The organism is Aquisphaera insulae (assembly GCF_011064615.1).
GTDB lineage: Bacteria > Planctomycetota > Planctomycetia > Isosphaerales > Isosphaeraceae > Aquisphaera > Aquisphaera insulae.
In genome coordinates this window covers 1-194,869 of the sequence record NZ_JAALJH010000006.1, presented here as the reverse complement: position 1 = coordinate 194,869, position 194,869 = coordinate 1, and the positions used below count along the sequence as shown (strand labels likewise).

Annotated in this window: 149 protein-coding genes, 22 tRNA genes and 1 pseudogene; 62 read left to right on the top strand and 110 right to left on the bottom strand. The window is 67.9% G+C overall.

Features of this window, described 5'->3' with window-relative positions; genetic code table 11:
- Positions 1–241: 241 nt before the first annotated feature.
- From G6O54_RS06145 to G6O54_RS06135, 3 genes are all read right to left on the bottom strand, one after another.
- Positions 242–1,339, bottom strand: coding sequence for a serine hydrolase domain-containing protein (locus G6O54_RS06145; protein ID WP_165221597.1), 1,098 nt, complete (start codon positions 1,337–1,339; stop codon positions 242–244).
- Between the two features lie 286 nt (positions 1,340–1,625).
- Positions 1,626–1,811: a hypothetical protein gene (locus G6O54_RS06140; protein ID WP_165221594.1), complete on the bottom strand. Its 186-nt coding sequence runs from the start codon at positions 1,809–1,811 to the stop codon at positions 1,626–1,628.
- A gap of 243 nt (positions 1,812–2,054) precedes the next feature.
- Positions 2,055–2,261 carry a hypothetical protein gene (locus tag G6O54_RS06135; protein ID WP_165221592.1) on the bottom strand — a complete coding sequence of 69 codons (207 nt, stop codon included), beginning with the start codon at positions 2,259–2,261 and terminating at the stop codon, positions 2,055–2,057.
- A gap of 492 nt (positions 2,262–2,753) precedes the next feature.
- Between G6O54_RS06135 and G6O54_RS06130 the strand changes: the two genes are divergently transcribed.
- Positions 2,754–4,004: an acyltransferase family protein gene (locus tag G6O54_RS06130; RefSeq protein ID WP_165221589.1), complete on the top strand. Its 1,251-nt coding sequence runs from the start codon at positions 2,754–2,756 to the stop codon at positions 4,002–4,004.
- A gap of 50 nt (positions 4,005–4,054) precedes the next feature.
- Here G6O54_RS06130 and G6O54_RS06125 read toward each other — a convergent pair.
- Positions 4,055–5,227, bottom strand: a pseudogene (locus tag G6O54_RS06125) (cation:proton antiporter domain-containing protein); the annotation flags it as partial.
- A 211-nt stretch (positions 5,228–5,438) separates the two neighbouring features.
- On the opposite strand from G6O54_RS06125, the gene G6O54_RS06120 reads away from it, so the two are divergent.
- The 7 genes from G6O54_RS06120 (at position 5,439) to G6O54_RS06090 (ending at position 18,847) form a co-directional block, all read left to right on the top strand.
- Positions 5,439–5,858, top strand: coding sequence for a VOC family protein (locus G6O54_RS06120; protein WP_165221583.1), 420 nt, complete (start codon positions 5,439–5,441; stop codon positions 5,856–5,858).
- 56 nt (positions 5,859–5,914) lie between these two features.
- Positions 5,915–8,965 carry a PVC-type heme-binding CxxCH protein gene (locus tag G6O54_RS06115; protein ID WP_165221580.1) on the top strand — a complete coding sequence of 1,017 codons (3,051 nt, stop codon included), beginning with the start codon at positions 5,915–5,917 and terminating at the stop codon, positions 8,963–8,965.
- A gap of 22 nt (positions 8,966–8,987) precedes the next feature.
- A complete protein-coding gene (locus tag G6O54_RS06110; protein WP_165221577.1) occupies positions 8,988–11,261 on the top strand; it encodes an alpha/beta hydrolase family protein in 2,274 nt (757 codons plus the stop codon).
- Positions 11,262–11,309: 48 nt separating this feature from the next.
- The gene (locus tag G6O54_RS06105) at positions 11,310–12,938 is read left to right on the top strand and encodes a ThuA domain-containing protein (protein WP_165221573.1); all 1,629 of its coding nucleotides are present in this window, start codon (positions 11,310–11,312) and stop codon (positions 12,936–12,938) included.
- Positions 12,935–14,383 (top strand): MFS transporter, encoded by a 1,449-nt coding sequence (locus G6O54_RS06100; protein WP_250846738.1) that lies wholly within the window; start codon positions 12,935–12,937, stop codon positions 14,381–14,383. Before G6O54_RS06105 ends, G6O54_RS06100 begins: the two co-directional genes overlap by 4 nt.
- Before the next feature lie 61 nt (positions 14,384–14,444).
- The gene (locus G6O54_RS06095; protein WP_165221570.1) at positions 14,445–15,857 is read left to right on the top strand and encodes a mandelate racemase/muconate lactonizing enzyme family protein; all 1,413 of its coding nucleotides are present in this window, start codon (positions 14,445–14,447) and stop codon (positions 15,855–15,857) included.
- A 17-nt stretch (positions 15,858–15,874) separates the two neighbouring features.
- Entirely contained in the window at positions 15,875–18,847 is a 2,973-nt protein-coding gene (locus G6O54_RS06090; RefSeq protein WP_165221567.1) for a PVC-type heme-binding CxxCH protein, read from the top strand.
- Positions 18,848–19,037: 190 nt separating this feature from the next.
- Here G6O54_RS06090 and G6O54_RS06085 read toward each other — a convergent pair whose 3' ends face one another.
- From G6O54_RS06085 to G6O54_RS06070, 4 genes are all read right to left on the bottom strand, one after another.
- The gene (locus tag G6O54_RS06085) at positions 19,038–23,237 is read right to left on the bottom strand and encodes a M56 family metallopeptidase (RefSeq protein ID WP_165221564.1); all 4,200 of its coding nucleotides are present in this window, start codon (positions 23,235–23,237) and stop codon (positions 19,038–19,040) included.
- Positions 23,234–23,662, bottom strand: coding sequence for a BlaI/MecI/CopY family transcriptional regulator (locus G6O54_RS06080; protein ID WP_165221561.1), 429 nt, complete (start codon positions 23,660–23,662; stop codon positions 23,234–23,236). Before G6O54_RS06080 ends, G6O54_RS06085 begins: the two co-directional genes overlap by 4 nt.
- Positions 23,663–23,986: 324 nt before the next feature.
- A complete protein-coding gene (locus tag G6O54_RS06075; protein WP_250846737.1) occupies positions 23,987–25,273 on the bottom strand; it encodes a nickel-dependent lactate racemase family protein in 1,287 nt (428 codons plus the stop codon).
- Between the two features lie 249 nt (positions 25,274–25,522).
- On the bottom strand, positions 25,523–26,350 hold the full coding sequence (locus G6O54_RS06070; RefSeq protein ID WP_165221557.1) for a 3-keto-disaccharide hydrolase: 828 nt from the start codon (positions 26,348–26,350) through the stop codon (positions 25,523–25,525).
- Positions 26,351–26,556: 206 nt separating this feature from the next.
- Between G6O54_RS06070 and G6O54_RS06065 the strand changes: the two genes are divergently transcribed.
- Entirely contained in the window at positions 26,557–27,576 is a 1,020-nt protein-coding gene (locus G6O54_RS06065; protein WP_165221553.1) for an aldo/keto reductase, read from the top strand.
- Between the two features lie 207 nt (positions 27,577–27,783).
- On the opposite strand, the gene G6O54_RS06060 is transcribed toward G6O54_RS06065, so the two are convergent.
- From G6O54_RS06060 to G6O54_RS05975, 18 genes are all read right to left on the bottom strand, one after another.
- On the bottom strand, positions 27,784–28,461 hold the full coding sequence (locus G6O54_RS06060; protein ID WP_165221550.1) for a hypothetical protein: 678 nt from the start codon (positions 28,459–28,461) through the stop codon (positions 27,784–27,786).
- Between the two features lie 280 nt (positions 28,462–28,741).
- Positions 28,742–29,707: a hypothetical protein gene (locus tag G6O54_RS06055; protein ID WP_165221547.1), complete on the bottom strand. Its 966-nt coding sequence runs from the start codon at positions 29,705–29,707 to the stop codon at positions 28,742–28,744.
- A gap of 4 nt (positions 29,708–29,711) precedes the next feature.
- Positions 29,712–30,353, bottom strand: coding sequence for an RNA polymerase sigma factor (locus G6O54_RS06050; RefSeq protein ID WP_165221544.1), 642 nt, complete (start codon positions 30,351–30,353; stop codon positions 29,712–29,714).
- Between the two features lie 151 nt (positions 30,354–30,504).
- A complete protein-coding gene (locus G6O54_RS06045; RefSeq protein ID WP_165221540.1) occupies positions 30,505–31,071 on the bottom strand; it encodes a hypothetical protein in 567 nt (188 codons plus the stop codon).
- A gap of 11 nt (positions 31,072–31,082) precedes the next feature.
- Positions 31,083–31,589, bottom strand: a complete 507-nt coding sequence (locus G6O54_RS06040) for a hypothetical protein (protein WP_165221537.1) — start codon at positions 31,587–31,589, stop codon at positions 31,083–31,085.
- Positions 31,590–31,680: 91 nt separating this feature from the next.
- A complete protein-coding gene (locus G6O54_RS06035; RefSeq protein ID WP_165221534.1) occupies positions 31,681–33,465 on the bottom strand; it encodes a S26 family signal peptidase in 1,785 nt (594 codons plus the stop codon).
- A 269-nt stretch (positions 33,466–33,734) separates the two neighbouring features.
- Positions 33,735–33,821 (bottom strand) — tRNA-Ser (locus G6O54_RS06030).
- A gap of 24 nt (positions 33,822–33,845) precedes the next feature.
- Positions 33,846–33,916, bottom strand: a tRNA-Ala gene (locus tag G6O54_RS06025).
- A gap of 24 nt (positions 33,917–33,940) precedes the next feature.
- Positions 33,941–34,012, bottom strand: a tRNA-Val gene (locus G6O54_RS06020).
- Between the two features lie 25 nt (positions 34,013–34,037).
- Positions 34,038–34,111: transfer RNA gene (locus G6O54_RS06015), tRNA-Leu, on the bottom strand.
- Between the two features lie 117 nt (positions 34,112–34,228).
- Positions 34,229–34,300: transfer RNA gene (locus G6O54_RS06010), tRNA-Glu, on the bottom strand.
- A gap of 38 nt (positions 34,301–34,338) precedes the next feature.
- Positions 34,339–34,418 (bottom strand) — tRNA-Tyr (locus tag G6O54_RS06005).
- Positions 34,419–34,450: 32 nt separating this feature from the next.
- Positions 34,451–34,523: transfer RNA gene (locus tag G6O54_RS06000), tRNA-Asp, on the bottom strand.
- 43 nt (positions 34,524–34,566) lie between these two features.
- A tRNA-Ser gene (locus G6O54_RS05995) sits at positions 34,567–34,652 on the bottom strand.
- A 25-nt stretch (positions 34,653–34,677) separates the two neighbouring features.
- Positions 34,678–34,752: transfer RNA gene (locus tag G6O54_RS05990), tRNA-Gln, on the bottom strand.
- A 40-nt stretch (positions 34,753–34,792) separates the two neighbouring features.
- Positions 34,793–34,863, bottom strand: a tRNA-Gln gene (locus tag G6O54_RS05985).
- Between the two features lie 19 nt (positions 34,864–34,882).
- Positions 34,883–34,966 (bottom strand) — tRNA-Ser (locus G6O54_RS05980).
- 17 nt (positions 34,967–34,983) lie between these two features.
- Positions 34,984–35,066 (bottom strand) — tRNA-Asn (locus tag G6O54_RS05975).
- Between the two features lie 111 nt (positions 35,067–35,177).
- Between G6O54_RS05975 and G6O54_RS05970 the strand changes: the two genes are divergently transcribed.
- On the top strand, positions 35,178–35,825 hold the full coding sequence (locus G6O54_RS05970; RefSeq protein ID WP_165221531.1) for a hypothetical protein: 648 nt from the start codon (positions 35,178–35,180) through the stop codon (positions 35,823–35,825).
- A gap of 88 nt (positions 35,826–35,913) precedes the next feature.
- Here G6O54_RS05970 and G6O54_RS05965 read toward each other — a convergent pair.
- The 8 genes from G6O54_RS05965 to G6O54_RS05930 all read right to left on the bottom strand — a co-directional run bounded on the left by G6O54_RS05965 (position 35,914) and on the right by G6O54_RS05930 (position 36,667).
- Positions 35,914–35,987: transfer RNA gene (locus G6O54_RS05965), tRNA-Pro, on the bottom strand.
- Positions 35,988–35,992: 5 nt separating this feature from the next.
- Positions 35,993–36,063, bottom strand: a tRNA-Gly gene (locus G6O54_RS05960).
- Positions 36,064–36,095: 32 nt separating this feature from the next.
- Positions 36,096–36,168, bottom strand: a tRNA-Lys gene (locus tag G6O54_RS05955).
- 34 nt (positions 36,169–36,202) lie between these two features.
- Positions 36,203–36,273: transfer RNA gene (locus G6O54_RS05950), tRNA-Ile, on the bottom strand.
- A gap of 34 nt (positions 36,274–36,307) precedes the next feature.
- Positions 36,308–36,379, bottom strand: a tRNA-Lys gene (locus tag G6O54_RS05945).
- Positions 36,380–36,387: 8 nt separating this feature from the next.
- Positions 36,388–36,460, bottom strand: a tRNA-Trp gene (locus G6O54_RS05940).
- A gap of 29 nt (positions 36,461–36,489) precedes the next feature.
- Positions 36,490–36,561: transfer RNA gene (locus G6O54_RS05935), tRNA-Glu, on the bottom strand.
- Positions 36,562–36,595: 34 nt separating this feature from the next.
- Positions 36,596–36,667: transfer RNA gene (locus G6O54_RS05930), tRNA-Phe, on the bottom strand.
- A gap of 438 nt (positions 36,668–37,105) precedes the next feature.
- On the opposite strand from G6O54_RS05930, the gene G6O54_RS05925 reads away from it, so the two are divergent.
- Positions 37,106–37,543, top strand: coding sequence for a VanZ family protein (locus G6O54_RS05925; protein WP_165221527.1), 438 nt, complete (start codon positions 37,106–37,108; stop codon positions 37,541–37,543).
- 16 nt (positions 37,544–37,559) lie between these two features.
- Positions 37,560–38,735: a hypothetical protein gene (locus G6O54_RS05920; protein ID WP_165221523.1), complete on the top strand. Its 1,176-nt coding sequence runs from the start codon at positions 37,560–37,562 to the stop codon at positions 38,733–38,735.
- Positions 38,736–38,768: 33 nt separating this feature from the next.
- Here G6O54_RS05920 and G6O54_RS05915 read toward each other — a convergent pair whose 3' ends face one another.
- The 16 genes from G6O54_RS05915 to G6O54_RS05840 all read right to left on the bottom strand — a co-directional run bounded on the left by G6O54_RS05915 (position 38,769) and on the right by G6O54_RS05840 (position 60,130).
- The gene (locus G6O54_RS05915; protein WP_165221520.1) at positions 38,769–43,217 is read right to left on the bottom strand and encodes a serine/threonine-protein kinase; all 4,449 of its coding nucleotides are present in this window, start codon (positions 43,215–43,217) and stop codon (positions 38,769–38,771) included.
- Between the two features lie 123 nt (positions 43,218–43,340).
- On the bottom strand, positions 43,341–44,945 hold the full coding sequence (locus G6O54_RS05910) for an NADH-quinone oxidoreductase subunit N (RefSeq protein WP_165221517.1): 1,605 nt from the start codon (positions 44,943–44,945) through the stop codon (positions 43,341–43,343).
- Positions 44,945–46,621: a complex I subunit 4 family protein gene (locus tag G6O54_RS05905; protein ID WP_165221513.1), complete on the bottom strand. Its 1,677-nt coding sequence runs from the start codon at positions 46,619–46,621 to the stop codon at positions 44,945–44,947. Before G6O54_RS05905 ends, G6O54_RS05910 begins: the two co-directional genes overlap by 1 nt.
- Positions 46,622–46,668: 47 nt before the next feature.
- Complete coding sequence (gene nuoL, locus G6O54_RS05900; protein ID WP_165221510.1) at positions 46,669–48,726, bottom strand: NADH-quinone oxidoreductase subunit L; 2,058 nt, start codon at positions 48,724–48,726, stop codon at positions 46,669–46,671.
- A gap of 76 nt (positions 48,727–48,802) precedes the next feature.
- Positions 48,803–49,276, bottom strand: coding sequence for an NADH-quinone oxidoreductase subunit NuoK (gene nuoK / locus G6O54_RS05895; protein ID WP_165221507.1), 474 nt, complete (start codon positions 49,274–49,276; stop codon positions 48,803–48,805).
- 73 nt (positions 49,277–49,349) lie between these two features.
- The gene (locus tag G6O54_RS05890) at positions 49,350–50,222 is read right to left on the bottom strand and encodes an NADH-quinone oxidoreductase subunit J family protein (protein WP_250846736.1); all 873 of its coding nucleotides are present in this window, start codon (positions 50,220–50,222) and stop codon (positions 49,350–49,352) included.
- Positions 50,223–50,309: 87 nt separating this feature from the next.
- Entirely contained in the window at positions 50,310–50,891 is a 582-nt protein-coding gene (locus G6O54_RS05885) for a NuoI/complex I 23 kDa subunit family protein (protein ID WP_165221504.1), read from the bottom strand.
- A 12-nt stretch (positions 50,892–50,903) separates the two neighbouring features.
- Complete coding sequence (gene nuoH, locus G6O54_RS05880) at positions 50,904–51,947, bottom strand: NADH-quinone oxidoreductase subunit NuoH (protein ID WP_165221501.1); 1,044 nt, start codon at positions 51,945–51,947, stop codon at positions 50,904–50,906.
- A 57-nt stretch (positions 51,948–52,004) separates the two neighbouring features.
- Positions 52,005–53,747, bottom strand: a complete 1,743-nt coding sequence (locus G6O54_RS05875) for an NADH-quinone oxidoreductase subunit G (RefSeq protein ID WP_165221498.1) — start codon at positions 53,745–53,747, stop codon at positions 52,005–52,007.
- A gap of 50 nt (positions 53,748–53,797) precedes the next feature.
- Positions 53,798–55,201, bottom strand: coding sequence for an NADH-quinone oxidoreductase subunit NuoF (nuoF, locus tag G6O54_RS05870; protein ID WP_165221495.1), 1,404 nt, complete (start codon positions 55,199–55,201; stop codon positions 53,798–53,800).
- A gap of 153 nt (positions 55,202–55,354) precedes the next feature.
- Entirely contained in the window at positions 55,355–55,882 is a 528-nt protein-coding gene (locus G6O54_RS05865) for an NADH-quinone oxidoreductase subunit NuoE family protein (RefSeq protein WP_165221492.1), read from the bottom strand.
- 46 nt (positions 55,883–55,928) lie between these two features.
- The gene (gene nuoD, locus G6O54_RS05860; protein ID WP_165221489.1) at positions 55,929–57,149 is read right to left on the bottom strand and encodes an NADH dehydrogenase (quinone) subunit D; all 1,221 of its coding nucleotides are present in this window, start codon (positions 57,147–57,149) and stop codon (positions 55,929–55,931) included.
- A 64-nt stretch (positions 57,150–57,213) separates the two neighbouring features.
- Positions 57,214–57,747, bottom strand: coding sequence for an NADH-quinone oxidoreductase subunit C (locus tag G6O54_RS05855; RefSeq protein ID WP_165221486.1), 534 nt, complete (start codon positions 57,745–57,747; stop codon positions 57,214–57,216).
- Positions 57,748–57,814: 67 nt separating this feature from the next.
- Positions 57,815–58,519, bottom strand: a complete 705-nt coding sequence (locus tag G6O54_RS05850) for an NADH-quinone oxidoreductase subunit B (RefSeq protein WP_165221483.1) — start codon at positions 58,517–58,519, stop codon at positions 57,815–57,817.
- Entirely contained in the window at positions 58,510–58,926 is a 417-nt protein-coding gene (locus tag G6O54_RS05845) for an NADH-quinone oxidoreductase subunit A (protein WP_165221480.1), read from the bottom strand. The genes G6O54_RS05850 and G6O54_RS05845 overlap by 10 nt, the downstream gene beginning before the upstream one ends.
- A gap of 289 nt (positions 58,927–59,215) precedes the next feature.
- A complete protein-coding gene (locus G6O54_RS05840) occupies positions 59,216–60,130 on the bottom strand; it encodes a hypothetical protein (protein ID WP_165221477.1) in 915 nt (304 codons plus the stop codon).
- Between the two features lie 310 nt (positions 60,131–60,440).
- On the opposite strand from G6O54_RS05840, the gene G6O54_RS05835 reads away from it, so the two are divergent.
- On the top strand, positions 60,441–61,814 hold the full coding sequence (locus G6O54_RS05835) for a HEAT repeat domain-containing protein (RefSeq protein ID WP_165221474.1): 1,374 nt from the start codon (positions 60,441–60,443) through the stop codon (positions 61,812–61,814).
- A gap of 64 nt (positions 61,815–61,878) precedes the next feature.
- Here G6O54_RS05835 and proB read toward each other — a convergent pair whose 3' ends face one another.
- Positions 61,879–63,108: a glutamate 5-kinase gene (gene proB, locus G6O54_RS05830; protein WP_165221471.1), complete on the bottom strand. Its 1,230-nt coding sequence runs from the start codon at positions 63,106–63,108 to the stop codon at positions 61,879–61,881.
- A 269-nt stretch (positions 63,109–63,377) separates the two neighbouring features.
- Here proB and G6O54_RS05825 point away from each other — a divergent pair, with 269 nt between their 5' ends.
- The 3 genes from G6O54_RS05825 (at position 63,378) to G6O54_RS05815 (ending at position 68,298) form a co-directional block, all read left to right on the top strand.
- Positions 63,378–64,976: an amidophosphoribosyltransferase gene (locus tag G6O54_RS05825; protein ID WP_165221468.1), complete on the top strand. Its 1,599-nt coding sequence runs from the start codon at positions 63,378–63,380 to the stop codon at positions 64,974–64,976.
- Positions 64,977–65,401: 425 nt separating this feature from the next.
- A complete protein-coding gene (locus G6O54_RS05820) occupies positions 65,402–66,532 on the top strand; it encodes a PKD domain-containing protein (protein ID WP_165221465.1) in 1,131 nt (376 codons plus the stop codon).
- Between the two features lie 74 nt (positions 66,533–66,606).
- A complete protein-coding gene (locus tag G6O54_RS05815) occupies positions 66,607–68,298 on the top strand; it encodes a hypothetical protein (RefSeq protein ID WP_165221462.1) in 1,692 nt (563 codons plus the stop codon).
- 49 nt (positions 68,299–68,347) lie between these two features.
- Here the strand turns inward: G6O54_RS05815 and G6O54_RS05810 are convergent, their stop codons facing one another.
- Complete coding sequence (locus tag G6O54_RS05810; RefSeq protein ID WP_165221458.1) at positions 68,348–73,411, bottom strand: sbcc family protein; 5,064 nt, start codon at positions 73,409–73,411, stop codon at positions 68,348–68,350.
- A gap of 367 nt (positions 73,412–73,778) precedes the next feature.
- Here G6O54_RS05810 and G6O54_RS05805 point away from each other — a divergent pair, with 367 nt between their 5' ends.
- The gene (locus G6O54_RS05805) at positions 73,779–74,699 is read left to right on the top strand and encodes a hypothetical protein (protein WP_165221455.1); all 921 of its coding nucleotides are present in this window, start codon (positions 73,779–73,781) and stop codon (positions 74,697–74,699) included.
- Between the two features lie 230 nt (positions 74,700–74,929).
- Positions 74,930–75,424, top strand: coding sequence for a hypothetical protein (locus tag G6O54_RS05800; RefSeq protein ID WP_165221452.1), 495 nt, complete (start codon positions 74,930–74,932; stop codon positions 75,422–75,424).
- A gap of 348 nt (positions 75,425–75,772) precedes the next feature.
- Here the strand turns inward: G6O54_RS05800 and G6O54_RS05795 are convergent, their stop codons facing one another.
- Positions 75,773–78,772, bottom strand: coding sequence for a hypothetical protein (locus G6O54_RS05795; RefSeq protein WP_165221449.1), 3,000 nt, complete (start codon positions 78,770–78,772; stop codon positions 75,773–75,775).
- A gap of 698 nt (positions 78,773–79,470) precedes the next feature.
- On the opposite strand from G6O54_RS05795, the gene G6O54_RS05790 reads away from it, so the two are divergent.
- Positions 79,471–79,902, top strand: coding sequence for a hypothetical protein (locus G6O54_RS05790; protein WP_165221446.1), 432 nt, complete (start codon positions 79,471–79,473; stop codon positions 79,900–79,902).
- Positions 79,903–79,946: 44 nt separating this feature from the next.
- Here G6O54_RS05790 and trmB read toward each other — a convergent pair whose 3' ends face one another.
- The 4 genes from trmB to G6O54_RS05770 all read right to left on the bottom strand — a co-directional run bounded on the left by trmB (position 79,947) and on the right by G6O54_RS05770 (position 81,906).
- Complete coding sequence (gene trmB, locus G6O54_RS05785) at positions 79,947–80,588, bottom strand: tRNA (guanosine(46)-N7)-methyltransferase TrmB (protein WP_165221443.1); 642 nt, start codon at positions 80,586–80,588, stop codon at positions 79,947–79,949.
- An 86-nt stretch (positions 80,589–80,674) separates the two neighbouring features.
- Positions 80,675–81,010, bottom strand: coding sequence for a DUF5615 family PIN-like protein (locus tag G6O54_RS05780; protein ID WP_165221440.1), 336 nt, complete (start codon positions 81,008–81,010; stop codon positions 80,675–80,677).
- Complete coding sequence (locus G6O54_RS38710) at positions 80,979–81,374, bottom strand: DUF433 domain-containing protein (protein WP_165221438.1); 396 nt, start codon at positions 81,372–81,374, stop codon at positions 80,979–80,981. The genes G6O54_RS05780 and G6O54_RS38710 overlap by 32 nt, the downstream gene beginning before the upstream one ends.
- Before the next feature lie 31 nt (positions 81,375–81,405).
- Positions 81,406–81,906, bottom strand: a complete 501-nt coding sequence (locus tag G6O54_RS05770) for a 3-hydroxyacyl-ACP dehydratase FabZ family protein (protein WP_165221436.1) — start codon at positions 81,904–81,906, stop codon at positions 81,406–81,408.
- Positions 81,907–82,171: 265 nt separating this feature from the next.
- Between G6O54_RS05770 and G6O54_RS05765 the strand changes: the two genes are divergently transcribed.
- From G6O54_RS05765 to G6O54_RS05745, 5 genes are all read left to right on the top strand, one after another.
- Positions 82,172–82,996, top strand: coding sequence for a sugar phosphate isomerase/epimerase family protein (locus tag G6O54_RS05765; RefSeq protein WP_165221434.1), 825 nt, complete (start codon positions 82,172–82,174; stop codon positions 82,994–82,996).
- Positions 82,997–83,177: 181 nt separating this feature from the next.
- Positions 83,178–85,058 carry a thiamine pyrophosphate-binding protein gene (locus tag G6O54_RS05760; protein WP_165221432.1) on the top strand — a complete coding sequence of 627 codons (1,881 nt, stop codon included), beginning with the start codon at positions 83,178–83,180 and terminating at the stop codon, positions 85,056–85,058.
- A 345-nt stretch (positions 85,059–85,403) separates the two neighbouring features.
- Positions 85,404–86,276: an ABC transporter permease gene (locus G6O54_RS05755; RefSeq protein ID WP_165221430.1), complete on the top strand. Its 873-nt coding sequence runs from the start codon at positions 85,404–85,406 to the stop codon at positions 86,274–86,276.
- On the top strand, positions 86,230–87,072 hold the full coding sequence (locus G6O54_RS05750; protein WP_165221428.1) for an ABC transporter ATP-binding protein: 843 nt from the start codon (positions 86,230–86,232) through the stop codon (positions 87,070–87,072). The genes G6O54_RS05755 and G6O54_RS05750 overlap by 47 nt, the downstream gene beginning before the upstream one ends.
- A 281-nt stretch (positions 87,073–87,353) precedes the next feature.
- Positions 87,354–89,393, top strand: a complete 2,040-nt coding sequence (locus G6O54_RS05745) for an esterase/lipase family protein (protein ID WP_205678681.1) — start codon at positions 87,354–87,356, stop codon at positions 89,391–89,393.
- Here the strand turns inward: G6O54_RS05745 and G6O54_RS05740 are convergent.
- Together G6O54_RS05740 and G6O54_RS05735 are read right to left on the bottom strand one after the other, a co-directional pair.
- Complete coding sequence (locus G6O54_RS05740; protein ID WP_165221426.1) at positions 89,370–90,977, bottom strand: hypothetical protein; 1,608 nt, start codon at positions 90,975–90,977, stop codon at positions 89,370–89,372. The genes G6O54_RS05745 and G6O54_RS05740 overlap by 24 nt on opposite strands.
- The gene (locus tag G6O54_RS05735; protein WP_165221424.1) at positions 90,947–91,234 is read right to left on the bottom strand and encodes a hypothetical protein; all 288 of its coding nucleotides are present in this window, start codon (positions 91,232–91,234) and stop codon (positions 90,947–90,949) included. Before G6O54_RS05735 ends, G6O54_RS05740 begins: the two co-directional genes overlap by 31 nt.
- 214 nt (positions 91,235–91,448) lie before the next feature.
- On the opposite strand from G6O54_RS05735, the gene G6O54_RS05730 reads away from it, so the two are divergent.
- Together G6O54_RS05730 and G6O54_RS05725 are read left to right on the top strand one after the other, a co-directional pair.
- Positions 91,449–92,093, top strand: a complete 645-nt coding sequence (locus G6O54_RS05730) for a hypothetical protein (protein WP_165221421.1) — start codon at positions 91,449–91,451, stop codon at positions 92,091–92,093.
- A 148-nt stretch (positions 92,094–92,241) separates the two neighbouring features.
- Complete coding sequence (locus G6O54_RS05725; protein WP_165221418.1) at positions 92,242–92,604, top strand: DUF7670 domain-containing protein; 363 nt, start codon at positions 92,242–92,244, stop codon at positions 92,602–92,604.
- 22 nt (positions 92,605–92,626) lie between these two features.
- Here the strand turns inward: G6O54_RS05725 and G6O54_RS05720 are convergent, their stop codons facing one another.
- Positions 92,627–93,370, bottom strand: coding sequence for an alpha/beta hydrolase (locus G6O54_RS05720; protein ID WP_165221415.1), 744 nt, complete (start codon positions 93,368–93,370; stop codon positions 92,627–92,629).
- A gap of 809 nt (positions 93,371–94,179) precedes the next feature.
- On the opposite strand from G6O54_RS05720, the gene rny reads away from it, so the two are divergent.
- Genes rny through G6O54_RS05700 form a run of 4 tightly spaced genes read left to right on the top strand, consistent with a single transcriptional unit; the run spans position 94,180 to position 97,879 of the window.
- Complete coding sequence (rny, locus tag G6O54_RS05715; protein ID WP_250846735.1) at positions 94,180–95,736, top strand: ribonuclease Y; 1,557 nt, start codon at positions 94,180–94,182, stop codon at positions 95,734–95,736.
- A gap of 50 nt (positions 95,737–95,786) precedes the next feature.
- Complete coding sequence (locus G6O54_RS05710; protein ID WP_165221412.1) at positions 95,787–96,647, top strand: TIGR00282 family metallophosphoesterase; 861 nt, start codon at positions 95,787–95,789, stop codon at positions 96,645–96,647.
- Between the two features lie 22 nt (positions 96,648–96,669).
- Positions 96,670–97,383 carry a DUF3800 domain-containing protein gene (locus G6O54_RS05705; RefSeq protein ID WP_165221408.1) on the top strand — a complete coding sequence of 238 codons (714 nt, stop codon included), beginning with the start codon at positions 96,670–96,672 and terminating at the stop codon, positions 97,381–97,383.
- A complete protein-coding gene (locus G6O54_RS05700) occupies positions 97,370–97,879 on the top strand; it encodes a hypothetical protein (RefSeq protein ID WP_165221405.1) in 510 nt (169 codons plus the stop codon). The genes G6O54_RS05705 and G6O54_RS05700 overlap by 14 nt, the downstream gene beginning before the upstream one ends.
- Positions 97,880–98,008: 129 nt before the next feature.
- On the opposite strand, the gene G6O54_RS05695 is transcribed toward G6O54_RS05700, so the two are convergent.
- The 8 genes from G6O54_RS05695 to G6O54_RS05660 all read right to left on the bottom strand — a co-directional run bounded on the left by G6O54_RS05695 (position 98,009) and on the right by G6O54_RS05660 (position 105,403).
- On the bottom strand, positions 98,009–99,244 hold the full coding sequence (locus G6O54_RS05695) for a deiodinase family protein (protein WP_165221402.1): 1,236 nt from the start codon (positions 99,242–99,244) through the stop codon (positions 98,009–98,011).
- A 97-nt stretch (positions 99,245–99,341) separates the two neighbouring features.
- Positions 99,342–99,755, bottom strand: coding sequence for a hypothetical protein (locus G6O54_RS05690; protein WP_165221399.1), 414 nt, complete (start codon positions 99,753–99,755; stop codon positions 99,342–99,344).
- Between the two features lie 13 nt (positions 99,756–99,768).
- On the bottom strand, positions 99,769–100,728 hold the full coding sequence (locus G6O54_RS05685; RefSeq protein ID WP_165221396.1) for a DUF1559 domain-containing protein: 960 nt from the start codon (positions 100,726–100,728) through the stop codon (positions 99,769–99,771).
- 192 nt (positions 100,729–100,920) lie between these two features.
- Positions 100,921–101,370 (bottom strand): hypothetical protein, encoded by a 450-nt coding sequence (locus G6O54_RS05680; protein WP_165221393.1) that lies wholly within the window; start codon positions 101,368–101,370, stop codon positions 100,921–100,923.
- Positions 101,371–101,478: 108 nt separating this feature from the next.
- Entirely contained in the window at positions 101,479–102,519 is a 1,041-nt protein-coding gene (locus G6O54_RS05675; RefSeq protein WP_165221390.1) for a phosphotransferase enzyme family protein, read from the bottom strand.
- Between the two features lie 15 nt (positions 102,520–102,534).
- Positions 102,535–103,308: a lysophospholipid acyltransferase family protein gene (locus tag G6O54_RS05670; RefSeq protein ID WP_165221387.1), complete on the bottom strand. Its 774-nt coding sequence runs from the start codon at positions 103,306–103,308 to the stop codon at positions 102,535–102,537.
- Positions 103,309–103,481: 173 nt separating this feature from the next.
- Positions 103,482–104,594 carry a PEP-CTERM sorting domain-containing protein gene (locus tag G6O54_RS05665; RefSeq protein ID WP_165221384.1) on the bottom strand — a complete coding sequence of 371 codons (1,113 nt, stop codon included), beginning with the start codon at positions 104,592–104,594 and terminating at the stop codon, positions 103,482–103,484.
- Between the two features lie 530 nt (positions 104,595–105,124).
- Entirely contained in the window at positions 105,125–105,403 is a 279-nt protein-coding gene (locus G6O54_RS05660) for a phosphopantetheine-binding protein (protein WP_165221381.1), read from the bottom strand.
- Positions 105,404–105,833: 430 nt separating this feature from the next.
- Between G6O54_RS05660 and G6O54_RS05655 the strand changes: the two genes are divergently transcribed.
- Complete coding sequence (locus tag G6O54_RS05655) at positions 105,834–106,073, top strand: hypothetical protein (RefSeq protein ID WP_165221187.1); 240 nt, start codon at positions 105,834–105,836, stop codon at positions 106,071–106,073.
- A gap of 112 nt (positions 106,074–106,185) precedes the next feature.
- Here G6O54_RS05655 and G6O54_RS05650 read toward each other — a convergent pair whose 3' ends face one another.
- Positions 106,186–107,049: a fumarylacetoacetate hydrolase family protein gene (locus G6O54_RS05650; protein ID WP_165221378.1), complete on the bottom strand. Its 864-nt coding sequence runs from the start codon at positions 107,047–107,049 to the stop codon at positions 106,186–106,188.
- Positions 107,050–107,258: 209 nt separating this feature from the next.
- Here G6O54_RS05650 and G6O54_RS05645 point away from each other — a divergent pair, with 209 nt between their 5' ends.
- From G6O54_RS05645 to G6O54_RS05625, 5 genes are all read left to right on the top strand, one after another.
- Entirely contained in the window at positions 107,259–108,539 is a 1,281-nt protein-coding gene (locus G6O54_RS05645) for a beta-ketoacyl-[acyl-carrier-protein] synthase family protein (protein WP_165221375.1), read from the top strand.
- A gap of 344 nt (positions 108,540–108,883) precedes the next feature.
- Positions 108,884–109,810 (top strand): lysophospholipid acyltransferase family protein, encoded by a 927-nt coding sequence (locus G6O54_RS05640; RefSeq protein ID WP_165221372.1) that lies wholly within the window; start codon positions 108,884–108,886, stop codon positions 109,808–109,810.
- 245 nt (positions 109,811–110,055) lie between these two features.
- The gene (locus G6O54_RS05635) at positions 110,056–111,432 is read left to right on the top strand and encodes an aminotransferase-like domain-containing protein (protein ID WP_165221369.1); all 1,377 of its coding nucleotides are present in this window, start codon (positions 110,056–110,058) and stop codon (positions 111,430–111,432) included.
- 140 nt (positions 111,433–111,572) lie between these two features.
- Positions 111,573–112,787, top strand: a complete 1,215-nt coding sequence (locus G6O54_RS05630) for an LptF/LptG family permease (RefSeq protein WP_165221366.1) — start codon at positions 111,573–111,575, stop codon at positions 112,785–112,787.
- A 58-nt stretch (positions 112,788–112,845) separates the two neighbouring features.
- Entirely contained in the window at positions 112,846–114,015 is a 1,170-nt protein-coding gene (locus G6O54_RS05625) for an LptF/LptG family permease (protein WP_165221363.1), read from the top strand.
- Positions 114,016–114,058: 43 nt separating this feature from the next.
- Here G6O54_RS05625 and G6O54_RS05620 read toward each other — a convergent pair whose 3' ends face one another.
- The gene (locus G6O54_RS05620; protein ID WP_165221360.1) at positions 114,059–115,702 is read right to left on the bottom strand and encodes an ABC1 kinase family protein; all 1,644 of its coding nucleotides are present in this window, start codon (positions 115,700–115,702) and stop codon (positions 114,059–114,061) included.
- A 130-nt stretch (positions 115,703–115,832) separates the two neighbouring features.
- On the opposite strand from G6O54_RS05620, the gene G6O54_RS05615 reads away from it, so the two are divergent.
- Entirely contained in the window at positions 115,833–116,156 is a 324-nt protein-coding gene (locus G6O54_RS05615) for a hypothetical protein (protein WP_165221357.1), read from the top strand.
- Between the two features lie 104 nt (positions 116,157–116,260).
- Here G6O54_RS05615 and G6O54_RS05610 read toward each other — a convergent pair whose 3' ends face one another.
- The 4 genes from G6O54_RS05610 to G6O54_RS05595 all read right to left on the bottom strand — a co-directional run bounded on the left by G6O54_RS05610 (position 116,261) and on the right by G6O54_RS05595 (position 120,175).
- Positions 116,261–116,785 carry a TPR end-of-group domain-containing protein gene (locus G6O54_RS05610; RefSeq protein ID WP_165221354.1) on the bottom strand — a complete coding sequence of 175 codons (525 nt, stop codon included), beginning with the start codon at positions 116,783–116,785 and terminating at the stop codon, positions 116,261–116,263.
- A 292-nt stretch (positions 116,786–117,077) separates the two neighbouring features.
- The gene (locus tag G6O54_RS05605; RefSeq protein ID WP_165221351.1) at positions 117,078–118,262 is read right to left on the bottom strand and encodes an ADP-ribosylglycohydrolase family protein; all 1,185 of its coding nucleotides are present in this window, start codon (positions 118,260–118,262) and stop codon (positions 117,078–117,080) included.
- Between the two features lie 819 nt (positions 118,263–119,081).
- Positions 119,082–119,357: a hypothetical protein gene (locus G6O54_RS05600; RefSeq protein ID WP_165221348.1), complete on the bottom strand. Its 276-nt coding sequence runs from the start codon at positions 119,355–119,357 to the stop codon at positions 119,082–119,084.
- Between the two features lie 251 nt (positions 119,358–119,608).
- Positions 119,609–120,175 carry a DUF2617 family protein gene (locus tag G6O54_RS05595; protein WP_165221345.1) on the bottom strand — a complete coding sequence of 189 codons (567 nt, stop codon included), beginning with the start codon at positions 120,173–120,175 and terminating at the stop codon, positions 119,609–119,611.
- Positions 120,176–120,546: 371 nt separating this feature from the next.
- On the opposite strand from G6O54_RS05595, the gene G6O54_RS05590 reads away from it, so the two are divergent.
- The 7 genes from G6O54_RS05590 (at position 120,547) to G6O54_RS05560 (ending at position 129,484) form a co-directional block, all read left to right on the top strand.
- Entirely contained in the window at positions 120,547–121,296 is a 750-nt protein-coding gene (locus G6O54_RS05590) for a class I SAM-dependent methyltransferase (protein WP_165221342.1), read from the top strand.
- Positions 121,297–121,363: 67 nt separating this feature from the next.
- The gene (locus tag G6O54_RS05585) at positions 121,364–123,262 is read left to right on the top strand and encodes a glycosyltransferase family 39 protein (RefSeq protein WP_165221338.1); all 1,899 of its coding nucleotides are present in this window, start codon (positions 121,364–121,366) and stop codon (positions 123,260–123,262) included.
- The gene (locus tag G6O54_RS05580; RefSeq protein WP_165221334.1) at positions 123,259–124,086 is read left to right on the top strand and encodes a CDP-alcohol phosphatidyltransferase family protein; all 828 of its coding nucleotides are present in this window, start codon (positions 123,259–123,261) and stop codon (positions 124,084–124,086) included. Before G6O54_RS05585 ends, G6O54_RS05580 begins: the two co-directional genes overlap by 4 nt.
- Positions 124,086–125,201 (top strand): Gfo/Idh/MocA family protein, encoded by a 1,116-nt coding sequence (locus G6O54_RS05575; protein ID WP_165221331.1) that lies wholly within the window; start codon positions 124,086–124,088, stop codon positions 125,199–125,201. The genes G6O54_RS05580 and G6O54_RS05575 overlap by 1 nt, the downstream gene beginning before the upstream one ends.
- An 85-nt stretch (positions 125,202–125,286) precedes the next feature.
- Positions 125,287–126,924: a sensor histidine kinase gene (locus tag G6O54_RS05570; RefSeq protein ID WP_165221328.1), complete on the top strand. Its 1,638-nt coding sequence runs from the start codon at positions 125,287–125,289 to the stop codon at positions 126,922–126,924.
- Positions 126,921–127,745, top strand: coding sequence for a sugar phosphate isomerase/epimerase family protein (locus G6O54_RS05565; protein WP_165221325.1), 825 nt, complete (start codon positions 126,921–126,923; stop codon positions 127,743–127,745). Before G6O54_RS05570 ends, G6O54_RS05565 begins: the two co-directional genes overlap by 4 nt.
- A complete protein-coding gene (locus G6O54_RS05560; RefSeq protein WP_165221322.1) occupies positions 127,742–129,484 on the top strand; it encodes an ABC transporter permease in 1,743 nt (580 codons plus the stop codon). Before G6O54_RS05565 ends, G6O54_RS05560 begins: the two co-directional genes overlap by 4 nt.
- Here G6O54_RS05560 and hemG read toward each other — a convergent pair.
- On the bottom strand, positions 129,468–130,946 hold the full coding sequence (gene hemG, locus G6O54_RS05555) for a protoporphyrinogen oxidase (RefSeq protein WP_165221318.1): 1,479 nt from the start codon (positions 130,944–130,946) through the stop codon (positions 129,468–129,470). The two genes, G6O54_RS05560 and hemG, sit on opposite strands and share 17 nt — an antisense overlap.
- A gap of 185 nt (positions 130,947–131,131) precedes the next feature.
- A complete protein-coding gene (gene hemE / locus G6O54_RS05550; RefSeq protein WP_165221315.1) occupies positions 131,132–132,211 on the bottom strand; it encodes a uroporphyrinogen decarboxylase in 1,080 nt (359 codons plus the stop codon).
- Between the two features lie 281 nt (positions 132,212–132,492).
- Here hemE and G6O54_RS05545 point away from each other — a divergent pair, with 281 nt between their 5' ends.
- Together G6O54_RS05545 and G6O54_RS05540 are read left to right on the top strand one after the other, a co-directional pair.
- Positions 132,493–133,407: an LOG family protein gene (locus tag G6O54_RS05545; RefSeq protein ID WP_165221312.1), complete on the top strand. Its 915-nt coding sequence runs from the start codon at positions 132,493–132,495 to the stop codon at positions 133,405–133,407.
- A 13-nt stretch (positions 133,408–133,420) separates the two neighbouring features.
- Positions 133,421–134,587: a hypothetical protein gene (locus G6O54_RS05540; protein WP_165221309.1), complete on the top strand. Its 1,167-nt coding sequence runs from the start codon at positions 133,421–133,423 to the stop codon at positions 134,585–134,587.
- A 484-nt stretch (positions 134,588–135,071) separates the two neighbouring features.
- Here the strand turns inward: G6O54_RS05540 and G6O54_RS05535 are convergent, their stop codons facing one another.
- The 5 genes from G6O54_RS05535 to G6O54_RS05515 form a co-directional block, all read right to left on the bottom strand.
- Complete coding sequence (locus tag G6O54_RS05535; protein ID WP_165221306.1) at positions 135,072–135,275, bottom strand: hypothetical protein; 204 nt, start codon at positions 135,273–135,275, stop codon at positions 135,072–135,074.
- Positions 135,263–135,994, bottom strand: coding sequence for a site-2 protease family protein (locus G6O54_RS05530; protein ID WP_256368969.1), 732 nt, complete (start codon positions 135,992–135,994; stop codon positions 135,263–135,265). Before G6O54_RS05530 ends, G6O54_RS05535 begins: the two co-directional genes overlap by 13 nt.
- A 232-nt stretch (positions 135,995–136,226) precedes the next feature.
- Positions 136,227–137,507: a M24 family metallopeptidase gene (locus G6O54_RS05525; protein ID WP_250846733.1), complete on the bottom strand. Its 1,281-nt coding sequence runs from the start codon at positions 137,505–137,507 to the stop codon at positions 136,227–136,229.
- A gap of 72 nt (positions 137,508–137,579) precedes the next feature.
- The gene (locus G6O54_RS05520; RefSeq protein ID WP_165221300.1) at positions 137,580–138,449 is read right to left on the bottom strand and encodes an alpha/beta hydrolase; all 870 of its coding nucleotides are present in this window, start codon (positions 138,447–138,449) and stop codon (positions 137,580–137,582) included.
- Between the two features lie 322 nt (positions 138,450–138,771).
- Positions 138,772–139,710 carry an alpha/beta hydrolase gene (locus tag G6O54_RS05515; protein WP_165221297.1) on the bottom strand — a complete coding sequence of 313 codons (939 nt, stop codon included), beginning with the start codon at positions 139,708–139,710 and terminating at the stop codon, positions 138,772–138,774.
- Positions 139,711–139,854: 144 nt separating this feature from the next.
- Between G6O54_RS05515 and G6O54_RS05510 the strand changes: the two genes are divergently transcribed.
- Positions 139,855–140,364, top strand: a complete 510-nt coding sequence (locus G6O54_RS05510) for an L-2-amino-thiazoline-4-carboxylic acid hydrolase (RefSeq protein WP_165221295.1) — start codon at positions 139,855–139,857, stop codon at positions 140,362–140,364.
- A gap of 4 nt (positions 140,365–140,368) precedes the next feature.
- On the opposite strand, the gene G6O54_RS05505 is transcribed toward G6O54_RS05510, so the two are convergent.
- The 5 genes from G6O54_RS05505 to G6O54_RS05485 all read right to left on the bottom strand — a co-directional run bounded on the left by G6O54_RS05505 (position 140,369) and on the right by G6O54_RS05485 (position 147,600).
- The gene (locus G6O54_RS05505) at positions 140,369–141,013 is read right to left on the bottom strand and encodes a hypothetical protein (RefSeq protein WP_165221293.1); all 645 of its coding nucleotides are present in this window, start codon (positions 141,011–141,013) and stop codon (positions 140,369–140,371) included.
- A 220-nt stretch (positions 141,014–141,233) separates the two neighbouring features.
- The gene (locus G6O54_RS05500) at positions 141,234–142,589 is read right to left on the bottom strand and encodes a hypothetical protein (protein ID WP_165221184.1); all 1,356 of its coding nucleotides are present in this window, start codon (positions 142,587–142,589) and stop codon (positions 141,234–141,236) included.
- 190 nt (positions 142,590–142,779) lie between these two features.
- Positions 142,780–143,544 carry an Ig domain-containing protein gene (locus G6O54_RS05495; RefSeq protein WP_165221291.1) on the bottom strand — a complete coding sequence of 255 codons (765 nt, stop codon included), beginning with the start codon at positions 143,542–143,544 and terminating at the stop codon, positions 142,780–142,782.
- A gap of 97 nt (positions 143,545–143,641) precedes the next feature.
- Positions 143,642–144,985, bottom strand: a complete 1,344-nt coding sequence (locus tag G6O54_RS05490) for a MotA/TolQ/ExbB proton channel family protein (protein WP_250846732.1) — start codon at positions 144,983–144,985, stop codon at positions 143,642–143,644.
- A 206-nt stretch (positions 144,986–145,191) separates the two neighbouring features.
- Complete coding sequence (locus G6O54_RS05485) at positions 145,192–147,600, bottom strand: FG-GAP repeat domain-containing protein (protein ID WP_250846731.1); 2,409 nt, start codon at positions 147,598–147,600, stop codon at positions 145,192–145,194.
- Between the two features lie 421 nt (positions 147,601–148,021).
- On the opposite strand from G6O54_RS05485, the gene G6O54_RS05480 reads away from it, so the two are divergent.
- The 4 genes from G6O54_RS05480 to G6O54_RS05465 all read left to right on the top strand — a co-directional run bounded on the left by G6O54_RS05480 (position 148,022) and on the right by G6O54_RS05465 (position 154,182).
- Positions 148,022–149,023: a DUF1573 domain-containing protein gene (locus G6O54_RS05480; RefSeq protein WP_165221287.1), complete on the top strand. Its 1,002-nt coding sequence runs from the start codon at positions 148,022–148,024 to the stop codon at positions 149,021–149,023.
- Between the two features lie 10 nt (positions 149,024–149,033).
- Positions 149,034–150,281 (top strand): glycosyltransferase, encoded by a 1,248-nt coding sequence (locus G6O54_RS05475; protein ID WP_165221284.1) that lies wholly within the window; start codon positions 149,034–149,036, stop codon positions 150,279–150,281.
- An 81-nt stretch (positions 150,282–150,362) separates the two neighbouring features.
- On the top strand, positions 150,363–151,757 hold the full coding sequence (locus G6O54_RS05470) for an MFS transporter (RefSeq protein WP_165221281.1): 1,395 nt from the start codon (positions 150,363–150,365) through the stop codon (positions 151,755–151,757).
- Between the two features lie 46 nt (positions 151,758–151,803).
- Positions 151,804–154,182: an ATP-binding protein gene (locus G6O54_RS05465; RefSeq protein WP_165221278.1), complete on the top strand. Its 2,379-nt coding sequence runs from the start codon at positions 151,804–151,806 to the stop codon at positions 154,180–154,182.
- An 18-nt stretch (positions 154,183–154,200) separates the two neighbouring features.
- Here G6O54_RS05465 and lipP1 read toward each other — a convergent pair whose 3' ends face one another.
- The 7 genes from lipP1 to ettA all read right to left on the bottom strand — a co-directional run bounded on the left by lipP1 (position 154,201) and on the right by ettA (position 164,192).
- Entirely contained in the window at positions 154,201–155,139 is a 939-nt protein-coding gene (gene lipP1, locus G6O54_RS05460; protein WP_165221275.1) for a LipP1 family hormone-sensitive lipase, read from the bottom strand.
- A 45-nt stretch (positions 155,140–155,184) separates the two neighbouring features.
- Positions 155,185–157,302: an alpha/beta hydrolase family protein gene (locus G6O54_RS05455; RefSeq protein ID WP_165221272.1), complete on the bottom strand. Its 2,118-nt coding sequence runs from the start codon at positions 157,300–157,302 to the stop codon at positions 155,185–155,187.
- 48 nt (positions 157,303–157,350) lie between these two features.
- Complete coding sequence (locus tag G6O54_RS05450; RefSeq protein WP_165221269.1) at positions 157,351–159,003, bottom strand: FAD-dependent oxidoreductase; 1,653 nt, start codon at positions 159,001–159,003, stop codon at positions 157,351–157,353.
- Positions 159,004–159,173: 170 nt separating this feature from the next.
- Positions 159,174–159,683, bottom strand: a complete 510-nt coding sequence (locus G6O54_RS05445; protein ID WP_165221266.1) for a CBS domain-containing protein — start codon at positions 159,681–159,683, stop codon at positions 159,174–159,176.
- Between the two features lie 124 nt (positions 159,684–159,807).
- Positions 159,808–160,674 carry an EF-hand domain-containing protein gene (locus tag G6O54_RS05440; protein ID WP_165221263.1) on the bottom strand — a complete coding sequence of 289 codons (867 nt, stop codon included), beginning with the start codon at positions 160,672–160,674 and terminating at the stop codon, positions 159,808–159,810.
- Between the two features lie 353 nt (positions 160,675–161,027).
- Positions 161,028–162,491, bottom strand: coding sequence for a glycosyltransferase 87 family protein (locus tag G6O54_RS05435; protein WP_165221260.1), 1,464 nt, complete (start codon positions 162,489–162,491; stop codon positions 161,028–161,030).
- Positions 162,492–162,518: 27 nt separating this feature from the next.
- On the bottom strand, positions 162,519–164,192 hold the full coding sequence (gene ettA / locus G6O54_RS05430; RefSeq protein WP_165221257.1) for an energy-dependent translational throttle protein EttA: 1,674 nt from the start codon (positions 164,190–164,192) through the stop codon (positions 162,519–162,521).
- A gap of 313 nt (positions 164,193–164,505) precedes the next feature.
- Here ettA and G6O54_RS05425 point away from each other — a divergent pair.
- The 4 genes from G6O54_RS05425 to G6O54_RS05410 all read left to right on the top strand — a co-directional run bounded on the left by G6O54_RS05425 (position 164,506) and on the right by G6O54_RS05410 (position 168,196).
- Positions 164,506–164,579: transfer RNA gene (locus G6O54_RS05425), tRNA-Met, on the top strand.
- Positions 164,580–164,745: 166 nt separating this feature from the next.
- A complete protein-coding gene (locus tag G6O54_RS05420; RefSeq protein WP_165221254.1) occupies positions 164,746–165,819 on the top strand; it encodes a hypothetical protein in 1,074 nt (357 codons plus the stop codon).
- A 125-nt stretch (positions 165,820–165,944) separates the two neighbouring features.
- Entirely contained in the window at positions 165,945–167,129 is a 1,185-nt protein-coding gene (locus G6O54_RS05415; RefSeq protein ID WP_165221251.1) for a M24 family metallopeptidase, read from the top strand.
- Between the two features lie 362 nt (positions 167,130–167,491).
- The gene (locus tag G6O54_RS05410) at positions 167,492–168,196 is read left to right on the top strand and encodes a PEP-CTERM sorting domain-containing protein (RefSeq protein WP_165221248.1); all 705 of its coding nucleotides are present in this window, start codon (positions 167,492–167,494) and stop codon (positions 168,194–168,196) included.
- 88 nt (positions 168,197–168,284) lie between these two features.
- Here the strand turns inward: G6O54_RS05410 and G6O54_RS05405 are convergent.
- The 6 genes from G6O54_RS05405 to G6O54_RS05380 form a co-directional block, all read right to left on the bottom strand.
- Positions 168,285–168,355, bottom strand: a tRNA-Gln gene (locus tag G6O54_RS05405).
- A gap of 14 nt (positions 168,356–168,369) precedes the next feature.
- Complete coding sequence (locus G6O54_RS05400) at positions 168,370–169,071, bottom strand: redox-sensing transcriptional repressor Rex (protein ID WP_250846730.1); 702 nt, start codon at positions 169,069–169,071, stop codon at positions 168,370–168,372.
- Between the two features lie 84 nt (positions 169,072–169,155).
- Positions 169,156–170,304, bottom strand: a complete 1,149-nt coding sequence (gene ribD / locus G6O54_RS05395; protein ID WP_250846729.1) for a bifunctional diaminohydroxyphosphoribosylaminopyrimidine deaminase/5-amino-6-(5-phosphoribosylamino)uracil reductase RibD — start codon at positions 170,302–170,304, stop codon at positions 169,156–169,158.
- A gap of 40 nt (positions 170,305–170,344) precedes the next feature.
- Positions 170,345–171,412: a hypothetical protein gene (locus G6O54_RS05390; RefSeq protein ID WP_165221245.1), complete on the bottom strand. Its 1,068-nt coding sequence runs from the start codon at positions 171,410–171,412 to the stop codon at positions 170,345–170,347.
- 18 nt (positions 171,413–171,430) lie between these two features.
- A complete protein-coding gene (locus tag G6O54_RS05385) occupies positions 171,431–171,931 on the bottom strand; it encodes an anti-sigma factor family protein (protein ID WP_165221242.1) in 501 nt (166 codons plus the stop codon).
- A gap of 89 nt (positions 171,932–172,020) precedes the next feature.
- On the bottom strand, positions 172,021–172,575 hold the full coding sequence (locus G6O54_RS05380) for a hypothetical protein (protein ID WP_165221181.1): 555 nt from the start codon (positions 172,573–172,575) through the stop codon (positions 172,021–172,023).
- 254 nt (positions 172,576–172,829) lie between these two features.
- On the opposite strand from G6O54_RS05380, the gene G6O54_RS05375 reads away from it, so the two are divergent.
- A complete protein-coding gene (locus G6O54_RS05375; RefSeq protein WP_165221239.1) occupies positions 172,830–173,111 on the top strand; it encodes a hypothetical protein in 282 nt (93 codons plus the stop codon).
- A gap of 57 nt (positions 173,112–173,168) precedes the next feature.
- On the opposite strand, the gene lpxA is transcribed toward G6O54_RS05375, so the two are convergent.
- Positions 173,169–173,993, bottom strand: a complete 825-nt coding sequence (lpxA, locus tag G6O54_RS05370; RefSeq protein WP_165221236.1) for an acyl-ACP--UDP-N-acetylglucosamine O-acyltransferase — start codon at positions 173,991–173,993, stop codon at positions 173,169–173,171.
- Between the two features lie 241 nt (positions 173,994–174,234).
- On the opposite strand from lpxA, the gene G6O54_RS05365 reads away from it, so the two are divergent.
- Positions 174,235–175,137, top strand: a complete 903-nt coding sequence (locus tag G6O54_RS05365) for an alpha/beta hydrolase (RefSeq protein ID WP_165221233.1) — start codon at positions 174,235–174,237, stop codon at positions 175,135–175,137.
- A gap of 144 nt (positions 175,138–175,281) precedes the next feature.
- Here the strand turns inward: G6O54_RS05365 and G6O54_RS05360 are convergent, their stop codons facing one another.
- The 4 genes from G6O54_RS05360 to G6O54_RS05345 form a co-directional block, all read right to left on the bottom strand.
- Complete coding sequence (locus tag G6O54_RS05360; protein ID WP_165221230.1) at positions 175,282–175,515, bottom strand: hypothetical protein; 234 nt, start codon at positions 175,513–175,515, stop codon at positions 175,282–175,284.
- 256 nt (positions 175,516–175,771) lie between these two features.
- Positions 175,772–176,155, bottom strand: coding sequence for an HU family DNA-binding protein (locus tag G6O54_RS05355; protein WP_165221226.1), 384 nt, complete (start codon positions 176,153–176,155; stop codon positions 175,772–175,774).
- Positions 176,156–176,317: 162 nt separating this feature from the next.
- Positions 176,318–176,800, bottom strand: a complete 483-nt coding sequence (locus G6O54_RS05350; RefSeq protein ID WP_165221223.1) for a hypothetical protein — start codon at positions 176,798–176,800, stop codon at positions 176,318–176,320.
- On the bottom strand, positions 176,797–177,222 hold the full coding sequence (locus G6O54_RS05345; protein WP_165221220.1) for a YkgJ family cysteine cluster protein: 426 nt from the start codon (positions 177,220–177,222) through the stop codon (positions 176,797–176,799). The genes G6O54_RS05350 and G6O54_RS05345 overlap by 4 nt, the downstream gene beginning before the upstream one ends.
- A gap of 242 nt (positions 177,223–177,464) precedes the next feature.
- Between G6O54_RS05345 and menC the strand changes: the two genes are divergently transcribed.
- Complete coding sequence (gene menC, locus G6O54_RS05340) at positions 177,465–178,613, top strand: o-succinylbenzoate synthase (protein ID WP_250846728.1); 1,149 nt, start codon at positions 177,465–177,467, stop codon at positions 178,611–178,613.
- An 18-nt stretch (positions 178,614–178,631) separates the two neighbouring features.
- On the top strand, positions 178,632–179,585 hold the full coding sequence (locus tag G6O54_RS05335) for an amidohydrolase family protein (protein WP_165221217.1): 954 nt from the start codon (positions 178,632–178,634) through the stop codon (positions 179,583–179,585).
- Positions 179,586–179,622: 37 nt separating this feature from the next.
- Here G6O54_RS05335 and moaA read toward each other — a convergent pair whose 3' ends face one another.
- From moaA to G6O54_RS05310, 5 genes are all read right to left on the bottom strand, one after another.
- Positions 179,623–180,621 (bottom strand): GTP 3',8-cyclase MoaA, encoded by a 999-nt coding sequence (moaA, locus tag G6O54_RS05330; RefSeq protein ID WP_165221214.1) that lies wholly within the window; start codon positions 180,619–180,621, stop codon positions 179,623–179,625.
- A gap of 67 nt (positions 180,622–180,688) precedes the next feature.
- Entirely contained in the window at positions 180,689–181,111 is a 423-nt protein-coding gene (locus G6O54_RS05325; RefSeq protein WP_165221211.1) for a molybdenum cofactor biosynthesis protein MoaE, read from the bottom strand.
- Positions 181,108–181,986 (bottom strand): NTP transferase domain-containing protein, encoded by an 879-nt coding sequence (locus tag G6O54_RS05320; protein WP_165221208.1) that lies wholly within the window; start codon positions 181,984–181,986, stop codon positions 181,108–181,110. Before G6O54_RS05320 ends, G6O54_RS05325 begins: the two co-directional genes overlap by 4 nt.
- The gene (locus tag G6O54_RS05315; protein WP_165221205.1) at positions 181,983–183,059 is read right to left on the bottom strand and encodes an XdhC family protein; all 1,077 of its coding nucleotides are present in this window, start codon (positions 183,057–183,059) and stop codon (positions 181,983–181,985) included. Before G6O54_RS05315 ends, G6O54_RS05320 begins: the two co-directional genes overlap by 4 nt.
- A gap of 108 nt (positions 183,060–183,167) precedes the next feature.
- Positions 183,168–183,905, bottom strand: a complete 738-nt coding sequence (locus G6O54_RS05310) for a hypothetical protein (protein ID WP_165221202.1) — start codon at positions 183,903–183,905, stop codon at positions 183,168–183,170.
- A 389-nt stretch (positions 183,906–184,294) separates the two neighbouring features.
- Here G6O54_RS05310 and G6O54_RS05305 point away from each other — a divergent pair, with 389 nt between their 5' ends.
- Complete coding sequence (locus G6O54_RS05305; RefSeq protein ID WP_165221199.1) at positions 184,295–185,656, top strand: outer membrane protein assembly factor BamB family protein; 1,362 nt, start codon at positions 184,295–184,297, stop codon at positions 185,654–185,656.
- 186 nt (positions 185,657–185,842) lie between these two features.
- Positions 185,843–187,465, top strand: coding sequence for a bifunctional phosphoribosylaminoimidazolecarboxamide formyltransferase/IMP cyclohydrolase (gene purH / locus G6O54_RS05300; protein ID WP_165221196.1), 1,623 nt, complete (start codon positions 185,843–185,845; stop codon positions 187,463–187,465).
- Between the two features lie 226 nt (positions 187,466–187,691).
- Here purH and tuf read toward each other — a convergent pair whose 3' ends face one another.
- Positions 187,692–188,873 (bottom strand): elongation factor Tu, encoded by a 1,182-nt coding sequence (gene tuf, locus G6O54_RS05295; RefSeq protein ID WP_165221193.1) that lies wholly within the window; start codon positions 188,871–188,873, stop codon positions 187,692–187,694.
- A 1,417-nt stretch (positions 188,874–190,290) separates the two neighbouring features.
- Between tuf and G6O54_RS05290 the strand changes: the two genes are divergently transcribed.
- Positions 190,291–193,731 (top strand): beta-1,3-glucanase family protein, encoded by a 3,441-nt coding sequence (locus G6O54_RS05290; RefSeq protein WP_165221190.1) that lies wholly within the window; start codon positions 190,291–190,293, stop codon positions 193,729–193,731.
- Positions 193,732–194,869: the final 1,138 nt, after the last annotated feature.

The window sequence follows — 194,869 nt, the reverse complement described above, 5'->3', positions numbered from 1 at the left end:
GGGTGTGTCAAGCGAAGCGCAGACGCACCGGATCGGCGCGGCCTTGGAAATCACGATGGCTCCCCTCTTGGGCAAGCCATGCGAGCATGGACTCGCCCGCTCGTACCCCATGAATCGGCAATCCGGTGCGTCTGCGCTTCGCTTGACGCACCCTACAAAAGATGCGCATGCCCACGCCCGTGGATGGCGGATTTCCGAGCCCGGCGCGCGCTTCGGCCGGATGAGCCATATTTCACGAGGTCTATCGGATCTCGTCCATGAGGATCATGGCCAGCTTCATGACGTCGGCCCACTCCGAATTGGTCATCAACGCGATACCCTTCTTGTTCTTGGGATCAAGCAGAAGGGCCGTCTTGGCCTTCGCCTGTGCCCCGTCGTGGCCGACCAGCTTTACCCTTCCGGGACGGTCGATCACGAAGAACCCGAAGCCGTAAGGCTTGGCCCCCTCCGGGTCGGCGGGCTTGTTCACGGTCCACATCAGCCGCTCGGTCTCCTCTGACACCAGCTTCCGCCGGAGGAGCCCGACGCCGAAGTCCGCAAGATCGGTCGCCGGCGAGGTGAAGCCGCCCCCGCCGAGCTTCCAGCTCACATCCTCGACCTGATCGTCGGGACGTCGGCGAATCACCCCGTCCTGGCGGCTATAGCCGACCGCGCGATTCGGGATGTCCTCCCACTGGTAGTCGGGCCGGAAGTCGGCCATGCCGAGCGGCTCGGCAATCCGCTCCCTCACCTGGTCGGCGAACCGTTGCTTCCCGGCCCGCTCGACGACGGCGCTGAGCAGGATGTAGCCGTGGGTCGAGTAGGCGTACCTCGTGCCCGGCTGGTGGACGAGCGGGGAATCCTTGAATTGATCGAGCGCCACGACCACATCGGCGAAGGGATGGGGAGTCGAGTACTGCTTCTCGGTGCGCACCACGGGCCCGTTCTGGTAGTGGACGATCCCGCCCTGGTGGCGCAGGAGGTCGCGGGCTGAGATCTTAGCCCCTTTGTCGGGGAACTCGGGCACGTAGGTCCGCACGTCGGCGTCGAGGTCGAGCAGGCCCTTCTCGGCGAGCTGCAGTGCTGCGATGGCCGTGACGGGCTTGGAGATGGATGCCCAACGGAACTGGGTGACGGCGGGGTCGACGGGAACCGCCTTTTCCCGGTCGGCGAAGCCGTATCCCTTCGTCCACACGATCTCTCCGTCGTCGATAACGACGACGGCCAGGCCGACCATCTGCTGCCGCGTGATCTCCGCACGAACCACGGCATCGACCCGGTCGACGCGTGCGTGGGGAGAGTCCTGGGCGATGACGGGTGTTGTCGCCAGAAGCAACAGGAGGGCGAGGGGACACTTCATGACGACTCCACAATCGTGAGTTCGGAGCGGCTCGACGAAACGTATTCGCACCCACGGCGGACTTATTCGGGCGTCACCATCACTCGGACCCACCCCGATCCGGGTGCATGTGCCGCCGAAGACCAGCATCCCTCTTCGAAGCGGCATCCTCCTGATCCGCCGACGGAAAACGACCCGAGGACACCCCGCAAGTGAATCCGGTCGCGCCACCAAGAACGGGGCCGAGGTTCGTCTTCACTCGTGGTTGTTTACATCATTCGATATGATAGTCGTACATCGCTACGAATCAGATCGCCACCAGCTCAACTCGCTGCCCGGCACCGATCTGCCGCCCCGGGCACGCGATCGCCTGGAGATGGTCCTGCTGTCCTCGGTCGCCGGTATGCGGGCCCGCATCGCCGTTGCCGCGGTCGTCGCTCCGCTTCACCGCCGAGCCGCGGATGTCGCGCCCCTCGAGCTCGGGGGCCTTCATGCCGAGGGCGAGACGGCGAAGCTCCAGGATCTGCCCCCAGGCGAATTCGCCCGCGTTCCGGGGATAGCTACGGTCGATTCGATCGCGACGTCGGCGTTCAGCGCGAGCACCTCTTCAGGAATCAGTGGCCACGCACCCAGGATCGAGATTGTGGGGCGGATGGCTAATTTCCGGCCTGTCAGCGTGTCGATCTTGCGATGCCTCTGGTTGTCGATCCCACCCAGACTACTCAACTTGAGTGCCTCAACTTGAGTGCCTGGCCACCGATCGCCTGGGTTGCTCCAGCACCCTCGGCGTGATCCGCTCCAGCCTGGAGATCATTCCGACGGAGATCTTCAGGCCCAGCAGGTTGGCGCCGAGTTGAACGACCCGCCGCTTGCTCAGCCTGGACGCCCCGGTCAACTCGCCGAGGGCCGCGTGCAACCGGGGGCCGAGCGACGTGCGGGGCACGCCGTCGTGCCGTGACCCGCAGGCGGCCGTCTTGCATGGCGAGCAGTCGAGCCGAGCGGAAATCGAGGAGCCCGGACCGAAAGGCGCGTGGGTTCCGGGGTACGCGTCCCTTCGATCAGCCGATCCACCTCGGCCGATCTCGCCTCGCCTCGCCTCCTCGTGATCGTTCGCCAATCCCCTCGCCGACGGCTCGCATCGACGTGCCGCATCATGGCGGCGGGGCGAGCCGGCCGCGTGCGTCTCACGGCGCGGGACCGGATACCGGTCGACGGCCCTATCCGCCCCTCGGAATCCCCGTGCGCCCCCGAGTGGGTCGAGGCAAAGGCTTGTCGATATGTGGTTTGCGATGTAGGCTTTTGGCGGACCACGGTCCCGTCAGACTCCTCGCCTCGGTCGGGAACGTGTCCGGTCCGCGATGGGTACAGTTACATTCCACGCACTCTCGGCGAGCCGGTCCGTTGGGCCTGGGAGTCGGGCGACGGAGGGCTCCAGATGAGTCAAGGGCAGAGGGAGAAATCGGCCTCGAACACCCACGATCGAATCTCGCAGCTCGATGCCATGCGCGGTGTGGCGGCGTTGGTTGTCTGCTTCGGACATGCTTTTTCCTTCTTCCCCTGGGACGCCGCATCGTTCGGTTCGAGGTTGACCCGTCGCGCCGTCTACACCCTGCTGGACGGGGCCGCGATGGTCGACTTCTTCTTCGTCCTGTCCGGGTTCGTGCTGGCGCTCCCGTACGTGGCGCCGAAGGGCCGCCGGTTCGACATCGTCGACTTCCTCACCCGCCGGGCCGTGCGAATCTATCCGACCTACTGGGTCTCGTTGATCTTCGCCCTGGTCGTGCGGTGGCTGGCTAGCGACTCGTTCCACGCCTGGGCTCCCACCGAGTCGGGACGTTCGCATTGGACCGCCCCGATCACGGCCCGCGACCTTGCCCTCCATTTCAGCCTGGTCTTCGGCGTACCGAACCTGGACATGCTGTACGGGGCCCTCTGGTCGATCTGCGTCGAGATCCAGGTGGCGATCCTCCTCCCGCTCTTCTTCTTCCTCATCGGCTCCGCCCGGTCGTGGTCGGCCGTGGCGTTCGTGAGCACCTTGTCGGTGGTGGTCGCCTGCATGTTTGGGCTTTCCACCTCGCTGCTCTTCCTGCCGCTCTTCGTGATGGGGGTGATCGCCGCCCGTTACCGCGGGGAGATCCAGGCTCGGCTCAGACAGGCCTCGCGGTCCGCGGCCATTCTCCTCTTCCTGCTGGGCATGTCGCTGATCTTCAACCGGCCGGTGACGTCGCGGATCGGATGGACCTATCCGGACGTCCGTACCGAGATGCTCTCGGGACTTGGTGCGGTCTTGCTGATCGCCCTCGCCGATTCCAGGGAGCGGTTCGCGGCCCTCCTCAGGCGCAAGCCATTGCTGGCGCTGGGCAAGGTGAGCTACTCGCTCTATCTCATCCATGTGCCATTGTTGATGGGCGTGTTTCCCGTCTTCGACCGGCTGACCGGCTCCCCTGCGGCCTGCATCGCCGGGGGCATCGCGACGGCATTCGCGCTGTCGTGGGTCGTGTATCTCATGGTCGAGGAGCCGAGCATCAGCGTGGGGCGATGGCTTGCCCGAACGCTGGTGGCCCAGATCCGATCCGAGCCGCGAGTCGTCGTGAATGCCGATCAGGGGGAGCCGGCCGCCGTGACGTCGAGGCGGATGGCGCGGGACGAATCGGCCTCGGATCGATCCTCGCTCGCGCCTCAATGACTCGGGGCCGGGCGATCCGGTTCGTCGGCGTGAGCCTCCAGGGTCGTCCAGGGCTCGATGAGCTTGAAGCCGAGCGGATTGAGGATGATCGAGAGGATGGCCCCGGCGACGATCAGGCTCTGGCCCTCCGGGGGGAGCAGCTTCAGCGAGAGCCCCAGGCTGGCCAGGATGAACGAGAACTCGCCGATCTGGGCGAGAGAGGCCGAGACGGTCAATGCCGTGCTCCGGGGCTTGCCCAGGGCCACCACGATCGCGAAGGCGGCCACCGACTTGCCCACCAGGATGACCGCCACGACCGCCAGCAGGGGGAGCGGGTGCTGCGTGAGCACGGACGGGTCGAAGAGCATGCCCACGGAGACGAAGAAGAGCGCGGCGAATGCGTCCTGAAGCGGCTGAAGGTCCCTGGCCGCCCGCCGGCTTAGCTCCGACTCGTTGACGACGACCCCGGCGAAGAAGGCCCCGAGGGCGTACGAGACGCCGAAGATCCGGGCGGCCAGGAAGGCCACGCCCAGCGACAGGGCGATCACGGCCAGCGTGAACAGCTCTCGCGAGCCGAGCCCTTCCACCCGAGCGAGGATCCACGGGAAGATCCGGACGCCCACCACGAGCATCACGGCGACGAAGGCGGCGACCTTGGCCAGCGTCAGGGCCAGGGCCTGGAAGAGCTCCCAGGCGGACAGCCCGCCCCCCTCGCCGTTGCCGCCGGCGAGCGCGGGGAGGAGCACCAGGGCCAGGACCATCGCCAGGTCCTCCACCACGAGCCAGCCGACGGCAATTTGCCCGTCGCCGGTGTGGAGCAGATGGCGATCCTCGAGGGCCCGGAGCAGGACGACGGTGCTCGCGACCGACAGGGCCAGCCCGAAGATCAGGCCGGCCATCAACGACCAGCCCCAGAGGAGCGCCAGGCCGACGCCCATGGCCGTGGCGACCGTGATCTGCGCCACGGCCCCGGGGACCGCGATCTTGCGGACGGCCAGCAGGTCCTTGATGGAGAAGTGCATCCCCACGCCGAACATGAGGAGGATGACCCCGATCTCGGCGAGCTGCGGGGCGAGCGCCGTATCGGCCACGAAGCCCGGCGTGAACGGCCCGACCGCGATGCCGGCCACCAGGTAGCCGACCAGGGGCGGCAGGCCGAGCCTCGCGGCCAGGAGCCCGCCGCCGAAGGCGTAGGACAGTCCGACCGCCACCGTCGAGATGAGCGTTTCTTCTCCGTGTGCCACGACGACTCCCGGGGATGGTTTCAGATGGCCGTGTCCGACATCGAGCCGGTCGTCGGCGTTCGGGCCATGATAGCAGGAAGCCGTCGACGGCGACCCCCGAGGATGGGCGTTCCCGGCAGCGCTCTCGCGTTTGCCTTCCCGCCGTGGCAGAATCGCTCGGCATGACTACCGACCTCGTGATTCGGTCCGCCCGGCCGTGAACCACCCCGAGATGACCCCATCGCCGACGACGGACATCCCCGGCCCCGACCTGTTCATGACCGTCATCAAGGTCAGGAGCTGGGAGGAGAGCCTGCGGTGGTACTCGGCGGCGCTCGGTTTGTTCCCGGTCCTGACCGACGCCGTTCGCGGTTTCGTCCTGCTCGCGGCGGGCAACGGGCGGCTCGCCCTCCAGCAGAGGCGCGAGGATGATCCCGGGGAGGAGCCGCGCCGCGACGCCCGCCTCGTCTTCCTGGTCCCCGACGTCGAGGCCGAGTATCGGCGGCTGGCGGAGCGTGGGATCGAAGTCACGCCGCCCGCCCTCAATGCCCGCGAGAATTTCACCGAGATCCGCCTTCACGACCCCGATGGCGTTCCCCTGACCCTCTTCTCCTGGACCCGCCCCGATCCGGTCGCCGGGCCCGACGCCTGACGGCCCCCCCTCGAGGTCTCGATCGCCACCCGTTCGTCCTGCCACGGAGCCGAATCATGCGAAGCTGGCCCGCGACGTCGCGAACCGCCCTCTGCCTCGTCGTCCTGTCGGGGGGCGCCGCCGCGGCGCTTGCCCAGTCGCCCGCCCCCGTCGAGAACGTCTCCTCGCTGCCCCATCGCAGCCCGGCCGAGGAGCGGAAGGCCCTGCACGTCCCGCCGGGCTTCGAGATCCAGCTCGTGGCCGCGGAGCCCGACATCCAGAAGCCGCTCAACATCGCCTTCGACGATCGCGGCCGGCTCTGGGTCACGGACACGGTCGAGTATCCCTACCCCGTCAAGCCCGGGACGAAGGGCCGGGACACGGTGAAGATCCTCTCCGACTTCGGCCCCGACGGCCGGGCCCGGTCGATCGCCACCTTCGCGGACGGGCTGAACATCCCGATCGGACTCCTCCCGCTCCCCTCGTCCGACGCCGCGCTGGTGCACAACATCCCCGACATCTTCCTGATGCGCGACACCGATGGCGACGGCCGGGCCGACTCGCGAGAGACGCTCTACGGCGTCTTCGGCCACCTCGATACCCACGGCATGACCAACGCCTTCACCTGGGGGTTCGACGGCTGGATCTACGCCTGCCACGGGTACGCCAACAACTCGACCGTGCAGGGGAAGGATAAGAAGCCAATCGAGATGCACTCCGGGAACACGTACCGGATGCGTCCGGACGGCTCGCACGCCGAGTACATCACCCACGGCCAGGTGAACCCCTTCGGGCTCGCGTTCGATCCGCTGGGCAACCTGTACTCGGCGGACTGCCACAGCCGGCCGGTCTACCAGCTCCTCCGCGGGGCCTGGTATCCCAGCTTCGGCAAGCCGCACGACGGGCTCGGCTTCGGCCCGGACATGGTCACGCACGACCACGGCTCCACCGGGATTGCCGGGATCTCCTACTACGCGGCGGAGCAGTTCCCGCCGGCCTATCGCGGCACGACATTCATCGGCAACGTGGTCACGAACCGCGTCAACCACGACCGGATCGAATGGCACGGCTCCACCCCCGTCGGCATCGAGCAGCCCGACTTCGTCTGGAGCGAGGACAACTGGTTCCGGCCCGTGGACATCGAGCTCGGACCCGACGGGGCGCTCTACGTCGCCGACTTCTACAATCGGATCATCGGCCACTACGAGGTCCCCCTGACCCACCCCGGCCGCGACCGCACCAGCGGCCGGATCTGGCGGATCGTCTACCGCGGCAGCGGCCCCGCGGCGGCGCCCCCGTCGACGGACTGGACGAAGGCCGCGGTGCCGGATCTGGTCAAGGCGCTCGGCGACCCGAACCTGGCCGTCCGGATGACGGCCGCCAATCAGCTCGCGGAGCGGGGCGGCAACCGGGCGACGGAGCTCCTGACGGTCGCACTCGGGTCCGAGGCGCCGGCCGCCGCCCAGCCGTCGGCCCTCTGGATCCTGCAACGAACGGGCAGGCTCGACGACGCCCAGGTCATCCGGGCCTCGCAGGCGAGCACGAACCGCGACCTCCGGGTCCACGCCATGAAGGTCGTCGTGGAGCGGCCGGCCCCCGGCACCGAGCTTCGGGCCGCGGTCCTGGAACGGCTCAAGGACCAGGACGCGTTCGTCCGCCGGGCCGCGGCCGAGGCCCTGGGAGCGCATCCCGACCCCGCGAACGTCCGCCCGCTGCTGGATCTGCGCGAGTCCACCAGGGCCGACGACACCCACCTGCTGCACGTCGCCCGGATGGCCCTCCGCGACCAGTTGAAACGGCTCGAGGTCTGGAAGTCGCTCGCAACCGCCGACCTGTCGGCTCGCGACCGCGAGTGCCTCGCCGACGTCGCGGTCGGCGTCCACGATGAACACGCCGCGAAGTTCCTCCTCGCCCACGTCATGAAGGCCACGGTGGGCGAACTCGATCTTCGTCGCTACGTCCATCACGTCTCCCGATATGGTGACCGGGACGCGGTCGCCTCGATCGCCACGTTCGTGAAGGATCGCCGGTGCTCGACCCGAGACCGGGTGGAGCTGCTCAAGGAGGTCCAGCAGGGCGCGGAGGAACGCCACCAGCCGATCGATCCGGCGCTGCGGGGCATGGCCGCGGAGCTCTGCCGGCAATGGATCACCTCCGGGCAGGCGGATCAGATCACCCTGGCCATCCAGGCGGCTCGGGACTTCCCGCTGCCGGAGCTGATCCCGGACCTGGGAAGGCTCGCCACCGGCAATACTTCCGAATCGCTCCGATCCGAGGCCCTCAACGCGATCGCGGCCGTGGATCCCGAGAAGGCGTTCCCCGTCCTCCGCGACCTGACGGCCAACAGCCACGCGCCGATCCCGGTGCGCGAGGCCGCCGCGATCGCGCTGGCGAACCTGGATCGGCCGGAAGCCCGGAAAGCCGTCCTCGACGCCCTGCCGATCGCGCCCGAGCAACTCCAGTCGACGATCGCCGCCGCGCTCGCGAGGCGGCCCGAAGGTGCGAATTCGCTCCTCCAGACCATCGAGGCCGGCAAGGCCTCGGCGCGGATCCTCCAGGAGCGGAGGGTCGTCATCGGCCTCGAGAGCGCCGAGATCCCGAACCTGAAGGACCGGATGGGGGTGCTCCTGAAGGGCCTCCCGCCGGCCGACCAGAAGATGAGGGAGCTGCTCGAGGGCCGGCGGAAGTCGTTCCTGACCAGCTCGCACGACACGGCGAAGGGGGCGAAGGTCTTCGAGAAGACCTGCGGCATCTGCCACCAGATCGAGGGCAAGGGCGCGCGGGTCGGCCCCCAGCTCGACGGCATCGGCAGCCGCGGCCTCGAGAGGCTGCTCGAGGACGTGCTCGACCCCAATCGGAACGTCGACCAGAGCTTCCGGGTCACCAACCTGGCGCTCGCGAACGGCCAGGTCCTCTCCGGCTTGCTGCTCCGCGAGGAGGGCGAGCTCCTGATCCTGGCCGATGCCCAGGGTAAGGAGGTCCGCGTGCCGAAGTCGTCCGTCGAGGAACGGTCGACGGCCCAGCTCTCGCCGATGCCCGCCAACATGGCCGAGCAGGTCCCGGAGGCGGACTTCCGCGACCTGCTCGAGTTCCTCCTGGCCCACCGCGAGGAACGGAAGCCGAAGTGAGCGAATCCCCGAGGAGTTTCCCATGGTCACGACCTTCCTGGCGCTCGCGGTCCTGTCGCTTGCAGAGGCCCCGGAACGACTCCCCGGCACCCAGCCGCTGACCCAGGCCGGCGACCTCGCCTCGGCCATGGTCGACGGCATCGACCGCTTCCTCCTCCGCAAGATCGACGAGTCCGCGTCGAAGCGCCCGGGCTTCTGGAACCGACGCCTGACGAGTGCCCTGGACTGGGACCGCTCGATCGAGGGCAACCGGCAGAGGCTGTGTCAGATCCTCGGCCTCCGCGACCGCCCCGCGAAGCCGCCGGCGGCGATGGAGATCCTCTCCGACACCCGGCACGGGCCGACGATCGCCGAGGATGACACGGTCCGCATGGTGGCCGTGCGGTGGGACGCCTTCCGGGACGTCCACGGCGAAGGCCTGATGCTGATCCCGAAGGGGAAGAACATCCACCTGGCGGACGTGGTCGCGATCCCGGATTCCACCCAGTCCCCCGAGGCCCTCTGTGGGCTGGTGCCGGGAGTCGCCGAGGAATCGCGGTTTCCGCTCCGACTGGCACGGAGCGGCTGCCGCGTCCTGGTCCCCGCGCTCGTCGATCGCGGGCTCACGCCCGACGGCATCCCCGATCGCGAGCACATCTACCGATCGGCCTTCGAGCTGGGTCGGCACGTCATCGGCCACGAGATGAACAAGGTCCTCGCCGCGCTGCGGTGGTTCGAGTCGGACCGGGAATCCCCCCAGGAATCTCGGCCGATCGGGCTGATCGGCTACGGCGACGGCGGGATGCTCGCCCTCTACGCTTCGGCCGTGCAGCCGACCGCGACGGCGACCTGCGTCAGCGGTTATTTCGGCGATCGGTCGCGGATCTGGACCGAGCCGGTCGACCGGAACGTCTTCGGCCTGCTCGAACGCTTCGGCGACGCCGAAGTCGCGGCGATGATCGCCCCCCGGCCCCTCATCCTTGAGGCCTCCCAGGTCCCGAACGTCGCGGTCCCGCCGGGGGGCAAGGCGGCGCCCGGTTCGCTCGCTCCGCAGGACGGCGAGACCGTTCGCGCCGAGGCGAGGCGCGCCGACGCGCTCGTTCAGGGTCTCCCCGGGGCCGTCCCCATCGAGGTCGTCGGCGATGGCCACCGATCCTTCGGCTCGAGCGAGTCGCTCGCCCTCTTCCTGAACGCACTCCGGGCCCGTCTCGTGCTCGAAAAGGCTGCATCGCTCCCGCCAGCCATCGGCCCCGTCCCCGACCCGGCGGCACGCGCGGCCCGGGGAATTCGCGAGCTCGAACGACTCGACGAGGATCTCCTCGGCGAATCCGCGGGCGTCCGGGAGGCTTTCTTCAAGGGGCTCGACACCTCGTCACCGGACGCGTATCGGAAGACGATCGGACCCTATCGCAAGACCTTCGAGGAGGCCGTGATCGGCAAGTTCGACGATCCCCTCGTCGCGCCGAATCCGAAATCGAGGAAGGTCTTCGCCGAGCCGAAGTTCACCGGCTACGAGGTGACGCTCGACGTCTTCCCCGACGTCTTCGCGTTCGGAATCCTCCTGGTCCCGAAGGGGATCAAACCCGGCGAGCGGCGTCCGGTGGTCGTCTGCCAGCACGGTCTGGAGGGGCGACCGAGCGACGTGGCCGATCCGCGGGTGAACAACCCGGCCTACAACCAGTTCGCGGTCCGCCTGGCCGAACGAGGATTCATCACCTTTTCACCCCAGAACCCATACATCTTTCATGACCGGTTCCGGACGCTCCAGCGGAAGGCCAATCCGCTGGGGAAGTCGCTGTTCTCGATCATCATCCCGCAGCACCGGCAGATCGTCGCCTGGTTGAAGACGCTGGAGATGGTCGACCCCGCCAGGATCGGGTTCTACGGGCTGAGCTACGGCGGCAAGTCCGCCATGCGGATCCCGGCCGCCATCACCGATTACTGCCTCTCGATCTGCTCCGCGGACTTCAACGAGTGGGTCTGGAAGAACGCCACGACGAGATCCCGGTACAGCTACGTCTGGACGGCCGAGTACGAGATCTTCGAGTTCGACCTGGGGAGCACGTTCAACTACGCGGAGATGGCCGCGCTGATCGCCCCGCGGCCGTTCATGGTCGAGCGCGGGCACTTCGACGGCGTGGCCCCGGACGAGGCCGTCGCCTACGAGTACGCCAAGGTCCGCCGACTCTACGCCGCGAAGCTCGGGATCCCGGAGAAGACCGAGATCGAGTTCTTCGTCGGCCCGCACACGATCCACGGCGTGGGGACGTTCCGATTCCTGCATCGACACTTGAACTGGCCCGAACCGACGCCGTAGCATGAGCACGCCTTCCCGGACCATCACACCCGCGGAGCCCGGCCCACCATGCGAAACCTCGCCTCCTTCCTCCGGCTTGCCGGCCGGTTCTTGCCGGCGATCCTCGTCCTGACGGCTCCGGCCACGGCTCAGGCGGAGGATGCGTCCCCCTATCGCCTGCGACTTCGGTCCCGCGTCGAGGCCCCCGATCATCCCGGTCGCTTCGCCCTGGTGGAGAAGGCGGAAGCCTGGTCGCCGAATCAGACGGCGCTCATCGTCTGCGACATGTGGGACGCCCACCACTGCCTCAACGCCGTCCGCCGGGGCGCCGAGATGGCCCCGACGATGGAACGCGTGCTGAAGGCCGCCCGGGGGCGCGGGGCGACGATCATCCACGCCCCGAGCGACTGCATGGAATTCTACAAGGGCCATGCCGCCCGCCGCCGCGCGATCGAGGTGCCCCGGGCGTCGAACATCCCGGCCGGGATCGGGAGCTGGTGCGACCGGATCCCGGCCGAGGAACGGGGTAAGTACCCGATCGACCAGACCGACGGCGGCGAGGACGACGACCCGGCCGAACACGCCGCCTGGGCGGAGAAGCTGGCCGGCATGGGCCGGAATCCGAAGCTCCCCTGGAAGTCCCAGACCGACCTGCTGACCATCGACGAATCCCGCGACTTCATCACGGCCGGCGGCGAGGAGGTCTGGAGCATCCTCGAGTCTCGCGGCATCAAGAACGTCATCCTGATGGGCGTGCATCTGAATATGTGCGTCCTGGGGCGCCCGTTCGGCCTGCGGCAGCTCGCGAAGAACGGCAGGAACGTGGTCCTGATGCGCGACCTCACGGACACGATGTACAACCCGGCGAGGGCGCCGTTCGTCGGCCATCACGCGGGCACGGATCTGATGGTCGAGCACGTCGAGAAGTTCGTCTGCCCGAGCATCAGCAGCGACCAGATCCTGGGGGGGACGCCATTTCGGTTCAAGGGGGACGCTCGCCCGCGGATCGCGTTCCTGATCGACGAGGATGAGTACCGGACCGAGGTCTCGCTGCCCGCGTTCGCCTCCTCACACCTGACGAAGGACTACCGGGTCACGTACCTCCTGGGCAGCTCCCGGGATCCCGACGACCTGCCCGCTATCGGCGAGCTCGAGGGCGCGGATGGTCTGCTCGTGAGCGCTCGCCGCCGGCTATTCCCGCCGGCTCAGGTCGAGGCTCTCCGCCGGTTCGTGGCGGCCGGTAAGCCGGTCATCGGCATCCGCACGGCCAGTCACGCGTTCGCCCCGCGGAAGGGCAAGGTGCCGCCCGAGGGCCACGCGGCCTGGGAGGCGTTCGACGCCGAGGTGCTGGGGGGCAACTACCAGAATCATCACGCCGAGAGCCCGCCGGTCGTCGTCACGCTCGCGCCCGGGTCGAAGGACCATCCGATCCTCGCGGGCGTGGATCCGGCCAGGGTTCGTGGCCACGGGAGCCTCTACAAGGTCCGGCCGCTGGCCTCGACGACGACGCCCCTCTTGATTGGATCGATCCCGGGCCAGGAGCCGGAGCCGGTCGCCTGGACGAACCAACCGGCCTCGAGGAACCGGGTCTTCTACACGTCGCTCGGCCAGATCGACGACTTCGGGAGCGAGGATTTCAACCGGCTGCTCGCGAATGCAATCCGCTGGTCGCTTGGCCGGGGCGAGACGCGTCCATGAGTGTCGAAGTGTCCCAGGTCGTGTCGGCAACCGAGGCCCCTCGGGCGCCTCGCTGGGCGTGGGGCCTCTGCTGGCTGATGTTCGCCTCGACGGTCCTCTGCTACATGGACCGGCAGGCGATGGCGCTGGTCGGGCCGCTGATCCGGGCCGAGTACGGGCTGAGCAACGAATCCTACGGCTGGGTCCTGGCCGCCTTCTCGCTGACCTACGCGCTGTTCCAGGTCCCGGCGGGGCAGGTCGCGGATCGTCGCGACGTCCGGACGGTCTATGCCTCGGCGGTCGGCTGGTGGTCGGCGGCGGGGCTCGCCGCGGCGTTCGCCCCGGGGCTCGGCATCCTGCTGGGGTGTCGGGCCCTGCTGGGCGTCGGGGAGTCGTTCAACTGGCCGTGCGCCCTTCGGGTGACGTCGCGGATCCTGCCGCCCGCCGACCGGGGGCTCGGGAGCGGGATCTTCAACTCCGGGGCCGCGGTCGGGGCGGTGCTGACCCCGCTGATCGTCACGCCGCTGGCGGACCGCTACGGCTGGCGGACCGCGTTCCTGGCAGTCGGGTCGATCGGGTTCCTCTGGATCGGGCCGTGGTTGTGGTATTCGAGGAAGCTGGCCCTGGTGTCGGCCTCCGAAGGAGCAGACCATGCGGACCAGATCTCACCCGGTCGCGGAACGGACCCGGCTCCCGCGTCGAGGGTGGGACGAGCCTATGTGTTGCTCGTGATCCTGGCGGCGATGGTCGCGGCGTCGGCGCCCTGGATCGGGCTGCGGGCGATCTGGTGGGGCGCGGCGACTCTGATGGTCGGCGGGCTCCTCGTCGCCCGCGTGCTCCCAACCGGCGCGGCCGGGCCGGACTGGGCGAACAGCCTCTCTCAGGTCGTTCGCCACCGGCGGTTCTGGGTCCTGGTCGTGGTGGGTATCTCGATCAACCTCTGCTGGCATTTCCTCGTCAACTGGCTGCCGACGTACCTCCAGGACGACCGCAAGATGAACTTCCTCAAGGGCGGACTGATCAGTGCCCTGCCCTACCTTGCGGCCGATGCGGGCAACCTTTTCGGCGGCGGCGCGCTGCGGCGGCTCGTGCATCGAGGCGCGGGGACGCGGCGGGCCCGGCTCGCGGTCATGGCCGGGGCGGCGGTGCTCACGAGCTGCGGGGCCTGGGTCGGACTGATCCGGAATGACGCCATCGCGGTCGGGATGCTGATGGTGATGGCCTTCGGGACGGCCGCGTTCATGGCCAACTACTTCTCGGCCTGCCAGGACGTCTCCGCGACGCACACGGGCCTGGTCGTCGGCATCCTCGGCGGCCTGGGCAACCTGTTCGTCGCGGGCTTCCTGCCGGAGGCCGGACGAATCAAGGACGCCACCGGGGGCTTCGGCCCGGCCTTCATGTTCGCGGCCCTTCTGCCCTTCGTCGGATTGGCGGCCATGGCGCTCGGCTGGGGAGGGGAAGACTGACCACACACGCATACAGCGCTCAGAGAAGAACGGAAGAGAAGCCAGCGGGAAAGGGACAGTGATGGCGAAGGACACCGACATTCGACCCGTCGCGGCGAGCCTCTATCTCGTGCGGATCGAGAACCGGGTGCCGCTCAAGTTCGGTCCGGAGATCACCACCGAGGTGACGTGTGCCCGGGTCTGCGTCACGATCGAGGACAGGAAGGGCCGCCGGGCCGAGGGCTGGGGGGAGACCCCGCTGAGCGTGGCCTGGGTCTGGCCGGGGAGCTTGAGCTATTCGGAGCGGCACGAGGCCCTACGGGCATTCACCGGAGAGGTGGTTGGGGAGTGGATCAGGGCCGGGATCGAACCCGGCCACCCGCTGGAGGTCGGGCACGAATTCCTCGAGCGGGTGCTCCCGCGGTTGCTTCGCGATTTCAATCGTCGCGAGCGATCGGGATCCGAGCCGGTCCCCTGGCTCGCGGCGCTCGTCTGCGCGTCCGCCCTCGACCTGGCGATCCACGACGCTTACGGGATCCTCCACGACGTCCCCACCTATGAGACCTACACCGATCGGTTCCTGAATCGGGACCTGTCTCATTTCCTCGAACCGGTCGCCGGAAGTGGCGTCGACTTCCGGGGCCGATACCCGGACGAGTTCCTGGTCCATCCCCGGCCGGATCGGATCCCCGCCTGGCACCTCGTGGGGGGCAAGGACCCGGTCACCGACGCCGAGCTGACGGGCGACGAGCCGGACGACGGCTACCCCGTCCTGCTCCGCGACTGGATCCGCCGCGACGGCCTGAAATGCCTCAAGGTCAAGCTGCGCGGCGACGACGCGGCCTGGGACTTCGATCGCCTGGTCGCCGTCGGCGAGATGGCGATCGAGGAGGGCGTGGCGTGGCTCTCGGCGGATTTCAACTGCACGGTCCGCGATCCCGAATACGTCGTCGCGATCCTCGACCGCCTGCTCCGCGAGCGGCCGAGGATCTACGCGATGACGCTCTACGTCGAGCAGCCGTTCCCGTACGACCTGGAGGCGGCTCGCATCGACGTCCGCCCGGTCGCGGCGCGGAAGCCGCTCTTCCTGGACGAGAGCGCCCACGACTGGCGGATGATCCGGCTGGGACGCGAGCTCGGCTGGTCGGGCGTGGCGCTCAAGACCTGCAAGACGCAGACCGGCGCGATCCTCTCGCTCTGCTGGGCCCGGGCGCACGGCATGACCCTGATGGTCCAGGACCTGACCAACCCGATGCTCGCCCAGGTGTCTCATGCCCAGCTCGCCGCCCACGCGGGGACGATCATGGGCGTGGAGACCAACGGCATGCAGTTCTACCCCGAGGCCTCGCGGCCCGAGGCCGCCGTCCATCCGGGCCTCTATCGACGACGTGGCGGCGAGATCGATCTGTCGACCGTTCACGGGCCCGGATTCGGCTACCGCGTGGGAGAGATCGAGAGGATGCTGCCGGAACCGGTCCTCCGGGTGGCGCGATGAGGTTGGGGAGCATGGCCATGAGTAACCGCTTCGAACGACGATTCCTCGTGCTCTGCCTGGGCCTCGTGCTCGTGCCGCCGTCGCCGGCCGAGGAACCCCGGCCGAAGCCGCTGCCCCCGGCCGAGGCGGCTCGGCGACTCGTGGCGGCCGACGGCCTGAGGATCGAGCCGGTCCTGGCCGAGCCCACGATCGCCCAGCCGGTCTTCCTCAACTTCGACGAGCGCGGGCGGCTCTGGCTGGTCGAGTATCGCCAGTACCCCAACCCGGCGGGGCTCGTCGAGTTGAGCCGCGACAAGTTCTGGCGGGCCGTCTACGACAAGGTCCCCGCGCCGCCGCCGCTGGGCGACCGGGGCCTGGACCGGATCACCATCCACGAGGACGCCGACGGCGACGGGACCTATGAACGCCACAAGACGTTCGTCGACGGCCTGAACATCGCAACGTCCTGCGTCCGGGGCCGCGGCGGCGTCTGGGTGCTGAACCCGCCGTATCTCCTCTTCTATCCCGACCATGACGGGGACGACGTCCCGGACGGCGACCCCGTGGTGCACCTTCGGGGCTTCGGCCTCGAGGACACGCATTCGGTCGTCAATAGCCTGCGATGGGGACCGGACGGCTGGCTCTACGCCGCCCAGGGGAGCACGGTGAGCGGCGACGTCATCCGCCCCGGGCTGGACAAGACACCGGTCCACTCGCTCGGCCAGCTCATCTGGAGATATCATCCCGAGTCGAAGCGATACGAGATCTTCGCCGAGGGGGGCGGCAACGCGTTCGGCGTCGAGATCGATGCCAAGGGGCGGATCTTCTCGGGCCACAACGGCGGCGATACCCGGGGATTCCACTACGTCCAGGGGGGCTATTCCCTCAAGGGCTTCCAGAAGCACGGGCCGCTCTCGAACCCCTACGCTTTCGGCTACTTCCCGGCCATGAAGCATGAGAAGGTGGAGCGGTTTACGCATAATTTCCTGATCAACGAGGGCGACGCCCTCCGCCCCGAGGATCGCGGCAAGCTGTTCGGCGTCGAACCGCTCCAGGGGCGAGTCGTGGAGGCGGAGATCCTGCCCGACGGGTCGACGTTCCGGACCCACGACATCGGCTACGCGGTCCGATCCGACGATCCCTGGTTCCGGCCGGTCGACATCAAGGCCGGGCCGGACGGCTCGATCTACGTCTGCGACTTCTACGAGGGGCAGATCGCCCACCTCCGTCATCACGAAGGGACGATCGACCCCAGCAACGGCCGCGTCTACCGGCTTTCCGCGGCGGGGTTCGCGCGTCGGGCCGTCCCCGATCTCGGCAAGAAGTCCAGCGACGAGCTGGTCTCCGTGCTGCTGACCGGGAATCGCTGGGCGCGCGCCACGGCCCTGCGGCTGCTCGCGGATCGGCGTGACCGCACGGCCATCCCGCGGCTGAGCGAGGCGTTCCATTCCGGATCCGGTCAGGCGGCCCTCGAGGCCCTCTGGGGCCTGAACGCCTGCGGCGGGCTGGACGAGGCCGAGTCGAGACGTGGCCTCGAACACGCCGATCCATACGTCCGGATCTGGTCGATCCGCCTGCTCGGCGATTCCGGCCGGGTGTCGCCGACCGTCGCGTCGAGCCTCGCCGCCCTGGCCGTCCGCGAGCCCAACGTCGAGGTCCGCAGCCAGCTCGCCTGCACGTCCCGCCGGCTGCCGGCGGACCAGGGACTGCCGATCGTCGCGCGGCTGCTGGCTCGCGACGAGGACGCGGCCGACGTGCACGTCCCGCTGCTTCTCTGGTGGGCCATCGAGGCCCGCTGCGGGACCGATCGCGATGCCGTGCTCACGCTCCTGAGGGACCGCGATCTTTGGGGCCGGCCGATCGTTCAGCAGCAGATCCTGGCCCGGCTGATGCAGCGGTTCGCGGCTGCGGGATCTCAGAAGGACCTGCGCACGTGTGCTCAGTTGCTCGACGCGGCGCCCGACCTGCGGAGCCGAAGCCTCCTCATGCAGGGCTTCGAGATCGCCACGAAGGGGCGCTCGCTGGCCACGATGCCGGAGGAGCTGGCCGCGGCACTGGCGCGATCGGGGGGCGGCTCCCTGCTGCTGGACCTCCGGCGCGGGCGGCCGGGCGCGGTCGACGAGGCCCTCAAGATCGCCGCCGATCCGTCGGCCGACCCGCGGCGGCGGATCGCCGTCGTCGAGGCCCTGGGCGAGACCCGCCAGGCTCGCGTCGTGCCGGCGCTTCGCGAGCTGGCCGTGAAGGACGGCGGCGAGCTGCGGCTCACGGCCCTCAACGCGCTGCTCCCCTTCGATGACCCCTCGATCGCCCCGGCCATCCTCGGTTGCTATCCCTCCATGCCCGATGACGCCCGCGCCGCGGCGGAGACGCTGCTGGCCGCGCGAAAGGGATCCGCGCTGGCGTTGCTTCAGGCGATCGACGCCGGCCGGATCGAGCGCGCGGGGATCATGCCCGAGACGGTTCGCACCCTCTCCGTCCACCACGATCCGCGGATCGTCGCCCTCCTCGCCCGCCTCTGGCCCGACGCCCGCGGCGCCGCGACGGAGCAGCTTCGCCGCGAGGTCGAGCGGCTGGATTCCCTGGTCCGCACCGGCGCCGCGGACCGAGCCAGGGGGAAGGTGGTCTTCATGGGGCTCTGCGGCAAGTGCCACGTCCTCTTCGGCGAGGGGGCCCAGGTCGGTCCGGACCTGACGAGCTACATGCGGAACGATCTGCCCAACCTGCTCCGGAACATCGTCGATCCCGACGCCGAGATCCGCGAGGGATTCCAGTCCGTCCAGGTGGCCACGAAGGACGGACGGGTGCTGGCTGGCATCCTGACCGAGCAGGATCCGCAGTCCCTGGTCCTCCGTGGCGCGGACGGCCGGGATATTGCTCTCCGCCGCGACGACGTCGAGGAGATCCAGGGGTCGAAGCACTCGCTGATGCCCGAGGGGATCCTGAAGCCGCTGGATGACGCCCAGGTGCGCGATCTGCTCTCGTATCTGCGAAGCTCACAGCCTCTGAATTAAAACGTATTCATGCGAATGTAAATCGGATAAGTTGGAATTTGCCCCGGTCTGAGGGGAGCCTTCGAGATCTGTTCCGAGCCGGAAGCGTGAGCGACGGTCTTCCTGCGCATTTCGGAGGGAACCGTCGCTCACGCTTCCGGCTCGGATTGGCGATCGTTCGATCGTGCCGTGACGGAACCGCCAATGCTTTTCACCGCGCCGCCTGGAAATCCACGCCCTCCCTGGTCTCGCCGGCCGACAGGTCCAGAGTCTGGCTACCCGTATCTGGGGTCCAATTCGCATCGTAGAAGATAGGGGAGACGTGGACGAACTGCATACCTGGTCGGACGAACTTCAGCTCATAGACTCCATCCTGGTTGGTCGTCGCGGCGGGGTTGAAGTTGCGGTCCTCGAGGCGGTCGGCCGCGATTGCGAAGACCTCGCGGTCGGCGATCGGCTGGCCGGCGACGTCGGTCACGCGGCCGCGGACGATGGCCGGCCGCGTAAGGTGGATCTCCGCGTCCCGGATCTCCTGGCCGGGCTTCGTCCGGAAGGGGGGGATCGCTCCGTTGGCCCAGGTTCTCCAGATACGGTAGTCGCCATCGTGGGCCATGAGGTTGTAATCGCAGTCTCCGCTGGCCGGGAGCGATACCTCAAAGCGGCCCTCGTCGCCCGAGCGGACGGTGAACCGCGACGCGTCGGTGAACTGATTCCCGGCACTCGTGATCACCAGCGCCACGGTCGCCCCGACGACGGGCTGGTTCTCCGGGTCGAGCACCTTCCCCGTGATCTTCACCCCCCGCTCGACCACGATGGTGACCGGCTTCATCCCGGCCGCGATGTTGAAGTCCAGGTTGTCGAAATTCCTCTGCCAGCCGTCCGGACCATCGGTCGAGCGACGGTTCCAGTCGCTCTCCGCCTGGTCGGACCACCAGCGAGTGAACCCCGGCGCCTCGACCTGGAATTCGAACCGACCGGGGAGCATGTCCGGGATCTCGATGCGTCCATCCTCGCCCGAGCGCGCCTCGATCCCGGCGTGCTGCCAGTGGTGAAGGCGGAGGCCGGCGACGGGTTTGGCGGAGACGCTGTCCACGACCCTGGCCCGGAAGGTGACATCCCGGCTGAGCCGGATGTCGAGCGGCTTTGCCTCGTCCGGTCCGATGGTGATGCCCTGAAGCCTGGCCGATCCCAGGCCGGGCACGCGGACCTGGATGTCGTAGGCGTCGGACTGGGCATACAGCCGATATCGGCCATCGCCATCCGTCCGCGTCTCGGTCCAGATCTCGGTGATCAACACGCCGGGACCTTGCTTGGGCCCGTTGTTGGCGCGGATCAGCGCGTTCGCCGCGGGCTTGCCTTCGGCGTCGGTGACGCGTCCCTCGAAGTAGGTCCGGTTCCCCAGCACGACGACCATCCCCGGAGAGCCGACCGGTTGGATCATGAACATCCGTGGGGAATAGCCTTGCTTGCGGAAGACGACCTGAACGCTGTGGCTCTGCTTGCCGAGGTTGCGGATCCGGAAGATCCCCTTGGCGTCGGTCTTCGCCTCGTTGCCGCGATACCACGACCAGACGTCGGCCTCCACGCCCTCGAGGGGCTTGCCGTTGGTGTCCACCACGACGCCGGCCAGCTCGTTGGCCGCGACGTCGGGAGGCGGCTCGACGGAGGTCTTGCTGGAGCCGCGGATGGGCAGGTTGACGATCACGGTGCCGTCCTCCGAGGGGAGCGCCGCCGCCTGGTGCTCGGCCCCGTCGCGGAGGCGGATGAGCAGTTGTGCGGGCTTTCCCACGGCGATCGTGTTGTTGAGCGACGGCGGGAGCCGGAACTCGCCGCGGAAGTCGGTTATACGCTCGGTGCCCGGGAAGGGCTGACAGGTCCCGCCCTGGCAGGTGCCCACGACCGTCGCGCCGGCGATCGGCGCACCGCCGGCATCCAGGACCTTGCCCTGGACGGTGACGGCGGGGGCCAGCTCGAGCGAGGGGACCTTGTACTCGGTCACGCCTTCGGGGATCGTCACGGTCACGCCCGTGGTGTTGCCGGTCGGGTTGGTGTAGCCCGGCGGCATGCCCATCACATACAGATAGGTCTCGCCCGCGGGGAGCCGGTAATGGTAGCGGCCCTGGGCGTCCGATTTTGCACCGTGAGTCATCGCACTCGTCCGGGGTCGGAAGGGCCCGTAGACCCCGAGGCTAGCCCCCTCGATCGGCAGTCCGGTCCCCTGCTCCGCCACCTTGCCTTCCACCTCGACGCCGCGGATCAGCTCGATGGTCACCTCCGTGGTGGCCCCGGGGGTCAGCTTGACGTCCTTGCCGGCGCGATAGGTCCACGTCCGGCCCTCGCCCTGGTCCTGGCCCCGGACGACGACATTGACCGTTCCTTCGTCGAGGTTCTCAAAGGTGAATCGGCCCTCTGTATCGATCGAGGACTCGCCCCAGGCGTTGACGTCTCTCCGGACGTCCTGCCTGGGCCTGCTGCCCTGGTAGGCGGCCTTCAGCGCGGTCAGCCTGACATCCGGTACGCTCGAGATCACTCGCCCCGTGATCCGGGAAGCCGGAACGGCCACCAGCCGGGTCCAGCTTCCCGGTGGCGAGGTGACGAATCCCTGATCGTCCATCATCTGACGCTTCGGACCTTCGGGTGCGGACTTCGCCCGGATCCGGAGCGGGCGTCCATCGTGCGATGTGGCCTCGAGCATCAGTCCCGCCTCGGGCGGGATCGCGTTCAGGGAGAACGAGCCGAGTGCGTTGGTCCTGATCCGGAACAGGCCCTCCATCGGGCTCCTGTCGACGACCGAGGACGGAACCTCGGAATAGCCTATACCGAAGGAATTCCCCTGATCCCAGGGTCTCGCCATTCGTCGAACCCGCACGGTCGCCTCGTGGACCGGTTTGCCGTCTGGGTCCTGGACGACGGCGGCGAAGATGGCCGGCTTCTTGAGCCTCAGTTCCAGGTCATCTGGGTGAGCGAAGCCATTCGCCTGTGCGGAGAGAACGGACGCGGCGAGGCCCGGCTTGTGGGCCGCGATCATCACGAATCTCACCCCCTCGGGCACCGGCCAGGTGAACCGCCCTTCGTCATCCGTCGTGAGGACCTGATGCCCCGTATGGCCTGGGTCGTAGCATCCCGCCACGATCGTCGCGCCGGAGACCGGCTTATCGTCGGGATCGAGCACCGTCCCCTTCAGCTCGCGTGGGGTCTCTCGAGTGCCGGGCGGCTTGATGACCGGCCTGGCGGGCTCAACGGCCGGAGCCTTCTTTCCCTTCGCCGGCTCCTGCGCCGGCGCGCGATTGACGCGGAGTCCGCCGACGCCGAGGGCCGTGACGAGGGCCAGGCCGACGATCAGGGCGCGGCGCGCGGGCGACGTTGGGGAAAGGGTGCGCGGCATGTCTTCCTCCAGCAGTCGTTCGATCCGGGACCTGACGGTCCGGCGGTCGAGGAACGGGAGCCAACCGTGGCTGGAAAGAGGCGCGACGGGGGAAAGGCGGAAGGGGCGACTCGCCAGGTCGAACAGGAGCCGGGCGTAATCGACCGGGTCGCATCCATGGGCGACGGCCACCTCGTCGCAGAGGAGCTCCCGTTCGCGGTCAAGGCGGGTCAGGAGCCAGAGCACGAAGGGATGGAAGAAGAAGACGGCGCGGACGAGCTCCTGCGCGAGCTTCACCGCGTCGTCGTAGCGCGACAGGTGGGACAGCTCGTGGAGCAGGCAGGCTCGCTTCCGCGTTTCGGTCCAGTCGTCCTCCCAGTCCGGCGGGATGAGGACAACCGGACGCAGGCCGCCCACGACGACGGGCGAATGGACGGCCGGATGCACCCCGACGCGGACGGGGCGAGACAATCGCAGCGCCGCGCGAGACTCGTCCAGGAGGGGCGTCGCGGCGTCATCCTCCCGCGCGTCACGCTTCAGACGGTTCAGCCGGATCCATCCGCACGTCAGACGAAGCAGCAGGCCGGCGGCGAACACGGCCCATGCGGTCGCGACGATCAGTCCCGCAAGGCTCAGTCGATCGAGGGTCGGAACCGGGGCTTGTGCGGGCGAAGCCGTCGCCGCGGGAGGCTCCTCGGGGACGGTCAGCCCGGACGGGCTCCTCATCTCTCCCCGAGGGGTAGGGCTCGAGTTTTTCGGGGCTTCCTGAATCGGAACGGCGGGCGGCGGCATCGAGGTGGCCGGCGCAGCGACGGCCGCCGGGGGGGCCGGCCAGCGGACGACCGTCTTTCCCCAGCGAGGGACGAACGGCATCAGCAAGCCAGCCCCGAGCGCGGCCAGGCAGAGCCGGTATCGAATCCCCGCCCCGCGTGGTGGACGAGCCGCGAGCCACGCCGCCAGGGCCGCCATGACGAGCCCCCAGCGGATCGACCAGCCCAGGAGCATGACCAGCCAGGGGACCGCCCAGTTCTCCGCCAGGTGCGTCATGGTGCCTTCCTCCCTTTCCGCGACGCCGGCCTCGCCGGCCCCCGCGCTTCTTCCGCGGCCCGTATCCTCGCCTCGATCTCCCGCAGGTCCCCCGCCGCGAGCTGCTCCGCATCGACGAGGCCCATCACGAGCTGCTCCGCCGACCCGCGGAAGAACCGCGACAGGAAGTCGGACAGCAGGCTCCCGGTGGCCTCCTGCTTCGACACGGCCGGCCGGTAGAGGTGGGTCAGCCCCTGCTTGTCGTGATCCACGAGCCCGGCCTTCTCCATCCCCTGCACCAGCCCCAGCACGGTCGTGTACGGCTGCCGGTCCCCCCTGGGGAGATGCTCCATCAGGCCCCGGACCGTCTGCGGCCCGTGCTCCCAGAGGATCCGGAGCACCTCGAACTGCCGCTCCGTGATCGCCAGCGCCTTGCGTCCCGCCATCGTCGTTCGCCCTCTCCGAGCCGATCTACAGACTTGAGCGTACGGATTATTGCGTAGGAGAGGAGCCACGTCAAGAATCAGCCGGACGGGATGACGATCGGGGTCCCGACGCCTCCGCGTCCGATGACAATCGCCGTGAGGCGGTCGGAGCCCACGGGCGCGCGGGGGTGGACGATGCGCTATCGCGACGGCTCGGGAACGCGGAGGCTGACGGGAGTCACGATGTCCTCTCCCGCTCGGCTTCGGTTCGTCTCATCGAGGGCAAGCCGGCAACCGCGGCCTGGGATCGGGAGCCGCCGATCGCCTGATCCCGACGACCGCGCGTCATGCCTCCGCCAGCACCGGCAGGACATAGGGCCCCTTGGGGATGACGGCGACCTGGGCGTTGGGGCCGTACTCGGCCAGCGAGTCGGCCAGCGCGGACTCCACGCTCGGGGCGGTTTCGACGTAGCAGCGGGAGAGGACCTCCGGGGACAGTCCGTCGGTGACGACCTTCACGCGGGCCTTGCGGAGGACCTTGGCGAGCTCCTCCACCTGCCACTGGTCCATGACGAAGTAGTCCTTGCCGAGGATTCGCTGCATGAACGCGTCCGGCGTGGGATTCTCGGCGAAGATCGATTGCAGCTCGGGCGAGCCGACCCCCTCCGTCATGCTGGCGGCGATGATGATCGTCCCCCCCTGCTTGACGATCGGCAGGCAGCCGGTGAGGCCCTTCACCGACTGGTAGAACGTGGTGTCCAGCGGATAGCCGGCCGAGCTCGTGACCACGATGTCCACCGGCCTCGCAACCGGGGCGCGGACGATCTCGCGGACGAACTCCACGCCCTTCAGGAAGGCCGCCTCCATGTCGCCGGCCACGACCGAGGTGATCCGCCGATGGGCGTCGAGCGTGACGTTGACGATGAAGTCGCAGCCGGCCATCCGGCCGATCCGGGTGTTCTCCTCGTGGACCGGATTGCCGTCGAGGATCCCGCAGTCGGCGTTCGGGTGCTCGAGGAGCGCCGGGCCGTGCCAGTGCCGGACGGTCTCGATCGACGCCACGCCCGGACAGATCAGCTTGCGACCCCCCGAGTACCCGGCCATGAGGTGGGGCTCGATCAGGCCGACCGTGATCTTGAGGTCGGCGCGAACGTACCGCGTGTCGATCCACGCCGGGATCCCGCGGGGGGTCGTCCCGAGGAACGTGTGCTCCTCGCGATGCGTGCCGTGATGGTCCTCGACGCGGTACGTCGAAGCGATCTCGGGGCCGAGCATCTCGAGCTTCTCGGCGGCGGTGCTGGGCCGGTGAAGGCCGGTGGCGACCAGGATGAGGACGTCCTCGCGGTCGATCCCCGAGTCGTGGAGCGTCTTCAGGACCGGCGGCAGGATCACGCGATTGGGGACCGGCCGGGTGATGTCGCAGATCAGGATGCACGCGGACTTCTTGCCGCGGGCGAGCTCGGCCAGCGGCGGCGAGCCCGTGGGCCGGGCGAGCACCTCGGCGATGGCGGCGTCGGGGTCGAGGACCGGCGGGTGCTCGCGGATCGTGAGCGGTCCGACCATGCGTTCCGCCGGGATTTCCACGTCCAGGCCCGTGCGGCCGTAATCGAGCGTCACCCTGATCGTCTTCATGGTCGAGCCTCGTTCGTTCGATTCGAATTCCATCGCGCGAGCCCCGCGGCAACGCCTCGAAACTCCCTCCAACTCTCACTTCGTAAGGAGGAGAGCCGGGATTTCACTTCCCCCCTTACCAAGGGGGGATTCAGGGGGGTGTTCTCGATCGCCGAGGCCCGCCCGATTCACCCCCTCCTACTCCCCCTTCGTAAGGGGCAGAGCCGGAACTTTGCCTTACCCATTAAAACGGGCTCATGGGACAGACACTCACTTCGCCAGCTTGCGGATGAAGAGGTTGCGGTAGGCCACCGGTCCGTGATCCCCCTGGAGCAGGATCGGCCCCGGTCGGTCCGGGCCGTCGAGGCCGGAACGCGTGGCCCCTTCGCCGAAGTAGCCCACGAACTTGCCGTTCTCCTCGCGGAGCTTGACCTTGAGGGGCTCGGGCAGGGCCTTGCTCTCCTCATTCAGCCGATCGAATGCGGCCCGGTCGGTCTCGCCGTATCGAACGTCCATGTCCTTGTAGACGACCTTGCCGTTCCAGATCAGGCTGAGCTTCTTACCTCTGAGCGTGATGTCGTACGACTGCCACGCGCCCGGCGGGCGGGACAGGTTCTCGGGGGGGATGGCCCGCTCGTAGAGGGCCCCGCAATCGTGGCAGGCGAGCTTCGCCGCGCCGAAGCTGTCGAATACCTGGATCTCGAAGAGGCCGCGATTGTAGACGCCCGAGTTGCTCCCCTTCGGGACGGTGAACTCAAGGTGCAGCTCGTAGTCGTCGAAATCCTCGACGGTCCGGATGTCCGAGCCGCGGCCGTCATCGCCGCAAAGGAGCACGGCAGCGGGCCCCCCGCCGGAGCCGACCGGCAGGAGTCGGCCGGGGTTGGATGGGTCGAGGCGAACGTCGTCGCAGGCGACCCAGACCTTCCTGGCATCGGGATTGCGGAACTTCCAGCCGTCGAGATTCCTGCCGTTGAAGAGCGGCTTCCAACCCTCGGACGGCGGATACGTCTTCCCCGACTGGCCGCGGGCCGGGATGACGAGGAGGGTCATGAAGGGCAGGAGTGCCACAGCACGGACGAAGGAGCGGGGGGGCATCATGGTACGAACCTCGCGCGGGGTAACACGCTCGGCGGGCATCGCCGACGAACTCCGTCGAGGATAGCACCCGGACGCCCTCCTGTCCCGAGGCTGCTCCGGCCGTCCGATCCCAACCCTTCCTCGGCAAGGATTCTCGGCTTACCATCGGGGACAATCGGGACCGTTCGTGCGATCCCCGCCGACCCAGGCCTTAAGAGGTGCAAGCCATGACCCATCCAGGTACGAATCCCAGCAGGCGGGAATTCCTGCAAACCAGCGCCGCCGCGGGGCTGGCCCTTGGTGCCCTGCCGGCGACGGGCGAGGCCGCGGACGAGAAGGGACCGACGGGCATCCCGGTCCGCCCTTTTGGCCGGACCGGCCGGAAGGTGACGTTGCTTGGGCTGGGGGGCTTCCACGCCGCGGTCCCGGACGAGCCGGACGCGGTCCGACTGATCCAGCGCGCGGTCGACGAGGGGATCACGTTCCTCGACAACGCCTGGGACTACATGGACGGCGTCGCCGAGGATCGGATGGGCAAGGCGATCTCGGAGGGGGGCCGGCGCGACAAGGTCTTCCTCATGACCAAGTGCTGTGGCCGCACGGCGAAGGACGCGCAGTCCAATCTCGATGACAGTCTCCGCCGGCTCCGGACCGATCACCTGGACCTTTGGCAATTCCACGAGATCAACTACGACAACGACCCCGAGTGGATCTTCTCCGCCGGCGGTGCCCTCGAGTTTGCCCTCAAGGCGAAGGAGCAGGGAAAGGTCCGGCACATCGGGTTCACCGGCCACAAGCACCCGGAAATCCACCTCAAGATGCTGGGGATGCCGTTCGATTGGGAAAGCGTGCAGATGCCGCTCAACGTGCTCGACGGCCATTACCGGAGCTTCCAGCACCATGTGCTCCCGGTGCTCAACCAGCGCGGGATTGCGGCCATCGGGATGAAGAGCCTGGGGGGGGCCGGCGGCATCGTGAAGGACGCGAAGGTCCCGGTCGAGGACGCGTTGCGGTACGTCTTCTCGCTGCCGATCGCGACGCTCGTCTCGGGGATCGATTCCGAGAAGATCCTCGAGCAGAACCTCAAGATCGTCCGCGAATTTCAGCCGATGACGCGCGACGAGATGGCCGCCGTCGAGGCGAAGTATCACGACGTCGCGGGGGACGGCCGGTTCGAGCTGTTCAAGTCAGCCCAGAGCTATGACGGACCCGTGCATCGGAAGCAGCACGGGTTCGCGACGGCCTGACGTGTGGGCTGAACGCGGGGATGAACGACCTCCGCGGAGCCGGTCGGAGGACCGGCGTCCCGCGGAAGGAGCTGCCATTGGGGTAAACCGCACGATCCGACTCATCCAGGCCGAGCTGGTGTTCGTTCCGCATCACCTGGGCGACAGTTAGGGGGCTGTCCTGGGCATCCACCCCACACCGGGGGTAAACGGACGTCGCTCGCGTGGCTATTGACCACCGCCCATGCCTGACAGTTTTCCGGGCTCCACGCCGAGAAACTGGAGACTGCCGCCAGCAATCCGGAAATTCTCATCATAGGTGACATACATGCCATTCGTCCCTTCGCCGGCCGCTTGCAACAGCGGGGCAACCCGGACGCGAACGAGGCTGTCATGATCCCGCACTTCCAGTTTCACGACGGTAAGATGCCACCCCACGACGGTTACCTCAGTTCGCAGGAGGGTCGAGAAGGTTTGGACCCGCACTTCGGGAATAAAGTCCGCCTTGGAGAGCATCTCGCAGACCGCTCTCGCTTGCGGATCCTTGACGTCCAGGCTCTTAGCCAAAGCTGCGGTCGTGCCCTTGTACCGGAAGGCTTCGGCGATCTCAGCCTCCGCATGCGCGACTTCCTCTTTGGTCGGCGGCGTGGCAGGCATTAAGCGACCGTTTACGACGAGGGCGGCCAGCGGGAGAATGCCCGAGGCGTTCTGCGGGGCAACCGCCACCCGCTTGGGCTTCCCGGCACGAACGGGGCCTGAGCGCTTGATCCGCGCGGAAATGACGTCGGAGGAATCCTTGACTGGTGCAGGCTGAACGGGCGTCGGAGGTACAGGATCCTGGCCGGCTGCCAAGGCCGAGAAACCGACCATCATGATCATGACGACGCTGGAAGAAAACGGCTTCATGACAGTGCTCCGATAAGAGACTGTCACGACTCTACCAGAATCCACGCCGTCCCTGCGTCTTTGCGGGATTGCGGCCATCGGGATGAAGAGCCTGGGGGGCCGGCGGCATCGTGTAGGACGCGAAGGTCCCGGTCGAGGACGCGCTGCGGTACGTCTTCTCGCTGCCGATCGCGACCTCGGGCTGTTCAAGTCAGCCCAGAGCGATGTATGGACCCGTGCATCGGAAGCAGCACGGGTTCGTGACGGCCTGAGTCGAGACCGCGGGCCTCCGCGGGGCCGGTCAGCGGACCGGCGTCCCGCGGAAGGAGCTGTAGTTGGGGAGGATCGCGCTGTCCTGCTCGTCCAGGCCCGGCTGGAGCTCGTTCCGGTTGTTGAGGAAGAGATCCTGATCGTGCGGGCTGACCCGGCGGGTCGGCAGGTGCCGGACGCTGCCGTCGCTGTAGAGGACATTCTGGCCTCGGCCGCCATGGTTGGGGCTGTTGCCGGGGAGGATGCGGGCGAAGTCCTCATGGGCCGGGGCGTCGGCGACCACGGGGATCGCCATGGCGGGGCGGGATTCGACGGGCCCGGGCCGGCCGGATCCCTGGCGGTAGCCGACGTTGTAGGCGTAGTCCCAGGGGAACAACCTGGCGTAGCGATCGGGGTCGGTCCGCTGGATCTCCTCGGTCTGCTCGAAGCTGGGGAGTTCCCGCGGCGCCTTCTGCCGGCCGTTGTGCGGGCAGTCCAGGACCGAGAGATCGGTCAGGACGCCGGCGTCATGCAGGAAGGTGGCGAAGGTCCCGGCGGGCGCGTCGGTCTTCTGGCCCGGCGGATACGGGTACGACTGCTTGATCGAGGCGTACTGGGCGAAGCTCTTGCCGAGCTGCTCGAGGTTGAACACGCAGCCGGCCATGTTCATCCGCTCACGCGAGTGCTGGATCGCCGGGATCAGCGTCACCGTGCCGGCCAGGAAGATGCTGGCGGCGACGGCGAGGTCGGCCCAGCGGAACCGCGACCGCGCCGGGATCAGGTCGGGCAAGGCCCGGGGCCGGGCTCGCTCGCGGGCGACCAGGGTCATGGTCCGGAGATGCAGCCCCGGGGGGGGCTCCGGCCCCTCGCCGTCGTCGAGCAGGAGCTGAAGCCGACGCGACAGGAGCTCGGCCCGCGACGCCAGCTCGGAATCGTCTCGGATGGCCCGCTCCATCCGCTCGCGATCGGCCGATTCCGTCCGGCCCAGCACGTGATCGATCAGGTCGTCGGCGTTCATGGCGTCAATCATTCCCATCCCGAGTGGCGGTACGTGCCATTTCCTGGAGCTTGGAGATCGCGGCATGGAGCCTGGATTTCACCGTACCGACGGGGATCTTGAGGATGTCCGCAATCTCGCGGTATTTCAAGTCCTGGTGGTAGGCGAGGATCAAGGTCTGGCGGAGTGCGTCGGGCAGGCGCCGGATGCTGTCTCGGACCCATTGCTGGCGCTCCTGCTCTTCCAGCTCGGACAGGGGGCCGACCCCCTCGTTCACCAGCAGGTCGAGCAGGGAGCCGGATTCGGAACCCTGTGGGCTGGAGTGGACCTGCTGGTCCAGGCTCAGGGTCGGGTGCCTGCCGACCTTCCGCATCGCATCGACGGCCTGGTGCGTGGCGATCGAGTAGAGCCAGGGCCGGAACGGCCGGCCGTCCTCGAAGAGCCCGCGCTTCAGGTGAATCTGGAGGAACGTGTTCTGGAAGACATCGTCCGCCAGGTTCGCGTCGCCGATGTAACGGACAAGGTAGCGATAGAGCTCCCGCTCGTAGCGGCGGACCAGCTCGTTGAACAGGGATTCCTTGCCCTCGTCCCGATACCGGCTCATCAGGACCTCGTCCGCCATGCTCGCGAGGTCGTGTGCCGATTCGGACTCGATGGCCTTAACCATGTTACGCACCGTCGACGCCGATGGTTCGGGGCGTCGCCAGGAAAGGGGCAAGACTCTCGAACCGGGACGCCGAGGCGACCGGTCCAAATTTCGTAAGAGAAAGTCTAGTCGGATCTTGGGACGAGTCAAGACGAGCGGGACCGAGCCGTCGTCAGGGCACCAAGTCGTTGAGCTCTGAAGAGGTTTCGGAATCGGTGGAGAAGTCTTCGCGGAGGATGCTCCAGATCGGTCGGCTAGCAGGGTATTTCTCGACGAGTCTCTCGATGCACTCTTCGGCTTCCTTGACGGTCGCAAATCGAATCCTCAGCGTCCCGCTGTCGAGCGTCGAGGCTCCTTGTTCGATGAGCATGGCCCGAACTTCCGCTTCGGTTACCGGATCGGTCGCACGGCGTGAAGCGATGACCTGATAAGGTAACATGCCGGCCGTGGTGGCTTCGGGCATCGTGAGCCCGCTTGCAAGGGCGATCCTGTCCCGGGAGCTCGTCCCTTCTGCGCTCTCATAAGCTGCCAGAATAATCGCGGACCGCTCCTCCAGCGAGCGATCAGCCCATTCGTCCCAGATGACGAGGACGCGGGTCTTCCCGGTCGAGTAGGTCTGCTCGTAGATTCGCGGCTGTCCGAAACTACGCTCGATCCGCAGCTCATCGGAAAGCCTGGCCACCAAGCCCCGATTGGCGGCACTGATCCTTGGCGTTGCCTCGAGTCGAATTCGGGGCATGTGGTCGTCCTTCAGAGATTCACGAGGTTGATCAACAGCCATTCCGCCGCCAGGCGGACTCTTGTGACTTCGTGACTGTAGGCCAGGTTTCCATGATAGCGAAGTGACTCGCTCCAGAGTTGCCCGATTCGTTGTCCGCAGACTTGAACCTGGCGAGCTGTCCTCGGTTCGTAGGCGCGTCCGGATATCGAGGCCCTCTCGGCGACGAGGAGCTCTGCCCAGGCCCGTACATTATGCCCCTGACCGGCCACCGGCCACGCGATCTGCCGTACGAGCTTCGCATGCTGGATCGCCGGCAAGATGTGAGACTTCCAGTCGAGGGTCGCCGTCTCCGAATGGAAGAGCGTGAAATATGCGGCCTTGAGGGCCATCTCCGCACTGTATCCCCACAGGTAAATCGCGCCCGTTCGCCTCCCCTGAATGGCCAGGGCCAGGCCGTCCTGGTAGCGCTCGTTCGCGGCCGCACGAAACTCGCGAATGCACTCCGGCCGCCAGCGATCCTTGAGGAGCTTGGGCACTCGTCGGGCTTCCTATGCAATCAGCAAACCTCGCGGGAGGGATCCTGCCTAACCGAGGAGGAATTCGCGACCAGGTGGGGCCTGCCCGACCTCATCGAATCCAGCGGATCTCCTCGAAGTTGGGGCGGACCGGGAAGCGATATTCGCCGAATCGCCAGGCGGGCCAGACGGGCTGAAGGTGGGGCCAGTAGACCCAGAAGGCCTTGCCGATGATGAGGGATTCGGGGACCTCCCAGCTCTCGCGGCCCGAATCGTCCCAGCCCCGTCCGGGGAAGTCGGGGTCCATCTGGTCCTTGCGGCCCCATTCCCGGGAGTCGGAGCTCCAGGGACTATTGTCGCCGAGCATCATGTAGCGGCCGGCCCCGATCCGGTAGTCATGCCAGCCGGGCTGGCCCAGCCGAGCGTAGGCATTGGGATCGGCCAGCAGGTCGAACAGGCCTTCCGGGTTCTGGACCGACCCGGGCTCGAGGCCGGGGAGGTCCGGGCGGCGGGGCGAGAGCAGGTAGTAGGTGTCGCGGCGGAGGACCAGCCCGGTCACCTCGAGGCTGGCGCCCCGCGACCCGATCCGGGCCGGCTCGAGGTCCTCCGGCGACGGCCTGGCCAGCCCCGACGAGTCGGACGAGTCGTAGGTCAGGCCGTCGCCGAAGGGAAGCTTGCCATCGACCTCGAGGGTCAGCCGGTCGTCGACGTTGGCCAGGGCGAACGTGTGCTCGCCGGGCGCGGAGAAGGGCGTGGGGGCCGGGTCGCCCAGGACCTCATCGTCGCGCAGCAGGGTCGCCCGGCCGGTCGCCAGGTCGATATCGGCGTGATGCGCGCGGCCCCCCTTGATGAGCGACAGCCGGAGCGTCCCGGACTGGCGGGCGACCCGGACGCGTCCCGAGAGCGTCAGGTCCCCCACCCAGTGGGGCTGGCACCAGGCGCGGGTCACCTGCTCACTCCCCGGGTGGGGGTTCAGGGGCATGGCCGTATTGTAGGAATTGAAATCCGTGATCAGGCTCGCCCGGGGGGCGTCGGGGGTGCGGCCCTGGACGATCGCCTCCCAGTGGCGCGGTTCGGGCACGAGATTTCGGTAGCGGAGTTCGGTCCAGGTATCGCCCGGAGCGTCGACGGCGAAGCGACCCGCCGAGGGCTCGGACCAGCCGTCGGAGGTCCCGGCCCAGCGGTCCCAGCGAGGGTCGTCGCGGAGCGATCGGGCCCGGTGCCCGTCGTCGTAGACGAGCACCTGCATGGCCTGCTGGTGCGGGAACGGGCGCCTCAGCCGCTGGAACGGCTCGGACTCATCGATGGGCTGCCTGAGGAGGTCGCCGCGATGGATCCGGAGCACCTCGTTCGGCAGGCCCGCCATCCGCTTGATGTAGCGGACCTCCGGCTCCTCGGGCACCTTGAAGACGGTGACCTCCCATCGTCGCGGGCCCACCTCGCCGAGCGCCGGGACGAGGGGGAGGTGGAGGCCCTTCTTCATCGTGTAGATGCGGTCGCCTCCCAGGCTGGGCAGGGCGTCCACGCGGGTCGTGAACCGGCAGTTGTCGCAGGTGCCCCAGGCGACCTGAAGGCCGGTGCTCCCCCCCGAGCCGCTCGAATCCACCTCGCTGTCGGCGTTCACCGTGTAGGCGTGGCCGCACTCCGGGCAGGTCACGTCCTTGTGCCGACCCATGAGGGTCTGGGCCATCGAGCCGGTCGGGATCACGAAGCCTTCCGCCTCGAAGCTCCAGAGCAGGAAGGCGACGACGACCACCACCACGGACTCGACCGACTCGCGGCGTTCCCGGCGCTTCCTCGCGGCGGCCGCGGGATCGGGCGACGGCGCGGTCGTCCCCTGGCGATCGAGCGCGGGTGCTGGTCCGTTCCTGATCGTCTTCTGCCGTGGTCTGCTCATGGCGTCCCCGCCGGATCGATGCGGCCTCGGATCGAAACTGATGCCGATCCGAGGATAGCAGACGAACGGGGCGGCGTGCGACGGCGGATCGCCGGGACGGTCGGGGCGACGGTGCATCGGAGGAGACGGCCGGCGGCCGGCACGCGCCGGGACCCGAGCTCCCGGGGCGTTCCATGCCATGCCCCCGCCAGGAGTCGAACCTGGTCTGCGACCTTCGGAGGGTCGCGTGCGGATCCGTCACACTCCGGGGGCGGTTCGTAAGGGACGAGCGGAAGGCGAGGGATTCGAACCCTCATGCCCGCGAGGGGCAACCTCATTAGCAATGAGGCCCGGCAAGCCGTATCCGGCTACCTTCCGTTGCTGTGCGGGATCGTTGCGAGTGGACAGCCGGGGACTCGAACCCCGATTCCCTGGGTGCAGGCCAGGAGTCTTCCCATTGGACCAGCCGCCCTTCGACGCGACGCGGGCGCCGCGATCGTCCCGGAGGGAGTCGAACCCCCATTTCCTCTTTGTAAGAGAGGCGTCGTGGCCGCTGGACCACGGGACGCACCGAATACCACGCCAACGATCGATCGCACGGGTGGGAGTCGAACCCACAGGCACCAGGCTCTCGACCTGGCCGCTCTGCCAGTTTGCGTACCGTGCGGAGGAGAAAATCCCAGGCCCCGGTCTCGATCCGGGAGGCCGGCCTTATGAGAGCCGGCCGGGCACCCGCCACGCCTGGGCTGAATCCTGGATCTCGATGAAGACGGGAACCGCCGAGCAGCCCGAGCGGGAGTCGAACCCGCCTCTCCACCTTGAGAGGGTGGTGTCCTGGCCGATAGACGACCGGGCCGTGGATCTCGATCGCGGGGTTGTCTCCCGCGGATCGAGTGCGTCGAGCAGGAGTTGAACCTGCACAGCCGAAGCGGGTGGGTTACAGCCACCTGGGCTCGCCAGTGCCCAGCCGACGCGACGTCAGGGACCTGCCCTGTTCCAAGATCAGCGCCCCCGACGGGATTCGAACCCGTGGCCTCCACCTTGACAGGGTGGCGAGCTCGCCGCTGCTCCACGAGGGCATGTCACGTCATGCGGTCCCGACCGGGTCGCGGACCGCCAAGGCGGAAGCCGTGGGACTCGAACCCACAAGCGGCCCGGGGCCGCCGCCTGCCTTCCAGACAGGTTCCTCATCCGGCCGGATGGCTTCCTCAACGATCACAAGGGGCTCACAAGTTCCGGGGGCTGGAATCGAACCAGCGACCTCCACGTTCAGAGCGTGGCGTCACGACCAACCGCAACTGCCCCGGATTCGTCGGGCGGGGTCCCCGCGACCGGGACTTGCCCGCCAATCGGGAAGGAGGATTCGAACCTCCACCGCCTGGTTCAAGGCCAGGAGGCCTGCCGTTAGCCGATTCCCGAATTTCGGAATGCCTGTCAGCGGAAGAGGAGGGAGTCGAACCCCCAAGGCTCATCGCTCGTCCGGGTTCGGGCCGGGTGCCGTCGCCAATCGGCTTGCTCTTCCGTATCTTTATGGGAAAGCTCCAGGGGAGGGACTCGAACCCCCATGCCAACCAAGGCGCCTCATTAACAGTGAGGTGCGGCTACCATTTCGCCACCCTGGAATCCAGCGGAACTCATCGTGTCGCGATCCTGTGAGATCTTCATCGACCGGCACAGCGTAGGGGGCAGATCGCGATGGCCCGTCTGAACTGAGGCCCCGCTGGAGCTCCTCCATGCGCCGCACTGCTGCTGACGTTGCGACTCAATCGATCATTTATGGGGCACTCGGATTTCGGGCATCGCTGGAGGTGACAGAGCATCATCGAACCCGGGAACTCTGCTCCCAGCTTCTCCCTTGGCTGGGCCGACTTGGGCTTGAGGACAGGATCATGCCCTACCACCGCGATATCCTCGAAGAGCCGCATGGCGCCCTGAAACAAGAGTCCCGAACTGAGGCATTCTGGCGAGGGGAAGAGGCCGCGTTCTTGGGCTGGACTATCCAGTTGATCGAAATGCCAGACTTGCAGGGCTTCATCGATCCGGGACTCCTCGTGGACAGGCTGAAGCTGCTGAAGCCCGAGGCGGCGGACATCCTATCCAGGGCCGAGTTGCGATCGTCTGCCGAGGTAGAAGAGTTCTCCACATTTTGCTTGCTCGTCAGACATCTGTTCCAGCTCGTGACTTTCCCAGAGGATGATCGAGACCTCCTGACGAGTCGCTTCCAGAGACGATTGACGAACTTCGGGCTCGGCGATGCCCTGGAGCAGTACGCGGGAATTGAATCCGAGGCGTCATCATTAGTTTCTCGATCGCCGAGCCTTCGGGGACTGTACCTCGTTCGAGCCTTCGCTTGCGAGTGGCTCTTCGGGGTGGATGAGTAGCCTGGCATTGGCTCGAGCCAGCATCTCGGTTCGCGGCTGGAGGAACGATCATCGACCCGCGATGGCGGAAGTCGACGAAACGAGTCAGTCGAGGTGGCTGGATTCGAACCAGCGGTCTCCTGCTCCCGAAGCAGGCGGATTCGGCCACTTTCCTACACCTCGGTGAGAGTGCCCAGCGGGACTTGAACCCGCACATCCGCCATGGCAAGGCGGGAGGCTGCCGTTACATCATGGGCACCGTGCACCGTCGCCGAATTGTCAAAGAGAGAGTGGGACCAGAGGGGCTCGAACCCTCACCCGCCTGGTTAAGAGCCAGGTGTGCTGCCGCTAACACCTTGGTCCCGGATCCGCCGCGTGGCTCGTCGGTATCGGTCCAGTCGGCCCGGGAGGAATCGAACCTCCCTCTCCCGGTTATCAGCCGAGCGCTCTACCGCTGAGCTACAGGCCGTGGACGGACAATCATGAGATCAATTACCTCCCGATGGGGCTGGAGGGATTCGAACCCCCGCTCCCCGGCTTAAAAGGCCGATGTGCTGCCGCTACACCACAACCCCGATCCCAGCACGGCCGGCAGGATTCGAACCCGCGAGACGGCGGTTTTGGAGACCGCCCGCGCCCCCAGTCGCCCCGGCCGTATGTCTCGATCACGCAGGCCTTCACCGAGTCACCCGTGAGGGAGTCGAACCCTCGTTGTCGCCTTGAAAGGGCGGCGTCCTGACCGTTAGACGAACGGGCGTACCTTCCTCGGTCCCCCCGGCGGGGGGATGGAGTGGGCCGTGTGGCGCTCGAATCCACGTCTCCACTGTTTCAGAGTGGCGCTAAACCATCTCAGCTACCGGCCCGTGCATGGGACGAAAAAGGCCCGGAGTTCGTGCCCCCGGGCCTGGCGGTTTCCATGAGGAATGCCGAGACCTGGGGCGTCAGCCGGAGGGACTTTCGGGATAGGAGGACGCCGGCCACGAGGGCGAAAACGAGGCGGATGGCCGTTTGCCGTCGGCTTCCCGATTCGATCGCGGATCGAGAGATTGTGCCCGCATGGCCCGTTCCTCATCGGTTCGGCGTGAGCCTGGCGACCGGCCGGCCCTCCGTTCTGGCCTTCACCGGATCACCCTGGCGACATACCAACAGACGGCGGACCCGTCCGGGATGTTCGCGCGAAATCCGACTTTCGTATCGGGCTGGCCGTCGCCCTGCGAGGTCGTCGAGTCGGCGCTGAAGCGCGTCGCCGGGTTCGGGTAGAATGCGCCCCAGACTCACTCAATCCTGGAGGGCCTCGCCCGATGGCTGAGCGGTTGCGTCTTGGGGCCGCCTTGCTGTGGACCGCCGTGATCCTGATCCTCTGCTGGACACCGGGGACCTATCTGCCCGCGGCGGAGGGCCATGGGACGTTCGTGGAGATCGCGCACCTTGACAAGGTGGTCCACGCGGGGATGTTCGTCGTCTTCTCGGTCCTCTGGCTCCGGACGACGAGCGGTCGGCTTCGTGACTATCTCCTCGTGCTGGCGGCGGGGAGCTTCCTCGCGGTCCTGACGGAGCTGGTGCAGACCTGGGAGATCATCAACCGCGACGGCGAGCTGGTCGACGGGATTACCGACGTCCTCGGCGTCCTGGCCGGGTTTCCGATCTATCGCTCGCTTCAACCACGCTATGAACGCTGGCGGTTGTCCCGGGGCCGCGTGAAATCCGGCGCGGATGACGCGGTCCGGGAACTCGCATGAACCAGGGGGGCCAATCATGCTGACGATCGGGGGCCGTCGCGGGATCTCCGGCGGGAGTGCTTGGATCGCGGTCGTCGCGGCGTGGATCGGCCTGATCGGGGCCGGCCCCGCGCGTGCGTTCGAGTCCGGCCCCGAGGGCGACGATGGCCCGGAGCGTCGGCCGGCCGGCACCCGCAAGCTGATCGAGTTCGGCTGGGACGAGCCCGACGCCGCGACCATCGCCCGCGACCGGGCCAGGATGGCCGCATCGCCGTTCGACGGCTGCGTCTATCACGTCAACACGTCGACTCCGGGTAAGCCTGCCGAGAGCCTCACCTGGAAGGGATGGGGCAAGAGGACGTTCCGGCTCGACGAGTTCGGCCCCGCGCTGGCGCCATCGGGACGCCAGGATGGCAGGGGCTTCGACGAGAACTTCCTCCGGTTCAACGTAACGCCCGGCGACCTCGACTGGTTCGACGACCACTCCGCCGTCATCGCCAACGCCCGAGTCGCCGCGGTCCTCGCCCGCGGCGGGGCGGGCATCCTGCTGGATACCGAGCAGTACGAAGGGCAGGTCTTCGATTATCGCAAGCTGGCGGCTCGGACCGGCAAGTCCTGGGAAGACTATCGGGCGCAGGCCAGGCGACGGGGCCGAGAGGTCATGGAAGCGTTCCGGGCGGGCTTCCCCGGGATCAAGGTGATGCTGACCTTCGGGCACAGTTACGCCTGGAAGCAGACGGACGGCGGCCGGAAGCCGCTAAGGGAGTGCCCGTACGGCCTCCTCGTCCCGTTCGTGGACGGGCTGATCGAGGCTACCTCGGGTGACGCCGTGATCATCGATGGATACGAGCCCTCCTACGGCTTCCTGGACGGGGAGCGATTCGAGGAGGCTCGCCGGGTGATCCGGTCGCGCGCGGCCGAACTCTCGGAGGATCCGGCGGCCTATCGTCGCGTGATGAAGGCCGGCTTCGGACTCTGGCTCGATCACGACTGGCGGAACAAGGGCTGGAGCGTCGATCGACCGGAGTCCAACCACTTCTCGCCCGATCGATTCCGGACCGCGCTTCGCCAGGCGCTGGCCCGCACCGATGAGTATGTCTGGATCTACACCGAGACGCCCCGGTGGTGGACCGAGGACGGGAAATACCGGGCCTTGCCCGATGCCTACGTCGATGCCATCCGGCGGGCGCGGGTCGAGGCGGGCCGCGACTGAAGGGGCGATCCGCCGCGGCGAGTCGGCGGCCGGTCAGAGGCTGGTCTCCACGCGGCTGGCGGCGATCCGGGCGAATCCGGGGGCGATCATCCGCGCCCACCTCTCGGGGGCCGCGATCGATTGCTCCCGCAGGACCGACTCCGACCGGGCGATGAGGGCCTTCCCCTCCGAGCTGCCGACGATCTCCCCGATCCGGTAGCGCATCACGGCGGCGCTCAAGGGCATGTCAACGGTGTCATACAGCGCGGCGGCCTGCTCGAGCCGGTAGCTCGCGGTGGTGGCGTCCTCCCGCACCGCGGCGATGCCCGCCCGGATGAACCGGGAATGGGCGATCGCCCAACCCTGCCCTTCCCTCTCGAGCTTCCTCGCGTCCTCCTCGGCCGCCAGCAGATGAGGCTGGTTGTCCTCGAGGCCCTCGGCCATCGCCAGCGCGGCGCGCGCGTGCAGCTCCAGCAACTGGATGCGATTGACCTGAATCCGCGGCAGGAGTGACCGCGTGTAGGCGGGCCAGGCGGCGTTGATCCGCTCCCAGGCGGCCGCGACGCTCCCCTGGTAGAGGTCCAGGTGGAGCAGGGAGACGAGCTCCGTGGAGTGCTGCACGAAGAACCCCTGGCGACGCCAGCGGCTCATGGCGCGCTCGAGCTCGGCGCGGATCTCGGCCGGCCGGTCCTGCGCCAGGCGGATCATGGCCAGGAAGAAGCTGGTGAGGGTCGTCGTCGCGTAGAGGTCGCCGCGCTCCTCGGCCTCGCGGGTGAAGACGCTCCAGCGCTTCTCGAGCTCGGCGAGCCGTCCGGCGTGGAGCATGGACCAGAGCTCCAGGCAGCGGACGGTGTTCCGTTCCCAGGTCACGCCGGTGCAATGGTCGCGGAAGAGCGTCTCGGCGATCTCGAAGGCGTCGATGGAGGGTCGCCAGTCCCCGCGCATCAGGAAGGTCACGCCGCGGACCATCGCGATGACGCCCCGCGCCTCCGGTCGATCGAGCGTGCCGGCCAGTCGCTCGGCCCGTGCCAGCAGGGAGTCGGCGTAGCGGGCCGTGCTCAGGCCCGCGGTGGACCGGTGCGCGGCCTCCATGGCGAGGGCCCGCGCGATCCGGAAGGGCTCACCGGCCTTGAGTGCCAGGAGCAGGCCCCTGGTCTGGAAGTCGGCGCCCAGGATGGGATCGATGACGCTCAGGCCGGCGACGGCCGACCAGCAGAGGTCGATCCGCGTGAGCGCCACGGCCGAGACCTGGGTCTCGTCGCGGGGCCGGAACCGGAGCCCACGAAGGCGGAGGAGGGTCCGGTGCCAGGTCAGCGAGAGGAGGGCGCGGCGGGGCGTCGGCGGCATGTTCAGGCAGAGCGGCCGGAGGATCGTCCGGAGCAGCGCCAGGCCCTCGTCCACATGGCCGCTGATCAGGAGCTGGGTGGAGGCGAGCCTGGTCAGCTCCACCCCCTCGGCGGCAGTCGTCCCCTCGGACGCGAGCAGGTAGGCGGCGGCCGCCTCGGCGCCGCGGCCGTTGCTCGCCAGCGCGGCGCCGAGCCGGCGATGGAGCCGGCGGACCTCCGCGGGGGGCGATGCCTCCAGCTCGAGCGCCCGGCGATAGAGTCGAACGGCGTGATCGAAGGCCAGGGCCTCCATCGCCTTCTCCGCGGCCTGGACGTACAGGGCCGCCGCCCTTTCCGCGAGGCCCGCACCCTGCAGGTGGCCGGCGAGCACCTCCGGGTCGTCGAGCCCCGCCCCCTCGAGGACCTCGGCCAGACGCTCGTGGATCCCTCGGAGGGCCTCCGGCGAGAGGTGGGCCAGGACGGTCTCGCGGATCCGGTCGTGGTAGGTCTCGACCTGGTCCTTCCGCGACGGCCCGATGCCCCGGACCAGCCGCGAGGATCGGAGCGCGCCGAGCGCGACCCGCCCCCCCGCATCCAGGCCCGCGGCGCGGAAGGCCAGCGTCTCGCGGATCGGCCGGCCGGAGACCGCGATCGCCTCGAGCAGCCGCTGCGCGTCCACGGGCTGGGTCCGGATCCGCGACCAGAGCGCGGATTCCAGGTCCACCGTCGAGGACGGATCCCACTCGTGGCCCGGGCCCGCGGACTGGAGGTGCTTGATCAGCTCCTCGATGAACAGCGGGTTCCCCCCCGACTCGCGCGCGGCCAGGTGGGCCTGAAGGAGGGCGACCTGGTCGTCCACCCCCAGCAGGGCGAGCGCCAGCGAACGCGACTCGACCTGGGTGAGCGGCTGGACGTACAGGTCCCGATGCCAGACCGCGGGCCGGTCCTCGGCCCGGACCTGGCGGAGGGTCTGGAGCAGCCGACTCTGGGCCATCTCCTCCTGACGGAAGCAGCCGAGGAAGAGCATGCGGGGCGGGTTCGGCCCGTCCAGCAGGTCGGAGATCAGCACGGCGCCGTCGGCGTCTCCCCATTGCAGGTCGTCCACCGCCAGCACCAGCCGGGAGATCCGGCCGAGCCGCTGGAAGAGCTTGCGGAAGGCGGAGAAGACCCGGAGCCGCATCTCCTGGGGGTCGGGCAGCTCCGTCGTGGGCCGGCGCCCCTGGAGGATCCGCTCCACGCCGCGGAGGACCGGGAAGATGCGGGCCAACAGCCAGGCATCGGCGGGGAGGACCTCGTCCAGGACCTCCTTCGGCAGCGTCTTGAGGTGCCGCGCCAGGGCGTCCACCAGGCTATCCACGGCCTTGAACGGCACCCATTCCTGCTCGTAGCAGCGGCCCGCCAGGATCACCACGTCCTCGTTGGCCGCCAGCTCGTCCAGGAACGATCGGACGAGCGCCGTCTTGCCGGTACCGGAGCCGCCATAGATGAAGACGGATGGAGCCTGGCCTTCCCTCAGGGCCGCGTAGGCGGACCTCAGGACCTGGCGGTGCCAGTCCCGCCCGATCAGCGACAGGACGCGGCGTCGCTCCGGGTCGGCGCCGCCGATCCCCGCCTCCCCCGTCAGGCGTTCGAGCACCTGAGACCCCGTCGGCCGGCGATCGGGCTCGCGTTCCAGCAGGTCCATGCAGAGCGAGACCAGATCCGGAGGCAACCCGCGGACGATCTCGTCGGGCGGCGTGGGGCGGCTCCTCTGCTTCTTGATGATGACCTCGTCGAAGGTGCCGCAGTAGGGGAGCCGGCCGGTCAGGGCCTGATAGACGATGACCCCCACGCTGTACCAGTCGCTGGCCGGCGTGATGCTCATGCCCAGCGATTGCTCCGGCGACATGTGCGCCAGCGTCCCGACCACCTGGCGGTCCCGCTCCGGCGACCCCTTGAGGAAGCCCGGCTCGAGGTCGGCGGCGAGACCGAAATCGAGGATCACCACGCGGCCTTCGTCGGTCACCAGGACGTTGGTGGGCTTGATGTCTCGGTGCAGCTTCCGGGCCGTGTGCAGGGCCTGGAGGCCCTCGGAGAGCTGGATCAGGGCCGACCGGAACCGCGCCAGGTCGAGGGGCGGCGGCGACGGGTGAGTCGGCGGCTCCTCCGTCGCCGGCTCGATCATCCCGATGCCGACCCCCAAGGCCGTCCCCGAGAGGGGCGCCATCGGTCTCGATACGAACGAGGCGGGCGGCGTCGGCGTGATCCGGGTGGGCTCTCGCGGGGCGGAGAGCCGAGTCGCGTCCTCGAACGCGGGCGCGGAATCGCCGCGGACGTAGGCGAGGAAGTCGCAGCCGTCGACCAGCTCCATCGTGAGGAACCAGCAGTCGTCCACGGCGAAGAGCTGGTGGAACTGGACCAGGTTGGGGTGGGTGAGGTCGCTCAGGGAGCGGAACTCGCCCTTGAACCGGAAGAGGCCGGCGGGGTCGACGCGCCGCATCGTCTTGATCGCGACCACCTCCCCTCGCTCCTCGTCGTAGGCCTCGAAGACGAAGCCCATCCCGCCGGCACCCAGCCGCCGGATCGGGGTGAATCGCGTGCTGGCGAGGACCGGGCCCAGCCGCGGTCGATCGCGGAGCCCATCCGCGATGGAATCCAACTGGAAGTCCAGGCGATCGTCGCCCCCCGATCCGGTCGTGCCCGTCGTCCCGCCGCCGCCCCCAATCTCCGAGGGCCGCACGGGGGGCGTCGTCGCCGCGGGATGGCCCGCGGAGGTGGCCTCTCCGGATCTCGGCGGCTCCTCGGCCATGGTCTCCAGCAGCGAGCCGGGCATCTCCACGACCTGGGTCGCGGACTCGGTCGATCCGCCGGCCTCCGACTGCCCGGGCGAGGTCGAGCCCGACGCGAGGGACTCGCGACGGCACGACTGGTCGCCGGCAATCAGCTTGCGGATCAGGTCGAGCCGCTCCGCCAGGCTCGGAAGCCGGCGGAGATACGTCTGAAGCGAGAGCGGCTTGCCCGTCTTCCAGCGATACTTCTGGTCGACCCGCAGGACGTCGACCTTCTCGTCCATGGCCGCCGAGGGATGGCGGGAAAGGAAGTGGAAGACATCCGGCGAGGACGTCGACCCTTCCCAGAGCTGCTGGAACTCGGGGGCGAGATTCCCCGGCGGGGAGGATGAGCCGTCACCGTGTTGCATGGCCTCAGACCTCGTCTATCCGGACGGGGACCGATCATGCCGCATCGTGCGGACTCATCCGGGCGCAGCCTCACCCACGTTGGGAGAAGGGCACGACGAGGATAAGCGATTGGCGAGGATCTATCAATTGCCTGCCTCTGCCTGGGCCACCTCCGCCGCCCTCGCCGGGGCGCTCGCGGCCGCGGCGGGCCGGGACGGCAGGTCGCGGGTGACCGCGGCGACGGCCGATTCCCGGGCCGCCCGCGACACCGGGACCGGATAAAGTCCCAGCAAGAGCGTGAGTGTCGCACAGAACCCCACCGCTACCGCCACCGGCCAGCCCCCCGTGACGGTCACCTTCTGCCGCGACGGCTTGAGGTACATCCCCACGACGATCCGGAGGTAGTAATAGGCCCCCACCGCCGCGTTCAGGACGCCGATCACGGCCAGGCCCACCAGCAGGCCGAAGTCCTGGTCGGAGTTGGCCCCGAAGGCCGCCATGAAGATCGTCAGCTTGCCCATGAATCCCAGGAGCGGGGGGATGCCGCTGAGGCTCAGCAGGCAGATCGCCAGCGCCAGGGCGGCCAGGGGGCGCGTCGCGCCCAGGCCGTCCAGGTCCTCCACCGTCTCCACGGGCCTGGTCGGCAATCTCAGGGCGATGATCACCCCGAAGGCGCCCAGGGTCATGAAGGCGTAGGCGAAGAGGTAGAAGAAGATCCCCTCGCAGCCGAAGTAGACCCCGCCGCTGCCCGGCCCGTTGGAGAAGGCCACGGTGGCCCCGATCATCAGGTAGCCCGCGTGGGCGATCGACGAGTAGGCCAGCAGCCGCTTCAAGTCGCTCTGGAGCAGGGCCATCGTGTTCCCGACGATCATCGTCGCCGCCGCCAGCAGCCAGCAGAGCAGGACCGCCTTGGCGACGAGCGGATCCTGCGCGCCCTTGACGGCGAAGACCGCGGTCAGGGCCCGCACCATCGCCACGAATCCGACCCCCTTGGGGACCCAGGAGAGCATCGCCGCGATCACCGTGGGCGAGCCCTGGTAGACGTCCGGCGCGTAGAAGTGGAACGGCACCGCGGCCACCCGGAAGCAGAGCCCGGCCATCACGAACACGACGGCGATGAACCCGAGCTGAGGGTTCGGGATCGAGAACGTCCACGAGAGCGCCGAGATCGCTTTCAGGTTGCTGATCCCGCTCATGCCGTAGAGGAAGGCGAGGCCGAAGAGGAGCAAACCCGACGAGAAGATGCTCAGGTAGAAGTACTTGGTCGCGGTCTCCTGCGTCGTCGTCGTCCGACGGCTCAGGTAGAGCAGCAGGTAGGTCGGGATGCTCACGAGCTCCAGCCCCACGAAGAGCAGGACCAGCTCATTGGCCGTCGTCACGACCATGGCGCCGGCGTTGATCATCAGGAGGGCGCCGAAGAACTCCGCGGCGCGGTCGTCGGGGGGCTCCTCGTGCGCGAGGGCCAGGAGCACCAGGCCGGTGACGATGACCAGGAGCCGCCCGTAGACGCTCAGCGAGTCGTTGATGGCGATCGCCGCATACGGCTCGGGCCGGATGCCGATGACCAGCGAGAGGGCGAGCAGCGAGGCGACGAGGCCGCCGGCCGCCAGGGCGCACCACGTCCGCCGCGGCAGCGTGAGGAACGGCGAGGCCGTCATCATCGCGATCGACGTGGCCAGGAGGATCAGCTCCGGCGACAGGATCTTGAGTGTCTGGGTGACCGACTCGTAGGCGAACTCGGGATTCATCAACGGCCTCCACCGCTACTGCCCCGCGAGCCGGCCCCGCGGCCGACGTGGATCGACCCCACGCCGGGCTCCTGGGTCGGACTCTCGATCGTGCGGACCAGGCGCTGGGCCTGGAGGTTCTTGTCGATCTCGCCCACCGTGGGGCGGATCCGGTCGAGGAATGGACCGGGCACCACGCCGATGACCACGATCAGGGCCATCAGCGGCGCCAGGGCCGCGATCTCATGCCAGCCGATCGGCCGGACGGCCGCGTGGGCCTCCGCCCCCTTCGCGTCGCCGTGGGCGTGCGGCTCGCGGAGCGGCCCGAACACGACCTTGCGAAGCATCTGGAACAGGTAATAGGCGCCCACGACCATGCCCGTGGCGGCCAGGACGCCGGCCCTCGGGCTCTCCGCGAACATCCCGGTCAGGATCGGGAACTCGCCGACGAACCCGTTCAGCCCCGGCAGGGCCGCGGATCCGTAGGCCGACAGGAACAGGAAGAAGGCGAGCAGCGGCAGCCGGTTCCAGAGACCGCCGATCTCGTCCATCTCGCGGGTGTGATACCGCTCGTAGAGGATCCCCACGCAGGCGAAGAGGGCGCCCGTGGTCAGCCCGTGATTGATCATCTGGATCGCCGAGCCGTCCATCCCCGTCGCGTTGAGGGCGAACATCCCCAGCGCGATGAACCCCATGTGGCTGACCGAGCTGTAGGCGACCATCCGCTTGATGTCGGTCTGGGAGAGCGCCACGAGAGCCCCGTAGATGATGCCGATCACCGACAGCGTCGCCAGCAGCGGGAAGAGGGCCACGGCGCCCAGCGGCGTCATCCCCATGTTGAACCGGAGCAGGCCGTAGGATCCCACCTTCAGCAGCACCCCGGCCAGGATGATCGACCCGGCCGTCGGCGCCTCCACGTGCGCCAGCGGGAGCCAGGTGTGGAACGGGAACATCGGGACCTTGATCGCGAACCCGGCGAACAGGAGCAGGAAGATCAGGACCTGGGGGCTCGTCCATCGTCCCACGTCGTGCCAGTGGGCCCACGGCAGGCTCGCCAGCCCCTGGGTCAGCTTCGGGATCGAGAACGTGAGGACGTGGTCGGGCGAGTGCTGATAGTGGACCACGACCAGCGCGATGACCCCGAGCAGCGTCAGCAGGCTGCCGGCCAGCGTGTAGAGGAAGAACGTCACCGACGCCCGCTGGCGGTCCGGGCCGCCCCAGAGGCCGATGATGAAGAAGAGCGGGATCAGGGTGAACTCGAAGAAGATGTAGAAGAGGATCACGTCCAGGCTGGCGAAGAGCCCCAGCAGGCCCGTCTGCAAGGCCAGCAGGAACGCATAGTAGAGCGGGGCCCGCTGCTCGATCGCCTCCCACGACGAGAGCACGGCCGTGATCATCAGCAGGGACGTCAGCATGAAGAGCCAGAGGCTCAGCCCGTCCAGCCCCAGCGCCAGGCGGATGTCCGGCTGGGCGATCCAGCTCAGTCCGTACGGACCTCCGGGCTCGCCGAAGGCGAACTGGGGCGTGAGCACGCCCGTCTTGAAAGCCAGCAGGAGGATCAGGCTGAAAGCCATCGTCGCCAGCGTGAAGCCCAGCGCGATCAGCCGCGCCTGGTTCTTGCCCAGCTTCGGCGTCAGCACGAGGATGATGCTCCCCATCAGGGGGAGCAGCACCGTGATCGCCAGGAGTGTCGCCATCAATCGTCCCTCGTGAGCGTCTTCAGGGGGCCGGGCCCGGCCAAGGCTCAGGCGAAAAGCAGGAGGAAGAGGAGGACGGCCACGCCGACCGCCGAGGCCGCCGCGTAATACTGGAGGAGCCCGTTCTGGTACTTCGCCAGGATCTCGCCCGAGATCAACTTCGGCACCCTGGCGATCCCGAGCACGAGCCGATGGACCAGGTAGACGTCCAGGAACTCCGCGACCAGGGCGAACGCCTTGGTGGTCTTGACCACCACCCAGTCGTACACCTCGTCCACGTAGAACTTGTTGAGCGAGGCCGCGTAGAGCCTCGGGAACCGAGCGGCGAGCCGGGCCGGGACCGGACTCCGCTTGCCGTAGAGCACATAGGCCCCCGCGATCCCCGCCACGGCCGCGACCGTGCTGACGATCGCCGTCATCCAGTCGAAGTGATGCTCGCCGTGGCCCAGCTCCTCGAACGCGAGCGTCTTCTCCAGGTGCCCGGCGAAGAGCTCGGTCGGGCCGAAGAACATGCCGACCAGGATCGCACAGGCCGCCAGGATCATGAGCGGGATGGTCATGACGTACGGCGACTCGTGGCCGACCTCGCCGTGGCCGTGGGCCGCGTCGCCGCGGGCGTTCAGGTCCTCCTCGCCGTGGCCGTGGGCGTCATCGTGCCCGTGGCCGTGGGCGTGGCCATGTCCTGCCGTGGCCGGGGGTGCCTCCGGATCGTCCGGGGAGGGGAGCTTCTCCGGCCCCCAGAAGGTCAGGAAGTAGGCCCGCCCCGTGTAGAAGGCCGTCATCCCGGCCGTGAGGATCGCCACCCAGTAGACCAGCAAATAGACCCCGCCCCAGCCGTGCTCTCCGGCCGCGTGCGAGGCGGACTTGAGCGCCAGCAGGATCTCGTCCTTGCTGAAGAAGCCCGCCATCGGGAAGAGGCCGGCCAGCGCCAGCCCTCCGACCAGGAAGGCGAGGTGCGTGTAGGGGAGGCGGTGCCGCAGGCCGCCGAACCGCCGCATGTCGATCACGTCGCCCATCGCGTGCATCACGCTGCCGGACGACAGGAAGAGGAGGGCCTTGAAGAAGGCGTGGGTGAACAGGTGGAACATCGCCGCCACGACCGCGAGCTGGGCGACCTCGCCGACGCCGGCCCCCAGGCCCATGAACATGTAGCCGAGCTGGCTGACCGTGGAATAGGCCATCACCCGCTTGAGGTCGTTCTGCGTGAGCGCGATCAGCGCGGCCAGGAGGGCCGTGACGCAGCCGGTCGCGGCGATGAGCGCCTGGACGCCCGGCGAGAGGGCGACGAGCGGGGTGGACCGGGCGATCAGGTAGACGCCGGCCGTGACCATGGTCGCGGCGTGGATCAGGGCCGAGACCGGCGTCGGGCCTTCCATCGCGTCCGGCAGCCAGACGTAGAGCGGGACCTGGGCACTCTTGGCCGTGGCCGCCCAGAAGAGGAGGAGCGGGATCCCGACCTTCGCCGCCTCCGGCAGGCCCGCCAGCGTCTCCGGGCTGAGCACGTTCGCGTAGCTAAGGTTGTGCTCCGGGACCAGCGTCCACATCCAGAAGATCGCGATCGCGAAGCCGAGGTCGCCGACCCGGTTCACCAGGAAGGCCTTCATGGCCGCCGCCGCCGCCGACTTGCGGCTGTGCCAGTAGCCGATCAGCATGTAGCTGCAGACGCCCACGCCTTCCCAGAACGCATAGGTCAGCAGGTAGTTGTTCGACAGGACCAGGCCGGTCATCGAGAAGACGAAGAGGCCGATCAGGGCGAAGAACCGCGGATAGCTCGGGTCCCCCGCCATGTAGCCGACGGCGAAGATCGCGACCAGCGTCGACACGAACGTGACCATGGACAGCATCATGGTCGTCAGGCCGTCGACCCGGAACTCGAACGGGACCTCGAGCCCGCTGATCGACAGCCAGCGGCCGACGAGCGGCGCGTTCTGCGGAGCCGCGTGGGCCAGCGCGCCCAGCGAGACCAGGAAGGCCAGGGCGATCCCCGCGATCACCGGGACGTGCGCGTTCCCCTTCAGCCAGCGGGCGCCGATCGCCGCGATGCCCGCGCCGATCAGCGGCAGGCACGGGATGATCCACACGTTATCGACGAAGAAACCTGACACGTCCCGACTCCTCTTGCCGCTTGGGTTCGTCCCGCCCGCGCTCGTTTCGTCCCGAGGCCGACCGGCCCGGGTTTGACTATTTCCGCCGCTCCAGCCAGGGCTCGACCGGGTGCGTCGGCTCGATGCCGGACGGCACCAGGGCCGGATACGATTCGGGGCCGGGGATGACCTCCACGGGCTCGGCCTCGGCCGTCTCGATCGCGGGGGACTCGGGCCGGATGCCCGGCTCGCGGATGTCCTGCCAGAGGGTGACGTCCAGCGAGGACCGCCGGTTGTAGAGGACGACGATCAGGGCCAGCGCGATCGACGCCTCGCAGGCGGCCACGGTGAGGATCACGATCGTGAAGACCTGCCCGGTCCAGTTGCCGTGATACCGGCCGAAGGCGACGAGCGAGAGCGCCGTGCCCTGGAGCATCATCTCGGCGGACAGGAACATCACGATCAGGTTCCGCCGCGAGAGGAATCCGAGCATCCCCAGGGCGAAGAGTGCCGCCCCGACGAGCAGGTAGTTCCTCAGGAGGTCGAGCGTGAACGGGTCTGGGGCTGTCATGTTTGAGCTCTTTGGGCTTCGCTCGCGGTTAGGGCGGTCTCGGGTCGCGACGGCCGCGTCGTCCGGCGGCCGATCAGGCGGATGCCTCGCCGGGCCGGACCGGTCGCCTGGGATTGGTGATCGCGACCGCCGCGATCAGGGCCACGAACAGCAGGGCGCCGGCCAGCTCGATGGTGATCAGGTGGTCCGTGTAGAGGGCCTCGCCGAGGCCGGCGACGTTCGGCTTGGCGGCCCCGGCGGGGTCGCGGAGCGAGGACGTCGGCCTCACGGCCTGCTCGAGGATCGTCCGCTCGGCCGTCCCGCTGACCAGGATGTGGTGGTCCACCAGGTCGCCGCTCCGGATCAGGGCCCGCTCGGCGACGCTCTGGACATTCGAGTCGGTGACGTTCATCGAACGCTCGGCCTGGAGCGGGCCGATCAGGTAGATCAGGGACCAGAGGATGCCGAAGCAGGTCAGCGTGGCCGCGCCGGGCGCCCGCGCGGCCCGGTCGTACTCCGCCTTCCCTTCCATCTGCGCCAGCATGATGACGAAGAGGAAGGTGACGATGATCGCCCCGGCGTAGACGATGATCGTCCCGGCCGCCAGGAACTCGGCACCGGCCAGGAGGAAGAGCCCCGCCGTGGAGAGGATCACCGACGCGAACCAGAGGGCGCTGTAGACCGGGTTGCGGCTCGTCACCGTGAGCACCGCGCCGACGAGCGCGCCGATGCTGAAGAGGTAGAAGAAGCCGCCGGATAGCCCGCCGCCGGGGGCGCTCCACATGGTGGCGTAGCCGATTAGGCCGGCGGCGGCGAAGCAGGCGCCGGCGAGGTGCAGCACGCGCGGCCGCGCCTTCCCGTGCCGGTGCGGCAGCAGCAGGTAGGTCCCCGCCGCGCCGAGGCCGACGAAGAGGGTGGCGAGGATGATCTCGAGGTTGTAGCGGATGAACTCGAGGATGAAGGTCACGGTTAAGCGTTCCTGGACGGTTGGTCGGCTCGTGATCGGGTTCTAGATGGCCATTCCCCGCGGTCATCGCGGGGTCCTGACCGTGGATCAAACAATCGGCGAGGGAAGCATCTCGGTCGCGGCCGAGGGGGCCGGCGGCGCCGTGTATCGCATCGGCTCGGCGTCGCGGGTGGCGTCGAAGACCGACAGGAGCTTGGTCTTGTCGAAGATCATCTGCTCGCGGGTCAGGCCGGTCAAGTCATAGAGGCCGGTCAGCTCGATGGCGTCCACCGGGCAGGCCTCCTCGCACATCCCGCAGTAGATGCACCGCAGCTCGTCGATGACGAAGCTGGCCGGGTACTTCTCGCGGTCGGGCCAGCTCTCGGGGGCCGTCGTGCCGACGATGTCGATGCAGTGCGCCGGGCAGGCAGTGGCGCAGAGCATGCAGGCGACGCACTTGGGCCGCCCCTGGTCGTCCTTGTTGAGCCGGTGCACGCCCCGGTAATTCGGGCTCGGGACGTGCTGCTCCTCGGGATACTGGACGGTGATCGCCTGGTTCTTGAAGAGGACGCCCCCAATATGCTGCGCGGTCACGAACAGGCCCGCCGCGATCTGGGGGAGGTAGATGCGGTCGCCGAACGTCAGCCGCGGCGGCTCCATCTTCTTCAGGCTCGGGTCGTCGGGTCGCAACGCGTTCTCTCCCTAGGAGGCCGAATACGAGTAGACGAGCTGGACGATCCCGGACGTCGCCACCAGGTTGACGATCGACAGCGGGATCATCGACTTCCAGGCCAGGTCCATGAGCTGGTCGTAGCGGAACCGCGGCAGCGTCCAGCGGACCCACATGATGATCAGGATGATCACCGCCACCTTGATCAGCAGCACGGTCATCTTGATCAGCGAGCTGATCACGCTGGTCTGCTCCTGATTGAGGCCCGGCAGGTCCCATCCTCCCAGGAAGAGGACGGCGATCAGGAAGCTGACCGTGATCACGTGCAGGTACTCGCCCAGGAAGAACATGCCGAACTTCATCGCCGAGTACTCGGTGTGGAATCCGCCGACGAGCTCCTGCTCGGACTCGGGCAGGTCGAACGGCAGCCGGTTGGTCTCGGCGAAGCCGCTCACCAGGAACAGCAGGAACCCCAGCGGCTGGACGACGATCCCCCAGACGTGGTTGTCCTGCCAGTTGACGATCGTGTTCAGGTCGAGCGAGCCGGCGATCAGCACCATGCCCAGGATCGACATCCCCAGCGGGATCTCGTAGCTGATGAGCTGGGCGCTCGAGCGGAGCCCGCCCAGGAACGCGTACTTGTTGTTCGACGCCCAGCCGGCCAGGACCACGCCGTAGACGGCCAGGCTGCCCACGGCGAAGACGTAGAGGATCCCGATGTTGACGTTGGGCGCGATCTGGAAGTTCATCCATTGATCGGGGCCGACCGGGCCGAAGGGCACGACCGCGAAGCCGATCATCGCGGCCACGATGGCGATCAGCGGGGCCAGGATGTAGACCGGCTTGCTCACGTAGCCCGGGATCACGTCCTCCTTGAGGAGCATCTTGGCCCCGTCGGCGAGCGGCTGGAGCAGCCCGAAGGGGACCATGAACTCGCTCCCGCACCGATTCGGGCCGATCCGGTCCTGGGCGTAAGCGGCGACCTTCCGCTCCACCCAGATCAGGTAGGCGACGACCCCCATCGCGACGTTCACCACGATGAGGATCTTCAGGAGGATTCCGAGGAACACGAGCATCGCTTCAGGACTCCCAGCCGTGACCGTTATTTCGTCGCTCTCTAGCCTCGATCGAGATCAGCGGTAGCGTGCCGCCCCCTGCGGCGCGAACCAGGAATCGACGAACGCCGGCGGATCCGACTTCGGCTTCGCCCCCGAGCCGGCGGACAGGTCCTGGCCCGTCGCCGGCAAGACCCCTCCCTTCGCGGCGGCGAAGGCGGGGACCGCCTCGGCCAGCTCCGCGAGCACCTCGCCCGACCGGGCCGGGCCGGGCCGATTGAGGAGGATGGACAGCAGGTCGAGGTCCGGCAGCGAGCCCTCGCGCGGCGGCAGCGCGGCCCCGGCGTACTGGAGCCGGCCGTCGGCGTTCACGTAGGATCCGGCCTTCTCCGCGAAGGTCGCCCCGGCGAGGACCACGTCGGACAGGTGGGCCAGCGGCGTCACGTTCGTGTCCTGGAGGACCAGGAACGGCACGCCCGAGCGGAGCGCCTTGGCCGTCGCCTCGTCGTTCCAGGCGTCGATCGAACCGGAGATCACGTAGAGCGCGGCGAATTCGCCCTTCGAGGCCCGCGCGGCGAGTTCGTCGAACGGGACGACCGAGCCTTGCAGGTGCTCGAGCACGGCCTCCACCCCCTTGCGGTTGGGGCACTTCTCGGCGTGGATCGTGAACGGCCGGGGCTCGATGAAGCTGGTGTCGCCGGTCCGCCCGGTGGACTTGTCGGGCTTGAACGTGCGGTCCACGCCGTTGACCGGGACCGGCCCCAGGGCCAGCACGTTCTTCTCGCCGAGCCCCTTGATGTAGCGGGCGGCGAGATACGCCTCCTCGACGGTCAGGAACGGCGAGAGCACGGCCGCGACCACGCCCTTCTCGCTCGCCTCGCGGAGGCCCCGGTCCACGGCCTTGAGCGCCTCGTCCACGGGGGTGGGCTTGAGGTCGTCGTCCTTGCGGACGTACATGGCGTCCAGCAGATGGGGATCGTTCGCGGACTTGTAGCTGTAGCGGCCCTCGTCGCAGATCCAGTAGTCGTTGACGTGGGGGTTGGACCGCGGCTTGAACCGCCAGATCTTCCCCTTGCTCTCCTCGACGCTGATGTTGCAGCCGGTGGAGCACCGGGTGCAGAGGCCGTCGTGCTTGGCCAGGAACCAGACCCGCTGGTTGTGGAGGAAATCCTTGTCGAGCAGCGCGCCGACCGGGCAGACGTCGACGACGTTGCCGGCCAGCGGGTTGTCGTCCAGGGTATGGCCCGGGAAGACGTCGATCTCCGAGTGGCTCCCCCGCCGCATCACCTGGAGCTCGGACGTCTGGCTGATCTCGCGGGTGAACCGGACGCACCGGGTGCACATGATGCAGCGGTCGGAGTTGAGCTGGACCAGGTCGGAGACGCTCTTCCGCGGGTTGACCAGCCGTTCCTCGACGAAGCGATGGCTCGCCTGGCCGTACTCGTAGCTGTAGTCCTGGAGGCCGCACTCTCCGGCCTGGTCGCAGACCGGGCAGTCGAGCGGGTGGTTCAGGAGCAGGAGCTCCATGACCATCCGCTGGTGCTCCTTGATCTTCGGGCTGTCGGTGATCAGGACCGTGCCGTCCTTCGCCGGGGTCTGGCAGCCGGGGACGAGCTTGGGCATCATCCGGATCTCGCCCGTCTTGGGATCCTTCGAGCCGACCTCGATCTCGCACATCCGGCAGTTGGCGACGACCGAAAGCGCGGGGTGCCAGCAGTAGTACGGGATCTCGATGCCGACCCGCTTCGCCATCTGGATGGCGTTGAGCTTCTCGCCCTCGGGGATCGGGTACTCGGTGCCGTTGATGATGATGGTCGCCATCGTGGTTCCTGTTCCGGGCATCGACCGGGTCGATACGAGCGGGTCGCGATTCAGTGGGCCAGTCCGCCGGGCGAGTGCAAGGCCCGGGCGGGGGCCGGTGCCGGCGCCGCCAGGGTGACGAGCGCGGCGGGGTCGGGCCGGACGCCGTGGGCGATCGCCTCCTGGAGGGGCGTGACCTGGTAGGCCGGCGACTGGTGAGTGCGGATGTACTCCTCGAGCTCGCCCCGGAACTTGCCGATGGCGTTCTTGATCGGCCAGGCCGCGCCGTCGGCGAGCCCGCAGATCGTGGTCCCGGGCATGATGCCCATGTTGTTGGCCTGCTTGAGCATGATGTCCAGGTCCTCGATCCGGCCGCCGCCGGCGCGGATCCGGCGGATCGTGCGGTTGAGCCAGTTGCAGCCCTCGCGGCACGGGGTGCACTGGCCGCAGCTCTCGTGGGCGAAGAAGCGGGCCGTGTTGTAGAGGTAGTCGATGATCGGCGTCTGGTCGTCGATCACCGTCACGGCCGCCGTCCCCAGCCCCAGGCAGCCCGGCTTGCGGAGGCTCTCGAAGTCGAGCGGCGTGTCGAGCTCCTCGGCCGAGAGCAGCCCCATGCTGATCCCGCCGGGGACCGCTGCCTTGGCCTTCCGCCCCTTCCAGACGCCGCCGCCGTGCTCCTCGATGAGGGCCCGGCAGGTGATCCCCAGCGGCAGCTCGACGCAGACCTGCTTGTTCACATGTCCGGAGATCGTGTAGAGCTTCGGCCCGTAGCTCTTGGGCGTGCCGATCGACTTGAACCAGCCGGCCCCGCGCTCGACGATGTGGGGGACGCAGCAGAGCGTCTCCACGTTGTTGACGACCGTCGGCTTGCGGAAGGCCCCCTCGATCGCCGGGAACGGCGGCTTGATCCGGGGCCAGCCGCGCTTGCCTTCGAGGCTCTCGATCAGCCCGGTCTCCTCGCCGCAGATATACGCCCCGGCGCCGCGGTGGACCCAGACGTCCAGGTTGAAGCCGGTGCCGTAGATGTCCTTGCCCAGGTGCCCGGCCTCGCGGGCCTCGGCGATCGCCCGCTCCATGATCCGGGCGCCGTTGATGTACTCGTAGCGGAGGTAGACGTACGCCGTGCTCGCCCGGGTGGCGAAGCACGAGATCAGGATCCCCTCGAGGAACTGGTGGGGGTCCTTCTCGATCAGGTAGCGGTTGTTGAACGTCGCCGGCTCGCTCTCGTCGCCGTTGACGCACATCAGGGTTTCCTTCCGATCCTTCGGGAGGAACGTCCACTTGAGGCCGCACGGGAAGCCCGCGCCGCCGCGGCCACGGAGCTCGGAGTCCTTGACGAGGTTGACGACCGCGTCCGGCTCCATGGCGAGCGCCTTCCGCGCCGACTGGTAGCCCCCGCGCGATTCGTAGGCCTTCAGCGTATGGCTGTCGGTCACGTTCCAGTTCTTGCTCAGGACGGGCTCAAACGTGGACACGAATGGTCATCTCCTCTACCCGACTCTCTGCGATCTTGATCCGTGCGTTCTGCCGTTGGTCTGGTGCGTGCTTCGGGAGGGCGAGGCTCCTGCCGAGCCGCATTGGACTGGGCTCGGCAGGAGCCTCGCCCTCCCCTTGGATCGCCCCGGGTCTCAGGCCGGGTCTTTTCGCCCCTTCTTCAACTCGTCCAGCATGGCGTCGACCCCGGCCTCGTCGAGCGGGCCGAAGATCCGGCCGTCGTCGGCGAGGGCGGCCGGGGCGTGGTCGCAGATTCCCAGGCACTCGGCGTAATCGATGGTCAGCTTGCCGTCGGCGGTGGTCTCGCCGTGCTCGATCCCGGACCGCTTGCAGGCGTGCTCCAGCAGCTCGTCGCCGCCGCGGAGCATGCACGAGATCGACCGGCAGATCCAGACCCGGACGTCGCCGAGCGGGGCCTGCGGGAAGAACCCGTAGAAGCTCATCGTGTCGTGGACCTCCGCCGGCGCGATCTCGAGCAGCTCGGCGATCTCCTCCATAGCCTGGAGGGGGACGCAGCGGAAGTGCTCGAGCACCAGGTGGAGGGCGGGCAGGGTGACGGCCCGCTTGCTCGGGTAGCGCGGGAAGAGGTCGCGGATCCGCTGGCGCAGGGCCTCGCTCAGCATGGGGGCCTTCGCGGGCTTGGTCGGGGCTTCGGCGGGCATCGTGCGATCGTCCTCGATTCGACTCGTCCGGAACAACTCGGCGGGCTCAGCGGTCGAGCTCGGCCGCGATGATGCTCAGGCTCCCCAGCACGGCCACCACGTCGGCGATGAGGTGGTCCTTGATGATGTGCGGGAAGACGGCGAAGTGGATGAACGACGGCGGCCGCGTGCGGACGCGCCAGGCGAATTCGCCTCCGTCCGCCACGAGGTAATATCCGAGCTCCCCGTTGGGGCTCTCGACCGCCGCGTAGACCTCCTCGCGGGGGGTGGTGAAGCCGCGGTTGGGCATGATCAGCTCGAAATGCTGGATCAGGCCCTCCATGCTGTTGTAGGTCGTCAGCTTGTCGGGGGCGGAGAGCTTGTCCGCGATCGGCAGGTTGACGGGCCCCCCCGGCAGCTTGGCGAGGGCCTGACTGATGATCGAGTGGCTCTGCTTCATCTCCTCCATGCGGACGATGAAGCGGGCCCAGCAGTCCCCCTCGGTGCAGTAGGGGACCTCGAATTGGAAGTCCGGGTAGGCGAGGTACGGCTTGTCCTTGCGGAGGTCGTACGTCACCCCGCTGGCCCGGGCGATCGGGCCGGTGCAGGAGAGGGCGATCGCGTCCTCCTTGGAGAGCGTCCCCACGCCCCGCACCCGGTCCAGGAAGATCCGGTTGCGGAAGAGGAGCTTCGCCATGTCGGCGTAGACCTTGTTGAAGCTCTCGAGGACGCGGCGGATCTTGTCGAGTACCCGGTCGTTGAAGTCGTAGAGGACGCCGCCGACCCGGGTGTAGCCCGGGTGGAAGCGATAGCCGGACATCTCCTCGTAGACGTCGTAGATCTGCTCGCGGAGGTTGAAAGCGTAGAGGAAGGCCGTGAACGCCCCCAGGTCGAGCGCCGCGGCCCCGGTGCAGAGGAGGTGGTCGCTGATCCGGGAGAGCTCGCCGATGATCACCCGGATGTACTGGCAGCGCGGGGTGAGCTCCACTCCCAGGAGCGTCTCCACGGCGTTGTGCCAGGCCACCTCGTTCATCGGCGGGCTGATGTAGTTCTTGCGGTCGGCGACCGTGACGTACTGGTTGTAGTTAAGATGCTCGCCGAGCTTCTCGAAGCCCGAGTGGAGGTAGCCGATGTCGGGCGTGGCCTTGATGATCCGCTCGCCGTCCAGCTCCAGGATCAGCCGCAGGGTCGTGTGCGTGGCGGGGTGCTGGGGCCCGAAGTTCAGGGTCCAGGTCGCCTGCTTCGCGTCGCGTTCCAGTCCGGGTTCGTCGAGCAGATTGGCCGTCACGTCGTCCTCGCCGTTACGTCGATCGTGGTCCGTGCATCGTCGATGGGCCGCCGCGGATCCGGGATCAGGATTCGCCGCGGGTCAGCCTGGGGAAGTTGTGCCGCTCGCCGCGCCCTCGCAGGGGGTAGTCCTTGCGGAGGGGGAAGGCGGAGAATTCCTCGGGCATGAGGATCCGCCGCAGGTCGGGATGGCCGGAGAACCGGATGCCGTACATGTCGTAGACCTCGCGCTCCATCCAGTCGGCGCCGGGCCAGAGCGGGCAGGCGGAGGGAAGCGTCGGGTCGGGGTCGTTCGCCCCCGCCTTGACGACGATCATCTCGCCGGAGTCCAGGTTGCGGAGGACATAATGGACCTCGAATCGGTCGCGGGTCCGCCCGGGATAGCCGAGGTAATCGGCCCCCCCCAGCTCCGAAAGCAGGTTGAAGCCGCACCGTTCCTTGAGGAACTTCAGCAGGTCGAAGAGCCTCGATGCGGGCACATGGAGCCGCAGGTTGTCCCGGAAGCTCGAGATCGAGAAGACGCCGTCGCCGAGCTCGCGGGCGAGGGCCCCCAGGGTGGCGGCGTGCGGATCGGCTTTGGTTTCGGTCGTGCTGCTCATCGAGGCGATTCGCTCTCCAAGGTACGGGACGGTCGGCGGCCGGCGGCCGGGGATGCGGGCTCCGGGATCAATGCGATTCGTCGCCGCCCAGTTGGGCGGGGCCGCCGGGGAGGCGGTAGCCGAATCGGTCCTCGACTCCGCGCTCGGCCGCGATCGACTGGCCGGCCGGCACCGACCGGCGCTCGGCCATCAGCTTCTCGCGCTCGAGCAGCTCGGGGAGCCCGTTGGGGGCGAAGGTCCGCCCCCCCTTCTGGATCTTCTCCTGGAGGTCGATCAGGGCGCGGAGGATCTGCTCGGGCCGGGGCGGGCAGCCCGGGATGTACACATCCACCGGGATGAACCGGTCGATCCCCTGCACCACCGCGTAGGTGTCGAAGATCCCCCCGGTGGAGGCACAGGCCCCCATGCTGATCGACCACTTGGGCTCGGGCATCTGGAGCCAGATCCGCTGGAGGACCGGCATCATCTTCATCGACACCCGCCCGGCGACGATCATCAGGTCGCACTGGCGGGGGCTGAACCGCATGACCTCGGCGCCGAACCGGGCTATGTCGAACCGGCTGGCGCCGACCGCCATCAGCTCGATCCCGCAGCAGGCCGTGGCGAAGGGCATCGGCCAGAGGCTGTACTTGCGGCACCAGTTGACCACGGACTCCATCGTCGAGAAGAAGACGTTGTCCGGGAGCTTCGGCTCTCGGGCGGGCTCGAGCACCAGTTGCGAGCCCGGCCGCTGACTGATAGGCCCCTGCCCCTGCGTCGGATTCAACGCCATTCGAAGACCCCCTTCTTCCAGGCGTAGGCAAAAGCCGCCACCAGGATCACCACGAAGAGCTGGATCTCCCAGAAGACCAGCGAACGGAAGACCGGGGGGATGCCCGCCACCCCCGCCGCGACCTCGCCGGCCGCCGGGGGCATCGAGGCGCTCCACTGGGAGACCACCCACGGGTAGAGGTACAGGAGCTCCACGTCGAAGAGCAAGAAGACGATCGCCACCAGGTAGTAGCGGACGTCGAACCGCTGGCGGGCGTCGCCGAACGGATTCATGCCCGACTCATAGGGCATCTGCTTGACCCTCGTCACCTTCCGGGGCCCGAAGACCGCGCTCATGATCAGCATGCTGAGCGCGATCGTGATCGCCACCAGGAGGATGAGGAAGATCGGGGTGAATTCCGTGCTCATCGCTCGTCCCAACTCCCGCCGCTCGACGCGAGGCCAAAGATTGTGAAGGGTTTCACAAAGTTGGCCTCAAAAAAACCCAGCCGGCTGCTGGGAAATCATCTGTGGGATCATCGACGCCAGGTTTCACGGCCAGGGAGGGTGGCAGGTGGCCGACCGGCGCGGACGATGATACGCCGCCATTCACGAGAATGTCGATATTGTAGGGATCCGCGCCGTCCCGTCAACGAGCTAGCGACCCGGTGGCTCACTTTTGGCCCGGTCTCGATGCGCGAGGTGGCCCGCGGCCCCGTCAATCGAGCGGGGGCGGCCCATCCGTCGACCGGCGCGGGGCGACGCCCGCGGGGGTCGCGGTCGAGGCGGGCTCGGATCGCCGGGCCCTGTCGAGGACTTCCGAAGGGGTTTCCTCATGGGCGGGCCTCGCCGCCGGGGCAGTCGTTGCCGGCGTCGCCGCGGGCCGCGACCCGGGGGCGATCGTTGCCGGCGGCGTCGGGCTCGTCGCGGGATCGGACCCGGCCTTGGCCGCGGCGCCCGAACCGGCCGCGGGAGAACGACGGCGCGGGGCCGACCGCGAACCGCTCAGGGGCGGCGGACCGTCGGAGTTGTAGCGTGCCGTCCGGGAGCGCTCGCGGCCGAGTCCGGCCCCTTCGCGAGTCGCCGGGACTTTCGGGGCCCTGGCCACGCCCCCGCGCGAGTCCAGCTCGAGGTCCTCGCGGGTCCGGGCTCGATTGTACTGGCGGAGCAGCTCCGCTCGCTTCTTCTGGTTCTTCTCCCGGAAGTACTTGAAGTAGATGTCGTTGGCTGCTTCCTGGCGGGCCTGGAACTCCGCGTCGGATTCCTTGTTGGGCTCGTAGATCCGTCTCAGTTCGCGGTCGTAGGCCCGGTTCGCCTGATTGTAATGCACCCCGACGCCGCTCCGTCCGCCGCCCCCCGACGGACCCGACAGGGAATCCAGGTAGTTCTGATACGGGGTGGTGCCGCCGACGCGCGGGGGAGCGTTGTTGTACCCGTAGCTCATCGACGGTGCGACCGGGTAGACGTAGGCGTCATACTGCGAGTTGTACGGGCGGAACGGATCCGCGCCGAAGCCCTGCCCCCGGGCCGAGGGAACACCCCCGAGGGCCAGCAGGGCGGCCAGCGTCAGGCATCCGACGCCCGACCGGGCGATGAGGCTCCGGGATGACTCGAAGGACCTGATACCGCACATGTTCCGGGCTCCTCGCCGCGGGCGAGCCGTTGGCATCGAGTGGGAGAACGACGGATCTTCGCTGAACGTCATTGTACCGTGTTCATCGGAGGGGGCCACCCGTTGGTCTGAGTTGTCAAGGTGCATTTCTCGGGCCGGGGGCTCGGTTCCAGCGATTGTGCCGGGGGCATGGGCCGGCACGCGAGTCGGCGGGAAAGAGGACAACCGCCGGGGCCCCGGTCGTGGCATTCGGCCGCAAACCCGATAGGATGGTGGGATCGTGCCGCGTCCCAGTCGCGGCGACCGTGGCCGCGAGTCGAGGGGAGGATTCATGGGGGGCGCTGCACTCTTGTTGGCACTCGGCCTGGCCTGTCAAGGTGCCGAGACCCCGGATCCCCGGACGCTCGTCGACCGGCTCGGCTCGCCGAGATACGCGGAACGTGAGGAGGCCGAACAGGCGCTGATCCGGCTGGGAAGTCGGGCGTATCCCGCGCTCCAGGCCGCCGTCCGGTCGAGCGACATGGAGGTCCGCGCCCGGGCCGCCGCGATCCTCCGTAAGGCCGAAGGTGCGGTCCTCTCTCAGCCGACCATGGTGAGCCTCGATTTCAAGGATCGGACCGTCGCCGAGGTGATCCAGTCCCTGGCAGAGCGGACCGGGATGAAGCTCTCCCTCGCGACTGGCAACCAGACGCGCCGGAGCGTCGAGCGGATCACCCTGGTGGAGCCGCGGCCGATCCCGTACTGGCGGGCCCTGGACCGCCTTTGCGAGGAGGCCCGGCTGATCGTCGACCCGAGCCCCCGATCGATGGATGGCCGCGAGCAGGCGTCGTTGACGCTGATCGACCGTCGAGGCCGCCCGATCACTCCCGTTTCGGATCAGGGCCCGTTCCGGGTCAGCCTCCTGGGCCTCGAATACCGCCGGCACGTCGGCTTCGCTCCCGAGCCCCTCGACGGGCAGGCGGACGCGGGACTCCCCCCCGCGCGGCCCAAGGGCCCGTCGGCGCCGCAAGCCTTGCGGACGGTGGTGACCTCGAATTTCTCCGTCCAGTTGCAGCTCGCGGCCGAGCCTCGCCTGATCGTCTCCATGGCGGGGCTCCCCGCGGTGACGGAGGCCGTGGATGAGAAGGGCCAATCGCTGACGATGCCCGGTCGCAACGCCGTCGATGCCCGGCCGATCCCCTCGATCTCCCGCGGGCTGGCCCCCTCCACGATCGTCACCGCCGCGATCCAGCTCGTCCGCCCCGAGGAGGCCGGCAAGACGATCAAGCTCCTCCGCGGGACCATCCCGCTGGTGATCATGGCGCGACATCCCGATCCCCTGGTGGTGCCGCTGGCGGGGGCCGCCGGCAAGTCCTTCGACAAGGGGGACCTCCACGTCGAGATCCATGAGATTCGCCAGGGCCCGAACGCGCGCGGCCGACAGATCGAGCTGACGGCGAAGACGGCCCCGCCCCCCGGGCTGATGACTCCGGCGGGTCCCGGCGAGGAATCGGCCGGAGAGCTCCAGGCGCCGCAGCTCGAGCTCGTGAATGACCGAGGCTCGCCGATCCCCTGGTATCGGACCGGGCTGGACGCGGAGGAGCATCGCGTGACGATCACGCTGGCGGGGGTCCTCGGCGGCGACGCCAAGGAGCTTCGCTACTACAGGGTCACGGAGACCCGCACCGTCGTCCCCTTCGAGTTCAAGGACCTGCCGATGCCCTGAGGATGCGACGGCCGGAGCCAGGGGTGGGACAGGGACAGGCTTTCCTGCCCGTCCCACGCTCGCCTCAGGAGATCAGGACCAGGTTGTCCCGATGGACGACCTCGTCGTAGAGCGCCGAGCCGAGCGCGGCGCGGGCCTCTTGGGTGTGCAGACCGCGGATGATCCGGGCGTCGGCGGCCGGGTAATTGGTGAGTCCCCGGGCGAATTCCCGCCCGTCGCGGTCGCGGATGCCGACCACGTCCCCCTTGTCGAAGTCGCCGCTGACCTCGACGATTCCGATGGCCAGCAGGCTCTTGGAGCCGGTTTCCATCGCCTTGCGGGCGCCGTCGTCGACGATGTAGTGGCCGCGAGGGCGGGCCGTCAGCCCGATCCAGCGCTTGCGGGCGCGGTGGGTCTGGCCGTGGGCCAGGAAGAGGGTGCCGACGCGCCGGCCGGCGAGGATTCGCGTCAAGGGCTCCGGCCTAGTCCCGGAGGCGATGATGACCGAGCCGCCGGCCTGGGTCACCTGGCCGGCGGCGGCCAGCTTGCTCTTCATCCCGCCGGTCCCCAGCGCGCTGCGACTGGTCCCCGCCAGGGCCAGCACGTCGTCGTCGATCCGGGGGATCAGGGGGATGACCTCGTCGGTCCGGGCGTTCGTCACGGGGTCGGTCCGGAGGAGGCCGTCGACGACGCTGAGGATGACGAGCAAGGGAGCCTGCAGCAGGTTCGTGACCATCGCCGCCAGCCGATCGTTGTCGCCGAACTTGATCTCGTCGATGCTGATCGTGTCGTTCTCGTTGATGATCGGGACGGCGTTGTACTCGAAGAGCGCGTGGAGCGTGTTCCGCATGTTGAGGTAGCGGGCCCGGCTGTCGAAGTCCTCGTGCGTCAGCAGGAGCTGCGCGGCGTGACGTCCGTGCCTCCTCAGGCCCTCGTCGTAGGCGCGGATCAGGTAGGACTGGCCGACGGCCGCGACGGCCTGGAGCTCCGAGAGGTTCTCCGGCCGCCGGGGCAGGCCGAGCTGGCCGATGCCGGCCCCCACGGCCCCGGAGCTGACGAGCGCCACCTTCCGGCCGCTATCCATGACCGCGCAGATTTGCTCGCTGAGGTGGTGGATCCGGTCGGGGTCCAGCCTCCCCTGGGGGTCGGCCAGGACGCTCGTCCCGACCTTGACGACCCAGATCGCGGAGTCGAGCACGATCTCGTCGCGGACGAGGTCGCGATCGTCCGGCTTGCCGGGCTGAGGCGGGGTCGCCGTCCTGGCGGCTTCGGCACCGGCCGGCTCGACGGCGGCTGCCCTGCGATTCCTGTTCAAGGCTCGGCCTCGGCACGCTGGGGAGGGTACGATGGCGGGGACGTTCGACCCAAGCCGACGGCATCACACGATTTAATGATCGCGCGACGATCGCCGGCCCGGAATTCGAGGGCCGCCCCGAATCGTGAAGGTTGTCTGTAGATCAGGTCGACATTATAATCCACCCGGCGGGGGGGCCTAGAGGAACTCGACTCTTGGTCAACCAGGGTGCGTCCTCTCCTACTCCTCCCCCGCGTGTCGGGGGCTCATTTACGGGAAGACCCCTGATCATGGGTGAACTCCACCACGAGTGTGGCGTCGCGGCCGTTTTCCATGCCCCGGATGCGCCAGTTTCCAAGCTGGCACCACTCGCGGGTGACGTCAACAGCGTGGCCCGTCTCGTGCCGCGGATGCTCCTGGACATGCAGAATCGCGGCCAGCTCGCCGCCGGCATGGCCAGCTTCCGCCCCGATCGCCAGACCCTGATCCGGACGCACAAGGAGCTCGGCACCGTCGCCGAGGCCTTCCGGCTGAATCATCGGACCGAGTTCGAAACGATCATGCAGGGGGTGGACGGCCCCGTCGCGATCGGCCACGTCCGGTACGCGACCTGCGGCGGCGACGACCGCTACAACGCCCAGCCCTTCGAGCGCGACCACGGCCGCAAGACCAAGTGGTTCGCCTTCGCCTTCAACGGCCAGCTCGCCAATTACCACGAATTGAAGGATGAGCTCCTGTCCAAGGGGGACTACCACCTCAAGCGGGACACGGACACGGAGATCATCATGCACTCGCTCGCCTACGAGCTGCAGAACGAGGACCATCAGCCCGACTGGGCCGGCGTCTTCGGTCGGCTCGCCGACAAGTTCGACGGGGCGTACAACATCGTCCTGCTGACGGCCCACGGCGAGCTGGTGGTCGCCCGCGACCCCCTGGGCTTCCGGCCCCTCTGCATCGCCGAGCATGGCCCCCTCTTCGGCGCCGCCAGCGAGAGCGTGCCGCTGGCGAACCTGGGCTTCAAGAACATCCGCTCGCTGGATCCCGGCTGCCTCGTCGTCGCCAACAAGGACGGCGTGCGGGTCGAGCGGTACGCGCCGTCGCCCCGGCAGGCCCACTGCTTCTTCGAGTGGATCTACTTCGCCAACGTGGCCAGCACCCTTGACGACCGGTCCGTCTACCTGAGCCGTTCCGAGCTCGGCAAGGAGCTGGCCCGGCTCGAGGACGTGCCGCTCGACGCCGACACCATCGTCGTCCCCGTCCCGGACACGGCCAAGGCCGCCGCCGACGCCATGTCGTTCGCGCTCAAGATCCCTTCCGTCGAGGGCCTGATGCGCAATCGCTACGTGGGCCGGACGTTCATCGAGGGGACCGCCGACCGCGCCGCCAAGGCCCGCCTCAAGTACACCCCCCTGCCCGAGGTCCTCAAGGGCAAGCGCGTCCTCCTGGTCGAGGACAGCATCGTCCGCTCGACCACCATGCGGGCCCTCGTCCACGAGATCCGCGACCGTGGCGGCGCCCGCGAGATCCACCTCCGCGTCGCCTGCCCGCCGATCATCGCCCCGTGCTACTACGGCATCGACATGTCGAGCCGCGGCGAGCTCTTCGCCACCCGGTTCATCGACCTGCCCGACGGCGGCGTCTCCGACGAGGCCCAGCAGCGGATGGCCAGGGAGCTCGGCGCCGACAGCCTCCGGTATCTCCCCGTCAACGCCATCGCCCGGTCGGTGACCATGTCTCCCGATCGGATCTGCCGCGCCTGCATCACCGGCCATTACCCCACCCAGACGGGCGAGGACCTCTACCAGATCGAGACCGGCTCATGCCCAGCCACGGACACGAACGCCGGACGGGCCTATGAACGTGTGCGTGAGCCCGTGGCCCTGGCCTGACACCACTTTTCCGCCAGATCCTCCTACCTCTCTTGCCGGGGCGAAGGTATAACCTGCGCCCCGGCTTCGGGCCTTCGTGCCCGATTTTCGGTCCGGGTGCGGTTGGACCCTGTCCAAAGGCGATCCGAACGACCCGAACATCGACGCGGCGGCAGCAATTCTGTGAAGTATGCCGCGGACACCCACGATATATAGGACGAGGGACCGTCACGAGGATCGGTTCGATTCCATGTCCAGGGAAGGGCCTCGGCATGACAGGATACCGCAAGTTCCTGTTCCGCAACCGAGTACGCCTTGCGTTCGGCGCAGGGATGCTCTTCCTCGCGACATGCATCGTCGCCGGCATGTGGTGGACCGCGCCGGGACGGTCGTCGTGGGAGGCGGCTCCGGGCTCGTCCCCGCGGGGTCGTTCCGAAACCCGCGCTGTGAATGCTCCCACTGATGCACATCTGATCCAGGCTGGGCTCGAGTCGAGCGCCGTCGCGGCGGACGTCCAGGTTCCCAGGGCCGTGGCCCGGGTCGAGGGCAAGGCTGAGCCGGGTTCTTCGGTCATCCTGTCCGGCCGGACCTCGAGCGGCGGCAAGCTCGCGTACCGGTGGCGTCAGCTCGCCGGGCCGGGCGTCCTGTCATCGGCCACGGACCGGGCGGATCTGCCGATTGTCGTCCCCTCCGGGTCGGCCCGGCTCGAGTTCGAGCTGGTCGTCGCGAACGAGCGTGGAATCGACGTGGCGCGGGTGGAGATCCCCGCGACCGATGCGGCCGACCGCAAGACGCCGAAGGCAACCCCCCCCGTGGCGGACGCGGGCGACGACCTGGTGGCCGTGGTGGGCCGCCAGGTGACGCTCAGCGGGGTCCGGAGCCAGCCGGCGGGAGCGGTCGGGCATCGCTGGATCCAGGTCGGCGGTCCGAAGGCCAGGCTCCAGCTCGCGGAAGGTCCCTATTACACGTTCGTCCCGATCAGCCCGGGGGTCTATCGGTTCGCCCTCGTAGTGGCCGCCGGGGACCGGATCTCGGATCCGGACGAGGTCTCCGTCACGGTCGGCGCCCTGGCCTCGGCCGGCGACGCATCCGGGGCCGCGGGGTCGAGAGGGGCCGAGCCCGATACGCTCGACCAGATGGCCCGCCGCTCGCTCGGACAGGTGCACGCCAAGGCCGAGACGATCGACGAGCTGGTGGCCATCTTCGAAGAGGTCTCCCGCCGGATCGATCACTACGAGTCGTACGCCGGCATGTTCCAGGAGCTCTCCCAGCGGCTCGAGTCCGTCGTGTCGGGAACGCCCGGCCGGCGCTCGCTCTGGATGCAGCGGGTCTTCAATCCGCTCGCGATGGGGCTGGTTCGCGTGATGGGCGAGGAGGGGCTGGACCTGAGCCGGCCCGAGGGCCAGGCCGCCCCCCTGAACCAGGCCCAGCGGGCGCGACTTTCCGAGCAGTTCCTCCTGATGGCCGAGGGATTTCGGGCGGCCAACAAGCGGCCGACGAAGTCGATCACCCTCCCCCCGATGGTGCCCGCGGGCGAATCCGCCGGGCTGCCACCGATCGTGCCCGACGGCAACTGACCCATCTCCCGACCACGGAAGGATTTTGCATGGACAGCCACTGCCACGTTGCTGCGGCCCGGCGGGAGAGGTCGATGGTCCTGTTCCTTCTCGCCCTGGTGATCGGGCTGGCTCCCGGCGCGTCGTTCGCCCAGAACTCGTCGCGGCCCGAGACGGTCTGGCTGCCGCTCGACGACTCGATCCGGGCCTGCAAGGAGTCCGGCAAGCTGCTCGTCGTGATCACGAGCTCGGGGAAGCAGCCGGCCTCCCGGTTCTTCGCCTCGAACTTCAAGCGCGTGGTCGACGAGGCCTCGAGCGAGCTGGACGTGATGTTCAGCGAGATGCCCGCCGAGTCCTTCGGCGAGTCGCTCCAGCGGATGAGGGTCAACGACCATCCCACCGTGATCATCTACCAGCCGACGCCGAAGGGGACGAAGCTCATCTCGAGCCGGTCCGGATTCCAGTCCGTGGGCGAGGCGGTCGTCTGGCTCGATGCGCAGGGCGCACTCCGCTCGAAGGTCGCGGCGACGGGCGGCAAGGCATCCCGCTCAACCGCGTCGTCGTCGAGGGCACCCCAGCAGGTCGCCCGGCGGGATCGGTCCGTCCGTCCCGCGGAGAATACCGAACCGATCGCCGTCCCGCACGACGACTCGCTCGAACGAACCGGCGGCGACGGGGCCGTCGCCTCGGATCAGCGGCCCTACCCGACCGAGCAGGGCGAGCGCCGCTATCCGCCGCCGACGCCGCCCAAGACGGCGCCCCCCTATATTCCGCCTCCGCAAGCGCCGCCGGTCCAAATGGCCCCGCCGCCTCAGCAGTATTATCAGCCGCCGGTCTACACGGGCCAGCAGGCGACGCCGCTGGTGGTCTCGCCGCCGAGCGTCCCGATGGTGATCCAGCCGCAGGCTCCGACCGTGGTGGTCGGCCCGACGCCGCAGCCAAACATCATCTTCGCCGCCGCTCCGCCTTCGGCCCCCACGATCTCCTACGCACCGATGGCCAGCGCCCCTGCCCCCGCCCCGGCCCCGGCGCCGACGGCGAATGCCCCCCAGTTGTTCATGGCCAGCGCCCCGGCCCCGCAGCCTCAGCCGGCGTATGCCCCGGCCCCGCAGCCACAGCCCATGGCGTACGCCCCGGCCCCGCAGCCACAGCCCATGGCGTATGCCCCGGCCCCGCAGCCGCAGCCCGTGGCGTATGCACCGGCTCCCCAGCCGATGGCGAGTGCTCCCCAGCAGGGTCAGATTGCCCAGTCGCCGGCGCTGCTGGCCGCGGTCCTGACGAATCCGTCCCTCGTGAATCGGATGCTCGGTGCGCTGGGCGAACACCTGGCACAGCGGCGGAACCCGCGAATCCAGATGGGCCAGGCGCCGCAGATGATGCAGGCTCCGGTCGCCGCCGCCCCCGCCCCGGCGCCGATGGCGTCGGCTCCCATGGCCTATGCCCCGGCCGGCTACGGGCCGCAACCGGGGATGATGTACATGGCCGTACCCAACGGCCCGCCGCCGGGCTACGGCTACGGCCCGCCGCCGGGCTACGGCTACGGCCCGCCGCCGGGTAATGGCTACGGCCCTCCCCAGGGCGGGCCGGACTACGGCGGAGGCTATCCGCCGCAGGGACCTCGGCAACCGTACTATCCGCCGCAGGGCCCGCCGCCGGTCGCCCCGACACCCCAGGGTGAGGGCTCATCCTGGAGCGGCCATTTCTTCGGCTCGGGAGGACAGGCCGCGGCACCGTCCTCCGCGGCCCCTGAGAAGAAGGGCTGGCTGCACGGGATGTTGTCGAAGTAGGAGCCGGCTCCGCCCGGCGACCGACGGAGCCCTGCGCGTCCAGCTTGCTTTAGCTCTCCTGGGCCGCGTGGAAGTTGACGGACGTCGCCCGCTGGAAGGGAGGCACCGGCGGCGGTGTCTTCTTCTCGGGCTTGTTGTCGGCCCCGGCATCGATGATCGGGTCGGCGAGGGGATAGAACCTCACCTTGTCATTCGACTTCGCCTCGACGAAGACGCGGTACTCGGCCGGCTTTCGCTGGGCGGCCGGCAGGAGCGTGATCCGGGTGGTGTAGATCCCGTCATCCTTGAGCAGGTCCGGATAGATGCCGTCGTCGCGCATCTCGAAGACGGGATTCTGGATCGCCACGTTCGTGGTGTCGACGCGCTGGAGGGTGCTCTTCACGTTCGCCTCCAGGACGGGGGCACCGGCGAAGACCTCCGCCTCGACCACGGCGTCGAACTGGTCGGCGGCGATCACGCCCCGGAAGGCATTCTCCGGATCCTTGGCCGGGTCCTTGTCCGCGATCTTGGGCTGGGGTTGCCGCAGCGAGGCGATGATCTGGACGTTGGGGCGCCGCGTCCCGATCGAGAACGTGTATCCGATCCGGCCGTCGCCGCCGACCAGCGGCAGGTATTCGTCCTTGATGACCAGCTTCGGCGTGTAAAGGCCCTGGCCCAGCAACCCGGCCCGGAGGTCGGGCTTGGGGGCGCGGAAGACCAGCATGGTGTCGCTCGAGAAATCGGGCTCGAGCCGCAGGTAGGGCCGCTCCACCAGGTTCCCGTTCGCGAAGAGTCGGATCTCGGGATGCTCCTCCGGGTTGCCTCGCAGCTTCTCGAAGTTCGTCAGCGGCCGCGACAGCCCGAGTACGAACTCGTAGCTGGCCCCTTCCTCCGCCTGGAAGGCGCGGAACTCCACCTCGATCCGGGTCGGGTCGTTCGCGAGACGCTTCACGGGTGCGGACTTGCGGGCTTCCTTGATCCGTTCAAAGACGGCCCGCGGTTGCGATCCGCGACCAGCGAGCCGAGTGAGCCGTTCCTCGAGGGTGCGGAGTGCCTCGTGGATGCTGTGGAGCTTGAGGAAATAGGTCTCATTGACGACCTGAGAGGTCCAGTCGCGAACCAGGTCGAACTGGTTCCTGTCTTCCAGTTCCTTGAACAACTGTCCCTTTCGAGGGCTGTTCATTGCGGTCGGGGAGAGTCCCTCCCAGATCGGCGACTGATAGCCATCCGCAATGTCGACATAGAACGCGCGCGGCCGTGCACCCGGGGCCGAGACGACCCACGATTCGAAGGACTTCGTATCCGCGATCTGCTTGTAGAGCTGCGCCAGCTCGGGCGCCTGGGCGACGGATTTGAACTCGGGCGTGACACCGACCGCCATGGCCGACCTGTAAGCCCTACGCGCATCCGCGAACATGCGCGCGTTGGAGGCGATTTCCAGGACATCATAGGCCGAAGTGTCTTTTGGGGAATCCAAGACGTTGACGTCGGGAGTCAGCAGATCGACGAGGAAATTCAACGGGCTGTTCAACAGGGCGGTCGACTTCGCCGCAGGCTTCGTGGCCCAGTGCTCCGCGTTGCCGGAATCGCGTGAGAGCCCGTTGGATCGGACCCTCAGGTCGTCGAGGCGTTTGCTGATGTGAAGTTCATTGAGATGAAAGACGTCCGTTGCTTTCTCTTCCTCGAGCTTCGTCTTCGTCGGGTCTTCCGGATCCGCCGCTCTGACATTGGGCGTGAGGCTCGTGATCCGGTCGACGACGGTGATGAGCTCCCCGAGCACCCGAGCAAAGCGTCGAGGTTCGGGTTTGTGGTCCGCGGCCCGTTCCAGGAGCGACACCGCCTGCCGCAGCTCCTCTTCATAGTACCAGTGGGGCGTGAAGGTCTCCTCCTTCGATTGGGCATGCTGATCGAGGATGAGCTTGATGAATCGGGTTTCGTTCTCCGCGGCCGCGACGAGGTCCTCGGGACTGACCTTCGTGTCCGGCGTCCGTTCCGCAAGGTAGTTGTCCGTATCGGATCGAAGCTTGTCGATTTCCTTGCGGAGGGCCTGGATCTCCTCCTCCAGGGATGGAATCCGATCGAAGATCGGTTTGCCTCTGAGGGACTGGTCGATCGACACGATCGCTGAACCCAGCGCGGCCAGCTTCTTCCGGGAGTTCTCATCGACGGCCGTCCCGCCGGCGCTCTTCGCTTTCAGGTCGTTCAGGGAGGTCTTCAACCTGTTGAAAGTCTCTTGCCAGCGAGTCAGCTTCTTCAGGGTGTTCGCCGCGTCCCGGGCGGTGTCCAGCTTCGCCGAAAGCTGCCGCTCCAAGAGCCGTACGTCGCTGTCGTACTCCGCGAGCGCGAGGTGGAGCGACGCGGCTCGGAGGTGCAGGCGTCTCGCATTGGTTCGCCACCGCTCCGAGAATTCTCTGATCAGGGCGTCCTTGTCTTTTTCACCGCTGGTGTTCACCACTCCTTGCCTCAAGGTCTCCAGGCGTTCCACGCAATCCTCATTCTCCTTCGCCTGCGACTCGAGCGCGATCGCCTGCCTTCGCATGGCGTCCCTCAACTGCCCGTCCAGGGCGTCATCCGTCCTGGCCAGGAAGCCCTCGTCCCGGCCGAGATTCCTCCAGACCAGGGCATGAATCGTATCCTTCGCCTGCCGAACCGCGCCGATAGCCCGATCGGCCGGTCCGTCGACGTTTCCCAGTTGCAGCTCGCGGATGGCGTTGCGTGCCGATCTCAGATTGTTGGTGAGCTTGTAGAGGCTCGACTGGACGACGCTCAGGCTTTCGTACTCCGGCGGCTTCATCGTGTTCTTCAGGAATGCGGAGTTGATGAAGTCGAGGTTTCGACGCAGGTTGTTGTCGAGATCCTCCTCGATCTCGCTGAGCAACCCGCCCTTCGGTTTCCGGCGGTCGCCGACGTAGTTGGTCACGATCTCCTGCCAGAAGTTGGAGTCGGTCTCCCTGGCGGTCGACTTCGGGGCAAGCCTGCTCGTCGTCCCCAGGTCGAGATTGATCGTCCCCTGGTCGGGGAAGCTCACCCAGGCGCCGGCGGAGATGTCGTTCTTGATCCGCTGGGCGATGGTCCCCAGCTCGTCGATGTCCGCGACGAGCTGGACCGTACCCCCCGACTGGTGGGCCTGGTCGCGAAGGCGGAGGGGTATGCTGCCGTCGAACATCTCGATCACGTCGAGGCGGACGTCGCCATTCTTCTGGAGCCGGGCGCGGAGGCCCTCCAGCTCGTCGCTCAACTCGACCGGCAGGCCGCCCGGCGGGGTGATCAGGATGATGTTCTCGGCCCGATTTCGACGCACCGATTCGGTGAGCGAGTTCACCATCTTGTTGAAGGCGCGAAGCCGATCGCCGTTGTTCATCGCGCCAAGATCCCCCGTCAGGGGCACCTCGACCTCCTCGATCCGCTCGCGATCGATGAGCTTGGTGATTTGATTGATCGCCAGCCGGCGGATCTGCTCGTAGGGCATCTTGTCGCCGGCATCGATCCGGACCAGGTCCTTCTCGGGATAGAGCGACGGAGGGGCGACGATGTACGTCCGCCGCCGGCCGAAGCCGGTGAACGTCTTGCCCGGCAGGGCGAACTTGCTCAGGAGGTCTCGATAGACCCTCAGATCCTGGGTGCGGCTCTCGACGCCCGGGACGTCCAGGTCGCTTGAGACGTCGATCAGGTTCTGCGCCGTCTCCAGCGAGAGCCGAATGTGCAGCTTCGCCGCCTCCGTCAGGGTCGCGGAGCTGCTGCTGTCCGACGTGCCCAGCACGGCTTCACGCGCGATCTTCTCGACGAGCCTCTGCTCTTCCGGGCCGAGGGTGTTGGGGCCCGGTGCGGAGGCGATCTTGAAGCCGCCCCCCCCCGCGCCGGTCAGGTAGGCCAGGAGAGCCTTCTTGATCAGGTCGATCGTCGGCTGGAACCGCTTCAGCCGCTCGGGCGCGGACGAGTCGGCCGAAAGCAGGCTCTGGGCCAAGCCGCCGCCGCCCTGTCGCGTGATCTTTGCGGTCTCGGCCGAGGCCAGCTCACGGGCCTTCACCCTCAGGTTGTCGATGATCTCAGGGCCCAGCGTCGAGGTCGCCTCGATCAGGGTCCCGGCCGGATCGGAGAAGGCATTGCGCGCGATCAACTCCAGCGCCTTCGTCTTCTGACTCGACGTCGGCTTGATGAAGTCGGGATCGGAGCCCAGGACCTTGAGCTGGGTGTCGAGGAAGACGCGTGCCAGCCGCTTGATCTGCGTGAGATCGTTACTCTTCGGGGCGATCGAGGTCCGGTTCTTGCCGATGTTCTTGTCGGCGATCTGGCCCCGGGCGAAGGTCGTCGTGGCATTGACGATGGAACGGAACCGTCCCGTGAAGGGCTGGTCGGCGCTCACGGCCGCGGTGTCGAGCTTCACCTCGTCGCTCGACTCCAGCGACGACGGGGGCCGCAACTGGAAGAACTTGTCCACCCAGAACTTGCAAGACTGCTGCTGCGTGTGCTCGTGGGCGAGCGTGATCGGATTGGGGGCCTGGGCGTTGTGATCGCCGTTGCAGAAGCGGCCGTAGTCCCCCTGCCGGAGGAAGTAATTGTCCATCAGGCAGCCGGGGCCCATCGCATTGGCCTGGGGGCAGAGCCCCCTGGTGGCCCCGTCCTGGTACTCGTCCGGCAGGGCGAAGATGTAATGGCTGATCTCGTGGGCCACCGTCAGCGCCGCCTGCTCCTGGGAGTAGCGTTGCAGGTTCTTGAAGTAGAGCCCGATCTGACCGGGCCGACCCTCGATCCCCCCCGGCGTCGCCCAGCCGCCTCGTCCCGGATCCCCGGTCAGCGAGATGACGATATCCGCGCCCTTGACGTTCTCCACGTAGTCGAACGGGTCGATCCGGAGCCGCTTCTCCGAGAGCTCGTAGAGGACCGTGCTGGCGTCCTTCACCAGGGCCCGGATGTAGGCCTCCTGCTCCTTCGACGGGCTCTGGGGCCGACCAAGGGTCTGGAGCTGGTCCGGCGTCATCCCGAAGGAGGGGATCTCGGCGAAGGTGTACGTGACCCTAGCCGAGCGAGTCTCCCCCGTGTACTTGGCGGGGCCGGCCAGTGCGGAGCCGACGAGCCCCAGGTACAGCGCGATCCCTGCGCATCGCCACGCGACCCGTCTGACTTTGCTCGACATGGCAGCCTCGAAGGGGATTGGCTCGAGTTGATCGACTGCTTAAATTGCCTGATTGACCCATTATAACATTGGGGCGGCAGAATCGTGAAAAGGAAAACGCAGAACCGCGGAAAAGAACCGACGAGCGCCGGCGAAGACGGGAGAGCTCCAGATTCTGGGGAATCGAGGCCGGTTGTCACGAAATCGGGTATACTGGATTAGCAAGGTGGCGAACTCGCGGCGTGCAAGGGAGTGCGACAGGCGCCTCACCCGAGGGACGGAGCCGGGGAGGTGATGGGAATCCGCATGCGGAGTTCCCGTCGCGACGTGGATCTTGACTTGAGCGGTCGAGACGATTCGAACTGGTACTCTGCGAGGGATACGGTCCATGTCCAGCATCAATCGATCGGGGATGGTCCGGCCATTCCTCTATCTGGCGGGGCTCGGCCTGATGGCCCCGGGCTCCGCCCATGCGTTCCCGGATCATCACAGGAAGGCGACCGCTTACGCCTATGCCCCGGTGCCGATGGGCTTTCCGGTTTACGGCGCGGCCCCGATGATGCCGATGGCGTCCGCCCCCGTCTTCGTCGGTGCGATTTCGACCGCGTCCGCTCCGACCTATGCGGCCCCCGCGGCCTCGGCGCCGACCTACGTGACCCCGGTGGCGTCCGCCCCGACCTACGCGGCGCCGGTGGCGTCCGCCCCGACCCCGCTGGTTTTTAACCCCGTCGCCGCCGCCCCCGCCGCGAGTGCCCCGGCGTCGAACGCGACCACGGCGAGCGCCCCGACCAGCACGTCGAACGGCCAGTGGCTGGTCTGGTCGCCCGGGACGACCGCGGCGGCGCCCGGCGTGGCCGCCGCACCCACGAATACCACCCTGCCCAAGGCCGATGTCGATGCCATCCGGGAGGAGCTGACCGAGCTCAAGGAGTCGCTGAAGGAAGACGGCGTGACCGGTTCCGAGCGGCGAAACCAGTTGCTCGACAAGGCGAAGGAACTGATCGCCGAGGCCAGGGACACGTCGGTGGACGACTTGAAGGCCGCGGACAAATCCCTGGCGCGGCGGCTCGTCAAGGAAACCCTGGACGGGTCGACCGGCGACGACAACGGGGGCAACCCGGGGACCGGAGACGGCGGCGTCACTGCGCCGAAGGCCCTGGCACCGGGGCAGACGAGTTACGTCATCTATCAGCAAGCGGCGGCCCCCGCCTATCCCCAGTACACCCTTTACCCCATGGCGCCGGTCTCCTTCGTCCCGGTCAAGCCGTGCGGCCACAAGTTCTTCTGCCTCTGCAAGAGCTATCCCTGACACCACCCGCCCGATCCTGAGCTCGATCGAAACCGGCCGGCGAGTCCTTCGCGAAGGACTCGCCGGCCTTATTTTTTGTGAGACGCTTTCCGGGTGACGCGAACGAATCGTTTCACTAAAATGCTCTCTATCGCCCCAGTGCTTTGAGAGCCGCCGGTGACCCGAAACCAGGCTGCTCCCGTTCAAGTCCAGACCCGCACCATCGACGGCCACCGTCCAGGAGCCAACTCATGAGGCGCTCTGGGCCGCTGCGAAGATCATGGCTCATCGTGATCGTGCTGGGCATGCTCGCGGGCTGCCCTCGTACGACGCAGGTCCACGAGGACCTGACCGTCACTCATGAGGTGAAGCCAGGAATCCGCGCCGACTTCCTGGTCGCCCTCCTGCCGGTCGTCACCTCGGCCCCGTTCCGTCTCGTCTCGCGGATCAATGATTGGCTGGCCCCGCGGCCGAGGTGGGAGTTCTCGTTTGACAACGTGTTCATGAAGGTCGATGCGTCGAGACTTCATCGTGTCGAGATCGTGAAGGTCCTTCGGGACTGGAATTCCCTGCTCGATTCCGAGTCGTCGCCAGACGAGCGACAGGCGATGCTCGATCGCGAAGCCCGGGCCCTGGTGGCCGACTTCGACCACGTCCCGGTCATGCGGCTGCGACCGTCCCAGCTCGAGCTCGCCAGCGAGATCGTGCGCGAGGTCCTCGGCCCGCTGACTCCTCCCCCCGCGTGATGGGACCGCGGCTTCGCCGCCGATGATTCTGGACCGAAGCCTCCACTGGCGTGATGAAGAGCTGGTCTGGACGACCCGGGCGTCTTGTCCAGGTCTTGTTGCGTGGGAACGAGGCCTGTCGGCATGCCTCAGCGTGCGCCTGGCTCGGCAAGAGCCTCGCCCTCCCGGTCTGGGAGCGGCTCTTCTCCGAATGGGAGGGCGAGGCTCCTGCCGAGCCAGGCGCCGCCTGGCGATCGCGCCGGGGCCAGGTTCCCAACGGCATCGCGGGCCGCGTCAGGCGCAACAAAATCCTTCCCGTCCAGATCCCGGCTGTGGGGCCGTCGATACCAGGTTTTCATCGAGCCGGCCTCACCCCTTGCCCCGGACCTCCAGCCCGAAGCATTGAGCCCGCTGGAAGATCGGCATCGGCGGCGTGATTGATGGCGCCTCGGACTCGGTCGTGTCGGGATGCATCACCGGATCGACCAGGGGGATGAACCGGGATTCGGTCGTCGTCCGGCCCTCGACGACGATCCGGTAGTCGGCCGTGCTTCGGCCGGCGGAAGGAGGCAACCCGATCCGCCCGGTCGCGATGCCGTCGCCGCGCCGCAGGTCCGGGAAGATGCCGTCATCGAGCAGCTCCGCGGTGAAGATCCTCGAGCCGCCCCCCGCGGAATCTTGGCGCGTCACCATCCCGCGGATCTCGGCGCCGACGATGGGGGCCCCGGCGATCATCGCGGCCTCCAGGATGACCTGGTTCGCCCCCAGCCCGACCACCGAGGTGGCCATCGTGCCTTCCGGCTCGCGGATCCCGGCGACGAGATGAAACGCATTTCGGGACGTGGCGATGCTGAAGGTGAACCCCAGCAGGTTCACGTCCGGCTTCTCCGGTGTGGCCTCGACAACCTCGGGCAACGAGTCGCGGCGGAAACGGATCCGCGGACGATACCGCCCCTCGGCGATCCGGAATGCCGAATCATCGACGTCCTGGGAGGCGAAATCCTGCTCGGGCGGGGCCAACCGGTAGACCAGAAGGCGCTCGCTCGACGCATCATGATCGAGCGAGAGCCCCGGCTGGTCGGTCGGAAAATCGTCCCGATAGAGCTCGAGCACGGGAGCCTCGGCCGGGAGCTTCGCGAGCGGGCGATCGAGCGCCAGGATGAACTCGTAGGTCCCGCCGTGCTCCGCCGTGAAGGCGTCGAGCTCGACCTGGATCGAGGAGGGATCATTGGGAGGCTCGAGGATCTTCACCGTCGATCGTGAATCTTCCGGGACCGAGCCCTTCCCCTGGGTCGGTCCCTTTCCCCGCTTTTCCAGCTCCTTGACGGCCCGGAGATCGATCACGCCGTCCTGGGGGATCGAGACCAGCGTACCGCAGGAGAGTCGGGAGCGGACCTGCTGGATGGCGAAGGCCAGGCCCTTGACCGAGTCGATGTGCTGGACGCTACCGCCCGAGGCGTGCCCGAGGTTCCCGAGCGGAAGATCCAGGTGACCCGCACCGACTTGGATCACGTGGATGGCCCGAGCCTCACCCGGGCCGATCCCGGCGGCCCGGGTCCAGTCTCTCAAGGCCTCGCAAAGGTCCTTCAGGTCCGACTTCGCCGGCATCGGGATCCCGCCGTTGGGGGCGAGCACCACGATGCCGCGTACGCGCGGGGACTTCTCCTTCGACTCGAGTCGGACTTTCAGGTCCCTGACCTGTTGCTTGAACCGCGCGAGGCGGGCCGGTATCGAGCCGGCGGGCGCCTTGCCACCTTTCACGAGCTTGCCCAGGACATTCGCCAGGATGACGGCCTCGCCGGTGGGCGGCGACTCGACCTCGGAGAGATTCTCGACCTTGAAGCAGGAGCCGTCCGGCCCCCCCTTGAGGATATCCAGGGCGAGCCTTGGAGCCTTCTCGTAGGGGAGACCGTCACTCGCGATCAGGTCGTACTGAGGATCGAGCGGATCGGGGGCAAGAAACAGGACCAGGTCCCTGACACCCTGCTCCGGCGCCGGGGGGGCGGTCGGGGCCTTGCTCCCTTCCAGGAGCAGGGGCTTCCGCTGGGCGATGCGATCCGAGGCCGCATGCTGGACGGCCTCCCTGGCCAGCAGCTCCAGGAATCGATCATCCGACGGCAGGATCGAACGCGGCCCCGGCGTATCCGAGATCGCGAACGGACCCAGCGGATTGCTGAAGAGCGACGTCAGCAATGCGCCCTTCACCTGCGTGACCAGGGGGGCGAGCAGCGGCTCCTCCATGGTCGGGTTGAGCTGGCCCGCGAAGGGAGCGAGGATGGCGTCGGGGCGACCCGCCGCGGCGTTCCGGGCGACGCCTTCCAGCTCAGTCCTCAGCTTGCCGCCGAACTTCTCGGGCCAGTCGACGGGTTCGAGGAGGACGAACCGGAGGACATCCCCGACCGCGGCCTCGATCTCGTCGTCCCGCACGGCCTCGGGATACTCCGGATCCCGCCGGAGCCGGGCCACCTGGTTCTCGAGGAACTGGCGGACGATCCGGCGGGCCTCGGCCTCCTGGCTGGGCGTGAGCGAAAGAGTCCGGCGATTCTTGCCGATCCCCTGGGCCTCGATGCCGGACCGAAGGTGCGACCGAGCCGCGATCTGGATGGCATCGAACCGGCTCCAGCGGGTGTCCTGCGTGGCGAGACTCGCCGAGACCTTCCGGCGCTCGAGGAATCGATTGATCAGAAACTGGCACGAATCCCTCGCCTCGTGGTCGTGCGACAGCGTGGCGCCGGACGGGGCGGCGCGGTTGTGATCGCTCTCGCAGAACTTGCCGTAATATCCGAGCCTTGGGCCGGTCGAGAGGAAGTTCGCCATCAGGCAACCCGGCGCGTCCAGGTCCTGCCCCGGGCACGAGGCCGGCCTCCCCGGGTCGCCAATCTCATCCGGCAGGTCGAATAGGTAGTGCGCCAGGAGATGAGCCACCAGCAGGGTGGCGTCGGTCTCCTTGAGTCGGGTCAAGCTCTCGTAATAGAGGCCGACGTGTCCCGGCCTGCCGACGCCGGCCGGGGTCGCCCAGCCGGAATCCGGACCACCGCCTTCCAGGGCGACGATGAGGTTTGCGTTCAGGATGTCGGGAACGTAGGTAAGGCTTCCGATCTTCACCTTGCCCCGGGTCGCACTCGTCAGGACGGCCCCCGCCCCGGCGACCAGCTCGCGGAGCCTTTCATCCTTCCCCGCGTGCTCGAGCCTCCATGGCTTGATGCTGGCTCCGAGTTTCCCCCGGTCCGAGGCCGTCATCTGATCGTGCGGGAGATAGGCGTACGTGTAGGTGAGTGCCTGCGCCAGGGGCTCACCACCACCAGGAACCTTGTCCTCGGCCTGCCCAGGGGTGAGCCAGTACGCCTGGCCGATGCACGCGGCAACCAACCAGCCACGAACTCCGAGAGCTGGGATGTGTGGCAAGGGTGATCTCCCGGTTCTGCGTCCCATGATGTCATACACTTGTCACGCACCCTCAACCTCGATCGTTCAACGAGGCCGCGATGCAGTACGGATGGATGGGGTCCTAGATTACCTGCATTGCCAGGATTCTACGAAGAGAAAGACCGCCGTCGTGCAAAATTGATCCATCAAACCGAGGAATGCACAGGGATTTTCGCAGCCCCCATTCCTGAAGTGGCGCATCCTTCCTATTTTCCTTGATCCCACTCATCGCTGTGCCTAAGATCGCTCTCGTTCGCTCGCGTTGGGAACTGAGATCGATGACACCCTTTCGATCGGGGATCGCGATGACGACGAACCAGGCCATGCGCGGCCGGTGGGAGCTGCTCGCGGCGACGATTGTCGCGAGTCTTGGATTGGGCTCCGGTCTCGAGGCGTCCGAACCGCCGGGACGGGCGGATGACAGGAGCCGGCGGGAAGAGGTTTCTCGGGTGGCGGTTGCCGTGCGGGGGGATGTTCCTGGCGGGGGGGCGATCCGGTCATCAACGCGTCTAGCCGCCCATCTGCCGCGAGTCATCTCGATTCAATCCGCGCTCCCCGGTGTCGCGGGGGTGCTCGGGCCGCTCTTCCTCGCAATCCAGGGACCGCTCGATTTGATCGATCTCGGTCAGACACTGGCCTCGATGTCGGAAGAGCTGATCTCGATCCGGGATGACGGGGGGATCCTCCTTTCGGGCAAGCGCGGAATGATGATCTACAGGGCAAGGCGTAGCATGGCCAATGCCCTGAGAGTCGAGCTTGAACAATTGCCGGCCTTCTATCCGCAGTACACCGACATCGCCGACGCCCTCGCCGTGACGATCCTGAATTTCAGCTATAGCAGCCCTTACTTCGAGTCCAGGGCCCGCCTCGTCCTGGCCGAGAACGCGGACAGTCCAGGTCGTTTTCTGCCTGCTCCCGACAATCTCACCTTCTGGGCGCCACCCAGCGACTTCGGGTACGCACCGGCCAGGGCGTTGCCCGCCCCGCAGATGCCTTACCCGGCCGCCCCCTCGAAATCGCTCCCGATCGCCGTGGCGTCACCTCAGGCCGTCCCGGTGGCCGGGTTACCCTGAACGAGGGTTCGATCTCCGTCTCTCGTTCGCGAGTCCGCGGCTCGTCAGGAAGAAACCGACTTCCGGTAGCTTGCCCGGTGGATCGGCCGGCCCTCGATCCGGAACTTGCGCTCGAAGTTCGTCAGGTAATCGAGGTCGTGCTCGGGCTCTCTTAGGCTCATCGCCGGCTGCTCCGGGAGGCGAGGCTCGGCGGCGACGAGGGCCCGGATGACCTCGTAGTATTCCTCGACGTCGGTGGCCACCTCGAGCCGGCCTCCCGGCTTCAGGATCCGGAGGACCGAGGCCACCAGCGACTCCGTGAAGACGCGTCGCTTCTTGTGCCGCTTCTTCCACCAGGGGTCGGGGAAGTAGACGTGGACGGCGGCGACGCTGGCGTCCGGGACGAGCTTGCCGACGACCGGGCCCGCGTCCCCCGGCCAGACCCGGACGTTCGTCAGCCCGGCCTTCACGGCCCGCTCGGCCGCCAGCCGCGCGTATTTCTTCGAGATCTCGATCCCGAAATAGCCCCGGTCGGGATGCTCCCGCGCGGAGTTCGCCAGGAAGAGCCCCTTGCCGGAGCCCACCTCGAGCTCGATCTCGCGGCCGTCGCCGAAGAGGTCATGCCAGCTCAGGGGGTTCACCAGCGGGAATCGCTCGGGTTCGAGAAGGCAGGAAGAGACGTCGAGGGTGGGGCGGGCGCGTGTCATGGTGGAAGGTCAGCGAGGAGGGTTGGCGAGGAATCGCGAGGCAGCCAGTCCATTCCTGGGGGCACGATGGGAGACAGTCCGAACGGTCAGAGGAACTGGACGCGGGCGACCATATCCTTGGCCTCGATCCGTTCCCATAACTGGATCAATCTCAAAATGATTTCACCGATGGACTTCCTGTCCTTGTCACAATAGGCGATGCCCGCATGCGGGACCCCGGCGGCGTGGAGACGGAGAAAGTCCCGATCATGGGTGACGATGACTCGTCCCTGCCCCAACGCGAAAGCCGCCTGTAGTTCATCCTGGGCGCTGCGAAGGCCCGATTCCTGAGTTGTTGTCACGTCGATGCCTCGACGTCGAAGGCCCTCCGCGACGGCGAGGGTGCAGTTTTCATCGAGGTGGAACCGGATCGTTCTTGGCATGCGAGGCCCTATGCGGTGACGACTCGTCCAGAGGACCCGGCCCGTAGCTTGCCATCATCTCTCGGACAAGTCGCTCGCCCTCGGCGATCTCGGCGTCGATGCTCTCTCGATTCCCGTGATAATAGGCGAGAGCCGCGAAAACGTCGGCGAGCGAGATCCCGGGATGGGCCGACGCGATCTCGTCCGGGCTCATTCCCAGTCGCTCATGCGAGATGGCGACATCCTCGACGGTAATCCGGTGTCCATCGATCCTCGGACGGCCCCCGCAGACTCCCGGCGTTCGCACGATGCGCACCCTGTCCACGGCCGGAAGGGAGTCTTGCACGGCGTTCGAGATGTGCGACTGAATCTCGGTCGTTCCCATGACTGCTATCCTGCCGGTGGATCCGGGATTTCTACCCCGCCAGCTCGTCCTCGCGGGCGATCATCACGCCCTGGAACTTGCCGTGGAAGACCAGGTTGGTCCCCACGAAGCCCTGGACCTCGAAGATCGATTGCCGGCGGTGGAGGCGGATGGCCTTGCCGACCAGGACGAGTCGGTCGCCGGGGCGAACCGGGCCCCGGAACCGGACCTCTTCCATGCCGCCGAAGCCGACGAAGCCGGACTCGAACAGCTTCACTTCCTTGCAGAAGTAGCTCGAGAGCTGGGCCGCCGCCTCGCACATCAGGACGCCGGGCATCAGCGGGTAGTCGGGCATGTGCCCCCGGACCCAGAACTCATCCGCCGTCACATCCTTGTAGCCGATGACCAGGCGTTCGGCCGGGTCGACGTGGACGATCGCCGTCAACTGCTCCATCTCGAAGCGCTGGGGGTTGTAACGGTGGATGGCATCCCGGTCGGCGAGGACACGCGAGGTGTCGATCGTGGAAGGGTCGACCAGGGCAACGGGCGGCATGCGCGATCTTCCTTTCTTGCAGACAAGGCAGGGCGAGGCAACGCGGTGCCGATCGCGGGCGCGGGCCGCGTCATGCGCCGGGGGGGAATCGCGCGCCCTCGGAGATCCCGCGAGGACGGTCCGACGGCGTGCATTCTCTCGAGGTCGACGAGGCGCTGATGGGCGCCCGTTTGGACGTTATCATGACTTCCGCTAGCCGTCAGAACAAGAGGTATCACGGGGTCGCGGGCCCGGCGTCCCCGTCCTGCGCTCGGGGGAACCCTCCTTGTCCGTCCGTCCGCTCGGCACGATGATCGCCTTCGGCTACCCGACTCTCAGCGTCCAATCCGAGCTCGACCTGGCGGAGTCCATCGGGGCATTCATCCTGGAGATCCTCCCGGACTGGAAGTCCTATCCCAACCCCCGGTTGCTGCGCCGCGCCGCCTCCGACCGCGGCTTCCAGCTTCGCAGTGCCCACGGCTGCTGGGGAGGCCAGTCCATCAAGGCCCGGCGCGTGGACCTGGGCTCGACCGATCCGCTCGTCCACCGGGAATCGGTCGACGACCTCTGGCGGTGCATCGACTGGCTGGAAGCGGCGGGCGGGACGCATCTGGTCGTTCACCCGGGCGGTCTGTCGGATCCCGACGAATCCCAGCAACGGCGTGACCAGCTCGGCCGCGGACTCCTGGAGCTGGGCGACCACGCCTCCGGCGGTGGCATCGTGATCTGCGTCGAGAACATGCCTCAGGGAGTCTTTCCTGGTTGCATGATGGTCGAGCTTCACGAGCTTCTCGTCGATCTCGCACACCCGGCGCTTGCTCTGGCACTGGATACCGGCCACGCACACATGTCGGTCAATGCCGTGAGCGAAACCGTCGCAGCCGGCTCCCTGCTGGCGACGACTCACGTCCACGACAACGACGGTCGCCGCGACTCGCACGACCCGCCGGGCTGGGGGACCGTCCCCTGGGCCGACTGGATCCGTGCACTCGACGAGATCGGCTATGAGGGTCCGGTCGTCCTGGAGTGCATCCGCCAGATCCGCGAGAACCCGTCGCGGTATCGCCGGGACGTCGTCGAGCCGCTGCTCGCCGGGTCGGCCGGGTCGTAGCGGATGCGCCGGTGCGGCCGACGATCAGGGACCGGATGGGGCCAATGGCGGCGAAGCCGTCGCATTCCGACGGTCGATAGCATGCCGAGTGGCGACCGATTCGACCCTGCAGGATGGGGTGCGATCGGGTCCCGGTCCGGGGAAGGGATCGGGCATGCCACGGGCCAGGAGGGCACGGACCGTGACACCCAAGCTCAATCGTCGCGAGGCCATCGGTTCATTCGGCCTGTCGAGCGCCGCCCTCGCCGCCGCGGCATTGGATGCGGCCGTTAACCCCGCCAAGGCGGACCACGTCCAGCTCGGCCGCACCGCCCGCCGGCAGGGGGTGGTGGGCAAGATGACGGGTGCCCAGGCCGTGGCCGCCGCCCTCCGCTGCGAGCAGGTCCGTTGCGTCTTCGGCATCCCCGGGGCCCAGAACAACGAACTCTGGGACGCCTTCAAGGCGTACGGCCAGCCCTACTTCCTGGTCGCCCATGAATCCTCAGCCAGCGTCATGGCGGACGCCGCCGCCCGGGTCACGGGCGAGGTCGGCGTCTTCTCCGTGGTCCCCGGCCCGGGGCTCACGAATGCCCTCACCGGGATCGGCGAGGCCCTGTACGACAGCGTCCCGCTCGTCGGGATCGTCACCGACGTCGATCGAGCGCCGAACGCACCCGTCGGCCAGGTTCACGGCCTCCCCAACGACGCGATCCTCCGGCCGGTGGTGAAGGCCCTGATCCCGGTCCGCCATCAGGCGGAGATCCCCGGCGCGATCTTCGAGGCCTTCCGCGTGGCCCGCGCGGGCGAGCCCGGTCCCGTCGGCGTCCTGATCCCCTATCCGCTCTTCATGGAAGCCTGGGACTACGACCAGCCGCCCCCGCCCCCCTACCCCGTCCCGTTCGACGAGGCGGCGTACCAGAAGGTCCTCTGCCACCTCCGGGATCGGCGGAAGCGGGTCGGCATCTATGCCGGGCTGGGCTGTGCCGAGGCCGGCCCCTCCCTGACCGCCGTGGCCGAGATGCTCCAGGCGCCCGTGGCTACGTCGGTCAGCGGCAAGGGGGTCGTCGCCGACTCCCATCCCCTGGCCGTCGGCTGGGGCTACGGCAAGCAGGGGACGCGGGCCGCCGAGGCGGCGTTCAAGGACGTCGACCTCGTGCTGGCGATCGGCGTCCGGTACAGCGAGGTCTCGACGGCGAACTACGCGATCCCGTCGCACGATACCCTGATCCACGTGGACATCAATCCCCAGAACCTGGGTAAGAACGTCCCCGCCCACGTCTGCCTCTGCTCCGATTCGCGGGTCTTCCTGGACCGGCTCCTCGCCGACGGGCAGGATCTCCGCCGCCCCGCCGATCCGAAGCTCTGGGAGAAGATCCACCGCTCACGCCAGGTCGACCGCTGCCTGGCCCGGACCGTCCAGGTGGATCGATGCGTGGACCCGATGGTCTTCCTCAGCCAGTTGCGGGACTTCCTCGGCCCGGATGAGCTGGTCATCGTGGACGTCACGGCCTCGACCCACTGGGCCGCCGAGTCCGTGGAGGTCGAGGGCACGCGTCGGTTCTTCACCCCGGCCGACAACCAGAGCATGGGCTGGGCGCTCCCGGCCTCGATCGGCGCGAAGATCGTCCGGCCCGACCGCCAGGTCGCCTGCGTCACCGGCGACGGCTGCTTCCTGATGTCGGCCATGGAGCTCTCCTCGGCCGCGCGGGCCGGGATCCCGGTCAAGTTCTTCGTCTTCGACGACGGTGCCTACCACTACATGCAGATGCTCCAGGAGCCCGTCTATCGGCGGACGACCGCGACCGAGATCGCCCGCATCGACTACGAGGCGTTCGCCCGGGCCGTCGGCCTCGGCTACAACCAGATTTGCAGCAACGCCGACGTCATGCCGGGCATCCAGCGTGCGTTCGGCCTCGCCGGCCCGATCCTCACCCACGTCCACGTCAGCTACGACGGCCGCGAGATCCGCTGGCTGAGCGCCCTCCGCTCCCACTACCTCAAGGAGCTCAGCACCCGGCAGAAGGTCCGCGTCGCTGCCCGGGTGGGCGTCCGATCCATCGGCCGGGCCAATGACAGCGATTGAGTGTCGGAGAGCCACAGAGGAAAACAGGGAGAAATCTAGCCACATATGAACACAGATGGAAACAGATAAGGGACGGGACACTGGTTGGCTTGACCGAATTTCCGCGGGCTGGGCTCGAATCAACGACTGGGCTGAAGCTTCGAGTTGGGCCAACACTCTCCTGCCTACCTCTCTCTCTCATCTGTGTTGACCTGTGTTCATCTGTGGCGGAAATCCTCCCCCCGTCCCCATCTGTGGCGGTTGACCTTCACCGATATCGGGATCGCTCGTAAGATTCCGCCCGGTCCGGGGCCGTGTTGCGAATGGCCCGTGGATCTCGGGTGGATGCCTGGGAACAGCCGAAACATGGATGTTTGCACAAGCCCAACGGCGCAGGAGACCGAGGAATTCCCTCCTCCCCCCACGCGCCGGCCCGGCATGGTCCGCGTCTGGCGGAAGCGGATCGGGGACGACCGGGCGCAGCTCGCGCGCTACTGGCCGGTGATCCAGAACCTGGTCTCGCAGGAGCTGAGGGTCCGCTACCAGCGATCGGCGCTGGGGTTCTTCTGGACGCTCCTCAACCCCCTGCTGATGATGACGGTCCTGTCGATCTTCTTCTCGGCCATGTCACCGGGGACGAAGAACTTCCCGGTCTTCGTCTTCGCGGGGATGGTGCCGTGGGGGTTCCTGAGCGGCAGCATCAACGAGTGCGCGCTCTGCATCATCCAGAATGAGGGCCTGATCCGGAAGATCTACCTGCCCAAGCTCGTCTTCCCGATCTCGCGGCTGCTGATCAACCTGGTCACGATGGCCCTGTCGCTGGCCGTCATGTTCCTGTTGCTCTTCCCGCTCGGGGCCCGGCCGTCGCTGCCGATGCTCCTGCTCCCGTTGGCGCTGGTCCTGTTCATGGCCTTCGCGGCCGGGCTGAGCCTCCTGGTCGCGACGGTGAACACGTTCTTCCGGGACTGCGGGCACCTGGTCGCGGTCTTGCTCCAGGCCTGGTACTTCGCCACCCCGATCGTCTATCGCGCGGAGGAGGTCTTCCCGGCGCGGTCGATGTGGATGTTCCGCGTCAACCCGGCTTACTACTTCATCGAGCTCTTCCACGCCCTCATCTATCACGGCCAATGGCCGGCGCTCAGCACATGGCTGCTCTCCTTCGCGATCGCGACGGCGAGCCTGGGGATCGGCTATGCCGCATTCAAGTCGCAAGAAGACAAGATGGTATTCCGACTCTGAGGCGGCCCGCCCCGGGCCGACGACGACGGCCGCGAAGCCTCGCGAACCGCTCATCGCCCTGGCCGGGGTGTCGCTCCGGTTCGTGAACTACGCGGACAAGGCGTACTCGCTCAAGCGCGCGGTCCTGGACCTGGTCCTCCGCCGCGAGAACGTCGCGCCCGTGAAGGACTTCTGGGCCCTCCGGGACATCAACCTGCGGATCGGCCACGGGGAACGGGTGGCGCTCGTGGGCGGCAACGGGGCCGGCAAGAGCACGCTCCTGCGCGTCCTGGCCGGGATCTACCCCCCCACCGCCGGTTCCGTCCACGTGGGTGGCAACGTCGCACCGCTCATCGAGATGGGGGCGGGCTTCAACCCGGAGCTCTCGGGGGCGGACAACATCCTGCTCAACGGCGCGATGCTCGGCGTGCCGCGGCGGGTGATGCTCGAGAAGGTCGACGGCATCTGGGAATTCACCGGCCTTCGCGAGTTCGCCGACCTTCCTCTCAAGTATTACTCGAGCGGCATGTACATGCGGCTGGCGTTCGGCATCGCCACCCAGATCGACCCCGAGATCCTGATCATCGACGAGGCCCTCAGCGTCGGCGACGCCGTCTTCAAGGATAAGGCCCGGGGCCGGATCCTCGAGCTGATGGGCCGGTCGCACGCCGTGATCCTGGTCTCGCACGACATGGCGACGCTCCGGGAGCTCTGCACCCGCGGGGTCTGGCTTCGCCAGGGGCAGATCGTGGCCGACGGCCCGATCGACCCGATTATTGACGACTACCTGGCCTGGACGTTCGCCTCGGCCGGTTGAGTCGATTGCGAGAATTCATGGAGTTGCGCCGGAGCCGCGGACGATACCGATTCCCGGCCCTGGCAAGGCGCGCGCATGCCCCGCGAGGTGGTGCCCGCCCGGAACGCCTCCACGACGTCATGACGGACGACGGCCGAGGCGCCACGACCGGCATTGACCGCCATCGCTTCCGGAGGCATCATCCGCCCTGAATGCCTCGCGGTTCCCCTCCTCGCCCGCCGGTGCGGCGGTCGGGTGTGGACCACGAAGGATGAGGACCCTGGGTCGATGGAGTGACCTTCATGCCAGCCGCTCACCTGGCCGTCCTGTGTGCCGCGCTCCTCGGTTGGTCTGATAACATCACGATCCAGCCGTCTCGAAGCGAGCGCGGATTGTTCTCGGGCGGGAAGGATACCGCGGGGATCGACCGGCCGAGCGACCGGACCCACGAGACCCTCAAGCGGTTCGACCTGGACCGGACCTACCGGCGGCGGCCGGAGCTCGCGCTCCAGGGTCTGGAGAAGCTGGCGCGGAAGCAGCCGGAGGCGGAGCTCGTCTACGCCCTGGCGGAGCTGTCCTGGGTCGAGGGGCTGCGGCAGGAGCGCTGGCGCAAGGGGGAGTCGCTCGGGCGGTTCCTCGACGCCGTGGCCTATGCCCACGACTACCTCTTCGACCCGGAGCTGGCCGCCGGCCGCGGGCCGACCGATCCGCGGTTCCTGCTTGCCTGCCGGATCTACAACGCGGGGCTGGAGCGGGTCATCCGCACCGTGCAGTCGAAGGACCCGATCGATCCCCAGGGCACGATCAAGCTCAAGGTGGACGGCCAGGAGCAGGTCCTGAAGGTCGCGCTCAGCAAGACGCCCTGGTCGGCGGCCGACATCCACAAGCTGATCATCTGCTCGGACTACGAGGTCACCGGCCTGGCGAAGAGTCGCAATCAGTACGGCCTGGGGGTCCCCCTGATCGCGGTCCGGACGGCCGACCCCAAGAAGGAGGACCGGAAGGGGGAGGAGCGGTTTTATCCCGACGAGATGACCTTCGCCCTGACGGCCTTCCTTTATCCGAACTCGCGGCTCCGCGATCCCGCGGAGGCGGGGGACGGGCCGCGGCATTGCAGCCTCGCCCTGATCGATCCGGTGGAGCAGCGGACGGTCGCCTCGGGGAACAGCTCGATCGCGCTCGAGACCGACCTGACGACGCCGCTCGCCTACATGTGGTCGCGGACCGACCTGGAGCGGTATCGGTGGGCCGGGCTGATGCGCCCGGAGGCGAACATGGGCCGGGCGAACCTGCTGATGATACGGCCCTACGAGCCGGGGAAGATCCCCGTGGTGATGGTCCACGGGCTGATCTCGAGCCCGCTGGCGTGGATCCCGATGCTCGACGAGCTGCTCCGCGACCCGGCGATCCAGAACAAGTATCAGTTCATGCTCTACATGTATCCGACCGGCGTCCCGCTGCCGATCGCCGCGGCGAGCCTCCGCGATGCGCTCAGCCAGGCCAAGATGACCTTCAACCCGACCGGCAGCGACCCGTCGTTCGACCGCATGGTCCTGCTCGGCCATAGCATGGGCGGGCTCCTCAGCCACCTGATGACGGTCGACAGCGGGGACAAGTTCTGGCGGCTGAACTCGGACCGGCCGTTCGACACGATCCTCGGCCCCAAGGACGTGCTGGCCGAGCTCCAGCGGCTGCTCTTCTTCAAGCCGCTGCCGTTCGTGAGCCGGGCGGTCTTCCTGGCGACGCCGCATCACGGCTCCGACCTGTCCAAGAGCGTCGTCGGCCGCGTTGGCGCGGGGCTGATAAACGATCCGGATCACGTCTCGAAGCTCCTCTCGCAGCTCGTCCGGGACAATCCCGACGCCTTCGAGAGGCGATTCCGGCGGTTCCCGTCGAGCATCGAGACCCTGTCGACGAACTCGGACACGCTGGTCGCCCTCACGGAGATGAAGCCGAATCCCGCCGTGACGTACCATTCGATCATCGGCTCGCACCGGCCCGGCCCCACGGCCGAGTCCACCGACGGCGTCGTCCCGTTCCGGAGCAGCCACCTCGACGGCGTCTCCGCCGAGCGGGTGACCAGCGAGCTGGTCGTCCGCTCCGACCACGGCGTCCAGGCCTCCGGCGAGGCGATCCGCGAAGTCCGCCGCATCCTCCGCGAGCACATCGGAGTCGCGCCGGAGATCGCTCGGGCGCGACCGGTGGCGACGGGCGTACTCCCGGCCGGCGCGACGAGTGCAACGAGTGCGGCGAGTACGGTGACCCCGCCGACTCCGCCGGTCGCGGAGCCGGAGGCCGCCGCGGCGATGATGCCGGAGCTACTCCCGGCCCTGCCGCGGTAATGGCCTCGTCTCGGCTGCTCGCCGCGACCCGCGTCGCGAGGTCGCCAGCAGGGCGATCGAAGCAAACAGGCAACCACCGAAGAACCCGGACGCGCGCATGCGTTCCGCGGTGAATTCGCGGCGGGCGTCCGAGGAGACGCTCCAGTACGACTCCTCGCCTCCGGGGGGTGTGGCGATTGGGGCTTTCCCCCGTTCGAAGTCGGCGATCAGCGTCTCTCCGTCGGCCGTCGATCCGGCCGCGATCTGCTCAGCCTCGTATTCCTGGAGCGCGCGCTGGAACGTCGTCCCCAGGCTCAGCTCCGCCTCGAAGGCGGTGCGGAGTCCGGCGATCCCGTCCGGGGTCAGGGTGCGGGGGACGTGATAGGCGAACGAGGCCGAGGCATCGGGGCCCTCGGGCTTGAGGAGAGATCGCTCGATGTCTTGCTGACGTCCTCGGCAATGGTCCCGGAAGAACTGCTGCGTCGCCGGATCGCGCGAATAGCGATCGGCCAGGCGGAAGGCCCGCTCGAAGGCCGCCCAGGCGAGGTAGCGCTGGCCGACCCGGAGCATGGTCTCGCCGATCGCCAGGGCGAAGTGCGGATTGGCGCCTCCGCCCTGCCGCCACATGCCGATGATCCCCAGCATCGGCTCGTCGAACGGGACGGGCTCGCGATGCGACGTGACGGGGACGGCCTCCCATCCCTCCTCCGCGCCGATCCGCGTGACATGTCGGCGGATCTCGCGGAGGATCGGCCAGCTCCTCGCCGCGTCGAGGTCCACGGAGGGGTTCCATCGCGCCCTCAGGCCCTCCGGAGTCTTTCCCTGCGAAAAGGCCGCATCGTAGGGCCGGCCGTAGGCGGTCCCGATCCAGTTCAGCTCGCGATCGAGGATGTCTCCCATCGGCAGGTCGAGCCGATTGCCGAGGCAGTCGAACGTCTTCAACAGCTCCGGCTTTCGGATCGCCGCGGCCAGGAACTCGGCGATCGCCGCCTGCCAGGTCTCGCGGCCGAAATGGGCCTCGGGGTTCACCTCGACCGACTTGCGGATGAATCCGATGCCTTCCTCGAGGGACTTCAACGCGGCTTCATCACCGTCCATGGCCCGGGGGAAGCTGGCGTGGATCAGGAACGTCCCGAGGTTGGCATACGACGTGTACAGATCTTTGCCCTTCAGCCCCATGGCCTGCTGCTCCGCCATCTTGTCGCGGATGAGGCTCGCGGCCTCCTCGGACTTTCCCAGTCGCTCCTGGTCCACGGCGATGTCGTCCAGCAACGGGAATCGCCCCGGATCGTTGCCGTCGAGGCGGGCAAGCTCGTCGCGCCGGGATCGGTCCCGGCGCTCGTAATAGTCGCGGCCGTGGCGGGCGAATCGCTCGTGGATCACGTCGTTGACCATGGCGAACCGGAACGAGAGCCCGCCGGGGTCCTTCGGGACGTGATGCGGCAACGGCGACGGTTCGGCCAGGAACGAGAACACGTCCGCTCTCTGGGTGGCGAGCCGAGCCGCGGGGATTGCGGAACCCAACAATTGTCCCGCCATCCAGGCCGCCGCGATCAGGACCAGCCGGATGGCAATCAGGAGAGGTCGCGGCCATTTCCGTCGCATGATTTGCTCCGATCCTTCTCCCGCCGGACGCAGAATGCCAGGGAGCCCGCGAGCATGGCGGCTCCCGCGGCGTAGAGCCACTTCTCGTCGAGGAAACGCGACCCCGCGTCATCGGCCTCGTTGGCGAGCAGGCCGTTCTCACGGAGGTAGGCCGATCGGAATTCGCGTTCCTGCGAGGACGACTCATGATCGTTGATGCACGCTACGGCCGTCGAGCCGGCCATGAAGAGGAGCACGAGAGCAATTCGGCGCGTCACGGGGCCCGCCCTTCCCTGAGGTTTGAGGGAAACCCTGCGAAATGTCCTGACAATTGTCATTGAGACATCGAGCGGAATCAAGGGGTCGCCGGGGTCCGCATCCGATTCGCTCCGGCGTCCCGGTCGGGTATGATCGTGTCGTGACGATGTTGGTTTGGGGGTGACCATGAAAGGCGCTCGCGTCGATCGACCAGAGACGAGCAGGTTCTGTCGGGTGGGATCGCTCGTCGCGTTGATGGCGGGGATGGCCGTCGGGCCGGTTCGATCGGACGAGGCCGTCGTCGACCCGGCAGGGACCATCGACCTCGTCCGCCTGCGGCTCTTCCGGAACGAGACCCTGCGCTGGTCGATCCTGGCCCGGGGGCGAAACCTCGGGCGGCTCCAAAAGGTGCCGATCGTCGATCCCGCGGCGGACGTCGAGCCCGCGGCGGACGAGGATGCGCCGCCGGCCCCTGCCCCGATCATCCCCGAGGAGGACTCGTTCGACGACTGGGCGTTCGGAGGCGAGGCCGGCGCCCGACGGTTCCGCGAGCAGCTCGACGGCCTCCTCGAGAAGAAGCTCCGCGGGGTCGACACCCTGTTCGTCCTCACCGAGCCTCAGCGGAAGAAGCTCCAGCTCGCCGGCAAGGGAGACATCCGCCGCGTCCTGGAGCTCGTCGATCGAGCCCGGGACGAGTACGCCCGCGCGCGGGCCGATGCCGGCCGACTGGCGGAGCTGCAGAAGGACCTGAAGCTGATCGAGCTGAGGATCACCGACGGCCTCTTCGAGGACCGTTCGCTTTTCACAAAGACCCTCCGCAAGATGTTCGACGACCGCCAGCTCACGAGGAAACCCGCGCCGTCGCGGACGGTCCGTTGACGTCGGGCCGGGGATGGGCCGGTCGATTCCTGGCATTCTCCTCGACGATTTGCCCATGCAAGAAAGGGAGGCTCGCAACCGGCGTGCAAGAACTGCTGGAGCCACTTCGGCACCGCGCCCGGCGAGCCGTCCGCACAAGGAGCCGGTCATGGAGCACGCTACCGCCTCGATCCTCTACTGGACGCCGCGCGTCCTGGGTTGCCTCTTCGCCGGATTCGTCGCGCTGTTCGCGCTCGATGCCTTCGACGGCAAGCATGGCGCCGGGGGTTCTCCGGTCGCATTCGCGATCCACCTGATACCGGCCGCGATCGTCCTGGCCGTCGTCCTCGTGGCCTGGTACTGGTCGTGGGCCGGCCCGATCCTGCTTGGGGGGCTCGGGACCTGGTATGTCATCACCACCTGGGGGCGGATGCACTGGTCCGCTCCGGTCGTGATCGCCGGTCCCTGTTTCCTGCTCGCCCTCCTCTTCCTGGCGGATGCCCTGCATCGCAGCCGCCTGGGGACGGGCTGAGGCCCGCCGGCCGGAGCGGGCCTCAATCGCCAAGGAGGAATGACAGTACCTCGCGCTCGACGGCATCGCGATCGAGGTCCAACGCGACGAGATGATCGGAGTTGGGGAGCAGGACGAGCCGTTTCTGCCGGGCTCCCAGCGTCTCGAGAACGAATTCCGCCCCCCGCGGCTCGACGACCGAATCGCGAATGCCCTGCAGGATGAGGGCGGGGGTCTGGATCGTCGGCAGGATGGGGCGGACCTCCTCGATCAGCTCGAGTGCGCTGGCGGCCGCCCGCAGGCTGAAGGTCCGGAAACGGTCCGCGGCCGCGGCCCGGCGTCTTGCCTCCGGGTCACGGACCGCGGGCCCTCTCCTCGGCAGGCTCGGGATGAGCCGGGCGACGTGTCGCAGGTATCGGATCGGCCGGACCGGCAAGAGCCCGGCGTGTCGGATCTCCAGGAACGGGGCGATCAGGACCAGCCGGCTCACCGGCCTTCGGCTCGCGAGGCGGAGCGCCAGCGTCCCCCCCGTGGAGAACCCGAGCACGGAGACGTCCGCCGAATCCGGGACGAGCTGGTCGAACGCGGACTCGGCGGCGGCCGCCCATTCCGACCAGGCCGACGCGGGCATCCCCGGGCCGGGGCCGTCGTGGCCCGGCAGGGTCGGCGCGGCGACGCGGAATCCCGCCTTCTCGATCGAACCGATCAGGGGCTCGAGCTCGTAGGGTCCCCCCCCCAGGCCGTGGAGGATCAGGCAGCCTCGGTCGTTCCGTTTCGAATCCCCCAATCGAATCCTCCCCGGGACCCGACGTCCCTTACCTACCATCCAGATTACCTCGGACGCGGATCGCCGCCGAGGGCCGGACGCCGGCCGTGCGGTCGCTCGGCTCGCCCGCGGCGAAGGCGCGGGGGAATTGACCGGCCTCGCGCTTCTGGTAGATTAGGGGAGCATCCTCGAGAGCCCAGGTCACGGGGATGGCGACGCGAAGGGCGGGAGGACGATCCGACCCATGGGCGGTCGACGACCTCCGGCCGTCATGAACCAATGACGATTCTCTGGCTTTTCACCGCCCGGTCCGCGAATGGCCTGCTCCCGATGAGCGGCGCGAGCGGCCGGTGCGGATGTCAAGTGTGGACATGAAGGGATCGCGGGCTCGGGGGCCTCGGCCTGTCGGGCCGGCGGGAAGGTGGCGACGGTGTCGTTCTTCTGGATCTGGCTCGCGTGGTTCGGCGTGAGGTCGCGGGGTTTCCGGCCTGCGCGAGAGCGCCTGGCCGCCCGTCGGCTCCGAATCGACGGCCCGGCGTCGGCGATCGAGTGCCGTGTCCAGGACGTTCTCGAGCGAGCACGCCTCATCCCCGCACGGGACGTTTGGAGACCCCTGGCCGTCCGTCGTCCTCCCCCCGGATGTGACGACGCTCGACACGGACTGCTCCGCGCCGTCGGCCCGCTTTGCCCCTCGATCTGTCCCGCTTGATGTCACGCGCCGGCCGACCTCGGCCCCCTCGCAGAGCCATCCCGCCAGGGCGCCGGATTTCCGGCGTCGCGGCCAGGTCCCCGGTGCAGGCCCGAGCTGGCGTGAAAGGCCGGGCGGCGACGTGGACGGAACGATCAATGGGAGCCTCATCGGGGTGATCCTGGGGATGGCCGGCGGCCTCGCCGGGACCTACGTCCTGGGTCGCCTCCGCGCCCAGACCGCTCGCGGCCTCGCCGACCAGATCGTCGCCAGCGCCAGCCGCGAGGCGGACGCCATCCGCCTGCAGGCCGACCTCGCGTCCCGGGAGGCCGCGCTCCGCCAGCGACAGGAGCTCGAGACCGAGATGGATCGCGCCCGCAAGGAGGCGCGAGAGCAGGAGCGGCAGCTCGAGAAGCGGAGCGACCTGCTCGACCAGAAGATGGAACACGTCGAGCGGAAGGAACGCGACTTCGAGGCCCAGCGGCGGACGATCGCGGAGAAGAACGAGCAGCTCCTGGAGCGGCAACAGGAGGTCCAGCAGCTCATCGCGGAGCAGCGTGAGGCGCTCCACCGGATCGGCAGGATGGGCCCGGACGAGGCCCGCGACCTGCTGCTCTCGAGGGTCCGGGAGGAGCTCGCCGTGGACGTCGGCACGCTGATCATGCAGCACGAGGCCGCCGCGCGCGAGACCTGCCGCGAGAAGGCGCGCGAGATCCTCACCACCTCCATTCAGCGGTACGCCGCGTCGCACACGGCGGAGGTGACCGTCAGCACGGTGGACATCCCCAGCGACGAGATGAAGGGGCGGATCATCGGCCGCGAGGGGAGGAACATCCGGGCCTTCGAGAAGGCCACCGGCGTGGACGTCATCGTCGATGACACCCCGGGCGTCGTGGTCGTCACCGGCTTCGACAGCGTCCGCCGGGAGATCGCCAAGGTGGCCCTGGAGAAGCTCATCCAGGACGGCCGGATCCATCCCACCCGGATCGAGGAGATCGTCGAGGAGACGCGCGAGGAGATGGAGCAGCACATCCGCAAGCTCGGCCAGGAGGCCGCGCGTGAGGCGGACGTGACCGGCCTGCACGACAAGCTCCTGGACTACCTGGGCCGGCTCAAGTTCCGCACCAGCTACTCGCAGAACGTGCTCAGGCACTCCATCGAGGTCGGCTTCCTGACCGGCATGATGGCGGAGGAGGTCGGCCTCGACGGGGCGCTCGGCCGGCGCTGCGGGCTGCTCCACGACATCGGCAAGGCCGCCGACCATGAGATGGAAGGGGGCCATCCCGCCGTCGGGGCGGAGCTCACGCGCCGCTACGGCGAGGGGCCGGAGGTGGTCCACGCCGCCCTCGGCCATCACGACGACCTCCGGATCGACCGGCCCTACACGGTCCTCGTCGCCGCGGCCGACGCGATCAGCGCGAGCCGCCCGGGGGCCCGCCGCGAGACCCTGGACCGGTACGTCCGCCGGCTCGAGGACCTCGAGGCCCTGGCGCTCGGCTTCCCGGGGGTCGAGCACGCCTACGCCATCCAGGCCGGCCGCGAGGTCCGCGTCCTGGTCGACAGCCAGCGGGTCGACGACGCGGCCTCGGCCGCCCTCTGCCGGGATGTCGCCCGCGCCATCCAGGAGCAGTTGACCTACCCCGGCGAGGTCAAGGTGACGGTCCTCCGCGAGACCCGCGCGGTGGAGTTCGCACGCTGATGCCGCGGGGCCAACGCGGCGACGAGGACGTTGACGAAAGCGAGCCAGGCATGGCGCTCAAGATCCTGTTCATCGGCGACGTCGTCGGCTCCCCGGGCCGGAAGATCGTCTCCCAGGTCCTACCCAGGCTGATCCCCCGCTGGGGGCTCGGCCTGGTCGTCTGCAACGCGGAGAACGCCGCCGGCGGCTCGGGGCTGACCCTGCGCTGCTTCGAGGAGCTGGCTGAGGCCGGCGTCGACGTCATGACGATGGGCGACCACGTCTATCGCAAGGACGAGATCTTCCAGATCTTCGAACGCTCGGACACGGTCGTCCGCCCCGCCAATTTCCCCACCGAATCCCCGGGCGCCGAGCTCGCGCTGGTCCAGGCCCGTGACGGCACCCTCGTGGCGGTCTTCACCCTCCTGGGCCGGACCTACATGAAGCCCGTGGACTCCCCCTTCACCGCGGCCGATCGCCTGCTCGAGCGGATCGGCGGCACGGCGCGGGTGATCCTGGTGGACATCCACGCGGAGGCGACCAGCGACAAGCAGTTGCTGGGCCGCTACCTCGACGGCCGGGTGACGGCCGTCCTGGGGACCCACACCCACGTCGCCACGGCCGACGAGCAGATCCTCAAGCAGGGGACGGCCTTCCAGTGCGACGTCGGCATGACCGGGCCGCACGACTCGATCATCGGCCGCCGCTACGACCGCGTCCTGAGCGCCACGCTCAGCCACGTCCCCTGCTTCTTCGACGTGGCCACCGGCGACCCTCGCCTGAATGGTGCCCTCGTCACGGCCGATCCGCAGACCGGCCGCGCGCTCTCGATCAGGCGGGTGAGCATCTCCCAGCAGGACGCCCAGAAGATGCTCACCAACTCCGCCGATTCCCCCGGCCCCGATGCGCCGAGCGAGCCGTTGCGGGGATGATCCCATCACGGTCGAGGTTGCCATGGACCCAAACATTAACATTTATTGTGATGAGTCCGGGCATCTCCTCCACGACGGGATTCGCGCGATGGTACTCGGGGCGGTGTGGTGCCCGGCCGACAAGAGCCGAGAGATCTCCGTTCGCCTCCGCGAGACCAAGATCAAGCACGGGCTCGCCGGTGATTTCGAGCTCAAGTGGACCAAGGCCTCGCCCTCGAAGGTCGCGTATTTCGTCGACGTCGTCGATTACTTCTTCGACGACGATGATCTCCACTTCCGGGGGCTACTCATCCCCGACAAGTCGACCTTGGATCATTCCGCATTCGATCAAAGTCACGACGACTGGTACTACAAGATGTGCTTTCGAATGCTCGAGCCGATCATCGAGCCGTCTCGCAGCCATGCCATCTACCTGGACATCAAGGATACGCGAAGCGAGATCAAGAGGGCGAAGCTGGAGCGCGTGCTGAGGAGCAGTCGACACGACCGCTCCGGGATCGTCATTCGCCGTGTCCAACAGATACGTTCACATGAATCAGACTTGATGCAGGTTGCCGACCTTCTCATCGGGGCGGTCGGCCACGCGAATCGCCCCGACGGCACGAGCGAGGCGAAACGCGAGATCATCCGGAGGATTCAGAGGAGGTCTGGAAAGCGGCTGGACCAGAGCACCTGGCTGCGCGAGCCGAAGTTCAACCTGTTCCGATGGTCCGGAGGCGATCGTGAGCGGCGATGAGTCGTGGCTGCCCGGCCTCTGGCGGATGGCCGATGCTGGCAATGATTGGACCCACTACATCGAGCAAACCTATTCGAGGTTCCGACGGGACTTCATCGAGTCGCAGCCGCAATTTCGAGGCGTATTCGTCCGATGTCGGCGAGATCCGATTGACGAGGATGGGAAGGAAGTAGGCTTCTGGCACTGCGTAACCGAAGGGCCCGAGGAAGAGCTTCGCATCCCCGACCTGCGACGTTGCGAGCGAATCGCATGGATTCGGCCGATCATCGAGCACTCGACCGAGGTCGGCATCGACGTCTGGGAGAACCGAAACCGGGGAGAGACACGAATCCTGCTGTGGTATTGCGAGGAGTTTCTTATCGTCCTGGCGGCCAGGGAACGGCGGAGAGATGGGTTCCGCTACTACCAGCTCATCACCGCTTACTTGACGGTCGAAGAACATCGAAAACGGAAATTACGACGGGAGCGCGATGAACATCAGACCCGAAACGGCTGACGCCGCCTCCCGTGGAAGAGAGACGGCGTCGGTACTCCTTTCACGCGTGGTGAATGAGCTATCAGCATTCTAGCCGATCGAAGACCCCTGTCAATCAGGGCTCCGAGGCACCGTCGGCACCTGTCGTTCTCAGTGCCTCGCCGCCTGCACCGCCCCACCGCTCCCGGGCGAGGCCTCATCCTGGAGCATCAGGATCAGGGCCTGCTCGAGCTCGTCGTGCTTGAAGCCGTACGGGCCGCGGCCGTTCTTGAAGGCGATCTTGCCCTGGCGGTCGATCAGGTAGAAGCGGCCGGGCATCCCGCTGTAGCGGGCACCGACCGAGTCGTCGATCGTGTCCACCACCATCGGGAATCCCAGTCCCAGGAGCTTGCCGCAGCGCTGGGCCACGCCGACGCGCTCCTCGTAGGTCGTCGGCTGAGCGGTGGCGACGCCCAGGCGGTCGTTGCTCTCCATCCGCCAGCCGTCGGTGGGATGGGCCTCGCGGACGTAGACCATGACGAAATTGGCGCGGTCGCCGTAGCGGCGGTAAAGCTTCTCGAAGTTGCCCGCGTGGCTCCGGAACGGGCCGCACGTGAAATTGCCGAAGATCAGGACGACGGGCTTCGGTCCGACCAGCTTGGAGAGCGTGACTTCCGACTTGCCGTCATTGGTCCGGAGCGTGAAATCGGGCGCGGACTCGTCGAGCTTCGGGCCCGGCTGGAGCGAGCCGACCTCCTGCTTGAAGAGCCCGCGGATCAGCGCGGCCTTGCTCGGCCGGTCGCCCGCCGACATTCCCCTGGAGGCGGACGGCGCCGGCATCGCGGCTTCCAGATCGGCCCGCGACAGGAATCCGTGTCCGTCCCGGTCCGCGGCCCGGAAGAAGCCATCGAGCTCCTCGCGGGTGACCTTGCCGTTGCCGTCTCGGTCGGCGCGGGAGAAGAGCATCAGGCCGGGCGACGCGGCGACGGGGGCGGCGGCGCGGTCGAAGTCGTCCTTCGTCACGGAGCCGTCGTGGTCGCGGTCCAGGCGGGCGAACTCCTCGTCGCGGCCGGGGAACTCCTTGCGCGCGACCTTGCCGTCGCCGTCCCGGTCGAGCCGCTTGCTGGTCGCGTCCCAACCGTAGCGGGACTGCGTGACCGCGGTCCGGAACCAGCCGTATTGCGGGCTCATCTCCTCGTCGGCCAGGATCGCCGTGTACATGTCCAGCCACTCGGGCCGATCCGGCCAGGACTCGCGGAGCGCGCGCCCGACCTCGGCGGCCTCCGCGTTCGCCGGGCCGGTCGGGGAGACGGGGGCGGGCTTCGGGTCGTCGGCCGCCGTCGCGGCGGCGGCGGCCATCGATGCGATCGCCGGCGCGATCAGGAGGCGTAGGCTCTGGGGCAGCATGGGATCATTCCCTCGCTATCGAAAGGAGATGGACTTCATCACGAAAGGATATCAGAAGGGCCGTCCCTGGCCCGGCCGGACAGTTCGGTAGGCGGGCTCAGCGCCGGAGCGTGTCGCGGAAGACAGTCACCGACGGGCTGGTCCCGACCAGGTAGTAGACCGATTTCTCCGTCGCCTTCTTGCCGGCCGCGGCGGCGAGCCTGAGCTTCACCTGGATGCTCAGGTTGGCCCCCTTGGCCTGGCCGTCCCCAAGGATCTCGTAGCCCTCGAGCTTCGCCCCGCGCTCCCAGTCGAAGTCCTGGATCGTGATCGAGGAGACGCTGCGAGAATCCTCCCCGCGCTTCCAGGCGTCGAGCGAGGAGGCGAGGGCCTCGCGGGCCTTCGAGGTGTCCACCGCGTGCGCCTCTCCCGTGGAGCAGCCCGGCAAGGCAGCAATCAACGCCGCCAGGCAGAGGCCGGCGGCGGCCCGGATCGCGGCCGATCCGGCAACTCGTCGAGTCGCGTCGTTCATGGTCGTCTCCCGCTCAGAAGCTGTCCGCGCTGATGACCTCGCCGCCGGAAATCGTCCCGAACGCGCGCCAGACTTGCCGGTCGATGGAGTTCTTCACGAACTTCACCGAGCCGTCGCCGACCAGGACGTTCACGCCGCCGGGATGGTAGCTGCTCGGCGGCATCACGGCCCGGAGCGCGGTGAAGAATCCGCAGGATCGCGAGTTGGGGGTCGAGGCGTGGGTGAAGATGTGCTGGCCGCAGAGCCAGGGAGCTCCCATGAAGAGCGGGAACTGGGTGTGCAGGTCGCGGATGTCCACCGCCTGGCACATCTGGTAGGCCGTCTCGACGTCCGTCGGCGCCAGCGGGGAGAAGAAGACGTCGGCGATCGGGCTGACGATCCCGTTGTTGCCGTCGGCCATGATCCGCTCGCTGAAGAAGGCCGTGTTCGAAAGGCCGTCGGTGATCGCGGCGAACTTCGTGGCGGAGTCCCCGTGGAAGACGCCGTTGGGCGCGGGCAGCCCGGCGTTCGGGCCGATCGGGGCCTGCCAGACGATCCCGCTCCCCATGTCCGCCATGTAGTTCGTCTGCGCGCCCAGCGACGGCAGCGGCGGGCTCTGGTCCGACGGGCAGATGAACTGGTTGACGGCCGTGAACATGACCGTCGTGTTGTTCGGATCCTGGTAATTGAACGAGAAGTTGACCGAGTTGTAGACGTTCGTCTGCTCGAGCATCGGCAGGAGCATGGTCAGGGCCGAGAGCTCGGTCTGATTGAAGACCATGTCCGCGCCGGGGAGCGCCCCGCGCGATTCATGGTAATTGTGCAGGGCCAGGCCGATCTGCTTGAGGTTGTTCACGCACTGGATCCGGCGGGCGGCCTCGCGGGCCGACTGGACGGCCGGGAGCAGCAGGGCGATCAGGACGGCGATGATGGCGATCACGACCAGGAGCTCGATGAGCGTGAAGCCCCCGGGCTGGCGCGCAGGCTGACGCATGGAAGGTCCTCGCTGAGAGATCAAAATATCGGAATAATAGCAATTCAGAGGCGCAGGGGACGGTCGCCGCGCGGGGGCGCGGCCGCGAGCCGTCCCCATGAGGCAGGCAGGGCCGTCGCGCGATCGTCTTGCGGGGACGTCGGCGCGCGAATTCGGTGGCGACGGGGCGATTTCAGCCCACGAGCAGGCGGCTCAGAGCGAGCCGTGCGTGGCCGAGAGCCGGCGGGGAGGATGGAAGATGGAGAGGGCTTGCCGCCGCGGTCTTGCCAGATCGTCGGAGGCCCGGTGCAGGACCGACCGACCGTCTTCCGGCGTGGCGAGGAGAGCCAGGACCGCCCAGCCCTGTCCGGACGGCGCCGGCATGACGGGCATGGCGGAGGCCGGCGTTGCCGGCAGGCCGGAGCAGAAGGCTCCGGTGCAAGGAGCCGGCGCGGGGTCCTGCTGCGGGGCCGGCCAGGACGACCCGTCCGCGAGGCGGAGCCACGATAGATCGGCGAGCGATGCACCCGGCCGCGCGGCCGGGGTATGCCGGTAGGCGCATCCCGCCCTGGCCTCGGTCGGCCAGGTGACCGCGAAGAACGCGAGCGCGATCAGCGCCGCGATCGGTCGGACCGTCCCGGATAGACGATCGGGGGCTCGCATCACGCCTCGCGAGGTGGGACACAGGGACGGAATCGTCTCGAAGACCGAGTGCCGCGCACGCGGCGACCGACGGGCATGCGGAAAGTGTATCAATCACCCGTCCCACCTTCAAGTCGCCCGGAAGGAGGTTTCCGGACCGCCGATCACCCGGCCGCGACCGCCAAGGCGAGCAATTCGCTCGAGACCCCGAGCCACTCCTCGTGGCACGGCCCCCGCATCGTGGAACTGGCGGCCCTCCAGGAAGTGCCAGCGCAGCCAGTTCCCGCCGATCAGCAGGTCCGCCGCCGATTCGAACAGCGGCAGGAGCCGTTCCTCGATCGGGTCGAGGGCTCGTCCCCTGCCGGCGGCATGGGCCGACTTTGCCACGACCCGGAGCGGTCCATCTTCGTCGAGCCAGTCCCCGCAGAGTCGGGCCAGGTCCGCCGCCACGGTCTCCACGTCCATGGCGCCCATGTCGAGCAGGCCGGTGAGTCGCCCCCCCTGGAAGAGGAAGTGGTCCGGCCGGGCATCGCGGAGGCATGGCTGGAGCGGGACTCGCCAGTCGGCGGCCTCGCGCAATCCTGCGAGGAGTCGAGATGACGCCGCCCGGGCCGCCACCAGCCATCGGCGTCCTTCAACGGCCAGCGGATCGTCTCCGGCGGAGCCCAGTGCGGATTCGAGGCGATCGAACCCCGATCGAGCCAGGTCCTCGATCTCGATAAGCCTGGCCGCGATCCCGGGACTCGGACCCAGCACCAATTCCGGACTGAGCGACGCGTGGAGCTTCCCGAGCGCCTCGAAGGCAGACCCGACGTGCGATTCCGAGGGCGGACGTCTCAGGTCCGGCTCGCCCGGGAGCCACGGAGACAGATCCCAGAGCCGCGCCTCGCGTTGGTGGAACCGGCTCCCTCGGAGATCGAGCAGGGGCGTGGGCACGGGCAGTCCGGCTCGCTCCGCGATCCGGATCGTCCAGCCCTGGATCGCCGACAGCCGCGCCCGCGTCATCCCGTGCGGCCAGGCTCGAAGCACGAGCTCGCCGACCTCGGCCCGAAACCTCCAGAAGCGTGAGCCGCTCAGCCCGCCGCCCCCGCCGATCGGCCGGACCGCGTCCAGGGGGCGGTACGGCATCGCGTAGCGTGTCAGCGAGTCCTCGATCTCCGAGAAGGCCATGGGATGGACCTCGGGTCAGTCGTCCGTCCTCGCGGCGGGCGCGATGAGCGTGATGCGATCGCCCGCCAGGTCCAGGAAGGCGCGCTGGAATCGTCGGGAAACCTCGGCCTGCACGGCCCGGTCGCCGGCCTGCTCGGGGCGGAAATCCGAGAGGTCCACGGGGGGGCCGAAGCGGACCTCCGAGCGGGAGGGTCGCGTCAGCGACTCACCGATCTGGTCGGTCTCCGGGGTCCCGTGCAGGTAGGCCGGGATCACCGGGACGCCGGTCCGGACCGCGAGGTAGGCCGTCCCCGGGCGGATCGGCCCCAGGACGCGCCCGGAGGCCGCGGTGACCTTCCCCTCGGGGAAGATCGGCAGGACCCGCCCGCTCTCGAGGGCCCGGATCGCGGCGCGAGTCGCCTGGAGGTCGCGGCCGTCGCGATTCACCGGGATGCAGCCGACGAGCTTGCAGAACCAGTGGATCTCGCGCCACTCGTAATACTCGCGAGCGATCATGAAGCCGAGCACGCGCCTGGACGCCGCCTGAAGGAGCATGTGATCGATGCCGCAGGTATGATTGGCGATGAGGATGGCCGGCCCGTGGTCCGGGAGTGGAGCCCAGCCGTTGCTCCGGAGCCGATAGAGGATGCAGCAGTAGGCGATCATCAGCCAGTGGAGCGGCCTGAGGATGCCGCGGATCTCGGGCGGGGGGGACGGGCTCGTCCTGGGGGCCTGTGGGCGCGGAGGCAGGAAGACCGCCGGAGAGCAGACCAGGATGACGAGCGAAAGGGCCAGCGGCCAGGCATTCATGGGGAGGGAATCGACGACCGGGATGGAACGGTCCCGCGGCGGATCTCGTTGAATTCTGTGGGGGCCGGCTTCGTCCGGCGCCGGGTGAGCCTCGTCAACATGGGAGCATTTCGAGGGGTGGCGGGTCAAGCCGTGACCGGCTTCGACCCGGGAGATCGCGACGATCGCTCGGTTCAGGAGGCCGTGCTGGCCCGGCGGCGGGCGATCGCCAGGCCGCCGATGCCGGCGACCGACCAGATCAGGATCGTGGCCGGCTCGGGTACGGGAGCCTCCAGGAGCTGCTCCCCATCGGCTCCCAGCCCCTTGAGGATCAGGTTGGTATTCAGACCCTCTCGCCGCATCATCTGGCAGAACTGGCAGTTGCAATTCACCGGGTGCTTGGAGAGCTTGAGCAGCTCGGCCCCCAGGCTGGTGCCGGAGGTCAGCCCGCCGTTGGCCGCCTGCATCATCTGCACGGCCGCGGGGCTGAACTTCGTATTGGGGTCGGTCAGCATCGACCAGCTTGCGATGGCGCTATCGAGATACTGTCCGGTGGTATCGGGGTGGGTGGCCACGCCCAGGGCATGCATCAGCTCGTGGGAGAGGTTGTGGGCGACCGCCCAGGCGAGTTGATCGGGAGTGTTCGCGTAGTTGAGCTTGTCGATGAAGCTGAAGCCGTTGGCCCCCACATCCGTGATCCCGATCGCGCCGGTGTTCCCGGGGTACGAGGTTCCCGAGACGACGCTCATCATGTGCGGGGCCTGGACCGTCGGGTCGGTCGTGAGGCTGATGTTCATCCCGCTGATCTGGAACGTGTGCTGGATGTCCGCAACCACGGACTGGATGAAGCTCGATTGCTGGGCGCTCGTCGGCGTCCCGCCGAACGCCTGCGTCACCGCCGGGCTGCTCGTCCATGACTGGGCACCGCCGGTCGTCAGGTTCGAGGCCTCGGCATAAGGAGCATTGCCGAAATTGAGGAAGGCCGTGGCCGTCGCCGCCGAGGCGGGAGTCGAGCTGGCCGAGGCCGACCGGGCTGCGGTCAAGGAGGCCGCCTGAGTCGTCCCGGGGGAGGAGATCGAGCCGAGCGAGGCGAGGTAGCTCGGGCTGTTGAACCAGTTGGAATTCGTGAAGGTCGCGGCCGGGGCGCTGGCCGGGGCGTAGAAGCCGCCATTGCTGTTCGCCGAATTGGCATACCACGACGAGGGACTCGATGAACCATACCAGGACGAGAGGGGCGCTGCCTCGGCAACATCGCCGACCAAGCACCAGGCCACAGCGGCGACGGCCAACGTCCTGATTGCGGTCATCACCAACCTCCTTGTTCGACCTCTGGGCTCGCCGTCCTGGCGGCCCCGCACGACCGGTTTGCCCCGCACCGACCTTCCGGGAAGCTCGCCTTCCCCTCTCTCCACGCCGCTCGGGCCTGCCTCGCCTCGCCCGGGGACGTCATGATCTTCTATTAATGAGCAAGCCTCATGCCACCCGGAAAAAACGTCACGGCCCGCACCGAGAAGGTCGCCGCCCGAGTCGCTTGGCGACGCCGTAAACTCTTATTTAGGATTGCTTTAGACCAAATCCAAGGTGAATGCAGGCCGTCCGTTTCGGCGGCCGATCCGGATGTCGCGATCATTCCGGAATTCGCAAGAGTTACAAGGGTGAGGGAGACTCTGTAAAAAAGGGTAAGAGGGCCTGTAAGTTCGACATCCCGGCCGCATCAGGTTTAGAGGTGAGAAAAACGTGTCATGTTCATGCCATGGAAATGAAGAACGAGCCGGGGCCCCGTGATTCGGGGCCCCGGCTCGTTCCGTGGCGGTCGCTTCCGGTCTTCGCGGACGGGTCAGGCGGCGGCCTTGAGCTCCCTGGCGAGGGTCACGGTCAGGTCCTCGACCCGCTTGAGCTTGGGGACCTCGTCGAGGTCGATCGAGACCTGGAAGCGATCCTCGATCAGCATGATGATCCGGACCAGGTCGAGCGAGTCGAGGGAGAGGTCCTCGAGCAGGAGGGATCCCGGCGTGATCGCGAAGGTCCTCGACTTGGCCGAAGCGGTATGGATGAGGTCCACGACCGTCTTGAAGAGCTCGCCCTGGGCTGAAACGGACTGGATCGTGTCGGGCATGAATCGCCTCGGTTCCGGCTAGGGTCAAGCGTGCTCCGGGAGCCGGGCGGGCCTTTTCCAGGCAGGCCAGAGGGGGATCATCCCGTCGGTCGGCGTTCGGGAAACGGCAATCGAGGCGGCTTCACGCCGATCCGTGGCTCCATCCTCTTTCTTCGGCTTCCTCCGACTCCGAAATGAAGTCCTTTCGGGAAATTTCGCGGATTTATCCCGAGGAGCCCCATTCCGGCAAGAGGAATCGGCAAGGACTTCGCCCGATCGGCAACGAACTGAGTCGTTGAAGTAGGCCCGAACGCCGCTTAGAATCGGTGGCCGTACAGATACGGACAGGGGATTCCGCCCTCGGGCGGATGGATCTCGCCGGGGGGCAGTCCTCCGGCCCACGAAGTCCCAAGTCCTCGATCCGGTCTGCGACCCTGAAGGAGATTGAGACGTGACGAAGCTGTTCGGCATCAAGACCTGGGCGTCCTTCGCCGGCCTCTGCCTGACGACGTTCCTTGTCAGCGGCTGCAACCCGGAAGAGCCCGCCACCCCGCCGACCCCGCCGCCCGCCGTCAAGCCGGCTCCTCCCGCCGCCGGCAAGCCCGAGGCCAAGCCCGCCCCGGCTCCGGAGAAGAAGGAAGAGGCCAAGCCGGCCCCGGCCCCCGAGAAGAAGGAAGAGAAGAAGGGCTGATCGGCCCTCGCTTCCCGTCCCATGAAAGGGCCGCGATTCGGGCCGGCTCGAGTGCCGGCCCGGGTCCGCGGCCTTTCTCGTGGGCCCTCGCGGGCGAGCGCCAGCCCGCCGCTCAGTCGGGATCGCCCTGGATCACCGGATTCACGAGCGTGCCGATCCCCTCCACCGAGATCGAGACCACGTCCCCTGCCCTGAGGCTGAAGTCATCCGGCGGCACGACCCCGGTCCCGGTCAGGAGGATCACCCCGTCCGGGAAGTGATTGTCCCGGCCCAGCCAGCCGATCAATTCCTGAAAGGTCCGGACCATCCGCGACAGGGGCGTGGCGCCGGCCCATGCCGTCCGGCCGTCGCGTTCGATCGACACGCCGATCTCGGACCCGAGCAGATTCGGCACGCTCGCCGTCAGTGCGATCGCCGGCCCCAACCCGCAGCACGCGTCATAGACCTTCGCCTGGGGGAGATAGAGGGGGTTCTCCCCTTCGATGTCCCGGGCGCTCACGTCGTTGCCGATCGTGAACCCGACGAGCTCCAGCCCCGGCGACAGGACCAGGGCGAGCTCCGGCTCGGGGACCGTCCATTTCGTGTCCTTCCGGACCCGGATCGGACGTCCCGGCCCCGCCACCCGGCCCGGCGTCGCCTTGAAGAAGAGCTCCGGCCGCTCCGCCCGGTAGACCATGTCGTAGAACGTGGCCCCCTGCTCCGACTCCTCCTGGCGGGCCACCTTGCTCCGCTCGTAGGTCACGCCCGCCCCCCACACCTCCTGGCGATCGATCGGGGCGAGCAACTGGACGTCGGCGGCCGGTAGCCCCGGCCCCGACTCGCGCCGCAGGGCCCGGATGGTCTCCGCGACGTCCTCCGCGCCCAGGATCTCCGACAGGGCGTGATCGCCGGTGGCGAGGAGATGGACCCAGTCGTCCTCGAGGAGTCCCGCGTGCGGCGTGGGCTCGTTGTGCAGCGTGTACTTGATCAGGCGCATGCGAGAACCTTCCGTTGCGGTAGGATGAATAGCCGCTCGCCGCTCTCCGGGGGGCGCGGGCCGGGACCGACACCATGCGTCACCCGGGATGATTCGCAGGATAGCGGGCGGGCCCGCGGCTGTCATCTCCCGAGATCCCCAACTGGAACAGTCGTCGCCGGAGCTGTCGATCCGACAGTCCGTCCGATTCGCCGGAGGAGCACGCCAAGATGCCGGATGCGTCGCGCCAGAGGATCTTCGTCGTCGGCCTGGGGGCGACGACCTGCCTGGGCCCCGACCTGGAGACCACCTGGGACGCCCTGCTTGCCGGCCGGTCCGGGATCCGCCGCCACGACTCCCTGGGCCGCGACGCGTTCCTCCAGGACGTCGCCGGGATGGTTGATGGACTGGAGCCGGACGGCGGCACCGGCGATCGAAACGTCTCCCGACTCTCGGCCCGGTTCATCCTGCTGGCGCTCAAGTCCGCCCGCGAGGCCTGGGCCGACGTCGGGCCGATGAAGGCCGGGGCGGAAGGCGGGGACTCCTTCGACCGGTCTCGCGTGGCCCTGGCCGTCGGCTCCGCATTCGGCGGCGTGGACTTCCTGCAGGCCCAGCAGGAGCGGATGAAGCGCCGCGCGGACCTCTCCGTGAGCCCGTTCCTGGTCCCCGGACTGCTCATCAACCAGGCCGCCGGCCAGATCGCCCAGAACCTCCACCTCCACGGGCCGAGCGTCGCCCCATCGAATGCCTGCGCCACGGGAGGCCACGCCCTGATCCTGGGCGCGATGGCCCTGCGGGCCGGGGATGCCGACCTTGCCCTCTGCGGCGCCAGCGAGAGCGCCTTCACCCCGGCGATCGTCAACGGCTTCGCCACCATGGGGGCCCTGTTTCCGGGCAAGCCCGGCGACCGGGCCGAGGCCGATGCCTCGCGGGCGAGCCGTCCCTTCAGCGCCGATCGCGACGGCTTCGTGATGTCCGAGGGGGCCGCCATGCTCGTCCTGGCGACGGAGTCCGCCGTCGAGCGCCTCGGGCTCAGGCCGCGGGCGGAGCTGCTCGGCTACGCGATGAACACCGATGGATACCACATGGCGATGCCCCACCAGGACCGGATCGCCGCCTGCCTGCGGGCCGCCCTGAAGAACGCCGGCCTCGAGCCCTCCGACGTGGACTACTACAATGCCCACGGCACGAGCACCGCGCTCAACGACCGGGTCGAGACGGCCGCCCTCAAGGAGGTCTTCGGCAGCCACGTTCGTGAGCTGCCGGTCAGCTCCATCAAGGGGGCCCTCGGCCACGGCCTGGGGGCCGCCGCGGCGATCGAGGCGGTCGCGTGTGCGAAGGCCCTGCTCGATCAGAAGATCCCGCCGACGATCAACTACCGACCCGACCCCGAGCTCGACCTCGACTATGTCCCGGACCAGGCCCGTTCCGCCACCCTCCGCACCGTGATGAGCGCGTCATTCGGATTCGGCGGGACGAATAACGTGCTCGTCTTCGGTCGGGCAGAATGACCCCGATTGGCCCCGGACCTGCCCGGCAGATCGGTCCTCACCGATCAAGCGACCCGGGCTCGTTCCCGAGCGAATCGGGATCGATCCCGAGCTCTCGAAGCCTCGCGGCGAAGCGCTCGGCCTCGGTGCGGTCGCGGTGAGGCCGCCCCCGGCTGCCATCGCAACTCGAACATCAACCGCGACGTCCCGGCCCCCTTCATGGCGGTCGATCGGGAATCTGGGATTGCCAGCCATCGCCGGTCGTGCCAGACTTCCCGCGCCGCAGGGGATGGATGGCCGGCCGGCTCGCGAAGGCGATCGCGTGCCTGCTGCGCGCTCGGGGGGTGGTGGGGGAGGATCCGTCGATGGAACGACGCGGGTTGAACGTTCGGAAAGCGATGTTGAAGCGGGCACTGCCCATCCTCCGCTGGCTGCCACTGACCGCGGCGTCGCGAGTGCTCTGCGGCTTCGGGAAGCTGGAATACCGCCTGCATCGGCCACTTCGGCACGCCTTCGAAGAGGCCGTCGGCGGGGCGAGCCGGACGCTGGAATGCGACTGGGACGTCTCGAAGGTGAGCCGGGAGCTCGCGGGGAATCAGTTACTCTGGCGATCGCGCGACATGCTCCTGGACGGCAACTCCGACGAGCGGGCACTGGCCATGTTCCGGGTCGCGGGCAAGGAGCACCTGGATGCGGCCCTGGGGGAGGGGAAAGGCTGCATCGTCCTCACGAGCCACTTCGGCGCCCACATGATGCCGGCCCACTGGCTCTACCGGCAGAACTACCCGGTCCGGCTCTACATGGAGCGCCCCCGGAGCATCTCGCGGTACATGGCCCGCCGTTTCGACTCGGACGGGCCGCTCGCCCAGGACAAGCTGTTCATCTCCCGCAAGGGGGACTCGACGGACGCCGCCGGGTCGATCCTTCGGGCCACGCGGGTCCTCCGCTCGAAGATGGTCCTGTTCATCGCGGGCGACGTCCGCTGGGCCGGCCAGATGACCGAGACGGCGATGTTCCTGGGCCGGAGGATGCGATTCTCGACCACCTGGATCCTGCTCGCGGCGATGTCCGGCGCACCGGTCCTGGTGGTCACCTGCCCGATCGGGGCCGACCGCCGTTATGACCTCGAGTTCCGGCCGGCCTTCCACGTCCCGTCGGACGTCCAGAAGTCGGGACAGGTCGGCGAGTGGGTCCAGCGCTTCCTGTCGATCGTCGAGGACCAGATCCGCAGGCATCCCGCCAACAGCAACGATTACCTCTTCTGGGAGGATGGCAAGGACGAGGCGGCCTGACTCCGCCCCGCTCCGGCCCGTTCCCGGGCGGTTCCGCATCGAGAACGTTCGGATATAATGAAGGGAACGGCCGGACGGAATCGGCTCGAGCGAGCCCGCACCGCCCGAACCACGGCGGTGAGGCTCGTGTCTTGCGGCCTGAGTGCCCGCCTCCCGCCCGCTCGCTCCGCCCATCCGGTCTGTCACCACCCGATGGACCGTGGCGGAGTTCATGCCGGGCGTCGCGCCCGACTTTCGAGGATTGCATGCAGACCGAACTTGACACGCTGGCCGAGGTCGCTAGAGTACCCGGCGACCCGTCGGATCGTCCTTCCCTGATCCAGCCCTCGCGGACGACCTCGCCGCGGATTTCCCTGAGCCAGGCCGCCATCCGGACGAGCGCCCCGTCGATCACCAACCTGATGCGGATGGCGCTGGAGAATCCCGGGATCGTCTCGCTCGCGGCCGGTTTCGTGGACCAGCAGACGCTGCCGGTGGACGTGGCCTCGCGAGCCGTCGGTGCCCTCATGGCCGATCCGGTCGAGGGCCGGCGGTCGCTCCAGTACGGGACGACGATCGGCCTGCCCGAGCTTCGGGAGCGACTGGTCGGCCGGCTCGAGGGGTCGCAGGGAGTCAGCCCGGGAACCTACAGGGAGGCGATCGCCCGCACGGTGGTCACGACCGGATCCGCCCAGCTCATCTACCTGGTCTGCGAGGCCCTCCTGGACCCGGGCGACATCGTCCTGGTGGAGTCGCCCACGTATTTCGTCTTCCTCGGCCCGGTGGAGACGCGGGGCGCCCGCGGGATTCGCGTGCCGATCGACGAGGGGGGGCTGCGGATCGATGCCCTGGAGGACGCCTTCACGCGGCTGCAGGCCGAGGGGCAGCTCGATCGAGTCAAGCTCGTCTACACGATCCCCGAGCATGCCAATCCGACGGGAATCAGCCTGGCGGCCGATCGTCGCCGGCCGCTCGTGGACCTGGTCCGGCGCTGGTCGGCGACCGCCGGCCGGCGGATCTTCCTGCTCGAGGACGCCGCCTACCACGGCCTCTCCTACGGCGAGACCGAGCCGCGCAGCCTATGGAGCCTGGATCCGGACGGGGAGACGGTCATCCTGGCCCGCACGTTCAGCAAGACCTTCAGCCCCGGCGTGAAGATCGGATACGGGATTCTGCCGAAGGGCCTGGTGGAGCCGATCCTGAGATTGAAAGGGAACCACGACTTCGGCTCGGCGAACCTCAACCAGCAGTTGCTCGAGCGGGTGCTGGCGACCGGGGACTACGACCGCCACGTCGATGATCTTCGGCGGCTCTACGGGAGGAAGCGGGACATTTTCCTCGGGGCGCTCGATGCGACGATGGGGAAGTTCGGGGGCGACGTCCACTGGACCCGGCCGCATGGGGGGCTGTTCGTCTGGATGACGCTGCCGGAGGGGGTGGATACGGGCTTCGAGGGGGCCTTCTTCGCGAACTGCCTGAAGCAAGGCGTGCTCTACGTGCCGGGCGAGTATGCCTTCGCGCCGGAGCCCGGCCCGGCGCCGAGGAACCACATGCGGCTCTCGTTCGGGGTGCCCGGCGAGCCGGAATTGATCGAGGGGGCGCGGCGGCTGTCCGCCGCGCTCGAGACGAGCTTGAGCCCTTGAAGGGCGACCTGACCTGAAGAACCCGCCGTCCGGCCCGACAGGAACGTCGGGCCGTGGGGCGAGCGGGGCCGCGCGGGCGAGGGGATCCGATCGGAACCCTCACCGGCGCGGGGGCACGGAAGCGGAACGGGGGGGCCGTCGTGAGCATCTTGCAACGGTACGTCTGCGGGGAGGTGCTTCGCTCCTTCCTGCTCTCTCTGCTGACCATGAGCGCGATCTTCGTCCTGTTCATGGTCGCCGCCGAGGCCATGAAGAGCCGCCTGCTCTCGCCCAGAGACATCGCCGAGCTGATTCCTTACATCATCCCGAGCACCCTCCCCTACACGATCCCGGTCTCCCTGCTCTTCTCGGTGACGGTCGTCTATGGCCGGATCGCCGGCGACAACGAGGTGATCGCGGTCAAGGCCGCGGGGCTGAGCGTGATGACCGTGATCTGGCCCACCCTCTTCCTGGCGGCGGCCCTCAGCGGCGTCCTCGTCTTCGTCAGCCGGGGCTGGATCCCCCGCAGCGCCCACAACGCCAAGATGGTGATCTTCAAGGATGTCGAGGACACCTTCTACAAGCTCCTCAAGCGCGATCGCGAGTTCAACACCCCGGGCTGGCCGTTCTTCATCAAGGTCAAGGACGTCGAGGACCGGGTGATGCTCGGCGCGATCTTCAAGAAGAAGGGCAAGCGGAAGGACAACTCGGACACGTTCACGGCGGTCGTCCACGCCAAGAAGGCGCGGATGCAGTTCGACTTCCCGAACAGCATGGTCCGAGTGACGCTCGAGCAGGCGGAGGTGCAGAACTACGGCGAGAAGGAGGAGGACGTGATGCTCGTGAACAACGACGTCCTCGAGATCCCGATCCCTGCGGATGGTCAGAAGCCGATGCAGCGGGCCGTCCAGGAGTACACCGACGCGGAGATCGATCGGGAAGTCGCGGAGGCGCGGAAGAAGATCGCCACCGACCGCCTCCGCGAGACCGTCCGCGCGGGATTCCAGTTTGCGACCGGCCGCTACGAGGAGGTCGCCTGGGGGACCCTCCAGAAGGCCCAGGTGGAGAGCTCTTACTACAAGCGGAAGATCAACGAGCTGACCACCGAGCAGCATCTCCGCACCTCGATGGCGCTGGGGAGCCTGCTCTTCGTCATCCTGGGGGCGCCGGTCGGGATCCTCTTCGCCAAGCGCGACTTCCTCAGCGCGTTCATCTCCTGCTTCGTGCCGATCATCACCCTCTATTACCCCCTGATGCTGTTCGGGGTGAACATGGGCAAGGAAGGGACGATGGAGCCGATGAGGGCCCTCTGGATCGGCAACGGCGTCCTCGCGCTCCTGTCCGTCTGGGTCTATCCGCGAGTCATCAAGTACTGATTGGTGGAAATGTCACCGGCCCTGGTCGGGCCGGGCCGTCCTGCCGGGAGATCCCGACGTGCGAATCCTCGATCGCCAGCGGTACTGGGCCTTCCTCAAGGCGTACGTGACCTGCTACATCTCGCTGGTGGGGCTGTGGGTCGTCATCGATGCGTTCAGTAACGTTGATGAGTTCATGAAGCGCTGCGATGGGTTCTCCGAGCTGGTCCAGGCGATGGGCCGATACTACCTGATCCACCAGGCGGCCTACTTCGACATGCTCGGCGGCGTGATCAGCATGATGGCGGCGATCTTCACCGTGACCTGGATGCAGCGGAACAACGAGCACCTGGCGATGCTCGCCGCGGGCATCAGCACCCATCGGGCGATCCGGCCGGTCCTGCTCTGCTCGGTGCTGGTGAGCGGCCTGGCGGTGTCGAACAAGGAGATGATCATCCCGCGATTCGCGGAGGACCTCCAGAAGTCTCACGACGACGACGGCACTCACAACGTGACGGCGATCCCCAGCCGGCTGGACGAGCGGGGGGTGATGGTGTCCGGCAAGGAGGCGGTCCGGAACAGGCAGACGATCATCGGTCGGTTCAACGCCACGATCCCGGTGGAGATCTACGGCCAGTCCCGGGAGATCGAGGGGATGCAGGCGACCTACATCCCGGAGGAGTCGAAGCGGTCGCCCCTGCGCGGCGGCTGGATCGTCCGGGGGGCCAGCCTGCGGCCGGCGATCGAGCCGGATCTGCTCGAGCCGGGCGCGTCGATCGTCACCGAGATCAAGGATCAGGCCGGCTTCCCGGCCCCCGTCGTCAACGGGCCGCTGCTGGGCGAGACGTATTTCCTCAAGTCCTCGCTGACGTTCAAGGCGATGACGCGGAAGCCGGACTGGTTCCAGTACGCCTCGCTGGGGGAGCTTTTCGACGGCATGGCGGACCCCGCCAGCGAGGGGACGGAGCGGCTCTACATCGTGGTGGAGATCCACCAGAGGTTCCTCAAGCCGGTGCTCAGCCTGACGCTCCTGTTCATGACCCTCCCCCTGGTGCTGGGCAGCTACGGCCGGAACATGTTCGTCGGCCTGGGGCTGTCGCTGGGCAACTCCGCCCTCTTCTACGGCCTGAACATCGCCTGCCTCTACCTGGGCACCAACGCGGCCGTGCCCCCCGCGCTGTCGGCGTGGCTGCCGCTGTTCGTCTTCGCGATGCTGGCGACGTGGCGATGGGACCTGATCCGGACCTGACACGCGAAGCCCGTCGGCGAGAGGCCGGAGCCATGTTCGATCGCTAATCCCTCGACATGTTCCAGATCAGCCAGAGGCTGAGGATGATCCCGGCGGCGAAGCCGGTGTAGGCCAGCGAGGCCGCCCCCACGCGGAAGACCAGCGACGACGACACGAGCAGCCCGGCGATCACGATCCCCACGGCCAGCGTGTTGCTGGCCCGGGTGAGCTGGCGGACCAGGCGTTCGAAGCCCTGGAGGTCGAAGCGGACGTTGAGCTCGCCGCGCTGGATCGAGGCCAGCGACTGGCTGAGGAGGTCCGGCAGGAGGGTCGCGATCCGCTGGAGGTCCTCGACGGCCCGGGCCGACTGGTGGAGCATCCGGAGCGGGTGGAACCGTCGCATCGTGAGGCGGCGGAGGAACGGCTCGAGCTGGGCGGCGATGTCGAACTGGGGATCGAGCCTGCGGCCGACGCTCTCGATGGTCACCAGCGAGCGGATAAGGAGCACGAGGTCCGGGGGGATGTGCAGGTGGTAGGCGCGGATGAAGGCGATCAGCTCCTTCAGCAAGAGCCCGAGATTGATGCGGTCGAGGGTGAGCTGGGAGTAGGTCTGGACGAGCTCGCTCACGTCGCGGCGGAGCGCCTTGGAGTCGACGCCGTCGCCGCGGATGTCCAGGGCGTCGAGGGCCCTCACCACGCGGTCGGGATCCTGGAGGATCAGGCCGGAGAGGAGGTCGGCGATCCGTTCCCGGAGCGAGACGTCGAGCTGGCCGAACATGCCGTAGTCGAGCGGGGCGACGACGCCCCCTGGGAGGACCCGCAGGTTGCCGGGGTGGGGATCGGCGTGGAAGAAGCCGAACTCGAAGATCTGGCGGAGCAGGATCCGGGCGCCGGCGACCGCCACCGCCGCGGGGTCGATGCCCATCGCGCGGATGCCGTCGAGGTCATCGATCCGGACCCCTTCGATGAACTCCATGGCGAGGACGCGGGATGTCGAGTACTCCTCGACCGTGAACGGAATGTGAGCGGTGGGGTCGCCGGCGAATTGCTCGCGGCAGCGGATCATGGTCCTCCGCTCGATGGTGAAATCGAGCTCCCGCTTGAGGCTCCGTTCGAATTCGCGGGCGAGCGAGAGCGGCTTGTACGGGGCGAGGAACGGCAGGTGCCGCTCGGCGAGCTGGGCGAGGTTCTTGAGGATGTCGAGGTCCGCCTGGACGACCTTGTTGATGTCGGGACGGCGGATCTTGAGGGCGACCACCCGGCCGTCGAGGAGGACCGCCCGATGGACCTGGGAGATCGACGCGGACGCGACCGGCTCCGGGTCGAGCGACAGGAAGGCCTGGTCGAGCGGCCGGCCGAAGTCCTCCTGGAGGATCTCCGCGACCTGCTTGAAGGGGAACGGGCGCACGTCGTCGCGCAGGGCCGCGAGCTCGATCGTGTAGGGTTCCGGGATGATGTCCGGCCGCGTGCTCAGGATCTGGCCGAGCTTCACGAACGTGGGGCCGAGGTCCTCGCAGATCAGGCGGAGTCGCCGCGGACGGTCCTGGGGGACGACGTCGCCCCCGGTCGCGACCCGCTCGAGCGGCCTGACGATCCCTTCCAGGTGAAGAGCGGCGACGACGTCGTGGTAGCCGTGGCGGACCAGGGTCGTGAGGATCTGGCGGTATCGGGGCAGGTCCCGGAGGTGGCCGACGGTTTCTCGGATCAAGGTCCGGTGCCTCTCGCGGGGACGGACGGGACGGCGGGCGAGGCCGCTCCGTCTTGCGTCCTTTGCGAAATTTGGTTAAGCTATCACTGATGTGTGAGCCAGTAATGCCGGTCGTCTAGGGACACCATTCATGCCGATCCGGGAAGAGACTGGGATCCGTCCCCTCGAATCCCTCGAGGATTTCGAGGAGACCCGTCTTGAGGCCATCGGATTCATCTTTCACGGTAACGTCCCCGTTGCCAAGGGCAAGGGGTCGTCATCCGGGGGCTCGAATCTGCTCCATTTCGCACGCTGCCCCAAGCTTGAGAAGACGGGCGAAGGCGAGCTCAAGATCTGGTTTCGAAGCGTGCGAGTCGCCCACAAGCACCTCGACGAGCTGGTGGGGACCAAGAAATGGAAATGGTGCAAACTCTGCGAGCGAGAGATCACCCAGCGGGTGCTCGACGAGCGCTGACCACCCCCCTGCCGGGCTAGTCCCCGCCCTATCCCCCCCGAGTCGCGATCCGGTCGCGAGCCGATCGAGCTGAACCCTGGTGCGGCCCCGCATCGATCGACGGCTCAGGGCTTGTGCATCGGGCCTGCCACGAGTTCCTCGAACGCGGGAATCCCGCGGAGCCGACGGAAGTCCTCCTCGCCCGCGACCTGTATCCGGAGGTCGGGCTCGAGGCTGAGCGCCGCACGGAGCTCCTCGAGGGCCCGATCGGCATTGCCCGCGAGCGACCAGTAGCAGGCGAGGTTGTAATGGAGCAGCGAGTTGTCGGGATGGTGCCGACGGACTCGTTCGAGCGCGTCGATGGCCTGGGCCAGTCGATTGCTCCGCTTGAAGCACCAGCCGAGCGCCAGGGCGACGCGGGTGTCATCGGGCCGAAGGGTGGACGCGATCTCGAGCGGGGCGATGGCCTCGCGGTAGCGATCCAGCCGGCGGAGCGCCTCTCCGTGGATCAGGCAGGCTTCGAATTGCAGGCCGGGCCAGTCGCGGCGGCTCTCGAGGATCTGCAAGGCATGCTGCGGTAGGTCCAGCTCGAGATAACCCTCGGCTTCGTGAAGCCGGCGGCGGCTCCGGTCGCTGATGGTCCGACTCATCGCTGAACTGGCTCCCCGTGCCCGGATCGGTGGGCGGGACGCACCGAGGCTCCTGTCACCACCGGGCCGGAGTTCCCGAACGGACGATCGCCCCCTTCGACCCTCCGAAGGACCGCGTCGGGGGTCCGACGCGGCGGTTCCTCACCCCAACCTAGCTTACCGAAGCAGGCCTCCCCGCGCGAAGTGCGGTGGGGCGACCACGGATCCGTCAGGGAACCACCGCGATGTCGGGACCGTCGTCCGCGACCTGCCGCCACCTCCGCGGGCAGGTCGCCATGCTCGCGATCGGCGATCAGAGCACCCGATTGGCGCCGCGGTCACCCCCATTGCGGGACAGCGGGGCATGATTCTCGAGCGTCTCGCCCTCGATCCGGGTGAGGTGATGCTCGGTCGAGATCAGGTCGGGGATCTCCTGGCCCTCGATGGAGCCGTGGGCGAGCGCCCTGGCCCTGGCCTCGACGCCGTGGCGGTTCTGCAGGCCGTCGAGCCATCTCCTGGGGATCGCATCGATCCCGTAATGGGCCCCCGCGAGCGCGCCGAGGATCGCCCCCGCCGTGTCGGTGTCGCCGCCCAGGTTGATGACGTCGGTGAGGGCCTCTTCGAAGCTGTCGGTCGTCAGGAAGAGGTAGAAGCAGGTGGGGATGCAGGCCGGAGGGAAGCCCATCGTGGCCTTGCGGCAGGCGGGCACGGCGCCGTGGCGATTGGCCTCCTCGGCGAGGGACTGGAGGGCGCGTTCCCGCGGCAGCTCCAGGAGCGTCTCGGCATGGGCCAGCGCCCGGCTGATGGATCGGGCATGCTCCGGGAAGGAGAGGACGACCTCGCCGTAGTCGACCGCGATCTGGGCCTCATGGCGAGCGACGTCGGAGGCCACCCAGAAGAGCAGGCTGGCATCGCGCGGCTCCCCCGCGGCCATCCTCCGGACGCCATGCGCGACGGCGAGTGCGCCGGCCAGGCTGCGGACGTCGCGATGCGTCATGATGCTCGCCGCCAGGACCGCCCGATACAGCTCGTCCTGACGGTCCTCGAAGTAGAGCCCGACCGGCGCGATCCTCATCGCCGCGCCGATTCCGGCCGACGGGTGGCCGCTCCAGTTCGGGGGCGTACCCCCTTCCAGGTTGGCCAGCACCTTGCGAAAGCTCCGCCCGATCCCGCGATGGGCCCCGGCGAATGCCCCCCTGGGGTTCGCCAGGTCGAGGTAGATCCGGGCCAGGTGGTCCTGGTCGATCCGACCGTGCTGGAGGAGGACATCGCAGAGGGCCAGGGCCTGCTGCGTGTCGTCCGAGTAGAGCCCCGACATCCGCCATCGATAGGGCTTTCGCTTCCAGGCCTGGACACCGTCGACGTAGTTCTTGATCCGACCATAATGCGCCCGGATCTGCTGTGCCGTCAGGCCCTCGAGCGGCGCCCCGAGGGCGTCTCCGACGGCCAGGCCCAGCAACGATCCACGGACACGGTCGATTCGGGACAGATGAGGCATCGTGGCAATGCTCCTCGGATGCCGAATCGCTCGCCGGGAACCCCGGCAGCACCCTCGTCCGGACGAACGCAAGATACACGCCCGGACATTCGTCGCCAATTGAAATTTACGTCCCCGACCTTCGGCGCGACCATTGCGACGTCGCTATGGCACGGGGGGACCTTGATATCGTCGCCACTTAGGACGGCTCGCGAGACCCGAGAGTTTTTTCCATTTTCCTATCGGTTTCTTCATAACGGCCATGCGCGGGATCGACCCCCGGGTCGGACTTTCCGACCGTTTGACGTTCATGTGAACAGCGGCGTGGCGTGGCGGATCGAGTCGCCAAGACTTCGCGATCGGCCGGCCGTCGAGACCGCGGGGATATTGCCGCCCGCGATCCGGCCCCGACTGCACCTCAAGTATCGGCTCTCGTCGCCGCATCACGCACTCGCAGAATGCCGAAATCGCCTTCATCGCGTGCCGGCACTACCTAACCGTGTCAACCGTCGCGACGCGACACGACGTCGCCCCCAGACTCGTGCAATTGCGTATTCTTTCCGCGCATTCCCCTGGATGCAAGGCGAACACGCCTTGGAAAGCTGGAATGCACGATGAGTGGCGCAGCAATGCCGGACCAGACGGACCGCCAATCGGCCCGGCTGGGCGAGGTCCAACGGAGTGGGCGGCCATCGCCCGAGGTACGTCGATCGCGGCGGTTCGGCCGGCGTGAGGATGCGGCGGGGGCCGGTTCCGCCGCATCCTCCGCCCGACGGGGCACGATGGTGCCCCGAGGGCGGCTCGGACCGCATCCCGGCTCGCGACCTGGCGTCGGGTGGATTACTTCTTGAAGCCGCCGGAGACGTGGAACTCGGCGACCGACTTCCCCTGGGCGTTGCTCGGGACAATCTCGGTGTAGACGTTCCCCTTGCGGCCATCGGCGAGGATCAGGCGATAGCAGACCTCGTGATTCAGGATCCGGAGGTTCTCGCTGGCCATCTCGAAATAGCCGTAATAGGTCTTCTTCCCCTTGTGCTCGTGGCACGCGAGGTAGCCGTCAACCGGGTCGAGGACCACTTGCTCGCCTTCGAGGATCTTGCCTCGAATATGTTCCATCTTTTCCATCGTTCGCCTCCGGGAATGGTGGGCACCATTCCGCACTCGATCGGGGAGAAAGGTGATCAAGCTAGGCAGATTCGGCATGTCAGGGAGTCGCACATCTCCTGACATCACGCGAATCTTAACGCGTTTTCACGAAATGTGCAAGAAGCTGGCGTGACATGGCAGATCGCGGACGATCGCTCGATCCGACCTTCGCGTCGAGCCCGGCGCCGCGGAGGGACGGGCGGCTCGGGCCGGCCGGTGGCTTACCGGCTCCGGCCTTCGGGCGCGACCAGCTCGCAGAGGGAAGACGAGCGGACGATCGCATTCTCGTCGGGGAAGGTGTGGATCGCCAGCACGGTGAGCCCCGCGGCCCGCGGTTCGATGTGAACCTGGGAGATCGGTGCCGGAAGGAGGCGGTTCCTCGACCGAAGATGGTGGACCAGGTCCCCCTTCGGGAGGCTCACGGTCAACTCCTCGGACAGGTGGCGGAAGACGTCGGGATGCAGGTGCTCGACCTCGAAGCACGACTGGTATTCGATCGAGCCGTCGGGGTGGAGGCTTGCCGTGCGCTCCGACCGGATCGGCGAGCGGTAGAGGCGTCCCGGCTCCGGCAGCGACGTCTCCGGCCCGGCGAGAATCTCCGTGAGTCGGGCCCGGTCATGCCGGAAGATCACGGCATGGCCCCCTTCGATGATCCGGACGTCGGCTTCCCATCTGGGCAGGGAGACTCTGCGATGGGCGCGGGTCGCGAACCAGTCCGGGTGCAGCGCGCGACCGAACACCTGAAAGGCAAGCTCGGCGACGGGGGCCCGGCCAGATCCAATTCCCATCCCGCAACCTCCAGGGGAGACGTGGCCCGTCTCACGCGCGAATCGGGCACTGTCGCGGGACAACTCCCGCCCTCTTCGATTATAGAATCCCAGCGCAAGGGGCTCCAGTTGAGTGGATCCGATACACCGCCTCCGGCACGTTCGCCGGGTCACGATGGGGGGAGGCGAATCCCGGGCGGCCGCGCGGCCTTGACGAACGGGCAAGGATGCGTAGACTCACGCCGCGATTCTGCAACGAGGGCTCGAAGTCCCGGCAGGCGGGAGCGCCCGCGGCTACCCGCCGAACCGAGGATGCGACGCAAGCATCCCGCGGGCCGGACGGATCTCCCGAGCGACCGCCGGCTCGTACCGACCACGGATGGTGGAATTCCATGAGCATCCTGTCGCCTCCCCCGCTGGCCCTGCCGGTCCGTGCCTGGCAGGCCCTCCGGACTCGCGGGCCGCAGTACACCCTGCACAAGATCCTCCGGAGGTCCCTGAGCCGGTGGCCGGGCTGGAAGCGCCGCCTCGTCTACGCCGATCCTCGCCATTACTGGACGATGCGCGGGGGCTACGACTACTTCCGCGAGCAGGAGGGCCAGGCGGCCAGGACCGATCGGATCGAGTGGATCGCCGACCGGATCGCCGCCTACCGGCCCGACTCGGTCCTCGAGATCGGCTGCGGATACGGCAAGCTCCTCCGGGCCCTCCGGGTGCGACTCGATTGCCCCCTCGTCGGGGTGGATTTCAGCCCGACTCAGCTCGCGCAGGCCCGGGATTTCCTCTCGGACTCGAGGCGGGTCGACGTCGCCCTGGCCAGCGGGGCGAGGCTCCCCTTCGCCGACGACTCCTTCGACCTGGTGGTCACCTCGGCGGTCATCCTCCACAACCCACCGGAAGTCGCCGAGCGGATCCGTCGCGAGGTCCTCAGGGTCGGGCGTCGGCTCGCGGCGCACAACGAGGAAACGGACCAAAGCTACAATCGTTATGGATATGACACGGCCGCCTGGTATCGGGAGCGCGGCGCGGCCTTGCTGGAATGCGGGCCGATCCCGGCGGATTCCAGGCCGGAGTGCTCGCAGTTCTGCGTGGCCCTGATCCCCCGCGATCTCCCCGACGCCCCGGACGGCCGACGCGTCTGAATCACACCGACTACCGGAGCGGTCGGGCCCGGCCCGGCCGCCGGTCGAACCGAGCTGAGAGGCGAGCATGCTGGACCTGGCGATGGCCCTGTTCCTCGCGCTGATCTCCGCGGGGATTGGGAAGCGGCTCCTGGGCTCTTGGGTCGAGCTGCCGGAGCATCCCGCCGACGTCTTCGCGCTGACGGCCCCGCTCGGGCTCGGCATCCTCTCGATGGGATGCCTGGTCGTGGGGACCGCCGGCTGGCTGAACCTGGTCGGCCTTGCCGTCCTCCTGGCGGTGGCGACCGAGCTCGGCATCTTCTCCGGGGCCAGGCTGGTCCGCGAATACGTCGCCTACCGCGACCCCGACGTCGGCGGCCGGCCGGCCGGCTGGGCGGACCGGGTGATCGGAATCTGCCTCGGGATCACGCTCGCCTCGACGGCCTTCGCCGCGCTCGTGCCGGTGACCGACGGCGACGCCCTCTGCTACCACCTCCAGGTCCCCAAGGTGTTCCTGGTCCGGCAGGCGATCGTCTTCGACCCCGACCTCCACGAGACGATCTACCCGCTCATCACCGAGCTGCTCTACGCGATCGCGCTCGAGTTCCGCGGCCCGGTGGCCTGCCGGTGCCTCCAGTGGGTGCTCGGCCTCGTCTTCGCCGCCGGGGTCACGGCGCTCGCCCGGCCCGTGCTCGGCCGGAAGGCCTGGTGGGCCGGGACCGTCGCGGTGATGGTCCCCGCCGTGAGCAACGGCATGTCCGCGCCCCTCAACGACGTCTCGCTCGCGGCGTTCGGCGTCGCCGCGGTCCTGGCCTGGTCCCGCGCCATGCGATCCCCGACGGCCGGATCGTGGGCCTTCGCGGGAGTCTTCGCGGGCCTGGCCCTGGGGGTCAAATATCCGGCGCTCGTCCTGCTCTGCCTGCTGGTGGCGTCGACGATGGCGCGGGCCGTCACGCACGGGGGCTGGCGGTGTCGGACGGCCCTGGCCGGTTCGCTCCGGAATGCCGCGACGATGGCCGTCGCGGCATTCCTGGTGGGGGGAGTCTGGTACATGCGGGCGGCGGTCTACACGGGGAATCCCGTCTACCCGTTCTTCAAGCCGCTCTTCGGCGGGGCGGGGCTCGACGAGGTCCTCGACCCGATCAAGCGGCCGCTCGCCGTCACGACCTGGAACATGCTCACGTCGATCGCGCCGCTGTCGCTCGATCCGGCGCGGTTCGACAGCTTCGCGCATCAGTTCGGCCCGGCCTTCCTCCTCTTCCTCCCCGCCCTGCTCGTCGAGCGGGCCCCGCGACGGGTCCTGGGCCTGTCGTCGCTCGGGTATGCGTTCCTGGCGGCCTGCATGACCCAGCGGCAGAGCATGCGGTTCCTGCTCATCGCCCTCGGGCCGATGTCGGTGGGCGTGGGCTATCTCGCCTGCCGATGGAGCGAGCGGAGGACGATCGCGGCCCGGGCCCTGACGGCCGCGTTCCTGCTGGTCCTCTGCCTGGAGGCGGGCATCGCGATGACGCGAGGCGCGCGGGCCGCGACCACCGTGCTCGGCCGGGAGTCGATGTCCCAGTTCCTGGCGAGGCTGGAGCCGAGCTATCGCGTGGGCGCCTGGATCGCGCGGAATCTGCCGGAATCGGCGCGCGTCATCGGCCAGGACCATCGGGGCTTCTACATCCCGAGGGACTACACCATGGAGCTGGCCCATCGTCGCCGGACCGGGCTCGGCGGCAAGGGCGAGAGCGCCGACGAGATCGTCGAGACCCTCAGGAAGGAAGGCTACACTCACCTGATGCTCTGCCCGCCGGAACCGTCGTCCGACGTCGAGTTCGACGGGACGCTCGGCGGCATGCTGTCCCCCTGGCTCGACGGGCACGCGCCCGTCTATCGGGAGGACCTCGCCGACGTCGACGGGGTCGTCCGCCACTACTCGATCTACGGCCTGGAAGATCCGGCTCGAGAGGCCCGGAAGCGGGACGAGGGGAAGCGCACGCGATGAACACGGAGTCGCCGACGCTGGACCAGCTCCGGTCGCGGGCCCAGAAGGGCCGGCATCGCGAGCTGGGCAACTGGCTGGCGCGCCGCATCTCCCGGCCGTCGGCGATCTACGGCACCTGGGTCGCCGTGCGGCTGGGGCTCTCGGCGCACCAGGTCACGGCCGCGGCCCTGGTCGCGAGCCTGGCGGGGGCCGCGGCGATCGGCGCGGGCACGCCCGCGGGATTCGTCGCCGGGGTCATCGCCCTCCACCTGGGCTACTGGCTCGACCACGTGGACGGACAGGTGGCCCGCTGGCGCGGCTCGGCCAGCCTCGACGGCGTGTACCTCGACTACCTGATGCACCATGTCGTCAACATGTCCATCGGATTCGCGCTTGGCTATGGCCTGGCCGCGCGCACGGGGCAGCCCGCGTGGACGCTCGCGGGCTTCGCCGTCGCGCTCGGATGGGCGATGCTCTCGCTCCACAATGACTGTCGCTACAAGGCGTTCTTCCAGCGGCTGAAGGCATCCTCGGAGACGTACCGCGTGGACGGCGGGAGCGGCGGCAGGCCGTCGCCCCCGGCCCCCTGGCCGAGGCGAGGGCCCGGCATGGTGACCTGGCCGTTGCTCAAGGCGTGCGAGCCGCACGGCGTCCTCCTCTGGCTGACGGGCCTGGCATTCCTGGCGGTGGCGGCGCCCGACGGATGGATCACCTGCTGGCGAGCGGCTACCCTGGTGATGGCCGTCCTGGCCCCCCTGCTGGGTGCCGCGAGGGTCATCCGAGCCGTCGGTCGCGGGGCCGCCGAGCGGGAATTCGGTCGATGGTTCCGGCAGGAGACCCCGTAATGAGTGCCCCCGCGCTCGGGCCAGAGGATCATCGGCCGCGATTCCCCGCCCGCCGGGACGTGGGGATCGGGATCGTCGGCGCCGGGTTCATCGTCCGGGATTGCCACCTGGTTTCGTATCGCGAGGCCGGGTTCCCGGTCCTGGGGATCACCTCGCGGACTCGCGAGCGAGCGGCGGAGGTCGCGCGGGAGCGGGGGATTCCGCGGGTCTTCGACTCGGTCGGCGAGATGCTCGACGAGGCGACCATCCAGGTCGTGGACGTCGCCGTGCCGCCCGCCGAGCAGCCCGCGATCATCCGCCAGGTCCTGGCCCATCCCCGAAGGGTCCGGGGGATCCTCTCCCAGAAGCCGCTGGCGGATAACCTGCCGGAGGCCCGTGAGCTGGTCGCGGCCTGCGAGCGTGCGGGGGTGAAGCTCCAGGTCAACCAGAACATGCGGTATGACCAGTCGGTGCGGGCGCTCCGGCGGCTCATCGATCTCGGGACGCTCGGGGATCCGGTCCTCGCCACGATCGAGATGAGGGCGATCCCCCACTGGATGCCCTGGGCCCGGGGGGGAAGGTCGCTCGCCACGTTCATCATGAGCATTCATCACCTGGATACGTTTCGATACTGGCTCGGCGATCCGGAGCGGGTCCTGGCGAGCACCCGGCCCGACCCGCGGACCGAGTTCCCTCACGCGGACGGGATCAACCTCTACATCCTCGAATACGCCTCCGGGGCCAGGGCCTCGGCCTGGGATGACGTCTGGGCCGGCCCCGCCAGGGAGGGCGCGGGGGCGGAGATCGGCATTCGCTGGCGGTTCGAGGGGACCGAGGGGACGGCCCTGGGGACGATCGGCTGGCCCGGGTGGCCGCAACGGGTCGCCAGCACCATCGACTACACGTCGAAGGCCGACCGGGGGATATGGCACCGGCCCAGGTGGACCGAGGCCTGGTTTCCCGACGCCTTCGCCGGTACGATGGCCGGGTTGCTCCGGGCCGTCGAGACCGACGGGGAGCCGGACATCTCGGGTCGCGACAACCTCCGAACCCTCGCGCTCTGCGAGGCGGTCCTCGCGGCCGGCAAGGAACATCGCATCGTTCAGTTCGAGGAATTGGCGGATCGGACGTGGTAAGCTGGAACGCCGCGGGGCGACGCACCAGCCGCGGGCGGCTGGCCAGCGGAAGGCTCGGCGGTCCACCCGGTGGGAAGTGCTGGCGTTGTTGCAGATTCCCGACGTCATCCTGGCCTGGTCCGTCGCCCCATGGGCCATGTGGACATGGAGCCGCGTCCTGCTCACCTGCGCCCTGATCGGGCTCTGCGTGGTGATGTTCGCGGCCTGGGTGACGCTCCGGAGGCTGAGGAAGAGTCATACCGACCTGTCGTATAACCTGGAGGCGGCGGCGGACGAACGCCGGCGGGCCGTCCAGGCCCTCCGCGAGTCCGAGGTCCTGTATTACTCGCTGGTGGAGACGCTCCCGCAGAACATCCTCCGGAAGGACCTGGACGGCGCCTTCACCTTCGCCAATCGCCGGTTCTGCGCCGAGCTCGGCCGCAGCCTGGACCAGATCCTCGGCCGCACCGATTTCGACTTCTACCCCCGGGAGCTCGCCGAGAAGTACCGCCGCGACGACCGCCGGGTGATCGAGAGCGGGCAGGTCCTGGACGTGGTGGAGCAGCACGTCACGACCCACGGCGAGAAGCTCTACGTCCAGGTGATGAAGTCGCCGATCCTGGCGGATGACGGCCGGCCGATCGGCATCCAGGGGATCTTCTGGGACGTGACGGCGCGGATCCGGGCGGAGGAGCAGCTCAAGGAGCAGAACGTCACGCTCCAGGAACTGGCCCATTCCGAGCATCAGGCCCACGAGGCGCTCAAGCAGGCGCAGAGCCGGCTCGTCCAGACCGAGAAGCTCGCCAGCCTGGGGCAGCTCGTGGCTGGGGTGGCTCACGAGATCAACAACCCCCTCTCCTTCGTGAGCAACAACGTGGCGGTCCTGGAGCGCGACCTCGGCGACCTCCTGGCCCTCATCGACATCTATCGCGAAGGTGACCGGAACCTCGCCGAGGCCCGCCCGGAGCTGGCCGCCCGGGTGGCGGACCTGGACGAGCGGATCGACCTCGATTACAGCCTGTCGAACCTGCCGAGGCTCATCGACCGCACGCGAGAGGGCCTCAGGCGGATCGAGCGCATCGTCAAGGAGCTGCGGCTCTTCGCGCGGGTGGACGAGGGGGACTGGAACGAGGTCGACCTGAACCCGGGCATCGAATCCTCGATCAACATCATCAAGGGATACGCACGCAAGAAGGGCGTGAAGGTGTCGATGAACCTCGGGGCGCTGCCGGTCATCCGCTGCCGGGCCGCGCGGATCCACCAGGTGATCGTCAACCTGCTGACGAACGCGATCGACGCCTGCGGCGAGGACGGCAAGGTGACGGTCCAGACCACGGCCGAGTCCGCGGCGCTGGGGATCCGGATCGACGTCCGGGACAACGGCTGCGGCATGGACCCGGGGACGCGCGACCACATCTTCGACCCATTCTTCACCACCAAGCCGGTCGGACAGGGCACCGGCCTGGGGCTGTCGATCAGCTACGGGATCATCCAGGAGCACGACGGGCGGATCGAGGTCCAGTCCGCCCCGGGGGAGGGCTCCTGCTTCTCGGTGCACCTCCCGCTCGAGCCGAGGCGCAAGCCGGCGGCCTCCCTGGCGGACATGATCCCCGGGCTGGACACCTCGCGCGACACGATCCCGGACGTCGACCCGCCCGTCGCCTCGCCCGCGGTCGCCGCCGTCGGTTCGTCACCGTCGGAGGGCCCCGCGTCGGGAACCGCCCCAGGAGAACTCCCCCCGTGAACCTCGGGTTGATCAATTCGGCGTGGGTCCAGGCGGGCCGCGGCACGGCATACGGGATCGCGCGGACGCGCGAGATCGGCTTCGACACGATCGACATCTTCGCCGATCCCCTGGATACCGACGCCAGGGAGCGGCGGCTGATCCGCGAGCAGACGGCCGCGGCCGGCCTCCCGATCATCAGCCTCGCCTGTTCGGCCCTGGGGATCGCGGACTTCAATCCGAGCGTGCAGAGATTCCACGTCGACCGGGTCCGGAAGTATCTGGACATGGCCCACGACTTCGGCGCCAGGAACCTGCTGCTGGTGCTCGGCGAGTACCTCTGGCAGAAGGAGGTCATCGCGCCGGCCGAACAATGGGACACGGCCGTCGGGCACGTCCGCTCCCTCGGAGATCATGCCGCCGGGCTCGGGCTCGAGATCGCGATGGAGCTGGAGCCGTTCCGGCTGTCGCTCCTGGGCGACGTCCCGAGCATGGTGCGGTTCCTCCAGGACGTGGACCACGCCGCGGTCAAGGCGAACCTTGACATCTCCCACCTGGCGCTGGCGGGCCAGCCCCCGTCGTCGATCGAGGCGCTGCGGGGGCGGGTTGCCCACGTCCACATCTCGGACTGTGACGGCAAGGTCCACGGCGACCTGCCGCCGGGGCGTGGGGTCGTCGACTTCCCCCCTTACCTCGACGCGATCAAGAAGCTTGGGATCGATGATCTGACGATGTCCATCGAGCTCGAGTACTCTCCCGACCCGGCCCACATCGACGAATGGGTCACCGAGGCCTACGAACGGACGGCCGAGCTGATGCGGAACGCCGGGCTCAGGCCGTGAGCCGGCTGGGGTCCGCGGTCGTCTCGTGCCTCGTCCTCGCCGCCGTCGCGGCCCTCGTCGCCTTCCCGATCGCCGCCACTCTCTTCGAGGCCGGCGGGCCGCGACGGGCGGAGGCCCTGCTCCGCTCCGCGGGGCTCACGACGTGGGCGGACCGGATCCGCGAGACGTGGCCGGACGAGCCCCAGCCCGACACCGGTAAGGTGCTCGACCCCGCGGCCGCCGCCAAAGTGATCGAGGATTCGGGAGCGACGCCCCGGTGGCTCCGACTGGCCTGCGAGACGTTGACGCTCGTGACCGCGACGGAGCTCCTGACATTGCCCGCGGGGGTCCTGCTGGCGATGGTCCTCTTCCGCATCGACGCCCCGTTCCGTGGGATGCTCCTGTCGATGCTGGTCATCGCCCTCTTCGTCCCGCTCCCGCTCCACGCCACGGCCTGGCTGGGCGCATTCGGAAACGCCGGCCGGTCCCAGTACCTGGGCCTTCGGCCCTTCCTCACCGGCCGGTCGGGAGCCGCGATCGTCCATGCCCTGGCCGTGCTCCCGTGGGTGGTCCTGATCGTCGGGATCGGACTCCGGACCGTGGAGTCGGACCTCGAACAGACGGCCTCGCTCGACATGTCCCCGCGCCGCGTGGCGTGGAACGTGACGCTGCGAAGGTCGCTGGGCGCGATCGCGGCCGCCGCCCTGGCCGTCGCCGTGCTGACCGCCGGCGACATGACCGTGACCGACCTGCTGCAGATCCGTACTTACGCCGAGGAGTCGTACATCCGATTCACACTCGGACATGGCCCCGCCGAGGCTGCCTTCGTGGCGCTCCCCCCCTTCGTCGTCCTCTCGGTCGCGATCCTGGCGCTGGGCCTGGCCTTGCAGCGGGCGGATCCGGCGCGGCTCGCGGCGGCCTTCGCGCGTCCCGATCGCTGGCAGGCCGGACGCTGGCGGGCCGGCCTGGGAGCTTGCCTGCTGGCGGCCTGCGGCGGGATCGCGCTCCCCCTCTGCAGCCTGGTCTGGCGAGCGGGACGAGTGGGCGGGGCGGCCCGGCTCGGCTTGCCGCCGACATGGTCGCTGGGGGGCCTGCGGGGCTCTCTCCGGTTTGCCCTCGACGAGTGCCGTGGCCCGATCGGGACGAGCCTCTGGCTGGCCGGGACGGCCGCCACGATCGCCACCGCGCTGGCCTGGTGCCTCGCCTGGAAGAGCCGGGGATCGCGGGCCTGGCTCTGGCTCTTGCTGACCGTGGCCGCCGTCACCCTGGCGACGCCCGGCCCCGTCGCCGGGATGGCGATCGGGCTCGCCTACCGCTGGTTTTCCAGCATCTACGACACGGCGGCGATCCTGGTCCTGGCCCAGGTCTTCCGCACCTTGCCCTACGCGATCCTGATCGCTTGGACGTCGATCCGGATCCTGCCCGTCGACCTGCTGGACGCCGCGGCGGTCGACGGCCTGAGCCCGGCCGGGGTGGTCCGCCGCGTGGCTGTCCCGCTGACGCTCTGGGCGATCCTGTCGGCCTGGCTCGCCAGCTTCGTGCTGGCCTTCGGCGAGCTCCCCGCCACGAACCTCCTGCAACCCCCGGGGGTGACGACCATCACCTTCGTGATCTGGTCCCTGCTCCACACCGGTGTCGAGAGTCACCTGGCGGCCGTTGCGCTCGTGACGCTCGCCGTGATCGCCGGGATCCTGGTCGGCGTGGCGGGCCTGTTCCGGACGGCTGGCCCGGTGCGGCGGTGGATCAGGCCGCGGCGATGATGGACTTGGCCAGGGCCTCGAAGGCCCGATCGGCGGTCGTCTCCGCCCCGTGGATGCAGTCGGGAATCCCGACCCCGTCGAAGGCGATTCCCGTGAGGAAGAGGCCGGGATGTCTCGCCAGTTTCATCCGGATCGCTTCGACCCTCTCCAGGTGCCCGAGCACGTATTGCGGCATGGCGCGAGGGTGGCGAGAGATCCGTTCGAAGAGGGGCGTCCCCGAGGCGCCGATCAGGTCGCCGAGCTCGCGAGCGACCAGGGCGGACAGGGCCGAGTCGTCGAGCTCGAAATGGTCCGGCTGGGTCGCTCCGCCGACGAAGACGCGGATGAGCGCGGTCCCCTCTGGGGCCCTAGATGGGAACTTGATGCTCGAGAACGAGGCGGCGAGGATCGATCGGCCCTCGATGGCCGGCACCACGGCGCCGAACCCGTCGAGCGGATGCTGGATCTGATCGCGCCGGTAGGCGACGGTCACGATCGCGGACGAGGCATAGGGGATGGCCCGGAGGTGGAGCGCCAGCGCCGGGTCCTCGACGTCGAGCATCCTCGCGGCCGCATGCGCCTCGGTCGTGACGATCACGGCGTCCGCCTCGATGGGCGGACCGTCCAGGAGCTCGACCTGCCATCGGGGTGACCCGACCGGGCGGATGATCCGGCGAACCGCCTCGCCGGTCCGGATGCTCCCGGTCGGCAAGCTCGCCGCCAGGGCCTTCGGGAGGCCGTCCATCCCCTCGGCGAGCGAGACGAACATGCCATACCGGGCACCCGAAGCCTGGCGCTGCCTGGGCCGGGCCTCCGCGGCCTGGGCCCTGGCCCCTCGGATCAGGCCCCCGTGCTGCTGCTCCATGGCCAGATACTGGGGCATCGTGGCCTTCAGGCTAAGGTCGCTCGGGTTGCCCGTGTAGATCCCGCCGACCAGCGGCTGAACGAGTCGCTCCAGGGCTTCCCGGCCGAGCCGCCGCCGGACGAAGGAGGCGAGCGACTCCTCGGCCTGGTCATCGCGGCGCGGGAGCACCAGATCCATCAGGAGCCGCAGCTTGCCCCGCCACGAGAGGACGGGCGTCGTGAGGATCGGCAAGATCCGCTGGGGCGCCATCAGGACGAATCCCTCGGGCACCGGCACGAGCTGACCCTTGCGGACGACGAAGGAACGGCGATGCGTCGCATCGGTCTCGATCAGCCGGTCGCTCAGCCCGAGCCTGCGGCAGAGGTCCACCGCCCACGGCTTGTTGGTGATGAACGAATCCGGCCCCTCCTCGACCGTGAATCCCTGGGACCGCTCCGTCGAGATGACCCCGCCGACGCGGTCCCGCGATTCCAGGACGACCAGCTCCACCGCGTGCCGCTCGGCCCTCGCCCGTTCCTGGATCCGGTGGGCGACCGCCAGGCCGGACAGGCCGCCCCCCACGACGACCACCCGATGCGGCTGCTTGGACGTCCCGACTCGCTCGGCCGATCCCCTCATCCTCACTCCATTCTCGTGACCCACTTCGCGCACCAGGAGATCCTCTTCTCTCGGGAGGAAAGCGGCGCCGTCTCCGTCGAGATCATAACCGCCGGCCATCGAGCCTCTCTCCTCAAAACTCGAACGAGATTTCATTTTCTCTGGGATTGGTGCATGACTGAGCCCGTGAGTGTCATGCGAGCCAATCAGCGGTTGCCGGAGCACTCATGGACCAGATCGATCAGGGCCTTGACGTGATCCACGGGGGTCTGGGGGAGGATGCCATGACCCAGGTTGAAGATGTGACCGGGCCGGCCGCCGGCCTGGTCGAGGATCCGCCGCACCTGGCGTTCGATCTCTGGGATCGGGGCGAACAGGACGACGGGGTCGAGGTTGCCCTGCACGGCCACATCAGGACCGAGCCGGGACCAGGCCTCATCGAGCTCCACCCGCCAGTCGAGCCCGATGACGGAGCCGCCGGCCTCCCGCTGGAGGAGGAGCAGGGATCCGGTATCGGTCCCGAAGTGAATCGAGGGCACGCTCGGATCGAGCATGCTAAACAGGCGCCGCATGTGGGGCTGGACGAAACGACGGTAGTCCGCCGGGCTGAGATTCCCGACCCAGCTATCGAAAAGCTGCACGGCCTGGGCGCCCGCGGCGACCTGGGAATTCAGGTAGATGGCGGTCGCATCGACGAGCCGCGACATGAGGCTGTCCCAGGCCCCCGGATCGCGGTACATGAACGACTTTGCCGTCTCGTAATGCCGCGAGCCGCCTCCCTCGATGGCATAGCAGGCCAGCGTGAAGGGCGCCCCGGCAAAGCCGATGAGCGGCGTGCTCGGCGCGAGCGCGGCCCGGATCGAGCGGACGGCCTCGGCGACGAACGAGAGCGGTGCCGGCGTGTCGAGTGTCCCGACGCGGTCCACGTCGGCGGCGGTGCGGACCGGGTTGTGGATCACCGGCCCTTCCCCCTTGGCGAACTCCAGGTGGAACCCGAGCGGCTCCAGGATCAGGAGGATGTCCGCGAAGAGGATCGCCGCGTCGACGCCCAGGACCTCCGCCGCGGTCACGGTGACCTCGGTCGCAAGCTCCGGGCTCTTGCAGAGTTCCAGGAATCCGACCTTCGATCTCAGGGTCCGGTACTCGGCCATGTAACGGCCCGCCTGGCGCATCAACCAGACCGGCGTCACGGGGGCGGGCTGGCGGCGACATGCCTTCAGGAACGGGCTTTCCTGAAGCGGGTCGAGTCGCGGGGAGGGAACGTGGGTTTCGGTCGGGGTGGGCATCGAGGAGACCGTCCGGGGCGGTGGCGTCGGGGGGTTGATCGCCGATCATTCTACACAAGCGAGGAGTTTTCGGCCTACGGCTTCGGATCCGAGTATTCGCCGAGCAATCATGGCCTCGACCCGGAGAGGCCCCTAGAATGATCTGTTGCCTCGCGTGCGGGCCGCCTCGATGGGCGGCGCTCCTCGGTTGGGGCCGAGGCTGGAGCCTCGCCGCGGAACCGGCCATGTCGTCGCCGGGGCGCAGTGGCGTCCCCCCTCTCCCCTCCCGTCGGAAGCCATTGATGGAAGTCTCGAATTCTCCGAACGGCCAGTCACGTCAGGACTTGACGGACGAACGCGGTGTCTCCGAGTCGGTCAAGCGCAGGCCCGGCCTGCCGAGGACGAAGCGGCCCGTCATCACCGAGGATGAGCAGCTCCTCAATCGGATCTTGCCCGCGGAGCCGGTCCCACACCTCGATTCGCTGGGTGCATTCACGCATACCGAGCCGTGGCGAGTGCTCCGGATCCAGAGCGAATTCGTCTACGGCATCAACGCCCTGGCCGGGGTGGGGGCGGCGGCGGCCGTCTTCGGGTCGGCTCGTTTCGGCGAGGATCATCCCGCCTACGCGGCCGCTCGGAGGCTCGGCCAACTGCTCGCGGAGGCGGGTTTCGCCGTGATCACGGGGGGTGGTCCGGGTATCATGGAGGCGGCGAACCGGGGGGCTCAGGAGGCCGGCGGATACTCGATCGGCTGCAACATCGAGCTCCCCTTCGAGCAGTACAGCAACCCGTACCTGGACCTCTCGGTGAACTTCCGCTACTTTTTCGTCCGCAAGACGATGTTCGTCAAGTTCTCGGAAGGGTTCGTCATCTTCCCGGGCGGGTTCGGGACCCTCGACGAGCTGTTCGAGTCCCTCACGCTCGTGCAGACCAGGAAGATCAGCCGGTTCCCGATCATCCTCTACGACAAGGCTTACTGGAAGGGCCTGATGGACTGGATCGTCTCCACTCTGCTCGAGCGGAAGGCGATCTCCCCGGAGGACCTGAACCTCCTGGTCCTCACCGATTCGCTGGAGGAGGCCCGGGACGCGATCGTCAACTGCTACCGCTCGAGGTGCTGGGAGACCTGGAAGCACTCGATGGGCGCCCGGCTCGATGCCGATCCCCCGGGCGCGCCGGCGACCGCGGCGAATCCCTCCAAGGCGGATGCGGAATGAGAGGCCTCGCTCGATGACGACTTCTCCGTTCGAGGTCCTGGACCGGACCCTCACTCAGGCGGGCCCCGCGGCCGCCATCGACGCGCTGATCGCCCAGATCGACGGCGCGGCCGACCATCGCGCGCTCCTCGACGCCTTGCTCCTGAAGGCTCGGCACGAGCTGGGGCTCCCCCTGATTCCGCTCAGCTCGCTCGCGGGATTGACGGAACCGGCCCGGACCCGGTTCGAGGAGCGTTACGTCGATGCCATCCGCCAGGTGGGGTCGAAGCTGCTCGCCGCGGGGGAGATCCCCGCGGCCTGGTCATACTTCCGGGCCATCGGAGAGCCGGAGCCCGTCACCTCGGCGCTGGACCGTTTCGTCGCTCCCGAGGATCCGGAGCTGGTCGGGAGGATCATCGACGTGGCCTTCCAGCAGGGGGCGAATCCGCTCCGGGGATTCGAGCTCATCCTCGACCACTACGGGACGTGCTCCGCGATCACCGCCCTGGAGCAGGCCCCACCGGCCGACCCCTCGGTCCAGGCGGACTGCATCGGACGCCTGGTCCGGCATCTCCATCGCGAGCTCCACGCCAATCTGACCGCCGATCTCGCCGGTCGAGGGCTGGACGTCACTCCGGGCCCCTCGCTCCTGGGCCTGATCGACGGCCGCGACGAGATCTTCGCGGATCAGGCCTACCACGTGGATGTCTCCCATCTGGGGGCCGCGGTCCGGTATTCGATCCTGGTCAGCGATCCCGAGCTCCTCGGCCTGGCCGTGGACCTCGCCGAGTACGGTCGGAGACTCTCCCCCCGGCTCCAGTTCGAGGGCGCTCCCCCTTTCGAACGGACATTCGAGGATCATCGGCTCTACCTCAAAGCTCTGCTCGGCGATGACCCTCAACCGGCGATCGACTTGCTCCGGTCGAAGTTACAACCGGATGCCCCGGATGACCTCGATTCCACGATCCCCGCGCAGCTCCTGGTGAACCTCCTGACGCGGATCGGACGCCACGACGAAGCCCTCGACGTCGCCACGGAATTCCTGGCCTCGATTGCGCCGGAAGCCCTGTCCTGCCCGGGGTTGCCCGAGCTCTGCAGGAGGGCGGGACGCATGGACCGACTGGCGAGCCTATCACAACGGCTGGGCAACCCGGTCATGTACCTGGTTTCCCGGCTTCAGCCCGAGTCCTTGCCGGCCTGAGCACCGTCCGTTCCCGCGGTAGCCTGGTGCCCCGTGAACATCGAGAATTCGGGGCTCATCCGGCCGAAGCGCGCGCCGGGCTCGGAAATCCGCCATCCACGGGCGTGGGCATGCGGATCTTTTGTAGGGTGTGTCAAGCGAAGCGCAGACGCACCGGACCGCCGATTCATGGGGTACGAGCGGGCGAGTCCATGCTCGCATGGCCTGCCCAAGAGGGGAGCCATCGTGATTTCCAAGGCCGCGCCGATCCGGTGCGTCTGCGCTTCGCTTGACACACCCTACAAGATCGGGGGCCTCCAACTCAACAATTCCCCATGTCAAGGAGTGGCGTCGCGAATCTCCCGGCGCGCGCTTCCGCCGGATGAACCGAATTCGGGTCGCGGTAGAGACAGGAATGTCCGTCCCCAGGCTTCTCGGCCCGGCGAGTCGGCGATTTCGGAGGACAGGCATTCCTGCCTGTCCCAAATCAACCTGTGACGAAGTTCTAGTCTTCCAATCGCAGCCCGTGCGCGGCGAGGACCTCGCCCGGGATCGCGAGGAATCGCTCCAGGAGCAGATCCCTCCCCCAGTCCTCGTTCTCGATCGCGTCGAGCGGGGGCAGGGAGGCCGGATCGACGCCGAGGCGCTCGATCAGGATCTCAAAAGCCTCGGAGACGCCGAGCTCCACGACCGGCCTCAGTGTGTCCATCGTGTCGAGCCGGCATGCGACGCGCCCGACCTCACCACGATGGGCGCTAGCTGCCAGACGCCGTCTCCGCGGTGGACCCAGTGATAGCCGGGAGGCGCGGCCCAGATATCGCCTCTCGGAGCATCGAAGCCTCGCCGTCGCTCCTCCGCAATCACCCCGCCCTCTTCCGCGGCGGCCACGATGTAGAGATAGGCGGCGAGCGCCACGTAGAGCAGATTGAGATTAACGAGGCCGTACACGCCGAAGGCCAGAGCGGCGGCCCGGCCGATGGTCGCCGCGATCGAGGTGGCCCGGACCCGGCCGAGCCAACCGCTTAGCACGGCACGGAGCACCCGTCCGCCGTCCATCGGGAACGCCGGGATCAGGTTGAACAGGCCCAGGACCAGGTTGACGATCAGAAGACTGGTGCCCAGATCGCCGAGCGCCGAGTTGTCTCCGCCGTCGAGGAGTCCGAAAATCTGCAGGCCAAAAAGGCCAAGGACAATCGCGAAGGTCACGGCCGGACCGGCGAGGGCGATGAGGATCTCCGCCCCCGGTGCGCGTGGCAACCGCTCGAGCCGCGCGACGCCGCCGATTGGTGAGAGGGTGATATCGAGGGTGCCGATCCCGAATCGCCTCGCCATGAGCGCATGTCCCAGCTCGTGGAGGACGATGCACCCGAACAGGAGGATCAGGAAGCAGATAGAGACCAGAAGGTTGAGGGAGAGACCGCTGCCCATGAGCAACGGCAGGAGGAGCAGCAGGAAAGAGGGATGAAGGTAGAGGTCGATCCCCGCAACCCGCCCAATTTTCCAGGATTTGATCATGAGTTCGGTCGATCCTTACGTGACCCGAGAGAGCACCGGCCAGCAGTCAGGATAATTGTACTTCGAGCGCCTCCGCGGGAAAGTTCGAACGCCATCCGCGGATGCGTTTGGTTCCAGGGCCGGTTCAAGCTCGGCGTCGAGCCGTTCAGCGGATCAGGACGCCGGGTCGCATCATCGCGTATCCCTTCACGGAGACCTCGACCTGCGGCCAGTTCTGCGCCGCGGTGACGACCTCGTAGCCCCGAGAATCGATGACGATCGTATCCTCCGAACGCGCCGATCGGACGCTCGGGCTCCAGCAGAGCGCCATGTTGGGCTCGAGGATGGCCTCCGAATCCGGGGTGAGGATCATCTCCCGGGGCGAATAACCGAGCACGACGCCCTGGTAGTCGAGCATCCATTCGTGAGGAGCGTTGAACTTCTCGAAGATCCGCTTCCCACGCCGGAAGGCGTCGGCGACGGTCTGGCCGGGTCTGGAGAAGAAGATGTAGGTCGCACCGACCATCGTGGCGAGGTTCTGGTCCCGACTGAAGTCGGCATCCGGCTGGCCGAAACAGACGGTCCTGGTCACGGAGGCACAGAGGCCGAACCGGCGACCCGTCACCGCGATGGTCGCCCGCCGCTCGATCGGACCGGCCCTCGAGGTGGCCTCCCGATAGCGTTCCAGGCGGTCATCGCTCGCGACGCGGAGGGAAACGGGCGTGACACCCTCGCGAAGGAGCCGGTGGGCGAGGTGCCCGGCCACGTCGGCCTCCCGCTCGCCCCGATCGAAGTTCCGGCAGGTCGCCTCGACGGCCAGGCTCAGCGTCCGGCCGAGCTCGCGGAGTCGCTGCCGCTCCAGGGGGGTGAGGCACTTCCTCAGCTCCTTGAGGGGCGACGGCTCCTTCCGCCAGGGGTGGGATTCCGCTCCGCCCAGGTCGCAGCCGACACGGCGGTTGTGGCAGAGCTCCGCGACGGTCCGAAACGGATCGTTGTACCAGGGACGTTCCTTGAGCTGAAAACCAAGCCCCGCAAGCTCTTCCTCGAATACCCGGCTGCTCTGGACGTTGTCCGAGATGACCGCACGCGAGGTCCGGTTGATGAACAGCAGGACGCAACTCAGATCCGACCCGAGGCCCTGCCCGAGCTCGCCGCCGGAGCTGAACCAGGAGACCGAGTCCGACCTCCCGAGCACGACCGCTTCCTGGTCGGTGGCGTCGAGGTAGGCCCGGATCCGGTCGTGCTTGAGCTCGACGTCCTGCCGCCTTCGCACCAGCTCCGGAGATTCATGGTCCGCGGCCGGGTCGGGCGTGGAGGGGAGCGTGTCGAGGGCCGGCCGATCGGCCGCGGTCTGGAGGACCGGGTCGATCACCTCGGGGGAGATCGTGTAGTCGAGCTCCTCCGGGATATCGATCATCACGTCGCCGGCATGAATACCAGTCGCCACGACGTCGCCTCCATCAATGACGACGATCGGAACGCCCCTGGCCAGCGGCGTTCCGGTTCCATCACTCGAATCTTAAGAAGTTAGGGATTGGCTTTCCTTATCCTTCCAGGTCCCCGCAAGGAATTCAAGGATCTGGGGAATCAGATTGCGTGGCGTCCCCACCGGGAAGTCGAGATCATGCCCCAGGCCCGGCAGGACCACGAGCTGGTAGGGGATTTCAAACTGTTTCAGCGCCGCCGCCATTTCCATCGACTGCGCCAGGGGGACGAGATCATCGACCGCTCCATGAACCAGGAACATCGGCACTCCCCCCTTCCTTTCCTGCAAGGCGGGAGAGGCGGCCGAGTAGAGGTCGGGCACCTGGGAGGGTGTACCGCCGAGGAACCTCGCCGCGGCGGCCCCCGCTCGAGGGCTCGCCTTGTAGAGGGAATTCAGGTCCGACGGGCCGGAAAACGCCACCACAGCACTGACCGCAGAAACCATGCCGGATGAGTTGTTCTCTGCGTCGGATCGAGGCGGAGTGCCCAGCAGTTCCGCCAGATTCGCCCCCGCCGACTCCCCCATCGCGACCACCCTGGCGGGATTGATGCCATACTGGCTCGCCCGGCCCTTGATCCAGTCGACGGCCGTCTCAACCTGCTCGAGATTCACCGGCCAGCTCGGCTGTCCCTTGCGAGAAAGCTGATAGTTGGGCGCGACGACGACGAAGCCCTCCGAGAGGAACGCGGAGGCGACCCGGGCCCCGTAATCGTCCTTGGTACGCTTCCTCCAGCCGCCGCCGTGAATCGCCAGGATGACCGGTCGGCCGCCCGGCGGTACGTCCCCTCCCGGGACATAGACATCCAGCTTCTGAACTCGTCCGGCGTTCGAGGTGTAGACGATGTTCCGATAGACCGCCATGGAACCCGCGGCCGGATCCACGGCATCCGCCTTCCGATTCACTCGAGCGCCGCCGAGATCGGATTTCCCACCGGTTCCAGCGCGGTCCTGAAACCTCACCCGGCCCGTTGTGAGAAGCTGGCTCGGCCGCGTCCCGATCATACCGGTTCCGGTCGGCAAGGAGATCCAGGACGAACCAGAGCCAACCGAGCACAACGTCCTGTCCTCGAGTCCGAGCTGTCCGGCGGGACGGAAGCGGCGAGACCTGCGAAATCGACCTGCGGATTCACGACACCTGACGGATCGTGAGCTCACGCCACTCATGAATGGCCAAACGAACAGCACGTTGTATTCCTGGTTGTCGACTCGGGTGCTGCTGAAACCACTAATCTGATAAGGTCGGAAGATCAGTGGATTTGGGCAAGCCAGTCTGCCATGAGACTGAGAGAAAGTCCAGCACGGCGGGGAGGAGGTCCTCCGAGCTCGGTGGTCCAAGCTGCAGCTCGAATCCGTGGCGGGCCGCTGGGATGAGGAGTAGCCGGTGGAACACGCCCGCATCGCGAAGCGCCCGCGCATAGGTGATCGAATGCTCGGGCCCCACCCAGGCGTCGTCGAGGCCATGAATGAGCAAGGTGGGAGGCGAGGACCGATCGACCTGGCGGATCGGGGAGGCGGCCCTCGCCGTCTCGAGGGCCGTCGAATGGCCGCCGCCGAGAAAGGTCCGCACAGCTTCGTGGCCGTGCTGTCGGTCGAGGATCAGGCCCTCGAGGTCGGTCGGGCCGTAAAGGGACACGACGGCCTGCACCTTCATCGCGTTGCCGGCGTCCGCCGCGAGCTCATGGCCCAGGATGAGCGCCAGGTGTCCGCCCGCTCCGCTGCCCACGATCGCGATTCGGTCGGGATCGACGCGGTAGCGGACGGCGTTCCGACGAATCCATCGGACGGATTCCCTCAGGTCGTCGATCGCGGCCGGCCAGCTCGGTTGGCCGGGCCTGGCCAGGCTGTAGTCCGCCGCGAAAAGGACGTAACCATGCTCGGCGAGGCGACCGAGCTGGAGGACATAATCTGCGCTCGAACCGCCGATCCAGTCGCCGCCGTGGACGGCGAGTATCGCCTTCCGAAGGCCGATTGAGGCGGAGGGATTCGTCGATCCTGGCTCCTCGGCGGCCAGGATCGAGATCCGCAGGTCGGACTTGTAGGGAACGTTCGCCTCGAGGGACTGGCCCGCCCGGACCGCTCGTCCCGACCAGCGACCCGGATCGGTCATCCAGAGCCGTCCGACGAGGAGGCCGAGGGCCAGCCAGAGTAATGGTCGGATCCACATGGGGTTGAAGGCACCGCAATGGGGCAGTCGCGCGATGGAAGACCCCTGTAGTATGCAGCATCTCGGATCCGGGAGCGAGGCCGCCAGGCCGGCGGACTTCGGAGCCCATGGGTGCGCGGGAAGCCGATCAATCAGGGGGGACCAATGACTAAGGAAACGCCACGGATACCGTTGCTCCAGCAGAGGGAGATCGAGGCACGAATCGTGGGCCCCGTCGTCAGGGCCTTCGCCGCGGAACTCGGGCCGGAACGAGCCCTGAGCATCCTCAAGGGGGTGATCTCCGATCTGGCCAGGCAAGGCGGAGCGGACCTGGCCAGGTCGCTCGGCGAGCATTCGCTGTCCGCGTTCGCCGGAGCCCTCGACCGGTGGCGGGAGAACGGTGCGCTCGAAATGGTGATCGAAGAGCAAACGGCCGATCGGCTGTCGTTCAACGTCACGCGGTGCCGTTATGCGGAGTTGTACCGGGCCCTCGGGATGGCGGACCTGGGTGCCAGCCTCTCCTGTCAGCGAGATTTCGCCCTCGCGGAGGGTTTCAGTCCCGACATCCGGCTGACCAGGACGCAAACGCTGATGGAAGGCGCAGCCTACTGCGATTTCCGCTTCCGCCGCGTCGAAGCCGAGGAGCCCGTCGAGAGTTCAGGGGAACAGGACTGACGGCTCAGGGCTTGACGGTCGTGTGTCCGGCCCGTTGCGTGGCCGGGTCGCGGGTCGCGTTCGGTCCCGATTGAAAACACGCCAGCGGGGAGCCGACGAGCTGGGACCAGAGCTCGCGCTGGGAGGATGAAAGCAGTGCCTGGGCCCTTTCCTCGAGGGCCAGTCCCTGCGTCCTCCGCCTGGCGGCGTCCAGGTTGGCGACGGCCGCCCGCTCCGACAGGATCTGGGCGAGTGCTCGCCGTTGCTGGTCCGATAGCTTCAGGTACTCTCCGACCCGGGGCCGGCTGAGCATCGCGGACGGGCCTTCCCACTGGATTTCGATCTGCTGGAGACGGTCGAGCTGGTTCCGGCTGAGGTTCTCGCTGAGCCAGTCGAGCTGTGCCTGATCGATGGCCCGTCGTTCGGCGATGACATCCGCCCCGGTCTTGCCCCGGAGGGCCAGTCCCCGCCGGGTGAGATCGCCGATGACCTTCTGCACTCCCGAGACCTGGGGCGGTTCCAGCTTGAGCTCAGCCTGAACATCCGGCCTGGACAGGAGAAGCAACGGTGCCGTGCGAGTCCCGATGCGGCTATCGGGCAGGCTCCAGTCCTCGGCGGACGAGGAGGCGGCGATCGCGTTCAGACACGGGAGCATGATTCCCAGAATCAAGGCTCGAAGCCTCATTCGACCGTCCACCATGTCCCGGCTCCCTCCGGCCCACCGCGCATCCGGTCGCGACCGATTCCTCTCCGGCCGCCGGCCCGGACATCCGGGCCGCCGGCCGAATTGATGGCCACCTTATACGAGCAGGCGGGGATTCCGAGAAGGCCAAGCTCGACCGATAGGGACGGCTGGCCTTGCAGGCCCCGGTCCGAGGATCCTCTCGGGCTCAGTTCGGAGAGGACGGGTCCTGCGTGGGCTGCTGGTCCAGCCCGCGACGCTGCCTGAGGCTGGGCTTCTTGGCCGAGCCGGCCGGCTTCGCGGCATCGTCCCCGGCCTTGGCCGTCGCATTCGACTTGTCGGCCCCCGGCTTGGCGTCGTCCGCCTTGGCCGCGGCCTTGTCGCCGTCCTTGGCGTCGGGTTTGTCGGCCTTCTCGCGTGCGAGGGCGCGGAACAGCGGGTTGTTCATCGCGTCGACGTCGAAGGGCTGGCCCAGCATCTTCCTGAAGGTGGAGACCTGGCGGCGGTCCATGGCCTTGAAGACCTGGGTGTACTCCCGATCGCGAACCTGGACGTTCGCCTTCTTGGCCTCCTCGACCTTGGCCTTCACGTCGGGCTTCTCGAGGGCCTTCTTCAGGGTGGCGTCGTCGGGAGCCGCGGCCGGCTGCCCGTTGTTGCCGCGGCGTCCGCCGCGATCACCCTGGCCCGCGGCCTGCGGCGTGAGCCCGCGCAGGGCCTGGCTCGTGCGCATGGCGACGTCGCGCTTCAGCCGCGAGCTTTCCTGGAGGGTCTGCTGGATCTCGCCCGCCTGCTCCGGCGCGAGCTCGATCTTCTCCGCGACATCATCGCGAAGCACCGAGGCGGCGCCGTTGACCTGGAGCTGGATCTCGCGGATCCGCTTCATCTGGTTCCGGTCCAGGACGCGGGCCACCTGCTGATCCGAGGCTTCCTCCATCCGCCGCATCGCCTGCCGCATCATCATCCAGCTCTGGGACCGGATCTCGTTCGAGGCCATCTGTCCCTGCATCGCGGCGGCCTGCTGCAGGGCCATCGGATCGACCTGATTCTGGTTCATCCCGTAGTTGGAGAAGGCATATCCGTTGATCTGGCTCGACAGGGTGGAGCCGTCCGCGCGTCCCTGGTTATTCGCGGCGTTGGCCTGGGCCGCCATCATCTGCTGCTGCGCCAGGGCCTGCGCCTCAGCCTGGGCGCGGGTGGTCGCCTGATCGGCCTGCTGACGGAGCCGTTGCATCGACTCCTTGCCGCGAGTCTGCTGGTCGTCGGCCAGCTTCTTGAGGGACTGCTTCTGGTTGTCGGTGACCTTGAGCACTTCCTGCACGTAGTCATTCTGGGCCAACTCGATCAGCCCCATCAGCGGGATCGTCGGCTGCTGCTGGTTGGCGGCATTCTGCCCGCCGCGACCGCCGCCGCCGCCATTGTTGCCGCGGCCGCCACCGCCGGCGCCCCCACGGCCGCCACCGAATCCACCACGACCCTGGGGCGGCTGGCCGAACGTGCCGACGCTGTCAACCGTCACGGCGACGATCAGCCCCGCCATGACCAAGATCAATCGAGTGCGAGACATGCTGAAGCTCCTCGATGCCGCCCCGGGCCGCTCGCGCGATCGATGCCCACGGTGCGCACGATCCCGCTCTCGGCACTTCCCATCCCATTCTAGCGGTATTCGCGGGCCAAGTGGACAGCCGATCTTCCCCGCGGCAGGCATTTCGTCCCGCGGCGTGAGAGAAGAACCCAGGGCGGCTCCGTCCCTCCCCTCAGCGTGCCCCCCAGAGCCAGGCCGCCAGCGCGACGGTCGCGGAGAGCGTGCCGATCCGCATCAGGATGCGATAGCCCGCGAACCGCCTGGTCAGGAGGAGGGTGCCGGATGCATCCACGGAAACATCGTCGGACCCGCGGCTCCGTTCCAGGCCGGCGATGGCATTCATGCCGACGAGGTGGACCAGCCAGAGGACGAGGAACCCGATGCCGTGGTCCAGCCACTCCCGCCAGGGGATCGGCGGGATGCCGGGCTTCCACCAGGCGGGGGTGGAGAGCGGGCGGTCGCTCTGGAACACCAGGAGCCGGGCGGCCCGGGTCGCCACCTCATCCCCGGCGCTCACCCGGATCGCCAGGGTCAACGGCTGGGGAGTCCCCTTCGCGGGCGTCCCCTGAAGGACCCCCGATGCGGCATCGAAGGCCAGTCCGTCCGGCAGCTCGCCGTCGACCGACCAGCGGAGCGGCCCTCGGCCCCCCGTCGCCGCCAGCGCGACGGTATAGGGGCGGCCCGCGATCGCCTCCGGCAAGGTTTCGGGTGTCGAGATCGCCAGCGGTGGGCGTTCGCCGTCGCCGTTCGCCTCCCCCTTCGCGCCGGGCGGGACGAGGTCCGCCGCCTTCGGCAGGAGCGCCATGATCACCATGGTCAGGACCAGGATGAACAGCAGGGCTCCCGTCAGCTTGGTGACGACCACCGCGACGAAGGAGTCCTCGCCCGAGCCGCCGAATTCCAGCCCGTGGCCGCCGCCCCGTCGATTCCGTCGCATCGTTCGGTCCTCGGATGACCCGCCTCGCCGACGTCTCCACCGCCCCGATGGACGGACGGGGGAGGCCGTCGGCCGTTCAGTGACCCATCACCGGCGCTCAGGCGGCCCGGGTGCCGCCGGTCCGCTCGTCGAACATCTTCTTGACGATGTTCCGGTAGAGCGAATTGCCCTGCTCCATGCTGACGTTGATCAGCTCGAGGGCATCCTTGAGGCTGTTCAGCGTGCGGGCGAGCTGTTCCTGCGTCGTCCGGCTCGATTTCTCGTAGGCCGCGGCGAACGAGGTGGACAGGCTCTCGATGGCGACCGTGGCGCGATCGAGCCCGCGGCGGATCTCCTCGAGCTGGGGATCCGAGGTGTCGGTCTGTGCCAGGGCCGTCTCGATCCGGGACAGGGACGCCGCCCCTCGGCGGGTCGCGTCGCCGAGCTCGCGGATCGAGGTCAGCTCCTCGCCGACGCGGCCGATCGACGCGGCACCCTGCTGGAAGGCCGTCATCGACGCGGGCAGGCGTTCCATCGAGGCCGCCAGTTGGGCCACCGGCGCTTCAAGGCTCTGGCCGATCTTCTCCGCCTCCGCCCGCATCGCCTGCGCGGCCGGGGCCAGGATCGTCGCCAGCTCGTTCCGCAGCCGATCGAGGTGCGGGCCGATCGCCTCATCCAGCCGATCCGCGAACGGGTCCCTGGTCCCCACGCCGGGCAGGACATGCTCCACGACCCAGCCGTCCACGCGGCCCAGCAAGGCCTCGGACTTCCGATAGACGATCGTCTGCACCAGCATCAGCGCGGCGCTCAGGAAGAGGGCCAGCAGCGTGCTGTCGAAGGCGACCTGCAGGGCCGAGGTCACCCCCGTCAGGTTGCCCATGAAGGCGTCCAGGTCCTTGACCAGCGGGAGGACCACGCTGATCTTCATCAGGGCCTTCGAGATCCCCTCGACGGTCCCGATGAACCCGATCACGGGGAGGAGATAGAGAATATAGCGGGTGAGCGTGAATCGGCCGGCGACCTCCTCCTGGTCCAGGCCGGAGGTCTCGCGATTCACCTCCATGAGCTGGGCCGCCGAGGGCGTGTGCGTCTCCCGGACGTATCCCACCAGCCGGCGGACGCGGACATGGAGGATCCGGCCGTCATTGGCGACGGCCGCCGCCAGGGGGGAAGGCGCCGCCGGGCCGTCGCTGGCGTTCTCCCCGTCGGCGGCCTGTCTCCTGGCCTTCTGGAGCATCCCCCCGATGTACTGGAGGAGCCTGGGGGCGTCGGCGAAGGCCTGCTCGTTCTGCCAGAGCGTCCGGAGCTCGCGGGCCAGGGTGAAGACGGCCCAGAAGTAGATTCCCGTGCCGACGTATTGCTCCCAGCCCCGGCGGAACATGAGGTCCGGGTCGAAGACCATGAGCGCGATCGGGAACAGGACCGCCAGCACGAGCATGACCGTCGCCGCGAAGTAACCCATCCGTGGAGAATCGTTTGCACCGCGTCCCATCCGTGGGCCCCCTCCGGAGACTGATGATCGAATGTCGCCGCCCACCGGGCGGAATACGAACGCCCGGCGCGATCGCGAGGATCGGCATCATCCTCTGGATCGGCCGGATCGTCGCGCAACTTGAGCGGTTGTGCGGGCGATGCCGATTTCTCGGGCCGGTCGCCGGCCGTCCGCCGTCAGCCGGCCGGGTTGGTGGTCCGGGAAGCGGCCTGATGGTCCTTCTTCCCCGGCCCGGGGTCCTGGCGAAGGATCAGGATCCGGTCATGGGCGATCATCACCACGTCGAGCCGTCCGTCGCCGTCCACGTCGCCGACCGCGATGTCGCGCGGCTCCGCGCCGTCGCTGTTGGCCCGGTAGAGCTTGCGTTCGAAGAGCTTGAAGCCCAGGGCCGGCAGGAGCGTGGGGTCGCCCGCGTAGGTGGCGATCTCGATCATCTGCTCGGCGACGTCGGTGTAGAGGACGTCGGGGACGCCGTCGGCGTTGAGGTCTCCGGCGACGAGATCGGAGAGCCTCGCCTCGTTCCGCTTCGACTCGAAGCTCGCGATCGACTTGAGCCGGAGCCCCTTGCGACCGGTCTGGAGGACGCCGAATCGTTCCGACCCGGCGATCAGGAGGTCATCCCGGCCGTCGCCGTCGAGGTCCGCGACGCGGAGACCCTCGAAGGAGAGCGCGCCGACGGCGAGCGTCCCGGCGGGCCGATAGACGCCCTCCTTGAGGTTCAGGAAGAGGAGCGACTTGCTGGCACGGTCGTAGAGCACGACCTCCTTCTTGCCGTCGCCGTCCACGTCGATGGCCGCGGCCCCCTGGATCTGGGCGGAGCTGCGGCCGGAATTGTACTGCTCGGCGATCTCCCATTGCCCCTTCGCGTCCAGCCGGAGCTTGCGCGCGAACGTGTTCTGGGCGACGAGGATCGCCGGGCCGTTGAGCTCGCCGAGCGACAGGCCGGCGGGGCTGGCGGCGGCCATGGGGCCCAGGCTGCCGGTGAACGGCGTCGGCGGGGCGTCCTTGCGGCCGATCAGGAGCGTCGGCGGCCCGTAGCCGGTGAAGACCAGGAGATCGGTGAGCCCGTCGGAATTGACGTCGAGGGCCTGCATGGCCGACGGGGGCCCGGTCGGGCTCGATACGGCGACCGACTCGGCCTGCCCCCAGCGGAAGGGGCGGAAGCTGCCCGCGGGCTCGCGCTTCAGCGCGCGGAGCTCGAAGGCATCGGTGCCGGCGGAGGACTTGGTCCTGGCGATGGTCAGGATCTCGGGCACGCGGTCGCCGTCCAGGTCCGCGAGCTCGAGCGCGATGGGCTCTCCCACGATCGGCAAGGGGGCCGGGAAGCCGATCCGGCCGCCGTCGAGGACGCTCCGCCCGACCTGCTTCTCCTGGTCGGAGAGGACGTAGAGCTCGTCCTTGCCGTCGCCATCCAGGTCGGCCAGGCGGATGGTCCGGCCGCCCAGCAGGCCGGGGAAGGACTGGCCCGCGTTGAGGCCGTTGCGGGCACTCTGGCGGTAGAGCCAGAACTGGGCGTTGGACGGATCCGAGACGACCACGTCCTTCCGCTTGTCGCCGTCCAGGTCGCCGACGGCGATCGAGCGGCCCCGGTCGCCCCCCTGCGAGAGCCCAAAGAAGATCAGGCGGCCCCAGCGGTTCTGCTCATCGGCCTCGGAGTCGTCCAGCGTCAGGACGCGACCCCGCCCGGACTGCCCCTCGATGGTCAGGAGCTCCTGGCCGCCGACGCCGTCGATCTGGCCGAAGGCGATGGCTCGCGGGCTCTCCACCTGGAACCGCTGCTCGGGGCCGAGCTTCTTCTCGTCGGTGGCGAGCCGGATGTGGACCGGCTGATCGTTGCCGCCGTCCAGGATGACGAGGTCGGGTGCCCCGTTGCCGTCCATGTCCACCAGCTTGAGCATCCTCGGCCCGCTCGCGGTATGGGGCACCTTCTCCGGCTCGGTGAATGTCCCCGGCGCGGTCTGGTAGATGAGGATCAGGTCATTCTCGGCGAGCAGGGCGATGTCGTCCCGGCCATCCTGGTTGAGGTCGCCGGCGACCAGCGCATTGGCGGACTCGACGGCCTCTCCGGTGGTGATCTTCTTGCCGGAGACGAACCGCCCCTCGCCTTCGTTGTAGAGGATCTCCACCTCGGCGGGGGTGCCGTAGTAGACGATGTCGAGCTTGCCGTCGCCGTTGAAGTCGCCCGTGTCCAGGCTCACGACCTCCTTGTTGACGGGGATGTTGACGGGCCGCATCCGGCGGTCGAACTCGAGGTCGTTCGGATCCTTGCGAAACGGCCGCGCCTCGGCGTCTCCGGCGGGCGGCTTGCCGCTGAGCAACAGGTCGATCCGCGACCGGGCATTGTTGCTGAAGATGACGTCGCCGGTCCGGTCACCGTCGAGGTCGCGGACGGCGAGGCTGCTGATCCGGCGCTCGAACTTGTAGACTTCCAGCGGCAGGAACCCGAAGTACTCCGCCAGCCGGGGCGACTCCGGAGGCGCCGGGGCCTGGGCCCGGGCGACCGTCGCGACCATCGGCGAACCGACCGAGGCCAGGAGAGCGATCACCGTCCGGCATCGCCCGAGGAGCTTCGAGAATACGACCATCGACGGACTCCGAGTGTCATGACCGGTGCGACGGCGCGGCGATCCCCGCCGCGGCAACCCCCCAGCGTAAAGGCACGCCCCTGGCACGGCAAGGCCGACGCCCTTCGAGGCACCGGCCTCGGGCCGCATCGCGCGATCGACAAAGGCGTCAATCCCCGCACCCGGTCCCGCCCCCGGCCGGCTTTGGCTGGAGTGGCCGGACTCGCGCGGCCGATCCACGGTGGAGATCACGTTCGGATCCAGCACCACACCTCGCCTTCGGTGATCGGCGATATTCCCGTCCACTCGCGACCCGGCCACCAACCCTGAACAGATCGGTACGGATGGCTTCATGATTGGCGGTGCGGGTAGAATGGGACGCGTGGTCCGAGGGGAAGGGCCGTCGAGATGCCAATCGGGCGGGTGGGAAGGAGTCAGGTCGATGCGGCGGATTTTGCTCTGCGGAATCGTGGCGGTCGCGGTCCTCGGCCAGGCGGCCCGCGGCCAGGGCCTGGACTGGGTCAACGCGGCGCTCCCGGAGCGGGCCTATGACTTCGGCACGGTCGCGCGCGGGTCGCAGATCGTCCACCGGTTCCCGATCGTGAATCGGACGGACCAGGAGCTCCGGATCGTCGACTGGCGGACGAAGTGCGGCTGCACCAACGTCAGCGTCGGGGCCAAGCTCATCCCCCCTGGGACGCAGACGACGATCGAGGCCACCATCGATACGACCAAGTTCGTCGGCTATAAGCCCTCCGGCCTGACGGTCATCTTCGACCGTCCCTCCTTCGTCGAGGTGGAGCTGAACCTGACCTGCTTCATCCGCGGCGACCTGGTCACCAGCCCCGGCCAGCTCGATTTCGGCATCGTTCGCCGGTCCGACCAGATGGCCCCCGCCTCGCTGACGATCACCTACGCCGGGGGCCAGCCAGGCTGGGCTGTCACCAAGATGAAGACCCAGACCTCCAAAGTGAAGGCGGAGCTCCGCGACCTGGGACGGACGGCCGAGGGCTACTCGTCCTACTCGCTGACCGCGACGCTCCAGCCCGGCGTCGACAACGGGTTCCTCAAGGACGAGATCACCCTGATCACCAACGACCCGAACATGCAGACGATCCCGATCTCCGTCGTCGCCAACGTCCAGAGCGCCGTCGCGGTGACGCCGTCGATCATCAACTTCGGCGGCGTCAAGCCGGGCCAATCGGTCACGAAGACGGTACTCGTGAAGTCGGCCCAGGCCTTCTCGATCACCAAGATGGCGGCCGACGAAGGTGGGCTCGAGACCAGGGAAGCGGCCGAGGGGGCCAAGGCTTCGCACCTCGTCACGCTGACCTTCAAGGCGCCGGAACAGCCCGGTCCCTATCACTCGGTCCTCACCATCGAGACCGACATGAAGGACGAGCCGGCGGCCAAGCTCAAGACGTTTGCCACCGTCGTGCCTTGACGGAGGGGCGATGACGGAGCACGCGGGGTTCTCCGAGGCCGGCCCGACGCCCTGGGCCGTGGCCGTCGCCGACATCAACTGGTTCACGACCGAGAGCCTCTTTCGGGAGCTTGATGACGAGTCGTCGGTCCTGCTCGCCCTGCGGTGCATGGACTTCGTCAACGGCTGGCGGAAGGGGCTCTTCCCCTGGTCTCCGACCTGTCGCACTCACCACTGGGGTGTCCGGTCGTTCGCCCGCGACATGGTCCTCCCGAGCGGCTGGATGAAGCGATATCCGCGCGTCGGGATGCGCCCCATCGGCCGGGCGATCCGGGGCTTCTGGCGGTCCAGACGCGAGGATCGCCGGGGCCTGATCCTCACCTATCCCCATTATCTACACCTGCTCCCGGGCCTGGACGCAGACCGCACGCTCTACTACAACCTCGACGACTACGCGCTCTACTGGCCGAAGCAGGCCGACGAGGTCCGGGAGCTCGAGCGGCGACTCGTCCAGGGGGCCGACGCGACGGTCTGCGTCTCCGCCTATCGGGCCGAGGAACTCCGCCAGGCCTTCCCCCGGATGGCGGGGCGAATTCACCACCTCCCGCATGGTACGCCGACGGCATTCCTGGCCGATGAGCCGCGGAGTCGGCCGACGGCGCCCCCCCGGGACCTTGCCTCGCTCCCTCGCCCGCTGCTCGGCTACGTCGGGTCGATCGAATCGAGGGTGGACTGGGACCTCATGGATCGCCTGGCCGATGCCCTGCCCGGCGCATCGATCGTCCTGGTCGGCACGGTCCCGGGGGCCCGATCGGGCGGGGACTGGCGGGGGAGCCTCGACTCCCTGCTCTCGCGGCGAAACGTGCACGCCATCGGGTGGCGACCGCAGGCCGAGCTCCCGTCCTATTACGCGGCCTTCGACGTGAACCTGATCCCGTATCTCACCACTCATCCCTTCAACGTGGCCTGCTCGCCGACGAAGATCGCCGACGGGCTCGGCTCGGGCCGGCCGATCGTCGCCACGGCGATCCCGGAGTGCCGGCTCTACGGGCATCTGTTCGATGTCGTCGAGGATGCCGATGCGTTCCTCGCGGCCGTCCGGCGGATCCTCGCGAGAAGCTCGGACGATGGCCGGGCGTCGCTCCGACATGAGCATGCCCGCGCGAATACATGTGCCGCGCTGGCCGCCCGCCTGGTCGGACTCCTCAAGGGGCATCCGGGGCGAGAGATCGGGCGAGAACCCCATGGCGATGCCGCGGGCCGGACGGTAAATTCTTGATCGACGCAGCCCGGCCTTCCCTCTCCCCGACCGCGCCGGTCGCACCCGAACTTCTCTCGATCCATCCTCGCGAGATACCCGATGACTTTCGCCACCCGCGCCAGGCTCTCGATGATGATGTTCCTCCAGTACTTCGTCTGGGGGATCTGGCTCCCGATGCTGGCGCAGCACCTCGGGCCCAACGACCTCAAGCTGAGCAACTACGCGATCGGCTGGATCTTCACGGTCTACGGCTTCGGCTCGATCCTCGGGCCGTTCGTCCTGGGGCAGCTCGCCGACCGGTACTTCGCGACCGAGCGGGTGATGGCCGCGGCCCATTTCGTCGGCGGCCTGCTGCTGATCCTCTCCGCCTACCTCACCACGGCCTGGCCGATTTTCATCACGCTGCTGATCTACTGCAATCTCTACATGCCGACGATGGCCCTGTCCAACTCGCTCGCCTTCCGGAACCTCGGCGAGGAGAATCAGCACCTCTTCCCCAGGATCCGCTTCTGGGGGACCGTCGGCTGGATTGCCGCCGGGCTCTTCTTCGCCGGCTATCTCGAGTACGACAAGCTCTCCTTCTACCAGTCGCTCTTCGACCTCGTCGGCGCCCACGGGGCGTTCGAGAGCTTCCTCTCGACCTGGCGGGCGTCGGTCGTCCCGTTGCTCAAGTCGATCTTCGCCATCCCGTTCGTGGGCGAGCCGTCGTATCGCGACTGCCTGAGGGTCTCCGGCCTGTTCTCGATCCTCTACGCGCTCTACTGCCTCATCCTGCCCCACACGCCCCCGCTGCCCGCCAGGGAGACCGACCCGATCGACAAGCGATCGGCCGTCCTGGAGAGCCTGGAGCTCATGGAATACCGGTCGTTCGCGGTCCTGGTCATCGTTTCCGGCCTGGTCGGGATCATGCTGGCGTTCTACTTCGCCTGCGAGAACTACTTCCTGGAGGCGATCGGCGTGAATCCGGCGCAGACCGGCGCCTACATGACCATCGGCCAGATCTCCGAGGCCGTCATCATGCTGCTCGTCCCGGTGGCGGTCTCGCGATTCGGGATCAAGACGACCATGCTGATCGGTGCCGGCGCCTGGGCCATGCGATTCGGGTTCTCTGCCCTCGGCTACCCGTTCTGGCTGATGATCTCGACCATCGCCCTCCACGGCTTCGCCTTCGGATTCTTCTTCGTCGTCGCCCAGATGTACGTCGATCGGGCGGCGTCGAAGGACATCAAGGCCTCGGCCCAGAGCTTGCTCATCTTCGTGGTCTACGGCATGGGAACGGTCCTGGGCAGCGTCCTCACCGGCCCCATCCGCAGCTACTTCACGGAGACCGTGGAGGGGAAGGCCGTGGAGAACTGGCACGGCATCTGGATGGGGCCGTTCCTCCTGACCCTCTTCTGCATGCTCGTCTTCGGGCTCCTGTTCAAGGAAGAGCAATTCGGCAAGCCGGGCGCGGGCAGCGGCCTGGAGCCCGAGGCCTTGCCGGCTCACCATTGACTCGCGACAATCCTCGCGACCGGCCCGACAGGGTCACGGAGATGGTATGATCCCGCTCCTTGTCTGGGCCGTCGTGATCCCGCTCGCCGCGGACCGGCAGGACCCGCCCGCGAACAGCCCGCTGGCGATCCGCCTGGCGGACCTGAAACGGCTGGCCGACGACGCGACGCTCTCGATCGGCCAGCGGGAGTCGGCCGTCATGGAGATGGCCGGGGTCCTCGATGAGTCGGCTAAGGGGACCGGATCGCCCGAGGAACGCGCCTTGCTCTGGAACCGGGCCATCGCGGTCCTCGCCGGATTCAACGACGAGAACGCCGGCCACCCGAGGTCCCACGAGTTCCAGCTCCAGGTGGCGGTCTATCGCTGGGCCCAGGGGGAGAGCTGGCGGCAATATCGGAGCCTCTACCCGACCGACGATAAGGCCCGCAAGGAGGCGGTGGCCGCCCTCGACGACGCGATCGCCAGGCTTCGCGCCATCACGTCGGCCGAAGGCGAGGCCGCGCTCTCGGACAACGTCCGGTTCCGCCTCGCCCGAGCACTCACGGACAGGGCGGGCCTCGAGGAGCCCGGGGCGCATCCCCGCAGGCTCCTCGAGGGTGAGGCCCTCCAGTGGACGGCGCCCGCTCCGTCCGAGGTGGGGCTGAAGGGCTTCAGCCATCTCCTCCGCGCCGATCTCCTCCGTCGAGCCGGCCGGCTCGACGAGGCCGACGCCGACATCGCCGCCGCCGCGGGGCTCTCCCCGCCCCCACCGCCGCGTGACCTGCTGGTCGCGCGCCTCCTGGTGCTGACCGATCGCCACAAGTGGTCCGAGGCGGAGGCCCAGATCAAGGCGTCGCGGGTGGATGACGCCGTGAAGGCCGCGGCGCTGGCTCGTCTTGGACTGGCCCAGCTTTCGGGCATGCCCGCCGGGGACGCACGATATGCCATCGAGCAGGAGCTGTTTCGCGAGCTCGAGGGCCTGAGGTCGAAGAAGAATCCCGAAGCCCGACAAGTGCTCGCGGCGCTGGGGGCTGAAGACCTCAATCCGGACGCGCGTCATCCCGCCTCCGCCTGGGACCTGCTCGCGGACGCGGCCCAGGTTCGGGGAGATCCCGCCCGGGCCGCCGAGCTCGAGGACCGTGCCGCGGATCGGGCCGTCCATGCCGGCGACCACGCCGCGGCCGCCGGGTATCGGCTCAAGGCCGGGGCGATCCTCTTCGAGGCGGGACGCTATGCGGACGCCGGTGCCGTCTGCGCCCGGGTCGCCGCGGACCCCAGGGCCGGCCCGGCCGGACCCCGAGCCGGCCTGCTCGTGGCACTTGCCAGGGGGCGGGCCCTGGCGTCGGGGGCGCGGGGCGTGACGGCGGCCTCGTACGCCGAGGCGTTGGAGAAGCAGGTCCGCGACTTCCCCAAGGATCCATCCACCGACGAGGCACGCTGGCTCCTGGCCCTCCTCAGCCGCGCCGCCGGGGATCACCCCCGGGCCAGGTCGCTCTGGGATGCGATCCCCGTCGGCTCGACGCGCTGGCTCGACGCTCGGCTCGCGCTCGCCGACCTCGACGTCGCCGACCTCGAGGCGCTCCTCGCCACCGCCGATCGGCCGATCCTCAAGGAGAGCTTCGACCGGGCGCGGAAGCACCTGGAGGAGGGCCTCAAGCTCGCTCGCACCGACGCCGAGCGCGCGGCCTTCCTGCTGGCCGATGCGCGGATCAACCTGGTCCCGGTCGTCGGCAATCCGCGGACCGCGCTCGAACGCCTCGATCGGATCACGGCCTTGCCCATGCGAGCCGCGGATCGCTATCGCGCCCGGCTGCTCCGGCTGGTCGCGACCGTCCAGACCGGCCCGCCCTATCTCCAGGCCGAACGCGAGGCTCAGGCGCATTCGACCTGGGCGGAGGCGTCGGCCCACGCTCCCTTCTTCGAGGCGGTGCGGCTCCTCGACGAGTGTGCCTCGAACGCCGAGGAAGCCCTCCACGAGCGGCGGCTCGGGCTCGTGATCCGGTTCCTCGTCCAGCCCATGGTCCAGGACGGCGACGAGGACAAGTGGACCCCCAGCGAGCGTGCCGAGCTCCGGATGCGGCTCGTCCGATCCCACCTCTTCCTCGGCGACGAGCGAGGGGCCCGCGCCGCGTTCCGCAGCTCCGCCGGCCCCCCCCGCGACGCGTCCGACTCCATGCTCCGCGACCTGGCGGATACCTACAATCGCCTCGAGGCCTTCGAGCTGGCCATCGACGTCGAACGGCTCCGGTCGAAGACGCTTCAGCCGGGCTCCCCCGCCTGGTTCGAGACCCGCTACGGCCTGGCCCTCGCCTATTTTCGGGCGGGACAGCTCGCCGACGCCGCCCAGCTCATCAACGCCACCGCGATCCTTCACCCGAACCTCGGCGGCGGTGCGATCGAACAGAAATTCATCCGGCTCCGGCATCGCATCGGGGCGCAGCACTGACGGACCGCCGCGGGGCCGTCAGGCGAGGGCCTCGCGGAGCGCGATGCTGATCTCGGAGATGGCGGCCCTGCCCTGATCGAAGAACGGGAACCGGCGGATGAAGCCGTGGATCATCCCGTCGTACCGGCTCAGGGTCGTCGGCACCCCCGCGGCCTCGAGTCGATGGGCATAGGCCTCCCCCTCGTCGCGGAGGACGTCGCAGCCGGCCGTGATCACCAGCGCCGGCGGCAGGCCGCGCAGGTCCGTCTCCCGGAGCGGGGCCGCGTGCGGCCGACTCCTCTCGGAGACATCCGGCACGTACTGGTCCCAGTACCAGGCCATCTCCTCGGCCGTGAGGAAGTAGCCGTCGGCAAACTCCCGATAGGATCCCGTGCTCAGATTCGAGTCCGTGATCGGATAGAGGAGGACCTGCATGGCCGGGGCCCGCCCTCCGTGTTCTCGGGCCATGAGGCACGCCACCGCGGCAAGGTTCCCCCCCGCGCTATCGCCGCCGACGGCGATCCGGTCGGGATCGAGCCCGAGCTCCTCGGCGTGGTCGATGGCCCACGCGGTCGCGGCATGCGCGTCCTCGGCCGCCGCCGGGAATCGGCTCTCCGGCGCGAGCCGGTAATCCACGGCGATCACGACGAGATCCGCCTGGCCGGCGATCGCCCGGCAGATGTGCTCGTGCGACGAGAGATTCCCGAGCACCCAGCCGCCCCCGTGGAAGTAGACGAGGGCCGGCGACGCTCCCGCCTCGTCGAGGGCCTTCGGCCTGAGTATCCGGACGCGGATGGCCCCCCCGGGGCCGTCGATCTCGCGATCCTCGACGCGGCCGATCGGTGGGAGCGGGCCGAGGAAGCGGGTCGAGAGATCCTGCTGGGCGCGGGCCTCGGCGATCGGAATCGACTCGATCGGCTTGAGGGCCGCCGCGGCGAGCCGATCGAGGAAGTCCCTGGCCTGGGGGTCGAGCGTCATCGAGGATACCTTTCCGTGTCGGGGTGGCCCGGCTGTCCTTCGCACTCAATGGGAGCCGGTCGCGCGGAGGACCAGTCGCGTCCCCTGGCCGTAAGCCCGGATCGCCGGAGCATAGGCGCCCTCGAGCGACGTCTGCGAGATCGGCTCTCCCAGGGCGTCGACCGGAGATCGAATCGTGAGCGCACGCGGTTTGAGCCGAGCGGCCAGCTCCGGCAGGTCATAGACTTCCAGGACATTCGGGACTGCATTCCCGAGCTGCTCGCGGCTGATCCCACGCTCGACGACGTCCGCCCACGAGACGAGCGATCGATCGAGGTCGACCGCCACGATCTTCCCCCCCTCATCGATGGCCGCGGCATGGAGCGCCACCGGTCCCGTCGCGCCGGACGCGTGGAGTTCGAAACCGCGGCCTCGAAGCTCGTCAGTCGCCGCCAGCGACTCGATCAGGTTCAGCATGTCCGTCGCCCTCTGGCCCAGCAGCGGACGCCCGAGGTGGAGCGACAGGAAGGCGGCCTTCCAATCGATCCCGATGATCTTGTCGAGGCCGGAACGAGCGTTCGTCGGCGTGGCCGGCTCGGCCCCGCGGACCCTCGCCTGCACGACTCGCCGCCCCGCTCGGAGCCATGAATCCAGCTCGCCGCCGACCTTCGGTTCGGTGTCGAGGAGGGTTCCCGCCTGGATCAGCACCGGCGCGGACCGATCCTCCTTTTCGGGGATCCAGTCGACCGCGGCGATCGCCACTCCCGGTTCGGTGGAGACGGCGACCTCGCGTCGGATGAACCCCGATCCGGGCTGCCGCCGGTGCTCGACAATCGGGGCGGCGGAAGGCTTCCAGCCGCGGAGTCCGAGCAGCTCGCGGACGCGATCCCGGAACGCCTCGGGGGATGAATTCGACGCGAATGCCGCGCGTGCGGCCGCCAGCTCGCGGGCCCGCTCGGCATTGAGGTCGAAGGCGGAGACGCCGTGCAGGTCGCTCAGTACCTGGCCGGTCGTAGTGCACTGGAGCTCGGCATCGGGGACGGTGGCCAGTTCGGGCTCGACGATCACCTCGTCCTTCCGCAGCAGCCAGCGGCAGAACCATCGCGTCGCGGCCACGCGCCGGGGCGAGGTATAGCCGTGCGTCTCGTCGGATTCGAACAGGTCGATCCGCTCGCCGAACCCGAGCCGGCCATACAGTTGCTTCGCCTCTCGGAATGTATCCCAGCTCCCCTGGATGTCGAAGAAATCGCGGGTGCCGGTGCACAGGAGGGTTGGCTTCGGCGCCCGCATGGCGATGTAGTCCGCGTGGTCGAGGCCGGCCGCCACCTGGCCGGTGATGTTCTGCTCTGCATCCTGGGGGCCGATCGTGGCGAAGAGCCGCTCCAGCGAAGTGATGTAGCACGAGGGGGCGGCGACCGCGATCCGATCATCGAGCGCCATCAGGTACGACGTCAGCGTGCCGCCGCCGGAGTTGCCGGTGCAACCCAGCCGCGTGGCATCGATCTCCGGCCGCGAGGCGAGGTAATCGAGCGCGCGGATGCCGTCCCAGACGCGGTAGCTGGCCGCTTGCCGGCCGACGAGGATCGCCCCCGTCCCGACGAGGGTGTGCTCGACGGTCGACCCGTCGTGGACGGCCGGCTTGCCGCCGTCGTCCAGCCTCTGGTATCGCTCCCCCTGCCCGATCGGGTCATAGGTCAGGACGGCCAGGCCGTTGCGGGCGTTCAGGATGCAGGCCCGCTGATAGGTCGCGTCCGCCTTGCCGTTCTCCGAATGCCCGCACGGCATGAGCACGCCGGGGACGCGAGCGTCGGACCGGGGCAGGTAGAGATTCGCCGTGACGTGGTGCCGGGGGCGGCTCTCGAAGACGATCCGCTCGATTCGATAGCCCGGGTAATCGCGAACGCCGACGACGCGAGCATTCAGGGGAGTCCGCTCCGGGTAACCCCCCAGAGACCGGACGAAGAAGCCCCGGAGTCGCTCGGCCCGCGCGGCGATCTGCTCCGGCGTGGTCGTCCTGGCCACCTCTTCCCGGCGCCTCCGGAACTGGATCTGGGTCTGGCCGTTGAGGTAGGCCTCGAGCTGGGCGGCCGTGGAGAGGGTATGCGGCCGGGGCGTGGCCTCCTTCGCGGCGGGCTCCTCGAGGGCGGTGAGGGCAAGCACGACGGCCAGTGCGGTGTGGATCATCGGTGAGGACTCCTCGGCGAGCCCGGCGGGGTCATCCCGGCCGGTCGATCAGAGCTTAGCGTCGGGGTGGTGCATCCGATAGGTCTTGTAGCCGCCGGCCAGGTTCGCGGCATCGATCCCGTGATCCCGGAGGACCCGTGCGGCCATGTATCCGCGCATGCCGACTTGGCAATGAACGACGACCGGCCGGTCGCGGGGGATCTCGTCGAGGCGGCCGCGCAGCTCCTCGAGGGGGATGTTGGCGGCCCCCTCGATGCGACCGGCGGCGTACTCCTTCGGCGTGCGAACGTCGACGATCGAGGCGACGGCGAGGTCGCCGGCCCCCAGGTCCTCCGCATGGACCTGCCGCACCAGGCCGCGGAGCACGTTCGAGGCCACGAATCCGGCCATGTTCACGGGATCCTTGGCCGATCCGAATTGGGGCGCGTAGGCCAGCTCGGATTCCTCGAGGTCGAACACCGTCAGGCCGGCCTGGATGGCCATGGCGAGAGCATTGATCCGATTGTCCACTCCCTCCTGGCCGACCGCCTGCGCCCCCAGGATCTTCCCCGAGGGGGCCTCGAACAGGAGCTTGAGCGTCATCGGCCTCGCGCCCGGATAATATCCGGCGTGCTGATTCGCGTGAATGTAAACTTTCTGATGCGATCGCCCTTGCTTCCGGAGGGCCTTCTCGCTCGCCCCGGTGATCGCGGCCACGTGTTCGAAGAAGCCGACGATGGCCGTCCCCTGGGTGCCCCGGTAGCGGCTATCCAGGCCGAACACGTTGTCGGCGGCGATCCGCCCCTGACGATTCGCTGGGCCGGCCAGCGGCACCTGAGCGGGGGCGCCGGAGGGGAAGTCGCGGACCTCCACGGCGTCGCCGACCGCGAAGATGGACGGATCCGAGGTCCGCATCCGGTCGTCCACGCGGATTCCGCCCCGCTCGCCGATCTCCAGGCCCGCGGCCTTCGCCAGCGCATTCTCGGGGCGGACGCCGACGCCGACGACGACCATGTCGGCTCCGATCGAGACGCCGGATCTAAGGCCGATCGCCAGGCCGTCTCCGGTCGCGCGGATGGCCTCGGCGGAATCTCCCAGGAGGAGCCTCACTCCCCTGCCCCGCACGGCCGCGGCGAGCGGCGTCGACATCTCGCGATCGAGCGGGGGAAGGACCTGGTCCTGGAGCTCGACGAGCGTCGTCTCGATCCCCCTCCGGATGAAATTCTCGGCCAGCTCCAGGCCGATGAATCCGCCGCCGATGAGCGTCGCGCGGCCGGCCCCGCGGTCCATCGCCGCCTTGATCCGGTCCACGTCCGGCAGGTTCCGGAGCGTGAAGACGTTGGGCAGGTCAATCCCCGGGATCGGCGGCCGAATCGGCTCGGCGCCCGGGGCCAGGATCAGGGCGTCATAGGACAGGTCGTAGGTCGAGCCGTCGGCCGCTCGCCTCGCCGTCACCGACCGCGCGGCCCGGTCGATCTTGACGACCTCGGTGTTGGTCCGCAGATCGAGGTTGTATCGATCCTTCAGGACGGCGGGGCTGGTCACCAGGAGCTTGCCGCGATCGGGGATCTCGCCGCCCAGATAATAGGGGAGTCCGCAGTTCGCGAACGAGGCGTCCGGCCCGCGCTCGAACAGGACGATCTCGGCCGCCTCGCTCAGTCGCCTGGCCCGGGCCGCCGCCGAGGCCCCGCCGGCCACACCGCCGACGATCACCAACCGCATGTTGAATCTCCAGGAATGGAAGCTCGTCGCGGGCGCGTGACGATCGAATTCCTGGCGGCCGCGAACGGTGCCGCCCCGGGCCCGATTGTATCCGAACCGGAGCCGGGGCGAATGCGCCTTCGCGGGGTTTTTCCGGCCTCCGGGCCAAGCGAGGTGTCCTGCCGCGTCGACTACCGATTCTCGACGATTCGCGACAGGACGCGCCCGAGGCCGCAAGGGGAAAGGTGGGGAGCCAGGTCGCTCCAGCTCAGGACGCCCACCAGGACGCCATCCCCGTTGACGACCAGGAGCCTCCGGATGCCGTGATCGCCGAGCAGGTCCATGGCGACCGAGATCGTGTCATCCTGATTGACGCTGACGATCTCCGGGGTCATCAGGTCCCCGACCGGGAGCCGGGCCAGGTCGGACGGGTAGGACGCCAGGGCCAGAGCCACGTCCCGGTCCGTGAGGATGCCGAGAGGCTTTCCCATGTCGACGATCGGGATCGCGCCGCAATCGGCGTCCCGGAAGAACATCACCGCCTCGAGGACGGTGCTGTGGGGCGAGCAGGTCCTCAGGTCCGTGGTCATGACGTCGGCGACGCGAATCAAGGGATTCACGAAGTCCGACTCGGCGGGCGCCCGCTCAATGGTTGCCACCGCGGGGCCGGACGGCTCGCCCGCGGATATGGGCTCGGGCATCGGCGTGTCTCCGGGGGGATAGAAGGGGGTCGAAGGGTCCGAATCCGCGAACCTCCCCGCCCCATGTTGTGGGACGGGGAATGTTGCGGATTCCAGGTCTAGCGGGTGTCCTGCCGTTTGGTCCTCAGCGAGGCGAGGCCAGGCTGGAATTGGCCGGGGGCGCCGGCGCGGGAGTCGACGGCTCGGTCAGGCGGCGGACCTGATTCGGGATCGAGTTGGCCGGCTCGGGCACCCGCATCGCCTTGAATTCGCGGAGCAGGAGTTGGCTGCCGCTCCGGAGCTCGTCCTGCGAGATCTGATTGTCATTGTTCGCGTCGAGGATCCGGAACATCACGTGGGCCGGATTGATGATCGCGCGATCGAATTCCTCCTGGCTCACGGCCCCGTTCTTATCCGCGTCGGCGCTGTTGAAAGCCGCCTGGATGCCGGTCCTACCCGCGTCAACGACCGCCTGGTTCACCTCGGCGACGTCGAGCTGATTGTCCGCGTTCTTGTCCGCGACCGTGAAGAGCCCCTGGATCGAGGTCTGGACCGCCTGGCGAAGCTCGGTCGCGGAGATGTTCCCGTCGGAGTTGGAGTCGAAGACGCCGAAGACGTTCACGGGCTTCGGGGCCACGCCCTGGGCGGCCTGATTGTTGATCTCGGCCTTGCCGCGCTCCAGGACGAACCGGAGCAGGGGTTTCTGGGCGTAGAGGGCCTCGCGGGCCGCGTCGGCCTCGGCCTTGGTCACGGTCCCGTCGCCATTGGCATCGGCCCGGAAGAAGAAGCCGCCCGCCAGCAGATTGCCGGCGTCGATGGCCTCCTTCTGGGAAATCTGGTTGTCGTTGTTGGTGTCGGCGAGCTTGAAGAGCATCTTACCGAGGCTTTGTAGGTCCTCGGCGCTGTCGATCGGGCCGGGGACCTCCTTATCCGCGGCCCGGGCCGAGCCCAGGAAGAGCAGGCCCGTCAGTGCCGCCGCGGTGCCGATCTTCGAGATGTCCTTGCGTTGCATTCCTCGTCTCTCCTGCTGGCATGGATCCTGAACATGTTCAAGGCGACGAGGCCGGCTCCCCGTGCCAGGCGGCAGGGAATCCGGTCCGACCGTCGCCTCTCACGTCGGAGGGATTACCTTGCAATACCAGTACCAAGCCGGCGAAACCGTGGGGTTCGAGCCCGGGACCACGATCCCGGCCGGCATCCGAGCCCGCGGGAGCTAGAGCGACGGCCATCGGGGCCTCGGCACGGGCGGAGAGGACCCTGCGGTGGGAATGGCGTTTCCGGCCACCGCGAAGGCACCTGCTCACGAAAATCAATTCTTGATGAATGTTCAGATGATTTTGCGTGGCGGGATACCGGCGGGGTGGTTCAGCGGGGGGGCGGGTCGGCGTCCGGGTCCGGCACGCCGGCGTGCCCTGCCGGGGCCCTCGGGGCCGAGATCGATATGGCCGCGATGAGGACGACCCCGAGGAAGAAGGTCAGGAGCCCCGTCCATTCCTGCATGCCGTAATCGTCGATGGGCAGGGTGGTGCACAGGACGTCGAAGGTCCCCAGCCACGCGAGATAGGGGACCAGTGCGGCAACGAGCAGGCTCCGTTTCCAGGAAGGTGGGGGATCGGTCGCCAGCCACCACGTCAAGAGGAGCAGGCCCACCATGTGGTATTGCGTGAATCCGGCCTGATAGAGGAGCGCGGTGATGACCATCGCCAGGGCGCCGGCGGGGAGCGTGGCGAGCCGTTGTCGTTCGCTCCAGGCCAGTGCGATGCCCAGGGCCAGGATCAGGAAGGCAGGAGCCCAGTTCGCGGGGTTCTCGTGCAGAACCAGGCCGCTCAACGGCGAATAGCGGCCGTTGAGGAACCGGAATATCGAGAGATGATGCGAAGGCCGCTGGGCCGCGAAGACGATGGGACGAAAGGTGGAGGGTCCCCAGATCAGGACGCTGATGGCCAGGCCGGCCGCCGTGATCCCGGCGGCCGCGAACGCGATCCGCCAGCGATGCCGAGGAGGGACGAGGGCCACGAATGGGACCAGCAAGAGGGGGACATACTTGAGCAGGGCCCCCAGGGCCAGGTAGGTGCCCGAGCTCAGGTCGCGATCACGCGCTCGCGCGGTGACGGCCGCCACGCAGAGGATGCCCACGATGACGTCGAAATGTCCGAAATGGGCGATCTCCACCCAGAAGTAGGGATTCGCCACCAGCAAGAACCAGGCGGCGAGTTCGCCTCGCGACCGGGTTTTCGAGGGCCCCGGGGTGCTGAACAGCCGTCCGACGAACCCGAGGTACGCGATCGCGAAGCAGAGTTTCGGGAGCAGCGGATTGAGCAACGCCGGGAAAGCGAAGACGTTGAAGAGCGGCCCGTACGCATTCAGCGGGTAGGTGCCGAAGACGCCCGTGGTGAAATACCAGGGGTCATTCCCTCTGGCCACCTCCTGCCAGCAGACGAGGTACAGGACATAATCCTGGATCGCTCCGGAGGCGGCCGTGTAGATCAGGAAGAAGAAGGAGAATACCGCGACCGCCCGGCTACTGCCGTCGTCTGCGAGCCGTCTCGAATCCCGCCGCGCCCCGAGCCATACGACCAGCAAGAGGTGGAATGCCAGCGCGATCGCCACCGCGGCCGCCTTGTCATCCCAGTGGGAGAAGCTCCCCGTGGTGTCCGTGTACTCCGGGAGGCCGAGGACCGCCCGCCTCAGCCATGGCGCCCCGGCGCCCTTTTGGAGGGCGTACACCAGGGCATGCCCCGGCCACCTCGAGAGGATGAGCCAGGCGACGATGGCGATGGCGTAGGCCGGGCCAAGCCGCCTGAATCGCCCTGCAAGCAACTCCCTCATGAGAGGGCCTCCGCCCCTCCAAATCGATCAACGCCTCAGCGACTTGTACTTGATCCGGTGGGGCTGATCGGCGTCGGTACCGAGCCGTTCGTGCCGCTGGGTTTCATACGCGTCGTAGTTGCCGTCGCACCAGACGGCGGTGCTGTCTCCCTCGAAGGCGAGGATGTGGGTGGCGATCCGATCGAGGAACCAGCGGTCGTGGCTGATGACCACGGCGCAGCCGCCGAAATCCACGAGCGCCTCTTCCAGGGCTCGAAGCATGTCCACGTCCAGGTCGTTCGTGGGCTCGTCGAGCAGCAGGAGGTTGCCGCCGCTCTTGAGGAGCTTGGCGAGATGGACGCGATTCCGTTCGCCGCCGGAGAGCTTCCCGACCTTCTTCTCCTGGTCGGGCCCCTTGAAGTTGAAGGTCGCCACGTAGGCCCGGGCCGGGATCTTCCGCTTGCCGAGGACCACCGGATCGATGCCGCCGGTGATCTCCTGGAAGATCGTGTTCTCCGGATTGAGCGCGTCGCGGTTCTGGTCGACGTAGGAAATCGAGACCGAATCGCCGACGCGGAGGACGCCACGGTCCGGCTTCTCGTCGCCGACGATCATGCGGAAGAGCGTGGTCTTCCCCACGCCGTTGGCGCCGATGACCCCGACGATGCCCCCCGGGGGGAGGCGGAAGTTCAGGTCCTCGAAGAGGAGGTTCTCCCCGTAGGACTTGGCCAGCCCCTCGGCCTCGACGACGAGCGACCCGAGGTGCGGGCCGGGCGGGATCTGGAGCACGATGGCCTCGTCGCGACGTTCGGCCTCCTGCGCGGCGAGCTGTTCGTATCGCTGGAGCCTCGCCCGATTCTTGGCGACGCGGGCCCGCGGCGACATCCGGACCCAGTCGAGCTCGCGAGCGAGCTGCTTGCGCCGAGTGCTCTCCTGCTTCTCCTCGAGCGCGAGCCTGGCCTGTTTCTGCTCGAGCCAGGACGAGTAATTCCCCTCCCAGGGGATTCCCTGCCCCCGGTCGAGCTCGAGGATCCACTTGACGACGTTGTCCAGGAAGTAGCGATCGTGCGTGACCAGGATGACGGTCCCGGGATATTCGGAGAGGTGCCGTTCCAACCAGGCGACGCTCTCGGCGTCCAGGTGGTTGGTCGGCTCGTCCAGGAGGAGGATATCGGGCCGCTCGAGGAGGATCTTGCAGAGGGCGACGCGACGCCGTTCCCCGCCCGAGAGCTTCGAGACGTCGGCATCGCCCGGGGGGAGCCGCATCGCATCCATGGCGATCTCGATGCGTCGATCCAGGTCCCATCCCTCGTGCGCCTCGATGGCGTCCTGGACCTTCGCCTGTTCCTCGAGCAATTCGTCGAGCTCGTCGGAGTCGGGGCCTTCTCCCATCCGTGCGTTGATGGCGTCGAATCGTTCGAGGAGGGATCGCGTTTCGGCCACGGCGGCCTCGACGTTGCCTCGAACGTCCAGGCTCGGATCCAGGGTCGGTTCCTGGGGGACGTAGCCGATCGTGGTCCCCGGGGCGGGCCTCGCGGTCCCGATGAAGTCATCGTCGAGGCCGGCCATGATGCGGAGGAGGGTGCTCTTGCCCGAGCCGTTGCCGCCGATGACGCCGATCTTGGCCCCGGGATAGAAAGAGAGCCAGATATTCTTGAGGACTTCCTTCTTGGCGTAAGCCTTGGAGAGTTTCTCGATCTGGAAGATGTACTGCGGAGGCATCGTGGTGATCGCTCAGGGGTCTTGGAAGCGAGCCGGCCCGCCCGTGCGAGCATCCGAGCCGGTGTGGGGGAGCGGCCGTCGCGGTGATCGTCGCCAGGGAGAAGTAGAAACGATCCCGGACGCCCTGAACAGCCCGGATGCGGTCCGATCCGGGAGGGGTCGCCGCATCGAGCCGACCCAGGGCAGGGAGTTGCTCGACCGACGAGGCACCGGCGCGCTGATGATCATTTGGCTAGAAGTCTCCGCTTGCTTGAAGTGACGGCCAAGGTCTGATATTCTCTTTCCCCAGGGCGAACGATCTTCGATTCGCCATGCCGGGGTAGCTCAGTTGGTCAGAGCGGCGGTCTCATAATCCGCAGGTCTGGGGTTCGAGTCCCCACCCCGGTACTTCCCCTGCCGTCGGAGGATCGCTGCATCCCCTCCTGATCCTGGGGACAACATGGGCGGGATCTCGAGGAGAAACTGGCTGGGGTCGACGATCGGCCCGATCGTTTATGGCGCGGCGGGATGCGGTCGCCCCGAGGCGCCGCCACCGAGCCATGAGCCGGTCGACGTGGCCGGGACGACTCCCCCGGAGGCGGGGCCGGCCGAGCGAGGCTCCGCTCGCACGGCACACGCCTACCGACTGGTCCCGTGCCCCAGGGGGGCCGAGGTCGCCGCCTGGATCAACGAGCACGGTTGGGTCTGCGGGACGATGACCGTCGGGGCCCGGGACGGGAAGGTTCACGACGAACCGTCTCACGCCGCCATCTGGCACGTTGATGAGAAAGAATGCCGCGATATCGACATGTCGTCCTCGACGTGGAGCCGGGCCGTCGCGCTCAATCGTCGCGGACACGTGGTCGGCGAGGCTCGGCTCGCCCCCGGGGAGCAGCTCGGCGGCTTCCTCTGGCCGAACCGGCCCGATGAGCCCCCCTCGCAATGGCGATGGGACGCCCTGATGCCCGAGGGATATCAGGGGAGCCACGCCTACGCGATCAACGAGCATGGGTCCATCGCCGGCTATGCCGAGGCCCCACCCGCCCGGATCCGCGGCTTCCTCGTCGAATCGGGCGGGGGCCGGTGGCGCGAGCTCAGCCCGCTCGCGGACGATACCGGCTCGCTCGCGATGGCACTCAATGGAGCGGGCCATGCCGTGGGCAATAGCTACTCGGCGCGCCGCAATCACGCCGTGATCTGGCCGGCCCCGGATGGACCCGTCCGGCTGAAACTCCCGACCGAATTCGAGGCGAACGATGCCGATTCGTTCGCGGCCTCGATCGCCGGCCACGGGGCGATTGCCGGGGCCTGCTGGAAATTCGACAAATTCCCGCGGCATGCCTGCCTGTGGGGGGGCCGCGACGAGGTCGCACGAGACCTCCACGACAAGAAGCTCGGCTGGACCTCGGACGCAACGTCCGTCAATCGGCACGGGCACGTGGTCGGCAATTACCAGACGACCAGGGGGGAGCTGCGCGGCTTCCTCCACGACGGCTCGCGGATGCTCGATCTCACGTCGCTGGCCAGGACGCCCGAGAAGCTCGTCCTCCGCTCCCCGAGGATGATCGACGATCGCGGCTGGATCATCGGCACCGGGAGCCGCGGACCCGGTCGTCCGCCGGAGGCTTTCGTGCTCCGCCCGGCCTGAGGCCGAGACGCTCCGCGAACCGGGCGGCGGACGACGTGGCCTCTTCGAAAGCTCGGCTTCGTGGGGTTCAAGGGAATGAATGCCGGGCGTTGAATCCTGATCCGCAAGGCTGGGAGGTTTCCTCGATGTTCGACCTCGACGCGATCCAGCGCAGTTTGCGCCAATTCGGCCTCGACGGCTGGCTCCTGTACGACTTCCGGGGGAGCAATCTTCTCGCCCGGCGGATCCTCGACCTGGACGCGAAGCCGCCCGGGTCGCGGAGGATCTTCTACATGATTCCCGCCCGGGGAGAACCGAAGAAGCTCGTCCATCGAATCGAGCCGGCCGCCCTCGACCACCTCCCGGGTGAGAAGTCGATCTACCTGACCTGGCAGGACCTCGAAGGGGGCGTCGGCCGGATGACCGCGGGGACGACGCGGGTTGCGATGGAGTATGCCCCGCGGGTGTCCAATCCCTACATTTCGAAGGTGGATGCCGGGACGATCGAGATGGTCCGCGCCCATGGGATCGAGGTTGCATCCTCGGGGGACCTGGTCCAGGAATTTGAGGCGACCTGGGACGAGGACCAGTGGCGGATGCACCTCGAGGCCGAGGCCTGCACGACGTCCGCCTACGACATGGTCTGGAAGCTCATCGCCGAGAGGACCGGAGGCGGAGGATCAATCCGGGAGACCGAGGTGCAGGCCGCGATCATGGACCATTTTTCAGAGCACGGGATGACGACCTACGCCCCGCCGATCGTGGGCGTCGGCCCGCATAGCGGCGACCCGCATTATGAGCCGGTCGTCGGCAAGGATTTCGAGATCCGTCGCGGCGACTTCGTCCTCGTGGACCTGTGGTGCAAGGTCGATCGCCCGAGGGCCGTCTACAGCGACCTCACCCGCGTGGGATTCGTCGGCGAATCGGTCCCCGAAAAATACGAAACGATCTTCGCCATCGTCGCAAGGGCGCGGGACGCCGCGGTCTCGCTGGTTCGTTCCGCCTTCGCCGAGGGGCGGCCTCTTCAGGGCTGGGAGGTCGACGACGCCTGCAGGAAGGTCATCGCCGATGCCGGGTACGGAGACTACTTCGTGCACCGGACCGGCCATAATATCGGCCAGGAAGTCCACGGGAACGGAGCCCACATGGACAACCTGGAGACCCACGAGGAACGTCTCGTACTCCGCCGGACCTGCTTCTCGGTCGAGCCCGGGATCTATCAGGCCGAATTCGGGGTCCGAAGCGAGATCAACGTCTTCGTCGATGCCCAGGGGGCCGTCCACGCGACGGGCGGACTCCAGAGGAGCGTGGTGCCGATCCTCGCCCCCTGACCTGCGGGGAACCGGGTCGTCGATTCGAACTCCTCGAACCGGGACCAGGCCGGGCTTGATCCGCCACCCCGTCCGGTCATCATCGCGATCGATGAGGGCCGGAACTCAGGTTGGGAGCCTGCGCATTCGGTGATTCCGCGAATCAAGCGATGCGCCGGTGCACCCGCGAATCGTGCCAAAGTTGCCAAGGTACGCGCGCGTGTTTCTGATTAGGCGGTCTCTGTCGGATCAAGAAATCCCCACTTGACGGCCCCTGTCCGTTTCTGGACATTCATGTCTGTCTGGTGTCATCTCTGGTCGTAGCTGGCATGGCGCAGCTTGAAGGAATCCTGTTCCGGTCAATTTGTATGTGGGGGGGAGCCGTGGATCGTGACGCGGGGTCAACCTGGCTTCGATTTGTGGCCGGAGTGGTCGTTGTGCTCGCGAGCGCGAGCTTCTGTTCGTCGGTTCGTGCGGACCAGATCTTCGGCGATGCGACGGGGTTCTTTCAGTACGCCAAGAAGGTCCAGGGTGGCGATCCTCCCGAGACGAGTTGGAACGTCACGCCCGGCCCCGCGAGTCTGGTTACCTATGTAAGTGGCTGGGACTATGCCGGAACGGGGCTTTACACGAAGGGTTGGTCATCGGTCAGCTTCGATGTCTCGGATCTCGACCCGGACGCGCCAATTTCCTTGTATGTCCCCATCATTTTTGTACAGAGCAATTACGCCACGGCGACCGTTACCCTGAGCGCCTCGGATTCACGCCTGTGGACCAATACTGGTCCGCCGGTGCTGTCCCCGTCGGATCCGACATATCAGCTCTCCCTTTGGGACCTCAATCCCGAGATTGATCTCGGAATGCTGAGCGACCTGGGGTTTCTGGCGGGGCATTCGCATCTGGTCGTGACGGTTACCCTGAACGATGGCTTCGCGGAGACCCCTTTTGGCGCAACGGGTCTATTCGATGCGCCGTACCTCGAGGCAACCCGTTCGCATGTTGCCGTCTGCGAGCCGTCCAGCCTGTCGCTCGCCGCGCTGGGGATGGCGGGCATGGCATCCTGGCGGAGGCGGCGGCGCCGGCTCTGAGGTGACCGCCATGGAACCGGGATGTGTCCCCGGAAATCGGCCCGATGGGGAGACGATCCGGGGATGCACGTGGGATGGGGCGGAGAAGCTACCCGGCCAGGATTCGAACCTGGAAAAACAGGACCAAAACCTGTTGTGATACCGTTTCACCACCGGGTAACGATGGAGCGATTCTAGCGATCCGACAGGACGGCGGGAAGGCTTCCTCGGGCCACGATACCCTCCTGGGTCTTGAGGACCTTGTAGGCGAGGTTTTCGAGCTGGACGCTCAGATCGACGTTCACGACGTTCACGTGGGGAGCGACGGTCAGGGGCACGGGGGCGAAATTGAGAATTCCCGAGATGCCGGCGAGGACCATCTGGTCGGCGACCTTCTGGGCCGCCTCGGCGGGCACGCACAGCAGTCCCAGGTGAATCTTGTGATTTGCGGCGGACCTGCGGAGTGATTCCAGGGGTTCGACCGTGAGTCCTTCGTACTTCTGGCCCAGCTTGCCCGGGTCATTGTCGAAGATCGCGACGATCTTGAACCGACGGGACCGGAAGCCGCGGTATCCGAGGAGCGCGCGGCCGAGGTTGCCGAGGCCGACGACCGCGAGCGGCCAGTCGCGGTCGATCCCCAGCGCCTGCCTGAGTGCCGTGGTCAGGTCATCGATCCGGTAGCCGACGCCGGGATGCCCGAACTGACCGAAGCACGCCAGATCCTTGCGCACCTGGGCGTTCTTGATGGCGAGCGGGGCACCGAGCTGGCTGCTCGAGATCGTCGTGTGCCCCTGGCGCTGGAAGGCCTCGAGCTGGCGGAGGTAAAGGCTCACCCGGCCGACCACCACCCTCGGGGCCAGCTTCACGCCTTCGGTATCGCGTCCCAGCTCCCTCACGAGGGGCGTCTCCGGTGAATCTCCCGGTTCGGGATGCTCCATGTGATCGGGTCGACAGACTGTAAATCGCGGCCTCGGGCCCGGTCAAGTGGGATCGGAGCGGGGGAGGCCCAGCTCCTCGAGCGCGGATCTCCACGGCCGGGGGAGCACCGCCTGGACGCGAAGATCATCGTCCACCCGGGAGCAGCGGCGGAGCGCCAGTCTCGTGGAATCGGCCATGCGTTCGAGGCCCCGCCCCCGGATGGGCGTCCGAGCATGGTCCCCGCCCTCGATCGTCGGTGCGAGGTAGATATCGACCTCATCCACCTGGCCGGCGTCGAAGAAGGATCCGAGGAGAGATCCACCTCCTTCGACGAGAAGGTTCGTCAGGGATCTCCGGCCGAGTTCCTCGAGGAGGGGAACCAGCGCCACCTGCGACGATTCGGCGGGGAGGATGAGGACCTCGCAGCCAAGCTCTCGGAGGGCCCGGCATCGGTCCTCGGGTGCCCGCTCGGAGGCGGCGATGAGGACGGGGACCGAGCGGGCCGTGGAGACCAGCTTGCTCTCGAGCGGGAGCCTGGCGTGGGTGTCGACCACGATCCGGAGGGCCGTCCTGGGCCCGGGGGGCCGGGCCGTCAGCTCGGGATCGTCCGCGATCGCGGTGCCGATCCCGACCAGGATCGCGTCCATCCGACCTCGAAGCTGATGCACGAGCCTTCGCGAGGCTTCTCCGGAAATCCACCGGCTGTCGCCGTTCGCGACCGCGACCTTGCCGTCGAGGGTCATCGCCCATTTCGCGATCACGTAAGGAAGTCGCGTCAGGACGAGCTTGAAGAAGGGGGCGTTGAGGGCCACCGCCTGGTCCGCGAGGGGGCCCAGCTCGACCTCCAGCCCGGCCTCGCGGAGCCTCGCCAGGCCGCCTCCGTCCACGCTCGGGAATGGGTCCCGGACGGCGACCACCACCCGGGCGACTCCCGCCGCCAGGATCGCATCGGTGCACGGCGGCGTTTTCCCGTGGTGGCAGCACGGCTCGAGCGTGACGTAGAGCGACGCCCCTCGAGCCTGTAGGCCCGCTTCCTTCAGGGCCACGACCTCGGCGTGAGGGCCCCCGAACCGGGCGTGATGCCCCTCACCGACGATTCGACCGTCCTTGACGACGATCGCGCCCACGACCGGGTTGGGCTCGACGGACCCGCGGCCTCGCTCGGCTTCCTGGATTGCCCTGGCCATCCAGACTTCGTCCGTGTTGTTCAATTCCGCGGGTCCTGTTCGGGAGGGGCGCGGGGGATTGGCGTTAGAAGGGGGATTCGGCCGACTTCGGCACGACCCCGGGCTTCGTCTGCACGGGTGCGGGCCGCGACGTCGCCGGACGACTCGGGGCGGCCTTTCCGGCCGGGCCCGTCGCGGGGGCCTCGGGATGATATTCCTCGGGATGAGGATAGACCAGGCGGTAGACCAGGATGAGCCTTCGCCTCGCCTCGTCCGCGGAGTAGGAATCGAAGCTCGACTGGATCCAGGGAGGGAGGGACTGGAAGAACTCGACGAGTCTATCTGGGGAGACCGGTGGGGGCGGGGGTTGGGAGAGGAAGAAGAGGTTCAGAGCCAGGCGTTCGAGGACCTGAGCATGGATCACGGCCTTGGCGGCCTCTCCCTTCGTCCTGGCGGCCTCTCCCTTAGCCTCCGCCCGCGTGAGCGGGGCCTGGAGCTCTCCGTCGACGAGCCGCAGCTCCTCGATCCGGGCCTCGGCCTTCGGGGTCCATTCCTGGGGGTTGTAGTTCGGAGGGCGGATCTCCCTGGGGATCTTCAAGGACTTGCCGAAAAGCAGGAGTCGCTGCCGTTTGCCGAAGACGGACGGCAGGCTGTCGACCTCGCGGCGTTCCTCCGGGGTGAGCTTGTTCCAGATCTTCGAAGCGGCGGCCAGCTCCGTCGGAGATCCGCCGCCGATCTCGGACAGACGCAACCAGTAGGGAGCGTCATCCGACGGCACGGGATACTTGGGCGTCAATCCTTGGATGACGGCCAGCCGCTCCGACGGCGGGGCATCAAGGACCTTCTGCCTGGGCGAGTCGGGCAGCATGGCCAGCCAGTTGTGGTAGCGCCTCATAACGTCCAGGAATTGCGATCGTTCGTCCGGTCCCAGGCCGGCCAGGCGGGCATCCAGATCCCGAATGGACTCCTGCTCCGCCCGGGAGAGCCGCAGGTCGAATCGATTGAGCGCGGCGGACAGGGAGCGATAGGTCTCCGCCGACATGGCGCGGCTCGGGGCCCGATCGCCGTCGGGCGAATCGGCCCCCGTCGCCGCGGCGAGGAAGGTCCCGAGCCCGGCGATCATCGTCACGGTCTTGGATCGGACCAGCTTCATGGCAGCTCGCGTCCCGGGCTAGCGCGGGTCGTCGCTCATCTCCCGGGAGCGGACCAGCGCCTCGAGGAATTCGAATGAGCCGACCTCCTGATATTCGTCCAGGTGCTCGGCGATGGATCGGTCCCGGGCGAGTCGCTCGGCCGGGTCGGGGAGTCCCCATCGTGAGAACGCATAGCCTGAGGCGAGCGCGGCGAGCGTGACGGCCAGGCAGAGCGTCAGCTTCCATCCCTGCCGGAACCAGAAGTCCGCATCCTGCGTCCAGGAGGTCGAGGGTGCCTCGATCGCGCGGATGGATTCCATCGTGCGATCGGGGAAGCCGTCGGAAGCCGGAGGTCGGGGGAGATACTCGAGCAACTCCCAGGTCTTCTTGAGCGACTCCAGCTCGCGTCTCGCCGTCCCGCTCAGGCTGAGCTTGGTGGCGATCGATCGAGCCTCGTTCTCGGTGAGCTCGCCGTCGATGTAGGCGGTGAGATTCCCTCGCTCCTCGGGATTCAGACGTTGCTCGGGCCCGACCGACATTCCAACCCCTCGTCACGGACAGGTGCTTGTTCGAGAAGCGGGTGGATTCACCGGCGCGGTGATCCGCGAACGTCGACCTCTTAACACCATCACATGAAGCCGCCCATGCCGCCCATGCCTCCCATGCCGCCCATGCCGCCGCCGCCCATGCCGCCCATGTTGCCTCGGCTGGCGCGATGTGAGCCGATCTTGGAGACGTTGGCGTTGGGTCCGCGCCCGCTCCTCATGGTCGGATAGTAGCCCCTCGCTCTCTGGTAGTAGAGGGCGGGGCCGGATCCGTCCGCGTTAGACGTGTCCTGGGCGAAGCGGAAGGGGCGGGCGACCTTCTCCTGGCCCTGGTTTCGCGAGTAGGGGCGAAGGGGATCGAATGCCTCGGTATATGGCGAGTTGGGATTGTAGAGCGACTGCCGCTGCGTCTGCGCATAGTACTGGCGATTCTGAGCGGCCTGGTTCAACTCGTCGATGGGCTTGGGCCGGAGCGACTGCACCTGCTGATTGGGGAGGTAGAAGGCGTAATAGAACGTGAACGGGTCGGCGGTGATGTCTCCGATGCTGGACTGGGCCCGTGCCTGTCCCGCCGAGCCGATCGACGCGAGGGTCAACGCAGCGACGATGCCGAAGGTGCGTGCTCCAAGCTTTCTCATTGAACCAACCTCCCTCGACCTTGGCATGGAAGTCCTTTCCCCAGAATCGAGTAATCGGAAAAAGGGGGTCGAGTCGCCAGGTGATCCCGATTCGACGATCGGGCGGATCGGCGCTAGCCCGGTCTTATCAGTATAATCCAGATGGTCGGCGAATCAACGCGGCAAGATCGCGCAATGAGGCGATCGTTCATCGCGAGGAGCGGGCTCCGGAGTCCGACGAGGCGGCCTCGCGAGGAGGAACGGGGGAGGGCAAGATGGCAACCTGGTTGAAGGGAGTCGGCATGGACTCGCCGGCCTACTATTACGGGGGCCTGGCGCTACTGATCGCGGCGTTGATCTACGGACTGGTCGTGGCACGAAGGGCCTGGGAAGAGGCCCACGAGGATCTCGAGCCGGCGAGCCTGGACGAGCTCCTGGAGGACCTGAAGCAGGCGAAGGCCGATGGCGAGCTCGACGACGGCGAATTCGCCCGGGTGAGGGCCGAGCTGGGGAAGCACTCCCCCCCCGCCGAGCCTCGGAAGGACCGGTTGCACTAGGCCGGTCGCGAAGCCGGGCCGTGGCGAGCGACCGGATTCGTTCGGGGCTCTGATGATTCAGTGGATGTCGAAGCTCTCGCGATCCTGGGAGCGCGCGGGATTGATCCCGATCTTCGATGCCCTGATGAAGTCGACGAACTCCCTCACCACCTCGAACTCGCCGAAGTCGGCGTCGATGCGGTCGAGGGCCCCCGACAGGGGCCGCCCCTCGCGGTAGAGGATCCGGAAGACCTGCCTCATCGCGTTGATGGCATTGGCGGAGAAGCCGGCCCGCCGCATCCCGACCAGGTTCAGGCCGGTGACGCAGTTGTAGCCCTGCTGGAGGATGAACGGGGGGATGTCCTTCGATGACGCCCCGAGGCCCCCGAGCATGGCCAGGCGGCCCACTCGCACGCGCTGCTGGATGGCGGTGTGACCGGACAGGATGCAGTCGTCGCCGAGCTCGACGTGGCCCGCGACGAGGGCATTGTTGACGATCGTGCAGCCGTTCCCCACCTGGCAATCATGCCCCAGGTGCGCCCCGACCATCATCATGTTCCGATCGCCGACCGAGGTCAGGCCCCGGCCCTGGACGGTCCCGCGGTGGATCGTGACGAACTCCCGGATCACGTTCGAGTCGCCGATCTCCAGGCCGGTCGGCTCGTCGCAATAGCCGCGGTGCTGCGGGCTCTTCCCCAGGACGGCCCCGTGGCCCACGAGGTTGTCACGCCCCATGACCAGCGGGCCGCTCAGGCAGGCATGGGCCGAGATGATGCAGCCGGGCCCGACCTGGACCGGGCCCTCGATGATCGCATACGGGCCGACCTGTACGTCGGGCGCGAGGATGGCTTCGGGGTCGATGATCGCCGTGGAATGAACCTGCTCGGAATAGGCCAGCGACATATCCGCTCCCCTCCTGTGCCGCGACTTCCTGGACGTCCTGTCCTGGACAACGAAATCGGTACAGGCTCTTCATCCGCTTGAACGAATCTGACCGGCGAGTGTCGATGCGGCGAGTGATCGCGGACGGCCGTGATGCCGGCCATGCCATCCGCCAAATCGGCTCGGCGTCCTTCGCCGCCCTGATATAATCCCGGGCGGCCAGGATGGTTCAAATCCGTGACGTCTGACGCCGGGAGGCAGCATGTCGATCCGAAAGCGCGGCCTGCGATGCATCGCCGGGTTCATGGGATGCGTTGCCGTGCTGGGACTGGCGGCGTACCTGGGGATCTCGCTCTTCACGGCCGACCGCCTGACGCGGGCGACGACTCATCCCCTCCTGATCGATCCCACCAGGGTGAGCCGAGACGCCAGGGCCTGGACGGCGCGCACCTCGGACGGGCTGACGCTCCGCGGCTGGTATCTCCCCACGGCCGAGCGACGGCATCTCATCGTCCTGGTCCACGGGATGTGGAGCTCCTGGGTCGAGATGGCCGCTCTCGGGCGCGATCTCCATTCCGCGGGTTATGACGTGCTCCTGTTCGACCTCCGGGGCCACGGCCAGAGCGACGCCACGAGGCTGACGCTCGGCCGGCGCGAACGTGGCGACCTGCGCGCGGTCATGAGCTGGGCGGCCGCGGAGGGATTCTCTCGGGATCGGATCGGCTGGCTGGGCTATTCGATGGGTGCATCCACGCTCCTTTTCGAGGCGGCCCAGAATGCCGACATCCGGGTGGCCGTGATGGACAGCCCCTATGGCGACCTCCCCGACATCCTCAGGGTGCAGCTCAGCAAGCACAGCAACCTGCCGAGCTGGTTCAACCCGGGTATCCTGGCCGCCGCGCGGTGGATCTTCGGCGTTCGGACCGATGACCTGATCCCGATCCGCGCGGCGCGATCGTGGGGAAACCGGCCGCTCCTGCTGATCCACGGGGAATCGGACTCGATCGTGCCATTGAGCCAGGCCTATCAGCTCGCCGGGGCGGCCGGCTCGACGTGCCTGACGACGACCCTGCCGGGGGTCGAGCATGTCGGCGCGTATGACGCCGATCCCGAAGGATACGTCTCGCTCATCCAGTCGTTCTTCGCCAGCCATCTGAGCCCGTGAAGGCCCTGCCGCGACGGAAAAAGGCCGGCCGAGCTACATCAGCAGCTCGCCGGCCCTGTCCATTGAGGCGGGAATAGCCGGGGATCGATGAAGTGACGACCCGGGAGACGCCTGGCTCGCTAGCCGAGGGGGACCCTCCGGCGATCAGGGCCCGAGGCCGCCATGGGTGCGGAATGGCGTCATGTGAGACGGCTGATCGAGGAGCCATGCACGCTCCCAGTCGTCCCCGGCCTGGCGTAGGTTTTCCGAATCGGTGAGGAGCTCCTCGACCCGCTTCGGCTTCCAGGCCGCGTAATGCGGCAAGGGTACTGGTGCACACCCCTCGAACAATGCGAGGGAAGCGACCATGATCGTCAAGGCCGCCAGGATCTTTCGCATGTCGGGCTCCTCCCGCAATCGATCTCGCTCGAGCCGGTCCGTCCGCTCACTCCATGGGCGGGTCCGGCTCGGGGACTCGTCGCCGGGGGCTCCGCCCTCGGCCCGAGCGAGATCGCCTCGCCACACCATCCTTCGGTGCGGCCACGCGAGGACCGCCGCGATACCCCGCTCCATCCGGGCTCACGAGGCCGACCTCATCCGAGGGGCCTCAGGCTTCCCGGCTCGGCACCACGATCATCCCGTGGCGCTCGGGGGTTCAATCGGCGGACGTCCGGGCGTGCGGTTCGGCGACCGGCTCGACGGGTCCGTTGTTTTCTAGATCGGCATCGGAGCCCTCTTCCAATAGCGGAAGATTTTCCGGATTCATCTTTCGAACCAGTTCTTCCATTTCTTTGCCCGGTTTGAACGTGACGACGTTCTTCGAGGGCACGTAGACCTTATCTCCGGTCCGCGGATTCCGTGCCTTGCGCGGAGCGCGCCTCTTGACTTCGAAAACGCCGAAATTCCGCAGTTCGATTCGGCCTTCGGAAACCAGGGTCTGAATAATCGCGTCGAGCGTCCGTTGGACGATGTCTTTGGTCTTGAGCTGCGTCAGCCCGATCTCCTCGGAGATCTTCTTGACGATTTCTTTCTTGGTCACTGTGTCGATCTCCACGGGAGCGTGGACCGCAAGGGCGCGTCGCGAGTGGCTCAAATGTATTTGCAGCTTGGAGTAATGTCAAGCAAAAAAGGGGCTGGCGGGCCATCCGCGGGGCCTCGGCGGGGTGTCCGGTGCGGACGGATCGGACGATCGGCGGCGGCGTCAGCCGGGCTCCGGGGTTGATCCGCCAAGGTGGTGATGGAGCGGGCGGTAATTCCAGGGAATGTTCCGTCGGTCGGCGATCTCGCGGAGCCTGGCCAGGAAGCGCTCGGAGAGTTCGGGAGCGTGAACCTCGTAGGCGGGGTCGCAGAAATAGACGCGACAGCCGAGCGGGCGGGCCTCCCGCGCCTGGCAGCGCCCTTGTAAATCCTGCCAGGGGCACGTTTCACCGTCGTCGAGCGGGCGGATCGGAGGGGGGGCGTCCGCCAGCAGGATCGCGGCCTCGGGGCCCGACAGGAAGAGGGTGTGGTCGTACTCCTTGAAGCGGCAGCAACGCCCGCTCAGGCTGCACCTTGGGGCGAGCACGGAGAGGGCCTCCTCGAGCTCCCGGTAGACCTCGCGGACCTCGCGGCGCAGCGCGTCGATTCCTCCCTCCGCATCGGTGGTCGCGGCGGAAAGCGGGCGGTCGTCGTGGCCGGAGGTCATTGCTGGACCATCCCGATCGATTCGATGATCTCGGATTCGGAGTGATGGCGGCCCTGGCCCGCACCCGGGCAGCCCTTCCGGATCCGCTCCCAATCCGCCGGCGTCTCCACGTTCTCGGGCCAGAACGGCCAGGTCCGGCACTGGGCCGGGCGGGCCTCGTAGACCGTGCACCCAGCCTTGCGGTCCCAGAAGATGCAATCTCCCCCCGGACGTTCGGTCAGGCTGTAGTGGACTCCGACCTGGCGAACGAATCGCCGCGAGAACGCATCGACCGACTCGCCCCGGTGAGCGGCGAGGGTGGCGATCTCCTCCGGGGAGACCCAGACATAACCGGGAGCCCCGGTGCAGCAGTTGCCGCATCGCGTGCACGTAAAGGAGAGCCCATCTCGATACCAGCGCTGATCGGGCGTCGAACCTGCCATGACCTCTCCCATCGTGAACGCCACCGGACATCGGCACGGCGACTGCTCTCGCAGTGTATCCCCGGGAGGTCAGGAAGGGCAACCCGACTCACGATTTAACTTGATGACATTTCACGCTTTGTGTGATACCGTGGGGTCAAGGTGAGGGATCCGGATCGCCGCGGCGGGCCGAGGGACGCCGAGACTTGCCCCGCTCCGGGGCGGTCGGACGGCTTCATGGAGCGTGACGCGAGGGTTTGCCGATGATCGCGACGAGTCCCATCGAGCGCGTGGTGCTGACGCACATCCAGATCCCGCGGAAAGAACCGTACGGAAGGCAGGACGACGAGGTCGCGATCAAGGACGCCGTCGTCGTCGCGGTCGAGACCGCGGATGAGCGGGCACACGGCGAGTGCTCGCCTTCGACCTCGGGCCAGGAGAACCTCGCCGCCCTGGTCGAGGAGTGCTGGGCGGACCTCGAGCACCGGATCGCCCCCTCGCTCCTCGGCACGTCGCTCCAGACCGTCGAGGACATCGCGACCACGGCGAGCCGGTGGCAAGGCCGTTCGTTCGCCGTCGCCGGCGCGGAGACCGCCCTTTGGGACCTGCTCGGGCAGTCCCATCGGGCGACCGTGGCCCAGTTGCTGGGCTCGATCGACGAGCAGATCAATCTGGGCGTCGAATCCGGCTTCAGCGTCGCGAACTACCCCTCGATCGTGGAGCTGCTGCGGACTATCGAGAGCCACCTGGCCGAGGGCTATCGCCGGTTGAAGCTGGCGATCCGACCGGGCAGCGACCTGGAGCCGATCAAGGCCATCCGCCAGCACTTCGGCGACATCCCGCTGATGGTGGACGCCAACGGATCGTATTCGAGCTCCGACCTCGATCTCTTCCGCGAGCTCGACGACCTGGACCTGCTCATGATCGAGCAGCCCACCGCGCGCGGCGATATCGAGGGACTGGTGGCGATCCAGACGGAGCTGGCGACTCCGATCAGCATCGATGAATCGGTGGGGACCTCCGCGGAGGTGGAGGAGGTCATCCGGCGCGGCGGGTGCCGGATCGTCAATCTCAAGATCCAGCGCGTGGGCGGGCTCGGGCCTGCCCGCTCGCTGCACGACCTCTGCTATCAGCATGGGGTGGCCTGCTGGGTCGGGTCCATGCCGGAGCTGGGGCTCGGCCAGGCCTTCGGGATCCACCTGGCCACGCTCGCGAACTGCAAGTACCCGACGGGCGTCCAGCCGTCGGCACGCTGGTACGTCGACGACTACATCGCCCCGGCCCTCGAGCTTTCCTCGCCGGGCGTCTTCAGCATCCCCCGGCGTCCGGGCGTCGGCTACCAGGTCGACCCCCTGAAGCTCAGGCGTTACCAGGTCCGGCAGATCGAGGTGACGAAACAGTCGATCGCTTGAGAATCACCGGAGTCAATCATGGATCACCACGACACCCTCACGAGGCGCGAGGCCATGCAGATTGGCGCGATCACGGCCGGCATCGCGCCGTTGCTCGCCGCGTCGAGCGGGCCGGGGCACGCCCTGCCGATCATCGACACCCACGTCCACCTCTGGGACCTGAAGACGTTTCGCCTCGCCTGGATCGACCGCGGGTCGGCGCTGGACCGCAGTTTTCTCCCCGCCGACTACGCGGCGGCCACCGAGGGCCTCAACGTCGTCAAGGCCGTCTACCTGGAGGTGGATGTCGACCCGGCGCAGCAGGTGCTCGAGGCTGAGACGGTGGTTGCCCTCTGTCGGCGGCGGGACTCCCCGCTGGCGGCGGCGGTCATCTCGGGCCGGCCCGCGGATCCGGGGTTCGCCGCGTACATCAAGGCCCTGGCCGTCCACCCGGAGATCAAGGGGGTCCGCCAGGTCCTCCATGGCGGCACCCCGCCGGGCTATTGCCTGTCCGAGGCGTTCATCCGCGGCATCCGCCTGCTGGGCGATCTCGGCCTGAGCTTCGACCTCTGCCTGCGCGAGGGCGATCTCGGCGACGGGACGAAGCTCATCGAGGCGTGTCCGGAGACGCCGTTCATCCTCGACCACTGCGGCAATCCGACGATCTTCGGGGCCGAACTGGGCCCGTGGAAGCGGGCGATCGACGCCATGGCCAGGCGTCCGAACGTGAGCTGCAAGGTCTCCGGGATCGTGGCATCCGCGAAAGGCCGGCCCTGGAAGCCGAGCGACCTGGCCCCCGTCGTCGACCATGTGCTGGACGCCTTCGGGCCGGATCGAGTCCTCTTCGGCGGCGACTGGCCGGTCTGCACCCTCGGCTCGCCGCTGGCCGGCTGGGTCCGTGCCCTCTCCGAGATCGTCGCCCACCGGCCCGAGGCCGCCCGGCGCAAGCTCTTCCACGACAACGCCGTCCGCGTGTATCGCCTGGGCTCCTGACCCAGGAGCCCATGGATCGCGGCGGGCGGGAACGCCACTAACCCCCGATCGAGTGCATCAGCCTGCCGGGCTGGATGAACCGCGACGAGTTGATCTCGTGGCCCTCCCACTTGGCCGCGACCGAATCCCGGACGGCGCGGGCGATCTCGGCGTCATCGGCCCCCCCCCGCAGCAGGGTGCGGAGGTCCGTCTCGTCGAGCGCGAAGAGGCAGTTCCGGAGGCGGCCATCCGAGGTCAGGCGGATCCGGTTGCAGCTCATGCAGAACGGCCGGCTCACCGAGGCGATCAGGCCGATCCGGCCGCCGCCGTCGGCGAAGTCGAAGTCCGCCGCGGGGGCGCGATGATCCGGATCGGCGACAGGGATCAGGGCGCCGAACTCGCGGGTCAGGATCTCGAGGATCTCCTCGGCTAGCAGGACCTTGCCGCGCTCCCAGGTGCCGCCGTCGAGGGGCATGTACTCGATGAACCGCAGCTCGAGGCCGTTCTCGCGGGCCAGGCGTGCGAGCGGGACGATGTCGGGCTCGGACGTGCCCTTGATGGCCACGGCGTTGACCTTGACGGGCTCGAAGCCCGCGGACTTCGCGGCCATGATCCCCTCGATGACCTGGTCCACTCCGGTCCGCCGCGTGAGCTCGAGGAATCGGCCCGGGTCGAGGGTGTCCAGGCTGACGTTGATCCGCCGCAGGCCGGCGTCCCAGAGCGGGCGCGCCAGCGGCGCGAGCAGGATTCCGTTGGTCGTGAGGCCGATGTCCCGAATCCCCGGGATCCCGGCGAGTCGCCCCACCAGGTCGGGGAGCCCGCGACGGACCAGCGGCTCCCCTCCGGTGAGGCGGATCTTGTCGATGCCCATCGGCACGACGATTCGGACGAACCGCTCGATCTCCTCGAACTGGAGGAGCTGGTGGCGCGCCATGAACTCCGGATTCTCCGGCATGCAGTAGACGCAGCGGATGTTGCAGCGGTCCGTGACGCTGATCCGGAGGTTGTTGTGCCGCCGTCCGAAGCGGTCGATCAGCGGCGAGGTCGCTGGGTTCATGGACGGGTCCTGTGGCCTCATCGGTTCGACGTGAAGGTTGCCCCGCCGGATCAGTATGGAAGCAAGGTCAAGGCCCACCCAGGCCGGGATGGATCCACTCCTCGCCGCCGTCTTCCCAGGACTCGCGCTTCCAGATGGGGACGACCTCCTTGAGCGTGTCGATCAGCCAGCGGCAGGCCTCGAAGGCGTCCGTCCGATGAGGGGTGCTGACCGCGACGACCACGCTGATCTCCCCCAGCTCGAGGGCGCCGACACGATGCACGAGCGACACATCGATGATCGGCCAGCGGGCTCGCGCGGCGGCCTCGAGCTCCGCCAGCTTCTTGAGGGCCATCTCGGGATAGGCCTCGTATTCGAGGCGAATCGTCCGACGTTCACCGGTCATCTCGCGGACGGTCCCCAGGAAGGTGCAGACCGCGCCCGCGGACGTCGACCGCACGCGATCCGTGATCGCCGCGTGGTCGAGCGGAGACTCCGTGATCTCGATCATGGCCTCGATCCTCCGCTCACCGGAGGTATCAGCGCGACCCGGGAGCCGGCGTGAACCTCCCGCTCATCGGCCGCAAGGTCGTCGTCCACCGCGATCGGTATCCTCGACGCCAGGTCCGCCAACGCGGGGTGCTGGAGGATGATCGCGCGGCGGAGGTCGGACACGGTTCCGGACGCCGGGACGCGCACCTCGATCTCCGCCCGCCCCGCGCGCTGGCGTCCGACCGCGAACAGCCGGACCTTGACCGAGATCATCGGCTCGCCGAGACGCTCACGCCAGCGCGCCAGGTCCTCCGGGGTGTCGAGATCGTCGGGGCCGACGTCCTCCGAGACTTGCTCCTCGACCACCCGGTCGGCATGGCTGCGGATCAAGGCGTTGATCCCCCACCCTTCGGGCATCCGCGCGATGCCGTCCGCGACGTCCCAGGGGAGGATGGTCGGATGGGACCGGGCTCCCCCCGATCGGCCAACCACGATGGACGTGGGCGAAACGGCCCATCGCTCGCGGACGAGCCGGACGGCCTCGGCGGTCAGCCCCGGCGAATCGCCCGGGGTGAGGAGGATACCGTCGCGCTCGCCGTCCACGCGTAGCCGCTCGAGCCCGATCTCCACCGATCGGCGCATCTCCGGAGGGCGAGTCTCCGGGGAGACCGCGATCGCCCCGGCGGCCGAGGCGACGGCCGCGATCTCCGGCCCTTCCGGGGAGCTGATCGGCGGCCCGACGACCGCGATCGACTCCACGCCGCCCTCGCGCAGGGCCTCGAGCACTCGACCGAGGAGCGTGCGACCGCCGAGCCGGAGCAGGAGCTTGGGGCGGCCCATGCGACGGCTCTCCCCCGCGGCCGGGACGATGGCGGACAGGCGCGGGGTGCTCATGCGTCGATCCGCATCCCAGGGCGTTGGGCCAGGCCCTTCGGCCCGAGGTTCCGGCGGGCGATCAGCTCCGCCACGACGCTCACGGCAATCTCGATCACGCTCTGCGAGCCGATGTCCAGCCCCACCGGCGCCGCGACGCGGTCCAGGTCGGAGGCCGAAATGCCCGATTCCATCAGGCTCTCGAAGATGAGCCGGATCTTGCGACGGCTGCCGATCAGCCCCACGTACGGGGCGGACGTGGGCGCAAGGTGCTGGAGGGCCTCCTGGTCGTGGCCATGCCCCCGGGTCACGATCAGGGCGTAGGTCTGGGGCGTCATCTCCAGGCCCTTGAGCACGTCCTCGATCGGCCCGACGAGGATCTTCTGGGCCGACGGGAACCGCGACGCGTTGGCGAACTGCGCCCGATCGTCGACGACCCAGACGTCGAAATCGGCCTCGGCCGCCAGGTTCGCGACGGCCTGGCCGACGTGCCCCGCCCCGACGATCACCAGCCGGACCCGGGGCCACTGCGCGATCCAGGCGATGCCGCCCCGGACCTCGGGACGGGGGCGATCGGCCGGCGCGGGGACTCGCGACCGGACCGCCTCGGGAGGAGTCACCTCGGGCCAGGCCGCCGCCAGCTCGCCGGAGGGACCGACGAGGAACCGGGCCCCGATCCGCGACAGGCCGGCCCGCTCGGGCTCGACGACGATCGCCTCGGTGAAGCCGTCCCCACGCTCGAAATGGTCCAGCAGCGAATTGAAGTATCGCAGCGGCTCCGGGCCCCGCATCGACTCGACGAGCGTGACCATCTTGCCGCCGCAGATCAGGCCGTCCGCCCACGCGTAGTCGTGATCGAGCACGAAGGACTGGAGGACCGCACCCGTGCTCCCGAGCTGGCGGATCGCGCGCTGCTTGACCTCATTCTCGACGCAACCCCCGCCGAGCGTGCCGACCTGGCCGCCCTCGGGCTCGACGACCATCAGCGCGCCGGCCTTCTGAGGCGTCGAACCACGGGTCTCCACGACCTGGCAGACGAGCGCCTCGCGGCCGGCCTCCAGAATCCTGACCAGCGATCGGACGACGTCCCGCATGTTGACCCTGCCTCGAGCGAAGACGGCGTGGTGCGGCCGACGAACGGCCCGCGCGATCCCACCCAGGCTAACGCGTCGCCGGACGTCTGACAATCCACGCGGCGACCGTCACGGGGCATCCACGGCCGGCCGGGGCTCTGCGACGATTCCGAGCGGACATTTCGCCGGCCTGCGGGCCCCCTGCCCCGCGGCGACCCATCCTTCCTCCAGCCTCACCGCCGCCGGCTCCTCGTGGAACGGAGAGAGCCTCAGCAGGAAGCTGAGGAAGGGAGGCTGATCGGTCTCGAAGTCGAACTCCCCGTGCTTCCACTCGGCCGAGTGCCCGGGGTCGATGTCCGGGTCGGCACAGCACTCGTTGCGGAGCCAGAGGGGCAACGGGACGCGCGGCCGGGTGCGCCGGAAGTAGGCCCCGAGCGGTTCGGGATCGCCCGACTGGTCGAAGGTATAGATGCCGTTCACGCCCTGGAGGAAGGTGTACAACTCCGCCAGGTAGTCGCCGGGGGGGATGTCGAGGGTCTGGGTGTACTCGTCCGAATCGTCGTCCCAGAGGAATTCCGATCCGCCGCCGGTGATCTCGAGCTTCCCGTCGGGGATCCGGAGCCGGTGAGAGGAGCGGCCGATCCACTCGGCGTCCTCCTGGGCGGAGAGCGGCTCGTTGACCAGGACCCGGATCAGGAACGGCTCGTCCTGGGCGAGCTCGATCGGCAGGATCACGCCATCCCTCGTCGCGGCCAGCCAGGCCTCGTCCCCCCCCTCGATCTTCGAGAAGTCATGCCCGCAGAGGCCCCTCGAAGAGATCATGAATCCCGTGGCCTCGTTCCGGACCTCCAGGTCGATTCGACTCATGACGGAGCTTTCCCGGGCGATTGCCGGTCCTCGGACCCACGGACGTCGATCAACGGTCCACGATCTATAGCACGAGCGGGTCGCCGATGTCGATCCTCCAAGCTTCCCTCGATCCTCCTGTCGGACGTCTGATCTTGAAAATCCGACGTTCTTGCCGGCCCCCGCCCCGTACTGGGTGTAGAATCATGGGAAGATGACATTCCCGCTCACCCGGCCCCCACCCGACCCTTTTCGTCGGAATTCGCCGGAGTGACGTTCCCCTTGATTCATCCCGTCTGAATGCGTCAAAATTCCCATTTTGCCTGGCTTGACTACTCCGGTGATGTCAGGTACGGATTGAGATGGCACATTCCAGGCGGTTACTACCGGGCACTTGAAAGGAGCAGGACATGTCCTGCCGACGCATCGCGGTCTGGACGCTCGCGCTCCTGACCCTTGGCTCGACCGCGGTCCGGGCACAGATCCCCTACACCAAGGACCAGATCCCGACCCGGACCCAGCTCGCGAGGGTGGGATTGGAGCGGCAATGGATTGCCGTCGTGGCTCTCTCGGAGACGGAGCGCGTCCTGCGGGTCAGTCGCAGCGCGGACCTCGTCTTCGCCCAGACCAATAACGGCGGCCTTCACACCTACGACGCCGACACCGGGAAGTATCTCTGGACGGCGAATCTCGGCGGCTACACGCCGTTCGCGCGGCCGGTCTCGTCGAACTCGTTCGCGGTCTTCGGGACGGTCGCGGATTCGCTCCTCGCCTTCGACAAGAAGACCGGTCGGGTCATCTGGCGGGCCTCGCTCGGGACGGTGCCCACGAGCGGTACGGTGGCGGATGAGGATCGCGTCCTGGTGGGCACGTCCGAAGGGCGCGTCAACGCCTACAGCCTGAAGATCAAGGACACCAAGGGCAATTCGACCATCCGCGACAAGCCGGCCATGGAATGGGGCTGGCAGACGAGCGGTCCGATCGGGACGCTGCCCCTCATCGCCGAGCACATGGTGGCGTTCGGTTCCAGCGACGGGCGGGTTTACGTCGTCGCCAAGGATGAGCAGACCACCCTCTACCGGATCCGGACGGGGGGCCCGATCGGCGATGGGCTGGGGGGATTCGGCACCCGGACTCTCTTGATCCCCTCCGCCGATAACAACCTTTACGCGGTGGACCTGCTGACGTCCCAGAATCAGTGGGTGTTCCCCTCCGGGGCCCCCATCCTTCAGGCCCCGCTGGTCGCGGGTGAAGAGATCCTGACGATCAACGAGAAGGGCGTCCTGTCCTCGCTCGACCCGGCATCGGGGAGCGCCCGCTGGAGCGCGAATACGCCCGAGGCGACCCTCCTGTCGATCAGCCCGCAGCGAATCTACCTCCGCTCCTGGGCCCACGACCTGATCGTCGTCGAGCGCGCCACCGGCAAGTACCTGGCGGATGCGGCGGCCACCTACCAGAGGGCCGGCCTGAACCTGCGCGAGTACGAGCTCTCGATGCTCAATCGCTACGACGACCGGCTTTGCCTGGGCACCGGCTCGGGCCTGATCGTCTGCCTGCGAGAGATCGGCGCCAATCAACCCCGGCCGATTCGCGATCCCAAGGCCCTCCCCTTCGGCTACATCCCGCCCGAAGGCTTGAACAAGACCCCGCCGCCGGTTCCTCCCGCCGAGGCGACCGAACCCGCCGAGAAGAAGGAAGGCGAGCCGGAGAAGCCCGCCGACGGGGCCGAAAAACCCGCCGATGAGCCGAAGCCCGAGGCGGAGAAGCCTTGAGCGCGGTCGGCAAGCCTGTCTCCCGAAGACAACGTTTTCAGTTCGACCTGAGCGCGCGATCCTGATCTCGGTATCCTGGAATACGTGACCCCCGGCGCCCCCCGATTGCGAGGGGCGCCGGGGATTCTCGTTTCTGCCCCGGCCCGACCCTGACCTCCTATCAGCGAGACCTGAGAGCACACACGAATGGCAAACCTCGAGACCCATCCCGACGGCCTGGTGGCGATCCGCCGCGCGATCCTCAGCGTATCGGACAAGACGGGCCTGGTGAACCTGGCCAGGGTCCTCTCCGCGAAGGGGGTCGAGCTGCTGGCCAGCGGCGGGACCCATGCCGCCATCGCCGGCGCCGGGATCGCCGTCACCGAGGTGGCCGACTACACGGGCCAGGCGGAGATCCTGGGCGGCCGGGTCAAGACACTGCACCCCAAGATCCACGGCGGAATCCTCGCCCGCCGCGCGCTGGAGGAGGACATGCGGACCCTGGCCGCACAGGAGATCGCGCCGATCGACCTCGTCGTCGTGAACCTCTATCCGTTCGCCGCCACCATCGCCAGGCCGGGGGCGACCTTCGAGGAGGCAGTCGAGAACATCGACATCGGCGGCCCTTCGCTCATCCGGGGCGCCGCCAAGAATCACGACCACGTCGCCGTCGTCACGAGTCCCGCCCAGTATGAGCTCATCCTCGAGGAGCTGGAGGATCTCGGCGGGACGACCCTGGCGACCAGAAAAAGGCTGGCGCTGGAGGCGTATCGATCCACGGGGGAATACGACGCCGGCATCGCCGCGTATCTTTCCGGTGTCTTCGACGAGAAGGTCGCGAGCCCCCAAACGGAGCTTCCCGGCGAGCTGACCCTCCGATTCCCGCTCCGGCAGCCGCTCCGCTACGGCGAGAACCCGCACCAGCGCGCCGGGCTCTACGTCGATGAATCGGCCGCGGGCCCGAACCTGGCCACGGCCCGGATCCGTCATGGCAAGGAGCTGTCGTACAACAACCTGCTCGATCTCGACAGCGCACTGAAGCTCATCCGGATGTTCGAGGGCCCCGCGGCCTGCATCCTCAAGCACAACAACCCGTGCGGGGCGGCGATTGCGGACGAGCTCGAGGCCGCGTTCGAGCGGGCCTACGAGGGCGACCCCGTGAGCGCCTTCGGCGGCATCGTCGGCCTCAACCGTCCGGTGGACCTGGCGACGGCGAAGCGGATGTGTGCACCCGGGCGGTTCCTGGAGGCCATCCTTGCCCCGGGCTTCGAGGCCGGCGCGCTGGAATGGCTCACCACCAAGCCGACGTGGAAGAACAGCGTCCGCCTGGTCGATCTCGAATCGCCGATCGGCCCCGCGGCCCCTGCTCCGTCGGGATTCGACCTGCGTCGGATCGAGGGGGGGATGCTCGTTCAGGACTGGGACCTCGTCGAGCACGCGCCCTCCGAGGGCCAGGTTCCCACCCGTCGCGGCCCCGACGACCGGGAGAAGACCGACCTGGCGTTCGCCTGGCGGATCTGCGCCATGGTCAAGTCGAACGCGATCGTGGTGGCGAAGGACGGCCAGCTCCTGGGCGTGGGGGCCGGCCAGATGAGCCGGGTGGACTCGGTCCGGATCGCCGTGTCCAAGGCCGGAGACCGCGTCAAGGGAGCGGTCCTCGCCTCCGATGCCTACTTCCCCTTCCGCGACGGCCCGGACATCGCCGCGGCGGCCGGAATCACCGCCATCATCCAGCCCGGCGGCTCCCGCCGCGACGACGAGACCGTCACCGCCTGCGACGAGCACGGCATGGCCATGCTCCTGACCGGCCGACGCCATTTCCGCCATTGATCGACGGGTCGATGGGTGAAGATACGACCGGTCCTCTGTATTGACGGCTTTCGGGCGCGGCATCAGGACGACGCAGGCTACGCCCAGGACCGGCAGCAATCAGATTGACCCCTGCCGTCCACCCCCGGGGCCGCTTTGAAACTGCGGCTACCGGACTGGTTGTCTCCTCGACCGACCAATCCGAGGAAGACGCCCCCGGCCGCGCTGCGACCGGGGGCGACTTTCGTCAGTCGATCAGCTCGGTCACGATCCCGGAGCCGACGGTCTTGCCGCCCTCACGGATGGCGAACCGGCTACCCGGCACCAGTGCGATCGGCTTGTCCAGGTTCACGTCCAGCGGGGTGTGATCGCCCGGCATCACCATCTCGATGCCCTCGGGGAGGGAAAGCTCGCCGGTGACGCTGGTCGTGCGGAAGAAGAACTGCGGCTTGTAGCCGCTGAAGAAGGGCGTGTGCCGCCCGCCCTCGTCCTTGCCCAGCACGTACACCTCGCCACGGAAGCGGGTCCGGGGCGACATCGACCTCGGGGCCGCCACGACCTGTCCGCGCCGAATCTGATCCGACTTCACGCCCCGCAGGAGCAGGCCGACGTTCCAACCGGCGGGGGCCCGGTCGAGTTGCCGGTTGAATTGCTCGACGCTCGTCACGACCGTCTCCAGCACATCGCCCAGGCCGAGGACCTCCACCTTCGTGCCGGGGGCGATCACGCCCTGCTCGACCCTGCCCGTGGCCACCGTGCCCCGCCCCTCGATCGTGTGGACACCCTCGACCGGCATGAGGAACGGCCGGTCGGTCGCCCGCGTCGGGTCCGGGACGTATGTGTCCAGGGCAGCGAGCAACTCCGTGATGCACCGGCTCGCCTCGGGGTCGCCGGGGCGCTCCAGTGCCGCGCGGGCGTTGCCCCGCACGAACGGGGTGTGCTCGCCGTCGAAGCCGTACTTCGCCAGCAGGTCACGGGCCTCCATCTCCACGAGGTCGATCAGCTCGGGGTCGTCCACGAGATCGACCTTGTTGACGAAGACAACGAGGTCGGGGACGCCGACCTGGCGGGCCAGGAGGATGTGCTCCCTGGTCTGCGGCATCGGGCCATCCGCCGCCGAGATCAGCAGCACGGCCCCGTCCATCTGCGCCGCCCCGGTGATCATGTTCTTCACATAATCGGCGTGGCCGGGGCAGTCGATGTGGGCGTAGTGCCGGCGCTCCGTCTCGTACTCGACGTGGCTGGTGACGATGGTGACCGTCTTGGTGGCGTCACGGACGGTGCCCCCCTTGCTGATGTCCTGGTAGGACTTCAGCCGGGCCAGGCCCCTGGTCGCCTGGACGGCCAGGATGGCCGCGGTGAGGGTGGTCTTGCCGTGGTCGATGTGACCGATGGTGCCGACGTTGACGTGAACCTTCTGCTTCTCCACGGGACGTTCTCCCGGTCGCCTCGCTCGGGCGACCGTTCGGGTGACGGCCCCCTCGTCCCAATCTTGAGCGATCTTTTTACCACTCCGAGTGGAACCAGGGATTCGGGGGCCACAGCGCCCAGGGTGGGGGTCGAACCCACGGCGGGGCCGAAGCGCGGTCCTCGCCTTCCGGGCCTATGTCGCCTGGGCCAGAGTCGTCGTTCATCGGGGAATCTCCGAGTTCGGGACGCGACCAGGGCTTCCGGGGCGCACAACCCATACCGGTGCCGCAGTCCTGTCCCGAGACGCTCGACCGGCACAGACACCGGACAGGACTCGATGGTTCGGCGGAATTCGATCCGGTTCAGAACCAGACCTGGCCCGCGGTTGATCTTCCTGCGGTCATGGGCTGGATTGCGGCCCAGTTGGACCGCTAAGGCGTGTCTTGTTCGGCCGCGCGACCTCGCCATGGAATTCCCGCAAGCGTCGATCCGCCCGCGGCTGGATAGACCCCAGCCCTCTGGATACCGGTCGCCAATCAGAACGACTCCTCACAGACTCCCGAACCAGAATGACGTATTACAGGATCCTCAGAATGACCCCTAACAGAATCCTTACAGAGTCCTTCGTCACTGACGGTTTGAGGGCTGCGAGGCGAGTCACCAACCCGCCTCTATCATCCAGATGTAAGACCTATAAAAACAGCATCCCGCAGTAGAATATCACTGCAATCAGGGCTATCGCGGCCATCCAGGTCCTGATGTCCCAACGGTCGTTTGCTCCAGGCATCCCGCTGCTCCTCGTGTCCATAGCCGCCGCCGATTTTCGGACCACTCGAGAGCTCATCCTCGAGTGTAACTCATCGAGGGCACGACATGGGACCGGCGCTCGACGGCCAGGCACACAACGAGTGCGATCCGGGCAAGAAGGAGATGATAAAGTGTCGATTCGATCGGGATGGTCGCCGACCGGGTCAAGAGTCCATGGCCACTCATTCCGGACTACTTAGCTCTGGATTCCGATGAGGAATCGACAAGCGTTCAATCCATGGTTTTCCCTGGCTGCCCAGCTTGTCTGTCTTGAGCGCGTGGCCAGGGATTTCCGCAAGGATTTCCCGTTCTGTTGCGGGCGGCCATTGAATAAACAGAAGCACGGTGTATTTAGTTCTTTTGTCCATGTTTCAAATTCGCGACCTCCCTTGCGGCAGGTCTTTCCTGAGTCCACAATCCAGGGGTATCCACTTTCCGCGGATGCGGCCTGTCAACCGCATGCCACCAGGGACGGCGATCTTACGTCCAGTCCGACAACGACTTCCCATCCACGCTCAGGCAGCGAGGCTCACCGAAGAGGGTCCCCTATTCGATCATGAGAGAGACGTTGTGGTCTCTCCAATTCGAGCCGACGCGACTGGCTACATCCGATGACAGGAGCCGCTTTGATGTACGTGATTCAGCCGAACTCTCGGCCCGCTCGTCGGGCACGTCAGGGGCGTCGCAAGACTTCACGAGGGGCCCGGACGGGCGTGGAGAGGCTCGAGGATCGGCTCGTCCTCAGCTCGACGACCGTGACCCAGCAGGTGGCCCTGGTTTCGCCGGTGATCACGGTCGAGTCCACCGATGGCTTCCCCACGACCGGCGACATCGCGGTGCAGACGAACAACGGCAGCGTCGCCGTGATCAACTACACGGGGATCAATGCCGCGGCGCACCAGTTCACGGGTTGCGACATCGTGACCAATTCGGCCAAGGGCGGTGATGCCCTGCTGGCCGGCGCGGTGGTGAAGAGCTACGACCTGCCGATCACCAAGGTCGCGGCCGCTTCGGACGGGCAGACCGTCATCAACGACGCGGGCACGATCGTCCTGCAGTCGCTGAGCGGATTTGCGAAGTCGGGGGACGTGGCGATCCAGACGACGAGCGGCGTCGCGACCGTGAGCTATACGAGCATCGACACCGCCACGAACACGCTCAAGGGATGCACGCTGGTGCCCGGGGGCGGCACGGCGACCTGGAAGCTGGCGACCGACGCGCAAGCCTATGCGACCATCCCGTTCCGCGTGCACCGCCAGACCGGGCTGGCCGCCGACGTGCCGGTGTATTACGTGCTGGCATGGAACACCGTGCACACCCAGACGTCGTACGTCTTCAAGAGCGGCGACAACGGCGCATCTGGGCTCTATGTGTCGACCGCGGGCATCGATCCCGGCCGGGACGCGTTGAAGGATTTCTCGTACAAGCTGAACTTCTCCGCGTCCGGCGAGGCGATCATCGACGTGCCGGCGATACCCACCAACTCGGCGCGAATGATCTTCGGCATCAACACCCCGCCGTCGGTGGGCATCAATGCGGACCGGCACTCGATCGCGGCGCCCAACCTGGGCGATCCCGGCGACCCGAACGTGCAGAATTCCAGGATCGTCGACTTCATCGAATACGCCTACAACCCCGTTTTCGCCGCCAACTCGTTCGCGATCGATCATCAGGGCCTGAACATGGACACATCGCTTGTGGACCAGTTCGGCTTCCCCATCTCGCTCCAGGCCACTCCGCCGGACGCGAATGTGAATGGGGGCGACGGGGTGGGAGTTCAGATCGACCGGGCAAACGTCGTCGACGCGTTCAAGTCTTACATCACCAACACGGTCTCGTCCGCCTATCAGGACGCTTTCCTGCGCGGAGTGGTCGGCGGCGGGACGATCGATGGCACGAGCTATCCGGTGCGGATTGTCGCGCCGTATAACCAGCTTTCCCTGGACTACAACGCCGGGACGTTCGATCCGCTGCAGAGCTACTTCAACTCGGCGATCGCCGCGTTGTTCGGGGGCAAGACCGCGTCCAACCCGCTCAAGGTGGTCCCCGGTTTCGATCCTCAGAATCCTGATCTGAGCAAGATCTACACGGCCACCACGATCACGAATTACTCCCCGGCGATCCCGGATCAGACGGTGACCGGGACGATCGACGCCGCCGACCTCACGACGCTGAAGGTGAGCGCGGATCCTTCGCGGAACGTCATCGGGCTGGTGGTGACCGGGCCGGGGATCGCGCCCGGGACGACCGTGGTGGGGATCGCCGTCGGCAGCCCCCGCAGCCTGATCCTGAGCCAGAAGGCGGAGGCCGGCGCCAACCTCTCGTTCAAGCTCAGCTCGCCGTATGTCTACACCGTGCTCGAATTCCGGGACTCGTCGGGGGCGCTGGTGGGGGACGTTTACGAGCCGTTTTTCAGCACGAATACGGCGGTGGACGTGGCATCCACGTCGCTCACGAACAACGTCGTGACCGTGAACACGAAGCAGCCCCACGGGTTCTTCACCGGCCAGATGGTCACGCTCAAGGGGACGAAGCAAGCCGACGGATTGCTCAACGGCACGTACAAGATCACGTCGGTCCCTAGCACGACGTCGTTCACCTTCACGCTGGTCCACGCCGGTGATCTCGCCGAGGCGACGGAGCCCGCGGCGCTCGCGTATTTCGGCAGCGACAACGTGGTCCAGGTGAGCAACGTCTCGCTGACGGGGAACGTGGCGACCGTGACCACGTCCGCCGCGCACAGCCTGTTCGTGGGCGAGGTCGTCACGCTCCAGGGGCTGTCGAACCAGGAATTCAACGGCACGTTTACCGTGACCAAGATCGACGCGGCGTCGAAGACGTTCAGCTTCGCGCTGGTCCATGAGGATGTGGCGGCGACGACCGATTCGGGGACGGTCGCGGTCGGCAGCTCCCCGCCCCTTCCCTGGATCGCTCAGGACGCGAACGCGCCGGCCAACCCCGTGGTGAACAAGTCACGATCGCCGGGCGAGATGGTGTTCGCGAACAACGGCGTCTTCGCGGATAACGGCCCGAACCCCGACCCGAAGGGGGACCTGGGGAACATCGAGAATCAGATCGTCTCGGCGCTCAGCCGTGGCGTGGCGAACATCGCGCCGGGGACCAAGACGAGCTCGGAGGTCTGGGCGGATCCGGCGAATTTCTACAATCAGGGCCTGTCGAAGGGTTCCCCGGCGAACTTCTACGCGGGCTTCTGGCACCTGGGCTCCTATCAGGGCGTGCCGATCAGCAAGGGCAATCTGGCCTACGGTTTCCCATTCGACGATCAGGGCGGCAAGTCGACCGATTTCACGAGCATCGATCCGACCAACATCGATATCGTGCTCGGGGACTGGCTGCCCGTCCCCACGTTGCAGAAGGTCGATCCGGCCAGCGCGAAGGTCGGGGCCACGGTGACCATCACGGGCTTCAATCTCGCCAGCGGCGGCACGACGCCCAAGGTCGAGTTCGTGCCGGTGGCCGGCGGCACCGCCACGACGGCGACCGTGACGTCGTTCACGCCGAACAAGCTGGTGATCACGGTCCCCGCGGGCCTGACGGCGAACTCACAGTATCACATCGTGGTGACGACGCCGGATGGGACTTCACGCACCACGAATAAGGACCTGTTCACGGTCCTGGCGGATTCGCAGCTCGGCGGATTCGCGCTCATGAAGAGCGTGGCCGACAACTCCACGGCCCTGGAAGTCGATGAAGTGCGCGTGGCGTTGCGGGACGTGAAGTCGCCCTCGAAGCTCGCTGCGGACGTCCTCAAGCTGAATGCGGATACGTCCAGCGAAGGAGAGGCGATCTACGCCATCGCCTCGGGAATCGAATCGAGCAGCACCTCGACTCGCAAGCAGGTGGTCGCGGCCCTCAACGCTCAAATTGAAACGTCGAAGATGTTGCAGCGAGTCGCGACCCTCACACGCGACATGCTCCAGCATCTCAAATCACCCCGCCGCCTCAAACAGGACCTGCGTCTTCTCCGCGAGGCGCTCGTCCGCTTCGACAGGCACCTGGACCAACTGGCGGCACGGTTCCTCGTCACGGCCGCAGTCAGGAAGAAATGACCGAGATCCGTCGGCACGCGTCACGGCTTTCTCCACGAGGAGCCGCGACGACGGCGAGGTGAGGGAGTATTCTCCGCCCGCGTCCGAGGACGCGGGCGGAGGAGGCCGTCAACCGAGTAGGCCTGAAATTGGGGCCTGAGAATAGGACACACCACGGTTTCCTGGTGATCGAGACGGGAGAGATGCCATTCGTGGATCGGGTCCCGTGGCGGACTGGTTGGATTCTGACGATTCTTCGGGGTGCCTTCGGGATCCGGCCCGGAAAATCATCGGGGAGGCGAACGAAAAATCCGAAACATGGCGCACTCTCTCAATAGAGGCTTCCTTCGCCGGGAGCGTGCGCGCCCAGGGTCACCCGACGAAGAGGCGGGGGGGATCTGCCGCGATGATGTGCGGCCGGGACGATCGATGGGGACGCCTTGAGTCCGTCGCGAACCGTCGGGACGTGGAAGGTTCGTTCCACCCTTGCGGGACCAGGCGGAAGCAGGCGGACTTTCCCGGCGGGCGAAAAACGTCAGCGCGGCCATCGGCGACCACGCTCGCGAACCTCACGAGAGCAAGCCGAAGCAAGCTCTTCCGGTTCCGGCCGGGTGGCGAAGCGGCACCCTCCCAGATGCGGAAGACACGGATGGGACCGTCCCAAATCCCGAGGGCGATTCTGGACACTCCTGGCCGCCAGGCCGGAGCTCCGGGTGGCCGTGGTGGAACACCACGGGACCGGCTCGGCCCCGGAGCAAAGCCTGTCCAACCACTCGGCCTGCTCTCCGTGGTGTTCCACCACGGCCACCCGCTCCATCTGTCAGGCTCTCTGAGTCCCGAAGCCACGCAATCTGCGATAATCCCCCCGTCGACAACCCGATTTTTCGACGTAAAGTGTTTATGGTAAAAGGGAAGAGTTTCGTTGGGTTCGGTCGTCAAGGCGACGACCGAACCCAATCTCCGGGGCCGGATCGTCCGGATGGCGGTGGTGGAACGCGACGGGACCGGCTCCGATCCACGGCAAGTCCTCCACGCTCTGCGGGCATGACAACGCCGTTGGGAACCAGGCCCCGGCGCGATCGCCAGCCTGCGCCTGGCTCGGCAGGAGCCTCGCCCTCCCATTCGGTGAAGCGCCGCTCCGGGGACCGGGAGGGCGAGG

Bases quoted from the DNA above. Each gene is read 5' to 3' on its own strand.
- G6O54_RS06145 (WP_165221597.1), bottom strand. From the start codon at position 1,339: ATGAAGTGTCCCCTCGCCCTCCTGTTGCTTCTGGCGACAACACCCGTC.
- G6O54_RS06140 (WP_165221594.1), bottom strand. From the start codon at position 1,811: ATGAAGGCCCCCGAGCTCGAGGGGCGCGACATCCGCGGCTCGGCGGTG.
- G6O54_RS06130 (WP_165221589.1), top strand. From the start codon at position 2,754: ATGAGTCAAGGGCAGAGGGAGAAATCGGCCTCGAACACCCACGATCGA.
- G6O54_RS06120 (WP_165221583.1), top strand. From the start codon at position 5,439: ATGACCCCATCGCCGACGACGGACATCCCCGGCCCCGACCTGTTCATG.
- G6O54_RS06115 (WP_165221580.1), top strand. From the start codon at position 5,915: ATGCGAAGCTGGCCCGCGACGTCGCGAACCGCCCTCTGCCTCGTCGTC.
- G6O54_RS06110 (WP_165221577.1), top strand. From the start codon at position 8,988: ATGGTCACGACCTTCCTGGCGCTCGCGGTCCTGTCGCTTGCAGAGGCC.
- G6O54_RS06105 (WP_165221573.1), top strand. From the start codon at position 11,310: ATGCGAAACCTCGCCTCCTTCCTCCGGCTTGCCGGCCGGTTCTTGCCG.
- G6O54_RS06100 (WP_250846738.1), top strand. From the start codon at position 12,935: ATGAGTGTCGAAGTGTCCCAGGTCGTGTCGGCAACCGAGGCCCCTCGG.
- G6O54_RS06095 (WP_165221570.1), top strand. From the start codon at position 14,445: ATGGCGAAGGACACCGACATTCGACCCGTCGCGGCGAGCCTCTATCTC.
- G6O54_RS06090 (WP_165221567.1), top strand. From the start codon at position 15,875: ATGAGTAACCGCTTCGAACGACGATTCCTCGTGCTCTGCCTGGGCCTC.
- G6O54_RS06085 (WP_165221564.1), bottom strand. From the start codon at position 23,237: ATGACGCACCTGGCGGAGAACTGGGCGGTCCCCTGGCTGGTCATGCTC.
- G6O54_RS06080 (WP_165221561.1), bottom strand. From the start codon at position 23,662: ATGGCGGGACGCAAGGCGCTGGCGATCACGGAGCGGCAGTTCGAGGTG.
- G6O54_RS06075 (WP_250846737.1), bottom strand. From the start codon at position 25,273: ATGAAGACGATCAGGGTGACGCTCGATTACGGCCGCACGGGCCTGGAC.
- G6O54_RS06070 (WP_165221557.1), bottom strand. From the start codon at position 26,350: ATGATGCCCCCCCGCTCCTTCGTCCGTGCTGTGGCACTCCTGCCCTTC.
- G6O54_RS06065 (WP_165221553.1), top strand. From the start codon at position 26,557: ATGACCCATCCAGGTACGAATCCCAGCAGGCGGGAATTCCTGCAAACC.
- G6O54_RS06060 (WP_165221550.1), bottom strand. From the start codon at position 28,461: ATGAAGCCGTTTTCTTCCAGCGTCGTCATGATCATGATGGTCGGTTTC.
- G6O54_RS06055 (WP_165221547.1), bottom strand. From the start codon at position 29,707: ATGAACGCCGACGACCTGATCGATCACGTGCTGGGCCGGACGGAATCG.
- G6O54_RS06050 (WP_165221544.1), bottom strand. From the start codon at position 30,353: ATGGTTAAGGCCATCGAGTCCGAATCGGCACACGACCTCGCGAGCATG.
- G6O54_RS06045 (WP_165221540.1), bottom strand. From the start codon at position 31,071: ATGCCCCGAATTCGACTCGAGGCAACGCCAAGGATCAGTGCCGCCAAT.
- G6O54_RS06035 (WP_165221534.1), bottom strand. From the start codon at position 33,465: ATGAGCAGACCACGGCAGAAGACGATCAGGAACGGACCAGCACCCGCG.
- G6O54_RS05970 (WP_165221531.1), top strand. From the start codon at position 35,178: ATGCGCCGCACTGCTGCTGACGTTGCGACTCAATCGATCATTTATGGG.
- G6O54_RS05925 (WP_165221527.1), top strand. From the start codon at position 37,106: ATGGCTGAGCGGTTGCGTCTTGGGGCCGCCTTGCTGTGGACCGCCGTG.
- G6O54_RS05920 (WP_165221523.1), top strand. From the start codon at position 37,560: ATGCTGACGATCGGGGGCCGTCGCGGGATCTCCGGCGGGAGTGCTTGG.
- G6O54_RS05915 (WP_165221520.1), bottom strand. From the start codon at position 43,217: ATGCAACACGGTGACGGCTCATCCTCCCCGCCGGGGAATCTCGCCCCC.
- G6O54_RS05910 (WP_165221517.1), bottom strand. From the start codon at position 44,945: ATGAATCCCGAGTTCGCCTACGAGTCGGTCACCCAGACACTCAAGATC.
- G6O54_RS05905 (WP_165221513.1), bottom strand. From the start codon at position 46,621: ATGGCGACACTCCTGGCGATCACGGTGCTGCTCCCCCTGATGGGGAGC.
- nuoK (WP_165221507.1), bottom strand. From the start codon at position 49,276: ATGACAGCCCCAGACCCGTTCACGCTCGACCTCCTGAGGAACTACCTG.
- nuoH (WP_165221501.1), bottom strand. From the start codon at position 51,947: ATGCTCGTGTTCCTCGGAATCCTCCTGAAGATCCTCATCGTGGTGAAC.
- G6O54_RS05875 (WP_165221498.1), bottom strand. From the start codon at position 53,747: ATGGCGACCATCATCATCAACGGCACCGAGTACCCGATCCCCGAGGGC.
- G6O54_RS05865 (WP_165221492.1), bottom strand. From the start codon at position 55,882: ATGCCCGCCGAAGCCCCGACCAAGCCCGCGAAGGCCCCCATGCTGAGC.
- G6O54_RS05855 (WP_165221486.1), bottom strand. From the start codon at position 57,747: ATGAGCAGCACGACCGAAACCAAAGCCGATCCGCACGCCGCCACCCTG.
- G6O54_RS05850 (WP_165221483.1), bottom strand. From the start codon at position 58,519: ATGGCGTTGAATCCGACGCAGGGGCAGGGGCCTATCAGTCAGCGGCCG.
- G6O54_RS05845 (WP_165221480.1), bottom strand. From the start codon at position 58,926: ATGAGCACGGAATTCACCCCGATCTTCCTCATCCTCCTGGTGGCGATC.
- G6O54_RS05840 (WP_165221477.1), bottom strand. From the start codon at position 60,130: ATGTGCGGTATCAGGTCCTTCGAGTCATCCCGGAGCCTCATCGCCCGG.
- G6O54_RS05835 (WP_165221474.1), top strand. From the start codon at position 60,441: ATGGGGGGCGCTGCACTCTTGTTGGCACTCGGCCTGGCCTGTCAAGGT.
- G6O54_RS05825 (WP_165221468.1), top strand. From the start codon at position 63,378: ATGGGTGAACTCCACCACGAGTGTGGCGTCGCGGCCGTTTTCCATGCC.
- G6O54_RS05815 (WP_165221462.1), top strand. From the start codon at position 66,607: ATGGTCCTGTTCCTTCTCGCCCTGGTGATCGGGCTGGCTCCCGGCGCG.
- G6O54_RS05810 (WP_165221458.1), bottom strand. From the start codon at position 73,411: ATGTCGAGCAAAGTCAGACGGGTCGCGTGGCGATGCGCAGGGATCGCG.
- G6O54_RS05805 (WP_165221455.1), top strand. From the start codon at position 73,779: ATGTCCAGCATCAATCGATCGGGGATGGTCCGGCCATTCCTCTATCTG.
- G6O54_RS05800 (WP_165221452.1), top strand. From the start codon at position 74,930: ATGAGGCGCTCTGGGCCGCTGCGAAGATCATGGCTCATCGTGATCGTG.
- G6O54_RS05790 (WP_165221446.1), top strand. From the start codon at position 79,471: ATGTCGGAAGAGCTGATCTCGATCCGGGATGACGGGGGGATCCTCCTT.
- trmB (WP_165221443.1), bottom strand. From the start codon at position 80,588: ATGACACGCGCCCGCCCCACCCTCGACGTCTCTTCCTGCCTTCTCGAA.
- G6O54_RS05780 (WP_165221440.1), bottom strand. From the start codon at position 81,010: ATGCCAAGAACGATCCGGTTCCACCTCGATGAAAACTGCACCCTCGCC.
- G6O54_RS38710 (WP_165221438.1), bottom strand. From the start codon at position 81,374: ATGGGAACGACCGAGATTCAGTCGCACATCTCGAACGCCGTGCAAGAC.
- G6O54_RS05770 (WP_165221436.1), bottom strand. From the start codon at position 81,906: ATGCCGCCCGTTGCCCTGGTCGACCCTTCCACGATCGACACCTCGCGT.
- G6O54_RS05755 (WP_165221430.1), top strand. From the start codon at position 85,404: ATGGATGTTTGCACAAGCCCAACGGCGCAGGAGACCGAGGAATTCCCT.
- G6O54_RS05750 (WP_165221428.1), top strand. From the start codon at position 86,230: ATGCCGCATTCAAGTCGCAAGAAGACAAGATGGTATTCCGACTCTGAG.
- G6O54_RS05745 (WP_205678681.1), top strand. From the start codon at position 87,354: ATGCCAGCCGCTCACCTGGCCGTCCTGTGTGCCGCGCTCCTCGGTTGG.
- G6O54_RS05740 (WP_165221426.1), bottom strand. From the start codon at position 90,977: ATGCGACGGAAATGGCCGCGACCTCTCCTGATTGCCATCCGGCTGGTC.
- G6O54_RS05725 (WP_165221418.1), top strand. From the start codon at position 92,242: ATGGAGCACGCTACCGCCTCGATCCTCTACTGGACGCCGCGCGTCCTG.
- G6O54_RS05710 (WP_165221412.1), top strand. From the start codon at position 95,787: ATGGCGCTCAAGATCCTGTTCATCGGCGACGTCGTCGGCTCCCCGGGC.
- G6O54_RS05705 (WP_165221408.1), top strand. From the start codon at position 96,670: ATGGACCCAAACATTAACATTTATTGTGATGAGTCCGGGCATCTCCTC.
- G6O54_RS05695 (WP_165221402.1), bottom strand. From the start codon at position 99,244: ATGCTGCCCCAGAGCCTACGCCTCCTGATCGCGCCGGCGATCGCATCG.
- G6O54_RS05690 (WP_165221399.1), bottom strand. From the start codon at position 99,755: ATGAACGACGCGACTCGACGAGTTGCCGGATCGGCCGCGATCCGGGCC.
- G6O54_RS05685 (WP_165221396.1), bottom strand. From the start codon at position 100,728: ATGCGTCAGCCTGCGCGCCAGCCCGGGGGCTTCACGCTCATCGAGCTC.
- G6O54_RS05680 (WP_165221393.1), bottom strand. From the start codon at position 101,370: ATGCGAGCCCCCGATCGTCTATCCGGGACGGTCCGACCGATCGCGGCG.
- G6O54_RS05675 (WP_165221390.1), bottom strand. From the start codon at position 102,519: ATGGCCTTCTCGGAGATCGAGGACTCGCTGACACGCTACGCGATGCCG.
- G6O54_RS05670 (WP_165221387.1), bottom strand. From the start codon at position 103,308: ATGAATGCCTGGCCGCTGGCCCTTTCGCTCGTCATCCTGGTCTGCTCT.
- G6O54_RS05665 (WP_165221384.1), bottom strand. From the start codon at position 104,594: ATGACCGCAATCAGGACGTTGGCCGTCGCCGCTGTGGCCTGGTGCTTG.
- G6O54_RS05660 (WP_165221381.1), bottom strand. From the start codon at position 105,403: ATGCCCGACACGATCCAGTCCGTTTCAGCCCAGGGCGAGCTCTTCAAG.
- G6O54_RS05650 (WP_165221378.1), bottom strand. From the start codon at position 107,049: ATGCGCCTGATCAAGTACACGCTGCACAACGAGCCCACGCCGCACGCG.
- G6O54_RS05645 (WP_165221375.1), top strand. From the start codon at position 107,259: ATGCCGGATGCGTCGCGCCAGAGGATCTTCGTCGTCGGCCTGGGGGCG.
- G6O54_RS05640 (WP_165221372.1), top strand. From the start codon at position 108,884: ATGGAACGACGCGGGTTGAACGTTCGGAAAGCGATGTTGAAGCGGGCA.
- G6O54_RS05635 (WP_165221369.1), top strand. From the start codon at position 110,056: ATGCAGACCGAACTTGACACGCTGGCCGAGGTCGCTAGAGTACCCGGC.
- G6O54_RS05615 (WP_165221357.1), top strand. From the start codon at position 115,833: ATGCCGATCCGGGAAGAGACTGGGATCCGTCCCCTCGAATCCCTCGAG.
- G6O54_RS05610 (WP_165221354.1), bottom strand. From the start codon at position 116,785: ATGAGTCGGACCATCAGCGACCGGAGCCGCCGCCGGCTTCACGAAGCC.
- G6O54_RS05605 (WP_165221351.1), bottom strand. From the start codon at position 118,262: ATGCCTCATCTGTCCCGAATCGACCGTGTCCGTGGATCGTTGCTGGGC.
- G6O54_RS05600 (WP_165221348.1), bottom strand. From the start codon at position 119,357: ATGGAACATATTCGAGGCAAGATCCTCGAAGGCGAGCAAGTGGTCCTC.
- G6O54_RS05595 (WP_165221345.1), bottom strand. From the start codon at position 120,175: ATGGGAATTGGATCTGGCCGGGCCCCCGTCGCCGAGCTTGCCTTTCAG.
- G6O54_RS05590 (WP_165221342.1), top strand. From the start codon at position 120,547: ATGAGCATCCTGTCGCCTCCCCCGCTGGCCCTGCCGGTCCGTGCCTGG.
- G6O54_RS05585 (WP_165221338.1), top strand. From the start codon at position 121,364: ATGCTGGACCTGGCGATGGCCCTGTTCCTCGCGCTGATCTCCGCGGGG.
- G6O54_RS05580 (WP_165221334.1), top strand. From the start codon at position 123,259: ATGAACACGGAGTCGCCGACGCTGGACCAGCTCCGGTCGCGGGCCCAG.
- G6O54_RS05575 (WP_165221331.1), top strand. From the start codon at position 124,086: ATGAGTGCCCCCGCGCTCGGGCCAGAGGATCATCGGCCGCGATTCCCC.
- hemG (WP_165221318.1), bottom strand. From the start codon at position 130,946: ATGAGGGGATCGGCCGAGCGAGTCGGGACGTCCAAGCAGCCGCATCGG.
- hemE (WP_165221315.1), bottom strand. From the start codon at position 132,211: ATGCCCACCCCGACCGAAACCCACGTTCCCTCCCCGCGACTCGACCCG.
- G6O54_RS05545 (WP_165221312.1), top strand. From the start codon at position 132,493: ATGGAAGTCTCGAATTCTCCGAACGGCCAGTCACGTCAGGACTTGACG.
- G6O54_RS05540 (WP_165221309.1), top strand. From the start codon at position 133,421: ATGACGACTTCTCCGTTCGAGGTCCTGGACCGGACCCTCACTCAGGCG.
- G6O54_RS05535 (WP_165221306.1), bottom strand. From the start codon at position 135,275: ATGGACACACTGAGGCCGGTCGTGGAGCTCGGCGTCTCCGAGGCTTTT.
- G6O54_RS05530 (WP_256368969.1), bottom strand. From the start codon at position 135,994: ATGGGCAGCGGTCTCTCCCTCAACCTTCTGGTCTCTATCTGCTTCCTG.
- G6O54_RS05515 (WP_165221297.1), bottom strand. From the start codon at position 139,710: ATGTGGATCCGACCATTACTCTGGCTGGCCCTCGGCCTCCTCGTCGGA.
- G6O54_RS05510 (WP_165221295.1), top strand. From the start codon at position 139,855: ATGACTAAGGAAACGCCACGGATACCGTTGCTCCAGCAGAGGGAGATC.
- G6O54_RS05500 (WP_165221184.1), bottom strand. From the start codon at position 142,589: ATGTCTCGCACTCGATTGATCTTGGTCATGGCGGGGCTGATCGTCGCC.
- G6O54_RS05495 (WP_165221291.1), bottom strand. From the start codon at position 143,544: ATGCGACGGAATCGACGGGGCGGCGGCCACGGGCTGGAATTCGGCGGC.
- G6O54_RS05490 (WP_250846732.1), bottom strand. From the start codon at position 144,985: ATGGGTTACTTCGCGGCGACGGTCATGCTCGTGCTGGCGGTCCTGTTC.
- G6O54_RS05485 (WP_250846731.1), bottom strand. From the start codon at position 147,600: ATGGTCGTATTCTCGAAGCTCCTCGGGCGATGCCGGACGGTGATCGCT.
- G6O54_RS05480 (WP_165221287.1), top strand. From the start codon at position 148,022: ATGCGGCGGATTTTGCTCTGCGGAATCGTGGCGGTCGCGGTCCTCGGC.
- G6O54_RS05475 (WP_165221284.1), top strand. From the start codon at position 149,034: ATGACGGAGCACGCGGGGTTCTCCGAGGCCGGCCCGACGCCCTGGGCC.
- G6O54_RS05470 (WP_165221281.1), top strand. From the start codon at position 150,363: ATGACTTTCGCCACCCGCGCCAGGCTCTCGATGATGATGTTCCTCCAG.
- G6O54_RS05465 (WP_165221278.1), top strand. From the start codon at position 151,804: ATGATCCCGCTCCTTGTCTGGGCCGTCGTGATCCCGCTCGCCGCGGAC.
- lipP1 (WP_165221275.1), bottom strand. From the start codon at position 155,139: ATGACGCTCGACCCCCAGGCCAGGGACTTCCTCGATCGGCTCGCCGCG.
- G6O54_RS05455 (WP_165221272.1), bottom strand. From the start codon at position 157,302: ATGATCCACACCGCACTGGCCGTCGTGCTTGCCCTCACCGCCCTCGAG.
- G6O54_RS05450 (WP_165221269.1), bottom strand. From the start codon at position 159,003: ATGCGGTTGGTGATCGTCGGCGGTGTGGCCGGCGGGGCCTCGGCGGCG.
- G6O54_RS05445 (WP_165221266.1), bottom strand. From the start codon at position 159,683: ATGCCCGAGCCCATATCCGCGGGCGAGCCGTCCGGCCCCGCGGTGGCA.
- G6O54_RS05440 (WP_165221263.1), bottom strand. From the start codon at position 160,674: ATGCAACGCAAGGACATCTCGAAGATCGGCACCGCGGCGGCACTGACG.
- G6O54_RS05435 (WP_165221260.1), bottom strand. From the start codon at position 162,491: ATGAGGGAGTTGCTTGCAGGGCGATTCAGGCGGCTTGGCCCGGCCTAC.
- ettA (WP_165221257.1), bottom strand. From the start codon at position 164,192: ATGCCTCCGCAGTACATCTTCCAGATCGAGAAACTCTCCAAGGCTTAC.
- G6O54_RS05415 (WP_165221251.1), top strand. From the start codon at position 165,945: ATGTTCGACCTCGACGCGATCCAGCGCAGTTTGCGCCAATTCGGCCTC.
- G6O54_RS05390 (WP_165221245.1), bottom strand. From the start codon at position 171,412: ATGAAGCTGGTCCGATCCAAGACCGTGACGATGATCGCCGGGCTCGGG.
- G6O54_RS05385 (WP_165221242.1), bottom strand. From the start codon at position 171,931: ATGTCGGTCGGGCCCGAGCAACGTCTGAATCCCGAGGAGCGAGGGAAT.
- G6O54_RS05380 (WP_165221181.1), bottom strand. From the start codon at position 172,575: ATGAGAAAGCTTGGAGCACGCACCTTCGGCATCGTCGCTGCGTTGACC.
- G6O54_RS05375 (WP_165221239.1), top strand. From the start codon at position 172,830: ATGGCAACCTGGTTGAAGGGAGTCGGCATGGACTCGCCGGCCTACTAT.
- lpxA (WP_165221236.1), bottom strand. From the start codon at position 173,993: ATGTCGCTGGCCTATTCCGAGCAGGTTCATTCCACGGCGATCATCGAC.
- G6O54_RS05365 (WP_165221233.1), top strand. From the start codon at position 174,235: ATGTCGATCCGAAAGCGCGGCCTGCGATGCATCGCCGGGTTCATGGGA.
- G6O54_RS05360 (WP_165221230.1), bottom strand. From the start codon at position 175,515: ATGCGAAAGATCCTGGCGGCCTTGACGATCATGGTCGCTTCCCTCGCA.
- G6O54_RS05350 (WP_165221223.1), bottom strand. From the start codon at position 176,800: ATGACCTCCGGCCACGACGACCGCCCGCTTTCCGCCGCGACCACCGAT.
- G6O54_RS05345 (WP_165221220.1), bottom strand. From the start codon at position 177,222: ATGGCAGGTTCGACGCCCGATCAGCGCTGGTATCGAGATGGGCTCTCC.
- menC (WP_250846728.1), top strand. From the start codon at position 177,465: ATGATCGCGACGAGTCCCATCGAGCGCGTGGTGCTGACGCACATCCAG.
- G6O54_RS05335 (WP_165221217.1), top strand. From the start codon at position 178,632: ATGGATCACCACGACACCCTCACGAGGCGCGAGGCCATGCAGATTGGC.
- moaA (WP_165221214.1), bottom strand. From the start codon at position 180,621: ATGAACCCAGCGACCTCGCCGCTGATCGACCGCTTCGGACGGCGGCAC.
- G6O54_RS05325 (WP_165221211.1), bottom strand. From the start codon at position 181,111: ATGATCGAGATCACGGAGTCTCCGCTCGACCACGCGGCGATCACGGAT.
- G6O54_RS05320 (WP_165221208.1), bottom strand. From the start codon at position 181,986: ATGAGCACCCCGCGCCTGTCCGCCATCGTCCCGGCCGCGGGGGAGAGC.
- G6O54_RS05315 (WP_165221205.1), bottom strand. From the start codon at position 183,059: ATGCGGGACGTCGTCCGATCGCTGGTCAGGATTCTGGAGGCCGGCCGC.
- G6O54_RS05310 (WP_165221202.1), bottom strand. From the start codon at position 183,905: ATGAGTCGAATCGACCTGGAGGTCCGGAACGAGGCCACGGGATTCATG.
- G6O54_RS05305 (WP_165221199.1), top strand. From the start codon at position 184,295: ATGTCCTGCCGACGCATCGCGGTCTGGACGCTCGCGCTCCTGACCCTT.
- purH (WP_165221196.1), top strand. From the start codon at position 185,843: ATGGCAAACCTCGAGACCCATCCCGACGGCCTGGTGGCGATCCGCCGC.
- G6O54_RS05290 (WP_165221190.1), top strand. From the start codon at position 190,291: ATGTACGTGATTCAGCCGAACTCTCGGCCCGCTCGTCGGGCACGTCAG.